This window comes from Tessaracoccus luoxuelianae, assembly GCF_054483915.1.
Map to the genome: position 1 here is coordinate 3183705 of NZ_CM137013.1, position 212493 is coordinate 3396197.

Annotated in this window: 188 protein-coding genes, 4 tRNA genes, 2 pseudogenes and 1 riboswitch (1 of these 195 cut by a window edge); of the genes and pseudogenes, 87 read left to right on the top strand and 107 right to left on the bottom strand. The window is 68.5% G+C overall.

Features of this window, described 5'->3' with window-relative positions; genetic code table 11:
• A protein-coding gene (locus ACX1D1_RS14755; protein ID WP_459055141.1) for an alpha/beta hydrolase crosses the window boundary here: on the top strand, nt 1-567 show its 3' portion. Its footprint begins 357 nt before the window's first position; 567 of the gene's 924 nt are visible here — the last part of the coding sequence; its start codon lies off the left edge, out of view; its stop codon occupies nt 565-567.
• A complete protein-coding gene (locus tag ACX1D1_RS14760; RefSeq protein WP_459055143.1) occupies nt 551-1168 on the top strand; it encodes a M23 family metallopeptidase in 618 nt (205 codons plus the stop codon). The genes ACX1D1_RS14755 and ACX1D1_RS14760 overlap by 17 nt, the downstream gene beginning before the upstream one ends.
• Before the next feature lie 364 nt (nt 1169-1532).
• Here ACX1D1_RS14760 and ACX1D1_RS14765 read toward each other — a convergent pair whose 3' ends face one another.
• The 3 genes from ACX1D1_RS14765 to ACX1D1_RS14775 form a co-directional block, all read right to left on the bottom strand.
• On the bottom strand, nt 1533-2987 hold the full coding sequence (locus ACX1D1_RS14765) for a cobyric acid synthase (RefSeq protein WP_459055145.1): 1455 nt from the start codon (nt 2985-2987) through the stop codon (nt 1533-1535).
• A 199-nt stretch (nt 2988-3186) separates the two neighbouring features.
• Complete coding sequence (locus tag ACX1D1_RS14770; RefSeq protein ID WP_459055147.1) at nt 3187-4131, bottom strand: cobalamin biosynthesis protein; 945 nt, start codon at nt 4129-4131, stop codon at nt 3187-3189.
• A gap of 67 nt (nt 4132-4198) precedes the next feature.
• Nucleotides 4199-4546 carry a carboxymuconolactone decarboxylase family protein gene (locus ACX1D1_RS14775; RefSeq protein WP_459055149.1) on the bottom strand — a complete coding sequence of 116 codons (348 nt, stop codon included), beginning with the start codon at nt 4544-4546 and terminating at the stop codon, nt 4199-4201.
• A gap of 121 nt (nt 4547-4667) precedes the next feature.
• On the opposite strand from ACX1D1_RS14775, the gene ACX1D1_RS14780 reads away from it, so the two are divergent.
• Nucleotides 4668-5495, top strand: a complete 828-nt coding sequence (locus ACX1D1_RS14780) for an aldo/keto reductase (protein WP_459055151.1) — start codon at nt 4668-4670, stop codon at nt 5493-5495.
• 622 nt (nt 5496-6117) lie between these two features.
• Here ACX1D1_RS14780 and ACX1D1_RS14785 read toward each other — a convergent pair.
• Nucleotides 6118-6771 carry a TetR/AcrR family transcriptional regulator gene (locus ACX1D1_RS14785; protein WP_459055153.1) on the bottom strand — a complete coding sequence of 218 codons (654 nt, stop codon included), beginning with the start codon at nt 6769-6771 and terminating at the stop codon, nt 6118-6120.
• 136 nt (nt 6772-6907) lie between these two features.
• Here ACX1D1_RS14785 and ACX1D1_RS14790 point away from each other — a divergent pair, with 136 nt between their 5' ends.
• A complete protein-coding gene (locus ACX1D1_RS14790; protein WP_459055155.1) occupies nt 6908-9181 on the top strand; it encodes a glycoside hydrolase family 3 N-terminal domain-containing protein in 2274 nt (757 codons plus the stop codon).
• A gap of 101 nt (nt 9182-9282) precedes the next feature.
• On the opposite strand, the gene ACX1D1_RS14795 is transcribed toward ACX1D1_RS14790, so the two are convergent.
• The 5 genes from ACX1D1_RS14795 to ACX1D1_RS14815 all read right to left on the bottom strand — a co-directional run bounded on the left by ACX1D1_RS14795 (nt 9283) and on the right by ACX1D1_RS14815 (nt 15244).
• Nucleotides 9283-10326, bottom strand: coding sequence for a hemolysin family protein (locus ACX1D1_RS14795; RefSeq protein WP_459055157.1), 1044 nt, complete (start codon nt 10324-10326; stop codon nt 9283-9285).
• Nucleotides 10319-11683: a hemolysin family protein gene (locus tag ACX1D1_RS14800; protein ID WP_459056598.1), complete on the bottom strand. Its 1365-nt coding sequence runs from the start codon at nt 11681-11683 to the stop codon at nt 10319-10321. Before ACX1D1_RS14800 ends, ACX1D1_RS14795 begins: the two co-directional genes overlap by 8 nt.
• Nucleotides 11684-11743: 60 nt before the next feature.
• A complete protein-coding gene (locus ACX1D1_RS14805) occupies nt 11744-13009 on the bottom strand; it encodes an MFS transporter (RefSeq protein ID WP_459055159.1) in 1266 nt (421 codons plus the stop codon).
• A 15-nt stretch (nt 13010-13024) separates the two neighbouring features.
• Complete coding sequence (locus ACX1D1_RS14810; protein WP_459055161.1) at nt 13025-13444, bottom strand: ArsR/SmtB family transcription factor; 420 nt, start codon at nt 13442-13444, stop codon at nt 13025-13027.
• A 315-nt stretch (nt 13445-13759) separates the two neighbouring features.
• Nucleotides 13760-15244: a multicopper oxidase family protein gene (locus ACX1D1_RS14815; RefSeq protein ID WP_459055163.1), complete on the bottom strand. Its 1485-nt coding sequence runs from the start codon at nt 15242-15244 to the stop codon at nt 13760-13762.
• A gap of 155 nt (nt 15245-15399) precedes the next feature.
• Here ACX1D1_RS14815 and ACX1D1_RS14820 point away from each other — a divergent pair, with 155 nt between their 5' ends.
• Nucleotides 15400-17577 carry a copper-translocating P-type ATPase gene (locus ACX1D1_RS14820; RefSeq protein ID WP_459055165.1) on the top strand — a complete coding sequence of 726 codons (2178 nt, stop codon included), beginning with the start codon at nt 15400-15402 and terminating at the stop codon, nt 17575-17577.
• A 103-nt stretch (nt 17578-17680) separates the two neighbouring features.
• Here the strand turns inward: ACX1D1_RS14820 and ACX1D1_RS14825 are convergent, their stop codons facing one another.
• From ACX1D1_RS14825 to ACX1D1_RS14840, 4 genes are all read right to left on the bottom strand, one after another.
• Nucleotides 17681-18682, bottom strand: a complete 1002-nt coding sequence (locus ACX1D1_RS14825; protein WP_459055167.1) for a glycoside hydrolase family protein — start codon at nt 18680-18682, stop codon at nt 17681-17683.
• Between the two features lie 4 nt (nt 18683-18686).
• Nucleotides 18687-19583, bottom strand: a complete 897-nt coding sequence (locus ACX1D1_RS14830; protein ID WP_459055169.1) for a carbohydrate ABC transporter permease — start codon at nt 19581-19583, stop codon at nt 18687-18689.
• Nucleotide 19584: 1 nt separating this feature from the next.
• Entirely contained in the window at nt 19585-20469 is an 885-nt protein-coding gene (locus tag ACX1D1_RS14835; RefSeq protein WP_459055171.1) for a carbohydrate ABC transporter permease, read from the bottom strand.
• A gap of 115 nt (nt 20470-20584) precedes the next feature.
• On the bottom strand, nt 20585-21874 hold the full coding sequence (locus ACX1D1_RS14840; protein WP_459055173.1) for a sugar ABC transporter substrate-binding protein: 1290 nt from the start codon (nt 21872-21874) through the stop codon (nt 20585-20587).
• A gap of 208 nt (nt 21875-22082) precedes the next feature.
• Here ACX1D1_RS14840 and ACX1D1_RS14845 point away from each other — a divergent pair, with 208 nt between their 5' ends.
• Nucleotides 22083-23306 carry a glycoside hydrolase family 32 protein gene (locus tag ACX1D1_RS14845; RefSeq protein WP_459055175.1) on the top strand — a complete coding sequence of 408 codons (1224 nt, stop codon included), beginning with the start codon at nt 22083-22085 and terminating at the stop codon, nt 23304-23306.
• Here the strand turns inward: ACX1D1_RS14845 and ACX1D1_RS14850 are convergent.
• From ACX1D1_RS14850 to ACX1D1_RS14890, 9 genes are all read right to left on the bottom strand, one after another.
• Entirely contained in the window at nt 23266-24324 is a 1059-nt protein-coding gene (locus tag ACX1D1_RS14850) for a LacI family DNA-binding transcriptional regulator (RefSeq protein WP_459055176.1), read from the bottom strand. The genes ACX1D1_RS14845 and ACX1D1_RS14850 overlap by 41 nt on opposite strands.
• A gap of 82 nt (nt 24325-24406) precedes the next feature.
• Entirely contained in the window at nt 24407-25213 is an 807-nt protein-coding gene (gene zupT, locus ACX1D1_RS14855; protein ID WP_459055178.1) for a zinc transporter ZupT, read from the bottom strand.
• Between the two features lie 39 nt (nt 25214-25252).
• The gene (locus ACX1D1_RS14860; RefSeq protein WP_459055180.1) at nt 25253-26518 is read right to left on the bottom strand and encodes a fatty acid desaturase family protein; all 1266 of its coding nucleotides are present in this window, start codon (nt 26516-26518) and stop codon (nt 25253-25255) included.
• A gap of 10 nt (nt 26519-26528) precedes the next feature.
• Entirely contained in the window at nt 26529-27647 is a 1119-nt protein-coding gene (locus ACX1D1_RS14865) for a ferredoxin reductase (RefSeq protein WP_459055182.1), read from the bottom strand.
• Between the two features lie 219 nt (nt 27648-27866).
• Nucleotides 27867-28424 (bottom strand): hypothetical protein, encoded by a 558-nt coding sequence (locus ACX1D1_RS14870; protein ID WP_459055184.1) that lies wholly within the window; start codon nt 28422-28424, stop codon nt 27867-27869.
• Nucleotides 28421-29704 (bottom strand): DUF58 domain-containing protein, encoded by a 1284-nt coding sequence (locus ACX1D1_RS14875; RefSeq protein ID WP_459055186.1) that lies wholly within the window; start codon nt 29702-29704, stop codon nt 28421-28423. The genes ACX1D1_RS14870 and ACX1D1_RS14875 overlap by 4 nt, the downstream gene beginning before the upstream one ends.
• Nucleotides 29704-30678, bottom strand: coding sequence for an AAA family ATPase (locus tag ACX1D1_RS14880; protein WP_459055187.1), 975 nt, complete (start codon nt 30676-30678; stop codon nt 29704-29706). Before ACX1D1_RS14880 ends, ACX1D1_RS14875 begins: the two co-directional genes overlap by 1 nt.
• On the bottom strand, nt 30675-31190 hold the full coding sequence (locus ACX1D1_RS14885; RefSeq protein WP_459055189.1) for a hypothetical protein: 516 nt from the start codon (nt 31188-31190) through the stop codon (nt 30675-30677). Before ACX1D1_RS14885 ends, ACX1D1_RS14880 begins: the two co-directional genes overlap by 4 nt.
• Nucleotides 31187-31915 carry a DUF4129 domain-containing protein gene (locus ACX1D1_RS14890; protein WP_459055190.1) on the bottom strand — a complete coding sequence of 243 codons (729 nt, stop codon included), beginning with the start codon at nt 31913-31915 and terminating at the stop codon, nt 31187-31189. The genes ACX1D1_RS14885 and ACX1D1_RS14890 overlap by 4 nt, the downstream gene beginning before the upstream one ends.
• A gap of 140 nt (nt 31916-32055) precedes the next feature.
• On the opposite strand from ACX1D1_RS14890, the gene ACX1D1_RS14895 reads away from it, so the two are divergent.
• The gene (locus tag ACX1D1_RS14895) at nt 32056-33654 is read left to right on the top strand and encodes a phytoene desaturase family protein (RefSeq protein WP_459055192.1); all 1599 of its coding nucleotides are present in this window, start codon (nt 32056-32058) and stop codon (nt 33652-33654) included.
• Nucleotides 33655-33669: 15 nt separating this feature from the next.
• Here the strand turns inward: ACX1D1_RS14895 and ACX1D1_RS14900 are convergent, their stop codons facing one another.
• Both ACX1D1_RS14900 and ACX1D1_RS14905 read right to left on the bottom strand, forming a co-directional pair.
• Nucleotides 33670-34215: a histidine phosphatase family protein gene (locus ACX1D1_RS14900; RefSeq protein ID WP_459055194.1), complete on the bottom strand. Its 546-nt coding sequence runs from the start codon at nt 34213-34215 to the stop codon at nt 33670-33672.
• Nucleotides 34216-34303: 88 nt separating this feature from the next.
• Nucleotides 34304-35107: a spermidine synthase gene (locus ACX1D1_RS14905; RefSeq protein ID WP_459055195.1), complete on the bottom strand. Its 804-nt coding sequence runs from the start codon at nt 35105-35107 to the stop codon at nt 34304-34306.
• Between the two features lie 35 nt (nt 35108-35142).
• On the opposite strand from ACX1D1_RS14905, the gene ACX1D1_RS14910 reads away from it, so the two are divergent.
• The gene (locus tag ACX1D1_RS14910; protein WP_459055196.1) at nt 35143-36450 is read left to right on the top strand and encodes an MATE family efflux transporter; all 1308 of its coding nucleotides are present in this window, start codon (nt 35143-35145) and stop codon (nt 36448-36450) included.
• A gap of 6 nt (nt 36451-36456) precedes the next feature.
• Here ACX1D1_RS14910 and ACX1D1_RS14915 read toward each other — a convergent pair whose 3' ends face one another.
• Complete coding sequence (locus tag ACX1D1_RS14915; RefSeq protein WP_459055197.1) at nt 36457-37332, bottom strand: helix-turn-helix transcriptional regulator; 876 nt, start codon at nt 37330-37332, stop codon at nt 36457-36459.
• A gap of 151 nt (nt 37333-37483) precedes the next feature.
• On the opposite strand from ACX1D1_RS14915, the gene ACX1D1_RS14920 reads away from it, so the two are divergent.
• Nucleotides 37484-38515, top strand: coding sequence for a zinc-dependent alcohol dehydrogenase family protein (locus tag ACX1D1_RS14920; protein WP_459055199.1), 1032 nt, complete (start codon nt 37484-37486; stop codon nt 38513-38515).
• A gap of 57 nt (nt 38516-38572) precedes the next feature.
• Nucleotides 38573-39760 carry a PQQ-dependent sugar dehydrogenase gene (locus tag ACX1D1_RS14925; protein ID WP_459055201.1) on the top strand — a complete coding sequence of 396 codons (1188 nt, stop codon included), beginning with the start codon at nt 38573-38575 and terminating at the stop codon, nt 39758-39760.
• 104 nt (nt 39761-39864) lie between these two features.
• Here the strand turns inward: ACX1D1_RS14925 and pdxH are convergent, their stop codons facing one another.
• Nucleotides 39865-40509, bottom strand: a complete 645-nt coding sequence (pdxH, locus tag ACX1D1_RS14930; RefSeq protein ID WP_459055203.1) for a pyridoxamine 5'-phosphate oxidase — start codon at nt 40507-40509, stop codon at nt 39865-39867.
• A gap of 143 nt (nt 40510-40652) precedes the next feature.
• Here pdxH and ACX1D1_RS14935 point away from each other — a divergent pair, with 143 nt between their 5' ends.
• Both ACX1D1_RS14935 and ACX1D1_RS14940 read left to right on the top strand, forming a co-directional pair.
• On the top strand, nt 40653-41027 hold the full coding sequence (locus ACX1D1_RS14935) for a hypothetical protein (RefSeq protein ID WP_459055205.1): 375 nt from the start codon (nt 40653-40655) through the stop codon (nt 41025-41027).
• Nucleotides 41028-41098: 71 nt separating this feature from the next.
• Nucleotides 41099-41734 carry a DUF1707 SHOCT-like domain-containing protein gene (locus ACX1D1_RS14940; protein ID WP_459055207.1) on the top strand — a complete coding sequence of 212 codons (636 nt, stop codon included), beginning with the start codon at nt 41099-41101 and terminating at the stop codon, nt 41732-41734.
• A gap of 21 nt (nt 41735-41755) precedes the next feature.
• Here the strand turns inward: ACX1D1_RS14940 and clpB are convergent, their stop codons facing one another.
• Nucleotides 41756-44323: an ATP-dependent chaperone ClpB gene (gene clpB, locus ACX1D1_RS14945; protein ID WP_459055208.1), complete on the bottom strand. Its 2568-nt coding sequence runs from the start codon at nt 44321-44323 to the stop codon at nt 41756-41758.
• 260 nt (nt 44324-44583) lie between these two features.
• Between clpB and treS the strand changes: the two genes are divergently transcribed.
• The 4 genes from treS to ACX1D1_RS14965 all read left to right on the top strand — a co-directional run bounded on the left by treS (nt 44584) and on the right by ACX1D1_RS14965 (nt 48938).
• Nucleotides 44584-46824, top strand: a complete 2241-nt coding sequence (gene treS / locus ACX1D1_RS14950) for a maltose alpha-D-glucosyltransferase (protein WP_459055209.1) — start codon at nt 44584-44586, stop codon at nt 46822-46824.
• A 113-nt stretch (nt 46825-46937) separates the two neighbouring features.
• Entirely contained in the window at nt 46938-47303 is a 366-nt protein-coding gene (locus ACX1D1_RS14955) for a helix-turn-helix transcriptional regulator (protein WP_459055211.1), read from the top strand.
• Between the two features lie 73 nt (nt 47304-47376).
• The gene (locus ACX1D1_RS14960; RefSeq protein WP_459055212.1) at nt 47377-47874 is read left to right on the top strand and encodes a beta-class carbonic anhydrase; all 498 of its coding nucleotides are present in this window, start codon (nt 47377-47379) and stop codon (nt 47872-47874) included.
• Between the two features lie 104 nt (nt 47875-47978).
• Nucleotides 47979-48938, top strand: a complete 960-nt coding sequence (locus ACX1D1_RS14965) for an L-lactate dehydrogenase (protein ID WP_459055213.1) — start codon at nt 47979-47981, stop codon at nt 48936-48938.
• 52 nt (nt 48939-48990) lie between these two features.
• Here the strand turns inward: ACX1D1_RS14965 and ACX1D1_RS14970 are convergent, their stop codons facing one another.
• Nucleotides 48991-49560 (bottom strand): maltokinase N-terminal cap-like domain-containing protein, encoded by a 570-nt coding sequence (locus ACX1D1_RS14970; RefSeq protein ID WP_459055214.1) that lies wholly within the window; start codon nt 49558-49560, stop codon nt 48991-48993.
• Nucleotides 49557-49838, bottom strand: a complete 282-nt coding sequence (locus tag ACX1D1_RS14975) for a DUF2277 domain-containing protein (RefSeq protein ID WP_182781542.1) — start codon at nt 49836-49838, stop codon at nt 49557-49559. The genes ACX1D1_RS14970 and ACX1D1_RS14975 overlap by 4 nt, the downstream gene beginning before the upstream one ends.
• A gap of 67 nt (nt 49839-49905) precedes the next feature.
• Here ACX1D1_RS14975 and tdh point away from each other — a divergent pair, with 67 nt between their 5' ends.
• Nucleotides 49906-50934, top strand: a complete 1029-nt coding sequence (gene tdh / locus ACX1D1_RS14980) for an L-threonine 3-dehydrogenase, zinc-binding type (RefSeq protein ID WP_459055216.1) — start codon at nt 49906-49908, stop codon at nt 50932-50934.
• Nucleotides 50935-50942: 8 nt separating this feature from the next.
• Nucleotides 50943-52139, top strand: a complete 1197-nt coding sequence (gene kbl, locus ACX1D1_RS14985) for a glycine C-acetyltransferase (RefSeq protein WP_459055218.1) — start codon at nt 50943-50945, stop codon at nt 52137-52139.
• A 178-nt stretch (nt 52140-52317) separates the two neighbouring features.
• On the opposite strand, the gene ACX1D1_RS14990 is transcribed toward kbl, so the two are convergent.
• Entirely contained in the window at nt 52318-53052 is a 735-nt protein-coding gene (locus tag ACX1D1_RS14990; RefSeq protein WP_459056613.1) for a hypothetical protein, read from the bottom strand.
• A 108-nt stretch (nt 53053-53160) separates the two neighbouring features.
• A pseudogene (locus ACX1D1_RS14995) lies at nt 53161-53328 on the bottom strand (hypothetical protein); the annotation flags it as partial.
• A gap of 385 nt (nt 53329-53713) precedes the next feature.
• A riboswitch (TPP riboswitch) is annotated at nt 53714-53809 on the top strand.
• On the opposite strand from ACX1D1_RS14995, the gene thiM reads away from it, so the two are divergent.
• The 4 genes from thiM (at nt 53803) to ACX1D1_RS15015 (ending at nt 56895) form a co-directional block, all read left to right on the top strand.
• The gene (thiM, locus tag ACX1D1_RS15000; protein ID WP_459055220.1) at nt 53803-54678 is read left to right on the top strand and encodes a hydroxyethylthiazole kinase; all 876 of its coding nucleotides are present in this window, start codon (nt 53803-53805) and stop codon (nt 54676-54678) included. It overlaps the preceding riboswitch by 7 nt.
• Nucleotides 54675-55355 (top strand): thiamine phosphate synthase, encoded by a 681-nt coding sequence (locus ACX1D1_RS15005; RefSeq protein WP_459055222.1) that lies wholly within the window; start codon nt 54675-54677, stop codon nt 55353-55355. Before thiM ends, ACX1D1_RS15005 begins: the two co-directional genes overlap by 4 nt.
• The gene (gene thiD, locus ACX1D1_RS15010) at nt 55352-56212 is read left to right on the top strand and encodes a bifunctional hydroxymethylpyrimidine kinase/phosphomethylpyrimidine kinase (protein ID WP_459055224.1); all 861 of its coding nucleotides are present in this window, start codon (nt 55352-55354) and stop codon (nt 56210-56212) included. Before ACX1D1_RS15005 ends, thiD begins: the two co-directional genes overlap by 4 nt.
• On the top strand, nt 56209-56895 hold the full coding sequence (locus ACX1D1_RS15015) for a TenA family protein (RefSeq protein ID WP_459055226.1): 687 nt from the start codon (nt 56209-56211) through the stop codon (nt 56893-56895). The genes thiD and ACX1D1_RS15015 overlap by 4 nt, the downstream gene beginning before the upstream one ends.
• 3 nt (nt 56896-56898) lie before the next feature.
• Here ACX1D1_RS15015 and ACX1D1_RS15020 read toward each other — a convergent pair whose 3' ends face one another.
• Nucleotides 56899-58383, bottom strand: a complete 1485-nt coding sequence (locus tag ACX1D1_RS15020) for a hypothetical protein (RefSeq protein WP_459055228.1) — start codon at nt 58381-58383, stop codon at nt 56899-56901.
• 171 nt (nt 58384-58554) lie between these two features.
• Here ACX1D1_RS15020 and ACX1D1_RS15025 point away from each other — a divergent pair, with 171 nt between their 5' ends.
• Nucleotides 58555-61113: a glycogen/starch/alpha-glucan phosphorylase gene (locus ACX1D1_RS15025; protein WP_182781534.1), complete on the top strand. Its 2559-nt coding sequence runs from the start codon at nt 58555-58557 to the stop codon at nt 61111-61113.
• A 393-nt stretch (nt 61114-61506) separates the two neighbouring features.
• On the opposite strand, the gene ACX1D1_RS15030 is transcribed toward ACX1D1_RS15025, so the two are convergent.
• Entirely contained in the window at nt 61507-62016 is a 510-nt protein-coding gene (locus tag ACX1D1_RS15030; RefSeq protein ID WP_459055231.1) for a DUF1003 domain-containing protein, read from the bottom strand.
• Nucleotides 62017-62661: 645 nt separating this feature from the next.
• Here ACX1D1_RS15030 and istA point away from each other — a divergent pair.
• Together istA and istB are read left to right on the top strand one after the other, a co-directional pair.
• Nucleotides 62662-64188 (top strand): IS21 family transposase, encoded by a 1527-nt coding sequence (gene istA / locus ACX1D1_RS15035; RefSeq protein ID WP_459054235.1) that lies wholly within the window; start codon nt 62662-62664, stop codon nt 64186-64188.
• Nucleotides 64185-64982 (top strand): IS21-like element helper ATPase IstB, encoded by a 798-nt coding sequence (istB, locus tag ACX1D1_RS15040; RefSeq protein WP_291918600.1) that lies wholly within the window; start codon nt 64185-64187, stop codon nt 64980-64982. Before istA ends, istB begins: the two co-directional genes overlap by 4 nt.
• Before the next feature lie 788 nt (nt 64983-65770).
• On the opposite strand, the gene ACX1D1_RS15045 is transcribed toward istB, so the two are convergent.
• From ACX1D1_RS15045 to dnaK, 6 genes are all read right to left on the bottom strand, one after another.
• Entirely contained in the window at nt 65771-66370 is a 600-nt protein-coding gene (locus ACX1D1_RS15045) for a DUF1707 SHOCT-like domain-containing protein (protein WP_459055233.1), read from the bottom strand.
• 9 nt (nt 66371-66379) lie between these two features.
• Nucleotides 66380-66832, bottom strand: coding sequence for a hypothetical protein (locus ACX1D1_RS15050; RefSeq protein ID WP_459055234.1), 453 nt, complete (start codon nt 66830-66832; stop codon nt 66380-66382).
• Nucleotides 66833-66958: 126 nt separating this feature from the next.
• On the bottom strand, nt 66959-67384 hold the full coding sequence (locus ACX1D1_RS15055) for a heat shock protein transcriptional repressor HspR (RefSeq protein ID WP_182781527.1): 426 nt from the start codon (nt 67382-67384) through the stop codon (nt 66959-66961).
• Between the two features lie 5 nt (nt 67385-67389).
• Nucleotides 67390-68544 carry a molecular chaperone DnaJ gene (gene dnaJ / locus ACX1D1_RS15060; protein ID WP_182798787.1) on the bottom strand — a complete coding sequence of 385 codons (1155 nt, stop codon included), beginning with the start codon at nt 68542-68544 and terminating at the stop codon, nt 67390-67392.
• Nucleotides 68545-68577: 33 nt separating this feature from the next.
• Nucleotides 68578-69123, bottom strand: a complete 546-nt coding sequence (locus ACX1D1_RS15065) for a nucleotide exchange factor GrpE (protein ID WP_459055236.1) — start codon at nt 69121-69123, stop codon at nt 68578-68580.
• Nucleotides 69120-70970, bottom strand: coding sequence for a molecular chaperone DnaK (dnaK, locus tag ACX1D1_RS15070; RefSeq protein WP_182798789.1), 1851 nt, complete (start codon nt 70968-70970; stop codon nt 69120-69122). The genes ACX1D1_RS15065 and dnaK overlap by 4 nt, the downstream gene beginning before the upstream one ends.
• Nucleotides 70971-71292: 322 nt before the next feature.
• Between dnaK and ACX1D1_RS15075 the strand changes: the two genes are divergently transcribed.
• A complete protein-coding gene (locus ACX1D1_RS15075; protein ID WP_459055238.1) occupies nt 71293-72318 on the top strand; it encodes a lactonase family protein in 1026 nt (341 codons plus the stop codon).
• Nucleotides 72319-73042: 724 nt separating this feature from the next.
• Here ACX1D1_RS15075 and ACX1D1_RS15080 read toward each other — a convergent pair.
• From ACX1D1_RS15080 to mptB, 7 genes are read right to left on the bottom strand one after another with little or no spacing between them, the layout of a single operon-like run.
• Nucleotides 73043-74083 (bottom strand): glutathione synthetase, encoded by a 1041-nt coding sequence (locus ACX1D1_RS15080; protein WP_459055239.1) that lies wholly within the window; start codon nt 74081-74083, stop codon nt 73043-73045.
• Nucleotides 74080-75252, bottom strand: a complete 1173-nt coding sequence (locus tag ACX1D1_RS15085; RefSeq protein ID WP_459055241.1) for a peptidase MATCAP family protein — start codon at nt 75250-75252, stop codon at nt 74080-74082. Before ACX1D1_RS15085 ends, ACX1D1_RS15080 begins: the two co-directional genes overlap by 4 nt.
• A complete protein-coding gene (locus tag ACX1D1_RS15090; protein WP_459055242.1) occupies nt 75245-76009 on the bottom strand; it encodes an N-formylglutamate amidohydrolase in 765 nt (254 codons plus the stop codon). The genes ACX1D1_RS15085 and ACX1D1_RS15090 overlap by 8 nt, the downstream gene beginning before the upstream one ends.
• A 37-nt stretch (nt 76010-76046) precedes the next feature.
• Nucleotides 76047-77474 (bottom strand): threonine synthase, encoded by a 1428-nt coding sequence (gene thrC, locus ACX1D1_RS15095; protein ID WP_459055244.1) that lies wholly within the window; start codon nt 77472-77474, stop codon nt 76047-76049.
• A gap of 31 nt (nt 77475-77505) precedes the next feature.
• The gene (locus ACX1D1_RS15100) at nt 77506-78381 is read right to left on the bottom strand and encodes a patatin-like phospholipase domain-containing protein (protein ID WP_459055245.1); all 876 of its coding nucleotides are present in this window, start codon (nt 78379-78381) and stop codon (nt 77506-77508) included.
• Nucleotides 78378-79352: an ABC transporter ATP-binding protein gene (locus ACX1D1_RS15105; protein WP_459055246.1), complete on the bottom strand. Its 975-nt coding sequence runs from the start codon at nt 79350-79352 to the stop codon at nt 78378-78380. The genes ACX1D1_RS15100 and ACX1D1_RS15105 overlap by 4 nt, the downstream gene beginning before the upstream one ends.
• A gap of 59 nt (nt 79353-79411) precedes the next feature.
• Entirely contained in the window at nt 79412-80875 is a 1464-nt protein-coding gene (mptB, locus tag ACX1D1_RS15110) for a polyprenol phosphomannose-dependent alpha 1,6 mannosyltransferase MptB (protein WP_459055248.1), read from the bottom strand.
• Nucleotides 80876-81020: 145 nt separating this feature from the next.
• Here mptB and ACX1D1_RS15115 point away from each other — a divergent pair, with 145 nt between their 5' ends.
• The 5 genes from ACX1D1_RS15115 (at nt 81021) to deoC (ending at nt 85997) form a co-directional block, all read left to right on the top strand.
• Nucleotides 81021-82379, top strand: coding sequence for an NAD(P)/FAD-dependent oxidoreductase (locus ACX1D1_RS15115; protein WP_459055249.1), 1359 nt, complete (start codon nt 81021-81023; stop codon nt 82377-82379).
• Between the two features lie 2 nt (nt 82380-82381).
• Nucleotides 82382-82852 (top strand): DoxX family protein, encoded by a 471-nt coding sequence (locus ACX1D1_RS15120; protein ID WP_459055251.1) that lies wholly within the window; start codon nt 82382-82384, stop codon nt 82850-82852.
• A 40-nt stretch (nt 82853-82892) separates the two neighbouring features.
• Nucleotides 82893-83618 carry a response regulator transcription factor gene (locus ACX1D1_RS15125; RefSeq protein WP_459055253.1) on the top strand — a complete coding sequence of 242 codons (726 nt, stop codon included), beginning with the start codon at nt 82893-82895 and terminating at the stop codon, nt 83616-83618.
• The gene (locus ACX1D1_RS15130; protein WP_459055254.1) at nt 83615-85084 is read left to right on the top strand and encodes a sensor histidine kinase; all 1470 of its coding nucleotides are present in this window, start codon (nt 83615-83617) and stop codon (nt 85082-85084) included. Before ACX1D1_RS15125 ends, ACX1D1_RS15130 begins: the two co-directional genes overlap by 4 nt.
• Nucleotides 85085-85301: 217 nt before the next feature.
• On the top strand, nt 85302-85997 hold the full coding sequence (deoC, locus tag ACX1D1_RS15135; protein WP_459055255.1) for a deoxyribose-phosphate aldolase: 696 nt from the start codon (nt 85302-85304) through the stop codon (nt 85995-85997).
• A 661-nt stretch (nt 85998-86658) separates the two neighbouring features.
• Here deoC and ACX1D1_RS15140 read toward each other — a convergent pair.
• Complete coding sequence (locus ACX1D1_RS15140) at nt 86659-88536, bottom strand: ABC transporter ATP-binding protein (protein ID WP_182781506.1); 1878 nt, start codon at nt 88534-88536, stop codon at nt 86659-86661.
• 123 nt (nt 88537-88659) lie between these two features.
• On the opposite strand from ACX1D1_RS15140, the gene dcd reads away from it, so the two are divergent.
• The gene (gene dcd, locus ACX1D1_RS15145; protein ID WP_459055257.1) at nt 88660-89235 is read left to right on the top strand and encodes a dCTP deaminase; all 576 of its coding nucleotides are present in this window, start codon (nt 88660-88662) and stop codon (nt 89233-89235) included.
• Between the two features lie 577 nt (nt 89236-89812).
• Here the strand turns inward: dcd and ACX1D1_RS15150 are convergent.
• A complete protein-coding gene (locus ACX1D1_RS15150) occupies nt 89813-91564 on the bottom strand; it encodes an aminotransferase class I/II-fold pyridoxal phosphate-dependent enzyme (RefSeq protein ID WP_459055259.1) in 1752 nt (583 codons plus the stop codon).
• Nucleotides 91565-91782: 218 nt separating this feature from the next.
• On the opposite strand from ACX1D1_RS15150, the gene ileS reads away from it, so the two are divergent.
• Complete coding sequence (gene ileS, locus ACX1D1_RS15155) at nt 91783-94932, top strand: isoleucine--tRNA ligase (RefSeq protein ID WP_459055261.1); 3150 nt, start codon at nt 91783-91785, stop codon at nt 94930-94932.
• 121 nt (nt 94933-95053) lie between these two features.
• On the opposite strand, the gene ACX1D1_RS15160 is transcribed toward ileS, so the two are convergent.
• Nucleotides 95054-96049: a Gfo/Idh/MocA family protein gene (locus tag ACX1D1_RS15160; RefSeq protein WP_182798806.1), complete on the bottom strand. Its 996-nt coding sequence runs from the start codon at nt 96047-96049 to the stop codon at nt 95054-95056.
• A gap of 70 nt (nt 96050-96119) precedes the next feature.
• Entirely contained in the window at nt 96120-97292 is a 1173-nt protein-coding gene (locus tag ACX1D1_RS15165) for a DUF480 domain-containing protein (protein WP_459055263.1), read from the bottom strand.
• Between the two features lie 81 nt (nt 97293-97373).
• On the opposite strand from ACX1D1_RS15165, the gene ACX1D1_RS15170 reads away from it, so the two are divergent.
• Nucleotides 97374-98648 carry an aspartate kinase gene (locus tag ACX1D1_RS15170; RefSeq protein ID WP_459055264.1) on the top strand — a complete coding sequence of 425 codons (1275 nt, stop codon included), beginning with the start codon at nt 97374-97376 and terminating at the stop codon, nt 98646-98648.
• Nucleotides 98649-98729: 81 nt separating this feature from the next.
• The gene (gene ngcE / locus ACX1D1_RS15175; protein WP_459055265.1) at nt 98730-100115 is read left to right on the top strand and encodes an N-acetylglucosamine/diacetylchitobiose ABC transporter substrate-binding protein; all 1386 of its coding nucleotides are present in this window, start codon (nt 98730-98732) and stop codon (nt 100113-100115) included.
• Between the two features lie 12 nt (nt 100116-100127).
• Here ngcE and ACX1D1_RS15180 read toward each other — a convergent pair whose 3' ends face one another.
• Nucleotides 100128-101774 carry a helicase HerA-like domain-containing protein gene (locus tag ACX1D1_RS15180; protein ID WP_459055266.1) on the bottom strand — a complete coding sequence of 549 codons (1647 nt, stop codon included), beginning with the start codon at nt 101772-101774 and terminating at the stop codon, nt 100128-100130.
• 121 nt (nt 101775-101895) lie between these two features.
• Here ACX1D1_RS15180 and ACX1D1_RS15185 point away from each other — a divergent pair, with 121 nt between their 5' ends.
• Nucleotides 101896-102189 carry a type II toxin-antitoxin system VapB family antitoxin gene (locus ACX1D1_RS15185; protein ID WP_182781498.1) on the top strand — a complete coding sequence of 98 codons (294 nt, stop codon included), beginning with the start codon at nt 101896-101898 and terminating at the stop codon, nt 102187-102189.
• Nucleotides 102190-102223: 34 nt separating this feature from the next.
• Nucleotides 102224-102772 carry a LytR C-terminal domain-containing protein gene (locus tag ACX1D1_RS15190; RefSeq protein WP_459055268.1) on the top strand — a complete coding sequence of 183 codons (549 nt, stop codon included), beginning with the start codon at nt 102224-102226 and terminating at the stop codon, nt 102770-102772.
• A gap of 95 nt (nt 102773-102867) precedes the next feature.
• On the opposite strand, the gene ACX1D1_RS15195 is transcribed toward ACX1D1_RS15190, so the two are convergent.
• Nucleotides 102868-102952: transfer RNA gene (locus ACX1D1_RS15195), tRNA-Ser, on the bottom strand.
• 115 nt (nt 102953-103067) lie between these two features.
• Here ACX1D1_RS15195 and ACX1D1_RS15200 point away from each other — a divergent pair.
• On the top strand, nt 103068-104243 hold the full coding sequence (locus ACX1D1_RS15200) for an MFS transporter (RefSeq protein WP_459055269.1): 1176 nt from the start codon (nt 103068-103070) through the stop codon (nt 104241-104243).
• Nucleotides 104244-104265: 22 nt separating this feature from the next.
• Here ACX1D1_RS15200 and tadA read toward each other — a convergent pair whose 3' ends face one another.
• Nucleotides 104266-104697 carry a tRNA adenosine(34) deaminase TadA gene (tadA, locus tag ACX1D1_RS15205; RefSeq protein WP_459056599.1) on the bottom strand — a complete coding sequence of 144 codons (432 nt, stop codon included), beginning with the start codon at nt 104695-104697 and terminating at the stop codon, nt 104266-104268.
• Between the two features lie 38 nt (nt 104698-104735).
• Nucleotides 104736-105323 (bottom strand): tRNA adenosine deaminase-associated protein, encoded by a 588-nt coding sequence (locus tag ACX1D1_RS15210; protein WP_459055271.1) that lies wholly within the window; start codon nt 105321-105323, stop codon nt 104736-104738.
• Nucleotides 105324-105435: 112 nt separating this feature from the next.
• Between ACX1D1_RS15210 and upp the strand changes: the two genes are divergently transcribed.
• Together upp and ACX1D1_RS15220 are read left to right on the top strand one after the other, a co-directional pair.
• Nucleotides 105436-106077, top strand: a complete 642-nt coding sequence (gene upp, locus ACX1D1_RS15215) for a uracil phosphoribosyltransferase (protein WP_370585671.1) — start codon at nt 105436-105438, stop codon at nt 106075-106077.
• 123 nt (nt 106078-106200) lie between these two features.
• The gene (locus tag ACX1D1_RS15220) at nt 106201-106962 is read left to right on the top strand and encodes a YwiC-like family protein (RefSeq protein ID WP_459055272.1); all 762 of its coding nucleotides are present in this window, start codon (nt 106201-106203) and stop codon (nt 106960-106962) included.
• A gap of 424 nt (nt 106963-107386) precedes the next feature.
• On the opposite strand, the gene ACX1D1_RS15225 is transcribed toward ACX1D1_RS15220, so the two are convergent.
• The 4 genes from ACX1D1_RS15225 to rfbA (ACX1D1_RS15240) all read right to left on the bottom strand — a co-directional run bounded on the left by ACX1D1_RS15225 (nt 107387) and on the right by rfbA (ACX1D1_RS15240) (nt 110200).
• Nucleotides 107387-108292: a 1,4-dihydroxy-2-naphthoyl-CoA synthase gene (locus tag ACX1D1_RS15225; RefSeq protein WP_459055273.1), complete on the bottom strand. Its 906-nt coding sequence runs from the start codon at nt 108290-108292 to the stop codon at nt 107387-107389.
• 45 nt (nt 108293-108337) lie between these two features.
• Nucleotides 108338-109072 carry a glycerophosphodiester phosphodiesterase gene (locus tag ACX1D1_RS15230; protein WP_459055274.1) on the bottom strand — a complete coding sequence of 245 codons (735 nt, stop codon included), beginning with the start codon at nt 109070-109072 and terminating at the stop codon, nt 108338-108340.
• A 106-nt stretch (nt 109073-109178) separates the two neighbouring features.
• Nucleotides 109179-109251, bottom strand: a tRNA-Arg gene (locus tag ACX1D1_RS15235).
• A gap of 85 nt (nt 109252-109336) precedes the next feature.
• Nucleotides 109337-110200 (bottom strand): glucose-1-phosphate thymidylyltransferase RfbA, encoded by an 864-nt coding sequence (gene rfbA, locus ACX1D1_RS15240; RefSeq protein ID WP_459055275.1) that lies wholly within the window; start codon nt 110198-110200, stop codon nt 109337-109339.
• A 102-nt stretch (nt 110201-110302) separates the two neighbouring features.
• On the opposite strand from rfbA (ACX1D1_RS15240), the gene rfbB (ACX1D1_RS15245) reads away from it, so the two are divergent.
• Together rfbB (ACX1D1_RS15245) and ACX1D1_RS15250 are read left to right on the top strand one after the other, a co-directional pair.
• Nucleotides 110303-111301, top strand: a complete 999-nt coding sequence (rfbB, locus tag ACX1D1_RS15245) for a dTDP-glucose 4,6-dehydratase (RefSeq protein WP_459055277.1) — start codon at nt 110303-110305, stop codon at nt 111299-111301.
• Between the two features lie 66 nt (nt 111302-111367).
• Complete coding sequence (locus ACX1D1_RS15250) at nt 111368-111850, top strand: methylated-DNA--[protein]-cysteine S-methyltransferase (protein ID WP_459055278.1); 483 nt, start codon at nt 111368-111370, stop codon at nt 111848-111850.
• Between the two features lie 66 nt (nt 111851-111916).
• Here the strand turns inward: ACX1D1_RS15250 and ACX1D1_RS15255 are convergent.
• Nucleotides 111917-112010, bottom strand: a tRNA-Ser gene (locus tag ACX1D1_RS15255).
• A gap of 109 nt (nt 112011-112119) precedes the next feature.
• Between ACX1D1_RS15255 and ACX1D1_RS15260 the strand changes: the two genes are divergently transcribed.
• Nucleotides 112120-113820 carry an LCP family protein gene (locus ACX1D1_RS15260; RefSeq protein WP_459055279.1) on the top strand — a complete coding sequence of 567 codons (1701 nt, stop codon included), beginning with the start codon at nt 112120-112122 and terminating at the stop codon, nt 113818-113820.
• A 361-nt stretch (nt 113821-114181) separates the two neighbouring features.
• Here ACX1D1_RS15260 and ACX1D1_RS15265 read toward each other — a convergent pair whose 3' ends face one another.
• The 4 genes from ACX1D1_RS15265 to ACX1D1_RS15280 form a co-directional block, all read right to left on the bottom strand.
• Nucleotides 114182-114646, bottom strand: coding sequence for a nucleotidyl transferase AbiEii/AbiGii toxin family protein (locus ACX1D1_RS15265; RefSeq protein WP_459055281.1), 465 nt, complete (start codon nt 114644-114646; stop codon nt 114182-114184).
• Entirely contained in the window at nt 114646-114864 is a 219-nt protein-coding gene (locus ACX1D1_RS15270) for a hypothetical protein (RefSeq protein WP_182798825.1), read from the bottom strand. Before ACX1D1_RS15270 ends, ACX1D1_RS15265 begins: the two co-directional genes overlap by 1 nt.
• Nucleotides 114865-115183: 319 nt before the next feature.
• Entirely contained in the window at nt 115184-115621 is a 438-nt protein-coding gene (locus ACX1D1_RS15275) for a hypothetical protein (protein WP_459055282.1), read from the bottom strand.
• A 40-nt stretch (nt 115622-115661) separates the two neighbouring features.
• Nucleotides 115662-115746, bottom strand: a tRNA-Ser gene (locus tag ACX1D1_RS15280).
• 168 nt (nt 115747-115914) lie between these two features.
• On the opposite strand from ACX1D1_RS15280, the gene ACX1D1_RS15285 reads away from it, so the two are divergent.
• The 4 genes and pseudogenes from ACX1D1_RS15285 to ACX1D1_RS15300 form a co-directional block, all read left to right on the top strand.
• Complete coding sequence (locus ACX1D1_RS15285; protein ID WP_459056600.1) at nt 115915-116733, top strand: pseudouridine synthase; 819 nt, start codon at nt 115915-115917, stop codon at nt 116731-116733.
• A gap of 33 nt (nt 116734-116766) precedes the next feature.
• On the top strand, nt 116767-117426 hold the full coding sequence (locus tag ACX1D1_RS15290) for a 4a-hydroxytetrahydrobiopterin dehydratase (RefSeq protein WP_459055284.1): 660 nt from the start codon (nt 116767-116769) through the stop codon (nt 117424-117426).
• Between the two features lie 49 nt (nt 117427-117475).
• Nucleotides 117476-118441, top strand: a complete 966-nt coding sequence (locus ACX1D1_RS15295) for an NAD(P)H-quinone oxidoreductase (RefSeq protein WP_459055286.1) — start codon at nt 117476-117478, stop codon at nt 118439-118441.
• A gap of 257 nt (nt 118442-118698) precedes the next feature.
• Nucleotides 118699-119007: pseudogene (locus ACX1D1_RS15300) on the top strand (glucosaminidase domain-containing protein); the annotation flags it as partial.
• Between the two features lie 59 nt (nt 119008-119066).
• On the opposite strand, the gene ACX1D1_RS15305 reads toward ACX1D1_RS15300, so the two are convergent.
• Nucleotides 119067-119765 (bottom strand): hypothetical protein, encoded by a 699-nt coding sequence (locus ACX1D1_RS15305; RefSeq protein ID WP_459056614.1) that lies wholly within the window; start codon nt 119763-119765, stop codon nt 119067-119069.
• 97 nt (nt 119766-119862) lie between these two features.
• Here ACX1D1_RS15305 and ACX1D1_RS15310 point away from each other — a divergent pair, with 97 nt between their 5' ends.
• From ACX1D1_RS15310 to ACX1D1_RS15325, 4 genes are all read left to right on the top strand, one after another.
• On the top strand, nt 119863-120027 hold the full coding sequence (locus tag ACX1D1_RS15310; protein ID WP_459056615.1) for a hypothetical protein: 165 nt from the start codon (nt 119863-119865) through the stop codon (nt 120025-120027).
• Nucleotides 120028-120177: 150 nt separating this feature from the next.
• Nucleotides 120178-121146 carry a glycosyltransferase family 2 protein gene (locus ACX1D1_RS15315; RefSeq protein WP_459055287.1) on the top strand — a complete coding sequence of 323 codons (969 nt, stop codon included), beginning with the start codon at nt 120178-120180 and terminating at the stop codon, nt 121144-121146.
• Between the two features lie 9 nt (nt 121147-121155).
• Nucleotides 121156-122424 (top strand): glycosyltransferase family 2 protein, encoded by a 1269-nt coding sequence (locus ACX1D1_RS15320; RefSeq protein WP_459055288.1) that lies wholly within the window; start codon nt 121156-121158, stop codon nt 122422-122424.
• 340 nt (nt 122425-122764) lie between these two features.
• Complete coding sequence (locus tag ACX1D1_RS15325) at nt 122765-124324, top strand: S-layer homology domain-containing protein (RefSeq protein WP_459055289.1); 1560 nt, start codon at nt 122765-122767, stop codon at nt 124322-124324.
• 137 nt (nt 124325-124461) lie between these two features.
• Here the strand turns inward: ACX1D1_RS15325 and ACX1D1_RS15330 are convergent, their stop codons facing one another.
• From ACX1D1_RS15330 to ACX1D1_RS15355, 6 genes are all read right to left on the bottom strand, one after another.
• Nucleotides 124462-125574 (bottom strand): glycosyltransferase, encoded by a 1113-nt coding sequence (locus ACX1D1_RS15330; protein WP_459055290.1) that lies wholly within the window; start codon nt 125572-125574, stop codon nt 124462-124464.
• Between the two features lie 58 nt (nt 125575-125632).
• A complete protein-coding gene (locus ACX1D1_RS15335) occupies nt 125633-128347 on the bottom strand; it encodes a glycosyltransferase family 2 protein (RefSeq protein ID WP_459055292.1) in 2715 nt (904 codons plus the stop codon).
• Between the two features lie 61 nt (nt 128348-128408).
• The gene (locus ACX1D1_RS15340) at nt 128409-129317 is read right to left on the bottom strand and encodes an LCP family protein (RefSeq protein ID WP_459055293.1); all 909 of its coding nucleotides are present in this window, start codon (nt 129315-129317) and stop codon (nt 128409-128411) included.
• Nucleotides 129318-129388: 71 nt separating this feature from the next.
• Entirely contained in the window at nt 129389-131521 is a 2133-nt protein-coding gene (locus ACX1D1_RS15345) for an S-layer homology domain-containing protein (protein WP_459055294.1), read from the bottom strand.
• Between the two features lie 298 nt (nt 131522-131819).
• On the bottom strand, nt 131820-133763 hold the full coding sequence (locus tag ACX1D1_RS15350; RefSeq protein ID WP_459055295.1) for a leucine-rich repeat domain-containing protein: 1944 nt from the start codon (nt 133761-133763) through the stop codon (nt 131820-131822).
• Between the two features lie 325 nt (nt 133764-134088).
• Nucleotides 134089-135831 (bottom strand): S-layer homology domain-containing protein, encoded by a 1743-nt coding sequence (locus ACX1D1_RS15355; RefSeq protein ID WP_459055296.1) that lies wholly within the window; start codon nt 135829-135831, stop codon nt 134089-134091.
• A gap of 1031 nt (nt 135832-136862) precedes the next feature.
• On the opposite strand from ACX1D1_RS15355, the gene ACX1D1_RS15360 reads away from it, so the two are divergent.
• Entirely contained in the window at nt 136863-137939 is a 1077-nt protein-coding gene (locus ACX1D1_RS15360; protein WP_459056601.1) for a polysaccharide pyruvyl transferase family protein, read from the top strand.
• 275 nt (nt 137940-138214) lie between these two features.
• Here the strand turns inward: ACX1D1_RS15360 and ACX1D1_RS15365 are convergent, their stop codons facing one another.
• Nucleotides 138215-140689, bottom strand: coding sequence for a CotH kinase family protein (locus ACX1D1_RS15365; protein WP_459055297.1), 2475 nt, complete (start codon nt 140687-140689; stop codon nt 138215-138217).
• A gap of 215 nt (nt 140690-140904) precedes the next feature.
• Nucleotides 140905-142050: a UDP-galactopyranose/dTDP-fucopyranose mutase family protein gene (locus ACX1D1_RS15370; protein ID WP_459055298.1), complete on the bottom strand. Its 1146-nt coding sequence runs from the start codon at nt 142048-142050 to the stop codon at nt 140905-140907.
• A gap of 110 nt (nt 142051-142160) precedes the next feature.
• Between ACX1D1_RS15370 and ACX1D1_RS15375 the strand changes: the two genes are divergently transcribed.
• The gene (locus tag ACX1D1_RS15375; RefSeq protein ID WP_459055299.1) at nt 142161-143060 is read left to right on the top strand and encodes a glycosyltransferase; all 900 of its coding nucleotides are present in this window, start codon (nt 142161-142163) and stop codon (nt 143058-143060) included.
• Complete coding sequence (locus tag ACX1D1_RS15380) at nt 143057-143923, top strand: glycosyltransferase family 2 protein (protein ID WP_459055300.1); 867 nt, start codon at nt 143057-143059, stop codon at nt 143921-143923. Before ACX1D1_RS15375 ends, ACX1D1_RS15380 begins: the two co-directional genes overlap by 4 nt.
• 37 nt (nt 143924-143960) lie before the next feature.
• Here ACX1D1_RS15380 and ACX1D1_RS15385 read toward each other — a convergent pair whose 3' ends face one another.
• Together ACX1D1_RS15385 and ACX1D1_RS15390 are read right to left on the bottom strand one after the other, a co-directional pair.
• Nucleotides 143961-144725: an ABC transporter ATP-binding protein gene (locus ACX1D1_RS15385; protein WP_459055301.1), complete on the bottom strand. Its 765-nt coding sequence runs from the start codon at nt 144723-144725 to the stop codon at nt 143961-143963.
• On the bottom strand, nt 144712-145557 hold the full coding sequence (locus ACX1D1_RS15390; RefSeq protein WP_459055303.1) for an ABC transporter permease: 846 nt from the start codon (nt 145555-145557) through the stop codon (nt 144712-144714). The genes ACX1D1_RS15385 and ACX1D1_RS15390 overlap by 14 nt, the downstream gene beginning before the upstream one ends.
• 171 nt (nt 145558-145728) lie before the next feature.
• Between ACX1D1_RS15390 and ACX1D1_RS15395 the strand changes: the two genes are divergently transcribed.
• The 4 genes from ACX1D1_RS15395 (at nt 145729) to rfbD (ending at nt 150306) form a co-directional block, all read left to right on the top strand.
• Nucleotides 145729-146892 (top strand): nucleotide sugar dehydrogenase, encoded by a 1164-nt coding sequence (locus ACX1D1_RS15395; protein ID WP_459055305.1) that lies wholly within the window; start codon nt 145729-145731, stop codon nt 146890-146892.
• A 110-nt stretch (nt 146893-147002) separates the two neighbouring features.
• Nucleotides 147003-147872, top strand: a complete 870-nt coding sequence (gene rfbA, locus ACX1D1_RS15400; protein WP_459055306.1) for a glucose-1-phosphate thymidylyltransferase RfbA — start codon at nt 147003-147005, stop codon at nt 147870-147872.
• A complete protein-coding gene (gene rfbB / locus ACX1D1_RS15405) occupies nt 147872-148870 on the top strand; it encodes a dTDP-glucose 4,6-dehydratase (RefSeq protein ID WP_459055307.1) in 999 nt (332 codons plus the stop codon). Before rfbA (ACX1D1_RS15400) ends, rfbB (ACX1D1_RS15405) begins: the two co-directional genes overlap by 1 nt.
• A gap of 2 nt (nt 148871-148872) precedes the next feature.
• The gene (rfbD, locus tag ACX1D1_RS15410; protein ID WP_459055309.1) at nt 148873-150306 is read left to right on the top strand and encodes a dTDP-4-dehydrorhamnose reductase; all 1434 of its coding nucleotides are present in this window, start codon (nt 148873-148875) and stop codon (nt 150304-150306) included.
• On the opposite strand, the gene ACX1D1_RS15415 is transcribed toward rfbD, so the two are convergent.
• A complete protein-coding gene (locus tag ACX1D1_RS15415; RefSeq protein WP_459055311.1) occupies nt 150307-152088 on the bottom strand; it encodes a glycosyltransferase 61 family protein in 1782 nt (593 codons plus the stop codon). It abuts the gene before it with no gap.
• Nucleotides 152089-152223: 135 nt separating this feature from the next.
• Complete coding sequence (locus tag ACX1D1_RS15420) at nt 152224-153810, bottom strand: FG-GAP repeat domain-containing protein (RefSeq protein WP_459055313.1); 1587 nt, start codon at nt 153808-153810, stop codon at nt 152224-152226.
• Between the two features lie 261 nt (nt 153811-154071).
• On the opposite strand from ACX1D1_RS15420, the gene argG reads away from it, so the two are divergent.
• The 4 genes from argG to ACX1D1_RS15440 all read left to right on the top strand — a co-directional run bounded on the left by argG (nt 154072) and on the right by ACX1D1_RS15440 (nt 159055).
• Nucleotides 154072-155493, top strand: coding sequence for an argininosuccinate synthase (gene argG / locus ACX1D1_RS15425; RefSeq protein WP_459055314.1), 1422 nt, complete (start codon nt 154072-154074; stop codon nt 155491-155493).
• 322 nt (nt 155494-155815) lie between these two features.
• The gene (locus tag ACX1D1_RS15430) at nt 155816-156355 is read left to right on the top strand and encodes a winged helix-turn-helix domain-containing protein (protein ID WP_182798851.1); all 540 of its coding nucleotides are present in this window, start codon (nt 155816-155818) and stop codon (nt 156353-156355) included.
• Between the two features lie 79 nt (nt 156356-156434).
• Complete coding sequence (locus ACX1D1_RS15435; protein WP_459055316.1) at nt 156435-157391, top strand: TIGR03885 family FMN-dependent LLM class oxidoreductase; 957 nt, start codon at nt 156435-156437, stop codon at nt 157389-157391.
• A 5-nt stretch (nt 157392-157396) separates the two neighbouring features.
• A complete protein-coding gene (locus tag ACX1D1_RS15440) occupies nt 157397-159055 on the top strand; it encodes an alpha-amylase family protein (protein ID WP_459055317.1) in 1659 nt (552 codons plus the stop codon).
• A gap of 32 nt (nt 159056-159087) precedes the next feature.
• On the opposite strand, the gene ACX1D1_RS15445 is transcribed toward ACX1D1_RS15440, so the two are convergent.
• Together ACX1D1_RS15445 and serS are read right to left on the bottom strand one after the other, a co-directional pair.
• Nucleotides 159088-159813 carry an HAD family hydrolase gene (locus ACX1D1_RS15445; RefSeq protein WP_459056602.1) on the bottom strand — a complete coding sequence of 242 codons (726 nt, stop codon included), beginning with the start codon at nt 159811-159813 and terminating at the stop codon, nt 159088-159090.
• 168 nt (nt 159814-159981) lie between these two features.
• The gene (gene serS, locus ACX1D1_RS15450; protein ID WP_459055318.1) at nt 159982-161256 is read right to left on the bottom strand and encodes a serine--tRNA ligase; all 1275 of its coding nucleotides are present in this window, start codon (nt 161254-161256) and stop codon (nt 159982-159984) included.
• A 216-nt stretch (nt 161257-161472) separates the two neighbouring features.
• Here serS and ACX1D1_RS15455 point away from each other — a divergent pair, with 216 nt between their 5' ends.
• From ACX1D1_RS15455 to ACX1D1_RS15465, 3 genes are all read left to right on the top strand, one after another.
• Entirely contained in the window at nt 161473-162678 is a 1206-nt protein-coding gene (locus ACX1D1_RS15455; RefSeq protein ID WP_459055319.1) for an MFS transporter, read from the top strand.
• A 54-nt stretch (nt 162679-162732) separates the two neighbouring features.
• Nucleotides 162733-164277 carry a bifunctional phosphatase PAP2/diacylglycerol kinase family protein gene (locus ACX1D1_RS15460; RefSeq protein ID WP_459055321.1) on the top strand — a complete coding sequence of 515 codons (1545 nt, stop codon included), beginning with the start codon at nt 162733-162735 and terminating at the stop codon, nt 164275-164277.
• 184 nt (nt 164278-164461) lie between these two features.
• Complete coding sequence (locus ACX1D1_RS15465) at nt 164462-165772, top strand: DDE-type integrase/transposase/recombinase (RefSeq protein WP_459055322.1); 1311 nt, start codon at nt 164462-164464, stop codon at nt 165770-165772.
• Nucleotides 165773-165890: 118 nt separating this feature from the next.
• Here the strand turns inward: ACX1D1_RS15465 and pheA are convergent, their stop codons facing one another.
• Genes pheA through aat form a run of 4 tightly spaced genes read right to left on the bottom strand, consistent with a single transcriptional unit; the run spans nt 165891 to nt 169281 of the window.
• Nucleotides 165891-166790, bottom strand: a complete 900-nt coding sequence (gene pheA / locus ACX1D1_RS15470; RefSeq protein WP_459055324.1) for a prephenate dehydratase — start codon at nt 166788-166790, stop codon at nt 165891-165893.
• Nucleotides 166791-166833: 43 nt separating this feature from the next.
• Nucleotides 166834-167646: a DUF1206 domain-containing protein gene (locus ACX1D1_RS15475; protein WP_459055326.1), complete on the bottom strand. Its 813-nt coding sequence runs from the start codon at nt 167644-167646 to the stop codon at nt 166834-166836.
• Between the two features lie 29 nt (nt 167647-167675).
• Nucleotides 167676-168539, bottom strand: coding sequence for a DNA-formamidopyrimidine glycosylase family protein (locus ACX1D1_RS15480; protein ID WP_459055328.1), 864 nt, complete (start codon nt 168537-168539; stop codon nt 167676-167678).
• Nucleotides 168532-169281, bottom strand: coding sequence for a leucyl/phenylalanyl-tRNA--protein transferase (gene aat / locus ACX1D1_RS15485; RefSeq protein ID WP_459055330.1), 750 nt, complete (start codon nt 169279-169281; stop codon nt 168532-168534). Before aat ends, ACX1D1_RS15480 begins: the two co-directional genes overlap by 8 nt.
• Nucleotides 169282-169369: 88 nt before the next feature.
• On the opposite strand from aat, the gene ACX1D1_RS15490 reads away from it, so the two are divergent.
• Nucleotides 169370-170056, top strand: a complete 687-nt coding sequence (locus tag ACX1D1_RS15490; protein ID WP_459055332.1) for a hypothetical protein — start codon at nt 169370-169372, stop codon at nt 170054-170056.
• Nucleotides 170057-170059: 3 nt separating this feature from the next.
• On the opposite strand, the gene alr is transcribed toward ACX1D1_RS15490, so the two are convergent.
• Complete coding sequence (gene alr, locus ACX1D1_RS15495) at nt 170060-171175, bottom strand: alanine racemase (RefSeq protein WP_459055333.1); 1116 nt, start codon at nt 171173-171175, stop codon at nt 170060-170062.
• Between the two features lie 71 nt (nt 171176-171246).
• A complete protein-coding gene (locus ACX1D1_RS15500) occupies nt 171247-172353 on the bottom strand; it encodes a YihY/virulence factor BrkB family protein (protein WP_459055334.1) in 1107 nt (368 codons plus the stop codon).
• A 200-nt stretch (nt 172354-172553) separates the two neighbouring features.
• Between ACX1D1_RS15500 and ACX1D1_RS15505 the strand changes: the two genes are divergently transcribed.
• On the top strand, nt 172554-173033 hold the full coding sequence (locus ACX1D1_RS15505) for a transporter substrate-binding domain-containing protein (RefSeq protein ID WP_459055336.1): 480 nt from the start codon (nt 172554-172556) through the stop codon (nt 173031-173033).
• Nucleotides 173030-174025: a cation diffusion facilitator family transporter gene (locus ACX1D1_RS15510; RefSeq protein ID WP_459055338.1), complete on the top strand. Its 996-nt coding sequence runs from the start codon at nt 173030-173032 to the stop codon at nt 174023-174025. Before ACX1D1_RS15505 ends, ACX1D1_RS15510 begins: the two co-directional genes overlap by 4 nt.
• Before the next feature lie 512 nt (nt 174026-174537).
• On the opposite strand, the gene ACX1D1_RS15515 is transcribed toward ACX1D1_RS15510, so the two are convergent.
• From ACX1D1_RS15515 to ACX1D1_RS15525, 3 genes are read right to left on the bottom strand one after another with little or no spacing between them, the layout of a single operon-like run.
• Nucleotides 174538-175194: a DUF3618 domain-containing protein gene (locus ACX1D1_RS15515; RefSeq protein ID WP_459055340.1), complete on the bottom strand. Its 657-nt coding sequence runs from the start codon at nt 175192-175194 to the stop codon at nt 174538-174540.
• Entirely contained in the window at nt 175194-175727 is a 534-nt protein-coding gene (locus ACX1D1_RS15520; protein WP_220489053.1) for a phage holin family protein, read from the bottom strand. Before ACX1D1_RS15520 ends, ACX1D1_RS15515 begins: the two co-directional genes overlap by 1 nt.
• Nucleotides 175724-176578 (bottom strand): hypothetical protein, encoded by an 855-nt coding sequence (locus ACX1D1_RS15525; protein ID WP_459055341.1) that lies wholly within the window; start codon nt 176576-176578, stop codon nt 175724-175726. Before ACX1D1_RS15525 ends, ACX1D1_RS15520 begins: the two co-directional genes overlap by 4 nt.
• A gap of 423 nt (nt 176579-177001) precedes the next feature.
• Between ACX1D1_RS15525 and ACX1D1_RS15530 the strand changes: the two genes are divergently transcribed.
• Together ACX1D1_RS15530 and ACX1D1_RS15535 are read left to right on the top strand one after the other, a co-directional pair.
• Nucleotides 177002-178333, top strand: coding sequence for an ISL3 family transposase (locus ACX1D1_RS15530; RefSeq protein ID WP_459054753.1), 1332 nt, complete (start codon nt 177002-177004; stop codon nt 178331-178333).
• A gap of 43 nt (nt 178334-178376) precedes the next feature.
• Nucleotides 178377-178853 (top strand): YciE/YciF ferroxidase family protein, encoded by a 477-nt coding sequence (locus ACX1D1_RS15535; RefSeq protein WP_255443510.1) that lies wholly within the window; start codon nt 178377-178379, stop codon nt 178851-178853.
• Here ACX1D1_RS15535 and ACX1D1_RS15540 read toward each other — a convergent pair.
• The 9 genes from ACX1D1_RS15540 to ACX1D1_RS15580 all read right to left on the bottom strand — a co-directional run bounded on the left by ACX1D1_RS15540 (nt 178850) and on the right by ACX1D1_RS15580 (nt 187576).
• The gene (locus ACX1D1_RS15540; RefSeq protein ID WP_459055343.1) at nt 178850-180271 is read right to left on the bottom strand and encodes an ANTAR domain-containing protein; all 1422 of its coding nucleotides are present in this window, start codon (nt 180269-180271) and stop codon (nt 178850-178852) included. The genes ACX1D1_RS15535 and ACX1D1_RS15540 overlap by 4 nt on opposite strands.
• Nucleotides 180272-180376: 105 nt before the next feature.
• Nucleotides 180377-180748: a hypothetical protein gene (locus tag ACX1D1_RS15545; RefSeq protein ID WP_459055344.1), complete on the bottom strand. Its 372-nt coding sequence runs from the start codon at nt 180746-180748 to the stop codon at nt 180377-180379.
• A 144-nt stretch (nt 180749-180892) separates the two neighbouring features.
• Nucleotides 180893-181063, bottom strand: a complete 171-nt coding sequence (locus ACX1D1_RS15550; RefSeq protein ID WP_182798870.1) for a CsbD family protein — start codon at nt 181061-181063, stop codon at nt 180893-180895.
• A 77-nt stretch (nt 181064-181140) separates the two neighbouring features.
• Nucleotides 181141-182703, bottom strand: coding sequence for a dihydrolipoamide acetyltransferase family protein (locus tag ACX1D1_RS15555; protein ID WP_182798871.1), 1563 nt, complete (start codon nt 182701-182703; stop codon nt 181141-181143).
• Between the two features lie 9 nt (nt 182704-182712).
• Nucleotides 182713-183672, bottom strand: coding sequence for an alpha-ketoacid dehydrogenase subunit beta (locus ACX1D1_RS15560; protein WP_459056603.1), 960 nt, complete (start codon nt 183670-183672; stop codon nt 182713-182715).
• 14 nt (nt 183673-183686) lie between these two features.
• Complete coding sequence (gene pdhA / locus ACX1D1_RS15565; RefSeq protein WP_370586027.1) at nt 183687-184784, bottom strand: pyruvate dehydrogenase (acetyl-transferring) E1 component subunit alpha; 1098 nt, start codon at nt 184782-184784, stop codon at nt 183687-183689.
• A 238-nt stretch (nt 184785-185022) separates the two neighbouring features.
• Complete coding sequence (gene argF, locus ACX1D1_RS15570) at nt 185023-186018, bottom strand: ornithine carbamoyltransferase (RefSeq protein ID WP_459055345.1); 996 nt, start codon at nt 186016-186018, stop codon at nt 185023-185025.
• A gap of 75 nt (nt 186019-186093) precedes the next feature.
• The gene (locus ACX1D1_RS15575; protein ID WP_459055347.1) at nt 186094-187101 is read right to left on the bottom strand and encodes an NAD-dependent epimerase/dehydratase family protein; all 1008 of its coding nucleotides are present in this window, start codon (nt 187099-187101) and stop codon (nt 186094-186096) included.
• 64 nt (nt 187102-187165) lie between these two features.
• Nucleotides 187166-187576: an arsenate reductase/protein-tyrosine-phosphatase family protein gene (locus ACX1D1_RS15580; protein ID WP_459055349.1), complete on the bottom strand. Its 411-nt coding sequence runs from the start codon at nt 187574-187576 to the stop codon at nt 187166-187168.
• 146 nt (nt 187577-187722) lie between these two features.
• Between ACX1D1_RS15580 and ACX1D1_RS15585 the strand changes: the two genes are divergently transcribed.
• From ACX1D1_RS15585 to ACX1D1_RS15620, 8 genes are all read left to right on the top strand, one after another.
• A complete protein-coding gene (locus tag ACX1D1_RS15585) occupies nt 187723-188409 on the top strand; it encodes a response regulator transcription factor (RefSeq protein ID WP_182781433.1) in 687 nt (228 codons plus the stop codon).
• Nucleotides 188406-189830 (top strand): sensor histidine kinase, encoded by a 1425-nt coding sequence (locus ACX1D1_RS15590; protein WP_459055351.1) that lies wholly within the window; start codon nt 188406-188408, stop codon nt 189828-189830. The genes ACX1D1_RS15585 and ACX1D1_RS15590 overlap by 4 nt, the downstream gene beginning before the upstream one ends.
• A gap of 16 nt (nt 189831-189846) precedes the next feature.
• Nucleotides 189847-190548, top strand: coding sequence for an AzlC family ABC transporter permease (locus tag ACX1D1_RS15595; RefSeq protein WP_370586028.1), 702 nt, complete (start codon nt 189847-189849; stop codon nt 190546-190548).
• Entirely contained in the window at nt 190545-190856 is a 312-nt protein-coding gene (locus tag ACX1D1_RS15600) for an AzlD domain-containing protein (RefSeq protein WP_182781431.1), read from the top strand. The genes ACX1D1_RS15595 and ACX1D1_RS15600 overlap by 4 nt, the downstream gene beginning before the upstream one ends.
• A gap of 260 nt (nt 190857-191116) precedes the next feature.
• Nucleotides 191117-191452, top strand: a complete 336-nt coding sequence (locus tag ACX1D1_RS15605; protein WP_459055353.1) for a type II toxin-antitoxin system Phd/YefM family antitoxin — start codon at nt 191117-191119, stop codon at nt 191450-191452.
• Between the two features lie 39 nt (nt 191453-191491).
• A complete protein-coding gene (locus tag ACX1D1_RS15610; protein ID WP_459055354.1) occupies nt 191492-192070 on the top strand; it encodes a type II toxin-antitoxin system RelE/ParE family toxin in 579 nt (192 codons plus the stop codon).
• Between the two features lie 478 nt (nt 192071-192548).
• Nucleotides 192549-193163, top strand: coding sequence for a carboxymuconolactone decarboxylase family protein (locus ACX1D1_RS15615; RefSeq protein WP_459055355.1), 615 nt, complete (start codon nt 192549-192551; stop codon nt 193161-193163).
• Nucleotides 193164-193269: 106 nt separating this feature from the next.
• Nucleotides 193270-193488 carry a DUF4332 domain-containing protein gene (locus ACX1D1_RS15620; RefSeq protein WP_220489054.1) on the top strand — a complete coding sequence of 73 codons (219 nt, stop codon included), beginning with the start codon at nt 193270-193272 and terminating at the stop codon, nt 193486-193488.
• 26 nt (nt 193489-193514) lie between these two features.
• Here ACX1D1_RS15620 and ACX1D1_RS15625 read toward each other — a convergent pair whose 3' ends face one another.
• Complete coding sequence (locus ACX1D1_RS15625) at nt 193515-194486, bottom strand: NAD-dependent epimerase/dehydratase family protein (RefSeq protein WP_182781416.1); 972 nt, start codon at nt 194484-194486, stop codon at nt 193515-193517.
• Between the two features lie 71 nt (nt 194487-194557).
• Here ACX1D1_RS15625 and ACX1D1_RS15630 point away from each other — a divergent pair, with 71 nt between their 5' ends.
• The gene (locus ACX1D1_RS15630) at nt 194558-195241 is read left to right on the top strand and encodes a DNA alkylation repair protein (protein WP_459055356.1); all 684 of its coding nucleotides are present in this window, start codon (nt 194558-194560) and stop codon (nt 195239-195241) included.
• On the opposite strand, the gene ACX1D1_RS15635 is transcribed toward ACX1D1_RS15630, so the two are convergent.
• The gene (locus ACX1D1_RS15635) at nt 195238-196530 is read right to left on the bottom strand and encodes an ATP-binding protein (RefSeq protein ID WP_459055358.1); all 1293 of its coding nucleotides are present in this window, start codon (nt 196528-196530) and stop codon (nt 195238-195240) included. The genes ACX1D1_RS15630 and ACX1D1_RS15635 overlap by 4 nt on opposite strands.
• A gap of 61 nt (nt 196531-196591) precedes the next feature.
• Complete coding sequence (locus tag ACX1D1_RS15640; protein ID WP_182781413.1) at nt 196592-197245, bottom strand: response regulator transcription factor; 654 nt, start codon at nt 197243-197245, stop codon at nt 196592-196594.
• 81 nt (nt 197246-197326) lie between these two features.
• Here ACX1D1_RS15640 and ACX1D1_RS15645 point away from each other — a divergent pair, with 81 nt between their 5' ends.
• From ACX1D1_RS15645 to ACX1D1_RS15670, 6 genes are all read left to right on the top strand, one after another.
• The gene (locus tag ACX1D1_RS15645) at nt 197327-198532 is read left to right on the top strand and encodes a LolA family protein (protein WP_459055360.1); all 1206 of its coding nucleotides are present in this window, start codon (nt 197327-197329) and stop codon (nt 198530-198532) included.
• On the top strand, nt 198529-199470 hold the full coding sequence (locus tag ACX1D1_RS15650) for an ABC transporter ATP-binding protein (RefSeq protein ID WP_459055361.1): 942 nt from the start codon (nt 198529-198531) through the stop codon (nt 199468-199470). Before ACX1D1_RS15645 ends, ACX1D1_RS15650 begins: the two co-directional genes overlap by 4 nt.
• Nucleotides 199457-200290: a DUF2705 family protein gene (locus ACX1D1_RS15655; protein ID WP_182781410.1), complete on the top strand. Its 834-nt coding sequence runs from the start codon at nt 199457-199459 to the stop codon at nt 200288-200290. Before ACX1D1_RS15650 ends, ACX1D1_RS15655 begins: the two co-directional genes overlap by 14 nt.
• A gap of 101 nt (nt 200291-200391) precedes the next feature.
• On the top strand, nt 200392-200802 hold the full coding sequence (locus ACX1D1_RS15660) for an SRPBCC family protein (RefSeq protein WP_220489057.1): 411 nt from the start codon (nt 200392-200394) through the stop codon (nt 200800-200802).
• Nucleotides 200803-200836: 34 nt separating this feature from the next.
• Nucleotides 200837-201280 (top strand): alternative ribosome rescue aminoacyl-tRNA hydrolase ArfB, encoded by a 444-nt coding sequence (gene arfB, locus ACX1D1_RS15665; RefSeq protein WP_182781409.1) that lies wholly within the window; start codon nt 200837-200839, stop codon nt 201278-201280.
• Nucleotides 201281-201550: 270 nt separating this feature from the next.
• Nucleotides 201551-202429, top strand: coding sequence for an aldo/keto reductase (locus ACX1D1_RS15670; RefSeq protein ID WP_182781407.1), 879 nt, complete (start codon nt 201551-201553; stop codon nt 202427-202429).
• A gap of 25 nt (nt 202430-202454) precedes the next feature.
• Here the strand turns inward: ACX1D1_RS15670 and ACX1D1_RS15675 are convergent, their stop codons facing one another.
• The 5 genes from ACX1D1_RS15675 to ACX1D1_RS15695 all read right to left on the bottom strand — a co-directional run bounded on the left by ACX1D1_RS15675 (nt 202455) and on the right by ACX1D1_RS15695 (nt 208734).
• Nucleotides 202455-203000 carry an NADPH-dependent FMN reductase gene (locus ACX1D1_RS15675; protein ID WP_182781406.1) on the bottom strand — a complete coding sequence of 182 codons (546 nt, stop codon included), beginning with the start codon at nt 202998-203000 and terminating at the stop codon, nt 202455-202457.
• Between the two features lie 166 nt (nt 203001-203166).
• Nucleotides 203167-205029 carry a hypothetical protein gene (locus tag ACX1D1_RS15680; protein WP_459055363.1) on the bottom strand — a complete coding sequence of 621 codons (1863 nt, stop codon included), beginning with the start codon at nt 205027-205029 and terminating at the stop codon, nt 203167-203169.
• Complete coding sequence (locus ACX1D1_RS15685) at nt 205026-205535, bottom strand: SigE family RNA polymerase sigma factor (protein ID WP_220489058.1); 510 nt, start codon at nt 205533-205535, stop codon at nt 205026-205028. The genes ACX1D1_RS15680 and ACX1D1_RS15685 overlap by 4 nt, the downstream gene beginning before the upstream one ends.
• A gap of 771 nt (nt 205536-206306) precedes the next feature.
• Nucleotides 206307-208001, bottom strand: a complete 1695-nt coding sequence (locus tag ACX1D1_RS15690; RefSeq protein ID WP_459055365.1) for a long-chain-fatty-acid--CoA ligase — start codon at nt 207999-208001, stop codon at nt 206307-206309.
• A gap of 61 nt (nt 208002-208062) precedes the next feature.
• A complete protein-coding gene (locus ACX1D1_RS15695; RefSeq protein ID WP_182781403.1) occupies nt 208063-208734 on the bottom strand; it encodes an SDR family NAD(P)-dependent oxidoreductase in 672 nt (223 codons plus the stop codon).
• Nucleotides 208735-208887: 153 nt separating this feature from the next.
• Here ACX1D1_RS15695 and ACX1D1_RS15700 point away from each other — a divergent pair, with 153 nt between their 5' ends.
• Nucleotides 208888-209724, top strand: coding sequence for a CPBP family glutamic-type intramembrane protease (locus ACX1D1_RS15700; protein WP_459055367.1), 837 nt, complete (start codon nt 208888-208890; stop codon nt 209722-209724).
• Between the two features lie 22 nt (nt 209725-209746).
• Here the strand turns inward: ACX1D1_RS15700 and ACX1D1_RS15705 are convergent, their stop codons facing one another.
• From ACX1D1_RS15705 to ACX1D1_RS15715, 3 genes are all read right to left on the bottom strand, one after another.
• Complete coding sequence (locus ACX1D1_RS15705; RefSeq protein ID WP_182781401.1) at nt 209747-209965, bottom strand: dodecin; 219 nt, start codon at nt 209963-209965, stop codon at nt 209747-209749.
• Between the two features lie 113 nt (nt 209966-210078).
• The gene (locus ACX1D1_RS15710) at nt 210079-210474 is read right to left on the bottom strand and encodes an ACT domain-containing protein (protein WP_182781400.1); all 396 of its coding nucleotides are present in this window, start codon (nt 210472-210474) and stop codon (nt 210079-210081) included.
• A gap of 4 nt (nt 210475-210478) precedes the next feature.
• Nucleotides 210479-211441 (bottom strand): NAD(P)-dependent alcohol dehydrogenase, encoded by a 963-nt coding sequence (locus tag ACX1D1_RS15715; RefSeq protein ID WP_459055369.1) that lies wholly within the window; start codon nt 211439-211441, stop codon nt 210479-210481.
• Nucleotides 211442-211512: 71 nt separating this feature from the next.
• Here ACX1D1_RS15715 and ACX1D1_RS15720 point away from each other — a divergent pair, with 71 nt between their 5' ends.
• A complete protein-coding gene (locus tag ACX1D1_RS15720; protein WP_459055371.1) occupies nt 211513-212196 on the top strand; it encodes a TetR/AcrR family transcriptional regulator in 684 nt (227 codons plus the stop codon).
• The last annotated feature ends 297 nt before the right edge of the window (nt 212197-212493 follow it).

The following is a 212493-nucleotide window of genomic DNA, read 5'->3' on the forward strand; positions in this document are numbered from 1 at the left end:
CCACAGTCCCTCGCCCACCACGAGCAGCGGGACCTCAGTGCCGCCTTGGACCTGGTGCGCGAGCGTCGCCCGGACGCCCGGATCGCCGTCGTGTCATTCTCGATGGGCGCGTCCACGGCCATCCTCACCGCCGCTCAGGATTCCCGGATTGAGGCTCTCGTCGCCGATTCACCGTTCGCCACCCTCAGTGACGTCGTCGCCACGGGATATCGCCGACACCGCCTGCCGAGCGAGCCGCTCATCCCGATCGCCGACCTGGCGAACCGATTGCGCTACGGCTACGCCTTCTCCGAGGTCCGTCCTCTCGACAGGATCGGCGCGATCTCCCCTCGTCCGCTTCTGCTGCTACACGGGACGAACGACAGGGTCATCCCCTACGACCACGCGTTGCAGTTGGCCGCAGCAGCAGCCCCGGGGCCGGTTGAGCTCATCACCTTCGACGGCGCGGACCACTGCGGCGGCTATTTCGCAGACCGGGCGGCCTACATCGCGCTGGTGGCAGATTTCCTTGACCGTTGGCTTGGTAACCAACAGGACTTGGAGTTGCGCCGTGCCGACAACGCGTGACCTGACGTATCCCTTCGCGGGACGGTGGCTGGCCCGGAACAGCCCCGCCACCAGGGTCGCGAGCCACGGCACCACCCAGTTCGCCTCTGCCTTTGCGATCGACTTCGTCGGGGTGGATGACGCTGGCCGGAGCGCGCCGTTCACCGCGACGTCGCTGGTCCGGCCCGAGCCGCCGACGCGTTTCGTCGGGTTCGGTCGGCCCGTATTGGCGCCGGCCGACGGGTTGGTCGTCGCCGCGCACGATGCGCAACCCGATCACGCGGCCTTCCGCGGTCTGCCTTCACTCGGTTACGCCCTCGGCCAAGCACGCCGAGTCGCGGCCGGCTGGCCCGCCCTGGCCGGGAACCACGTGATGATCCAGATCCCCGCTGGTCCGGTCGTGGTGTTGTGTCACCTGCAGCAGGGCAGCGTCCGGGTGCGCCTCGGCGAGTACGTCGCGGCGGGGCAGGCGGTGGCCAACTGCGGCAATACGGGCAACAGCACTGAGCCGCACCTGCACCTGCAGGCCATCAGCACCATGGACGTGACGGCCGCCACCGCCGTGCCGATCACTCTGCATGGCGGACTTCCGCGCAACGGTGTCGTGGTCGAGGCGAGATAGCGGCCACACCGGCCCGTCCTGCTCACAGGCACTTCAGTAGTAACGACGTGAGCGCCACTCCGTGGTGGCCCACCGAGTTGCTCGCGCCCCCTCACGGCAGAAGAGGGTGATCGCCAGGCTTCGAGGCCGCTGCGCGCCACCTCAGCCACCAATGTGGGGTCCGTGCGCGGCACCTCACCGATCCCTGAGGAGCGCGCGTCGCGAAGCGACCGCGTGCGTCTCGAAGGGTCGTGACGCGACACCCTCAGGCAAACTCCCAGTCAGGTCACGCTACGACCCTTCGAGACGGCCTAGGCCGCTTCGCAGCTGGGCCTCCTCAGAACGAGAAGGCCGCCACTCGCATGTCACCACGCGTAGCCGATCGTCAGCGGGCCAGTCCCAGGAGGGCATCGAGGTCGGCGTGGGCCTCCAGCGCGTCGGCGACCGTCTCGATCATCGACTCCCGCCGCGCCGCGAAACCTGGCGACTCCGTCGGCGTCCACGACACCCCTACGGCATCCGCGACCCCTGCGAGCCACGCCCGGCGGAACCCGTCGGACTCCAGCGATCCGTGCCACATCGTCCCCCACACGGCGCCGGACCTGACCCCCTCGAGGAACGGCTCGTGCCCGTCGTCGACCCGCACCCGCCCATGGTGGATGACGTAGCCCTCGACGTCGTGCCCCCGCCAGCTTCCCGACGGCCGGCCCAACACCTTCTCCGGGTGGAACACCGTGTCGCCGGGCAACAGCCCCAGGCCGGGGACCGCGCCCGGGTGGCCGGCCTCGACGGGGTCCGTGATGGTGCGCGTCAGCATCTGGAAGCCCCCGCAGATCCCCAGCACCGGCCGCCCTTCCCCGGCCCGGGCGGCGATCGCCGCCGCGATACCGGTCTCCCGCAGCCACGCCAAGTCCGTCAGCGTGGACCGCGACCCGGGCAACACCGCGAGATCCGCCGCCGCGACGGCGGCAGGATCCGTTGTCACCACGACGTCGACCCCCGGCTCCTGCGCCAGCGCGTCCACGTCGGTGGCGTTGGAGATGCGCGGCAGGCGGACGACGGCGACCCGCAGCGTCGCGCTCCCGGCAGGCACACTGGCGCGTGCGTCGCCCCGCCACCGGCCCACCTCGAGCGCATCCTCGCCGTCGAGCCACACGCCCGGCAGCCAGGGCAACACGCCGAACGATGGAAGGCCGCAGCGTCGGGTGAGCTCGGTGAGTCCGGGGTCGAGGATGGCCTGGTCGCCGCGGAACTTGTTGATCAGGTAGCCCGCCAGCAGGGCGCGATCCTCGTCGTCGAGGAGGCCCCACGTGCCGTAGATGGAGGCCAGGACCCCGCCGCGGTCGATGTCCCCGACGAGCACCACGGGCAGGTCGAACGCCCTGGCCAGGCCCATATTTGTGTAGTCGCCCTCGCGGAGATTGATCTCCGCCGGGGAGCCGGCGCCTTCGCAGATCACCAATTCGTGCGCGGCGGCCAGTTCCCGATACGCCTCGTGGGCGGCCTCGGCCAGCAGGCGACGACCCGTGGCGTACTCCCCCGCCTCCAGTGCGCCCGCGGGCTCGCCGCGGAGCACGACGAACGAGCGCCGGTCGCTGCCGGGCTTGAGCAGCACCGGGTTCATCGCCGACGTCGGCGTCTTGCCCGCCGCGATCGCCTGCAGGTACTGCGCCCGGCCGATCTCCGCGCCGTCGGCGCACACCATGGAGTTGTTGCTCATGTTCTGCGCCTTGAACGGCACGACGTCGATCCCGCGGCGACGGGCGGCGCGGCAGAGGCCGGTGACCACCAGCGACTTGCCCGCGTCCGACGACGTCCCCGCGATGAGGATCCCGGTCATGCGCCACTTCCCTTCCAGACATGCTGCCGCCCCCACCGCTGGCTGAGGAGCTCGACGCACGACCCCCACCGCTGGCTGAGGCGCTCGACGCGCCAGCGGCGAGCCTCGAAGCCTAATAAACGTGAGCTGACAAGGTCACCGCTCTGAGGCTTCGAGGCCGCTTCGCGGCACCTCAGCCAACGGGATGCGAGCGCCGCAGTCACCGGGAGCACCTCAGCCAGCGGGAGGAGCCCGCCACCGCGGCAAGCACCGTCGCCATCGCCGTCACCACGCCCACCAGCCTGGCCGCTTTCCGCACCTCGGCCGCGCGGGGGCGTGGGCCGTCGCCGAGGAGGCCCCGCTCCTCCACGCGGGAGAAGTACACGTTGCGGCCGCCGAGCTGCACGCCGAGGGCGCCCGCCCAGGCCGCCTCGCACCAGCCGCCGTTGGGCGAGGGGTGGTTCCGCGCGTCGCGGCGGAGCACCCGCCAGGCCTCCGCCGTCGACCCGCCGACGACGGGCGCGGCCACGCAGGCGAGCACGCCGGTGATGCGGGCCGGGATGTAATCGAGGGCGTCGTCGAGCCGTGCGGCGGCAGTGCCGAAGCGGGCATAGCGGTCGTTGCGATGGCCCACCATGGCGTCGAGGGTGTTGACCGCGCGATGGGCGAGGAGGCCGGGGATCCCGGCGACGGCACCCCAGAACAGCGACGCGACCACGGCGTCGGCCGTGTTCTCCGCCATGGACTCGACGGTGGCGCGGGCAAGCTCGGGCTCGTCGAGGCCGGCCGGGTCGCGGCCGCAGAGGTGGCCGAGCCGGGCGCGGGCGCCGTCGAGGTCGCCGTCGTCGAGGCGGTCGGCCATCAGCCGGCCCTCGCGGGCGAGGCTGCGGGCACCGAGCACGGCCCAGGTAGCCAGCGCGGTCGCGGCAACGTGGGCCACCGGGTGGCGGCGCGTGGCGCGCTCAGCCGTGACCCCTGCCGCGACGACCGGAGCCACCGTCGCCACCGTGAACGCGGCCCCCCGGGCGCGGTCGTCGGCATACCGGGACTGCTCGACGCGGCCCGCGAAGGTCCCGAACCACGCGACGGGGTGGTGCCGGGCGGGGTCTCCGAGCGCGGCGTCGGCCGCCACCCCGAGGACGATGCCGAGCGCGCGCGTGATCACGGCGCCGACGCTAGCAGTAGTCAGCACCCGGTCGGCGGGGCCTCCACTACAGATCCCGCAGCGGCGCTTACTCCTGGAACTCCAGGAAGGCGTCCATCGCGCGGGGGCCGTAGACCGTCGCGGGGCCGCCCCGCATGAGGATGGCCACTCCGAGAGCCTCAGCCACCTCGTCGGCGGTCGCCCCGGCTCGTGCCGCTCCGCGTGCGTGGCTGGCGATGCAGCCGTCGCACTTCTCCGTGACGCCGATTGCGAGAGCGATGAGTTCCTTGGTCTTCGTGTCGAGCGCGCCGGGGCCGAGCACCGCCTTGTGCATCGCCGAGTAACCGGCGTACACCTCCGGAATCCGGGAGCGCAGCTCCTTCGCGGGCGCCTGGAGGTCCTGGAGAACCTTCTTGCCATGCTCGTGGGTGGTCATGTCTCTCCTGACTGTCGTAGTTCACGGATGAGCCTTGACCAATTATCTGCCGGCAGGGGTGACGACGCCAGCCGCGGGTGACTTTCGTGCCGTCTCGACGGCGGTCGGGAAGAATGGGCCCATGACAACGCTTGCACCCCTGATCCCCCTGACCGGCGGCACCTCGATCCCGGCGATCGGCGCGGGCACCTGGCCCCTGGACGACGCGGAGGTGCGCGAGATGTGCCTCACCGCGTTCGAGATCGGCTACCGGCTCGTCGACACCGCGGAGAACTACCGCAACGAGGCCGGCGTCGGGCGGGCGGTCTGCGAGTCGGGGCTGGCTCGGGAGGACGTGTTCGTCACCACGAAGTTCAACAAGAAGTGGCACGGCGACGCCGTCGCGGGCGTGGAGGGCAACCTCGGCCGGCTGGGCCTCGAGTACGTCGACCTGGTTCTCATCCACTGGCCCAACCCGGATCAGGACCTCTACGTTCGCGCCTGGGAGGGGCTGATCGAGGCGCGTGAGCGCGGACTGACCAAGGCGATCGGGACGTCCAACTTCAAGCCCGAGCACCTCCGGCGGCTGCTCGACGCCACGGGGGTCGCGCCGGAGGTCAACCAGATCCAGTGCAATCCGTTCACCGAGCGCGTCGTCGAGCGGGCGTTCCACGAGAAGCACAGGATCGTGACGGAGTCGTGGGCGCCGCTGGCCGCCGGCACCGGGCTGATCGGGCATCCGACCGTATGGGAAGTCGCCGATGCGCACGACGCCACCCCCGCGCAGGCGGTCCTCGCCTGGCACATCCAGCAGGGCCTGCTCCCCATCCCGAAGTCGTCGAACCGAGAGCGGCTGGCCGAGAACTTCGCCGCGGTGAATCTTCGCCTGACCGACGACGAGGTCCGGACCCTGACCGCGCTCAGAAGCTCGGACTACCACCTGATGGACTCGGACCACTTCGGCCACTGATCCCCTCCCGCAGGTGAGGCGCGAGGAGCACAGCGACGCGCCTCACAGCTTCAGAAACGTCCCTTGTCAGCCCGCGTTTCTTAGGCTTCGAGGCCGCTTCGCGGCGCCTCAGCCAGCGGTGGGGTGCTTCGCGGCGCCTCAGCCAGCGGGGGGCGACGTGTCCGGGTAGCGGTGGATGAGGGGGACCGGTCGCGGTGGGTCGGGCGTTGGGCAAGGCACGCCGCGTTTGGGCGTGCCGAGGGCGCCCATGGGCGAGGCCGGTCCCCCTCAGCCACCGCGGAACCTGACCTGCCCCTCAGAGACGTTCCTTGTCAGCCTGCGTTTCTCAGGCTTCGAGGCCTCTTCGCGGCGCCCCAGCCAGCGGTGGGGGCGCGAGGTGTCCGCAGAGCGGTGGATGAGGGGGACCGGTCGCGGTGGGTCGGGCGTTGGGCAAGGCACGCCGCGTTGGGGCGTGCCGAGGGCGCCCATGGGCGAGGCCGGTCCCCCTCATCCGGCGCGGGACCTGACCCAGGCCCCTGGGAAGCCAACGTCGGTTTCGACGCACCCCGCGCAGCTGCGCTGCTCGGCGTGGCTCAACCCGCGGGTGGGCGAGACTCAACCCAGGTTCAGCCAGACCGGCGCGTCAGATGCGCGACAGGAGATCCTGGACGGCCGCCCTCGCCTCCATTGCGTTCTGGCCGCTGATCTCTCGGAACGCCTCCGTGATCTCCTCGGTGAGGTCGAAGTCGCGGCGGATCAACCAACTCTGCTGCAGCCCGTCCCACACGGCGACGAACTGGCGGGCCATCCGCACCGGGTCGCGATCCGGATGCGCCAGGCCCGCCGCCTGACGGGCCTTCATCAGGTCGATCATCTCCGCCATGACCCGCTCGTAGTGGCGCTGGAAGAACTCGTGGGCCGGGTGCGCCGGGTCCTGCGCGGCCGACGCAAGCGCCACCTGAAGCCGGAGCCGCTTGTCCTCTCCGGGGGAGCGCTGGGCGAGTTCGTCGATGAGATCGTGGAACTCCGACGGCGGGGCAAGGGGGCGCTCACCCTCCTGCACCTCGCCGTCGAAGAATCCCTCGAAGTACTCGATGGCCGCCACCAGGAGGTGGTCCCGGGTGGGGAAGTGGTAGAGCATCGTCCGCTCGAGCATGCCCGCCCTGGCCGCGACCGCCGCCGTTGTCAGCTGAACATGCCCCACCTCCATCACCACCTCGTAGGCGGCCTTGGCGATGGCGGCGCGCTTCTGAGCGGACTTCGCGTAGGGTCCACGTTTCGCGGGGGTTGTCGACATCGCCACCTCCTCAACCTTTCCTTACCCCAAACCTTGAACCCTGACCCGGGACAATGTCAACCGTTGACGGATCATGAACTATGCTGTTCACTACGAATTGAGAGACCGCCGTCGACGCCGACCCCGAAGGACCCCCATGACCGACGCCCCCGCCTACCGCGACCCTGCCCTCCCCGTCGAGAAGCGCGTCGAGGACCTCCTCGGCCGCCTCACCCTGGAGGAGAAGGCCGGCCAGCTGACGCAGTACTTCTACTTCGGCCAGCTCGACACCCCGGTGGTCTCCGACGAGGACCTGGCGGCTATGCCCTTCGAGCAGCGGCAGTTCCTCGACTTCCCGCGGATGGTGGACAAGGAGATCGACGCCGGCCGCGTCGGCTCGCTGCTGTTCGTCCGCAACGCCGCGCTGGCCAACCACCTGCAGCGTAGGACCATCGCCGGGAACCGCCACGGCATCCCGGCCTTGTTCGGCTTCGACGTGATCCACGGCCTGCGCACCACGTTCCCCGTGCCGATCGCGGTCGCGGCCAGCTGGGACCCCGAGGTGGCCGAGAAGGGCCAGCAGATCGCGGCCCGCGAGGCGCGCGCCGTCGGCATCCACTGGACCTTCGCGCCCATGGTGGACATCGCCCGCGACCCGCGCTGGGGCCGCATCATCGAGGGCGCCGGAGAGGACCCGTGCCTGGGCGGCGCGATGGCGGCCGCGCAGGTGCGCGGGTTCCAGGGCGACGGCGGCGCCGAGTCCGTCATCTCCGGCCCGAAGCACTTCGCCGGCTACGGCGCGGCCCGCGGCGGCCGCGACTACGAGGATTCGGACATCTCCGACGCAGAGCTGCACAACGTCTACTTCCCGCCCTTCAAGGCGGCCATCGACGCCGGCGCCAAGAACATCATGAGCGCCTACATGGACCTCAACGGCGTGCCCGCCAGCGGCAACCGCTGGCTGCTCACCGACATGCTCCGCGACGAGCTCGGCTTCGACGGCTTCGTCGTCTCCGACGCCAACGCGGTGCGCTCCCTCGAGACCCAGCACTTCGCCCGCGACCTCACCGACGCCGGCGCCCGCGCCGTCCACGCCGGGCTGGACATGGAGATGGCCATGTTCGACGCCTCCTACACGCGCCTCCCGCAGGCCGTGGCCGACGGGCTGGTCGACGAGGCCACCATCGATCTGGCCGTCCGCCGCGTCCTCACCGCCAAGTTCGCCGCCGGCCTGTTCGAGCAGCCCTTCGTCGACGAGGCCACCAGTGCCTCCGTCCTCGACGACGCCTCGCACCGCGACGCCGCCCAGGCCGCCGCCGAGCGCACCGCCGTCCTGCTCAAGAACGACGGCGCCCTCCCCCTGAAGGCGCCCGCCTCGATCGCCGTCCTCGGCGACCTCGCCGACTCGCGGCGCGACATCCTCGGCCCATGGATCTTCGACTTCGACCTGTCCGAGTCGGTGACCATCCTCGACGGCATCCGCCGACGCGCAGGCGAGGGGACCCGGGTCGAGTACGCGCCCGCCACGGCCGTCGCCACACGGCTCTACCCGTCGATGTTCGACAGCCACGAGGCCGGCACCTTGCCTCAGACCCCCGAGGGCTTTGACGAGGACGCCGAGCTGGAGCGCGCCGTCGCCCTGGCCGCGGAGTCCGAGGTTGCCGTCGTGGTGGTGGGGCAGCCGCAGAACATGATCGGCGAGAAGGCCTCTGTCTCCACCCTCGACCTCCCCGGCCGCCAGCTCGAACTGCTGCAGCGCGTCCACGCCACCGGCACCCCGATGGTGGTGCTCGTGATGTCAGGCCGCCCGCTCGACCTGCGCTGGGCCGACGCGAACGCCGACGCGATCGTGCAGGTCTGGTACCCCGGCGTCCGCGGCGGCGACGCCGTGGCGCGCGTCCTGTTCGGTGACGTCTGCCCCGCCGGCCGGCTGCCGTTCACCTGGCCGCGACACGTGGGCCAGGTGCCGATGGTGCACTCGCACTACCGCACCTTCCAGCCGGAGGACGCGGACAAGCGCTACTGGGACGAGGAGAGCACGCCGCTCTACCCCTTCGGGTACGGCCTCACGTACGCGACGGTGGACTACTCGGACCTGCGGGCACCGTCGAGCATCGCGGTGGGCGAGACTGCCAAGGTCGCGGTGACGCTCACCAACACCTCCGGGGTGGACTCCGACGAGGTGACGCAGTTCTACATCCACCAGCGCTACGGCACCTCGACCCGTCCGGTGCGCGAGCTCAAGGGCTTCCAGCGCGTGCACGTGCCCGCGGGCGCGACGGTGGACGTCGAGTTCGAGCTCGGCCCGGACCAGCTGCGCTACTGGAGCGCTGCGACCCGCACGTGGGTGCAGGACGCCACCGTGATCGATCTCTTCGTCGGCGGCAGCTCCGCCTGCGACATGACCACCACCGTGGAGATCACCGCCTGATCGGCCCCGACCGTCTGCAACTATCTACCCAGAGAGCGGCTTCTGTGCATATACACAGAAGCCGCTCTCCACGTAGGAAGTTGCAGACCATGTGGGGCGACCTAGCCCCGCGACACCGTCGCAGCGTCCTTCACCTCACCGATCAGGCGCTCGACGACGTCCTCCAGCATCGCGGCGCCCACAGTCTGGTCGCCGTCGACGACGAGCGCGAAGTGCGTGCCGCCCGCCTGCATCGCGGCGAGCGTCGCCTCCAGGGTGGCGTCCTTCGCGATGGTGGCCAACGGGCGGACCACGTGCTCGCCCAAGGGTCGCGTGAACTCGTCGTCAGTCAGCCCGAGGAAGTCCTTGAGGTGGACGTAGCCCACCACGTGGCCTTCCTCCGCGGCGACGGGAAAACGCGAGTATCCGGTGCGCAGAAACTCCGCCTCCACCTGGGCGGGCGTGGCCTGGTACGGCAGCGTCACGAGTTCGCCCATCGGGACCATGACCGCCGCGACGGTCTCCGTCCCGATGCTGACGGCGCCACTCAGCAGCTGGTGTTCGCGATCCTCGAGCAGCCCCTTTTCGCGCGACTCCGCGATGAAGGCGGCCACCTCGTCGGCTGTGAACGCCGAGGCGATCTCCTCCCTCGGCTCCACCTTCAGCAGGCGCAGCACCACGTTGGCGATCCAGTTGAGCAGCCAGATCAGCGGACGCAGCACGAGCACGATCCCGTACAGGATGGGGCCGAGGATGATGGCGGAGCGCTCGGGGCCGGAGATCGCGATGTTCTTCGGCACCATCTCGCCGAGCACCATGTGCAGGAACACGACGATGGCCAGGGCGATGATGAACGCGACGGTGTGCAGCGCGGCGCCTCTGATCCCGACGGCGGCCAAGGGGATCTCCAGCAGATGCGCGACGGCGGGCTCGCCGATGGCGCCGAGCCCGAGGGAACACATGGTGATGCCCAGCTGTGCGCCGGCCATCATGAGCGAGACCCGCTCCATGGCCCGCAGCGTGATCCGCGCGGACCACGAGCCGGCGGCGGCCCGCGGCTCGACCTGGGTGCGTCGTGCGGCGATGAGGGCGAATTCGGCGCCCACGAAGAAGGCGTTCCCGATCAGCAGGGCGACTGCGATGAGGATGGCTGTGGAATCAAGCATTGTCCTCCCCCTCCTCTGCATCCTCGACGGTCAGGGTGAGCCTGTCTACGCGCCATCCGTCCAGTCTGGTGACCTTGAGCCGCGCGACGGCCGGGGTCGGTAGCCCGTCTGCGTCGGGTCTGGTCTCGTCCCGGACGTCGAGCAGCACCTCGTCTCCCACCCTCGGGAAGCGGCCGAGCTGCTCGGTGATGAGGCCACCCAGGGTGTCGGACTCGCGGCCCTCGGGCAGTTCGATGTTCAGCGTCTCGCCCGCTTCGTCAGGGCGGAGCAGTCCCGACAAGGACCAACGCCGCTCCTCCAGCTGGCGGTAGGCGCGGGTGGGGCTGTCCTGTTCGTCGTCGATCTCGCCGACGATCTCCTCCACCACGTCCTCAAGCGTCACGATGCCGTCCGTGCCGCCGTACTCGTCGACGACGACCGCCATCTGCACGCCGAGGCGAAGAACCTCGAGTACCGAGCCCAGGGGCATCGTCGACGGCACGGCCCGGATGGGGCGGACCAGATCCTTGACGGTGCGCCCAGCGCGCTCCGCTGAGGGGGTGGCCAGGGCGTCCTTGAAGTGGACCACCCCTCGGACGTCGTCGACGCTCTCGCCGATGACCGGGAAACGTGCGTGGCCGCTGGCGCGGACCGCGTCGAGGACGTCGGCGGCCGTTTCGTCGAGCTCGAGGAAGCGGACGCGTGGTCGGGGCGTCATGGCGTCGGAGGCGGTGCGCTCGTTGAGCGCCACGGAGTGCTCGAGACGGCGGGCGAGATCCTGCCCGAGCATGCCCTGCTGTGCGGAGCGGGCAGCGAGCGAGCCCAACTCCTGTGCGGAACGGGCGGATGCGAGTTCCTCCTGCGGCTCCATGCCCATCGCGCGGACGATGCGGTTGGCGGTGCCGTTGAGGAACCACAGCAGCGGCCTGCTCACCCAGGTGAAGCCACGCTGGAACCCGACCACCGCGCGCCCCACCTTGAGGGGCTCCGCGATCGCCCAGTTCTTGGGCACCAGCTCGCCGAACACCATCTGGACCATGGTCGCGATGAGGAAGGCTGCGGTGAAGGCAACCACGGAGGCGGTCTCCTCCGGGAGGCCTGCGGCGCGGATGGGCACCGCGAGCAGCGCCGCGATCGAGGGCTCCGCGATGAAGCCCACGACCAGGCTGGTGATGGTGATGCCGAGCTGCGCGCCGGAGAGCTGCGTGGACATGGTGCGGAGCGCCTCGCGCAGCGACTTCGCCTTCGGGTCCGTCTCGGCGAGCCTCGCGACGGTGGGACGGTCAACCGTCACCAGGGAGAACTCGGCGGCCACGAACATCGCGTTCGCTGCGATCAGCACCACCACGGCCAGGAGCAGTAGCCACTCGACGATCATCGTCACCTCACCCCCGTCGAAGGGCTCAGAGACTTCTGGGCGGCCCCGGAGGGCGAAGGACTATGACCGTCGTTCACGCGTCGATAGTACGTGAGCCTCGGCGGTGGACGCTTCGTCCGAGACCTCGGCCCTCAACGCCCATGCCCGACGCGCCCACCCCAGGCCGACCAGCGCCACGCCCACGAGCACCGCCGCGACACCCGGCAGCCCCACCTGGGCCCCCAGCAGCCCCGCGAGCGGGTAGGTGAGGAGGAAACACGCGTGAGACAGCGAGAACTGGGCGGCGAAGACCGCCGGGCACGTCTGCTCCGTCGAGTTCCGGCGCAGGAGCCGCGCCGACGGCGTGAGCACCGCAGAGGTCGCGGCCCCGATGACGAACCAGAGCACGAGGATCAGCGACCAGGCGAGCGCGTTGTCGACCCAGGAGAGGATTCCGCCGGCCACGGCCAGTGCGACGGGGAGGATGGCGGCGCCCGCGAGCATCACCCGCGTGTCGGGCAACCGGTCGAGGAGTCGCGGGACCACCAACGCGACGAGCATCGAGCCCGCACCGTAGGCGGCCAGCAGCAAGGCCAGGTCACCCTCCCCCCGACCAAGGTGGGTGCGCACGATCACGACGGTGTTGACGATCACCATCGCGGTGGTGGCAGCCACCACCAGATTGATCCCCAGGAGCCCGCGCAGTTCGGGCGCCGCCCAGAAGTTCCGGGTACCGCTGGTCAGGCGCTCGAGGAACGGCGCGAGCGGCGACGGCTCAATCTGTGGGAGCCGGGTGACGGCCACCAGGGCTGCCGAGCCAAGGAAGCCCACGACGGTGCCGACGAACAGGTCCTGATATCCGACAACCGCCAGCAGCAGGGCGGCGATCATGGGGCTGGCAAGAGCCTCCATGTCGTAGGCCAGCCGCGACAACGACAGGGCACGCGTGTACTCCCGCTCCGCGGGCAGCACCGACGGGATCAGCGCCTGAAAGGCGGGCGTGAACGTGGCCGACGCTGACTGGAGCAGGAAGATCAGCGCGTAGATGTGCCACGCCTCACTGACGAACGGCAGGCACAGGGCGACGCCGGCGCGCATCAGATCCGCCGTGATGAGCAGCGGCTTGCGCGGCACCCGGGCAACGACGGCGGCCATCACGGGGGCCACGGCCACGTAGGCCACCATCTTGATGGACATCGCGAGCCCCATCACCGCGCCTGCGCCGTCGGGCGAGACGTCGAACGCCAACAGACCCAGGGCCACGGTGAGCAGGCCGGTCCCGAGGAGGGCGATCACCTGGGCCGTGAACAGGTTCCGGTAGGTGCGATTGCGGAGGACGGTCAACATGGTGGCGGCATGCGATCAGGCGTGGGCGGACCTGCGGCGCGGGCTCCGCTCCGGGGCACCGAATCGGGGTGGGAAGTCGTCGCCTGCGGTGTGGTGCAGCGGCATCTGACCTGCGGCCGCGACGGAGTGCTCGGCCTGCCTGACCGCCTCGAGGATGACGCCGACGGCGTGCTCGTCGGCCAACTTGTACAGGACCTTTGTGCCGTCCTGGCGGGTGGTCACCATGCGCGCCATCCGCAGCCTTGCCAGGTGCTGGGATACCCCGGAGGGGTTCTTCCCCACCACCTCGGCCAGCTCGCCGACCGACAGTTCGACGGCGGCGTCGAGCGCGAGGATCAGCCTGATCCGGGTCGGGTCCGAGAGCAGGGCCAGCACCTCCGCGGCGAGGTCGACGAACTCAGAGGGGACGTCATGAGTCTCGTTATCCGCGTGCATACGCAGATACTAATACAAATCCGGAAGAGGGCCACCCGTGAAACGGTGAAGCCACCACCCCGCTCCTTGAGGAGCCACCCGCGAAGCGGCCAGGCCCGATGGTCGAATCCCAAGCCGACAAGCAGACACGCTTCAAGGTCCCGACACAACCCTTCGAGACGCCCGGCGGTCGCTTCGCGACGCCGGGCTCCTCAGGGACCGAAACCCCTCCGCGGCTGGTGTTCCTCCAGAACGGGTCCCGGACGCATCAGGGGCCCGGATGCCCACCTGGAGGAACATCTGCCGCACCTCGGCCGAGGCAGACCCCCCCGCTGTTCACACGTATCGCATCGTCGTCATCATCCCGACCTCGGCGTGATAGATGTTGTGGCAGTGCAGCATCCACTCGCCGGGGTTGTCGGTGAGGAGGTCCGCCTCGATCGCCTGCATGGGCGCCACCAGAACCGTGTCCTTGCGCAGCCCGCCGCTCGCCGGCAGCCCCCAGGTGTGGCCGTGGATGTGCATGGGGTGGGTCATCATCGTCATGTTGGTCATCGTCATCCGCACCCGGCGGCCGGCGGACACCTCGAACGGCTCATGGGCGCCGAACTTGCGCCCGTTGATGCCCCATCCGTAGGGATCCATCTGGCCGTTCAGCTCCACGTCGAACGCGGTGTCGACGTCCCCGTCGGGCAGCCGCGACCCCTCGGCGGCGCGCAGCTCGGTGCCCAGCAGCGCGTCGCCGTCGAGCTCTGGCACCGGGGTGTTGGCCGTGGGCGCGGTCCCCGCAGCGGTGCGCACGACGGCGAGCGCGAGGCCCCGCTTCCCCTCCGGCCTCGCCACCAGCGGGAAGGCGCCGTCGCCCAACGTCACGAGCACGTCGTAGCGCTCCCCCATCGCCAGGTAGAGCGCCGGGGTCTCGCGCGGTTCGACGGCGTAACCGTCGCTGTGCGTCACCGTGAGCACATGCCCGCCGAGCGCCACCCGGAAGATGGTGTCCGAGCCGGCGTTGATGATCCGCAGCCGGATCCGCTGCCCGGGCTTGCCCTCGAAGCTGACCGGCGCCTCGGGGATCCGGCCGTTGATGAGGTAGTGGGGGTACTCGATGTCGCCCGCATCGCCCAGCGGCGAGCCGCGACCGGGCATGCCGCCCATGTCGTGGCCGCCCATCCCCATCCCCCTGGACACAGAACCGTTCTCAGCGGCCAACTCCTCGAAGATCTCATCCGGGCTCCGGCCGACGCCGTCGGTCCAGTCGTCCAGGACCACCACCCACTCCTCGTCGTAGCCGCCGGGCTCGTCAGGGTCGTCGATGATGAGCGGCGCATACAACGCTCGGTCCAGCTGGACACCCGAGTGCGGATGGAGGAAGTAGGTGCCGGGGTCGGGCGCGACGAACTCGTACCGGAACTCCGCCCCGGGCTCGATGGGCTCCTGCGAGACGCCGGGCACCCCGTCGGCCGCGTGGTGGAGCCGGATGCCGTGCCAGTGCACGCTGGTAGAGGCGGGCAGCTCGTTGGCGACGGCGACGCGGAAAAGGTCGCCGGCCGTGCCCCGCAGGACAGTTGAGCCCGCGTCGTCGTAGCCCCATGTCCTGGCGGTGACGCCGCCGAGGTCGAGCGTGAGGGGTCGCGGGCGAAGCGCCGCCTCGACGGTGGCGCGCCCAGGCGCGGGGGTGAGACCCGGCGTGGGGTAGACCAAGGGGGTGCCGCCGTGCCCCGACGGCGCGCTGGGAGCGGGGCCGGTGCACGCGGAAAGCAGTCCGGCGCCCGCGATGCTGACGCCGCCGAGCAGAATCTGCCGTCGATGCAGGGGTCTCATACACCGAGGGTGCCCCTCCTGGGCCGCGAAACCCAGAGCGAGACAGTGAAGATCCGGTCAAGATCGGTTCACGGTCACCCCAATTCGCTCCCGTCACTCCGGCGACCTTGGGCAACCACTTGATTTGATACCCCCTGGGGGTATATACCTGAGGCATGGAGCATTCACAGCACCAGAACAACCACCCCTCCCCCGACCCACACGCGGGTCATCCAGACCACGGCGGTGTCGCGGTCAAGGACAACCACGCCAGCCGCGACACCCACCAGCAGGCGATGCCTCACGGCCACGCTCATTCGGCGGCAGATGACAAGCAGGTTCACTCCCACGGGGAGCACGCCGGGCACTCGACGGCGATGTTCAAGAACCGCTTCTGGGTGTCGCTGGCGCTGACCATCCCGGTGGTGTTCTTCAGCCCGATGATGGCGCACCTGTTGGGCTACCACCTGCCTGAGTTCCCCGGCTCGACGTGGATCCCCCCGGTCCTGGGCACCGCGATCTTCGCCTACGGCGGGGTCCCGTTCCTCAAGGGCGGGTGGCGCGAGCTGAAGACCCGTCAGCCCGGCATGATGCTGCTGATCTCGCTGGCCATCACGGTCGCATTCGTGGCCTCCTGGGTGACCACGCTCGGCATCGGCGGATTCGCCCTCGACTTCTGGTGGGAGCTGGCGCTGCTGGTGACCATCATGCTGCTCGGCCACTGGATGGAGATGCGCGCGCTGGGGGCCGCGTCGTCGGCGCTGGACGCGCTGGCGGAGTTGCTGCCGAGCGAGGCGGAGCTGGTGACCGACGACGGGACGGTCGTCGTCCCGATCGCAGAGCTGGCGGTCGACGACGTGGTGCTCGTCCGCGCGGGGGCCAGGGTGCCAGCGGACGGGACGATCGTCGACGGCGCGGCGGAGTTCGACGAGTCGATGATCACCGGGGAGTCGCAGCCGGTGGCCCGTGGCGAGGGTGAGCGCGTCGTCGCTGGCACCGTCGCTACGGACAACACGGTGCGGGTGCGGGTCGAGGCAACCGGCGACGACACCGCCCTGGCCGGGATCCAGAGGATGGTGGCCGACGCGCAGGCCTCGTCGTCGCGGGCCCAGGCCCTCGCGGACCGAGCCGCCGCGCTGCTGTTCTGGTTCGCGCTGGGCGCGGGCATCCTGACGGCTATCGCGTGGACGCTGCTGGGCAGCCCCGACGAGGCCGTGGTGCGGACCGTCACCGTGCTCGTGATCGCCTGCCCCCACGCACTGGGCCTGGCGATCCCCCTTGTCATCGCGATCTCCACCGAGCGCGCAGCCAAGAACGGCGTGCTGATCAAGGACCGGATGGCGTTGGAGCGGATGCGCACCATCGACGTGGTGCTGTTCGACAAGACCGGCACGCTCACCGAGGGCGCCCACGCGGTGACGGGTGTCGCGGCGGCGGGGGTGTCCGAGTCGGAGCTGCTGTCGCTGGCGGCTGCGGCCGAGGCGGACAGCGAGCACCCCGTCGCGCGGGCGATCGTCGCGGCGGCCGCCGCGAAGCCGGAGGCCTCGGGCATGCGACGGCGCGGAACGGACTTCTCCGCCTCCACCGGCCGCGGGGTGCGGGCCACCGTCGACGGCGCCGTGATCCAGGTGGGCGGGCCGACCCTGCTGCGTGAGTTGGGCCTGGAGACGCCGTCGGCCCTGACTGAGCAGACGCAATCGTGGTCCGGGCGGGGAGCGGGCGTGCTGCACGTGATCCGCGACGGCAAGGTCATCGGGGCGGTCGCGGTCGAGGACAAGGTGCGCGCGGAGTCGAAGGCGGCGGTCAAGGCGCTGCAGGATCGCGGAGTGCGGGTGGCGATGGTCACCGGCGACGCGCGGCAGGTGGCCGAGGCGGTCGGCGCCGAGCTGGGCATCGACGAGGTGTTCGCCGAGGTGCTGCCGCAGGACAAGGACACCAAGGTGACCGAACTGCAGGGTCGCGGGCTGACTGTGGCGATGGTGGGCGACGGCGTCAACGATGCCCCGGCCCTGGCCCGCGCCGAGGTGGGGATCGCGATCGGGGCGGGGACGGACGTCGCGATGGAGTCGGCCGGCGTGGTGCTGGCGGGCAACGACCCGAGGGCCGTGCTGTCCATGATCGACCTGTCGCGGGCGAGCTACCGCAAGATGATCCAGAACCTGGTGTGGGCGGCGGGTTACAACATCGTCGCGGTCCCGCTTGCCGCAGGCGTGCTGGCGCCCATCGGGGTGGTGCTTTCCCCGGCGGTGGGGGCGGTGCTGATGTCGCTGTCGACGATCATCGTGGCGCTCAACGCGCAGCTGTTGCGTCGGTTGGACCTCGCGCCTGAGCGGCTCGCCCCGTCCTCGCGCTGAGGCGCGAGGAGCGAAGCGAGAGCTCTCCCCCGCTGGGGCGCGGTCTCAGTGGCGGATCTGGTGGCGTAGTCGCCGCCAGATCCACCGCCCAGGGTTCCGCCGGTCAGGCGAGGCGGAGGGCCCGCCCCTCCCGGACGACGCGGATCGGGTCCAGAATCTCGCCCTGGAACACCCCACCCACCTTGTCCGAGAACCCGACGATCACCCAGTCCTCAGTAGAGGTTGCGTCACGACCCTTCGAGACGGCCCGCGGTCGCTCCGCGACGCCGACCTCCTCAGGGATCGAACGGTCGATCAGGCGCGCCGCGTAGAGGCTCGGGTGGTCGAGGGTGCCGGCCGCGTCGAGGTCCCACGGTCCCAGGAGGGACTCCCCCGGCGCGAACCACATCCCGCCGGTGGCCTGCCCGCGACGTCGGTCGTCCTCGAGGTCCGTCCAGCAGCAGAAGACGAGGAACGGCATGCCCTCGACGACGACCACCTGCGGCACCTCCATCTGCCCCCAGCCCGCCGGCGCGGACAGCGGTGGGCGCACCTCCCACGAGTCGAGGTCCGCGCTCACCGCGTGCCCGATCACGGACCGCGTCGCGGGGTCTCCCTCGGCGGCGCGGGCGGTGAGCAGCATGTGCCAGAGCCCGTCGTCGCCCCGGAGCACCCAGGGGTCACGCCAGGCCTCGTCGAACCAGTCACCGGACGAGAGCTTCTCGTACCAGCGAGGGTCCGCCTCGCAGACCGGCTGGTCGAATCGTCGGCGCCACGTGATGAGGTCGTCTGATTCGGCGACCCCCACCCGTTGCACCTTCCAGTCCTCCGCCCGCGACACTCCCGTGTAGAACATCCGCCAGGTCCCGTCGTCGGCCTTCACGACGGAGCCGGTCCAGGTGGAGCCGTCGTCCCAGGCGGGCTCGTCCGCCGTGACCAGGGCGTCGGGCAACACCTCCCAGGTCACCAGGTCCGAGGACCGGGCGTGACCCACCGACGCCCGGCGATGCCGCCGTTCCGGGTCGATCAACGCCCGCGACGCCCGCAGGAAGAACAGGTGGTGCTCCCCGTCGTCGCCCCGGACGGGCCAGCTGTCCCACACCCAATGGTCGGGAAGTCTCAGCATTGGATCACCCCTTCACGCCGCTGGAGGCGATCGAACTGACGAACGCCCGCTGGAACACCAGGAACACGAGCAGCACCGGCAGCGTGATCAGCGACGTGTACGCCATCACCTCACCCCAGGCCGTGTTGAGCTGGAAGAAATACTGCATGCCCACCATGACGGGCCGCAGCGACTCCTGCTGCACCACCATCAACGGCCACAGGTACGAGTTCCACGCCGGGAGGAAGGTGAGGATCGCGACGGTGGCGAACGCCGGGCCGGACAGCGGCACGATGATCCGCCAGTAGATCCCGAACCAGCCTGCGCCGTCGATGCGGGCCGCCTCGTCGATGGAGACGGGGATGGTGGAGAAGTACTGGGTGAACAGGAAGATGGAGAACGCGTTGGCGATGAACGGCACGATCATCACCTCGTAGGTGTTGAGCCAACCGAAGTCGTACTTGAGCAGTCCGCCTTCCCACACCAGCGTCGGCAGCTTGCTGACCCAGTAGACCATCGGCACCGCGATGGTCTCGAACGGCACGATGAGCGTGGCGATGACGACCGTCAGCACCAGCTTGCGTCCCTTCCACTCCATCCGCGACAACGCGAACCCCGCCAGCGAGTTGACCACCAGGCCGAGCCCGACGATGAGCACGGTCACGATGATCGAGTTGAACAGGAACTGCCAGAACGGCACCCGGTCGAACACGTCGGAGTAGTTGTTGAACGAGATGTCCCCGACGGGGAGGAACGCGCGAATGTTGTCGACGTCGGCGAGGATCTGGGCATCGGGCTTCAAGCTGGAAACGAACATGAAGATCAGCGGGAACATGAAGATCACCGCGAGGATCACCATGGGGATGTAGATCAGGATCTTGCGACGGCGCTTCTCGGCCGCCAATCCAACGGTCTTGGCCATGTCAGTCCTTGTCTCGGGTCAGGAAGCGCTGGATCATCGCGATGATCAGCACCAGGACGAAGAAGATCAGCGAGATCGCGGCGCCGTAGCCGGTCTGCTGCTCGCGGTAGCCGCGGCGGACCGCGTGGAAGACGAGCGTGGTGGTGGAGTCGACCGGGCCACCCTGCGTCATCACGTCGATCTGGACGAACAGGCCCAGCGCGGCGATGGTGATGGTGACCAGGATGAAGATCATCGTGGGCCGGAGCCCGGGCCAGGTCACGTTCTTGAACTGCTGCCAGCCGTCGGCGCCGTCCATGCGAGCGGCCTCGTACAGCTCCTCAGGGATGGTCTGCAGGCCGGAGAGCCAGATGATCATGTGGAAGCCGACCGCCTGCCAGATCGACAGCACGATGATGGCCGGCAGAGCGGTGCTCGGCTCGTTCAGCCAGGCGATGTTCTCCCACGCCCCGAAGGTGAGCATGTCGATGAACGAGTTGATGATGCCGTCGGGCTGGTACATGAACCGCCACAGGATGGACACCACGACGATCGACGTCACCACCGGGATGAAGAACACGATCCGGAAGAACGTGGTGCCGCGAAGCTTCTGGTTGACCAGCACTGCAAGCACCAGCCCCAGACCCGCCTGCACCGGAACGACCACGATGGCGAACAGGAACGTGTTGATCAGGGACCGGATGAAGGTGGGGTCCGCGGTGAAGGCTCGGACGAAGTTGTCCAGACCGACGAAGCGGGGCGGGTTGGGCGAGATGAGGCGCGCGTTGGTGAACGACAGCCCGAACGCGAGCCCCACGGGGATGATCAGGAACATGAGCAGCAGCAGCGCTGCCGGTGCGATCATCGCGTAGGCGGCGCCGTGGCCCTGGCGCTTGGGCTTGCGCATGGTTTGAGTTTCGGCGGCCGGGACGGCGGTCGCGGGCGCGACCGACTGAGGAGTGGTCATAACAGGTCCTCCAGTTGATGGAAGGCCGGGGCCCGGAGGCCCCGGCCGGAGTGCATCAGAAGCCGTAGCCGTCGTTGTTGGCGATGTCGGCGTCGATGTCCTTGACCGCCTGATCCAGCGTGGTCTGGACGTCGGCGCCGTTCATGATGTCCATGGCGGCCGTGGTGAAGGTGGTGGAGATGACCGCGTAGGCCGGTGTCTCCGGGCGCAGCACCGCGAACTGGGTGAGCTCGGTGAACGGCCGCAGCACGCCCTCCTCGCCGAAGTACTCGCTGAGCGCGGTGCCTTCCTCAGTGGCCGGGATGACGATCTGCTTGTCGGCGAACGCCGCCACGTACTCGGGCGCGAAGGAGAACTCGAGGTAGGCGCGGGCGCCGTCGAGGGCCGCACCGGAGCACTCGGAGGAGATGCCCCACTGCCACGAACCGCCGCCGATCTTCGGGCCCTGGCCGAGATCCGGCGGGGGCAGGATCACGAGGTCGTCGCCGACGGCGTCGATGGAGCCGAGCGCGTTCCACACGCCGGTGTAGCTGAGCCCCACCTCGTCGCGGTTGAACTCCTCGTTGCCGATGGTGCCGGTATTGGAGGCGAGGCCCTGCTCGAACAGGCCCTGGAACCACTCACCCCAGGCCACGGCCTCGGGGCCGTTGAGGGCGCCGTCTGCGGAGAGGAACGTGGAGCGATCGATCAGGTCACCACCGAAGCTCTGCAGCATCGGCGAGTAGGCGTAGGGCCACCACTCGCCGGCATCCTCGGCGCCGATGTCCAGAGGGGTCTCGTAGCCGGCGGCCTTGAGGGTGGTGAGTGCGCTGTCGAACTCCTCCTGGGTCCAGGGCTGATCGACCGTGGCCACCCGGATGCCGTTGGCCTCCAGCACCGACTTGCGGGCGAAGATGGCCAGCGCGGCGTCCCAGTAGCCGGCGGAGTAGACCTCGTCCTCCCACATGCCGACGGCTGTGGGCAGCAGGGAGTCGGTTATCTCGGACGAGATCCCCAGCGGCTGGATGTAGCCGGCCCAGGCCCAGTTGGGGACGATGGGGCCGTCCATGTCGAGGAGGCAGGGCAGGTCGCCCGAGGTGGCCGCCGCCACGATGGCGTCGTTGTATGCGCCCTGCGGGAACGATTCCGAGACCACCTCGTAGTCGTCCTGGGACTCGTTGAAGTCCGCCATGATCTGGTTGTAGACCTCGAGCTCGGCAGGGTTGCCGGCCGAGTGGGTCCACAGCGTGACCTGAGTGGGGCCGTCGCCCTCACCCTCGGGTGTCTGGCCCGCCTGCCCGCAGGCGGAGAGAGCGAGTGCCGAGACGATGGCCATGGCCGCGAGTGCTCGTCCTGTGCGCTTCATTGCTGGTCCTTCCAAGTGCTGACCGCCGGCGTTGGCGGTGCTGATTCTTGAGGTTCCCTAAATCGAATTAGGTGACTACACTATGCGTAGAGAACTTGCCTCCTGTCAACCCCCAACGCTCGACCGTGACCATTCTGTGACATTCCGCCTTCGCGGACGGTTTGGACTCACGGCCGAACTAAACCGAATTAGGATCCCGAGGATGAGCGTGACCACAGCAGTTCACACCACCTACCACCTGCGCCCGGCCGCCGGCGGCTGGCTCAACGACCCCAACGGCATGACCAAGGTCGGCGACGTCTGGCACGTCTTCTACCAGCACAACCCGGCCGGCCCCTGGCACGAGGCGATCGCGTGGGGACACGCCACCTCCCGCGACCTCGCCACCTGGCAACACCACGCCATAGCGTTCTCCCCCACCCCGGGCGGCCCGGACGAGTTCGGCTGCTGGTCCGGCTGCTTCGTCCCCGGCGGGGCGCGCCCGACGGTGGCCTACTCCGCGATCGCCGACGCGTCGCATCGCAGCACCATCTGCCTGCGTCAGGGCTCCGAGGACCTGCTCACCTGGGACGACCCGATCGTGGTTGGCGATACCCCGGACGCCGACGACATCGCCGTCATGCGCGACCCCTTCGTCTTCGAGGTCGAGGGTCGGCGCTGGGCCGTTCTCGGCGCCGGCCTGCACGACGGCTCCCCCGCGGTGCTGCTGTTCAACCGCGACGACGAGACGGCCTGGACCTACGAGGGCCTGTTCGCCACGCCGTCGGATCCGGCGTTCGCCGCAGCCGATCCCGCCGACATCTGGGAGTGCCCGCAACTGGTGCAGGTGGACGGCCGCTGGGTGCTGATCCTCTCGCTGCAGCATCGCGGGGTGCTCGGCCGGGTGGTGGCCGTCGTGGGCGACGTCACTTTGGTCGACGGCCGCCCGCGGTTCGGCGGCGACCACCTGAACGTCCTCGACGACGGCCACGACTTCTACGCACCCCAGGTCACCGAGGCGGACGGGCAGCCCCTCCTGCTGGGCTGGATCCGCCAGACGGACCAGGACCCCGCGGTGATCGACCACGCCGGGTGCATGACCCTGCCCAGGCGGCTCCACCTTCGCGGGGGCCTGGTCACCAGCTCTGTGGACCCGGTGGCCGCAGAGGCCCTCGCGGGCGGGCCGCGGCGGCCCCTCGTCGGGGGCCGCTCCACGATGGCGGGGTGGCAGGCACGCCTGAGCTTCGACGGCGACGGGGCCACGCTGACCCACGACGAGTTCGGGCGGGTTGTCGTCCCCTCCGGCGCCGACGTGTGGGTGGACGGTCCGGTCCTGGAGGTCTACCCGCGTGACGGCGTGCCGGCCACCTGGCGCAGCGATTCGCCCTGGCGGCTGGACGCGCCGGAGGGCGTCACGGTCGCGGAGGTCGAGGTGGCGCCGTCGACTCCCTGACGAGCAGTTCGCAGGGCAGGGCTCGACGTGGGTGCTCCACCGCCTCCCCAGCCGCGGCGGCGATGGCCATGGCCACCGCCTCCTGCCCCATGCGCACATGCGGGAGGGCGACCGTCGTCAGCGGCGGCACCGTGCACTCGGCCATCTGCTCCTGATCGTCGAAGCCGACGATCGACAGATCCTCCGGCACCGCGATCCCCAGGCGGGCCGCGGCGAGCATCGCGCCCACGGCCACCCGATCGGTGATGGCGAAGAGCGCCGTCGGCCGCTCGTCGGCGGGGCGGTCGAGCACGCGCATCGCCGCGTGGTAGCCGGTGTCGATCTGCCATCCTGCTTCGACGTAGGAGGCATCGACGCCCCGGCGCCTGGCGCCGGCCAGGAAGGCCTCCCGACGGAGGGGCCCGGAGATGTTTCCGGCGTTCGCCGCATCCGCGAGAGGGGTCCAGTTCCCGCTCAGCATCACGATGCGCTGGTGGCCCAGATCGGCCAGGTGCTCTAGCGCCTGGGTGGCGCCGTAGGCGTCGTCGGGGTAAACGCTCAGCTCGTCGTCGCGCTCGCTGGTGCAGTTGGCCAGGACGAGGGGAAGGCGGGCCCGCGGGGGGCGGTTCAGGATCTGGAACCCCATGCTGGCGTAGATGAGGGCGTCGACCTGGCGACGTTCGAGTTCCTTGATGGCCCTGGTCTCAGCGTCCTCCCCGGCGTGGAGGTCCATGACGAGCAACACGTGACCGAGCGCGATGGCCTGGTCGCTGGCCCCTGCCAGCAGCCGGCCGGCGAACGGCGAGCCGACGGCGTCGGTGAACAGACCGATGGAGTGCGTGGTCTGGCTGCGCAGTGAGCGCGCCGTGTGGTGCGGCTCGTAGCCCAGCCTGGCGGCCGTCTCGAGGATCCGCTTCTTGGTCTCCGCCGAGATGTTGCCGTCGTCGCGGTCGTTGAGGGCGAAGGAGACGGCCGTGCGCGACACCCCGGCGGCCGCGGCTACGTCCGCCGCACGCACCCGACGAGGCTGGTTGACCATGCAGCCATGGGACCAGTTGGGTCGCGGCGATGTCAAGCGCGCCCCGACGGCCCTCACCGCATCTGCAGCGGCGCGCAAGCCCTCAGGCAGCGGAGAACAGAACGAGGCTCACCGCGACCGTCGCCATCCCCGCGAGCATTCCGTAAATGGTCTGATGCTTGTCCGTCTGGTAGCGCCACGACGCCTGCAGCATTTCGTCCAGCGCGAGGAACACCATCATCCCGGCCACCAACCCGTAGAACAGCCCCAGCACGGACTCCGGGACCACCCAGCTGATCAGCGCGGCGGCCACCAAGGCGCCGATGGGCTCCGTCAACCCTGAGACGGTGGCCCACCAGAAGGCCTTGCCCCGAGACCCCGTCGCCGCATAGACCGGCGCCGCGACCGCGATCCCCTCGGGCACGTTGTGGATCGCGACGGCGACGGCGAGCGCCACGCCGATCTTCGGGTCCTGATACGTGCTGAAGAACGTGGCCATGCCCTCGGGGAAGTTGTGTAGCCCCAACACCAGCCCCACGAGGAGTCCGCTGCGGAGCAGCCGCGTGTTGCGCGCCGCGTCCTTGGACCCCATGGCCGCCTCGCGGCCCTCGATCTCGCTCGGGTTGAGCGAGGCGGGGAGCAGCCGGTCGATCGCCAGGACCAGGAGGATGCCGACGAAGAACGCGGCGAAGACCAGCCCCTCCGCCGTGGCGCGGGGGTAGGTCTCCGCCATCCATTGGATGCCCAGCGGCAGGATCTGCATGAAGGAGATCATCAACATGGCCCCGGCTGCGAACGCCAGGGCCACGGCCAGGAACCGTCGCCCCAACGTCTTGCGGCGCACCACCAGGAGCCCGCCGATGGACGTGGCCAGACCGGCGAAGAGCGAGACAAGGAGCGCAAGGAGCATCGTGCGCTCAGGCTAGCGCGAGGAGTGTGCTGAAGGCTCCTAGGCCATGGCGCCGATGGCGGCCTGCCGCGGACGCCGCCACATTCCGCGGGTGGAGTCCACCACGTCGCCCACCGCGGCGCGGGCGGCCGAGGCCACCTCGGCCCATTGGCTGGTGCCGGGCTTCTTGTTGGGTAGCGAGTACCTGAACACCTTGCCCCACGCGGAGGCCACCTGCCTGGGCAGCGGGCCGGTGACGTAGCGCAGGTGATACCGCTGCATGAGCGCCTGGATCCTCGGGGAGATCTCGGCATAACGGTTGCTGGGCATGTCGGGGAACAGGTGGTGCTCCACCTGGTGGGACAGGTGCCCGGTCATGATGTGCATGAGCCTGCTGCCCGAGATGTTGGCCGACCCGAGCATCTGCCGCACGTACCACTCGCCCCGCGTCTCGCCCTCGATCGACTCCGTCTCGAACGTCTCCACGCCCTCGGGGAAGTGGCCGCAGAAGATCACCGAGTGCGTCCACACGTTGCGGGCGGTGTTGGCGATCGCGTTGGCCATCAGCGTCGACAGCGCAGAGGGCCCCGACAGCAGCGGGTGCACCACGTAGTCCTTGGTCATCTGGGTGCGGATCTTGGCGAAGACCTTCTTCAGATCCTCCCTGAACACCTGCTTGTCCTTGGTCCCCTCGCTCCAGCCCTTGAGGTCGAGGTCGTAGGCAGCGATGCCGTACTCGAAGAACAGCGCCGTGAAGAAGTTGGTCACCGGCTGGAAAACGTGCTGCAGCTTCCACTCCTGGTCCGGGTCCACGCGCAACACGTTGTAGCCGAGATCGTTATCCATTCCTACGACGTTGGTGTAGGTGTGGTGCTCGACGTTGTGGGACTTCTTCCACTGCTCGGCGGGCGAGGCGAAGTCCCACTCCCAGGTGCTGGAATGGATCTTCTCGTCGCGCATCCAGTCCCACTGGCCGTGGAGAATGTTGTGCCCGATCTCGGTGTTCTCGATGATCTTGGCCACCGTCAGCCCGGTGGTGCCCAGGACGAACGCGGGCGGGAACCTGGAGAACAGCAGCACGACGCGGCTGGCCAGCTCCAGGGACCGCTGGGTCCTGATCACGCGACGGATGTAGGCCGCGTCGTCGGAGCCGCGGCTGGCCATGATCTCGTCGCGGATGGCGTCGAGCTCGCGGCCGATGTCCTCGATGTCCTCGGGGCTGAGGTGGGCGATGGGGTTGTGCTTTCCGCTGGCCGAGATCTCGGCTCGTTCCTGCGGTCGGGAGGTGGTGATGCGGTTCGGGCGGTTCCGGACTGTCTCGGTCATGGTGAGGCTCTCAGATTCGGAGATGGCATGGGCCAGCCGCAGCCGACACACAGGTCTGGATGATGACGGGGTCATCGGGGTTGGCGGTGGTCAGGTCCCCCGTGCGGAGGTCGCGCACACTGCCCTCTGTCATGGGGACGACGCAGTTGAAGCAGATGCCCATCCGGCAGCCCGACGGCATCAGCACGCCGGCCTCCTCGCCCGCGTCGAGCAGGGTGGTGGAGGCGTCGGCCGCGGTGGTGATTCCTGAGGAGGTGAAGGTGATCTCCCCGCCCTGGCCGACGGCGTGGATCCGGGGGCGGAACCGCTCGGTGTGCAGGTGGTCCGCCAGGCCGGCGTCGGCCCAGTGTGCCTCGGCGTCGTCGAGCAGGGCGGTGGGGCCGCATGCCCAGGTGTGCCGGGCGCGCCAATCCGGGACGACGGAATCCAGCTCGGTCACGGGCAGCACGCCCGCCGCCCTGGTGAAGCGGGTGATCAGCCGGATCCGGCCCGCGTCGGCGAGGGCCCGGAGTTCGGTGCGGAACAGCATCTCCTCGGGGGTGGGGGCGGAGTGGACCACCACCACGTCCCGCGGCAGCGGCGAGTTGCGCAGCATCCCCATGACGGGGGTGATTCCGCTGCCGGCGGTGAGGAACAGTACGGCGTCCGGCACCTGGGTGGGGAGGACGAAGTCTCCCGTGGCCTGGTCCAGCAGGATTACGGCCCCGGGCCTGAGGTGGGCCTTGACGTAGTTGCTGACCTTGCCCTCGGCGATGGCCCGGATGGTCAGCGTGATGGTGCCGGCGTCGGTGACCGGGCTGGTGATGGAGTAGGCGCGCCACTGGCGGACGCCGTCGACGTCCACGCCGATGCGGGTGTATTGGCCGGGCCTGTGGGTGCGCCACCCTCGCCCCGGCCTGATGACCACGGTGGTGGCGCTGGCGGTCTCGGGGCGGACTGCCACCACGCGGCCGCGAAGGTCCGCGCCGGAGCGCAGCGGGTCGATCAGGTCCAGGAAGTCCTCGGGGAGCAGTGGCGTGGCGAGCGCCTCGGCCACCTTCCGGGCCCCGGAGCGGGCCTGTCTCAGCGCGCGCTTGACCACCGAGCGGTGCGCCTGAGGCGGGGCGCCGGTGGCGCCCTGGAGTGTCATCACTCACAAGGTTACGCTACCGTAGGTAAGCGCTCAAACAGCGCCTTTCAGTCCGTTGGGAACCACTGATCAATCATGTCCTGGCTGCGGCGCACCGGATCGGGTGAACTGGCACCCCTCCATCTGGATATGGACGTCAAGTACACGCACCAGATGGAGTGGCGCCATCTCATCCCGCCCGGCACGTCCTCGCCGAGAACAGCATTGATTAGTGCTTCCCTAGCCGGGGCGTCGGAGGGCGGCTACCAGACCCACCGTCGCCGATGCCACGGCGAGCGACCCCGCGACCACCCACCAGAGCCCGAGCGCATCGTCGGGCAGCCTCGTCAGGCCGACGACTCCGGCCCCCACCGCGACACTCACGCCCACGAAACCCGCCAGCCCTCGTACCATCCGCCGGGCCGCGCGGCCGGTGATCGTCGCATACGACGGCGCCGCCGCGGCGAAGGCGACGCTCAGGTGGAACACAGCCACCAGGCCGGCCACCGCCAGCCACTCCCACCACGCCGAGTCCGCGCCCCCGGACAGCCACGAGAGCGCGACGACGGCGACGAGTCCCAGCGGTGCCGCGGAGTCCGGGCGCACCACCGACGCGGCCGCCATCAGCGCCGCCACCACGAACAGGGCGGGTGAAACCACCGTCGGGAACCACGCCGCGCACAGGGCGGCGGCGCCCACGCCCGACGCGAGGACCACCATCCGCAGCGCCCATTGCTGACCGCTGGTGATCCGCACCGCGTAGATCCACGCGGCGACCAGTTCGGCGAGGTCCCTCATCGGCCGAGCACCCGCCTCGGGGCGGATCGCGCCGCCTCCATCGAGAGCAGGACGCTGGCCAGGCTGCTCGTCCCGCGCCACGGGGTGACCGGGATGCCGATGCCGCGCAGCCGCTCGATGGCGTCGTCGCGCTCCATCCGGCGCATCATCCAGGCCTCGCCGAGGAAGGTGTCGCGGCGGAACGCCCCGATGTCCTCGAACCGCCCGATCCCCTCCGGCAGCGTGTCCACCGCGATCACCTCCGCGCCGAGCCTGCGAAGCCGCACCAGCTCGTCCTGCGACTCCCGCTCCAGTAGCGGCGAGCAGAAGAACACGAGCATCCCGCTGGTCACCGTGCCGACGGGCCTCAGCATGTCCCAGTCCGGCACGCTGCGATTCGCCCGCGACAGCACGTTGAGCACCACCCTCGCCTGGCGGGGCCCGGCGCCGGAGCGGACATGGCCGATCCGTCGGCCGAGGTCGTGGACCGCCACGCGGTCCCCGAAGCCGACGTAGTGGCGGGAGATCGCCGCGACCGCGCGCACCGTCGCATCCAGGCTCGTGGGCGCCGTCGGATCCGCGGGGACCACGTCGAGGAGGGTGTCGATGACGATGAGGACGTCCGTGTCGCGCTCGGTCAGCGTCGAGTTGACGTGCACCTTCCCCAGCCGCGACGTCACCCGCCAGTTGATCCGCCTCAGCCTGTCCCCGGGGCGGAACTCGCGCACATCGGCCAGGTCGCTGCCGTCGCCACGATGCCGAGAGCGGTGCATGCCGACGATGCCGATCGGATGGGCCACCCCGCTGCCGCCCTCCAGCGTCGAGGACGCCGGCCGCACGGTGATCTGCACGCGGGGCAGCGCGGCCGAGGCGCGCCAGCTCCCGCTCAGGTCCGCCACGGACACCGAGCCGGGGCCCACGTCGTAGCGACCCCAGCGCTCGGGCTGCACCGCGACACTCGAGCCCTCAACGGCCACCGCATCCAGCACCGTGCCGGCGTCGGGCTCCACCGCGATCCCCGGCCGCACCGGCCACTGCAGCGTGACAACGGACGACGGCCACGCCTGCGACGCGCGAGTCACCAGCGGCACCGACTCCCCCTCGGGCACCACCACCGCCTTCGGCCTCACCTCCACTTCGGGTTCGCCGCGCCGTCGAACCGCCCACGCCCACGCCAGGTGGACGACGAAGGGCGCCATCAGGACCGCGACGTCGGCCCGCTGCGCGACGATCGCGAGCACGCCCAGCGCAGCCGCGACCCCGAGGGACCGCAGCAACGCGGGGGTGTGCGTGACCTGCATCAGAGGCTCTCCGCGTCCGGCACCGGCACCACGTCCAGGACCGCCCGCACGATGGATTCCGGCGCCACGTTGTTGAGCCACAGCTCGGGCCGGATCACGATCCGGTGCCCGAGCGCGGGCACGGCGAGGCGCTTGACGTCCTCCGGGATGACGAAATCGCGGCCCTCGATCAGCGCCAGCGCCCGCGAGCACAGCAGCAGCGACAGCGACCCGCGCGGCGACGCCCCCACCATCGTGTCCTGATGCTCGCGCGTGGCGCGGACCAGATCGATGGCGTAGCGGCCCACGGACTCCGCCACGTGGATGTTCTCGACGCAGTCCTGCACGGCGAGCAGCCCGGCAGGGTCGAGGACGGCGTCGACCACGATCTCCTCCCGCCGTCGCCCCATCCGCCGGGAGAGCACGTCCCACTCCTCGTCGAGCGACGGATACCCGAAGGCCAGCCGCAGCAGGAACCGGTCGAGCTGAGCCTCGGGCAGCGGGTAGGTGCCCTCGTGCTCGATCGGGTTCGCGGTGGCCAGCACGTGGAAGGGTCGCGGCAGCACGAACGTGTGCCCCTCGACGGTGACCTGCCGCTCCTGCATCGCCTCCAGCAGCGCGGACTGGGTCTTGGGCGGCGTGCGGTTGATCTCGTCGGCGAGGAGGAGTCCGGTGAAGATGGGGCCCTCGCGGAAGCTGAATTCGCTGGTGTGCTGGTCGAAGATGTAGGAGCCGGTGAGGTCGGCGGGGAGCAGGTCCGGGGTGAACTGGGCGCGGGTGAACTCCAGGCCGAGCGCCTGCGCCAGGGAGCGCGCCGCCAACGTCTTGCCCAGACCGGGCAGGTCCTCGAGCAGCACGTGGCCGCCGGCGAGCACACCCGCCAGCACCAGGGTCATCTGGTCGCGCTTCCCCACGAGGGCAGTGTCGACGGCGTCGAGCACCTGCTGCACGAGCGAGGTGGCCTGGGCCTGGGTGAGCGCGGCGGGGGTGCTCATAGCGAATCGATCTCCTTGAGGTGGGCGTGCAAGGTCTTGCGGTTGAGCACCTGGGGGTGCTCGGCCTCCGCGCTGCGGAGGTAGGTCAGCAGCGTGGGCGAGAGGTGGGCGTCGGCGCCCTCGAGGAGGTCGGCGCCGCGGGCGGGGCGTTCCATGCGGCCGGAGGTGACCAGGCGCCTCACTGTGAGCTCGGTGAGCTGGCGGGCGACGCGCCGGGAGTCGAAGCCCCGGCCCGGCTGCGCGTGGGCCAGGACGGAGGCGAGGCGGCGGGTGCGGATGTCGGCCTGGAAGTGCGGGGACCGGGTGTGCCAGGACGGCTGCTTCCAGTCCGGCTGCTCCCCGGCCGGCAGGACCTGGTTGACGGCCCACGACCCCGCAGCCGCCACCACGCCGGCGAGGAGCGCAAGGGTGGGCTCGACGCGGAGGTTGACCACGTCGTCGGCCAGGATGAACAGCGACGCGACGGCGATCCCGACGGCCAGCCTCGCGATCAGGCTCCACGCGGCCGTCACGGCGCGGCCCTCCCGCTGAGCTGCGCGCTGAGTGCCTCGAGTGCGGCGACGGCACGGTCGCGGTGGGCGTCCGTGAGCTCGTGGGTGGAGAACATCGCCTGGCGATACAGCTCGGCGAGCTCCTCGAGGGCCGCAGCGTCCACCACCGCGCGGCTCAGTACCTCGACGGTGAACTCCTGGGACGTCTGCGCGGGCTTCCTGAAGATGCCCGACGAGACCGCGGCCTGTTCGAGCCGCCGCCAGCACGCGATGACGGCGCCGTCGACGGCCATGCCCAGACGGAGCTCCTCGACCGTCTCGTCCAGCGCCTCGGCCAGTTCCTCGTCGTCGATCTCCGGGATCTCCGACTCGGCGCCGGTGGGTTCGGCGGCGTGCCGGCGCTCGGTCCTGATCAGCTCGCCGGACAGGCGGTAAAGGAAGGTCCCGATCAGCGCGAGGAGTCCGACGGCGGCAAGGATCCGGACCACGTCGTCGGCCCACCCCGGCAGCACCAGCGGCTCCACGTCCGGCATGGGCAGCAGCGGTGACTGCGACGGCAGCGGGTTGAGGGATGGGAGGGGCGCCTCGGGCGTGAGTGTCGCGGTGGGGGTGGGTCTGGGGAGGACCTCGACGAGCGGGGGCCGCGGGCTGGCGGCGCCGAGCGTGACGAGGATGAGGGCCACGAGCGCGACGGCAATGACGAGGGGGAGGGTTCCGCCTCGCCGCGGCGGCTTCGGTGCGTCCACAAGGGTCGAGTCTACGGACAGGCCCGCGGTAGTTGTTCCTCCAGAACGGTCCTCGGGGCCAACAGGGAGGCGAGAGCCGATCTGGAGGAACGTGGACCGCACGCCGGGCTCCTGCCCTGCGGCGTCCGTAGGATCGCGGCATGGGTGAACGGGTGGTCGACGCGGTGGTGATCGGGGCGGGCCATCACGGGCTGGTCGCGGCCACCCTGTTGGCCGACGCCGGCTGGGACGTCCTCGTCCTCGACGGGCGGTCCACGGCGGGGGGCGCCGTCGCGCATCGGGAGATCGACGGGTTCGTCGTCGACGAGTTCTCCTCCTGCTACCCGCTGGCCAAGGCCTCCCCCGTGCTGCGGGCGCTCGAGCTGGAGCGCCACGGCCTCGAATGGGCCGACAGGCGTCCGGCCGTGGTGCACGTCTCCTCCGCCGACGACGCGCTGGGCTCCGCCGTCGAGGCCACCCCTGAGCAGACCGCGGCGACGCTGGAGGCGGACCACCCCGGCGACGGCGAGGCGTGGCTGAGGCTCGTCTCCGGCTGGCGGCGGGTGAAGGACCCACTGCTGGCCGCGCTGCTCCGCGGCTGGCCGCCGGTCGGGGGCGCGGCGCGCCTGGCCCGGGTGCTGGGCGCGGCCGGGTTGCTGGACTTCGCGCGGTTCGCGCTCCTACCGTCGGACCGGATGGGGCGGGAGTGGTTCGGAGGGGACCGCGCCCGCGACCTCCTCGCAGGCAACGCCATGCACGCGGACGTCTCCCCGCTGGCGCCGGTCAGCGGCCTGATGGGGTTCCTCCTGGCGATGCTCGCCCAGGACGTGGGCTTCCCGGTCCCCCGCGGGGGAGCCGGGGCGTTGGCTGGGGCGTTGCTGTCGCGGGCGGCCTCCGCGGGGGCGGCGGTGCAGCTGGGCTCCCCCGTCGCAGGGGTCTCGGTCAGCGGAGGGCGGGCGGTCGGGGTGCGGCTGGAGGACGGGACGACGGTGGGGGCGCGGCGCGCGGTGGTCGCGGACGTGTCCGCCACGGCGCTGTACCGCGCGCTGCTGCCGGCCGGCTCTGTCCCAGGAGGTCTGCTCAGACGGCTGGAGCGGTTCGCGTGGGACCCACCGACGCTGAAGGTGAACCTGTTGTTGGGCGGGGCCATGCCGTGGCGGGCGTCGCGGGCGCGGGAGACCGCCGTCGTGCACGCGGGGTTGTCGTCGCGGGAACTGGTGCGCTGGCACGCCGACATCGCGGCCGGGGAGGTCCCGGACCGGGCGTTCGCCCTGGTGGGGCAGATGACCACGGCGGACCCGTCGCGTTCGCCGTCGGGCACGGAGTCGCTGTGGGCCTACACGCACCTGCCCGTGACGGGGGCCGACGGGGTGGCGCGGTCGCTGGGCACCGTCGAGGCAATGTTCGACGAGCTGGCGCCCGGGTGGCGCGACCTCGAGCAGGGTCGCTGGGTCCAGACTCCGCAGGATCTCGCGGCCGCCAACCCCAACCTCGTCGACGGCGCCCTCGGGGCGGGCACCTCGCAGCTGTTCCAACAGGGGCCGTGGCGTCCGGTGGCCGGCCTGGGCGGGCCGGCCACGCACCTCGACGGGCTCTACCTCGCCTCGGCAGGCACTCATCCCGGCGGAGGCGTTCATGGGGGCGCTGGCTTCAACGCCACAAGGGCCGCGCTGCGGGGCGCGGCGTGGTGGTCGCGGCCCGCCAGCCGGGCGACGACGCGGGCACAGCTGTGGCTGCAGCGCCGCGACCCGCCGTTCTGACCACGGGCTGGCGTCTCAGAGGGTGCGGGTGAGGATCTGCCCGTTGGCGAACTCGATCCACTCCACCTCCCGGTGGCCGCGACCCTCAAGCACGGCAAGCAGGATCCGCAGGGTGTCGCCGTGGGAGACGACGGCGAGCTCGGCGCCTGGGGCGTGAGTGTCGCGGAGGGTGGCGACGAAGGTGGTGAGCCGGGCGTGCACGTCCCGCACCGACTCGCCCCCGCCCCATCGGATCTCGCTGATGTGCTGGCCGTCCGGGACCGGTTCGGCTGTGAGCTCGTCGTAGGTGAGGCCCTCCAGCTCGCCGAGGGCCTGCTCGCGCAGGAGCGGCGTCTGGTGGGTCGGGACCCCACGAGAAGCCGCGATGGCCTCAGCCGTCTGAAGCGCGCGGAGCTGGTCCGAGGTGACGACGGCGGCCAGCGGGGCGTCGGCGAGCGCGAGGGCGGCGCCGTCGGCCTGCGCCCGGCCGAGGGCGGTGAGCGGCACGTCCATCCGCTGCCCTTGGAGGCGGCGTTCCAGGTTCCAGGTGGACTGACCGTGCCTGACGAGATGCAGGATCACGGCGCCACCGCGGGTCTGTGGCGGTGCGTGGCGGATCTGGTACCGACTACGCGACCATAACTGCCGCCGACGCCGCGCGGTGGCCGCCTCACCACCCGCGACCCGCGGGACCCGGCGACGGCTCGGCCTCGCCGTCGATGAAGGGCTGCGCGCCTCCGGGCCACGCCTTGGCGTCGCGGCCGGTGATCCAGCGGTACCCGACGCTCACCCGTCCGGACTCCCGCTCGATCCCGGGGACATCAGGGCGCGCATCGCTTCCCACCATCACCACATTGCCGAAGCGTTTCCCCTTGTGGACTACCGGTTCCGCGCCCAGGAAGAGGTGCGGCCAACGCTCGGCGAGCCCGCCGGCCAGCCGCTTGCCCCAGGCGAACGGCGCGCGGTCGGTGACGTTGTAGATCACCACGGCCTCGTTGCGGGCCACCCGACGGAGCTCGTCGAGGCACTCGACGGTGGCGAGTTCGCCCGGCACCTGGGCGCCGTCGAACGCGTCGACAACGATCACGTCCGCCCAGGCGTCCGGCATGGCTCGCAGTCCAGCGCGGCCGTCGATGTCGCGGACCTTGATCCCTGAGCGGGGCGACAGCGGGAGCTTGCGGCGGACCTCCTCCGTGAGCTCCGCGTCCGGCTCGCACACCACCTGCGCCGTGCCCGGCCGGCGCCACGCGACCCACCGCGGAATCGACATGCCCGCGCCTCCCAGGTGGACGATGCGGAGCCGGCGGCCGACGGGGGCGTCGAGGACGGTGTGGTCCAGAACCATCGCGATGTGCTGGACATATTCGAAGGCAAGGAAGTCCGGCCGGGCCGGATTCACCCACGATTGCGACGTCGGGCCGAACCGCACCCAGAACGCGCCGGGAGTGTCGCGGTCAGGGATGAGGCGGTCCACGGGGGGAGCCTAGCCCGCGTAGACTCCCGCACGCCATGAGCCTCTCCCGCCGCATCCTCGCCCTCGCCGTGCCCGCGTTCGCCGCCCTGGTCGCGCAACCGCTGATGATGCTGGCCGACACGTGGATCGTCGGCACGCTCGGCACCATCCCCCTGGCTGGCCTCGGCATCGGCTCGGGCCTCCTCACCACCGTCACCGGGTTGATGATCTTCCTGGCCTACGGGTCGACGGCGGTGGTCGCCCGGCAGATCGGCGCCGGTCAGCGGTCCCACGGCATCGGGCTCGGGGTGCAGGCGATGTGGCTGGCCGGGCTGATCGGACTGACCGTTGGCGCCGCGGTGTGGGCGACGGCCCCCTGGTTGGCCTCGGCGCTAGGCGCCGCCGGCGACATCCACACCCAGGCGGTCAGCTACCTGCGCTGGTCCATCCCCGGCCTTCCCGGGATGCTGGTGATGCTCGCCGCGACAGGCACGTTCCGCGGTCTCGCGGACGCCCGCACGCCGCTGATCCTGTCCATCGGCAGCGCGATCCTCAACCTGGTCCTCAACGTGGCGCTGGTGTTCGGCGCGGGGATGGGGATCGCCGGCGCCGCGCTCGGCACTGCGCTCGCCGAGGTGGCCCTGGGCACGACGGCGGCTGCCCTGGTCGCGGTGCAGGCCCGTCGCGCCGGGGCCCGGTTGCGCCCGTCGTGGGCGGAGATGATGGGCAGCCTCGCAGTCGGGGTTCCGCTGCTGCTGCGGACCGTCACGCTGAGGATCGCGCTGCTGATCACCACGTATGTCGCGGCCGCGCAGGGCGCCGCCGGACTGGCTGCCCACCACATCGTCATGCAGGTGTGGGGGCTGATGGCCTACGCGCTCGACGCCCTGGCCATCGCCGGGCAGACCATCATCGGCACCGCCCTGGGCGCCGGCGACGCCCGCGAGGCCCGCTCGTCGACCCGGCTGATGACCTGGTGGTCGGTGGGCGGGGGCGCGGTGATCGGGCTGGTCGCGTTGCTGCTGCGCCACCCCGTGGCCTCGTTCTTCTCCCCCGACGACGAGGTCAACGCCCTGGTGGCCCGGTTGCTGGTCATCGTGGCGGGGGCGCTGCCGCTGGCCGGCTTCGTGTACCTGCTCGACGGGGTGCTGATCGGGGCGGGCGACGGTCGCTACCTGGCGATCGCGGGCGTCCTGACCCTGGTGGTCTACGCGCCGGTCGCGCTGTTCGGGCTGACGCTGCCCGCCGGGGAGCCGGGGCTGACGTGGCTGTGGGTGTCGTTCAGCGTGGTGTTCATGGGCGCACGGGCGGTCACTCTGGGGCTGCGGGCGCGCGGCGACCACTGGATCCGCCTCGGCGGCTGACCGCGCTCAGGCGTCGGCCCGGTCGGGGATGGGGATGGAGGTCGCCGCCCAGCTGGCCAGCAGCTGGAGCGCGTGCTCGGAGGCCGAGCCCGGCTCCGCCGCGTAGACCGTCATTCCCACTCCCCCGCCAGTGCGGAGATCGACCGTCTCGTAGGCGAGGTGGAGGTCACCGACCACCGGATGGTGGAAGTGTTTGGTGCCGGAGGCATGGATGCGCACGTCATGGGCGCTCCACCGTCGGCGGAACTCCTCGCTGCGCGTGGACAGCTCACCGACCAGCTCGTGGAGCTTGCGGTCGCGGGGGTCGCGGCCGGCCTCCGTGCGCAGGTTGGCCACCGTGATGTCGGCGAAGTAGTCCCAGTCCGGGTAGAACCGGCGGGCGGCCTCGTCGAGGAAGGTGAACCGGGCGAAGTTGGGCCGTGGATCCTTGAGCAGGTCCGAGTAGAGCGCCCGCCCGAGGTGGTTGGCGGCCAGCAGGTCCCCGCGACCGTTCCCGATTGCCGCAGGCGCGTCCCGCATCGCGTCGAGGATCCACTGCAGCCCGGCCGTCGGGGTCCACTGCTTGTCCGAACGACGACGCGGCCGCGCCAGCATCCCGCCGCCCTGGGCCGCCGACGCGAGGTCGAAAAGGTGCTCGCGCTCGGCGTCGTCGAGGTGCAGCGCCCGCGCGATCGCCTCCAGCACCGACGGCGACGCCCCCGCCAGCTGCCCCCGCTCCAGCTTGGAGTAGTACTCGACGCTCATCCCCGCCAGCGTCGCAACCTCGCTCCGGCGGAGCCCCGGCACCCGACGCTGCCCCGACGCGGGCACCCCGGCCTGCTGGGGGGTGATCTTGGCGCGCCGGCTGGTGAGGAACTCGCGCACTGCGTCTCGGTTGTCCATTCACCCACGGTAACGCCGCCCGTCGCACGCGAGGGATGCCCTGCTGGTACACCTCACGACAGGCCCTTTCCCAGAGGGCGCCGGGCGGGTTTCATGGGTGATGGGTGAGTGCGGGCAACGGCCCGCACCCCAGGACTACGAGGAGAACACCATGCGTGGAGTTGTGATGTACGGGCCCGGCGACGTCCGGGTCGAGGACCGCGACAGGCCGGCCATCGTCAAGCCCACCGACGCGATCCTGCGCGTCACCGCGTCGTGCATCTGCGGCTCGGACCTGTGGCCCTACCGCGGCATCGAGCACCAGGACGGGCCCACTCCGATGGGACACGAGTACGTCGGCGTGGTCGAGGAGGTGGGCAGCGACGTGCGCACGGTGAAGCCGGGCGACTTCGTCGTCGGCTCCTTCTTCGCCTCCGACAACACCTGCGAGATCTGCGCCGCGGGCTACCACACCCACTGCGTGCAGCGCGAGGCCGCCGCGTCGACGGGGGGCCAGGCCGAGTTCTTGCGCGTCCCGCTGACTGATGGCACCCTCGTCGCCACCCCCGGCATGCCCGACGACGACCTCGTCCCCTCCCTGCTGGCCGCCTCCGACGTGCTGGGGACCGGCTGGTTCGCGGCTGTCGCGGCGGAGGCCGGGCCGGGCAAGACTGTCGCGGTGGTGGGCGACGGCGCGGTCGGGCTCCTGGGCATCCTGGCCGCGAATCAGTTGGGCGCGGAGCGGATCATCGCGATGAGCCGCCACGCGGACCGGCAGGCGCTGGCGCGCGAGTTCGGAGCCACGGACATCGTCGAGGAGCGCGGCGACGAGGGGGTGGCCCGGATCAAGGAGCTCACCGGCGGGCTGGGCGCGCATTCCACCATCGAGGCGGTGGGTACGCAGGAGTCGATGATGCAGGCCATCCGGGCCACGCGCGCAGGTGGGCATGTGGGGTACGTGGGTGTCGCGCACGACGTGACCCTCTCGGGGATGGACCTGTTCTTCTCCGGTGTCCACCTGCACGGCGGCCCTGCGCCGGTGCGTCGCTTCCTGCCCGAGTTGATCGACCTGATCTGGCGGCGTGAGATCGACCCGGGCAAGGTCTTTGACCTGACGCTCCCCCTGGATCGCGCGGCGGAGGGCTACACCGCGATGGACGAGCGCACCGCCATCAAGGTGCTGCTGACTCCTCCTGCTGGCTGAGGAGCCGCGCAGTGGCCTCCCCGCCGCTGGCTTGAGGGCGGCGGGTAGCGTCGGAGCATGCGACGACTCGCCCCAGCCGCCCTTGCGCTCGCCGGACTCGCCGCCTGTTCGGGCCCGGCCGAGACCCCCACGCCGACGTCCGCGCCCAGCCTGGGCACGGCCTCATCCCCTGGTCCCATCTCCTCCCCGACAACGCCCGCGACGGAGAGCGCCGTTCCGGAGACGCACGAGTTCACCGTCGTGGAGCACGAGCAGTTCGACGAGCCGTGGGCCCTGGCGTTCCTCCCCGGCACCGGCACCATGGCCGTCACCGAGCGCGGAGGCACCCTCAAACTCCGCGACCCCGACGGCAAGGTCCGCGAGGTCTCCGGCGTGCCCGAAGTGGTCGTCGCAGGCCAGGGAGGCCTCGGCGACCTCGTCCCCGGCCCCCCCTTCGCCGACGACGGCACCGTCTACCTCTCCTGGGTGGAGCGGGGAGACGGCGGCACCGGCGCCGTCGTGGGGCGCGCCCGGCTGGACGTCGAGGCGGCCACCCTCACCGCCCTCGACACCATCTGGGAGCAGACCCCGAAGGTGGACGGCGACGGCCACTTCTCGCACCGCCTGCTGATTCAGGACGAGCACCTGTTCGTCAGTTCCGGAGACCGCCAGAAGTTCGATCCCGCCCAGGCGATGGACGGCAACCTCGGAAAGATCGCGCGCCTCACCCTCGACGGGGACCCTGCGCCTGACAACCCGTGGGCCACCGATGGTGGTGTCGCGGCGCAGTTCTGGAGCATCGGCCACCGCAACCCGTTGGGGCTGGCGGTCGACGGCGAGGGCCGGCTCTGGGCCTCGGAGATGGGTCCCCAGGGCGGCGACGAACTCAACCTCATCGTCGCGGGGGCCAACTACGGCTGGCCGGAGGCCTCCAACGGGTCGCACTACGGCGGCGGGGAGATCCCCGATCACGCCGACGGCGACGGGTTCGAGCCCCCGAAGGCGTTCTGGACGCCGAGCATCTCGCCTGGTTCGCTGATGATCTACACCGGTGACCTGTTCCCCGCCTGGAAGGGCGACGCCTTCCTCGGCGCGCTGTCCGGGGAGGCGCTCGTGCGGGTGGATCTCGACGGCGAGGCGGCGAGCCCGGCGGAGAACTGGCCCATGGGTGCCCGCATCAGGGCGGTGGCGGAGGCACCGGACGGGGCGATCTGGCTGGTGCAGGACGGTTCCAGGGGACGGCTGCTCGAGCTCCGGCCCGCCTAGCCGCCCACCGCGGAGGAGGGTCCCCAGTGCGGGGCATCACGCTCAAGTCAGCCGAGGGAGGGTGTCACTACGGGCACGGTTCCGCGGGTCGGGCACTCAACCCCTCACGGCTGGAGCCGTCTGGCGGCCCATCCACTGGAGGTCAGGCGGCACGAGACCCGGTCGTTGAGCCGGCTCGGCTGGCCCTGCCAGAACTCGAACTCGTCGATCCTCACCCGGTAGCCGCCCCAACCCGGGGGGCACGGCACCTCATCGACGCCCGCGAAGCGCTCCTGCGCCGCCGCGACCTTGGCCTCCAGCTCCGCCCGTGACCCCAACGTCCGCGACTGCTTCGACGCCCAGGCCCCCACCTGGCTGGCCCGAGGCCGGCTCCGGAAGTATTCCTCGTTCTCCTCGACGGTCAGCCGATCCACGTCGCCAACCGCGCGGACCTGGCGCATCAGGGTGGGCCACCACAGGTTGATCGCGGCCGACGGGGTCGCGAACAGCTCGTCGCCCTTGGGTGAGTCGTAGTGGGAGAAGAACACCAGCCCCGACGGCGACGCCTCCTTCAGGAGCAGCACCCGGCTGCGCGGCCGGCCGTCCAGGCCGACGGTGGACACCGTCATGGCCGTCGGCTCGGCCTCGTCGGAGGCCAACGCGTCCGCGATCCACGAGTCCAGGAAGGCCCACGGGTCGAACGAGCCCAGGTCTGAGGGGAGGCCCTCGCCGGAGTAGTCGCGCCTGACGTCTCGGAGTGTGGCATCCATGCTCTCATCAAACCAGCGACCAGGGGAGCCCGGACCCTGGGGTGCCAGGAAGGGCGGCCAGGACCCACCGCCGGGCCGCCGAGGCGCACAACTCGCCCCGTCACCTGCTCACTGGGGATATCGTCGACGCAAGGAGGCCCTCCATGAGCTACGACATCCTCGTCTTCGATCCCGCCTCGGTCCCCCGCGACATCGAGCCGTTCCTCGCCTGGACCGAAGGCCTCGGCTACGGCGGCGCCGGCCTGGATCTCGACGACCCCGAGAACGGCACCTTCGCGCTGCGCAGCTGGTTCTCGGACTTCGCCGAGAGCTTCCCGCCCGTCAACGGTCCGCTGGCCGACGCCGACGACGGCACCACCACCTACCGGTGCGGCCCGTCGTTCACGATGGCGCTCTGCCCCGACGGGGAGGCGAACAAGGCCGTGGAGGCCGGCCGGAACCTGGCCCGGAAGCACGGGGTGGGATTCTTCGACCCCAACACCGACGACGACCCGATCTACCCCGCCGAACAGCCCTGACCTCCGCAGTCAGAGTCGGAGGGGACCCCGGTCTGACGGCCGTGCTGCTGGCCGGGAGTACCCTTTTCCCCATGGCCTACGACGAGATGCGGATCGGCGATCAGGAGCGCGACGAGGCCGTCGAGCTGCTCCAGGAGCACATGTCCGAGGGCCGCCTGACCTCCGACGAGTTCGGCGAGCGCATGTCCAAGGCCCTCGAAGCGAGGACCCTGCGAGACCTGACCGTCCTCTTCACGGACCTCCCCGGGCGCAGGCCCGGCCAGCAGCACGAGCAGGTGATGCCGTTCGGCGACCCCGCCTGGAGCACGCCCGCCCCACCACCCACCTACGGCGCCGAGGCCCGGCCGCACCGCGCCGCCCACCCGCATCACGGCGTCGGCAAACCCTGGTACACGCAGTGGTGGATCTTCGTGCTGGCCATCATTCTCACGTCCATGACGGGCGGCCGGATGGGTTTCCTCATCCCCGCCGTCGCCATCTGGATCTTCGTGATCGCCCCCGCGATGGACAGGGAGCGGCAGCGGCGCCAGCAGGCGGTCGCTGCGCCGCCACGGCCGCTGACGTTCTACGAACGCGAGGAACTGCTGGACGAGATCCGCTCCGGCCGCCCCATCACCGCCATCAAGCGGTACCGGGAGCTGACCGGAGCGGACCTCTACACCGCGAAGATGACCGTCGAGGCCCTGCGCCGCGAGATCGGCCGCTGAGGTCTCCGGAACCGGTCGGGGTCAGACCATCGAGATGGCGTCGCCCACCCGGTCGAACCGCACCGTCTGGCCGTCGTGGATCTCCCCGGACAGCAGCCCGCGGGCCAACTGGTCCTCGATGGTGGTCTGCACCAGCCGACGGAGCGGCCGCGCACCGTAGACGGGGTCGAAGCCCACGTCGCCCAGCCACTGCTGCGCCGCCTCCGACACGTCGATCGAGATCCGCCGCGACTCCAGCCGGCGATTGAGCCTCGAGATCTGGATGTCGACGATGCGGCCCAGCTCCTCGGGGGTCAGCGCGTCGAACAGCACCACATCGTCGAGCCGGTTGAGGAACTCCGGACGGAACGCCTGCCGCACCACACCCATCACGGCGGTGCGCTTCTCCTCCCGCGACAACTGCTGGTCCGCCATGAACTGCGACCCCAGGTTGGAGGTCATGATCAGCAGCGTGTTGCGGAAGTCCACCGTGCGGCCCTGGCCGTCGGTGAGGCGGCCGTCGTCGAGGACCTGGAGCAGGATGTTGAACAGGTCCGGGTGGGCCTTCTCCACCTCGTCGAGCAGCACCACGGAGTAGGGCCGACGGCGGACGGCCTCGGTGAGCTGGCCGCCCTCCTCGTAGCCGATGTAGCCGGGAGGGGCGCCGACGAGGCGGGCCACGGAGTGCTTCTCCGAGTACTCGCTCATGTCGATGCGCACCAGCGCGGTCTCGTCGTCGAAGAGGAAGTCCGCGAGCGACTTCGCGAGCTCCGTCTTGCCCACGCCGGTGGGGCCGAGGAACAGGAACGAGCCGGTGGGCCGGTTCGGGTCCGAGATGCCGGCGCGGGAGCGCCGGATGGCGTCCGAGACCGCCTTGACGGCGGGGGCCTGGCCGATCAGGCGCTCCCCGATCCGCTCCTCCATGTGGAGTAGCTTCTCGCTCTCGCCCTGCAGCATCCGCCCGACGGGGATGCCGGTCCAGGCCGCGACCACCTCGGCGATGTCGGTGGCGCCCACCTCGTCGGAGACCATCTGGGCGGTGGTATCGGCGGTCTCGGCCTCGGTGAGCTCGCGCTCGACAGTGGGAATGTCGCCGTAGAGGATCTGGGAGGCGCGGGTGAGGTCACCCTCGCGCTGCGCCTTGTCCGCCTCGACCCGGAGCTGGTCGATGCGTTCCTTGAGGTCGCCCACGCGGTTGAGCCCGCTCTTCTCCGATTCCCACCGCGCCTCCAGTCCGCGCAGCTTCTCCTGCGCGTCTGCCAGCTCGGCGCGCAGCGCCGCCAGCCGTTCCTTCGACGCCTCGTCCTCCTCCTTCTCCAGGTGGAAGGTCTGCATGGTCATCCGGTCCACGTCGCGGCGCAGCATGTCGATCTCCTCCGGGGAGGAGTCGATCTCCATCCGCAGCCGGGAGGCCGCCTCGTCGACCAGGTCGATGGCCTTGTCAGGCAGCTGTCGCGACGTGATGTAGCGGTCAGACAGTGATGCGGCGGCCACCAGCGCCGAGTCCGTGATCCGCACCTTGTGGTGCGCCTCGTAGCGTTCGCGCAGCCCGCGCAGGATCGCGACGGTGTCGTCGACAGACGGCTCGCCGACGTAGACCTGCTGGAAGCGTCGCTCCAGGGCCGGGTCCTTCTCGATCCGCTCGCGGTACTCGTCGAGCGTGGTGGCGCCGATCATCCGCAGCTCGCCGCGGGCCAGCATGGGCTTGAGCATGTTGCCGGCATCCATCGCGCCCTCGCCCGAGGCCCCGGCGCCGACGACAGTGTGGAGCTCGTCGATGAAGGTGACGATCTGCCCCTCCGCCTCGCGGATCTCGGAGAGGACGGCCTTCAGCCGCTCCTCGAACTCGCCGCGATACTTGGCGCCGGCCACCATGGACGCCAGGTCCAGCGAGACCAGACGTCGGCCCTTGAGGGAATCAGGCACGTCTCCGGCCACGAGCCGCTGCGCGAGGCCCTCGACGACGGCGGTCTTGCCGACACCGGGCTCGCCGATCAGGACCGGGTTGTTCTTCGTGCGGCGGGCAAGGACCTGGACGACGCGTCGGATCTCGGAGTCGCGGCCGATGACCGGGTCCAGCTTGCCGGAGCGGGCGCGCTCGGTGAGGTCGATGGAGTACTTGTCCAGCGCGGATTCGCCGCCCTCGGACTCCGCCGAGGTCACCCGTTTGCCGCCGCGCAGCTCCGCGAACTTAGCCTGCAGCGCGTCCGTGGTGACGCCGGCGCGATCCAGGATGGTCTTGGCATCCGAGGCCACCATCGCCAGCCCGATCAGCAGGTGCTCCGTCGCGACGAAGTCGTCGCCGAGGCTGTCTGCCAGGGTCTCGGCCGAGGCGAGGACGCGCGCGAACGGACCGGACAGCGCCGGTTGGGAGACCGAGGAGCCGCTTGTGGAGGGCAGCTTCGCGATGGCCGCGGTGGCCGCCGAGTCGACCTGCGCGGGGTCGGCCCCGGCCGCTTCGAGCAGCGCGCCGACGGTGTTGTCGGGGGTGAGGAGGAGTCCGTGCAGCAGGTGCACGGGCTCGGTGTTCGGGTTGCCGTGGGTGAGGGCCTGTCGGACCGCCGCCGTGACGGCGTCGCGGGACTTCGTCGTGAGCTTTTCGGTGTTCATCAGGGTGTCTCCTAGGAGCGGTTTCAGAGTTGAGTCTACTACACTCAACCCTGATTTCCGGATTCGGTGGCACGCCCACGGCCGTGCACGAAACGCCGCTTCGATCGGGCTCCTGACACGCAGGGACACCCGATGACCGGAAGCGACGGCGTGTCGTGCCCGCTCCCCTGTTTCCGTGACGCGCCCCCAGGCTGGGCTGGGACGGGGCTGCAGCGGCGAAACCCCGCGACACTGCGGCGCGGGCCGGTAGCCTCGGACGCGTGATCAAGCGCACCGACGAAGCCCCCGAGAAGACCGCCGCCCCGGAGCCCGACCGTGTCGTCGAGCCATATGAGGAGGAGATGCCGGAGATCACCTTCGACGAAGCCCGCTTCGCCGCGCGGCCCGCGCGGCTGCGCCCCCGCGCCCGCCGTCGTCAAGGCGACGAGAGCCCCATCACCCCGCCCTTCGAGCCGTCCGGCACGAACCGTGCCTACGTCGAGTGGTTGGAGGAGCAGTCGATGCTCCACGACGCGGAGAAGGTGGCCCGGCAGCTCGCCGGCAGCCACACCATGTGGTCCAACCCCTACGCCCACCCGGACCCGCGGGCCGCCCTTCAGCGGGCCTCAGTCTGGTACACCGCCTACCCGCTGTCGCACATCACCGCACCCGGCCAGTCCTTCCTCGGGGCGCTCGGCTCGGCCGAGCTGTGGGAGGCGTTCGCCGCCGTCGGCATCGACGCCCTGCACACCGGCCCGGTCAAGCTCGCCGGCGGGCTCGACGGATGGGAGGTGACCCCCAGCGTGGACGGCCACTTCGACCGCATGTCCATGGCCATCGACCCGCTGTTCGGCACGGAGGACGAGTTCCGTGAGATGGGCGAGATGGCCACCCGCCACAACGGCACCATCATCGACGACATCGTCCCCGGCCACACCGGCAAGGGCGCCGACTTCCGGCTCGCGGAGCTCAACTACCGCGACTACCCGGGCATCTACCACATGGTCGACATCCCCGAGGTGGCGTGGCACCTGCTGCCGGACGTCCCGGAGGGGCGCGACTCCGTCAACCTCACGCCGGAGGTGGAGCGGGCGTTGGCCGACGAGGGCTACATCATCGGCGCGCTCCAACGCGTCATCTTCTACGAACCGGGCGTGAAGGAGACCAACTGGTCAGTCACGCCGCCGATCCGCGACTACAAGGGCACGCTGCGCCGCTGGGTCTACCTGCACTACTTCAAGGAGGGGCAGCCCACCATCAACTGGCTGGACCCCACCTGCGCCGGCATGCGACTGGTGATGGGTGACGCCCTGCACTCGCTGCTGGATCTGGGTTCGGGCGGACTGCGGCTGGACGCCAACGGCTTCCTGGGCGTGGAGCGCGCCGTCGACGCCCCCGCCTGGTCCGAGGGCCATCCCCTGTCCCAGGCCGCCAACCAGTTGATCGGCTCCCTGGTGCGCAAGGTGGGCGGCTTCACCTTCCAGGAACTGAACCTGGCCATGGACGACATCCAGCGCACGGGCGCCGTCGGCCCGGACCTGTCCTACGATTTCGTCACCCGACCCGCCGCCCAGGTGGCGTTGGCCACCAGCGACACCGAGTTCCTGCGCCTGGTGCTGCGCGAGGCGATGGAGATCGGCATCGACCAGGCCTCTCTCGTCCACGCGATGCAGAACCACGACGAGCTCACCTACGAACTGGTCCACTTCGCGGCCGCACACCGCGACGACCTGTACACCCTCGGCGGGGTCGACTACCGCGGCCACGACCTGGCCGAGCACATCCGCCAGACCATGCGCGACACGCTCACCGGCGACGCCGCGCCCTACAACGCGATCTTCACGCAGAACGGCATCGCGAGCACCACCGCATCCATCGTCACCGCCTCGCTCGGCATCTCGGACCTGAGCACCATCACCGACGCCGACGTCCGGCGCATCTCCGCCGCCCACCTGCTGCTCTGCATGTACAACGCGTGGCAACCGGGCGTGTTCGCGCTCTCCGGCTGGGACCTCGTCGGGGCCCTGCCCCTGGAGCGCGACGCCGTGAAGAGCCTCATCAGCAGCGGCGACACCCGCTGGATCGAGCGCGGCGCCTACGACATCCTCGGGGTCGCGCCCGAGGTGAAGAAGTCCGCCTCCGGAATGCCCAGGGCCCGCACGCTGTACGGCCCGCTGCCCGAGCAGCTCAAGCGCGACACCTCCTTCGCCTCCCGCCTGGCAGCCGTCCTCAAGGTCCGCAAGCGCAACGGCCTCGCGTCGGGTCGCCTGGTGGACGTGCCGGAGGTGGGCAACAAGGCGTTGCTGGTGCTGGTCAACGAGCTGGAGGTCGGCGCCACGCAGATCACCGCCCTCAACTTCGGGGCCGAGAAGATCGAGGCCCGCATTCAGTCCGAGGCGCTGCCATCGGGGAGGGTGTTCGACCTGAGCACCCGGCGGAAGGTGGGCACCGTCGACGATCTGGGAGGGTTCAGCGTCGAGCTGCCGGCCTTCGGCGGGTTGGCCATGATCATCCGGGACTGACCTCCCCCAGGCTCAGGACGACGGCTCCAGCCGGTGTCCTGAACCTGGGCGGCGCCGTTTCGATGGGATGTGGCCTGATTCCCGAACTACAACTCGCGCAATAGGATTCATCCATGCCATCGGACGACTGGACCTTCCTGACCAACTATGGGCATGTGCTCGTGGCGCTGTCCAAGGATCCGACGGCGCGCATGCGCGACCTCGCGGAGCAGGTGGGCATCACGGAGCGGGCGATCCAGCAGATCGTGGGCGAGCTGGTCGCGCACGGCTACGTGGTCAGAGAGAAGTCCGGCCGTCGAAACAGATACAGCCTCGCGGACAACACCTACATGCGGCACCCACTTGAAGGGAGCGTCAGCATCGCGGACTTCATCGCGACCCTCGGCACGGCCGACGACACTGCCGAGGACGGCTCCCCGACACCGGGCGCGTCCGCCCTCGACGACGCCTCCTACAAGACTGATCCTCGGCCCGGCTGAGTTGCGTCGGGCTCGCATCGGTCTAAATTTTCCGGAATTGCATTTCGTATGTTGGGTCACTACCGTTCATCACATGGACCCGCTCAGCTTCAGTGACCTGCTGTCCGCCAATCGCCGCTACGCGCGGTCGGCCCCCCGCCCGTTCGATGGGATAGCCCACGCCGGCGTCGCCGTCGTCACCTGCATGGACTCGCGGCTCGAACCGCTCGAGATGATCGGACTCACGCTCGGGGACGCCAAGATCCTGCGCACCCCTGGGGGTCATGTGACTCCGGACGCTCTCACCGGCTGCGTTCTCGCGTCCCACCTGCTCAACGTAAACCGGATCCTCGTGGTCCAGCACACCCACTGCGCCATGGCCAGCGGCGAGGACGACGCCATCCGCCAGCGCGTCCTCGACACCACGGGCACCGACCTCGGCCCTCTTACCATCGGCGCAGACCCGGACCAGCACGGGCGGATCCGCAGCGACGTCCACCTGCTGCAGCAGCACCCGCTGATCGCGGACCGGGTGACGGTCGCCGGATTCCTGTACGACGTCGAGACCAGCCTCCTGGAGCAGGTCGCGTGAGCACGCCCCCTCCCCGAGGCAACCATCCGGTGACATGGGCGCGACCGACTCATCTGGCCGGCGGTTGGCGTCCACCGGCTTGCTCGACCTGACAGAATCGACCCATGTCATCAGCCCAGTACAGGGAAGGCGCCAAGCTGGCCATCGTCGGCGCGGGCGCGGTCGGATCGTCACTGGCCTACGCGGCCCTCATCCGGGGCGTCGCCCGGCATGTCGTCCTGCACGACGTCAACGGCCCGAAGGTGCGGGCCGAGGCGCTGGACCTCGCCCACGGCGGGCAGTTCCTGCCCGAGGCGGTGATCGAGGGCTCGGACGACGTGGACATCACGCGCGGCGCTGACGTCGTCGTCGTCACGGCCGGGGCCAAGCAGAAGCCTGGCCAGACGCGGATGGACCTGGCCGGCTCGACGGTTGGGCTGATCCGCAAGCTGATTCCGCCGTTGGTCGAGCGCTCCCCCAACGCCACCTTCATCATGGTCACCAACCCCGTCGACGTCACCACCCAGGCGGCGCTGAAGATCAGCGGGCTGCCGTCGAACCGGCTGTTCGGGTCCGGCACCGTGTTGGATTCGTCGCGGCTCCGGCAATTGATCGCCACCACCTGTGATGTCGCGGTGGGCAACGTGCACGCCTACGTGTGCGGCGAGCACGGAGACACCGAGACCCCGATGTGGAGCACCGCGACCATCGGCGGCGTGCCCCTGACCGAGTGGGAACGCACGACGGGGCGGCTGGGCGCGCACGAGCGGGACGCCATCGCGCATCGAGTGGTCAACGCGGCCTACGAGGTGATCGAGGGCAAGGGAGCCACCAACTACGCCATCGGGTTGGCCGCAACGCGGATCATCGAGTCGGTGCTGCGCGATGAGCGGCGGGTGCTGCCGGTGTCGCGGATGCTGGAGGGCTGGCACGGCATCTCGGGTGTGTGCATGGCGGTGCCGACCGTGGTGGGCCGAGACGGCGCGGGCACGCAGCTGGAGCTTCCGGTGTCCGAGGACGAGTTGTCACGGCTGCGCACCAGCGCGGAACACATCCGCGCGATGTCAGAGGGGTTGGGCTTCTAGATCGGCTCGGTCGCTCGTCGCGCCACGACCCTGCACACGGTGGCGAGTCCCCTCAGTGGAGGATGGCGAGCACGTCGTGGCGCGGGCCCTCGTGGTCCGTCCAGCGGCCGATCAGCGAGCCGGCCGCGTTGTCCGGCGTGGGCACGGCCCTGATGAGCAGCCGCATGATCTCCAGCCGTTCGCCTTCACCGGGGAGCGCGCCGGTGCCGTCCGCGGTCATGGTGATCGGCAGCTGTGCGCCATGGGCGTCGCGCAGTTCGGCCTCGTGGTCCGCCTCCCGGATGATCCGCGACGCCTCGTCGACGAACACCGGGTCCGTCGCCGCGTCGTAGCAGTAGCGCAGGCCAAGCTCCGAGTGCTGCAGGGTGCCGATCGGCTTCACGCCGTCGAAGGGCGCGGCGCGCCACGTGACGGGCACGAAGTAGTACTCCCCTCCGGTGGAGATCACCATGCAGTCCAGCCCCACCTCGCCGTCGGGATCGACCAGCCTGAAGCCGGCGGCGCGCTGGAGCGTGGAGGGATCGCCGAAGAACCAGCGCTGCGTGGGCAGCCAGGCCTGGAGCAGCTCGATCTTCGACGGCGTGAGCCTGGCCCCCACGTGCAGCTCGGCGGCGGAGGTCACGATGCGGCCTCGGTGGCGTAGCGCTTGGCGGCGCGGGCCTGGGCCTTCACGCGCTCGGCGTCCCGGTCCTTCGGCGGGGCGGTGGTGACCAGCTCGTCGAGCAGGTCCGCCGTGATGTGGGCGATGGCGTGGACCGCGCGATGGAACGCCTCCTCGTTGGCCTTGCTGGGCTTGGTGACCCCCGCGACCTTGCGCACGTACTGCAGCGCCGCGGCGTTCACCTCGTCGCTGGTGGCGGGAGGCTCGAAGTTGTTCAGCGGCCGGATGTTGCGACACATGCCGTCAAGCCTACGTTCACATCCCGCCCGGGCCCACCGCCCGGGAGTCATCTGCCACGATGAGTCCATGTTGGCGCTAGCGAAGACGCGGCCGGGCCCCGGGCTGGAGCTGATCGAGCTGCCGCGTCCCACCCCGAGCCCGAACGAGGTACTCATCCGGGTCATGCGCACCGGGATCTGCGGCACCGACCTTCACATCGACGGCTGGGACGGCTGGGCGTCGCAGGTGGTGACCACCCCGCTCATCCTGGGGCATGAGTTCTGCGGCGAGATCGTGGAGTTGGGCTCGTCGGTGACAGGCCTCGAGGTGGGCCAGTTCATCTCCGGCGAGGGGCACTACGTGTGCGGGCGCTGCCGGGCCTGCCTCGCGGGGAAGCGGCACCTGTGCCGCAACACCCGGGGCATCGGGTACCGCGTCGACGGCGCCTTCTGCGAGTACTTCGCCATGCCGTCGTCGAATGTGTGGGTGCACCACACGCCGGTGGAGCCGGATGTCGCGGCGATCTTCGACCCGTTCGGCAACGCCGTCCACGCCGCCCTGCAGTTCCCGGCGCTCGCCGAGGACGTGCTGGTCAGCGGGGCCGGACCGATCGGGATCATGGCGGCGCTCGTCGCGAAGTTCCAGGGGGCGCGCAACGTGGTCATCACGGACCTCGGCGACGAGCGGCTCGCACTGGCTCGACGCGTGGGGCTGAGCAGCACCGTCAACGTCGCCCGTGAAGACCTGGCGGATGTCTACGAACGCTTCGACATGCGGGAGGGATTCGACATCGGGCTGGAGATGTCCGGATCTGGCGCGGCACTGTCGTCGATGATCGCGCACATGACCCACGGCGGCCGGATCGCGCTGCTCGGGACGCCGTCGAAGCCGCTCGAGGTGGACTTCACCACCATCATCTTCAACATGCTGACCATCCAGGGGGTCACCGGCCGGCAGATCTTCGAGACCTGGTACGCCATGAGCGCCCTGCTGCGCTCCGGGCTGGACATCTCGGGGGTCATCACGCACCGCTTCCCCGCAACGGGGTTTCGCGAGGCGTTCGATGTCGCGGCCGCGGGGCACGCCGGCAAAGTCATCCTGACCTGGGACGAGTGAGGAACACCATGGCATTCCTGGACCACATCCGCGGCGAGCTCGAACAGTTGCGCGCAGACGGGCTGTACAAGACGGAGGCGCCGCTGACCACTGCGCAGGCAGCGCACGTCGGGACACCGTCGGGCGAGGTGATCAACCTCTGCGCCAACAACTACCTGGGGCTGGCGAACTCGCCGGTGCTGATCGCCGCCGCCAAGCGCGCCTACGACAGGTGGGGCTTCGGCATGGCGTCGGTCCGCTTCATCTGTGGAACCCAGACCCTGCATCAGGAGCTCGAGGTGCGCCTGACGGCGTTCCTGCGCAGCGGGCCCGACGGTCACGACGGCTGGGACACCATCCTGTACTCGTCGTGCTTCGACGCCAACGGCGGCCTGTTCGAGACCCTCTTCGGGGCCGAGGACGCCATCATCTCCGACGAGCTCAACCACGCCTCCATCATCGACGGGGTGCGGCTGAGCAAGGCCGCCCGCTACCGGTACCGCAACCGCGACATGGCCGATCTGCGCGCCCAGCTTGAGGCGTCGCGGGGGGCACGGCACCGAGTCATCGCCACGGACGGGGTGTTCTCGATGGACGGTTTCGTCGCCCCTCTGGATGAGATCTGCGCGCTGGCCGACGAGTACGACGCGCTGGTGATGGTCGACGACTCCCACGCGGTGGGCTTCGTCGGCGAGACGGGGGCCGGGACGCCGGAGCGGTTCGGGGTCGTCGACCGCGTGGACATCCTCACCGGCACCCTCGGCAAGGCGCTCGGCGGCGCGTCGGGCGGTTACACGTCCGCGAGGCGTGAGGTGGTGGAGCTGCTGCGTCAACGGTCGCGGCCGTACCTGTTCAGCAACTCGCTGGCGCCGTCGATCGTCGCGGCCACGATCGCGTGCCTGGAGCTGCTGGAGTCGTCGTCGTCGCTGCTGGAACAGCTGGCCGAGAACACGGCGTACTTCAGGCGGCGGATGGCGGAGGAGGGCTTCGAGATCCCGGAGTCAGACCACGCGATCGTGCCGGTGATGCTCGGCGACGCGGTGCTGGCGGCGAGGATGGCCGACGAGGTCCTCGCCCGGGGCGTCTACGTGAGGGCGTTCTCGTTCCCCGTCGTACCGAGGGGTGCCGCCCGGATCCGGACCCAGATGTCGGCGGGACTGTCGCGGGCGGACTTGGATGTCGCGGTGGAGGCGTTCGTGGCGGCCCGCGCCGCCGTCGGCGGCTGACGCCTGCGTTCGCTCGCGGCGCCTGCCCTAAGTCCCGACGCCTGCCTTGGGTCCCGACGCCTGCGTTGACTCCCGGCGCCTGCCCTAAGTCCCGACGCCTGCCTTGGGTCACTTTGCGCCTGTGTTCCGTACCCCGGCCTGCGCTATAGCGCCGGCCGGGAAACTCAGCGCAGGCGCATCAGGAGGCCCGGGGCAGGGCGTTCTTGATCCCATCGCGGATGAGCGCCGCCAACTGTCGCCCGTCGTGGATTTCCTTCCACCCCCACCGAATGGGCCAGAGTCCTTGACGACGGATCTCCTGCTCGCGACGCTTCTCCCGCATCACCGCGTCCTCAGCCTTCTCCCCTGGCTTCAGGAGGCGACCGTACTTGGCCTTGCCGTCGACCTCACCGACCAGACCCAGCTCTGGCCAACCGAAATCAGTCCGAGCTACGAGGACACCGTTTTCGTCGATGACCTCGTACTGCAGCACGGGCGCGGGGACGTTCCAGCGCATCATCTGAACTCGGCTCAGCGACTCTGCCGGGGACTCAGCGCGACCGTCCGCGACGGCGATCGCGCGTTTGGCGACGGATACCCTCTGCAGCCGTGGATGCAGCCGCAGAATGCGGTGCAGCTCTGCCACGTCGGCAGATGCTCGCAACCCGGCATCTGCCGCGGCCACCCCCCACTCGAAGGGGGACAGCCGCGCAACGTCACAGATCGTTCGCTCCAGTGTGGTCCCTGGCAAGCCCTCCAACTCCGTGATGTGCTCGCGCAGCAACGCCGTGTTGCGAACTCGGAGGTGGGTTGTGCCGTCGCCGTGCCCGGGAGTTGTCCGGATCATCGTGACCACGTCCAACACGTCAGCCGGGACGGGCAGCCCATGGAGCACAGCCGCGGAAGTGTGGCTGAATACGCTCGAAGAAGCCACCTCGGGCACTGTCGCCCGGATCAGACGCAGGTGCTCGGCCTCCGGGCTCTCTTCAGAAGTCGCTGCGTAGTGACCCCGTCGAAGTCGCAGCAAGGCCCCGCTCTTCACGCGGGATCTCAGGTCGCTCGGGGTGATACCGAGGTCAAGAAGCTGTCGCGCCGTCCAGTGTTCGTTCACCCAGCTATTTGACGACGGCGGGCACCTCGTTGGCAGGGTGAATTGGTCAGTTGTGGATAAGTGGGACCAATTTCTGCGATCTACCAGGCTTGTCCACACGTGAGGGGGGCGAGCGTCGGCCGGTCATGCTGCGAAGTCCTCAGCTCAACTCGACGACCAGGTCAGCCTGCCCGGCTGGCCGCGCGAGCCGATGAGCACGTGCTCGGCCGCCGGGCCGCCTGCGTAAACTCGAGCCGCCAGAGCTACAGCGCGGGCTCCTGTACGCAACGCAGGCGGCTCCTGGACGCCAGCGATATTGCGCAGGCGTCGAATAGCACCGCAGGCGCTGAGACGGAACGCAGGCGCAGGGATGGAATGCAGGCGCTGAGACGGAACGCAGGCGGCGGCGGGCTCGGGAACGGGGCCGACTGCGGCGCCGCGACGGAACGCAGGCGCCGAACGCGGCGGCGGGCGTCGGAGCGAGGCCAACGGGGCGCTGGTAGGCTCGCCGACGCCGGGGTGCCCCGAAGTCGGGGCTGAGAACACACCCGCAACACCTGATCTAGGTCGTGCTAGCGAAGGGAGCCACCACTCATGACCAACCCCACACCCTCCACACCCGACGACGCCACCAAAGCCAGCGACGCCTCTACCCTCGGACCGACGAGCGCCATCCTCACCGCCGTCCGCGCCGCCACCCCGCTGGTGCACTGCATGACCAACACCGTGGTGCCCGAGATCACCGCCAACGTGCTCCTCGCCGCCGGCGCCGCCCCCGCCATGATCGACCTCCCCGAGGAGGCCGCCATCTTCGCGACGGTGGCCTCAGCCCTGCTCATCAACGTCGGCAACGGGCTCTCCGAGCAGCACGAGGGCATGAGGCGCGCAGCGGCGGCCGCCGACGGCGCCGGCACCCCCTGGGTCCTGGACCCGGTCGCGGTCGGCGCCCTCCCCGTGCGCACCCAGCTCGCCCGCGACCTTCTCGCCCACCGCCCCACCGCCATCCGCGGCAACGCCTCCGAGATCCTGGGCCTCGCCGGGGCCAGCGGCGGGGGGCGCGGGGTGGACGCCACCGACGAGGTGGAGGCCGCCGTCGAAACCGCCCGAGGCCTCGCCGCACGCACCGGCGCCGTCGTGGCCATCTCCGGCCCCGTCGACGTCATCGTCAGCCCCACCCGCACCACGCGCGTCACCGGCGGTGACCCGCTCATGCCGCTGGTCATCGGCACCGGGTGCGCGCTGGGCGCGACTGTCGCGGCGACCCTTGGCGCCACCCGGGCCGACGGCCCTGCCCCGCACGCCTCCCACGACGCGGTCGTCGCCGCCCACGCCCTCTTCGGCGCCGCGGGCCTGGCCGCAGCACGCGAGGCCCGCCACCCGGGCAGCTTCCGCACCGCCTGGCTCGACGCCCTTCACGCGCTCACCCCCGACGAGGTCGCCGCCCTCGTCACCGTCGAGGAGCAGCCATGACGCAGGCCACGCCAGGCCTCGCCGACGGTGTGGACTGGCGCGTCTACTACGTCACGGACACCGCGATGTCGGGTGGCCCAGCCCACGTGCCGGGGATCGTCGAGCAGGCCATCCTCGGCGGCGCCGGCGTGGTGCAGATCCGCGACAAGGAGCTCCACGGCACCGAGTTCCTCGCCCTGGCCCGCGCCTGCGTCGACGCCCGTGACAGGGCATTCGACGCCACCGGACGCACCACGGCGCTCGTCGTCAACGACCGCCTCCACGCCGCCGAGGAACTCGGCCTCCACTTCCACCAGGGCCAGGACGACGGCGACATCAGCCAGGCCCGCGCCCGCCTCGGCCGCGACATTCTCATCGGTCTCAGCATCTCAACCGACGCCGAGCTGGAGGCGGAGCTGAGCGACCTCACCGCGGACGTCCTCGGCCTCTCGCCGCTCTGGGCCACCCCCACCAAGACCGACGCCGCCCCCGCCCTGGGCCTCGACGGCGCCGCCCGCCTGGTCCTGCGCACCGCGGGACGGGCCAAGACTGTCGCGATCGGCGGCATCAACGCCACCAACGCCGCCGTGGCGATCGCCACCGGGGTCGACGGCATCTGTGTGGTCTCAGCCCTCACCACCGCGCCCGATCCCCGAGCGGCCGCCGACGAGCTGCTCGCACTCTGGAGAACCCGATGACACGCACGTCCACCCCGAAGATCGCCCTCAGTATCGCCGGCTCAGACCCCAGCGGCGGCGCCGGCATCCAGGCCGACCTCAAGACCTTCACCGCGCTCGGCGTCTACGGCGCGGCGGCGCTCGCCGGGCTCACGGTCCAGAACACGCAGGGCGTCCGCCAGGCCCGCCCCGTGGACCCGGCCTTCGTCCGCGACCAGATCCTCGCCGTCTTCGACGACCTCCCCGTCGCCGCCACGAAGCTCGGCATGCTCTCCAACGCCGCCGTCGCCAACGCCGTCGCCGACGTCCTGGAGGAACGCCGCGACGACGCGGGCCTCATCATCCTGGACCCCGTCATGATCGCCACCTCCGGCGACGCGCTGCTCACCGACGACGCCATCGACGTTGTGCGCACCCGCCTGCTCCCCCTCGCGGACCTGGTGACCCCGAACGTCCCCGAGGCGGCCGTCCTCCTGGACCAACCGCCCGTGACCGACACCAACGGCCTCATCCGCCAGGCCCGGCAACTGGTGGCGACAGGAGTGCGCGCCGTCCTGGCCAAGGGCGGGCACCTCACCGACCCGGAGCTCACCGACGTCTTCGCCCACGGCACAGAGTTGGCGCTGCTGACCGGCCCGCGCTTCAACACCCGCCATACTCACGGCACCGGCTGCACGCTCAGCTCCGCCATCGCCGCCGTCGCCGCCCGCCGCGGCGACACTCGCGCCACTGGCGTGCGGCTGGAGTCGGTGGAGGAGGCCCGGGACTACCTGATGCGCGCCCTGGACTCTGGCTCGCGGTGGACCCTCAGCCGCACCCCGGACTCGGGCCACGGCCCCGTCGACCACCTCGTGGGGCGCGCCGAGGTGGGGTTGTGAGCATCGACTGGACCCCCGGCCCGTTCAGCACCCAGGCGTGGGAGGCCACCTCAGCCATCCGGGCGCGCATCGACCGTCTCCCACTCCTCACCGAGCTCGCCGACGGCACCCTGGAGCCTCGTCGCTTCGTCGAGTACCTCGGCCAGGACGACTTCTATCTCCGCGGCTACACCCGCGCGCTGGCCACGCTCGCCTCCCGCGCTCCCACCTCCCGCGAGGCGGCCTTCTGGGCCCGGAGCGCCGGCGAGGCCGTGGAGGCGGAGGTCCTCATGCACGACGCCCTCTTGGCCGACGACCGCCTCCGCGACCTTCCGCGCCCCGCCGTCGCATCCCCCACCACCCGCGCCTACGTCAACTCCCTGCTGGCGGCCACCGCCTTCGAGCCGTACGCGGTAGGGGTGGCGGCGGTGCTGCCCTGCTACTGGGTCTACGCGGACGTCGGCGCCACGCTCGCCGACAGGGCCGCCCACCTCGACGGCCACCCCTACGCCGGCTGGGTGGCCGCCTACGCAGACGCGGCCTTCCAACTGGTGACGCGCGAGGCCATCACACTCCTCGATGAGACGGCTGCCTCAAGCGACGGCGCGACCCGCGAGCGGATGCTCACCGCCTTCGTCGACGCAACCTGGTACGAGGAACAGTTCTGGGCACGGGCCTACGCGCTGGAGGTCTGGGAAGCCTGAGAATCAGGCGGCCGTGCGCTGTGCCGAGCCTCCGGCCAAGGCCCTGCGCATGGCCCGCACCTGATCGAATCCGATCACCCACCCCGTCATCCGGACGCTGCGGTAGAGCGGCGTCTGGAGCAGATCGCCCTGCGCGTCGTACACCTCGGGAAAGCCGCGATCGCGGCGCATGGCGGCCTCGAAATGCCCGATGTGGCGATCCGCCTCCTCCAGATACCCCTCCAACCGGGTGGACCGAAAGAGCAGCAGGAGTGTCTTGATGTACTCCATGCCCCAGAAGCTCCAGATCGAGTCGCCACCGTAGTTCGGCACCGCGAAGCGGACCACGGCGAATTGGCGATGCGACCGCCGCTCCTGTTGATATTTGATGGCGAAGGGGTGCGCAATCCCCTCGGCGCGAATGTAATCCACGGACCTCTCGAAATAGTGCCGCTCATCAGGCGACTCGGGATCCAGGAAGCGGGTGGCCAGGACGATGAGCCAATCCGAGGAGTAGAGCCGTCGAGACGTTCCCTCAGCGGAAAGGTCCTCCAGGAAATGTCCGTCATCGTCGAGCCAGAACGTGTTGAGGATGCGCGACTTCAGCCGGGCCAGGAAATTGAGGTCCGTGGGGATGAGGCCCAGATCCATGGCGAGGTGGGTGGTCTTCCAGAAGACCACGTTGTCGTAGAAGGACGATTCACGCTTCACGATGTCCTTGGCGCCGGACATGGTCACCGACGGGTCGATCAGGCCGAGGTCCTCGTCGAACACGCGGCGACGGTAGCCCAGGTAGTGGCGGATCAACGCGCCCCGGTAGGTGTCAAGCAGCAGTGCGGCAGCCTCCCGGGTGCCGAGTGCCGCCTGCTCCTCGCCGTAGCTCGCCGCCCGAGCCGGTTCTCTGCCGAGCAGCGCGCCGAGCGCGTACAGCATGCCGTAGAGGGTGTCCGACGGGTAGGAATGAAAGTTGACGCAGGTCGCCTCCCACGGCCCAATCGGGACGATGGTGGTGGCGAGGTCATCGGTCTTGTCGAAAACACCGAGCGCGTAGGCCAGCGTCTGCAGATAGACAAGTTGCCGGTCACGCCACTGATCGTCGGTGGCAGGCAGCTGGGTGTCCAGCGTGGGGTAGTAGAACACGCCGAGATTGCGGACGAACAGCGAAGAGAAGTGGTCTCCCGAGATCAGCAACAGTTTGGACGGATCGAAGCGGAGCCGGTAGATCTCCTCGATGATCCGATCCACTGACGCACCCCTTCCCGTCCGGGGACGCAACGAGTACCGGCTGGCGAGGATGTGAAAGGCGTTCTTTGCCATCCCGAACACCCTGTAGCGGAGGCCTGTGCGCACCCTCAGCCTGGCGTTTGAGTCGATCGCCTCGATGGCGTTGAGCTTCATCTCCGCTACATATGGACGGCGAACGATCGACAACCTGCTGAAGGGATCAGTCATCATGGCCATCAGCGACCCGACGCTCATCGCCCCGAGAAGGACGTAGAGCATCATCATGGCCCCATCCTAGGGATCCGAGTGGGGGGCCGGGGTGGTCGCCGAGCGCACGTCGTCGTCGTGCGCCCCGCGATTGCGCGGCGCCCATCCACCTCCCCCGCCGGCCACGGGACGATGTCCGCACCCCGGAGGGTTGCGACTTTCTACCGCCGCTCAACTAATGTTTGCGCCATGCCAGATATCGCGCAGCCTGGACGGCCGTTCCCCGCAGACGAGACTCCCAACACTGATACCCGCACATACGGACCCGCCTCCACCCCGACGCACCCCCTCGCCACGGCACCCGTCGGCGCCCCACCGTTCTCGGTCGACGGCTTCGTGCGAGAGTTCCTGCACGAGCTCAACACCAACCAGGGTGTGACCCTCTCGGGCTCGAGCGTCAACGACCAGTACCTCGCCCTCGCCAGCACCGTCAAGAACTACCTGATGGCCCGCTGGCTCGAGACCAAGCGCACCACGCGCGAGGCGAAGGTCAAGACCATCGGCTACCTGTCCGCCGAATATCTCCTCGGACGGCAGCTGGGCAACGCGCTGCTCGCCACGGACCTGAGCGACATCGCCAAGCAGGGCCTCGAACTCTGTGGGATCGATCTCCCCACGCTCCGCGCCCAGGAGGTGGAGCCAGGCCTCGGCAACGGCGGCCTCGGCCGCCTCGCCGCCTGCTTCATCGACTCCATGGCCACCATGGACGTCCCCAGCATCGGCTACGGAATCCGCTACGAGTACGGCATCTTCCGCCAGACCTTCGTCGACGGGCGACAGGTCGAGCAGCCCGACACGTGGCTGGCCCTCGGCTCGCCGTGGGAATTCCCGCACCCCGAGGCCAGCGTCCAGGTCAATTTCGGCGGTCACACCGAGACCTCCCTGGACGAAGACGGCCGCGAGCACACCCGCTGGGTTCCCGCCTGGAACGTCCTGGCCGTCCCCTACAACTACATGGTGCCGGGGTACCTGAACGGTCGCGTCAATACGCTGCGGCTGTGGAGCGCATCGGCCACCAAGGCGTTCGACCTTCAGATCTTCAACGCAGGTGACTACGCCCAGGCGGTGCGCGCCCAGACCTTCGCGGAGAACATCTCCAAGGTGCTCTATCCCGAGGACTCGACGCCGCAGGGCAAGGAGCTGCGCCTGCAGCAGCAGTACTTCTTCGTGGCGGCGTCGCTGCACGACTTCCTTACCAACGAACTGGAGGAAGGCTTCGACCTGCACAACCTGTCGGAGCGGATCATCTTCCAGCTCAACGACACCCACCCCGTCATCGCCGTGCCCGAGCTCATGCGCGTCCTCATCGACGACAAGGGCTTCGAGTGGGACGAGGCATGGGAGGTCACCAGGTCCTGCTTCGCCTACACCTGCCACACGCTGTTGCCCGAGGCCCTCGAGGTCTGGTCCACCGAGCTGCTCGGCCGCCTGTTGCCGCGCCACCTGGAGATCATCTTCCGGATCAACGAGGAGTTCCTCGCCGAAGTCCGAGAGGCGTTCCCGGGCGACGAGATGCGCGCCCGCAGAATGTCGATGATCACCGAATACCCGGAGCGCGGGGTGCGCATGGCCTACCTCGCCACCGTCGCGGGCACGAAGGTCAACGGCGTCGCCGAGCTGCACTCGCAGCTCCTCCGCGACAAGGTCCTGCCGGACTTCTCCCAGTTGTGGCCGGACAAGTTCACCAACGTCACCAACGGCGTCACCCCGCGTCGCTTCGTGCGGATGGCCAACTTCAAGCTCGCCGAACTCATCACGGACCACATCGGCCCCGGCTGGGTCACGGATCTTGAGCGGCTCAAGGAGCTCGAGCCCTACGCCGACGACCCCGAGTTCCAGGAGAGGTTCCGCGAAGTCAAGGCGTGGAACAAGAAGCGCCTGACCGATCTGCTGCTCAAGCGCGACGGTATCGAACTCCCCGCCGGCCACATGCTCGACGTGATGGTCAAGCGCCTCCACGAGTACAAGCGCCAGTCCCTCAAGCTGCTCCACATCGTCTCGCTGTACGAGCAGGTGATCAGCGGCAAGATCGAGGCTTCCGAGGTCACGCCGCGCACCGTCGTGTTCGGCGCGAAGGCGGCCCCCGGTTACCGGATGGCCAAGGACACGATCCACCTGATCAACTCCGTGGCCAGGAAGGTCAACTCCGACGAGCGGCTCGAGGGTCGTCTCAAGGTGGCGTTCCCGGCCAACTACAACGTGACCCTGGCTGAGAAGCTGATCCCGGCCTCGGACCTCTCGGAGCAGATCTCGCTGGCCGGCATGGAGGCGTCGGGCACGGGCAACATGAAGTTCGCGCTCAACGGCGCGCTGACCATCGGCACGGACGACGGCGCGAACGTCGAGATCCGGCGCCTGGTGGGCGACAAGCACTTCTTCCTGTTCGGCATGGTTGAGCCCGAGGTCGCGGAGCTGGGCGCGAAGGGCTACAACCCGGGCTCGTACTACGAGTCCAACCCGCAGCTGAAGGCGGCGCTGGATCTCATCCTCTCGGGCGAGTTCAGCTACGGCGACACCCACATGTTCGACTCGGTGGTGTTCAACCTGCTGCACCACGACCGGTTCATGGCGCTGGCGGACTTCCAGCCCTACATTGAGGCACAGGCGAGGGTGGAGGCGAAGTACGCCGACCAGAAGGCGTGGACGCGTTCGGCCATCCTCAACGTGGCGCGCAGCGGTTACTTCAGCTCGGACCGTTCGATGCGCGACTACCTGCAGCGCATCTGGCACACCACCCCGATGATCTGAGTCCCGAACTGCACGCAGTTGAGGGCCCCCGCCTCATGGCGGGGGCCCTCACGTATCCAGGGCAGCGGGGACTCGGGACGAGTCTTGACCCTCACACCTCGAAGGTCGCCACTCCGGTCAAGCCCCTTGTACACACCGCCGTTGACACGCCCGTCGTCCACGACCCGTAGACCGTGGAGATCAGCGTCCCTGATGAATAGCAGCGGAGCTTGACTCTGACGCGTTGCCCATTGGGACAACTTGCGTGACCGGTGTACTGGGTCCCGAGCCAGCTGGTATTGGTCGTGACCCAGGCGGCGCAGGACGGCTCGGCAACCGCCGCCTGCGCAGCGAGCCCAGCACCGGACCAGCCCCATGCGAATGCCATCGAAATCGCGCCAACCAAAAGGCGCCTCACAATGTTCCCTTCTCGTCTTCCCGGACAGCGCCGGCCAGCGTCTGCATTGATGCCAACAAGCGCTCTTCCACTCTCTCAAGTTCTTTTGAAATGTACTGCCGCGTGGCCATCCCCGTGACGGAAGTCCGAACATCCATGAGTTCTCGAGCCAGAAAGTCCGTATCCGCCCGGCTCTGGTCGAGCTTCGACCTGTCGAGTTGGGCTTGAGCGCGGTCCGTTGCCTCCTGCTTGTACTGAGCGAGAAGAATGAGAGGTGCGGAGAACGACGCCTGCACCGACAGCATGAGGGTCAGGAACTGAAACGGATAGGGATCGAACCGCAGGGTAGACGGCAGTAGCGTGTTCCACAAGACCCACGTCACAAGAACTGCGGCCATCCAGTATATGAACCCGGTCGTGCCCATGAAGGCTGCCATCGCCTCCGAAATGGGCGTCTCCGTGTGACGAAGACGCGGATACGCGAATCGCCTGATTCTCGGCTCCGAAAGCGACCCCTGATGCTTCATGAGCGCATCCTAAACGCATCGGCGCCCGCCTTGGTCGAGCGCGGGAACTAGCAGAGACCTCGAAGGTCCAGGCCGGCCCCTTCGCTCCCTGAGGGGGCCGCCCTCACTCGCTCCCTGAGGAGGGCCGCCCGCGGAGCGGCGTGGGCCGTCCCCTTCGCTCCCTGAGGAGGCGCGCCGCCGAAGGCGCGGGTGCCGTCTCGAAGGGTCGTGACTACCACCTTCACGCCGATCTTGTGGTCAGGTGCGGTGAACCGTGAGTCGATGCCCGGGCGGCCGTTGCCCAGGGTCTCGATGTGCCGGTCAGCCGGGTCGGTGGTCGGATTGTGAAGGCCGCCCGGGCATAGCCTCGCGTCTCCCCGCACTCGTCCTCCCTGTGGCGTGGTCTCGTCCCGGGTGCGGGCCGGAAGGGCGGCGCTGGGGTCGGGTCTGCTTGAGCGGGATGCCGGTGGGGTGTCGGCGGACACGGAAAAATGCCCAGTGACGGTCATGTAGTTGCCCGCTGGCGGTCATGAAATCTGCCCGGTGGTGGCCATGGGATCTGCCCGACACGACATCCGTTGCCTGGCCGCGTCCGCGGTCGGCGTCCCTTCCTCGAGTGCGATGAGTGGTGCTGAAGCACTGTTCGTCACCCGGGGAAGGGACATCTTGAAGTCTGCCGAGGAAATCATGGAAATCTTGGATGCTTACGATCTGACTGGGTCGTTGCGTGATTCTGCCGAGTTGGTGGGGTGTTCTCATCACACGGTGAAACGCTATGTGGAGGCCCGCGACAAGCTGGGTGGCCCGCCGTCGGGGACGGCCCGCCGGCCTCAGTTGATCGACGACTACCTGGACAAGGTCGAGGAGTGGGTCGAGCGGTCGAAGGGGAAGGTCCGCGCCGACAGGGTCCACCAGAAGCTGGAGTGGCTGGGCTACACCGGCTCGGAGCGCACCACCCGCCGCGCGGTCGCGGCCGCGAAGACCGCGTTCCGGGTCGGGAACCGCAGGGTCCATCGGCCGTGGGTGACCGAGCCGGGGATGTGGTTGCAGTACGACTACGGCGACGGGCCGTTGATCGACGGGGTCAAGACGGTCCTGTTCGTCGCCTGGGTCGCGTGGTCGAGATTCCGGGTGGTGCTGCCGCTGCGGGACAAGACCCTGCCCTCGGTGTTCGCCGCCTTGGATGTCACGTTCCGCCGGATCGGGGGCGTCCCGACGTATGTGTTGACCGACAACGAGAAGACCGTCACCAGCGAGCACATCGCCGGGATCCCGGTCCGGAATCAGCAGCTGGTCGCCTTCGCTTCCCATTACGCGGTGACCGTTCATACGTGTCGGCCGGCCGATCCCGCGTCGAAGGGTGGCACCGAATCATCGGTGAAGCTCGCGAAGGCCGACCTGGTGCCCACCGACGCGAACCTGCGCGACGCCTACGACACGTTCGCCGACCTCGAAGCCGCCTGCGAAGCGTTTGGTGAGATGGTCAACGCCCGCCCGCATCGGGTCACCCGACGGGCCCCGGTCGAGATGCTGGCCGAGGAACGCCCACGGTTGCATCCTGTCGCGGCGGCGCCGTTCACGGTCGCGTTCGGGACCACGAGGGTGGTGCCGGACAACACGCCGATGGTGAACTTCGAACACGGCCAGTACTCCGTCCCTCACCGGCTCTGCGGGGCCACGGTCTGGGTCCGCGTCCACGGCCGCGGCGCGGATGAGCAGATCGTGATCACCCACCTCGACGCCGCGGGCCCGGTCGAGGTCGCCCGCCACCGACGCGCGACCCCCGGCACGCCGATGCTCGACGACACGCACTTCCCGCCCGCACCAGCCGGCGCCCTGGAACGGACCCCCACACCCAAGTCGGTGGCTGACAGCGAGTTCCTCGCCCTGGGTGAAGGGGCGCGGATCTGGCTGGTCGAGGCCGCCGCCGCGGGCACCGGGAAGATGCGAGTCAAGATGGCCGCCGCGGTCCAGCTGGCACGCCTGTTCAACCCCGCCGACGTCGACTGGGCATTGGGACATGCCGCCGTCCACGGCCGCTTCGCCGAGGCCGACCTCGCCTCCATCCTCGACCACCACCGCAGCAGACCGAACCCGACACAGCTGCAGGCCAGCGAGGACCAGTCCCTGACCCAAGGCACCCGCGGCTGGGCCACCTACGGCACCACCAACCCCGAGGAGATCGCCTCATGACCGGCCAGAGCGCCCCGGTGGCTGGGGTTCCGGTCGCCCCGCCGCTACCGGCCGACCTGGAAGCGTTGCTGCGCCGGATGCGGTTGCCCTACATGCGCACCGCAGCACCTGACATCCTCGCCACCGCCCGAGCGCAACGCTGGGACCCCGCCGAAGTCGTCAAAGCCCTCCTCGTCGAGGAGGTCACCGGAAGGGAACGCTCCGCGCTGGCCACCCGCCGGACCGCCGCCGGGTTCCCCACCGGCAAAACCTTCGACGCCTGGCAGGACACAGCATCCTCGATCCCGGCCCCCACCCAACAAGCACTGCGGACCCTGGAATGGGTCGGCCGGCGGGAGAACCTCGTCGTCTGCGGCCCCTCCGGCACCGGGAAGACGTTCTTCCTCGAAGCACTCGGCCACCTGGCTGTCGAACAAGGACTCCGCGTCGCCTGGTTCACCCTCGAAGACCTCGGCCTGCTGCTACGCCGGCACCGCGCCGACGACACCGTGTCGAAAGCCATCGCCCGGATCCTGCGCGCCGACCTGGTCGTCGTCGACGACATCGGCCTGCTACCCGTGTCCCACGACGCCGCCGAGGGCCTCTACCGCTTGGTCGACGCCGCCTACGAGAAACGCTCCGTCGCGATCAGCTCCAACCTGCACCCCGCCGGCTTCGACGAACTCATGCCCAAAACCCTGGCCACCGCCACCGTCGACCGGCTCCTCCACCACGCCCACGTCTGCCAAACCAGCGGCGACAGCGTCCGACTCACCCAAGCCCTCGCCGGCCGGGGGGTGACCCCCTTGCACTAACCCAGCCTCGACCGAGGTGGATGGCCAACAACCCCCCAGGGGCAGATCCCATGGCCACCACCGGGCACATCTCGTGACCGTCACCGGGCAGGTTTCATGTCCGCCTCCGGGCAGAAACCAGTGGCCCTTGACAGTGGGGTGATCGTCGGGTTGGGCACCGCTGCGCAGTGCCGCCCTGCCGTCCCCCACCCTGGCGTCTGGCCGCGGGATCTCGACCCTTCGAGACGTCCTGCGGTCGCTTCGCGACGCGGGACCCTCAGGGACCGAACTTAGCCGCCCTGCCGTCCCCCACCCTGGCGTCTGGCCGCGGGTCTCGACCCTTCGAGACGTCCTGCGGTCGCTTCGCGACGCGGGACCCTCAGGGACCGAACTCAGCCGCCCTGCCGTCCCCCACCCTCGCGTCTGGCCGCGGGTCTCGACCCTTCGAGACGTCCTGCGGTCGCTTCGCGACGCGGGACCCTCAGGGACCGAACTCAGCCGCCCTGCCGTCCCCCACCCCTGTGACTGGCCGCGGGATCTCGACCCTTCGAGACGTCCTGCGGTCGCTTCGCGACGCGGGACCCTCAGGGACCGAACTCAGCCGCCCTGCCGTCCCCCACCCCTGTGTCTCGCCGCGGGTTTTCAACCCTTCGAGACTTCCACGGTCGCCTCGCGAAGCGGCGCGACCGCTTTGCTTCCGATCCCTGAGGAGGGCCGCCCGCGAAGCGGCGTGGCCCCGTCTCGAAGGGTCGTCACTGGAGCTGACAGGCAATCTCAACGGTCACTGTGAACAACGGGGACGAGGATCGCTAGCGGCCGGACGACAGCTTCACGTCGTTGCCCGCCCAGAACAGGAACCCCTTGAGGATGAGCGTGCCGTTGGATCCGTCGCCCCTCGCCCCGGACTCGACGTCGTTGCCGGCCATGATGGCGATGGACTCGTCGATCACCCGGACGCCGGCCGGCACGAAGATGTCGTGGCCGGCCATCACCGCAGACAGCTCCATCGTGAGCACCACACCCGGCCCCATCACGTCGTCCAGGTGGATGGTGTCGCCGCCCCACCACGCGAAGTTGCGGTACAGGGTGGTGCCGGGCGCGACGTCGACCTCTCTGCCCGTCAGGATGGTGAGGGAAGGATGCGCCCCCTCGACAGCAGCTGGCAAGGGGTGGGGCCGCGGCGACAGCGTCGTCTGGCCGACGGCGAGCTCGCCGCCCTCCGGCAGGTCCGCGACGAGCTGGGGGAACTCGTCGGTGAACCGTGCCAGGAGGGCGGCGTCCTGCCGCTCCCCCAGCTCCTCGACGGTGAGCCGACCGGCGGCGTGCGCTCGTTGAAGGACATTGAGCACCGCGTCGCGGTCCGCGTCACCGGCCCTGAGGCGCCTGTGGGGAAGCAGCTCGTCGGACATGCCAGCAGTCTAGGAGGCGGGTGGTCCAGGCTGCTCGACGGGCACCTCGGGCTCGCCGGGCTTCTCAGCGTCGGCGTGGCGGGCCTCCCCGCGGCCGCGCTCAGCCATGTCGCGGTACCCCTTGGTGAGCTCGTCGACGAACTTGTTGACCTGCTCGCGCATCTGCGCCAGGAACGCCTTGGCGCCCTCGCTGCTGTCCGTGTCGGGGTGCGAGGCCACGTACTGGCGCTGCTGCTCCTCGTAGAACGTCTTGGCCCTGTCGCCCACGAAACCGGCGAAACCGACGGCGGCGTACGCGGCCTCGGTGGCCACCTTGACGAGGTTGTCTCCCAGGTTCTCGGGGGAGACCTTCTCAGGCTGCTCAGACTCGACCACCTGCTCGTGCTCGGCCTCGAAATCCTTCGCGTCCTCGGCGTCCACGAAGTTGGCCGTGGGGGTGGCGTCGTGCTCGTGCTCAGTCATGATGGTTCTTCCTTCTCTCCGGGCGCATCGCCCGGCGTCGTCTTCCAGTGTGCCCCCAGTGGCGCCGTCGCCACAGGGGTGAAGGCCCTGAATTGTGCCCGGAGCCGACCCTGGTCCGGCCTGGGCCTATTCGTTCTCGGAGGCCGGCAGCGCGAGCCGCCGGACGGGGCGGAACCGTCCCGCGTGGACCGCGCCGGAGGATTCCGCCGTGAACACGCGCATCGCCGCCTCGTGGGACTGGAGGCGGCGGATCGTGTCGCTCAGGCGGTCCACTTGATCCCGCAGACCTTCCACCTCGGCCTCCAGCGCCAGGATGCGGCGGATGCCCTCGAGGTTGATCCCCTCCACCTGGCTGAGCTGCTGCACGTGACGCAGCTTGGCCACGTCGCGGAGAGAGTAGCGGCGGCCGCGGCCCCGGGCGCGCTGAGGCACGACCAGGCCCAGCCGGTCGTAGCCGCGAAGCGTCTGGGCGTGCATGTCCGCCAGCGACGCCGCCACGGACACCGGGAAGACGGCCGCGTCCACGTCGAAGAGTTGGGGCAGGCTCGTCATCCCACTCACCCGCCGAACAGGGAGGCCCGCGGGTTGGACTCGTGGGCCTTCTCGGCGTACTCGAGCAGCGCCCGCTTGGCCTCCTCGGTCAGGCCTTCGGGGACCTGCACGTTGAGCGTCACCAGCAGGTCACCCATGGTGCCGTCCGACTTCCGGGCCCCCTTGCCGCGTACCCGCATGGTGCGCCCGTTGGGGGTCGACGGCGGGACCCGCAGCTTCACGTTGGGCCCGCTCAGCGTGGGGATGGTGATCTCCGCGCCGAGGGAGGCCTCGGTGAACGTGACGGGGACTTCGAGGGTGAGGTTGTTGCCGCTCCGGCCGAACAGCCGATGTGGGGTGACCTTCACCGAGACGTAGAGGTCGCCGGAGGCGCCGCCGTTCTCGCCGGCCGCGCCCTTACCCTTGAGCCTGATCCGCTGCCCATCTGCCACGCCCGCGGGGATCCGCACCTGCATGGTCTTGGCGGACCGGCCCCGGCCCGAGCCCTCGCAGTCCGGGCACGGGTCCTCGACGATCAGGCCGCGGCCGAGGCACTCGGTGCAGGGCTCGCTCATGTGGAACACGCCGCCCGCCTGGGAGGACTGCATCCCGGACCCCTCGCACCGCGGGCAGACCCGCGGCAGCGAGCCGGCCTTCGCCCCGGTCCCCCGGCACGACGGGCACGGCTGATCCGAGATGGTGCGCATGGTCACCGTCGCACCCTCGACGGCCTGCTCGAACGTGATGGTCACGTCCCCCTCGATGTCCGCACCGCGGCGCGGACCCCGCTGGGTGGCGCGACGGGTGGCACCCGTCTGCCCGAACAGGCCACCGAAGATGTCGCCCAGGCCCGCATTGCCCTGGCCGCCGGCCTGGGCGTTGCGGATCAGGTCCTCGAACCCCGGCGAGCCGCCCGGGCCGGGACGGGTGAACTTGAACCCGCCCCCGAAGAGGCTGCGGGCCTCGTCGTACTCCTTGCGCTTCTCGGTGTCGCTCAGGATGGCGTTTGCCTCCGACGCCTCCTTGAAGCGCGCCAGGGCGGCGTGGTTGTCCGGGTTCTGATCCGGGTGGTTGGCCTTGGCGATCTGCCGGAACGCCTTCTTGATCTCATCGGCACTCGCGCTCTTGGAGACGCCGAGGACCTTGTAGTAGTCCTTTTCGAGCCAGTCCTTCGTGCTCATTAGTCGTTCATCTCCTTTCCGCTCGTGCGTGGATCAGGGGTTGGCCACCGCGACGCGCGCGGGCCGGACAACCCGGCTGCCCAGCAGGTAGCCCTGCTGCATGACCTGCGAGATGGTGACCACCTCGACCGGCTCCTCCATGGGGACCGCCATCAGCGCCTCGTGGAGGTTCGGGTCGAAGGCCTCACCGACCGCACCGAAGACGGTGAGCCCGTGCTTCGCGGCCACCTTCTGCAGCTCGTCGGCGATCATCTTGAAGCCGCCCTCGAGATTCTCATGCTGCCTGGCCAACTCGATGTGGTCCAGGACCGGCATCAGGTCGTTGACGACGGCCTCGATGCCCGCCTGGCGGGCGAGGTCGCGGTCACGGTCAACCCGCTTCTTGTAGTTGACGTACTCTGCGGCGACCCGCTGAAGATCCAGGGTCCGCTCGGCTACGAGCGCCTCGAGCTCGGCCACCTTGTCGACGGCTTCCAGGAGCTCCAGGCCCTCCGCCGGCTCAACGGCCTCGGGTGAGGGCGTCTCCTCGACGCCCTCACCCACAGCCTCGCCGTCCGGAACGAACTGCGAATCGGTCACTTGTTGTCCTTCTCCTCATCGACGATCTCGGCATCCACCACGTCGTCGTCACCCTGAGCGGACTCGGAGGAGTCATCGGCCGCGGCCGACTCCTGAGCCTGCTTCGCCTGGGCAGCGGAGTAGATGGCCTGGCCCATCGAGGCGGCCTTCGTGTTGAGATCATCGATCGCGGCCTTCACCACATCGTTGTCCTCACCCTTCAGGGCCTCCTTGAGCGCCTCGGTGGCCTCCACAACCGGAGCCTTGACGTCTTCACCGATGGTATCGGCGTGCTCGGCCAAAAGCTTCTCCGTGCGGAACACCAGGGCGTCGCCCTCGTTGCGCATGTCGACGGCCTCGCGGCGCTTGCGATCCTCCTCGGCGTGGGACTCGGCGTCTCGCACCATGCGGTCGATGTCGTCCTTGGCGAGCGCGGAGCCGCCGGTGACCGTCATCGACTGCTCCTTGCCGGTGGCCAGGTCCTTGGCGCCCACGTGCACGATGCCGTTGGCGTCGATGTCGAAGGTCACCTCGATCTGCGGGACCGAGCGGGGAGCCGGGAGCAGGCCGGTGAGCTCGAAGTTGCCGAGGCTCTTGTTGTCGCGGGCGAACTCGCGCTCACCCTGGTACACCTGGATCATCACGGCGGGCTGGTTGTCCTCGGCGGTGGTGAACACCTCGGAGCGCTTGATCGGGATCGTGGTGTTGCGCTCGATGATCTTGGTCATCACGCCGCCCTTGGTCTCGATGCCGAGGCTCAGCGGGGTGACGTCGAGGAGCAGCACGTCCTTGACCTCGCCCTTGAGCACGCCGGCCTGGAGCGACGCGCCGAGCGCGACGACCTCGTCGGGGTTGACGCCCTTGTTGGGCTCCTTGCCGCCGGTGAGTTCCTTGACCATGTCCACGACGGCGGGCATACGGGTGGAGCCGCCGACCAGCAGGACGGTGTCGATCTTGTCCACGGAGGTCTTGGCGTCCGAGATCACCGCGTTGAACGGGGCGCGGCAGCGGTCCAGGAGGTGCTGGGTCATGCGCTGGAACTCGGAGCGGGTGAGCTTCTCGTCCAGGTGGAGCGGTCCCTCGGCGGAGGCCGTGATGTAGGGCAGATTGATGGAGGTCTCAGACGCCGAGCTCAGCTCGATCTTCGCGCGCTCGGCGGCCTCCTGCAGGCGCTGGCGGGCCATCTTGTCCTTGGACAGGTCCACGCCATGCTTGTTCTTGAACTGCGTCGCCAGCCAGTCCATCACGACGGCGTCCCAGTCGTCGCCACCGAGGCGGGGATCACCCTTGGTGGCCTTCACCTCGAACACGCCGCCCTCGATCTCCAGCAGGGAGACGTCGAAGGTGCCGCCGCCGAGGTCGAAGACCAGGACAGCCTGCTCCGTGTCACCCTTGTCCAGACCGTAGGCCAGGGCCGCGGCGGTGGGCTCGTTGATGATGCGGTCCACCACGAGGCCCGCGATCTCGCCGGCCTCCTTGGTGGCCTGGCGCTCGGCGTCGCCGAAGTACGCGGGGACGGTGATGACGGCGTTGGTGACGGACTCACCGAGGTAGGCCTCGGCGTCGCGCTTCAGCTTCTGCAGCACGAAGGCGCTGATCTGCTGGGGACGGTAGTCCTTGCCGTCGAGGGTCTTCTTCCAGTCGGTGCCCATATGGCGCTTGACGGAGCGGATGGTGCGGTCCACGTTGGTGACCGCCTGACGCTTGGCGACCTCACCGACGAGGACCTCGCCGGAGGTCGAGAAGGCCACCACGGACGGGGTGGTGCGGGCGCCCTCCGCGTTGGGGATGACGGTGGGCTCGCCGCCCTCCAGGACGGCGACGACAGAGTTGGTGGTGCCGAGGTCGATGCCTACTGCACGAGCCATGGGAGTTCCTCCTGTGGAGACAAGTCTGATTTTCGACCTTGAGCCGAGTTCACTCAAGTCTGACACAGGACCCCGCGACGATCAAGTTCGGGTTGAGCCCCCTGCGCTCAACCTGCTTTCTGCACAGGGCCGGGCGCCTTCACGATCGGGACGAGACGCGATTCTCGGGTTGCCACGGCTGAGCCGACTCGGACTCCGCGGCAGGTGTTCCTCCAGAACGGTGCTCGCGCCCCTCAGGCGCCCGAGTCCCTTTCTGGAGGAACATCTACCGCACACTCCTCGCCAGAGCCAACGATCTGCGCCCCAAAGCTAGGCTGGCGGCATGGAACCACTCCTCGCCCTCGTCGCAAACTCCAAGGACGGCACCCTCACCACGCTGAGGATCGCCGATGACACCCTGACCGAGGTGTCCACCACCGTCGTCGCGCCTGGACTGCCCCTCGCAGTGGATCGCGGGCGAGGTCTGGTCTTCGCCGGCACCAGCGACCCTCGGGGCGTCACGGTGCTGCGGCTCGGCGCCGGCGGATCCCTGGAGACGCTCGGCAGCTACCCGGCGCACGGCGCCTCCGTGTACCTGACGCTCAGCTCCGACGGCGGGCTCCTCTTCAGCGCGTCGTACCACGACCACCTCGGCGAGGTGTGGCGGGTGGCCGACGACGGGGCCCTCACCCCCGTCGGCGAGCCGATCCCCCGGCAGAACATGCACAGCGTGCAGCTGAGCTCCGATGACCGGTTCGCGTACTTCGTGTCCCTCCGTGAGGACCTGATCGCACAGTTCGCCGTCGGCGCCGACGGGACCCTCACCCCGCTGGACCCGCCGTCGGCACCCGCACCGGAGGGCTCCGGGCCGCGGCACCTGATCTTCGACGAGGAGGAGACCTCCCTCTACGTCAACACCGAGTACTCCGGGGAAGCGTTGCGCTACCGTCGCGATCCAGCCACCGGAGCCCTCGAGCATGCCGAGGCGGTCACCAACATCCCCACCGATCGAGGGCTGTCGCACAGCCGGTTCGGCGCCAAACCGCGCGAGGAGGAGCTCATCTGGTGCTCGGACCTCCGTCTCAGCACCGACGGTCGTCGGCTCTTCAGCGCCGAGCGGACGCGGGGCACCATCACGGCTGTGGATGTCGCGGTGGACGGCACGCTGGGCCGGGCCACTGCGCACTCCGACGTGGTGGCGCAACCGAGACACTTCGTCGTGCTGCCCGACGACACGCTGCTGGTTGCCTCCGAGATCGACCGCGTCGTGGCGCTCTATCGGCCAGACGCCGACGGCGCGCTGACCGAAGTGTCGCGGCACGACGTGGGCCTGGGCGCCAACTGGATCGAGATCGTCGCCGCCGACTGACCGGCCCGCCCCGCCGTCGGTGCCAGGGTCCCCGCCGTCGGTGCCAGGGTCCCCGCCGTCGGTGCCAGGAGTCGTGGGTCGAGACACGGGCGGCCGCTGTCCGCTTTCAGCCTTCCCTCGCGAGTTGGCCACAGGCCGGGCATCGAGGCCGCCCGTGTCTCGCCCCCCGTCTCCCCGCACTCGATTCCCCGTGGCGTCGTCGGGTTCGGGCGCGGCCCGTCAGGGCGGACCTGGTGACAGTCTGTTCGGGCGGGACGCCGGTCCGGCGACCCTCACGCTGGGCATCCCGACGCAGAGCCGCCCTGCCGTCCCCCACCCGCGCGTTCAACTCCCGTCCGTGCGGCGACTTCGACCCCAGTGCCTCAATGGCACGTCTGGTGAACCTGACCAGGTCCTCTGAGACATTCCTAGTCGCGCGCGTTTCCTAGGCTTCGAGGCCGCTACGCGGCACCTCAGCCAACGGGTGAGAGGCGTCTTGGGCATCAGCGAACGGGCGCGTCAAGGAAGAGCGGTGGATGAGGGGGACCGGTCGCGGTGGGTCGGGCGTTGGGCAAGGCACGCCGCGTTTGGGCGTGCGGAGGGCGCCCATGGGCGAGGCCGGTCCCCCTCAGCCGCCGCGCACCCTGACCAGGATCCTCAGAGACATTCCTTGTCAACTCACGCTTCTGAGGCTTCGAGGCCGCTTCGCGCCACCTCAGCCAGCAGGGAGGGCGCCACGGGGCCTTCAGAGGGTGGCGAGGTTGACGTTGGTCAGCCCGGGGTGGTGGCGGCGGACGTCGAGCTTGCGCTCCAGATCCTGGATGATCGGGATGGCGAAGTTCTCCTCGTACAACTCCTGACAGCTGCCCAACCCACCGGGGCTGAACACGTTGACCTCCATCAGCTTGTCGCCGACGATGTCGAGGCCGACGAGGAACATCCCGTCGGCCACCAGCTTGGGCCGCACCACGTCCACCATGGCCAGCATCTCGTCGGTCACCTTCACCGCGACCGCCTTGCCACCGGCTGACATGTTGGACCTCATGTCCGAGCCGGCCGACTTCCGGCGGAACGCCGCGTACTTCCCGTTGACCTGCAGCGGCTTGCCGTTCATCACGAACATGCGCACGTCGCCGTTCTTCGCCTCCTCCAGGTACTCCTGGGTCACCACGTAGCCGTCGCGGGCGATGGCCTCGATGATCTGGTTGAGATTCGGCGACTCGTCAGTGTTGACCATGAACACGCCGCTGCCGCCTGAGCCCTGCAGCGGCTTGAGCACCGCCCTGCCACCGAGTTCCTTGACGAACGCGGTGATCTGGGTCTCGTCGCGGGAGATGAGTGTCCGTGGCCGCACCACCTCTGGGAAGTGCTGGAAATAGGCCTTCGACAAGGCGTTGGCCAGCGACCCGGGGTCGTTAACGACGAGCACCCCCGTCGAGGCGATCAGCTGCCCGAACGCCACTCCTGCGTTGTTGGCCCAGGCCGCACCCTGCGCATCCTCGGCCGGGTCGCTGCGCAGCATCACCACGTCGAAGTCGGAGAGGATGAGCCGCTCATCCACCTCGGGGCGCTGCACGTCCTCGAGGTAGCGCTCCAGCGAGCGGTAATGCTTGCCGTTCCCGCCACGCGCCCGCGCGCTGAGGGAGCCGTCGGGCTCATAGGAGAAGTTGCCCATCCCGATGAGCCAGGCCTCATGCCCCAGGTTGGCGGCATGCATGGCGAGGCGGGTGGTGGTGTAGACGGGCTTCTCGGTGAGGACGTCGTTGACGACGAATCCGATCTTCATGAGGCAACTCCTTGAATCAGTGCGGTGGGTTCTGTGAGACGGGACGCGGCGTCGAGTCGGTCGCGGCCGACGGAGTCGTCGAACCAGCGGGGCAGAAGTACGGGCGGATGGAGGACGGCACGCGCGGCGAGTTCGTCGATCAGAGGTAGATCCACCAGCGAGAACTTGCCGAGGAACAACCCATCCAGGCTGCCGCCACGACGCAGATGCGCCAGCAGGTCCAGCAGTCCGCGCAGGTAGATGGCGTCCTTGGTGAGGCCACCAGAACGGAACACCCGCATGACCGTGGTGAAGGCGCCGGCGGGGTGGAACCCGACGTCGACGAGGCCCACCCAACAATCGCGGAAGGACGAGCCGCCCAGCATCCGGTGCACGGTCACGACGCGGCCGGCGAGCTGCCGCATTCTCGACGCGGTCAGCTCTCCGCAGGCCACCTCCGCCAGCACCGCCAGGCCCTCCTGTGTCTCGTCGTAGCCCGCGAGCCCGGTGCCCAGCACCTGGAGTGGCTGGTGGGACCCGTTGACCTGCGTGACCAGGTGCGTGCCCACCTCGTGCTGGATGAGGGCCGTGGCGCGTTCGGCCGCCACCGACGACTCAGGCCCGATCAGCAGCAGGTTGCCCGACACCATGACGCCGGTGGAGTCCGGGCGGATCTCGGCGTGGATATCGACGTCGGGCTCCAGGGAGCGGTAGTAGTCGATCTCCTCGCGGGCCAGGTCAAGGAACTCCTCGGGCGTGAGCCGGTCCCCGCCCCAGGACTGTGGCTCGACGCGGGCCAGCACGGACTCGGCGTCGGAGAGCAGGTCGGGATGCACCCCGCCGTAGAGCTCGACGCTCAGCTGGCGGAAGTCGGCCGAGTCCCGGGCGCGCAGCATGGCGAGCTGCAGGCCCAGCTCGCGCTTCTTCCCGCCCAGCAACGCCGCGACACTCCCGTCCCGCACGGCGCCGATGTCGATCCGCTCCAGCACGTTCTGCAGCACCTCGGGGTCCGTCTCCAGCTCCCGGTAGGTGAACGACGGCTCGTCGACGTCACCGGCCAGGAACGCGTCCTTCACGTCGTCGGCGTCGACGGGGGTGACGTCCAGCACGAACCGGAAGCTCTGCCCGAGCTGGGAGAGCTGGTGGTCGATGGCGCGGTCGATCACCGCCAAGGGGCTGGGCTCAGGCATCGGGCAGCGCCTGCAGGACGGGGTCCATGGTGTGCCCGAGCGCCTCGGCGAGGAAGTCGATCCGCGCCTCGTCGGGTTCTCCGGTCCACTCGTCCATGAAGGTCTTCTTGAACTCGATGGCCAGCACGCACCCCACCCCGGGGTAGCGGTCGTGGATCCACCAGGCCAGGTTCTGGCCCTTGAACTTCACGTTCTCGCGGATGTCGAAGCCCTGGGCCTGCATGGAGCCCCGGAACGCCTCCACCACGGGCGAGAAGCGGTCCAGATCCACGCTGCCGGTGCCGAGGTTGACCTCGGGGTTCTCCTCCCAGGGCTCGGCCTCGGCGTCCTCGCCGTGCCGTCGGTGGTTGTAGGAGTGGACGTCGTAGAGGACGAACGGGCCCCGCGCGGCCACCTCGTCGAGGCGTTCCGCGAGCGCGGCGAAGAAGGAGTCGTAGACCTCCAGCGATCGGGCCACCACGGCGTCCGGCAACGGGTCGAGGGACCACATGCGCAGCCCCCACGCATCCTCCGGGCGGCGGTAGACGGTCTTGTCGCGCACGCGGTTGAGGTCGGTTTCGAAGCGGGAGCGGTTGACCCGGACCCGCGCGGGGGCGCGCGAAGCGATCCGGTCCGTGAACGGGTCCTCCTCGCGGAGCCTGTCCTCCTCGCTGAGGATCGACAGCTCTGCGATCTCGGGGCGCAGGTCATGGCCGGCGTGGATCGAGGTGGCGATGAGCTGCCCCGACCAGTCTCCAACGAACTCGTAGGCGTCCATGGCCAACTCTTACCCGCGAGAGGCCGGCCTGAAACCCCTAGCGCGAAACCGACCTCTCCTCGATCAGCGCCCGGAGCGCATCCGCGCTGCACGGGAGGTCGACCACGTGGCGGGGCAGGTCCTCGATCCCCTCGAACCGCGGCGGCCGCGGCGGCACCATCCCGGTGGCCTCGACGATGGTGTCGGCGAACTTCACCGGCAGCGCGGTCTCCAGGACCACGATGCGGCCCTCTACCCCGGAGCCGCGTGCCACGTGGACGGCGTCGGCGGTGTGGGGGTCGATCATGACCTTGTCCGCGGCGTAGACGCGCCGGATCTCGGCCAGCCTGTCCGCGTGGGTGGAGGTGCCCGCCACGAACCCGTAGCGCTCCAGCTGGCCGGCGAACTCGGGGGCGGCGGACAGGTCGAACTCGCCGGTGGCCAGGTCGTCGATGAACAGCGAGCGCAGGCGGGCGGCGTCGCGGCCGAGCAGGTCGAAGACGAAGCGCTCGAAGTTCGACGCCTTCGAGATGTCCATTGACGGCGAGGACGTGGCCAGCGTCTCTGCCGAGCCCCGCACCCGGTAGCGACCAGTGCGGAAGAACTCCTCCAGCACGTTGTTCTCGTTGGTGGCGAGGATCAGCCGGTGGATGGGCAGGCCCATCTCGCGGGCGATGTGCCCGGCCGCGATGTTGCCGAAGTTGCCCGACGGCACCGCGAAGCTGATCGGCTCGTCGCCGGGCAGCTGCAGCCAGGCCGCGAAGTAGTAGACCACCTGCGCCATGAGGCGGGCCCAGTTGATGGAGTTGACGGCGCCGAGCCGGTGGCGGGCCTTGAAGGCGGCGTCGTTGTTGAGCTCCTTGACCAGGTCCTGGCAGTCGTCGAAGACGCCGTCGACGGCGATGTTGACGATCGCGGGGTCGTCGATGGAGAACATCTGCGCCTGCTGGAACGGTGTCATCCGACCACGCGGGGACAGCATGAACACCTGCACCCGCGGCTTCCCGAGGAGGGCGTACTCGGCCGACGAGCCGGTGTCACCGCTGGTAGCGCCGAGGATGGTGATGGTCTCGCCGCGACGCTCCAGCTCGTAGGCGAACAGCTCTCCCAGCAGCTGCATGGCCATGTCCTTGAACGCCACCGAGGGCCCGTTGCTGAGGTGGGCCAGCCACAGCCCGTCGCTCAGCCGGGTGACCGGCACGACGGCGGGGTCAAGGAACTTCGCCGGCTCGTAGGCCCGCTCGACGATGCCGCGAAGATCGGCCTCCGGGATGTCGTCGACGAAGAGCCGCACGATCTCGAACGCCAGCGCTGCATAGCCTCTCTCGGCCAGCAGCGTGCGCCACTGGGCCAGGGTGTCCCGCGACACCGTCGGGTAGCTCTCCGGCAGGTACAGCCCCCCGTCGGCGGCCAGGCCCTCGAGCAGGATGTCGCTGAACCGCTTGCCGGGCAGGCCTGCAGTGTCGCGGGTGGAGACGTAACGCATGGGCGCCATGCTACCGAGCTACCAGACTCGACTAGTTCTTGATGTCGCGGCGTTCGAACAGCGGGAGGGTGACGGCCGCCGCCACCGCTGTGACGACGAGGTGGTAGGCCACCGCCTCGCCGCGACCGATCTCGTACAGCCGCTGCCCGTATGCGCTCCGGCCGAGGACGGAGCCGTCCAGCAGCGCTATGCCCTGCTGCGTGGGGAGCAGATGGGGCAGCCAGGCCGCGGCTTTGGTCTCGGACAGGATCAGCTGCGCCAGGATGTCGGCCACGAAGACACCCACCACGAGCACTCCGGCGCCCGAGGCCCCACCGAGGAGCATCGTGAGCAGTGCCCCGAGGACGCCCAGGATGGCCCCGTAGAAGCCGGCCGACAGCACGAGCGCCAACAAGCTGGTGGTGGCGTCGAGCGCGGCGTACCCGTTCATCGCCACGAACCAGACCGCCGACACCACAGTGCTGGTGACCAGCGCCGTGGCCATCAGGGCGGCGCCGAGCAGTCCGGCGACCGCGGCGCGGGCCACGACGAGCACCGATCGACGGGGCGTGAAGGTGAGCTGGGTGCCGATGGCTCCGGAGCGGAGATCGGAGCCCACCGAGAGCATCACGATCAGCAGCACCAGCGCGCCCATCAGCATGGCGTACGGCATGAGGCCGGAGTCCACGACGTCGCTGAACGTCCACGGGGTGCGCAGGTAGTCCGCGACCCTGCAGTCCGGGCACTGCTCGGCGGGGATGGTGGCGAAGATCTCCGCCGCCTCGTCGTGGTCCGCGTCGGTCAGGGGACGCGCGCCCTCCATCCACAGCACCGGCACCATGAGGCTCATCATCAGCACCCCGGCCAGGCTCCACATGGTGCGGCGCCTGTAGCGCAGCCGCGACAGTTCGGCTCTCAGCATGTTCATGCGACGTCCCGACGGCGGCCCTGGGAGCCGACGAGATCCGCGCCGGAGGTCAGATCCAGGAAGACCCGCTCCAGGCTCTGCCGATCCAGCGAGAGGTGATCGGGCCACAGGTCAGCGCGGCCGAGTTGGCGCGCGATCTCGGCGGGGTCAGGCGGAGCTGCGTCGCGGCCGAGCACCCGCAGGCCTCCCTCGGCCGGCTCCACCCGCCACCCTCCGCGCCGCAGCACCTCGGCGGCTTCGACGGGGCGGTCGATGCCGAGCCGGACGTGCGGCGCGGCGCCGGAGAGGAACTGGTCCATCGGCCCCTCCGCCACCACCCGGCCCTGCGCGATGATCGAGACCGAGTCCGCGATCTGTTCGATCTCGGAGAGGATGTGCGAGGCCACCAGCACCGTGATGCCGGCGTCGGCGAGGTCGCGCATGGTGGCGCGGATGTCGCGGATCCCGACCGGGTCCAGGCCGTTGGTGGGCTCGTCGAAGATGAGCAGCTCGGGGCGCTTGAGGAGGGTGGCCGCAATGGCGAGCCGCTGCTTCATGCCGAGGGAGTAGGTGGTGAAGTCCCGCTCCGCGTCCGCCGCCAGACCCACCTCGAGCAGCACCTCGGTGACGCGACGGCGGGTGACGCCGATGGAGTCGGCCAGCACGTCGAGGTTGTGCCGCCCGCTCATCCGCGGCGCGAACTTCGGCGATTCGACGATGGCGCCCACCCGTCCGATCACCGCGGGCAGGTCTCGCGGCACGTCGTGCCCGAGGAGCGTGACGGTGCCCGCCTGCGCCCTGACGAGGCCGAGCAGGATGCGGATGGAGGTGGTCTTCCCGGACCCGTTGGGGCCGAGCAGGCCGTGGACGCCGCCGCGTGGCACGTGGAGGTCCAGGCCGGCGAGGACCCGGTGCCTGCCGTAGCGCTTCACCAGGCCGGTGGCCTCGACGGCCCACTGTGTGCCGCCGTCGGGCCAGGAGATCTCTGACATAGGACCCGACGGTAGTCCCGGCGGGCGCTGCCGCCATCCCCCCGTGGTCTCCGTCCGGGTCAGCGAAGCGAGGACCTCGGGGGCAGCGGCGAGACGCCCCGCCGCGACATCTCGCTCCACAGCCACCACAGCGGCACCGCGAGCAGAGGCATGGCGATGAGCGGCGCCACCAGCGTCTGCAACGCCGGCAACAGGGTGAAACCGACCACCACCACCAGCCAAGCCCGGTCCCAGCGTGGGCCGGCGAGCCAGAACACGTAGAGCGGCAGCAGCATGGTCAGATACCAGGGCTGCAGCGCGGGGCCGAGCACGCAGAAGGCGGCCAGCACCGCCAGCATGAACGCCCACGGGCGCCGGGGGTCGTCGCCGCGGGGGCCGAGCTTGACCCACAACGCGACGAAGGCCGCCAGCAGCAGCACCGTCGACACGGTGGTGACGGCCGGGTTGACCACGTCGTCGGGCAGCGGGTAGCGCAGCGCCTCCGCCAGCCAGGACAGGGGCGCGTTGCTCATGGCCCCGATCGGGTTGCCGGCGGTGGGGTTGCCCCAGCCGAAGCCGAACCGCAGCGACACCAGCGCGAACACCGCGACCGTCACGGCGCCGGGCACCGCCGCGACCACGGCGAGCCTCCACCAGCCCGCCGTCGGGCTTGGGGCTGGGGCTGCGCCGTCGCGAGTCGGGGGCGCAAGCCCGTGCGGGAAGCGGGCCGCCCACCCGACGGCGACCACCCCGAGCCCGTACAGCGCCGCCGTCTGTTTCACGCCCATGGCGAGCCCCAGCAGCACACCGGCGACGAGGACTCCTCGCCACCCGCGCCACCCCAGGTCCGTGACGGCCAGGACGGCGGCGACGGCGAGGGTGACCATGACTGCGTCGTTGTGCACCCCGCCGATCCACTGCACGAGCATGATCGGGTTGAGCACGCCCGCCCACAGCGCGAGGCCCACGTCGACGCCGAATCGCCGCGCCAGCCGTCGCACCACCCAGGCCAGGCCGATCAGCGCGAGCACGTTGGGCACCCTGAGCGCCACCGTCGTCCAGAAGAGGTCGCTGCCGGTCAGCCGCGCGATCATCCCGAACAGCTCCAGCGACAGCGCCGGGTACACGGCGGTGGTCTTATGCCAGTGAACGCCCACCAGCAGCCCGGGCAGGCCGGCCTCCCCCAGGGGGGTGGTGTAGGGGTCCAGACCGCGCGCCACCATCCAGCCCTGCGCGGCGTAGGCGTACGCGTCGCGGGAATACATGGGCAGGGCGAACATCATGGGCGCGGACCAGATGGCCGCCGCCACCAGGGGATGCCGCCACAAGGGGCCAAGCTGCCACCAGGCCAGCACGAGGACGCTCAGCGCGGGCAGGGACACCAGGGGCCGCCACCAGCTGTCGCCGCGCTCCAACAATCCGGGCGCATCAGCGAATTGGGCCCCGACAAGGATCAACACCGCCAGCAGGCCCGCCGTGATCCACCACCACGGGTGCACTGGCCGGCCGTGTGGTGTGGGTCTGAGCCAGGCGGCCAACGTCACGCGGGGGCCCTCCTCCTCGGTCCAGGACGGTTCAGCCTACCCCGGCCGCGATCCGCGACAGTGCGGTGCCCCCGCCGACGGGCGGTTACCCTTTCTGAATGAACCACACGGCCGGCACCCTCCCCCAAGCCCCCGAGGCGGCAGCATGAGCAGGCATCGCGTAGTCATCATCGGCTCCGGATTCGGCGGGCTGTTCGCGGCCAAGGCGCTGACGCGGGCCGACGTCGAGGTCACGCTCATCGCGAAAACCACCCACCACCTCTTCCAGCCGCTGCTCTACCAGGTGGCCACCGGGGTGCTGTCCGAAGGCGAGATCGCGCCCGCCACCCGCGAGATCCTGCGGAGGCAGTCCAACGCACAGGTGCTGCTGGGCCTCGTCGAGGACATCGACCTGACCAACCGCGTGGTCAAGTGGCGCTTCCACGACCAGTTCAGCGAGACCCCCTACGACTCCCTCATCGTCGCCGCCGGCGCCGGCCAGTCCTACTTCGGCAACGACCAGTTCGCCACCTTCGCTCCGGGCATGAAGTCCATCGACGACGCCCTCGAGCTGCGCGCGCGCATCTTCAGCTCCTTCGAGATCGCCGAGTTCACCCGCGACGAGGAGGAGCGACGGCGGATGCTGACCTTCGCCGTCGTCGGCGCCGGGCCCACCGGCGTCGAGATGGCCGGGCAGATCCGCGAGCTGGCCACCTCGACGCTGCGCGACGAGTTCCGCACCATCGACCCGAGCACGGCGCGCGTCCTCCTCATCGACGGCGCCGCGCAGGTGTTGCCGCCGTTCGGCCCGGAGCTGGGCGCCAAGGCGCAGAAGACGCTGGAGCGGCTGGGGGTTGAGGTCAAGCTGAACGCGCTCGTCACGGGCGTCGACGAGAACGGCCTCACCATCAAGTACCAGGACGGCACGCAGGAGCGCATCGAGTCGTTCGCGAAGGTGTGGGCGGCCGGAGTCCAGGGCAACGAGCTGGGCCGCACGCTGGCGGACCAGTCGGGCGCCGAGCTGGACCGCACCGGGCGTGTGGTGGTGGCCGAGGATCTGTCGCTGCCCGGGCACCCGGAGGTGTTCGTGGTGGGTGACCTGATGTCCGTGCCCGGCGTGCCGGGCGTGGCCCAGGGTGCGATCCAGGGCGCGCGGCACGCCGCGGCCAAGATCCGCTCGCGCATCGAGCACGCGGGGGATCCGGGAGACTTCACCTACAAGGACAAGGGCTCCATGGCCACCATCTCCAAGTTCGCGGCGGTGGCGACGATCGGCTCCATCAAGCTCACCGGTTTCGTGGCCTGGGTGGCCTGGCTGTTCCTGCACCTGCTCTACATCGCCGGGTTCAAGCAGCGCGTCACCACGCTGCTGAGCTGGGCGTTGACGTTCCTCACCAACGGGCGGTCGCAGCGCGTCGTCACCAATCAGCAAATGGTGGGACGCCTGGCGTTGGAGCACCTGGGATCGAGAAGTTCTGGCAGGCTGATCAGAGGTAAGAAGGACGAACTGAAGCCTGGGGGCTGAACATGAAGGCATTTCTGCGGGTGGTGCGCGACATCGCGCTGCTGATAGCGCGCATCGTCGCAGGCGTCACGCTGGTGGCGCACGGGTGGTACCGCTGGCAGGAGACGGGCATCGACGCCCAGGTGGCCCTCCTCGAAGCAGCCGGGCTCCCCTACGGGACTGGGCTGGTGGTGACCACCATCGCGTTCGAGCTCATCGGTGGAGTGCTGCTGGCGTTCGGGCTCGCAACGCCCCTGGTGGGTTTGGGCATCGTGGTGCTCAACGTGGCCATCATCCTCACCACGAACGCCAACGGACCGTTCTACCTGCACCTGGGCGGCTGGGAGTACAACGCCATCCAGGCCGCGCTCGGCCTGCTCTTCCTCGTCTACGGCTCCGGACGCGCAGGGCTGGACGCCCTGTTCGTGCGCCCCAGGGACGAGACAGACAGCCTCATCGACGAGGCGCCTGGCACACAGACTTCTCACAGGTAACCCATAGCTGGGGCCCCAGGTGGGGTGCCACAGTAGTGCCATGGCAATCACCGATCCCCTCACGCGCCCCGACGGCACCGCGATCCGCATTCTCACCGTCGACGACGAGCCCAGCCTGATCGAGTTGCTGTCGATGGCCATGCGCTACGAGGGGTGGGACGTGTATACGGCCTCCACCGGCAGCGACGCGGTGCGCGTGGCGAGGGAGGCGCAGCCGGACGCGCTGGTGCTGGACATGATGCTGCCGGACTTCGACGGCCTCGAGGTGATGCGCCGCATCCGCGCCGAGCAACCCGATGTGCCGGTGATCTTCCTGACCGCCCGCGACGGGGTGTCGGATCGGGTCGCCGGGCTCACCGCCGGCGGCGACGACTACGTCACCAAGCCGTTCTCGCTGGAGGAGGTCATCGCCCGGCTCCGTGGCCTGCTGCGGCGCAGCGGCGCCACCAGCGTGCGGCTCGAGACGCAGCTCGTGGTCGGCGACCTGGTGCTGGACGAGGATTCCCACGAGGTGACCCGGGCCGGGGCGCAGATCAAGCTGACCGCCACCGAGTTCGAGCTGCTGCGCTTCCTCATGCGCAACCCCAGGCGCGTCCTGTCGAAGGCACAGATCCTGGACCGCGTCTGGAACTACGACTTCGGCGGCCAGGCCAACGTCGTCGAGCTGTACATCTCCTACCTGCGCAAGAAGATCGACGCGGACCGCGAGCCCATGATCCACACCATGCGCGGGGCCGGCTACGTGCTTCGCCCGGCGGGCGCATGACACGGGAGCAGCAGCGGGGGTCGCTGGCGGGGCAGCTGCAGCCGCGGCTGGTGTTGACGGTCGCGGTGATGGGCATCCTCGTGGCGCTCACCACGGTGCTGGCGCTGCGCACCATCCTGTACAACCAGCTCGACGCGGAACTCGACGCGGCGCAGGTGCGTCAGAGCCGCAGCGACGGACCCGACGACGGCCCACCCGGCCTGGAGACCCCCGGCATGAGGGTGGGCACCGTGATCGCGGCGGAGCTCACCAACGGCACGGCCCTCGGCGGGGTCGTCGGCGACGGATCCACCAGCTCGTCGATGACGGTGGCGGCGTGGGAGGCGCTGCTCGCGGTCCCGGTCGACAACAACAAGCACACCGTCAGCGTCCCCGGGCTCGGCGACTACCGGGTTCAGGCGCGCGCCACGCCGATCGGGACGGTGGTGGTCGGCCTACCGGTGGCGGACATTCAGCGGACGGTGCTGTGGTTGTCGCTGTTGGCGGCAGCTGTGAGCCTCGTGGCGATCTCGGCCACTGCTGCGGTGACGCGCGCGGTGCTGGTGAGCGCCACCCAGCCGCTGGTGGCGCTGACGGACACAGCCGACGAGGTGAGCCGGCTGGAGCTGGAGCGCGGCTCGGTGGCTGTGCCACGGGTCGAGACCGGGCCGCTGCCCGAGAACAACGAGGTGACGCGGCTGTCGACGGCGTTCAACCAGATGCTGGGGCGCGTCGAGGGGGCGCTGCTGGCGCGCGAGAGCTCGGAGGCGAAGCTTCGGCGGTTCGTGGCAGATGCGTCGCACGAGCTACGCAATCCCCTGGCGGCGATCCGCGGATACGCGGAGCTGGGGCAGCGTTCACCGGAGGGGACCCCGCACGCGCTGAACCGGATCGGGGCCGAATCGGAGCGGATGACGAAGCTGGTCAACGACCTGCTGCTGCTGGCCCGGCTGGACGCGGACGCCTCCGTGGAGCTGAGGCCGGTGGACGCCGTCGAGGTGGTCCTCAACGCGGTCAGCGACGCGCAGGCCGTCAGCCGCGACCACCGCTGGATGCTGGACCTGCCGGAGCAGGGCGTCGAGGTGCTGGCGGACGCCGACCAGTTGCACCAGGTGATGGTGAACCTGCTGTCCAACGCCCGCACCCACACCCCGCCCGGCACGACGGTGACCACCGCCGTGTCCGCGCTGCCGGGGGCGCCGTTCGGTGGGCACGCGGCGGGCGCGGGTGTCGCGGTGATCCACGTGATCGACGACGGGCCGGGGATCCCTGAGGAGGCGCTGCCGCAGGTGTTCGAGCGGTTCGTGCGGGCCGACGATGCGAGGGCCCACTCGGCGGCGCAGTCCACCGGGCTGGGGCTGGCGATCGTGCGCGCGGTCGTCGAGGGATTCGGCGGGACGGCGACGGTGGAGTCGCGGCCGGGACGGACGTGCTTCACGGTGACGCTGCCGCTCGCGCAGGCCCACACTCCGAATCCGGCCCGGTGACCACCTCCCCGGGTGAGGGGCTTTTCCAGTGGGGATTCTGGGACGGTAGACCGTCCCTGACCCCACACTGAAAATGCGCCCAGCGGCGTCGGTCCCGCTCATCGGGCCGTCCAAGGCTGTAGCCCGCTCCTAAACACCAGGAACGCCCCGCATCCACGTAGTCTCGTGGCCGTTGAAACAGCCCACCGTCGGGCCAGCAGGAAGAGAAGGACAATCCATGGAGATCACGCGCTCTGCGCTCGCCCAGATGGTGGACCACACGCTGCTGAAGACCGACGCCACCCGCGCCCAGGTCTCCGCGCTCGTCGCGGAGGCGCGCGAGCTGGGCGTGTACTCGGTGTGCGTGTCTCCGTCGATGCTGCCCATCACAGAGGATCTGGGCGACGTGAAGGTGCTCACGGTGTGCGGGTTCCCCTCGGGCAATCACACCGCTGCGACGAAGGCTGCTGAGGCGGCGGAGTCGTCGCAGCTGGGCGCCGATGAGATCGACATGGTGATCAACATCGGCCTCCTCAAGGAGGGCCGGGCTGACGCCGTCGAGGCGGAGATCCGCGCCGTGCGCGAGGCGACCACCGGGCTGCTGAAGGTGATCATCGAGTCCGCTGCGCTGACCGACGACGAGATCGTCGCGGCGTGCAAGGCCGCCGAGGCGGCGGGCGCGGACTACGTGAAGACCTCCACCGGGTTCCACCCGGTGGGCGGGGCGTCGGTGCACGCGGTGAAGTTGATGGCGGCGACGGTGGGCGAGCGCCTGGGCGTCAAGGCCAGTGGCGGGATCCGCGACTACGCGACGGCCAATGCGATGGTCGAGGCGGGGGCGACGCGGCTGGGACTGTCGGGGTCGCGGGCGGTGCTCGACGGAGCCGACGGCGTCGCCACCTCGAAGCACGTCGGCATGGGCTCCGCCTACTGACCCTGGTCGCGTGACTACTCCGCACTAGTGCGGGTTGTGCGGGGATCCGGGAGCCGACGCGCGGGCGGCCCCCTGGTGGCGGGTCGGATCTTCGTCCGTGGCATTGCTGTGGCTGGGCAGATTGAGGGCCGCCCGCGCCTCGGTTCCCGGCTCCCCGCTGATGTGCCCTGTGGCGTGGTCGGGTCCGGAGGACGGTAGTCGGGGCGGCGCTGTGGCCGGGCCTACCTGAGCGGGATGCGAGCTGGGTGATCCTCAGGATGGGCACCGCTGCGCAGTGCCGCCCCGCCTCCGTCCCCCTTGCTCGCTGGGTCCAGGGCGTCAGTCGCTGAAACGAGCATGGGGAATCGAAACGAATCCTCGAGGGTGGGGAACGGCAGGGCGGCTCCGCGTCGGGATGCCCAACCTTGGGATCACCCGGCTGGCCTCCCGCCTCGGCGGACTGTTGCCAGGGCCGCCCTGACGGGCCGCACCCGGACCCGACGACGCCACGCGCAGAACGAGTGCGGGGAGGCGGGAATCGAGGCCCGGGCGGCCTCACGACCCGACCCAAGCAGACCTGCGGGTGCGAACGGATCATGGACCAGCGGCCGCCCGGGTCTCGACTCACGGCTCCCGGCACCGGCAGCCGTTTCGGTCAGCCGGTCGGATCGCCGTCGCGCCCTCAGTCGCTGAACTGGGTGGCGTACAGCGTGGCGTACGACCCGCCTGCGGACAGCAGCTCAGCGTGGGTTCCCCGCTCGACGACCCGGCCGTCCTCCACGACGAGGATCTGGTCCGCGTGCCGCACCGTCGATAACCGGTGGGCGATGACGATCGCGGTGCGGCCGGCCCGGGCGGTGTCGAGCGCCCGCTGTACCAACGTCTCCGACTCCGAGTCCAGGTGCGCCGTCGCCTCGTCGAGGACCAGGATCGGCGGGGCCTTCAGGAGCAGCCGGGCGATCGCGAACCGCTGCCGCTCCCCGCCGCTCAGCCGGTAGCCGCGCTCGCCCACGACGGTGCCCAGCCCGTCGGGCAGCCGCCGCACCAGTCCCGCGATCTGCGCCGCCTCCAGCGCCGCCCACAGTTCCTCGGCCGTTGCTGACGGGCGGGCGTAGCGGAGGTTTGCGTCGATCGTGTCGTGGAACAGGTGCGCGTCCTGGGTGACGTAGCCGATCTCATCCTGCAGCGAGGCAAGGGCCAGCCGTCGCACGTCCTCCCCCGCGATCTCGACCCTCCCGGAATCAACGTCATACAGCCGCGCGAGCAGGTGGGTGATGGTGGTCTTCCCCGCCCCCGACGGCCCCACCAGCGCCACCGTCTGCCCGGGCTCAGCTTCGAACGCCACCCCCTTGAGCACAGGCTGGTTGGCCGACTCCCCGGCGGCGGCCGTCGGCTCCAACGACTCAAGCGACACCGTCGCCGCGTCCGGATACGTGAACCACACGTCGCGGAACGCCACCGAAGGAGGACCGGAGACGGGCTTGGCATCTGGGGCGTCGACGATCAGGGGTTCGAGGTCCAGGACCTCGAAGACCCTCTCGAAGCTGACCAGCGCGCTCATGATGTCCACCCGCAGGTTGGACAGCTGCATCAGCGGCCCGTACAGCCGGGCGAGGAGTGCCACCAGCGCCGTGAGCGTCCCGACGGTCAACTCGTCCTGTGCCGCCGCGACCCCGCCGAACCCGTAGAACAGCGCCGTCGCCAGCGCCCCGACGAGCCCCATCGTCGTCATGAACACCCGCGAGATCATCGCGATCTTCACACCCGAGTCCGCCACGTCCTTGGACTGCTTGGCGAAGATCCGATGCTCGGTGTCCAGGTCCCCGAAGAGCTTGACGAGCAGCGCCCCGGAGACGGTGAACCGCTCGGTCATGGTGGCCGACATCTCCGCGTTCTGGGTCATCCGCAGCCGCGACAGTCCCGCCAGCTTGGTGCCCACCATCCGTGCCGGCACCATGAAGATCGGCAGCAACACCAGCGCCGCCAGGGTCAGTGGCCAGGACAGCGCCAGCATTGACGCCAGCACCAGCACCAGCGTGATGGAGTTGCTGACGACGGTGGACAGCGTCGAGGTGAACGCCTGCTGGGCGCCGTTGACGTCCGACTGCAGCCGCGACACCAGCTTCCCCGTGTGCGAGCGGCTGAAGAACGCGATGGGCATCCGGAGCATGTGGTCGAAGATCTGGGTGCGCATCGAATAGATCAGCCCCTCGCCGATCCTGGCCGAGCACCATCGCTCCACGATCTGCAGCAGCGCCGACCCCACCGCCATACCGGCGACGGCGACCGCCAGCCAGATGATGACCTCGATGTCGCCCGCGAGCACGCCGTCGTCGATGATCCGCTGGAACAGCAGCAGCGGCGCCACCGACAGCGCGCTGCTGGCGATCACGGTGACGAGGAAGATGATGATGAGGCCCTTGAAGGGCGAGCCGTAGGCGATCACCCGACGGGCGGTGCCGCGGTCCAACTTGTGCTGCTTGATCGCCGGGTCCGCCGCGAGGCGCCCGAGCATCCGACCGCCGCCCATGCCGCCGCCGCCCCCCTGCCCGACGCTCATCCGCCACCCCTCGCCGCCCGTCGTCGGGCTGGTCGCCGGGGCCCGCGCCGCGGCTCACCCAGCCTAGCCGTGCCTGCATGGTCCTGATGTCGCTGAGGGCGTGCGGGGCGTTAGGCTCTGCCCATGCTGCTGAGCGACCGCGACATCCTCGGAGAAGTCCACACAGGGGGGATCCTCCTCGACCCCTGGGATCCCAGCATGGTCCAGCCGTCCAGCGTGGACGTGCGGCTCGACAAGTTCTTCCGGGTGTTCGAGAACCACCGCTACCCGTCGATCGACCCGTCGGTGGAGCAGCCGGATCTCACCCGCCTCATCGAGACGCCGGTGGACGAGCCGTTCGTGCTGCACCCCGGCGAGTTCGTGCTGGGGTCGACGTACGAGCGGGTCACGCTCGGTCCGGCGGTCGCGGCGCGGTTGGAGGGGAAGTCGTCGCTGGGCCGCCTCGGCCTGCTCACGCATTCGACGGCGGGCTTCATCGACCCGGGCTTCTCCGGCCACGTGACCCTCGAGCTGTCCAACATGGCGACGCTGCCGGTGAAGCTCTGGCCTGGGATGAAGATCGGCCAGCTGTGCTTCTTCCAGCTCAGCTCGCCTGCGGAGCATCCGTACGGATCGTCGCAGTACGGGTCGCGGTACCAGGGCCAGCGCGGGCCGACGCCGTCGCGCTCGCACCTCAACTTCCACCGCACACAGGTCTAGCGAGCCGCGCCTGGGGACTTCCCCAGAGCCTGGCTGAAACGTCGGGGGCTTCGACAGGGTCTGCGCCGCGTGCCAAAATGTCATAGCCGGTGCCGTAGTCGACACCAGCCATGACATTTGGCGAAACGGGGGTGAGGCGCCAGGGCGCTGACCGTCACTTCTGATGTCGACTACGGCACCAGAAGTGACGGTGAGGTAGGTGAGGACCTGCCGATGAAACGGAAGTTGGACGCAAGGGTGGGAGACGGCAGGGCGGCTCCGCGCAGTGATGCCCAACCCGAGGATCACCCACTGGCGTCCCGCCTGGGCAGACCTGCCCCAGGCCCGCCCTGCCGGGTCCCGCCCGAACTCGACCGCGCCACGAGGGATCCAGTGCGGGGAGACGGGAGCAGAGACGCGGGCGGCCTCGACAACCCAACCGCAGACGGGCCCGCGGCAAGCCACGAGACCCTGGACAACGGCCGCCCGGGCCTCGGCGCACGGCTCACCGCACCCGACCGCGCCTTGAGCCAACGTCGGTTTCGACGCGGGCTGCGCCGCTTCGCGGCTTGGCCCGGCTCAACCCACGAGGGGTGGGTCAGCCGCGGGGCGGTTCGATCCGCAGCGACACTCCCTCGCCGATGTCGAGGATCGTCATCATCTCCACCCGCGCGGACGCGCCGTCGCGCAGGGTGAACGGCGTGCCGTCGGGCGGGATCACGAGAGTGCCGTTGACCGCGTGGAGGTCTCGCACGAGGATATCGCCGCCCCCTGCCACCTCGACCGCCAGATGGTTGCGCGAAATGTCCAGGTGCGGGCTCGGCACCCGTAGCAGGTCGGCATCGATGAACCCGGCCGCCCGCTTGGGGTCGCGGCCGATCACGACGGCGGTGGTCACGTTGACGAAGTCACCCGAGTTGGTGTGCACCCCAGCCAGAGGAGGGAGCGGCATGGGGGCCGTCGGGGGTCCGGCGTGGGTGACGGCCGGCATCGGCGCAGTCGGCGGCCCCGCATCGATGATGGCGGGCATGCGCGCGGTCGGGGGTCCGGCGTCGGTCACGGCCGGCATCGGCGCCGTCTGGTGCCAGGTGGGTACGCCGACGGTGGGCTCGCTTCCCGGGACCTCCGCATACCCGCCCAGAAGGGGGGTTGCGTCGTCCAGACCGGGCGCGTCGGCCAGGCCCCACTCGTCGATGATCGGCTCTGCACGCCGGGCGCGCACAGCAGCGGACTCCGCGCGCATGCCCGCCAGCGCGGACGACATGCGCTCCACCGCTTCCGCGATGATCTCCCGTGAGGTGGCCAGGTTCACCCGGACGAACTGCTTCGTCTCCGGTGAGAACTCGCGGCCGAGGTTGAACCGGACACGCCCCGCGTCGTGGAAGTGCTTGCCGGGGCTGTCGAGCCCCAGCGCCGCGCAGTCCAGCCACGCCAGGTATGTGCCGGCGGAGGGCGTGTAGCTGAGCTCAGGGACCTGTAGTGACAGCTCGTCGGCAAAGAACTCCTTGTTCGCCGCGACCTCTGCAGCCGCCTCGGCCACCCAGTCGCGCGCCTCGTTGAGCGCTGCGGAGTGTGCGAGCACTCCGAAGTAGCTGGCGCCGTCGGGGGTCATGGGGTTGAGCTTCTTCAGCAGCCCGCGGTCGCCGATGATGAGCGCGGCCTTGATCGCCGCCAGGTTCCAGGACTTCGACGCCGACGTCACGATCAGCGCGTTGGCCGCTCCAGGCACCGCCAGGTAGGGGGTGTGCTCCTCCCCCGCCAAGGGGGCGTGAATCTCGTCGGAGACCACCACGACGCCGAAACGTTCAGCCAGTTCCGCGACCTTCGCCAGCTCGTCGACGGTGTGGATGGTCCCGTTGGGGTTGTGCGGCGAGCACAGCAGGTACACCTTCGGCCGCTGCTCGGCGAACGCTGCCTCCAGCCCGTCCAGATCCAACCGATCCGATACCAGCGGCACGTCGGCGATCCGGCGCCCGGTGCTGGTCACCACGTGCCGGAACGGTGGGTAGATCGGCGAGTTGATCACGACGGCGTCGCCCGGCTCGGAGCAGGCGAGGACGGCCTCGCGCATTCCGGTGACCACGTCCGTGGCGAGCTTCTGGTCCGCCACGTCGATCCGCCAGCCCCACTGCCATTCGGCGTAGTCGGCGAATGCCTCCTGGTAGGCGGGCAGCTCCGGGTAGCCGGTGTCGCCGTCGGCCAGCGCCCGTTCCAGCGCTTCCCGGATGGGCGGCGCCAGGTGGGCGTCCATCTCGGCAACGAACAGGGGCAGCACGTCGGGCTCCCAGCGCCGCCACTTGATGGTGCCGCGCCGGCGCAGCTCGCGAAGGGGGACGTCGAAGATCGCCATGAGCCCAACCTAGCGAAGTGCGGCATAATGGACCCGTCCGCACGGCATTGATGAGGCCATCACCTCGGAGCTGCCGGAAGAACGGCGGGGTCACCCCGCTCAGTAGAACCGGCCGCGGCATGAACAAGAGGGGCGCTTCGGCGTCCAAGGAGGGTGGTACCGCGGGCTTCGGCTCGTCCCTTCACAGCTCAGCGAAGAACGATGAGAAGGACCACCCGATGACCGACGACCCCACCATGGACACCCCCGGCTACCTCGCCGTCCCCGCGCAGGTGGACTTCCCCGCACTTGAGCACGAGATCCTCAGCCTCTGGGGCGAGCGCGACACCTTCACGCGCTCCCTCGAGCGCACCGCCGGCGGCGAGCCGTGGACGTTCTACGAGGGCCCGCCCACCGCGAACGGCATGCCGGGCACGCACCACATCGAGGCCCGCGTCTTCAAGGACCTGTTCCCGCGCTACAAGACGATGCGCGGCCACCGCGTGGAGCGGAAGGCCGGCTGGGACTGCCACGGCCTCCCCGTCGAGCTGGCGGTGGAGAAGGAACTCGGCTTCTCGGGCAAGGCCGACATCGAGGCCTTCGGCATCGAGGCCTTCAACGCGCAGTGCCGCACCTCCGTGCTCCGCCACGTCGACGCGTTCACCGAGCTCACCGAGCGGATGGGCTACTGGGTCAACATCGACGAGGCGTACGTGACGATGACGCCTGAGTACGTCGAGTCCCTGTGGTGGGCGCTGAAGCAGATCCACGGCAAGGGCCTCCTGGAGGAGGACTACCGCGTGGCGCCGTATTGCCCGCGCTGCGGCACGGCACTCTCGGACCACGAGCTCGCGCAGGGCTACGAGGACATCACCGACCCGTCGATCTACGTGCGCTTCCCGCTCACCTCCGGCCCGCTCGCCGGCGAAGTGGACCTGCTGGTGTGGACGACGACGCCGTGGACGCTGGTCAGCAACACCGCCGTCGCGGTGCACCCGGAGGTCACCTACCGGGTGGCGACCCACCCGGAGCAGAAGGCCCTGGTCATCGCCGAGCCCCTGGCCGACAAGGTGCTCGGCGACGAGTGGACCCTCACCGACACCTTCACCGGCCGCGACCTTGAACGTTGGGCCTACCAGCGCCCCCTCGAGCTGGTGGAGTTCCCGGCACCCGCCCACTTCGTGGTGCTCGCCGAGTACGTCACCACCGAGGACGGTTCCGGCCTCGTGCACCAGGCGCCGGCGTTCGGCGAGGACGACATGCACGTCTGCCGCGCCTACGGCCTCCCGTTCGTCAATCCCGTGCGCCGCGACGGCACCTTCGACGAGGACCTCGACCTGGTCGGCGGGCAGTTCTTCAAGGACGCCGACAAGGCGATCGTGGCGGATCTTCAGGCCCGCGGCCTCATGTTCCGGGTGCTGGACTACACGCACAGCTACCCGCACTGCTGGCGCTGCCACACCCCGCTGCTCTACTACGCCATGCCGTCGTGGTACATCCGCACCACCAAGATCAAGGATGAGCTGCTCGCGGAGAACGAGGCCACCACCTGGCACCCGGAGACCATCAAGCACGGCCGCTTCGGTGACTGGCTGAACAACAACGTGGACTGGGCGCTCTCGCGGACCCGGTACTGGGGCACCCCGCTGCCGATCTGGCGCTGCGAGGATGACCATCAGGTGTGCGTCGGGTCCCGTGCCGAGCTGAGCGAGCTCACCGGTACCGACCAGAGCGCGCTGGATCCGCACCGCCCCTTCGTCGACGACATCGCCTTCCCCTGCCCCACCTGCGGGAAGGAATCGCGGCGCGTTCCGGAGGTGATCGACGCCTGGTTCGACTCCGGCGCCATGCCGTTCGCCCAATGGGGCTACCCGCACGTGCCCGGCTCCGAGGAGGTGTTCGCCGAGCGCTACCCGGCGGACTTCATCTGCGAGGCCATCGACCAGACCCGCGGCTGGTTCTATTCCCTGATGGCAATCGGCACCCTGGTATTCGAGCAGTCCTCCTACCGCAACGTCGTCTGCCTCGGGCACATCCTCGCCGACGACGGCCGCAAGATGAGCAAGCATCTCGGCAACGTCCTGGAGCCGATCCCGCTCATGGACCAGCACGGCGCGGACGCGGTGCGCTGGTTCATGGCCTGCTCCGGCTCGCCGTGGGTGGCCCGCCGCGTGGGCCACCAGGCCATCGGCGAGACGGTCCGCAAGGTGCTGCTCACCTACTGGAACACGGTGGCCTTCCACACCCTCTACGCGCGAGCCGCGAACTGGACGCCCTCGGGCGAGGCGCCGCCGGTGTCCGAGCGGCACGTGCTGGACGTCTGGCTCACCTCGGCCACCCACCAGCTCATCGTCGACACCACCCGCGCCCTCGACAATTTCGACACCCAGCACTATGGCGCGGTGCTCAGCCAGTTCATCGACACGCTGTCCAACTGGCACGTGCGCCGCTCCCGCCGCCGGTTCTGGGCGGGCGACGACGGCGCCCTCTGGACGCTGCACGAGACGCTCAATGTGCTCACCCGCCTGCTGGCGCCGATCATGCCGTTCGTCACCGAGCGCGTGTGGCAGGACCTGTTCTACGCGGCGGATCCCGAGGGCCCGGACTCTGTGCACCTGGCGGACTGGCCGGTGGCCGACGAGTCGCTCATCATCCCCGAGCTCAGCGAGGCGATGGAGCTGACCCGCCGCACCGTCGAACTGGGCCGCGCGGCCCGGGCAGAGTCGAAGGTGAAGATCCGGCAGGCGCTGCGCCGGATGCTGGTGCCGTCGACGATCTTCGAGCGACTCTCGCCTGACCTGCAGGCCGAGATCCGCGCCGAGCTCAACGTGGAGTCCATCGAATCGTTCGCCGCCCACGGTGATCTGGTGGACTACTTCGCCAAGGGCAACTTCCGCAACCTCGGCAAGAGGTTCGCCAAGCGGACCCCGATCGTCGCCAAGGCGATCGCCGAGTTGGACGCCACCTGGCTGGCCACCCAGCTCCGCGACCTCGGCCGCGCAGTGCTCGACGTGGAGGGCGAGGCCGTGGAGGTCACGCCCGAGGACGTGCTCATCACGGAGCGCCCGCGCGAGGGCTGGTCGGTGGTCAACGAGCAGGGCGAGACGGTGGCTCTCGACCTCGAGCTCACGCCCGAGCTGATCCGCTCGGGTCTGGCTCGCGAGGCCATCCGGTTCATCCAGGAGTCGCGGAAGCGCGCGGGCCTGAACGTGTCGGACCGGATCATGGTGGAGCTCGAGGCGGACGCCGAGCTGGCGGAGGCCGTCGAGGCTCACCGGCAGTTCATCGCCGACGAGGTGCTGGCGGTTGCGCTGACCGTCGGCCCCGTCGAGGCTCCCACGGACGAGGACAGCGAGCTCGGCCTCAGGGTGGCCCTGCGCAAGGCCTGACCACCTGCCGTGGGCGTCGGACCCTTGACAGGGCACGACGTCCACGGTTGACTCGCTACATCCATTGTGTGGTCACCACCAGTCCCAACACGCCGGATATGGGGGGACGAGGAGGCTGCCGTCACCCCAGGTCGACGGTGGCCTCCTGGTGTGTCATGCCTGCCTGATGCAGGCACGCCTCCGCGATCCGCATCACCTCGAGCGTGTCGTTGAGGGGCATCGTCGGGGATTCCGTCAGCCCCTCGCGGATGCGCTGGGTCACCTCCGCGAACTCGTGGGAGTACCCGCGCCCCGTCGGCATCGCCTCGATGATCCGGGGAAGCACCCCGTTGCGATGCACGGTGAGCATCGACGGGTGGTGGAAGCGGGGCTCCACCTCGATCCAGCCCTTCGTCCCGACGATGACCATCCGGCCAGGGCCGTAGCCGTCGAACCCGAACGTCAGCGACGACAGGGCATCGCCGGCGTGCACGAGGTTGACCGCCGAGGCCCGCTCGACACCCGACGGGTACAGCCGGGACCGGCTGCAGATCTCCTTCGCGTCTCCGAGGAAGGCCTGCGCGAAGCTGATCGGATAGACGCCGAGGTCCAGGATCGCGCCGCCGCCGAGCTCGGGCGCAAAGAGGCGGTGTTCGGGTTGGTACTCGCGGAACGAGTAGAGGTCGCCTTGGACGCCGACGACGTCGCCGATCCGTCCCCAGGCCACCACCTCGCGCGCGGCGGCGATCACGGGGAGGAACCGGGTCCACATCGCCTCCATCGCGAACACGCCCTTCGCGCGGGCGGCATCGACCACCTGCTGGGTCCCGGCGAGGGTGGCGGTGAAGGCCTTCTCCACCAGGACGGCCTTGCCGTTGGCGATGGCCGCGAGAGCCACGTCGCGGTGCTGCGGGTGAGGCGTGGCGATGTAGACCACGTCGACAGCTGGGGACTCGAGCAGCTCGCGGTAGGAGCCGAACGCGAGCCTGATGTCGTGGTGGGCGGCGAACTCCTGCGCCTTGCCCCTGGTCCGCGACGCGACGGCCACCAACTCCGCCCCGGGGACGAACTGGAAGTCACCGGCGACGCCTTGCGCGATAGCGCCTGTTCCTACGATCCCCCACCGGACGGTATTCATGGCCCCAGGCTAGTGCCGGACTCCTGCCCAGGTGCGGGAACCTCGTCGGGATATCCGGTCGGGGAGGGTGTCAGCCACAGGCGATGAGGTAGAGGCGCTCGACCGGCTCGTCGTCGGAGACCAGGTAGGTCTCGACGTAGCCGAGACCCGCCGCCTCCACCGCCCTGCGCACCTCCGCCACGTCGTGCCGCACGAACGTGAGATTGACTGCCTGCCCGAACCACTCGTCGCGCCTGTCCAGGGTTGCGCCGGTTTCCATCGCCAGCGCGAGCACTCCGTCCGGCAGCAGCACCTCAGCGAGCCCACGGATGATTCCTCCGAGCTCGCTGGGCGCGAAGTGCGCCAGCGAGTGCCAGGCCACGACGGCGCCCCATCCGGCGGCGGTGGTCGGGCGGAGCAGCCGGCGCATGTCACCCACCTCGACATCGATGTTCGGGTGCCGCGCGGCGGCCTCCGCGATCATCGCCGTCGAGACGTCGATGCCCACCGGATCAGCGCCCTCCTCGGCCAGGAACGCCGTGACCGCGCCCGCCCCGCAGCCGACGTCGGCGGTGCGATGCGGGCCGGCGAGCTTGGCTATCCGGGCCAGGAACCATTCCTCGAACTCCCCCAGCGCCCGGCGGTCCTCCGCGTAGGCCGCCGCGACCGCGTCGTAGGCGGCCACGACGTCGGCGTCGCGCGCCGCCACCCCCTCCGCCAGCACCTGTTCCCGGTCAACACCGGCTGGAGCCGCGCCGACTGGCGGCTCACCGAGGAGGTGCAACCACCGGGCGTCCTGCTGTCCGGGTTTGCGTTCGAGTTGAATCACGAGGGGCTCCTCGCGCGCCGCCATCTCAGCCAGGCATGCCTCCACCGCCGCCCGATCCGCGAAGGGGCGCAGCCGCTCGGCGCGGGTCTTCAGCTCTCCTGCGGACTGCGGGCCGCGCAGCAGCAGCAGCGTGAGCAGCGCCCGTTCGTCGTCGGCGAGCCCCAGCGCCGGCACCACCGACTGCGCGTACTTGAGGGTGCGTTTGCCGTAGTCAAGCCAGGTCACCCGCACCCAGCCGCGTTCCTTCAGGGAGCGCAGCGCGTCCTGCACGGTCCGCTCGTCGTACTCGACGACGGGCTCGCGGCTGTTCTTCTGGTTGCAGGCGCTGCGGAGCGCGTTGAGGGTGAGGGGGTAGGTGTCCGGGACGGTGATCTCCTTCTCCAGGAGGCACCCGAGCACGCGCTGTTCTTCGGCGGTGAGGATCGGCAGCGTCACACGCCTGACCCTACCCTCGGACGAAGTTCCCGCCCATGCCCCGCGGCAACTATCCTGTGACGGGTTCCAGGGAGGTCTTGCATGGGTCGCATTGTCCAGAAGTTCGGCGGGTCGTCGGTGGCCGACGCCGAGTCGATCAAGCGCGTCGCGCGGCGCATCGCCCGCACCCGGGCGGACGGCCACGACGTGATCATCGTCATCTCGGCCATGGGAGATACCACCGACGAGCTGATGGATCTGGCGCTTCAGGTCTCCCCGCAGCCGAAGTCGCGGGAGCTGGACATGCTGCTCACGACGGGTGAGCGCCAGTCCGCCGCCCTGCTGGCGATGGCGCTGTCAGACCTCGGCGTGGACGCCGTGTCCTACACCGGCTCACAGGCGGGCGTGATCACCACCCCCACCCACGGCAACGCCCGCATCATCGACATCACCCCCGGCCGCGTCGAGAGGGCGCTGGAGGAGGGCAACGTGGCCATCGTCGCCGGCTTCCAGGGCGTGTCGCAGACCACCAAGGACGTCACGACGTTGGGTCGCGGCGCCTCCGACACCACGGCCGTCGCGTTGGCTGCGGCCCTCGGCGCGGACTTCTGCGAGATCTACTCCGACGTCGACGGCGTCTACACCGCGGACCCGCGGATCGTCCCGTCGGCGCGCCACATCCGCGCCATCGGGTACGAGGACATGATGGAGATGGCCGCCTCGGGCGCCAAGATCCTCCACTTGCGCTGCGTCGAGTACGCGCGCCGCGAAGGGGTGCCGGTCCACGTGCGCTCCTCCTTCTCAGACAAGCCGGGTACCTGGGTGAAGAGCCAGGACGAGATCGACAAGGACGAATCCATGGAAGAAGCCATCATCACCGGTGTCGCGCACGATCGTGGCGAGGCCAAGGTCACGGTCGCGGGTGTCCCGGACAAGATCGGCGAGGCCGCGCGCATCTTCAAGGCCATCGCGGAGCACGACATCAACATCGACATGATCGTGCAGAACGTCTCCCGTCTCTCGGACGTGCGCACCGACATCTCCTTCACGCTGCCCATGGCCGACGGGGCCCGCGCCATCGCCGCGCTCGAGAACATCAAGGACGAGGTCGGCTACGACGAGCTGCTCTACGACGACCAGATCGGCAAGGTGTCCGTGGTGGGCGTGGGGATGCGCTCCCACCCGGGTGTGTCGGCCACCTTCTTCGAGGCACTGGCCGGCGCCGAGGTGAACTTGCAGATGATCTCCACCTCGGAAATCCGGATCTCGGTCATCGTGGGAGCCGACGAGGTGGATCGGGCCGTCCAGGCCGCCCATTCCGCCTTCGGTCTGGACGCCGACGAGGCCGCGACCGTCTACGCGGGCACCGGCCGCTGATCGGAGCCCTGCAGCGGAGGCCGCGTTCGGGGGGTGGCCGGGGCGTGGCCTAAAGTTGCCTGGGTCACCCGGAGGAAGCCCATGTCTGGTCCCAGTCGTCGCAGCGTGCTGTCGGCGCTCGCCGTCGCCGCCGTCGCGCCGCTCACGGCGTGCCCGGGCGATCCGTCACCCGGCCCCTCGTCCTCCCCCTCCGCCGCGCCCTCCCCCTCCCCGAGCCAACTCCCCTTCGGCCTGACCACCCCCTCGACGGTGGAGTCGGTCATCTTCGACGGCGCGTTCGGCACCGGCTACGTCGAGTTCGCCGCCGACATCATGAAGGCCAGCTATCCAGGCGTGCGGGTGCGGGTGACGGCCGTTGAGGATGTACGGGTCGCCGTCGAGCCGCGTCTGGCCGACGGCGCCACCCCTCCGGACCTGGTCGACAACTCTGGGGCCGCGCTGCTGCCCGTGGCCACGCTGGCGGACCGGTTCGTCGAACTCGACGACGTTGTCGAGTCCCCCTCCCTGGAGGGCGAGGTGTTGCGCGAAACCCTGTACCACGACGTCCTCGCCGCGGGCACCTTCAACGGCAGGCTCCTGGCGATCAACTACGCGCTGAGCGTGTACGGGTTGTGGCATTCGGCCTCCGAGTTCGCCGCCCAGGGCTGGGAGCTGCCGCAGACATGGGATGCCATCCTGGCGTTGGGCGACGCGGCGCGCAGGCTGGGGCGGTCGCTGTTCGTGTGGGGCGATGAGGCCGCCGACTACTACCAGGAGCTGGCCATCGCGTCGGCCGTCAAGGAGGGCGGGGACGAGGTCCGGGTGGCGTTGGACAACCTGGCCGAGGACGCGTGGGCGCACCCCGCCGTGAAGGGCGTGCTGGAGCAGCTCGAGACCTGCGTCCGCGAGGGGTTCGTCCTGCGCGGGGGCGACTACCTCACGGCTCAGGCGGCCTGGGTCCGCGAGGGCGCCGGCCTGCTGTATCCGGCCGGGGCGTGGATCGCCAGCGAAATGTCAGAGGTGGCCCCTGCCGACTTCGCGATGACGGTCGCCCCGGTGCCCACCCTCACCGCGGCCCCCACACTGCCGATCTCGGCGGTGCACGCCTCCCCGACGGAGCAGTTCCTGGTGCCGAGGGACGGGCGCAACGTCGCGGGCGCCAAGGAGTTGCTGCGGACGATGCTGTCGCGGGAGACCGCCGCCCACTTCTCCCGAACCCATCTCGTTCCGACGATCGTGCGGGAGAGCGTCCCCGCGGACCTCGAGTCCACCGCGTTGACCTCCCAGGCGCGTCTGCTGGCCGACGCCGGGGAGCACGTGTTCTCGTGGCGATTCGTCACCCACTACGGGTTGGGCCCGGAGACCAACGCCGCGTGGGCGGAGTTCCTGGGCGGCACCCTCTCCGCACAGGGCCTCGCCGAGCAGCTGCAGGCCATCTCGGACCGCGTCCGTAACGACCCGGACGTGGAGCGCTACACCGTCGAGTGACGACTGTGCCGCTCAGCTGCGCCGGCCGGTTCCGAAGATGCCGCGGATGATCTCGCGCCCGGCGGTGCGGACGAGGTCCTTGAACACGGTGGACTGGGTCACCTGCTCCACCAGCCCAGGGTTCTCCCGCTCGTAGCGGCGGCGGGCGGTCTCCTCGGCGCGGGCCTCCTTGTCGCGGCGGGCCTGCTCCGCCCGCGCCTCCCTCTCCAGGCGGGCCTGCTCCTTCTCGGCGGCCGCCAGCTCCTTCTCCATCTGCTGCAGTTGCTTCGCCCTCTCAGCCTCGAGGCGCTCCGCCTCGGCAGCAGCGGCCCCCTGCGCGAGCTTGTGGGTGAGCGCCTCGTAGGCGGAGTGCCTGTCCAGCGGCGTGCCGTACTTCGCGGTCAGTGACGACAGAGCCACTCCTGCGCGGAGCTGGTCCTCGGGCGTCGGCCCCATCAGCGATTCGGGGGCCCAGATGCGCGTCCAAGCCACGGGGGTGGGGGCACCCTTCTCGCTCATCACGGTGACGATGGCCTCCCCGATCCCGAGCTGCTGCAGGACCTCCTCCAGGTCGTAGCCGGAGTTGGGGTAGGTGGAGACGGTGGCGCGCAGGGCCTTGGCATCGTTGGGGGTGTGGGCGCGGAGCTGGTGCTGCACGCGGGAGCCCAGCTGGGCCAGCACGTCGTCGGGCACATCCTTCGGGGTCTGGGTCACGAAGAAGATGCCCACACCCTTGGAGCGGATGAGCCGCACGGTCTGGGTGATGGAGTCGAGGAACGCGTCCGAGGCGTCGTTGAAGAGAAGGTGCGCCTCGTCGAAGAAGAACACCAGCTTCGGCTTGTCGATGTCGCCCACCTCGGGCAGCGAGGTGAAGAGGTCCGCCAGCAGCCACATCAGGAACGTGGAGAACAATGCCGGGCGCGTCGACAGCTGGGGCAGCTCCAGAAGCGAGACCACGCCCCGGCCGTCGGGGGCCACCCTCAGAAGTTCCGCGGGGTCGAACTCGGGCTCGCCGAAGAACACGTCCGCCCCCTGATCGGAGACGGTGATCAACGAGCGGAGAATCACGCCGACGGTGGCGGTCGAGATGCCGCCGATGCCCTTGAGCTCGGGCTTGCCCTCGTCCGAGGTGAGGTACTTGAGCAGCTCGATGAGGTCCTTGAGGTCCAGCAGCGCGAGGCCGGCCTTGTCCGCGTAGTGGAACACCAGGCCGAGCGAGGACTCCTGCACCTTGTTGAGCCCCAGCACCTTGGACAACAGGATGGGCCCGAACGACGAGATGGTCGCGCGCACGGGAACCCCCACGCCCTCGCCTCCAAGGGCGTAGAACTCGCACGGGAATGCCTTCGGCTGCCAGTCCTGACCCTGCTTCGCGACGCGGGCCAGCAGCTTCTCCGACGGCGAGCCGGGCGAGGCCATGCCGCTGAGGTCGCCCTTGATGTCAGCGGCGAAGACGGGGACGCCGGCGTTGCTGAGCGCCTCGGCCAGCACCTGGAGGGTCACCGTCTTGCCTGTTCCGGTGGCGCCGGCCACCAGGCCGTGCCGGTTGAACATGGCCAGCGGGATGCGGATCTTCGCCTCGACGAGGGGGCTCTCGTCATTGAGGACCCCCAGTGTCGCGGCGGGCGCGTCGAAGGTGTAGCCCGCGGTGATGGTCTCGATCTGTGCCTCGTTGCTCACTCCCCTACTCTGGCACAGGCCCACAGGGTCGCGCCGCGGATCTGTGGGTGGGCGGCGCGTCCCCAGCGCCGAGTCAGGACACCTACGTCTCTTCGCTCCGGCCCCACGGTAGGGTGGCCCCGTGATCTTCAAGCGAGTTGGTGACTCCCGCCCCTACCCGGACCACGGCTTCACGCAGAAGCAGTGGATCGCGATCGCGCCGCATCAGGTCCGGCTGGACGAGCTGGTCACCACCAAGCGAACCCTGGATCTCGAAGCCCTCCTTGAGGAGGATTCCACGTTCTACGGCGATCTCTTCGCCCACGTCGTGTCCTACCAGGGCGATCTGTACCTGGAGGACGGCCTTCATCGGGCTCTGCGCGCTGCGCTGCAGCAGCGGCAGACCCTGCATGCAAGAATCCTGGAACTGAACTAGCCCCCACCGGACGACCACGAAGGAACCCTCGCCCGTGCGCATCTTCAGGCTCATCGCCACCCCCATCGTGCTGCTGGGCCTGCTCGGCCTGCTCGTCTGGGGTGCGACGTGGGGATGGAAGGCGCTGACCGAGCCGTTGCCGTCGCCGTCGCCCACCCCCTGCGTCACCACAGCCGCCGCCGTGGTCACGCCCGTGGACGTCACGCTGCGCGTCTTCAACGGCGGGTTCACCAGCGGGCTGGCCAACAGGGTGAAGACGGACCTGGAGAAGGCGGGTTTCGTCGTCATCAAGGTGGACAACACCGAGGAGCGGGTCGTCGGCACCATGATCCGGGCCAACGAGCGTGAGGCTGCGCAGATCCAGCTCGTCTCCTCCTACTTCGTGGAGCCGCAGGTCGACTACGACACCCGGGTCGACGGCACCGTCGACGTGCTGGTGGGCACAGATTTCGCCGGCATGGCCGAGGCTCCGCTGGCACAGGTGGAGTCCCCGGCGGGAGAGGTGTGCCGGGTACCCTCGCCGTCCCCGTCGGTGCCTGTGTCACCCTCACCGACGCCGCCTGCACCGTCGCCGACCCCCTAGTGTCGCGCTCCTAGAGGGTCCAGCGTCGCGAGGGGTCAGGAACGCAAAAAACCCCCAGCCTGAGGCTGGGGGTTTCGTCGTCCGAACGGACCCCGCGGTGATGGAGGGATTTGAACCCCCGGTGGGTTGCCCCACTCTCGCTTTCGAGGCGAGCTCTTTCGGCCGCTCAGACACATCACCGCCGGAAAGTTTACCGAGGGCGCCTCGCTTTGACCAATCGCACGCCCCTCTGGCTGGCGCGGCGGTGTCGTCGCCCGGTTGGTGGGCTTCCACGGGCGGCCGTATGGTTGGGCCGGTGCGTGACTTTTCGGCATTGATCAAGGCCCCAGGGCTTGCCCTGATTCTGGTCACGCAACTGGCGGCTCGGTTTCCTGCGGGCATGTACTCGCTTGGCGTGCTCATGCACGTGCGCGACACGCAGGGCAGCTACACCGCGGCCGGGCTGGTTCTCGCCTCGTTCTCCGTAGGCATGGCGGTGGCGGGCCCGATCGTCTCGAGGCTGTTTAACCGCCTTGGCACCTTTCGCGTGCTCACTGCCACGCTGGTGATCTCGGTGACCGCGTTCGCGCTGCTCGCCCTCCTGACGGTGCCGCTGGGAGGCGCCATGGCCTTGGCCGCCCTAGGAGGCGCGGCGATGCCCCCGGTGATCCCAGCGGTCCGCACGCTCTACCCGAAGCTGGCACCCAACCACCTGCTGACGGCGCTGTTCAGCCTCGACGCCGCCCTGCAGGAGATCATCTGGATCATCGGGCCGGTGGCCATCACCCTGCTGGTGGGTGCTCTCGGGTCCGGCCCGGCGCTACTGGTGGTGATCGCGATCCAGGTGGTGGGCGGCCTGATGTTCATCCTGACCCCCAGGGTCCGTCACCTGGAGATTCCCGCGAACCGGCGACGCTTCGGGAGGGTGCTGGCCAACCCGGCGGTGCTTCTCATGACGGTGACGTCGCTGCTGATGATCGGTGCCTTCGCCGCCATGGAGGCCGCCATCGTCGCGTCCTTCGGCGACGGCTCGGTTCTGGCCGGCGGCGTGCTGGCCCTGTCCGCGTTCGGGTCCCTCCTCGGCGGCCTGGCGGCCGGCAACCGCCCGATCACCCGCTGGTCGATGGCTCTCCGCATGCTCGTCGTGGTGGCAGGGTTCTCGCTGGCAACGGTCCTCAGCGGCTTCTGGGGCTTGTCGCTGGCGCTGTTTCTGGCGGGCTTCGGGATCGCGCCCGCGCTCGCCGCGGTGTCGTCGGTGATCGCCGGGAGCGTCCCCTTCTCGGACACCGCCGAGGCCTACGGATGGATAGGCACCGGGCAACTGTTGGGCGCCTCCGTCGGGTCGGCCGCGGCCGGCATCGCCATCGACGCCTCCGGCGGGCACGGCGGCATCCTCGTGGCGGCGGGGATCGCCGTTTCGGCGGTGCTGGTGGCCGTTGTGTTCCGGGGAGTGCAGCCGGATCTGCGGGACGGCATCATCGCGCTGGACTAGTGTCGCCGTCGGACGCAGGACACTAGCGCCGCTCCCCGAAGAAGGATTCCAGGGCGGCGCCGCACTCGTCGGCGAGGACGCCGGACGTGACAGTAGGACGGTGGTTGAGGCGAGGGTCGCGCACCACGTCCCACAGCGATGAGACGGCACCCGCCTTCTCGTCGAACGCGCCGAACACGAGGTGCCCGATCCGGCTCGCGACGATGGCCCCTGCGCACATTGTGCAGGGCTCAAGGGTGACCACCAGGGTGCAGTCGGTGAGGCGCCATTGACCGAGCTCCTCGGCCGCCCGACGGATGGCGACCACCTCGGCGTGGGCCGTGGGGTCGCCCGTGAGTTCGCGCTCGTTGCCCGCGCTTGCGATCGGTGCTCCGGCAGAGTCGAGAATCACGGCGCCGATGGGCACGTCCCCATGCCGCCGGGCGGCCTCCGCCTCCTCCAGCGCGAGGCGCATCGCCTCGTGCCAGCGCGTGCCCACGCTAGTGCCCGGCTCTAGTCGTCGAAGGCCTCGACGGCGCCCTCGAACTCCGCCGTGACCTTCAACTTCGCCGCGATCCTGCCGAGGAGGACGTCGGAGTCCTCGTCGTAGTCCGTGGCGATGGCTTCGAGCTCCATCGCCCGCAGACCGCTGGCCGCGTACATGGAGAGGTCCCCGAGGGGGGCCGGATCGTCGTCTTCGTCTGGCATCTCTTCGCCGAGATAGTCCACGACGTCTCGCGCGATGGGCCAGTCGTTGGCCGCCGTCACGTCCGAGAGCAGCACCTCGACGGTGCGTCCGCGCACGCGGCAGATCACGAAGAACTCGCCCGCGACAGATACCCATCCGTCGGCACCCGAGTCACCGGGGAGGCGTCCGAGCTGGGTGATGAGTTCGTCGAGGTCATTGGCGAGGTCCACGTCCATGGGGACCGCGACCGCGCGGCCGTCCTCACGGTAGAGGGCCACCACCAGATCCACGTCGTCCTCGGTGGCGTCTTCGAGGTCGTCGAAGTCCTCCTCGGAGTCCTCCGACTCTGCGGAGTCTTCGCTGTCCACGTCGTTGAGGTCGAATGGCTCGGCGTCCTCTTCGAATACGTCCACGGCTCACTCCTTTCGTCGCATGCGCACCCCATCCTTGCATGACTGCCCTCGGGAAACATCCCCAGGGGCCCAACCACTGCACGCCCGGGCCGGATGTGGAAAGGTAAGCGGCGTGGAACTCTGCGTCGTCACTCATCCCCTCGTCGATCACAAGCTGACACTGCTGCGGAACAAGAACACCGAGCAGCCGGTGTTCCGCAGGTTGGTGGAGGAGTTGGTGACGCTGCTGGCCTACGAGGCCACGCGTGGGGTGAGGATCACGGAGACGCATATCGAAACGCCGGTCACCGCCACCACCGGGGTGAAATTGGCGCAGCCAGCGCCGCTGGTGGTGCCCATCCTGCGCGCCGGGCTGGGGATGCTGGATGGAATGCTGCGGCTCATGCCCACCGCGGAGGTGGGGTTCCTGGGGATGATCCGAGACGAGGTGACCCTGCAGCCGGTGACCTACGCCGAACGTCTCCCCAATGACCTGTCGGGTCGACAGTGCTACGTGCTGGACCCCATGCTCGCCACCGGAGGATCGCTCGGTGGAGCGGTGCAGTATCTCGTTGATCGCGGCGCGGACGACATCACCTGCATCTGTCTCCTCGCGGCGCCCGAGGGAATCGAGAAGCTGAACCGCCTCCTGGCGGACCTGGACGTCCCCTGCACCCTGGTGGTGGCCGCCGTCGATGAGCGCCTCAACGAACACGGCTACATCGTGCCCGGCCTGGGCGACGCGGGCGATCGTCTCTACGGCCTGGCCAACTGATCTGCAGGTCGCTAGCCATGGCGCGGTCTCTGTGCGTATGCACAGAGACCGCGTTCTGCGTAGATCGGTGCAGAGCCGGGGGGCGCCCCCAGCGCCTGGGAACGGGTGGGCTAGCGTAGCCGGATGGCTGGTCGGACCGCAGGCTGGGTACCCAAGCAACACGGGGCTTGGGCCATGCTCGTCGTTCCATACCTCGCGGGCCTCGTGATGGCGCGGGACGCACGCCCCCTAGACGCGGGCGACGCGATGCTCGGCCTCACCTGGTTGGTGGCCTACTTCGCCTACAACGCCGCGACCCTCCTCCTCCGCAGCCCCGCCAAGCGTCGTGGCCGCTACCTGCCTGCTCTCGCGCTCTATAGCACTGCAACTGCCGTCCTGGGTTTGACGACTCTGGCCCTCAAGGGGTGGGGGCTACTGCTGTGGGCCCCGGTGTACGCGGTGCTGGTGGGGGCGGGACTGTGGCTGGCGTGGAAGAGGCGGGACCGCTCCCTGGCCTCCGGCGTCCTCATGGTGATCGCGTCCTGCGGGCTGATGGCGGTGCTGCAGCGGTGGGGCGCCGATGACCCGACGAGGTGGCGGGACGTGATCATCATGCTGCTGATCACCGCCTACTTCGTGGGCACCGTGCTTCACGTCAAGGCCCTGATCCGCGAGCGCAACGAGCCCTCGGCGGCCCAACGCTCTCAGGCGTACCACGCCGCCGCCGCGCTGGTGGCGGTCGCGGCGTGGGGTGCCGGCTGGCTGGGGTGGTGGTGGCTGCCGTGGGCGGTGGCGCTGGTGGCGAGGTCGTTCTGGATGCCGCGGGCCCCGAGGCGGCCGGCGCAGATTGGCGTGCTGGAGATCCTGCTGTCGGCCTGGGCGTTGGCCCTCACCCTTCTCGGCTGAGGCCTGGCAGGTCCCCGAGGAGGCCCCACCGAGAAGCGGCGTGGTCCTCGGCAATGAGGTTCTCAGCCCGGTAGACCTCGGGTCAGGCCTTCAGTTCGCGGGGGCCGGGCCGCCTACACGAGCCCGACACTCGCGATCACGGATGGGGCGCTCAACTCAGTGGTCGATCGCGGCGACTTCACTTGCGGCGACTGGCATCGACGAACTTCCGACTTCGCCCGCGACGGATCTAGGATTTCAGTTCCGACGAATCTAGGATTTCGCGATGGCGAGAGCCTAGACAGAACCCCACTCGGGACTGCCTGCCACTGGGCGACAGTCCGCAGCAAGCCCTCCAGCCGACAGCAGGCCTAGCGATCCATCCAGGTGGGCGGAGGCGGACTGTCGTCCACACATCGCTTTGGCTAGGGCTTGCATCGCCACATCAGTAGTAGTAGGGGAACTTCGACCAGTCCGGAGCCCGCTTCTCGAGGAACGAGTCACGACCCTCCACCGCCTCGTCGGTCATGTAGGCCAAGCGCGTGGTCTCTCCGGCGAACACCTGCTGTCCGATCAGCCCGTCGTCTATGGCGTTGAAGGCGAACTTCAGCATCCGTTGGGCCGTCGGCGACTTTCCACAGATCTTCGCTGCCCACTCCAGGCCCAGGTCCTCCAACTCGGCATGCGGCACCACCCGGTTGACCATGCCCATGCGGTGCGCGTCCTCGGCGTCGTGGACGTCGCCCAGGAAGAAGATTTCGCGGGCGAACTTCTGCCCCACCTGCCGTGCCAGGTAGGCCGATCCGAATCCAGCGTCGAAGGAGCCGACGTCGGCGTCGGTCTGCTTGAACCGCGCGTGCTCCCGTGACGCGAGCGTCAGGTCCGCGACGACGTGCAGTGAGTGCCCTCCGCCCGCCGCCCACCCGTTGACAAGGGCGATGACCACCTTGGGCATGAACCGGATGAGGCGCTGGACCTCGAGGATGTGGAGGCGCCCCAGCTTGGCTGCATCGACGGTGTCCGCGCCCTCGCCTTCGGCGTACTGGTACCCGGCGCGGCCTCGGATCCGCTGATCACCGCCCGAACAGAACGCCCAGCCGCCGTCCTTCTCCGAGGGGCCGTTGCCGGTGAGCAGCACGCAGCCCACGTCCGAGGACATCCGCGCGTGATCCAGCGCCCGGTACAGCTCGTCGACGGTGTGAGGCCGGAAAGCGTTACGCACCTCGGGGCGGTTGAAGGCGATCCGCACCGCCGGGACGTGCTTGGCTCGGTGGTAGGTGATGTCGGTGAAGTCGAATCCGTCCACCGCGTCCCAGAGTTCGGGGCGGAACGGGTTGCCGGGGGCGCTCATGGGGCGAGCCTAGTGGCCGCCCGCGCGCGGTCGCGACCGATCCGGCTAGCGGCCGGGGGCGCGCAACACCTCGGAGAGCCGGTCCGGGAAGTTGGTGATCAGGGCATCGACGCCCAAGCCGGCGAGCCAGAGCGCGTCATCGTCCTTGTTGACCGTCCACGCGTGGACCTCGATGCCCGCCTCGTGGCAGAGCCAGACGAAGTTGGGCTGTTGCAGGGCCAGGTAGTGGGGGTGCAGGGCCCCGGCACCGAACCACGTCGCGTACTTCCAGGGGTCGTAGATGCCGTCCGAGTACAGCAGGCCGATCTGCTCGCGGGCCACCCGGCCGCGCAGGTTAGCCAGTGAGAAGTGGTTGAACGACGAGTACAGCACCTGATCTTCCATGCCCGCGTCCCGCACGATGCTCAGGACGTCGTCCTCCAGGCCGGGATACAGCACGACGGTGTTCTTCAACTCGATGTTGACGCGGACCCCAGTGCCCCGGAACAGGTCGAGCGCTTCGCGCAGAGTAGGGATCTTGACGTTGCGGCGCCCGGCGAAGCCGTTGGAGAAGTCGCAGTGGCGCAGCTCCTCCAGGGTCTGATCGACCACGCGCCCGAAGCCGTTGGAGGTCCGGTTGATGGTCTCGTCGTGGATGGCCACGACGTGCCCGTCCGCCGTGCGCTGCACGTCCAACTCCACGCCGTTTGCGCCCATCTGGAGCGCCAGCTGAAACGCTGGCACGGTGTTCTCCGGCGCATAAGCGCTCGCGCCACGATGGGCCCAGACTTCGGTTGTCACGGGGACATCCTTCCAACTCGGCGCTGTCCGCGCCACCTACCAACGAGTCCTGGCTGGGCCGGGAAGAAGAAAAGGCGCCGGGGAAAACCCCGACGCCCATCTCCAGCGCGCTCGGAGGGACTCGAACCCCCAACCTTCTGATCCGTAGTCAGATGCTCTATCCGTTGAGCCACGAGCGCTGGCCGAGTCGTAACTATACGTGGCATCGATGTGAACGGCAAAACGCAGGTCCGGCGGCCCGAGCCGGCTGGCCTCCGCCTATCGTCAACCCAGCAGGTTGCGTAGATAGGTGCCGTAGCCGGACTTCTCGTAACGGGCGGCGCGCTCGGCCAACTCGTCGTCGGTCAGGAACCCCCGCCGCCAGGCCGCCTCTTCCGGGCAGCCGACCTGCAGGCCTTGGCGGGCCTGGAGCGTGCGCACGAAGTTGCTGGCGTCGTTGAGTGAGTCGAAGGTGCCGGTGTCCAGCCAGGCCGTGCCGCGGGGCAGCAGGTCCACGTGGAGGCGGCCCTGTTCCATGTAGGCGCGGTTGACGTCGGTGATCTCGAACTCGCCACGCGGCGAGGGCTTGAGGTTGGTGGCGATGTCGACCACCTGCTCGTCGTAGAAGTAGAGACCGGGCACGGCCCAGTGGGACTTCGGGTGGGCCGGCTTCTCCTCGATGGAGAGGGCCAGCCCGTTGCCGTCGACCTCCACGACGCCGTAGGCGGTGGGGTCTGCCACCTGGTAGCCGAACACCAGGGCGCCGTCGATGGACTCGGTGCGCCGCTGCAGCCGCGATCCCAGCCCGGGCCCGGAGAAGATGTTGTCACCCAGGATCAGGCAGGAGGGTCCGCCATCGACGAAGTCCGCCCCGATCGTGAACGCCTGCGCCAACCCCTTGGGCTCGGGCTGGACCGCGAAGGTGAAGTGGACGCCGAACTGTTCGCCGTCGCCCAGCAGATGATGAAAAGCGGGCGCCTCGTGCGGTGTGGTGATGATCAGCACCTCACGGATCCCGGCGAAGATCAGCGTGGCGAGGGGGTAGTAGATCATCGGCTTGTCATAGACCGGCATCAACTGCTTACTGGTGCCCAGCGTGATCGGATGAAGCCTGGAGCCGGTCCCGCCGGCAAGAATGATCCCCCGCATGGGTCATACCTTGGCACAGCGACCCCGCCACGGCACGATCGCGGTGGTTGCTCGGACGCTGCGGCGCTGCGCTCGCGCGGGTGACCGGATAGGCTCCCACGCGTGAAGACGATTCTGGTCACTGGGGGAGCCGGGTTCATCGGCAGCAACTTCGTCCACTGGGCGATGACACACACCGACGCCGTGCTGACCGTCCTCGACGCCCTGACCTACGCCGGTAGCACCGCCAACCTGGCCGGACTGGACCCCGCACGGGGGCGCTTCGTCAGGGGGTCGGTGACCGACGCCGCCTTGGTCAACGAACTCGTCGCAGCCCACGACACGGTGGTCCACTTCGCCGCCGAATCCCACAACGACAACTCCCTTGAAGGCCCCGGGATCTTCGTCGAGACCAACATCCTCGGAACCTTCCACGTCCTGCAGGCCGCGCGGCAGTTCGACAAGCGCCTGCACCACATCTCCACCGACGAGGTCTACGGCGACCTCGAACTCGACGATCCCGCGAAGTTCACCCCCAGCACCGCGTACAACCCGTCCAGCCCCTACTCGGCCTCGAAGGCGGCCAGCGACCACCTGGTGCGGGCCTGGGTGCGCTCGTTCGGGGTGCGCGCCACGATCAGCAACTGCTCCAACAACTACGGCCCCCGCCAACACATCGAGAAGTTCATCCCCCGCCAGATCACCAACGTCATCGACGGGATCCGCCCCAAGCTCTACGGCGCCGGGGCTAACGTGCGCGACTGGATCCACGTCGACGACCACAACTCCGCCCTCTGGCGCATCCTGGAAGACGGACGGATCGGCGAGACCTACCTCATCGGCGCCGACGGTGAGCAGGACAACAAGACGGTCATCGAACTCATCCTCGAACTCATGGGCCAACCCACCGACGCCTACGACCACGTCACCGACCGCGCCGGCCACGACCTCCGCTACGCCATCGACGCCACCAAGCTGCGCGACGAACTCGGCTGGACCCCCGAGTACACCGACTTCCGCACCGGCCTGCAGGCCACCATCGACTGGTACCGCGCCAACGAGGACTGGTGGCGCCCGCTCAAAGCCGCCACCGAGGCCAGGTACGCCGCCAAGGGCCAGTGACCCTCGGGGCCTGTCGAACGCCTCGGCGGGTCGTATCCTGGCACCACAGCGGAAGGTGTGCGCGACATGACCCACAGCGTGATGGACTCCCCCATCGGCCCACTGACCCTCGTCGTCAGCGACGGAGCCCTCGTGGCTGTTCTGATGGACGGACACAAGAGTCCGCCCGTGCCCGAGTCCGCGTGGGGCGAGCGCGTCGACGACGCGCTCCCGGACGCCACCCGCCAACTCACGGAGTACTTCGCCGGGGAACGCACCTCGTTCGATCTTCCTCTGGCCCCGTCGGGCACCGACTTCCAGAAGGAGGTGTGGGCGGCGCTCGCCGCGATCCCCTACGGGGAGACGCGCAGCTACGGCCAGCTCGCCATCGCCGTCGGACGCCCCGCCGCCTCACGGGCCGTGGGGCTGGCCAACGGCCGAAATCCGCTCAGCATCGTGGTCCCCTGCCACCGCGTGGTGGGGTCCGACGGGAAACTCACGGGCTACTCCGGCGGCCCGGAACGCAAGCAGTTCCTCCTCGATCTGGAGCGCAGCCGTCCCGCCTCGTAGCATCGCGGTACTCTGCGGCAACGCCGAAGCCCCCAGGAGCGTGACTCCCAGGGGCTTGATCACAACTGGCGGAGGCGGCGGGATTTGAACCCGCGATGGGGTTGAAGCCCCAAACCCGCTTAGCAGGCGGGCGCCATAGACCGGACTAGGCGACACCTCCAGTGCCGTCACAGCCTAGCCGAGCGCTCGGCGCAGCGGCAAACACCCAGCCGCACCGGCACGAGGCTCCGACCGGCCCCCGGGCTAGACTTGCGCGCAGGAGGCGCCAGATGACCGATGACCGCCCGGCGCGACGAGCCGCGCCCTACGATGACGGTGCCGCCATCCCGTCATCAGGCGCCACACCGTCGCGGGGATACGAGGCCGACGGTGGCGGGGCCGAGCTGCCGTTTCCGGCCAACGTGCGGCGTCGGATGGCCACCGATGGCGGACCCAGGCAGTCCCTGAGGAAGTCGATGGGGCTCACGGTCATCTCGGCCCTCGTCCCGGGCCTCGGCCTTCTCGGCGCCACACGGCCGGCCTTGCGCGGACTCGGCCTTCTGACCGGGCTGGCCGCGATCGTCGGCGTGGTCTCCCTCGCGTACTACGCCGCGACGAACACCACCCGGCTGGCCATGCTCGCAGTGAGCACTCAGTTCCTCGCCATCGCGAGCGTGGCTCTGATCGCCCTGGGCCTCGTCTGGGTCACCCTCATCACCGTCACGCAACTCGCCACGCGCCCCCGTCGGCTGGGCAGCGGCAAGCGCGCCATCGGGGCGATCCTCGTGACCGTACTGGCGTTCGGGGTCACCGCACCGACCGCCATCGGGGCCCGCTACGCGCGCGACCAGGCCCTGCTTCTGGACAACGTGTTCGCCACCGGCGAGGACGAGGTGACCTCCTCCTCGCGGCCCACGCTCACCGCCGAGGCACACGAGGACCCGTGGGCCGACATCCCGCGGATCAATATCCTGCTGCTCGGCGCGGACGGCAGCGACTCCCGCGCGGATCAGGTAGAGGAATTCAGCGTCCGCACCGACACCATCATGCTGGCCTCGATCGACACCGAGTCCGGCGCGACGACCATCATTCAGATCCCGCGGAACGTGCAGTTCACGCCCTTCCCCGAGGGCAGCGAGATGGACGAGGCGTTCCCCAACGGGTTCCGCGGGGAGCCCGCCGGGGACTGGTACATCAACAGCATCTGGGCGCACACCGAGCTCGGCTTCCCTGACCTGTTCGCCGGCTCCACCTACCGCGGCGCGGAGGCCCTCAAGCAGGGGGTGGAGGGGATCACCGGCCTCAAGGTGGACTACTTCGCGATGCTCAACATCGACGGCGTCCAGCAGCTCATCGACGCGATGGGCGGCGTGACGGTCAACATCAACCAGCGCCTGGCCATCGGCGGCAACAGCGAGGGGAAGCGGCCCTCCGGGTATCTCGAGCCCGGCCCGGACCAGCACCTGATGGGCTACGACGCCATGTGGTACGCACGCAGCCGCCTGGACTACTCGGACTACGACCGGATGGCGCGCCAGTCCTGCCTGGTCAGCGCGATCATCCGGCAGGCCAACCCGGCCACGATGCTGACGCGCTACGAGGCGATCGCCGCGGCATCGTCGCAGATGATCGTCACCGACATTCCGCAGCGGGACCTGCCCGCAATCGTCGAGCTCGCGCTGCGCGTCAAGGATGCTCCGGTGACGCGCCTCGTGTACTCGCCCGGCAAGAACGGGTACTCCTACGAATACCCGGACTTCGAGGCGATGCGCGCCGCCGCTGAGGAGGCCATCGCGGCCACCACCGCGTCCCCCAGCCCCACCGCCGTTCCGTCGGTCAGCGCCGCGGCATCGCCCACCGGTTCCGCCACCGCTTCGGCGTCACCGTCGGCCAGCTCAGCTTCACCCTCCCCCACCGGCGACCTGACCGACGGCGCGCAAAATGTCACAGACGCCTGCGCGTGGCACGGCGCGGAGGACGAGGAGGGCTAGGTCCGGCTTAGCCCAGGCTTAAATCCTGGCCTACTGTGCTTAGGGCGTTAGATGCAGCGCAGGGGTCGACGGGTCCTCGGTACGACTGGTGGAGGGCCGTTGATGGTCGCCTCCGAGGGTTCTTGGCGACTGGTTCGACACGTTCCTACGCGTCTGGGCTGACGGTCGGTTCGGGACTGTGTCTCGTGAGGCCCTGCCCCCAAGTCAGGAGGCGACGCAGGATCGCGTCCAGGTCTGTGGAGCTGATGCCGTACTCCGCGATGTCGCCGGGAACAAGCGATTCGACAGCGCGGAGTCGCGTGGCGAACAGGGTCACGTCGAATCCCGGGTCATGCTGGGCGGCTAGAGACAGGAGATGATCCTAGGCGAAGCGGCCGGATTCTCGGATCGCATCGACATCGAGGTAGTCGCGTGGCTCGCCTCGGCTGTACAGCGCGCCCACCTTGTTCGCGACTGCGTCCTCGATCGCCAAGACCGGTCCAACTTCCAGCCGGATTGGGTCGTGGGCGCGCCAGTCAAGCCCCAGATCCACCTCGAAGACGTAACCGTCACGTGTGGTGAGCAGCAAACGAGCGAAATGGCTGCTCAGCCGGCCCACTTCGCAGGTGTAGCGGTGGGCAGTCAGCGTCGCTATCGCCGTGTCGATGGCATCGCTGAACCCAGCCGCTGCCCGGGCCGGCGCGAACAGGTCGATATCGTTGGTCGGCCGATCGATCAGCCCGTGCTCGCGGATAGCGCCCGAGCCTGCGAGAGCGAATCCTGCCGGACCGATCGCAGCCAGAATGATGCGAGCGGCTTGCCGCTGGTGCTCTTCACCGGTCGGCATCAGGTCGACGCCGCCCGACGCAACTCGGGGAACCGGGACTCCCACAGGGCAAGGCATCGAGGAGGCAGCGCGAGGTCAGGCCACACCTCGACCAGCCGGGCTGCGTTGAGCATGGCCTCCTGAAGGTCAGTGGTTCCTTCCCGCACCAGGTTGCGGTACGCCTTGTGGAGGCCGCTTCGCGTGTCCAGGTCGGCAGTCGGATCAGGGCCCCAGTGCACCGTACGAGGCAAGATAAGCACCCCAGTGGCGGGGCCTCGCAAGGCATCCAACGATCGCGGAGTCTCGAAAGGAAAGAGGTCCTGGTAGAGCACGCGCGCTTCCATGGCTGCAACTCCTTCCCGTTCGGGTCTAGTCCCATTCAGCGTAGCGGGCGACACCGACACTGCCCAGAGGCCTCCTTCACCCGACTCATCCCGGCCACCGTCATCCTGGTGGCCGGTGGCCGTGAGCGGCGCGGATCACTCGTTAGGCGCTAAAGGCCATCCAGGCGCATCTAGAGGTGGGGGCTAGGTCTAGGTCGGGCTAGGTCAGCCCGGTCTAGCCCTTCGCGGCCTTGAGGCGGGCACGGACCTCGGCCAGCACTTCGTCGATCTGGGCACGATCCCCTCCGGGGAACAGCAGGTGGGTGCGGCGGACGGCGCCGTGGTAGATCGTCACGTGCGAGCCCTCCTGCGACTGCGTCACCTTGCTCACGTCCGCCCACTCCCCCGCGTGATCGACGCCTGGGCCGAGGAGCCGGTAGCCCTCGTCGGTCAAGGTGAACCGGACAGCCAGCCTGTTGAGCGACACGAACGCCCCGATCATCAGGGCGGTTCCAGCCACCAGCAGGAGTGCCGCCACCACCACGAACGCCACATGCCACCCCTGGCTCAGCGCCGCCACCAGCAGGAGGGCGCCGGCAAGGTCCGCCACCGCGGCGGTGACGAAGGCGCGCACGGGTGGTTGCGGCTTGATGACGTGGGTGCTCTCGGGCATGGGCCAAGACTACTCAGAGTGGGCTCCGGGCCCGCGGAAGCGGCGAGGGTGGGATTCGAACCCACGGAGAGTTGCCCCTCGGCCGCTTTCAAGGCGGCTGCACTAGTCCACTATGCGACCTCGCCAGCGCCCGACCATGTTAGCGCCTCGACGCCGGCGGGTAGGGTGCGGTATCCGAGCTGGAGAGGAGTGGGATGCCGCCGAAGTCACCACTGCCGCCCCGCCACGGGTTGCAGGCCGCTTGGGTGCGCACCCCGGACCGCGACCCTTCCGATCCGCTGCCCTGGCCCACGATGCGTGACTGGCTGGTGCACAAGCTGGCGCCATCGCCGGAGGACGTGGACGAGATGCTTGCGCGGGGCGTCTTCGTCAATGACCGGGGGCGGCCGTGGACCGGGCTCGAGGACTACAGCCCCCACACCTTCGTGTGGTTCCATCGGGAGTTGCGCGACGAGGCGCCGGTGCCGGGCGAGCTGACGCTCCTTCACCTCGACGATCGGGTAGCGGTGTTCGACAAGCCGCACTTCCTGTCCACCATCCCGAGGGGGCGGCACGTGCTGGAGTCGGCCGTCGTGAAGGCCCGGGCGGCACTCGATCTGCCTGAGCTGTCGGCCGCCCACCGCCTGGACCGCGGCACAGCCGGGGTCCTGCTGATGACGACGGCGAAGCGATGGAGGGGCGCCTACCAGAGCGTCTTCGCCGATCGGCTCGCCACGAAGGTCTACCACGCCATCGCCCGGTTCGACCCGGCCCTCGAATTACCGAGGCGCGTCGAATCGCACCTGGTCAAGCGCGTGGGCACGCTGCAGACCGAGACTCTCAACCTCCCGCCCAACGCAGTCACCGACATCGACGTCCTTGAGGTGCGGGGGGGCCATGCGCTCTATGAGGTGCGCCCCCTCACCGGCCGGACCCACCAGATCCGCGCGCACTTCCACGAGTTGGGCATTCCCCTGCTCGGTGACCCCCTGTATCCGGTCGTGCTGCCCACGGAGATCGACGACTTCTCCACCCCGTTGCGGCTTCTCGCCCACCGCCTGGAGTTCCCCGACCCTGTCGACGGCGCCCCACGCGGCTTTGTGAGCCGCCGGGGGCTCGTCTGGCCAGGCTGACCCGACTCCGCGCGTCTGCGGTTAGTGTGAAACATGGCACTCTCCCGGAAACAAGCCTCCGAGGCTCTCCCCGTCTGGCGCTACCTCCTCGGCCGGATGCACCTCACTGTCGACGCCGGCTCCTTCCCGTCCGCGCTCGCCTTCGTCAACGACGTCGCCCGGATCGCGGAGGAGCACAACCACCACCCGGAGATCGACCTGCGCTACTCGCGGGTCCACCTCGCCGTGGCCAGCCACGACGCCGGAGGCATCACGGAGCGGGACGTCTCGTTCGCCTCGGCGGTGGCCGACATCGTCGCCGAGCGGGGCCTTGAGCCGATGCCGTCGGACCTGGCCGAGATCGAGATCGCCATCGATGCGCTCGACATCCCCGCCGTACTCCCCTTCTGGCGCGCGATCACGGGCTATGCCGACGACGGGCCGGAGGCGCTGATCGACCCCCAGTTGATCGGCCCACCCATCTGGTTCCAGCAGATGGACGCACCCAGGACGCAGCGCAACCGAATCCACCTGGACCTCACGGTGGCCCACGACGAGGCCAGAAACCGGCTGGACCGGGCGCTGGCCGCGGGCGGGACGTTGGTGAGCGACGAGGCGGCGCCCCGGTTCTGGGTGTTGTGCGATCCCGAGGGCAACGAGGTGTGCATCTGCACCTGGCAGGGTCGCGACGAAGACGATCCCACGGAAGGCTAGGGGCCGCGCAGCGCTCCGTCCACGGTCGCGCGTGTGGCAGGGTGGGGGCATGCGCGCAGTGATCGTGGAGACCCCCGGAGACGTCGACGCCCTCACCCTCGGTGAGGTCCCCACACCCACCCCCGGTCCGGGGGAAGTACTGGTGCGCACCGTCGCCTCGGGCGTCAACCGGGCCGACGTGCTGCAACGCCAGGGACACTATCCCCCGCCGCCTGGCGAGAGCGACATCATCGGGCTGGAGGCCTCGGGCGTCGTCGAGGAGGTCGGCGAGGGTGTCGAGCGCTGGACGCAGGGCGACGAGGTGGTGGGCCTGCTGGCCGGCGGCGGCTACGCCGAGTACTTCGTGGCCCCGGCGGGCCAGCTCATCGCGCCACCGCCGGGAGTGGATCTGGTGTCCGCCGCCGGGGTGCTGGAGGTGGCAGCAACGGTGCTGTCCAACCTACGCGAGGGGCGACTGAAGGCCGGAGAGGTATTCCTGGTGCACGGGGGCGCAGGAGGGATCGGTACGTTCGCCACCCAGTACGCGAAGGCCCTTGGCGCAACCGTCGTGGCCACTGCCGGGAGCCCGGCCAAACTCGAGCACTGTCTCGCGCACGGCGCCGACTACGCGCTCGACTATCACGACGACTGGGTGGCGGCCCTCAAGGCGGCCACGAAGGGCGCCGACGTGATCCTGGACATCATCGGGGCGAAGTACCTAGAGGCCAACCTCTCGTCGTTGAGGAAGAGGGGAAGGATCGTGGTGATCGGCCTCCAGGGCGGGGTGAAGGGCACCCTCAACCTGGGCGCGATGCTGAGCAAGCAGGCCACCATCACCGCCACCTCGCTCCGGTTCCGCCCAGCCGAGGAGAAGGCGGAAATCTGCGCCGCCGTCGAGGCCGAGGTGTGGCCAATGCTCGCCGACGGCCGCATCCGGCTCTCGCCGGAGACCCGCATCCCGTTCGACGAGGTGCGCCGCGCGCACGAGCAGCTGACCGGCGGCGACAACGTCGGGAAGATCGTCCTGGTGCACTGAGGGATGAACCTCAACCTGCGGCTCAGGTTTGCAGGTGACGAAACCGAGATTCGACCGGTTGAATGACGGGCATGCTTCCCCTGCGCCTAGTCATCCGCTTCATCGTGGTGATCGCGCTCGCGGCGTTGGCATCTCTGGTGGGCGTGTTTCCACGGGCCCAGCCGGCCGCTGCGCTGTCCTCCTCGACGTACATCACCAAGACCGCCTCCTGGGCCCAGGCCGGTGAGCGGGAGTACGGAGTCCCAGCGTCTGTGACCATGGCCCAGGGGATCCTGGAATCTGGATGGGGCGAATCCTCACTCACCAAGAACGCGAAGAACTGGTTCGGCATCAAGTGCACCTCTGCATCGAGCCCATGGCAGAACGGCTGCTACGAGATCTCCACGCTGGAGTACGACTCAGACGGCAAGCCCTACACAGTCAGCGCGAAGTTCCGGAACTACGACACGGATCAGAACTCGTTCATCGACCACGGACTGTTTCTGCGCGGTCGGTCTCGCTATGCGGCGGCGTTCCAGTACTCGGCCGACCCAGATCAGTTCATCCGAGAGATTCACAAGGCGGGCTACGCCACCGACCCCCTGTACTCGAACAAGATCATCAACTTGATGGTCAAGTACAACCTCTACAGGTTCAACATCACGGCGCCTATGCCCACGCCCACTCCCACCCCAAAGCCAACCCCCACACCCACACCCACACCCACCCCAAAGCCGACCCCCACACCAAAGCCAACCCCCACACCCACACCAAAGCCAACCCCCACACCCACACCCACACCAAAGCCAACCCCCACACCCACACCCACACCCACACCCACACCCACACCCACACCCAAGCCGACCCCCACACCAAGCGCCACCCCCTCCGCGACCATCACTGCTAGCGCCACACCACCGGCCAAGGCCACAGCGACACCCACACCAGGCTCCCCCCCCTCAGCCACAAACGTGCCCTCGCCCAAGCCGTCCGCGAGTGCGAAGCCTGCGTCCGACCCCGACGAAACACCCTCCACACCGGCGACGACAACCACAGCGATGCCCAATCCACACCCGGATCCCTCACCCACGCCCGCGGTCACAGCGACCTTCTCGCCCGACGTCACACAGACACGCTCCACCAGCACCCCTCCGCAGGCGCTGGCTCCTGTCACGCCCAGGACTCCAGCGCCGGCGACCACGGCCCCGAGCTCGCCGGTTCCGGTGTCGGTGGCCGGCCCGGTTGCTTCGGCCCAACCAGCCGGCACTGTCACCGTCGCATCGTCCCCGTCGACGACCCCCAGCGCGGAATCGACTTCGACACCCACGCACACGGTGACGCCCACGCCGACCCCTGACGCGCCTGAGAAGCGGGATCTCCCGGCCACCGCCTTCGACACACCAGATTCTGGGTCCACCGACTCCACAGGCAGGCTGGCGGCGATGCACTGGACCGCCGCCACAGACGACCTGTTGACGGACCCCGCCAAGGCCACAGCGCTCGCCTCGGGCGCCACCATCGCTATCGTGCTCCTCGGTGGCGCCGTGTCGGCCCTGGGAAGGCTGGTGAGACCCTCCTCATCACAACTGCGACGTCGGGCCGGGTGACCCTCCAACCGGCCTCCGCACGACGCTCGCCCCGACTCGCCGCGCCGCCACAGGAGGTGAGTCAGGCCTTGGCACGTCTATACTGACCCGGGACCAGCGACGCTGGGTCTCATGGCGCCACTACAGCGTCGGGCTGAACAAGGAGAATTGATGGGCTCTGTCGACTTGACGGTAGTTATTCCGGCGCACAATGCAGAAGAGGGCATCTGCAACCTCCTGGATGTTGTGTTGAGCATCTCGGAACTGTCGCTTCAGGTGATCGTAGTCGACGACTGCTCCTCCGATTCGACCGCAGAGATCGTGCGCGATTACGCGACCCGGGACTCGCGAGTCCTGCTGCTCTCCCATGAGACGAACCGGGGGGCCGGAGTGGCCCGCAACACGGGCTTCCCGCACGCCACCGGGACCTTCACCCTCTTCTTCGACGACGACGACGAACTTCACCCAAAGGTCTTGGTTGAGGCGGTGCGTGCCTTGGAGCGCGGTGGCCAGGACCTCGCGTTGCTCAAGTACCGATACCGACGAGCCCACGACGACAGCGACGAGTCGATGACCAACGGCGATGCGGCCATCTGGGCCAGGATCGTCGGCAGCAGGAGTGCCCGCAGAGTCACGCTGGACCTCTTCCCGGAACTGCTGTCGCTGACCAACTACCCCTGGAATCGCGTGATGCGGACCGAGACCTACCGTCAGGTCGGGATCCGTTACGGATCGACCATAGTCAACAATGACATCCTTGGGCATTGGTACTCGCTGCTATTCGCGGGTCAGATCCTGCTGCTCAATGACGTCATCTGCACCCACATCGTGTTGCCAGGAGGGGCGAACCTCACCAACCGCGGCACCCGCGACCGCCTCTCCCTGCTGGAGGCGCTGGATGAGACCTACGACATGCTGAAGAGTCACCCCGGGCTCCTTCGCCGGTACTCGCAGTATTACTGGGAGGGAGCGGAGAGCGTCGTCAGCTGGGCCGGCGGCAGGATTTCCCCCAGCCTGCAGCAGGAGTTCGCGCTCAGGGCGCGGGACCACTTCCTGAGAATCAGCATTCCCGAATACAACGCACTGACGCGTCAGAATCCAGCACTAGCGACCCGTATTACCCGTAGGGCAATCGGATAGGTGGACACCATGCCCCAGCTCTCTGTCATCGTTACCAGCTACAACATCCAGGACTACCTGGGCGCCTGCCTGGACTCGATCCTGAACCAGAGCCTGAGAGATATCGAGATCATCGTCGTCGATGATGGATCATCCGACTCCAGCCCCGACCTCATCCTTGAGTACGCGGCACGCGACGATCGGATCGTGCCGATCATCCGGGGCGAGAGGAGCCCTGGCGGAGTGGCGACGGCGGCGAACGCTGGCCTCGACCTCGCCACCGCCCCATATGTCGGCTTCGCCGACGGAGACGACCTGTACGAGCCAGAGATGTTTGAGCGGCTTCTCACCGCCGCACTGGAGCATGACTCCGACCTCGTCATGTGCAACTACCGACTGTTCTCGGATGACTCACCCGATCGCGAGGCTCCAGCCGACGAGCGTCGCTGGCTCGAACTGATGCGGGATCACTACGAACTGGACGACGACCTGCGCCACACCTTCCTGAGGTTCGTGGCGGTGCCGTGGCGCAAGCTCTACCGCCGCGAGCTTCTCGAGGCCAACGCCATCAGATTCCCCGTCGGCGACTACTTCTTCGAAGACAACCCGTTCCACTGGTTCAGTCTCATCCACGCGAGCTCCATCGCACTGGTTCCCGAAGTCCTCTGTTACCACCGCGTGGCCCGGGCGGGGCAGACGATGGCCACCGCCGACGAACGCGTCCTTCGCATCTTCCAGCACCACGCCACGATCTACTCCTTCCTTGAGGCGCAGGGGAAGCGCGACGAGTTCGCCACGACTCTTCTGGCGTGGGCCATGTCGCAGATGGAGTGGATCAGTCGCAAGGTGCCCCAGAACCTGTACCGGAAGCTCTACGAGGCGCTCGTGGTCATTTTCGACGAGTACACGGAAGAGGACGTCGAGCGCGCGCTCGTGGATGCCAAGAAGGGCCGCCAGACGAGAAACCTGTCCATTGCGCTCTCCCGGCACAACTATGCGCGCTTCGTGGAGGTTCTCAAGAACAAGGACGACCGTCGATACTCACTTCCGGTGAGGTTGATCAACCACCTACGTTACTCCGGTATCAAGCAGACTGCCCAGATGAGCGTCCGTTTCGCGAATCAGCGGTTACGGCGAGGCCCTTCCCTGCCGAACGCCCTCGCCAGCTTTGCGCCTAGACGGGAAAAGGTCACGCACGAGAACCTCATGTTCGCCTTGGCTGCCCTCGAGAACCGCCTTGATCGAATCGAATTGCAGCTTCATCGTCATGAAGATGGCCCCGAAGCATCGGATTCCTAGTGGGTCGTGACCGTCAGCTGCTGAGACGGCTGATCGATGGACGGCGCTGTGCGGCATCTAGAATGCTGATCGGTCGATCATGTTGTCCACTGGTGGCGCCTGCCACGGCCTGGTAACGGGTTCGCCGGAACCTACCGTCTGATGGAATCCATGAACCTTCCCTATGTGAAGCGCCCCAGGTTCGATCCCGCTCCTGTTCAAGTCAAGGCGAGTGAGCGCCAAGAAACTGATGTGCCTCAAGAGTGACCCTCCCCTGCACGCGGCATGCCAGCACGTTTACAGTGTTGAGCATTCGGACGCATCGTCTGTCCGATCTACTAGAAGGGGGAACATCCACACCATGAAACGCGCAATCCGCCGCAGCCTCTCAATGGGCTTAGTCGCAATCCTCGCGGCCACCGCTCTAACCACCGCCCATGCCGCACCCGACGACATTGTCACCATCCCCGACGTCAACCTGAAGGCCTGCATCAACCAGAACCTCGGACAGGCCGACACCGCTGACATCACCGAAGCCGACATGCAGACCCTCGATTCTCTCTACTGCTGGTCGGCGGGCATCACCGACACCACCGGCCTGCACCACGCCACCAACCTCACCGAGCTGAGCCTCGACCTCAACCAGCTCGACAGTATTGACCTGGTCGGCCTCACCAATCTCAGTCTGCTGAGCCTCTCCCACAACCAGCTCACGAACGTCGCCCTCACCGATCTCCCCAACCTCACCGAGTTGTACCTGTACGACAACCAACTCACGAGAATGGACTTGACCGGTCTGTCCACCCTCATCTGGCTGGGCGTATCCGACAATCAGCTAACCGACATCGACTTGACGGATCTGACTACGCTGAGGTTCCTCCGACTGGAACGGAACCGCCTGAGTTCGTTGGATGTGTCGGCCTTGCGGAGCCTGACGAGCCTTTGGATGGCGGACAATGAACTCACTCAGTGGCCGACCGGGGTTGCCTCCCTTCCGGGTTTGACTGAGTTGGGACTGATGCGCAATCAACTCTCAGATGTGCCGGCTGGGCCGTGGACTTCACTGGACGAAATCGGCTTGAGCGAGAATCACATCCGGGACTTCTCCCCGATCCCTGACCTAATCACCTACGCCGCTCTTGAGGGGCAAGTTGTGGAGTTGCCTGGGAGTAGCGCGGGGGTGCCGTTTGTGATTCCGGCGTTGGTGTTGATCGATGGCACGGAGGTCGACGATGTCACCGCACCGGCTGGTTGCAGTTATGACTCAGGTGCTGGGGAGGCGGTGTGCGCGGCTGCGGGCGAGTACACGTTCACGATCGAGGCGGGCGCTACCGATCAGCCGTACAGCGTCGACTACCTGGTGACCGTCACCGATGGCATGGCCTCGCCGTTTACGGATGTTGATCCTGGGGATCCGTTCTTCACGGAGATCCTTTGGATGGCTGAGTCGGGGATCTCCAATGGGTACAGCGATGGGACGTACCGGCCTGCGGACAGTGTTCATCGTGCTGCGATGGCTGCTTTCTTGTATCGCGCTGCGGGGGAGCCGGCGCACACTGCGCCGTCTATGTCGCCGTTTAGTGATGTGAAGTCGGGGGATCCGTTCTACGCGGAGATCTCCTGGATGGCTGAGTCGGGTATCTCCAATGGGTACAGCGATGGGACGTACCGGCCGGCGGACAGTGTTCATCGTGCTGCGATGGCTGCTTTCTTGTATCGCGCTGCGGGGGAGCCGGCCTACACTGCGCCGGCCGTCTCGCCGTTTAGTGATGTGAAGCCGGGGGATCCGTTCTACAGCGAGATTTGCTGGATGGCTGAGTCGGGGATCTCGACCGGGTACACCGATGGGACGTATCGTCCTGCCGATCGCATCCATCGTGCTGCGATGGCGGCCTTCCTTTACCGCCTCACCAACCTGTAACCAGGTGCCCACGTCCACCCCCCAGGTGATGGCCCGGCGACACACACACCACCGGGCCATCACCATCAGGATCATGGATTGAAACTTCTGGCGTATTCCATTCACTCCCACAGGTAGCGTGCCCACAGATCTAGACTTCATACTGACGGGGCTACCTGGCCATTCTGGGCGGGTTGCTGCGTGTGGGTTGAGTGCTCCAGAAGGTTCGCGTAGTCGACAGACATGTCCCATGGCGTGTAGCTCCGCGCGAACTGCGCCGCCGACCTCTGATTACCGGGCCGCCCGCTCAGGCTGATGCGAATGGCCTGAGCTATGGCTCCGGCTCGCTGCTCGGGTGATCCGCCGGAACGAAAGAACGTGATCCAGGGCTGGTCTCCGAACTCCGACACCAAATGGGGCAGGTCTGGAAGCACTACAGGGACGCCATAGGTTGCTGCGAGCATCAGGGAACCGGAGTTGAGCATTTCGCGAAATGGCAAGACCATCACACTGCAGGCCGCGACCCAGTGACCGATGGACTCGTCTGGAACGTGCTCGTGATGGCGAATACTAGGAACCGAGAGTGGAAGGTGCGCGTTGATCTCGGCCCAAGCGTCCTCATGGGTGTTGCCGGCGAGAACCAGGGTGAATCTCTGGCCTTCTGCGGCCAGCGCGTGCGCGGCTGCCAGGAAATCCCCGACTCCCTTGTAGGGCCGGATGGCCCCGACGAATCCCACCACATCATCCCCGTCGGGGATCCGCAGCGCGCGCCGAGCCCGCATTGGGTCAATGTCCTCCGAGTACACACCCAGATAACTTGGATGGGGCAAGTGAAATACCTTGTCGCGCGGCAACTCGTAGCGAGCCACCGTCGCCTCAGGCGTGTGCGAGTTCAGCACTACAATCACGTCGGCCAACTCGCACAAATTCCTGGCAAGTGCAACCTCAAGGTCTACATACCTGGAGTCATGAGCAATCGTATTGTGGACAGTCCAGAGGATTCGTATTCCACGATTCCGCATCCTCGCAACCTCGTGTATGAACGCGCGAACACGTTGATTGAACTCCTCGGCGGAGCCAACATTCTCCGAAAGTGGCCGGGTCCAGTGAAGGTGGAAAACATCGCCATGAGCGAGCAAATCCACACCGCCGAAAAAGTGCTCCGCCTTGTTACCACCCCGAATCTGCCAGCCGCGGGCGCGGGGCTCCAACAGGAGGAGATTGAGGTACGGGTTGGTCTTCCAGTACGGGAAGACGCTCAGTGCTGCCATGGTTCTCCACTCGGGCTGGTCATTCTAAGTCTGTGAGCCAGGGCCACCTGGTAGGGCATCACTTGCGTCTCAACCCCACGAGCGCCCGCTTAACGGCACGCCTCAGCGCCACCTCTGCGGGAAGTCGTCCTCGGAGAACGAGTATGTCCCCGGCAGAGCTGGCGGTAGACCAGAAAAGCCCGCTGCCTCGACGAAGCCGCAACGGCAGGCGCAACAGCCCGAAGCGGTCACGGTATACGGCTGTGACGTTCCACCAACCGATCCTCTCCGAATTGCGGCGAGACCCGACGCTCGCGGATCGACCATTTGCCGAGCCCGCGAACCAGGCCGGCTTGGCCTGGGAGCCGGAGCCGCTCGGCACCTGGCGAAATTCGAGGCGGAGTAGCTGCCTCCTCTCTTCGGTGGTATCCACCTCGATCGTGGCCCCTTGCCATGCGGAGGCCGAGAGGACCGCGGAAGCCAGTTCGTGAGACCCCGCCAGTTCCCGACGCAACTGCAGTGGCCTGCCCTCCAGCACCGCCTCTATGATGCGGGCATCCGAACCCACCGCCACTTCGCGTAGGTCGATCTGTGCATGCAGTTCCCGACTCGCGCTTTGGAACCTCGACAGTTGCTCGCCAGACCATGCCTCTGGATCGGTCAGAAGTGGACGGAGCACCAGGCGCTGATAGCCAACGCGAACGGCGCCGAAGCCAGGAGCCCAAGCGGTAGCGGCGAGCACTTCGAGGACCTGGACCGCCGTGGCCGGTGAACAATCACCGGTCAAGTTCGCCGCGAGGATTGCCCGGGCAGCCTCAAGAAACCCTTCGGCCATGAGCTCAAGGCAAAGACGCTGGCTCCACTCCAACGTCTCGGGCAGGGACTCAGCCAGGACACGCAGCTTCTCGACAGCTTCACGGTCTGGAGTCTTGCCGGACTGGAGTTCCTCCACCAAGGAGTCCCAGGTCTGCGGCCAGTATGCGGACCAGAGCAGCCGCCTAGTAGCGATCGGAGTGCTGGGCTTGATCAGCTGGACGAGGTCCATGATCTTCGTCGCCGGATCCGGGTCAGCCACACTCTGTCCCTTCCTGCTGATGAAACCGACTGCGGGAAAGACGCTGATGCCCTGAGCCGCGAGCAGGCACTGCAGTTGGCTGGTTTCACCCACGCGACCTCCCGCATCGGCGAAGGTCAGCCCATTCTGTTCCCACCAACTCCGCCTCAGCAAACGATTCCAGAGGGGCGGATTGCGCAGTAACTCAAGGCTTTCTGTGGCAGACCAACCCGTGATCGGCTCGCGAATGCCAGGTACCCCAGCGTGCCGCTGCGTGATCTTAAGGTCGAACTCCAGGCGGTCCGCGATCAGCATCGAATCCTCGGACCGGTCGAGCGTAGACGCCATCGCGGCCAGAGCCCGCTGGGGCAAGAGGTCTACTCCGCGCATGAACACCAGGTATCGCCCGCGGGCGCGCTGGGCTCCGACGTTCAAGGCACGCGCCGCACCACGCACCGGGGATCGTGACAGCCTGACACGGGAATCATCGCGAGCAAAGCGCTCAAGGTTGCGCCACGTATCGTCGCTCGACGAGTCATCAACAACGATCAACTCCACGTCGACCGCTTCCTGAGACAGGACGGACTTCACGGCATCGTGACATCGGGCGGCGTTGTCGCGGGTGACCATCACGCACGACACCACCGGACCAGCAGGCGGTTCCGTCTGTGGCACCTCTAGTAGGGACGTGGTTGGTTGGCGAGACCGGCCGAGACGTTGGCCATCGGTAAGGATCCCCAGTTCTCGTCCGGCTTTCTGGAGACTCTCGGGAATGGGAGCTTGCTCGTTCCGTAGCAGCCCGGCCACACACCGGATGGTATCGACGCGTTGTTTCGTCCACGTTGCATAGCTCGCCCGTGCGGCGATCAGCGAGATCGTCGCCACAGCAGCGGCGCGGTTCCGCGAGTGACTCAAGCGCTGAATAGGGCCCGTGCGGCTCAGTGTTTCGAAGTCTAGTATTTTATCGATCAACTCCTGCTCCACCGCTGACGACGACAGCTCACGGACGACACTGATTGAACGGGCAGTCTGGCGAGCCCAGTCCCCCAACGGCCGATCGGACCGCAGATCGGTGGTGATCGAACCTTGCCTCCTGCGATACAGATATGAGACTACGGGAACAACGTCCACCGCAGTGGCCCGACAGAAGAGGGCGGCCGACGCCACCACATCCTCGCAAAGTGTGCCTTGAGCCCAACGAATGTCTTGTTGGATGAGGAACTCGCGCCGAATAACCTTCGTCCATGCAGTGTGATCACGGATCAGTTCAGGCGCGTCACGCACCCGCACGCGCTGGGCTCCATGATCGAACTGAGGCGAGGCGACCGTCCAGTAACGCTTCCTTGAGCCATCAGCGGCGAACTCGTCCGCCTTCGATGTGGCTAGATCAGAACCTGTTGACTCCAGCGAGGAGACCATTGCTGAGTACCCACCTGGCGTGGCGAGATCATCGCTGTCGACAAAAGCCACGTACGGGAGGGCCGCGTGGTCCATCCCGACGTTGCGCGAAGCTCCGAGCCCGAGGTTGACGGCATTGTCGATGACCTGAACACGCGAATCCCACTGTTCAAAGCACTTCGCGATCTCCCCGCTGCGATCCGGCGAGGCATCGTTCACCACGATGATCTGTCCCACCACAGCCTGCGCTACTAGCGATTCAAGGCACGCGCCCAGGTAGTCCTCCACGCCATACACGGGGACGACAACGCTCAGAAGCCCAGGCGGCGACACGTTGCTCATGGGTCCACTCTAATCGAGCCGATCATGTCCGGGACTGAAGTGCCTCTAGCTAACTGAGGTGTCAGTCGGCGAGTGTGGTTGTATCCCCGCTGGCAATAGCATCGAAGACGCGTTGTGTCCTGACGGGGTCCCATTCAAGGGCATTACCGAAGTCGGATCGAATCCAGTCGCCAACAGGGAGCGAGGTTGAGACTCCCTCGCCGCTGGCGATCTGTTGAAGGGTACTGGCCGCGTCGCCCAGCATCGCCCACGTCACGGTATCCGTGCGTTGGACATTGCTGCGTATCGTTCCGGCAAGTGCCGCGTACCGCCACGGCAGCACTGTCGCGGGGCTGGCGAGCTTGTGCGCGACCAGGCCCAGTACTTCGCGCTGCCGGTTGATCCTTCCGAGGTCATCGAGGGCGTCCGTTTGCCGGGTCCTCATGTAGGCCAGCGCAGTTATACCGTCCAAGGTGTGACAACCGATGGACAACTCAAGATGTGTGACTCGGTCTACGAGCGGGGCCTCGAGACAGACGTCAACGCCCCCAACTGCATCAACGATCCCCGTGACGCTGCCGAAGTTGAACATAATCGCTCCGTCAAACCTGATTCCAGTCGCTTCAGAGAGACCCTCGACGAAGTACTCAGGCCGGTTTGGATCAAAGGCGGTGGTGAGACGCTCTTCGCCGGAAAAGCTCATGTCCACCAGCAGGTCACGAGGAACCGACAGCAGGACCGGCGGGCCGACGCGTGGCCGCTGCAGGATCAGGATGGTGTCAGCGCCATCGCCCGACCGCGTGGTACCCATCTCTTCGATCTCTGCATCGCTCAGCATGGCACGACTATCGGTGCCGATAATGAGCAGCGTCAATGTCTGATCCGGCGAAGCTGCGAATCGGGTGCGGTGTTCCCAGGTCTCCATACCGCTGTAGGCCCATAACGGGACCGCGGCCAGGAACAAGGTACCGACTGCGATGAATCCGATCACAGCCGTGGTGATGGCCCGGTGGCGTGTGTGTCGCCGGGCCATCACCTGGGGGGTGGGTGTGGGCACTCTGGTTACAGGTTGGTGAGTCGGTAAAGGAAGGCCGCCATCGCAGCACGATGGATGCGATCGGCAGGACGATACGTCCCATCGGTGTACCCGGTCGAGATCCCAGTCTCAGCCATCCAGCAAATCTCGCTGTAGAACGGATCCCCAGGCTTCACATCACTAAACGGCGAGACGACCGGCGCAGTGTAGGCCGGCTCCCCCGCAGCGCGATACAAGAAAGCGGCCATCGCAGCACGATGAACACTGTCCGCCGGCTTGTACGTCCCATCGCTGTACCCGGTGGAGATCCCCGACTCAGCCATCCAGGAGATCTCGGCGTAGAACGGATCCCCAGGCTTCACATCGCTGAACGGCGACGTAGACGGCGCAGTGTGCGCCGGCTCCCCCGCAGCGCGATACAAGAAAGCAGCCATCGCAGCACGATGGACACTGTCCGCAGGCCGGTACGTCCCATCGCTGTACCCAGTGGAGATCCCCGTCTCAGCCATCCAAAGGATCTCCGTGAAGAACGGATCCCCAGGATCAACATCCGTAAACGGCGAGGCCGTGCCGTCGGTGATGGTCACCAGGTAGTCGACGCTGTACGGCTGATCGGTAGTGCCCGCCTCGATCGTGAACGTGTACTCGCCCGCAGCCGCGCACACCGCCTCCCCAGCACCTGAGTCATAACTGCAACCAGCCGGCGCGGTGACATCGTCGACCTCCGTGCCATCGATCAACACCAACGCCGGAATCACAAACGGCACCCCCGTGCTACTCCCAGGCAACTCCACAACCTGCCCCTCAAGAGCAGCGTAGCTTTGGGTCATCGACTCAGGGATCGGGGAGAAGTCCCGAATATGGTTCCCCCGCAACCCGAGAGCGCTTAGAGATGCCCACGACCCGCCCGCCGCATCCGAGAGCTCGTTGCGCGACAGGTTCAACAGATACAAGGAAGGCAGCGAAGCAACCCCTACCGGCCACTCAGCCAGCTGATTATCCGCCACAATCAGCCTCGACAAGCTCGTCAAGCCCGACACATCCAACGAACCCAACCGGTTCCCCTCCAAGCTCAGGCTACTCAGGTTAGTCAGACCCCTGACATCCACACTGGCGAGCTGATTATTAGAGAGGTCCACGGCGTAGAGAGTGGCCAGGCCGGTCAGATCGATACCCGTGAGCTGATTGCCGTCGAGGGACAGGCTGTCGAGGTTGGCCAGGCCGGTCAGATCGATACCCGTGAGCTGATTGCCGTCGAGGGACAGGCTGTCGAGGTTGGCCAGGCCGGTCAGATCGATACCCGTGAGCTGATTGCCGTCGAGGGACAGGCTGTCGAGGGTGACCAGGCCGGTCAGATCGATACCCGTGAGCTGATTGCCGTCGAGGGACAGGTAGGTGGGGGTGTGCAGGCCGGTCAGATCGATACCCGTGAGCTGATTGCCGTCGAGGGACAGGTGATTGAGCTTGGCCAGGCCGGTCAGATCGATACCCGTGAGCTGATTGCCGTCGAGGGACAGGCTGTCGAGGTTGGCCAGGCCGGTCAGATCGATACCCGTGAGCTGATTGCCGTCCAGGAACAGGTGATTGAGGTTGGCCAGGCCCGTCAGATCGATACCCGTGAGCTGATTGCCGTCGAGGGACAGGTAGCTGAGCTTGTCCAGGCCCGTCAGATCGACACCCGTGAGCTGATTGCCGCCCAGGGACAGGCCGGTGAGGTTAGCCAGGCCCGTCAGATCAATACCCGTGAGCTGATTGCCGCCCAGGAACAGGTAGCTGAGCTTGTCCAGGCCCGTCAGATCAATACCCGCGAGCCGATTGCCGTATACGTCCAGGCCGGTGAGCTTGGTCAGGCCCGTCAGATCGACACTCGTGAGCTGATTGCCCTCAAGCGCTAGCGTGGTGAGGCTGGTGGCGTGTTGCAGGCCCGTGGCGTCGGTGATACCCATCGACCAGCAGTAGAGAGAATCAAGGCTCTGCATGTCGGCTTCGGTGATGTCTGCGGAGTCGGACTGCCCGAGCTGTTGGTTGATACAGGCTCTCAGGTTGGCGTCAGGGATGGTGACAATGTCCTCGGGTGCGGCGTGGGCCGTGGTCAGGCTGACGGCCGCAAGGATAGCAGCCAGCCCCATCGAGAGGCCGCGACGGAATGCGTGTTTCATGGTGTGGATGTTCCCCCTATTGCTAGATCGGACACGACGATGCATCCGAGTATTCAAAACTCTAAACGGTCAGGTATGGGTTAAGGAGGGAGGGTCGAAATAGCAATCAACCCTCTCCGCGACTCTCGAGAAGCCGTCGAATCTCCATCAACAGGTTCTGATCATTGCTCACAGGCGACCAATACATCGTCACACCATGCTGCCTCGCCGCATGCTATGTCTCGGTGAGATGGGGGGTGATGGCCCGGTGGTGTGTGTCGCCGGGCCATCACCTGGGGGGTGGGTGTGGGCACTCTGGTTACAGGTTGGTGAGTCGGTAGAGGAAGGCCGCCATCGCAGCACGATGGATGCGATCGGCAGGACGATACGTCCCATCGGTGTAGCCGGTGGAGATCCCAGTCTCAGCCATCCAGCAAATCTCGCTGTAGAACGGATCCCCAGGCTTCACATCACTAAACGGCGAGACGACCGGCGCAGTGTAGGCCGGCTCCCCCGCAGCCCGGTACAAGAAAGCGGCCATCGCAGCACGATGAACACTGTCCGCCGGCCGGTACGTCCCATCGCTGTACCCCGTGGAGATCCCCGACTCAGCCATCCAGGAGATCTCCGCGTAGAACGGATCCCCAGGCTTCACATCACTGAACGGCGACGTAGACGGCGCAGTGTGCGCCGGTTCCCCCGCAGCCCGGTACAAGAAAGCGGCCATCGCAGCACGGTGAACACTGTCCGCAGGCCGGTACGTCCCATCGCTGTACCCAGTGGAGATCCCCGTCTCAGCCATCCAAAGGATCTCCGTGAAGAACGGATCCCCAGGATCAACATCCGTAAACGGCGAGGCCATGCCGTCGGCGATGGTCACCAGGTAGTCGACGCTGTACGGCTGATCGGTAGCGCCCGCCTCGATCGTGAACGTGTACTCGCCCGCAGCCGCGCACACCGCCTCCCCAGCACCTGAGTCATAACTGCAACCAGCCGGCGCGGTGACATCGTCGACCTCCGTGCCATCGATCAACACCAACGGCGGGATCGCAAACGGTGTCCCCGTGCTGCTCCCAGGCAACTCCACGATCTGCCCCTCAAGAGCGGCGTAGCTTTGGGTCATCGAGTCAGGGATCGGAGAGAAGTCCCGAATATGATTCCCCCGCAACCCGAGAGTGCTTAGGGAAGCCCACGGCCCGCCCGCCACATCTGAGAGCTCATTGCGCGACAGGTTCAAAAGATACAAGGCAGGCAGCGAAGCAACCCCTACCGGCCACTCAGCCAGCTGATTATCCGCCACTATCAGTCTCGACAAGCTCGTCAAGCCTGACACATCCAACGACCCCAACCGGTTCCCCTCCAAGCTCAGGCTACTCAGGTTGGTCAGACCCCTGACATCGACGCTGGCGAGCTGATTATCGGAGAGGTCCACGGCGTAGAGATTGGCCAGGCCGGTCAGATCGGTACCCGTGAGCTGATTGCCGGCAAGGTTCAGGTAAGTGAGGTTGGCCAGGCCCGTCAGATCGATACCCGTGAGCTGATTGTCGCCCAGGTACAGGCTGGTGAGGTTGGCCAGGCCCGTCAGATCGACACCCGTGAGCTGATTGTCGCCCAGGTACAGCCAGTTGAGGTTGGCCAGACCCGTCAGATCGACACCCGTGAGCTGATTGCCGCCCAGGGACAGGCTGGTGAGGTTGGCCAGGCCCGCCAGATCGACACCCGAGAGCTGATTGCCGTCGAGGGACAGGCTGGTGAGGTTGGCCAGGCCCGTCAGATCGACACCCGTGAGCTGATTGTCGCCCAGGTACAGGCTGGTGAGGTTGGCCAGGCCCGCCAGATCGACACCCGAGAGCTGATTGCCGCCCAGGGACAGGCTGGTGAGGTTGGCCAGGCCCGCCAGATCGACACCCGAGAGCTGATTGTCACCCAGGTACAGGCTCGTGAGGTTGGCCAGGCCCGTCAGATCGATACCCGAGAGCTGATTGCTGGCCAGGGACAGGTTGGTGAGGCCGGTGGCGTGTTGCAGGCCTGTGGCGTCGGTGATACCAGACCCACCGCACCACAGATCCTGAAGGGATTGCATGGCGGCTTCGGTGATGTCGGCGGTGTCGGCCTGCCCGAGGTTCTGGTTGATGCAGGCTTTGAGGTTGGCGTCGGGGATGGTGACGATGTCCTCGGGTGCGGCGTGGGCCGTGGTGAGGCTGATGGCCGCGAGGATTGCGGCCAGCCCCATGGAGAGGCCGCGGCGGAATGCGTGTTTCATGGTGTGGATGTTCCCCCTATTGCTAGATCGGACACGACGATGCATCCGAGTATTCAAAACTCTAAACGGTCTGGTATGGGTCGAGAAGGGAGGGCCGATTTAGCAGTATCGACCAGATCGCTGAAATAGAAGTCAGCTCTCTCTGCAGCTTGGCGCCGCCCTCGGATCTCTATCACCAGTTTCTGATCATTGCTTACAGGCGACCAGTACATCGTCACACCATGCTGCCTCGCCGCTTGCTATGTCTCGGTGAAATGGGGGGTGATGGCCCGGTGGTGTGTGTGTCGCCGGGCCATCACCTGGGGGGTGGGTGTGGGCACTCTGGTTACAGGTTGGTGAGGCGGTAAAGGAAGGCCGCCATCGCAGCACGATGGATGCGATCGGCAGGCCGATACGTCCCATCGGGGTAACCAGTGGAGATCCCAGTCTCAGCCATCCAGCAGATCTCGCTGTAGAACGGATCCCCAGGCTTCACATCACTAAACGGCGACGCCGACGGCGCAGTGTAGGCCGGTTTCCCCGCAGCCCGGTACAAGAAAGCGGCCATCGCAGCACGATGGACACTGTCCGCCGGCCGGTACGTCCCATCGCTGTACCCGGTGGAGATCCCCGACTCAGCCATCCAGGAGATCTCGGCGTAGAACGGATCCCCAGGCTTCACATCACTAAACGGCGACGCCGACGGCGCAGTGTAGGCCGGTTCCCCCGCAGCCCTGTACAAGAAAGCGGCCATCGCAGCACGGTGAACACTGTCCGCCGGCCGGTACGTCCCATCGCTGTACCCCGTGGAGACACCCGACTCAGCCATCCAAAGGATCTCCGTGAAGAACGGATCCCCAGGATCAACATCCGCAAACGGCGAGGTGACGAGATTCAGGCTATAGGTCTCTCCCCACGATGCTCTGCTGTTGACGCCATAGATCTTCACGTAGTTCCGACCCGTCGGGAGCGAGATGCTCTGACTCCTGAGCTTGGAACCGTCGTAGTCGGCGCCGTAGACGTCGAAGTCGTAAAGCTCGTTGCCATTCTCATTGAAGACGAAGACGTCGTACATCAGGCCGGTACCGAGCCCTGAGGGGAACGTCAGAGACAGTGTTCCCCGACCAGCTTGCGGGACGTCGAACGCGAAGTAGTCGTTATCGGTCGTGGTCCCCGTCAGTGCGGAGCCGTTCACGGTATCGCCAAGTGGGATGACGTCGGCTGTGGCTGTGGAGTTGTTGAGTTCCGTCTCGACGGAGCCTGGCGTGACGGTGAGTTTCAGACTGTAGGTCTCACCCCATGATGCTCTGCCGTTGTAGCCATAGATCTGCACATAGGTGCGCCCAGCGGGCAGGAAGGTCGACATGTGGGCGAGACCGGTGCCGTCGTGGTCGGCGCCGTAGACGTCGAAGTCGTAAAGCTCGTTGCCATTCTCATTGAAGACGAAGACGTCGTACATCAGGCCGGTACCGAGCCCTGAGGGGAACGTCAGAGACAGTGTTCCCCGACCAGCTTGCGGGACGTCGAACGCGAAGTAGTCGTTATCGGTCGTGGTCCCCGTCAGTGCGGAGCCGTTCACGGTATCGCCAAGTGGGATGACGTCGGCTGTGGCTGTGGAGTTGTTGAGTTCCGTCTCGACGGAGCCTGGCGTGACGGTGAGTTTCAGACTGTAGGTCTCACCCCATGATGCTCTGCCGTTGTAGCCATAGATCTGCACATAGGTGCGCCCAGCGGGCAGGAAGGTCGACATGTGGGCGAGACCGGTGCCGTCGTGGTCGGCGCCGTAGACGTCGAAGTCGTAAAGCTCGTTGCCATTCTCATTGAAGACGAAGACGTCGTACATCAGGCCGGTACCGAGCCCTGAGGGGAACGTCAGAGACAGTGTTCCCCGACCAGCTTGCGGGACGTCGAACGCGAAGTAGTCGTTATCGGTCGTGGTCCCCGTCAGTGCGGAGCCGTTCACGGTATCGCCAAGTGGGATGACGTCGGCTGTCTCCCTTGTGCCGTTTGGCTCAGATTCGCTGACACTAGCGGCATGAGCAGCAGGCGTCGCGAACGTCGACGTGAGTGCGAGAACGAGCACCATCATGGCGAGGCGCGCTGCAGATGGCAGACAACTCCAGGCGCGGGCAGGCATCAGCATCTTTCCCCCAAGTAGCTAGCTAGTGCGGCCGTGCAGTCCGGCACACGACGGACTGTAGTAGAGCCGCGCGGCGTTTGGGGCGAAATCCACCATCAATACACCCTGTGGTGTCGGCGAGAACGCCGGCGACCGTGCGGGCGGACGCATTCACCCCAGACTGGACCGCGGCAACGAGTCGTCGCGGCCCAATCCAGGCCCGTTGTGTCGTGTGGTCTTGGACTCGCGAGGCACGTCCGTCGCGTGCTGGTGAGCGTGGTTGATCGTGGAGGCAACGCTTACATTCCAGTCGATCTCCTGCGTTGCCTCAGCCTGCGCAGGCAGCGCAGCCAGGATGGCGTCCCCGGCACCGGCGCCGCTGAACCCGGCGGGCACGCTTCCACACGGTCTGTCAGGGCCCGAAGGACGCGTGAAGATCGCGCCTAGCCAGGCCTCATCGATGCCGGTGATCGATCCCGTCCGTAACCTGATGATGGTTCGGCGTCTTGTCCGTCCACGCCTGGGATGCTGAGCCGGCAGCAGCGGCTCGATCAACTCCCAGGGGGCATCATCAAGAAGCGCGCAACGAGACACGAGGGCAGCCTGTTCGACTCAACCCCAAGCCTTTGGGGACACGCCCCCAGTGGCGTGTCGACGATCCGTTCGAGGCCGACTACGACCGCGAGTTTGCCGCGACCACAAGAGGATGTCCTGATGGCCATCATCCATGCGGTCAGACATCGCGGCACCTGTCCCCGCGCTGAACGCACCGAATAATGACTCATCTGACCGATCGCTGGGCCTGAGTTCAGAGCCACAGCACATCTCACGGTGCTCCTTGATGGGGCGCACTGGAACCGAAACGACCGCGTACCTCATCAGGCGGCGTAGGATCACCAGGCATGACACTCGTCAGATGGACTCAGCGAGCACGACGTCTTGCCCGACGTGCAGTCGACATCCGGAGAGCTCGAGTCAATGGCGGTCCCGACGTCTTCCTCATGGGAGGCGCCGGAGTCCCCAACTACGGTGACGAACTGATCGTCCAGTCGTGGTTGCATGAGTATCGAGCCGCAGGGGCCAGCCGAGTGACTGTCTCGGGAGCTCGCGTTCCGGCTCTTCGCGGGTTGTTTTCCGAGTACATGCCTTGGGCCCAGTTCAGCGAAGCTGTACGAGTGGAGCGCTTGGCCCGCCAGGGGGGATTCTTTGATTCCCTCGAGGCAGGCTTCCGCTTCCTGATGGATCCGACGAACGATTCGACACAGCTCTCGCAGGAGATCTTGACTGCCGACATCTTCCATCTTCACGGCGGAGGATACCTGAACGAGAAGTGGCCCACGCATGCTTTTCTCGTCGGCCTTGCTTACGCAGCGAAGACTCGCGTGGGATGCCGGACGATCGGAACAGGCCTGGGCTGGGGACCGCTTCCGGACCCTCCACCGGAACGCCTAGCCCTGTTCAAGGACGCAGTGGATGCCTTCGACGTGCTCGAGGTACGGGACCAATGGTCTTATGACTATCTGACTGCATGGACGAGCGATGCATTGATCGTCAACGGGATTGACGACGCGTTCCTCGCACGTGTCGAGGCGACAACACAAAGCGGCTCAGCACTTCACTTATCTTTGCACTCCCGCCGAGATATAGAACAGCTCATTGATCATCTGACTTCCGAGTTCCTAGGGGCCTTCGACCGCCACTATTTCTGGCTCTGCCTGTTTGAGGATGCAAGCGCCTACGGTCGGATCGGCCGGCGCTGGCCGTACATTCAGGTCCTCCCGACACACCAACTGTTGGCACATCCGCCGGCGCACACTCGCAATTTCATGTTGACATCGAGATTCCATCCGCATCTGGTGGGCGCCCGCCTTGGGATGCATGGCGCGTTTATTTCCGATGATGCGTATTACGACGTCAAGCATAGATCCCTAGTCGGCTTGGGCTCGCCTTTCGTGCCCTTCGACCGGATTGAGCGCCTCGCTCAGTGGGCCGCTCAATCACCGAATCCAATCAACGACCGCGCTTTGCGTGAGCGCAAGAGAAAACTCGCGAGCATGGCGCTCAAGGGCCTATTCTGATTCAATAGGCCAATGGCTCGAATCCTAGATCCGTGGATGTTCGCGCCTCATCGTTGAGCCATGGCTACGGTTCTGGTCTATTCGTCAGTGCATTGCGATCCGCTCGTCGTCGGCGAGCTAACCGCGGACCGCGGCCTTCTTGTGGATGGCATGATTCTTCATCATTAACCTCTGCCTTCACAGTGTGGAACTCAGATCAGACGACGCACTGAGGCCTTGGCCCCGGGGGGATCAGCAGATGATCCTCCTCCGAAGCCATGGGCTCAGCGTTGTCCTCAGGTGCGCTTGGGGATCAACTCAACAGTTACCGCCTCAACTCGACGGCTCTGTCCCGTTGTGCCGGCGAGCGCCCCATCATACTTGTACGGCTGCCACCCGACCCCAGAGACGTGCGCCCTGTAGGCGATGGAGTAGCGCCGCGCAAGCTCACCGGTGAGCCTGATCTCGAGCGCCTCCAATCGGAGGCTTCGGCCCACGGTGCCGATGTAGTTCGAGGAGCTCTGCCAGGGCATCCACCCGATGTTCTGCACATGCGCACGGTACTGAATGTCGCCATCAAGGCCTTCCGTATCCACTCGGAGCCTAAACGCCTCCATCCGCTTCGATTGGCCGGTGGTTCCCGCGACATCTCCGTCCTCGACGTCGGACATCCACCCGATGCTCTGCACGTGGGCGCGGTAGATCGTCGACGGGAGTTCAGCAGCCGGTGAGCTCTTCTTAGTGATGCGAAGCTGTAAAGCCTCGATGGGCAACGACCGACCGGTGGTGCCGGCCGAGGTACCGTTCGACACCCATCCAAGCCAACCGAGGCTTCTCACCTTTACGCGATACGTGAGGTCGTAGTTCGCGGCCAGGTCCCCCGTGAATCGCAGCTGGAGACTCTCAATGGTCAAGGAACGCCCGGTGGTTCCCACGAGGGCCCCTGGACCGGCCCACCCGCTCCAGCCGATGTTGCGGATGTGCGCGTTCGCGGCGATTCCGCCGGAGAGCTGCGTATTGGTCACCGTGAAGCGCGCGGCCTCGATGGGAAGGACCCGGGTCGCGGTACCAGCAATCATCGTGTTCGTCACCGCAGGCTGCCAGCCCTCCGACGACACATGCACCGGATACTGTGCAATGGGAAGATCCTCGCCATAGGTTCGGTCAAGGTGGTCGATGCGGCTCCCTACCCAGTTAGCGAGGAAAGCGACCTCCGACTCCCAGGATGAAGAGATGAGGCGCCCTCTGGTACCCAACACAGACTGCTGCCCTAAAACATCATCCCACAGGTCGAAATTCCGCTGGGCGGAGTCCTTGATTTCAGCCTCCCACAGGTCGATATCCGAAAGCGATGCGCGGATGTCGTCCTGCAGTTCATCCTGGTAAATCCGTGACGCAGCTTTGAAGAACTCCGGGTTCCTGAAGAGTTGGGCGAACCAGTCATTCCCCCCACGACGGTAGAACCGAACATTTTGCACATAGTCCGAAGCGGGGTTGCCACCGAGAGCCTCCTCGCGGTAGTTCCCCAGTCCGATGTCGAAGTCCCACACCGGACCGGCGTGGAGAACGTCTCCCGGGCCGTCGCGGTAGAAGTACACGCTGGAAGCCCTGACATCGGGATTCTCAGCCACCTCGACAACGAAGTAGTATTTCAGGAACGACTCAGCGTCAATGAGCGACGCAATCGCCTCCCAGTTCTGATCCTCCGCATAGATCAGTTCTTCGAAATCGTTGATGAGCTGTCTGAAATCGTCCCACTCTGCCTGGAGTTCCGGACTCAAAGGAATGTCGTCATCCAGCACGGCTCCCTTGAGCACGAACAGAGTGCCGGTCTGGTCGGCTGCAAAGTACGTGTCTTCGGCAGTGCCGTAGTTGTTGTCCAGTTCAGCCAAGATCCCGCCGTTGGTCTGGAGCTCGACGCGATTCGTCCCCACCTCAGTCTTCTCGCTGAGCAGGTAGTTTCCGAGGTACTCACCTTCCACGACCAGATCGACAAAGCGCGTCTCCGGCGAGTATGCAAGGCCGAAGTCAGCAGCCAAGTCGTAGGCCAGTCTATTGCGCAACAGCGAAGGGTCTGCGTGGTTCGCGAGGAGAACCCAAGTACGGTGGGATGGCATACCCAAGACGGTTTGAGCGGTCTTGAACTTGATCTGGTAGGGCTTCTTGTCGAGAGTCCAGGTGAAGTTGCCACGGCCCTCAAACACGCCAGGCAAGGCCGTCAGGTCGTTCGCGGCGTCTGATGGATCCACCAGATCGACCAAGGAAGCGACTTCGTTGTCCTTGTCGGCATGAACGAAGTCCAGGGTGTTTCGGGTTTCCTCCGCATCGGCCAGATCGATGAACATGGTTGGAAGGTCAGAGACTGCCATGAGTGCCGGGTCGGCAGCTGCCGTCAGCGCCGGCTCGACTGACGAAGATGCGCTCGACTCCCCCTCGGCTGGTTCAGGGCTGCCTGGCTCCTCCGATTCCGCCACTGGATCGGTCGACTGGGGAACAACGGGGTCCGTGGACGTGGTGGCAGCCGGTTCCGACGACGTTGTCGGTGCTGGCTCCTCCTCGGCCTGCGGCGTGCCGGCGCTCTCCAGGGTCTCACCGACGGCGGGCTCTGAACTCGCTTCGACCGATGTCGATTCTGTGGTGCCCGGCGACGATGAGGTGATTGAGGTCGGCGGCTCGGGAACGGCCGAGTCTGCCAGTGATAGGGGTGCTCCAGAAGCTATGACCGCCACACCACTCAGGAGCGAGAGAAACGTGGAGACGCTGCGCTGCATGGGGGCATCATGCCCCACTACTAGCTCGGCGCGGTTGGAATAGGAGCAAATACGCGGCCCTCAGTTTCAGGGCTCAGGCTGTAATGGTCCACCACAAGTCGCACGACCGTTTCAAGTGCAGCGCAATCCCGACGACTTGGAGGAGAAACCAGGGGCAGCCGAGTGGGTGTACTGGAAGCGGCCGCCCACCCGTACGTGCGTGGGCGGCTCAGCGACTACATCGGTTGGACGTAGAACGGCTTGAGAGCTTGCCCGGCGTCGAGCGCCTCGATCATCTCGTCGGCCGCCGTCAGCGCCTCCGCGATGGTGACATCCATATCGAGGTAACGGTACGTGCCCAGCCTACCGACGAAGGTGACGTCCTTGGCCTCCCCAGCGCGCTCGAGGTATTCACGAAGGAGTCCCTTGTCCTCGGTCAGACGGATCGGGTAGTACGGGATGTCGTCCGGCCCACACGGGCGGCTGAACTCCCGGAACGCAACCGACTTGTCGTGCTCCTCCCACGGCGCGAAGTGTTTGTGCTCCGCGATTCGGGTGAAGGGCACCTCGTAGTCCCCGTAGTTCATGACCGAGCATCCCTGGAAGTCACCCTCGGCGCGGATCTCCTCGAAGTCGAGGGTCCGGTACCCAAGCCGCCCCCCGTCGTATCCGAACCATGCGTCCAAGGGACCGGTCCAGATCGAGTGGTCGAACTCGGCCCGCTTCTCCGGCGAGTACGGCGTGCTGAGATGGACCTCGATGCCGGGGTGGTCGAGGATGGCCTCAACGATTGCCGTGTAGCCGTGGCGCGGCATTGCCTGGTGCGGGTGGTTGAAGTACGAGTCCTCGTACGAGAACCGCACCGGCAACCGCTTGAGGATCGAGGCGGGAAGCTGAGTGGGCTCCATGCCCCATTGCTTGCGGGTGTAGCCGTAGAAGAAGGCCTCGTAGATCCTCCGGCCCACAAACTTCAGCGCCTGTTCCTCGAAGTTCGCTGGCTCGCCGATCGTTTGGTCGGACTGGGCCAGGATGAACTCACGGGCCTCATCGGGGCTCATCGCCGTCTCGAAGAGCTGGTTGATCGTCAGGAGGTTAACGGGAAGCAGATAGACCTTGCCACCGACGGTGGTCCGGACGCGGTGGTTGAAGGGCACCATCTCGCCGAACCTGTTGATGTACTCCCAGACGCGCTCGTTGCCGGTGTGGAAGATGTGGGGCCCGTATCGGTGGATGAGGACGCCCGTGTCCTCGTCCCGCTCGGTGTGGCAGTTCCCCGCTACGTGGTTGCGCTGTTCGAAGACCGCGACCCGGTGGCCCTGCTCAGCGAGCCGACGGGCTATGACGGCCCCCGAAAACCCTGCTCCAGCGATACCGATCTGCATCCACGTCTCCTTCGTGCGGTGGTACGTCAGGACCACCCTACACAGAGTTCCTTCTGGGCCACCCCGAATTGGAGCCGTGTCAACTCGCGCCTCCGCCTAGACTGAGGCCGGTGAACAGAGAAGAGTCGTCGCGCCCCCGGTGGAGCGTGGTCATCCCGGCACACAATTGCGCGGGCTACCTGGAGCCTTGCCTGGAGAGCGTGATGGGGCAACTCGGGCAACGCTCGGACGCCGAGATCATCGTCGTCGACGACGGGTCGTCGGACCATCCCGAGGACGTCGTGGCCCGGGTCGGAGGTGACCGCGTCACGATTGTGCGCAACGAGCGGGCGCTGGGTGCAGTTCCCAACTTCAACCACTGCCTCTCGCTCGCTCAAGGTGACCTGATCCACCTCCTCCATGGCGACGATCTCGTGCTCCCAGGGTTCTACGCCGCTATGGACGCGGCCTTTGAGACCCCCGGCGTCGCCGCCGCATTCTGCCGCACCCAGCACATCGACGCGGACGGCGCCCCGCTGGCGCTCACGCGCAGCTACGTACCCGGTGGAGGGGTGTGGCCCGACGCGCTGGAGACGATGGCGAGCGCCAACCGTGTAGCTGCCCCATCTATCGTCATCTCGGCTGAGACCTATGCGGCAGTCGGCACATTCGACCCATCGCTCCCGCATGCCGCGGACTGGGACATGTGGGCCCGGGCAGCCACACACGGTCGGGTGTACTTCATCGACCGCGTCCTCGCCCAATACCGTGTCCACGGTGCCAACGACACCAGCAAGCGGCTCCAGACAGGAGCCAACATGTCCGAGCGCTACGCGGCGCTCGAACACGTGCTGACATACGTCCCTGAGGCGGGACGGCCGCGGCTCAGACGCCGAGCCGCAGCGCTTGGCTCGGTCTACGCGCTCCGGCAGGCGCGGCGCCGGCTCTTCGCAGGCGATGTGCGCACCGCCGGCGTCCAGGCGTCGTGGGTTGCGCGGTCGCTGTGGCGCGCCGTTCGAGGAGCCGCGTGAGCCCGCAGATCGGGGTCGTTCTCCTGAGCATGGGCAACCGCCCTGAGGAACTCGCACGTTCCCTCGCAGCACTGGAGCGCCAGACCGGCGTCGATATGGACGTCTTGCTCGTGGGGAACGGCTGGGTGCCCGAGGGCGTCCCGTCCTGGGTTCGCACCCACCATTCGCCAGAGAACATCGGCTGCCCCGCCGGGCGCAATCTAGGGGCCTCGCTCGTCGACGGAGAGTACATCCTCTTCTACGACGACGACGGCGAGTTGGCCTCTCCGGACGTCGTGCAACGGATGGCCGCAGTTTTGGAGGCCCAGCCGGACGTGGCTGTGGTGCAGCCGAGGGGCGTCGATCCTACGGGCCGACCCAGCCCCCGCCGCTGGTCTCCCTGGCTACGTCCTTCGGCAGCCGCACGCGGCGGTGATGCGGTGGTGTTCTGGGAGGCGATGGCGATGATCCGGCGAAGCGCCTTCGAAGAGGCCGGCGGCTGGGCGGGCGAGTTCTTCTTCGGGCACGAGGGTGTGGACCTGGCCATGAGGCTGCTCGACCGCGGCTGGCGTATCAGGTACGAACCGACGCTGGTGGTCTACCATCCGGCCACACCCCCGTCGAGGCACGGGCACTTCTTCTTCACCACCGCACGCAATCGAGCATGGGTGGCGCGCCGCAACCTGCCCGCCCTGCTGATCCCGCTCTACCTGGGGGTCTGGGCGGCGGCCACTGTGGTGCGGGTCCGGCGCGTCGAGTTTCTGAAGGTGTGGCTCCGGGGCCTGAGGGATGGCCTCACCTCGGAACTGCCGGGCGAACGACACCCCATCTCGTGGGGGACCGTCTGGCACATGACGAGGCTCGGACGACCGCCGCTCTGGTGAGGCACCTGGCCTAGGGGCGGCCCCGAGCTGCCGGCTGTCAGGACCGCCACGCCTCGTAGGCTTTCACCACTTCGTCTGTGGGACCGTCCATTTCCAGGACGCCCTTGTTGAGCCAGATCGTCCGTTTGCAGGTGCTGCGGATGGACCCCATCGAGTGGGAGACGAGGAAGATGGTCCCCGCCTCTTTGGCCAGCTCCCGGATGCGAGCCTCAGAGCGTTGGCGGAACTTCTTGTCCCCGACCGCAAGCGCCTCGTCGATGATCAGGATGTCGTGGCTGCGCGCCGCGGCAATGGAGAACTTGAGCCGCGCTTCCATACCCGAGGAGTAGGTGCGCATGGGCAGGTCGATGGAGTCTCCGAGGTCGGCGAACTCTGCGATGTGGTCACTCAGCTCGGCGACCTCCTCGCGACTGAAACCCATTGCCAGCCCGCCCAGAATGATGTTTCGTGATCCGGACAGGTTCGGGAGCAGCGCAGCCCCCACGCCGAGAAGGCTGGGACGAGAGCGCGCGTACACGGCACCTCCGGAGGGCGGTGTGAGCCCGGTCAACGCCCGCATCAGTGTCGACTTGCCTGAACCGTTCGAGCCGATGACGCCGATGGACTCGTTCTCGTAGGCGACGAAGGACACGCCCTTGAGCGCGTGCACCTCACGGATGCCCCGGGTTAGGTTCAGCACGCCGCTGCGCGCGTTGCCAGCCGCCTTGCCTGATGCGAACACGCGGTACTTGACGTGGAGGTCGTCGACGACGACGACCGGCACGGGCCCGTTCGGGGGGACCGGAAGCTCAGTCTCGGCCATATCGCTCCTCCGCCTGCCAGAAGAACAGCGCACCGCCGACGAAGGTCAGAAGGGAACTGGCGGTCAGCAGCCACCAGTAACGCATGGGATACATCTCGGCCCCGATCAGGTGGTGCCGGGCCATCTCAAGCACCTGATAGAGGGGGAAGTAGTCATACAGCACGAGCACGCCGGGGTGGTCCTTGAGGATCGTGCTCACCCCGAAGAGGACCCCCGAGGTGTAGAACATGATGCGGCTGACGAACGGGAGCAGCTGGGTGAGATCTGACACGTGCACCGTCAACCGGGCGGTGATGAACGCCACGCCCGTGTTGAAGAGGGTGAAGAGCGCTATGAGCGGAATCACTGCAAACCAACTCAGGCTTGGCGCGTGCCCGAGGAGGACGAGCATCAGAAGCATCACGACCACCATGACGAAGAACTGCAGCAACCGCTCGACGGCCAACGCCAGCGGCAGGGTCATCCGCGGAAAAGACAATGACTGGACCAGGCTCCTGTTGTTGCTGATGGCCTTGGAGCCGTCATTGAAGCAGCCTTGGAAGAACTCGAAGAAGAAGACACCGATCACGACGAACGCTGGGAAGTCGTCAGGACGGTTTCCACCCTGCAGCAGCCCGAAGATCACGCCGTAGATGCCGGCGTTGATTAGCGGCCGCAGGACGATCCACGCCATGCCGAGCCGATTGGCCTCTACCCCCGCCCGCATGCGGTACCGGGCCATGGTGCCGATGAAGTGGCGCCGACGCCACACCTCGGCCACGTAGGCGCCGAAATGGGGTCGCGCCCCGACACGGGGCAGGTCCCACGCCTCGGCCACAGGTGCCAATGCCACAGCGCGCGCCTTTCGTCAGCGGTCTCAGAACTAGAGCAGTGTACTCGCCGCGCCCGTGTACCCATGCGTCGGACGAGGTTCGTAGAGACGCGCCTTCGCGGCAGAGGGGCGAAGGGGCCCCGTGGTAACGTCGGCGCGGGTGTAGCGCCCGTCGACGAAAGGGGTGGAGTAGTGAGGATCTGTGTCGCAGGACTCGGCTATGTCGGACTCGCCAGCGCAACCCTGCTGGCGCAGCAACACGAAGTGGTGGCCCTGGACATCAACGAGGGGCGCGTCGCGGACGTGAACGACCGGCGCAGCCCGATCGCAGACGCCGAGATCGAACGCTTCTTCGCTGAGGAAGAACTCAACCTCCGCGCCACCACAGACCCCAGGGACGCGTTCCCGACGTCCCGGTTTATCGTCATCGCCACTCCCACGAACTACGACCCCACCCAGAACGAATTCGACACGTCCTCGATCGAGAGCGTCCTCGACCAGATCGAGGCCCTTGCCCCCGACTCGACGGTGGTCATCAAGTCCACGGTTCCGGTGGGCTACACGGCGCGTGTTCGCCAGCGCTATGAGGGCCTGCGGATCCTGTTCTCGCCCGAGTTCCTGCGAGAGGGGCGCGCACTCCACGACAACCTCCACCCCTCCCGCATCGTGGTGAGTGACCCCGGGGAAGAGGCCGAGGAGTTCGCCCGCGCACTCCAGGAGGCGGCGCACGGGCCGGCCCCCGTCCTCATCACGCACTCCACCGAGGCCGAGGCCATCAAGCTGTTCGCGAACACCTTCCTGGCTCTGCGCGTCGCGTACTTCAACGAGCTCGACAGCTTCGCGATGCAGCATGCGCTGGACACCCGGATGCTCCTTGAGGGCGTCTGCATGGACCCACGGATCGGCAGCTTCTACAACAATCCCAGCTTTGGCTACGGCGGCTACTGCCTCCCCAAGGACAGCCAGCAGCTGCTCGCCAACTACCGCGATGTGCCACAGAACCTCATCCGCGCGGTCGTCGACTCCAACCAGACGCGCCAGGATGTCATCGCCGCGGACATCCTCGCCAGGAACCCGCAGGTGGTCGGCGTCCACCGCCTCACGATGAAGACGGACTCGGACAACATCCGGGAGTCGTCAGTCCAAGGCGTCATCAAGCGGCTCCGGGCTGAGGGTGCCACCGTGATCATCTACGAGCCCATGATCGCGGCACCCACCTACGCTCACTGCGAGGTCACGCACGATCTGGCCGACTTCAAGAACCGCGCCGATCTCATCATCGCGAATCGTTGGTCCGATGAGCTCGACGACGTGGCCGACCGCGTCTACTCCCGCGACGTCTTCCACGCCAACTGACCTGCCGCTCTCCGGCGTGGCCACCTGGCTTCTGACGCTAGGCTGGCCCTGATTTCACAGGACGAGAGGCGCGGGCCGCTGTTCGCGGCTCGCCGTAGGAGGGGAAGACGATGAAGGGCATCATCCTGGCGGGGGGATCCGGTACCCGGCTGCATCCGATCACCCTCGGGACGTCGAAGCAACTGCTTCCGGTCTACGACAAGCCGATGGTCTACTACCCGTTGTCCACCCTCATGCTGGCAGGCATCCGCGACGTCCTCGTCATCACGACGCCGCACGACGCCCCGGCGTTCGAACGGCTACTCGGGGACGGTTCGCAGTTCGGGATCTCCATCACCCATGCTCAGCAGCCGTCCCCCAACGGCCTGGCGCAGGCCTTCGTGATCGGCGCCGACTTCATCGGCGCGGACAAGGTGGCATTGGTACTGGGCGACAACCTTCTGTACGGGCCGGGGCTTGGCACTCGCCTCTCGCGCTTCACCGACGTCGACGGTGCCGCGGTTTTCGCATACCGGGTGAACAACCCACAGGACTATGGCGTCGTCGAGTTCGACGCGGACGGCCGCGTGTTGTCGTTGGAGGAGAAGCCAGCCAAGCCGCGCAGCTCCTACGCGATCCCCGGGCTCTACTTCTACGACAACGACGTGGTGAGCATCGCGGCCGGGCTGAAGCCCAGCGCACGCGGCGAGTTCGAGATCACCGACGTCAACCGCGAGTACTTCCAGCGCGGCACTCTCCGCGTGCAGGTCCTTCCGCGTGGGACGGCCTGGCTGGACACAGGAAACTTCGATCAGCTCTCGGACGCCACCGAATACGTGCGAACCGTCGAGAAGCGGACTGGGCTCAACATCGGAGTTCCCGAGGAGGTGGCCTGGCGCCGGGGCTTCCTCTCGAATGAGGATCTCGCCGCCCGAGCGGAGCCTCTGATGAAATCCGGGTACGGGGCGTACCTTCTCGGACTACTTGAACAGGAGCGCTGATGGCGCATCTCCTCGTCACCGGAGGGGCAGGCTTCATCGGCTCCAACTTCGTCCACCACGTCGTCAACACCACCGCCCACTCCGTGACGGTCCTGGACGCGCTCACCTACGCCGGAAACCTGAGGTCGCTCGACGGGATCCCCGCTGACCGCTTGGCTTTCGTGCACGGGTCCATCGACGATCCGGAGCTCGTCGACGGCCTCGTCGCGGCGGCAGACGCGGTGGTCCACTACGCCGCGGAGTCACACAACGACAACTCGCTGAGCAACCCCGCACCCTTCGTGCAGACCAACATCGTCGGCACCTTCACCCTGCTCGAGGCTGTGCGACGACACCGCGTGCGGTATCACCACATCTCGACAGACGAGGTCTACGGTGACCTCGAGCTCGACGATCCCGCGAAGTTCACCGAGTCGACGCCCTACCGGCCTTCGTCGCCGTACTCCTCGACGAAGGCCTCAAGCGACCTGCTGGTGCGCGCATGGGTCCGCTCGTTCGGCGTCGAGGCCACCATCTCGAACTGCTCGAACAACTACGGCCCCTACCAGCACATCGAGAAGTTCATCCCGCGGCAGATCACGAACCTGCTGCGCGGCGTGCGGCCACGCCTCTACGGGTCCGGCACCAACGTCCGCGACTGGATCCACGCCGAGGACCACTCGGCCGCGGTTCTGCGGATCCTCGACGCGGGCCAGATCGGCGAGACCTATCTCATCGGCGCCGACGGCGAGATGAGCAACCTCGATGTGGTCCGCCTACTGCTCCGCCTCATGGACCGCGCGGAGGACGATTTCGACCACGTCGCGGACCGCCCCGGGCACGACATGAGGTACGCGATCGACGCCACCAAACTGCGCACTGAGCTCGGCTGGGAGCCACGCTTCGGTGACCTCGAGGCAGGCTTGCGCGACACAGTGGACTGGTACCGCGATCATGAGGACTGGTGGGCTCCGGCGAAGGACGCGACCGAGGCCGCCTACGCGGCGAAGGGACAGTGATCATGGCGGCGGACGGCGCGAACAAGCTCGGCCGGACCACGACGGCGATCCCCGGCCTTTCATTGTGGAACATCCCCCTCCACGGGGACAGTCGGGGTTGGTTCAAGGAGAGCTGGCAGCGCGCGAAGATGACCGAGTTGGGGCTTCCCGACTTTGGGCCCGTCCAGAACAACGTGTCGTTCAACGCTTCGGTCGGCACGACCCGGGGCATCCACGCGGAGCCATGGGACAAGTGGATCTCCCTCGCCACTGGCCGGATCTTCGGCGCATGGGTCGACCTGCGGGAGGGGCCGGGCTTCGGCACCGTCGTCACGGCGGTTCTGGACCCGGGGACAGCGGTGTTCGTGCCGCGAGGCGTCGGCAACGCGTTCCAGACGCTCGAGCCCGACACCGCGTACAGCTACCTCGTCAACGACCACTGGTCCTCCGACGCCGAGTACTGCTTCCTCAACCTCGCGGACGAGACCGTGGCCATCGCCTGGCCCATCCCGCTGGACCAGGCGGAGATGTCCGCTAAGGACCGCGCTCACCCTCGCCTGGCAGACGTGACCCCGGTGCCGCCGCCACGCACACTCATCGTCGGCGCGCAGGGCCAGCTCGGTCGTGCGCTCGCCAAAGCTCTCGAGGGTCACGGCCACGTCGTCCTCGTGGACCGCGACGAGCTGGACATCTCCTCGCCTGCGGCGATCCAGGCATGGCCCTGGCGTGACTACGACCTGGTGATCAACGCGGCTGCCTACACCGCAGTCGACGTGGCCGAGGGCCCCGAGGGCCGCGCCACGGCCTGGGCCATCAACGCTCTCGGCCCCAAGGGACTGGCCCAAGCTGCGGCGGAACACGGCATCACGCTGGTCCACGTTTCCACCGACTACGTGTTCGACGGCACATCCACCCGCCCGTATCTCGAGGACGACCACTTCGCGCCTCTCGGCGTCTACGGCCAGAGCAAGGCCGCGGGAGACCTGGTGGTCGGCACCGCGCCGCGGCACTACGTGGTCAGGACCAGCTGGGTGATCGGCGAGGGTCGTAACTTCGTGACCACCATGGCAGGCCTTGCCGCGCGCGGTGTCGCACCGTCGGTGGTGGACGACCAGATCGGGCGGCTCACATTCACCGAGGATCTCGCCGCCGGGATCCTCCACCTCGTAAGGTCGGGGGCCCCTTACGGCACCTACAATCTCACCGGCGGAGGCGAGCCGGCGTCCTGGGCGGAGGTGGCGCGGGCGGTATTCGAATTGGAGGGCCACGACCCGCTCCGGGTGACGGACGTGTCGACGGCCGAGTACGAAGCGGGACTCGGGCGCATCTCCGCACCCCGCCCCGCGCACAGTGTCCTGGACCTCGCCCGGATCGAGGCGGCGGGATTCACGCCGCCTGGGTGGCGTGAGTCGCTGGCCCGCTATCTTGCCGAGCAGCGGGACCACTCCGAGAACTGATCACCCCTTCAGGCGGGAGCGCAGTCGCCTGTACAACGATCGCTGCTGGGGTGCCGCTGCGGTCCGGGCCGCCGCTGGCTCTGCCTTGGGCTTAGGTTCGGCTGCCGCTGGACCGGGGTCGACTGCCTGCACGGGGCGTTCGCGCCGGGTGGCGGTGACCGCCGCGACCGCTGAAGCGATGTCTGCTGTCGGGTGCAGCGCCGAAGAGATCTCATCCGAAGGCGCGCGGACCTCGTCCGGGGATGGTCCGAGCAACGACATCGGTTCCCCGCGGGGGCTGTACCACAGCAGCGCAGCCGCAGGCTGGTCATCACCGGTGACGACCGTGCGCGCGTCAATGCCCGGGAAACTGTCCATCACCCTGGCCGCAGCCTTCCACACGCCTGCAAGGCCGTCGTTGGACGAGCCGACGAGCAGCCAGACCACGTTGGGCCCCCCCGCACCGACGCCCGCGTGCATGGCACCCAGAGCTGCCTCCGGGTCTGTGCTGTCGATGATGATCACGTCGTACGGCGTCGCATCCGGGAACGCCGAGAAGTAGAGCGCCGCCGGCATCTCGAAGATGGAGGCCGTCCGGAGCTCCGGCAGCCGTGGATCGACCTCAAGCGCCTCGCTGACGACCGTGACTCTCTTCGCACCGGTGCCCGCGAGGGGCCTTGCGTCGGCTACGCCGAGGGCCAGGACATGCTCAATCGTCGAATCTGCTTTGCGCAGCGCAGTGAACAACGAAGCGGCCAGCAAGGCCGAGGCTGTGGGATCAGGCGGGGTCTCGATCGGTACGTCGAGCAGGTCGAGCGTCTCGGCGGCACCCTCCGACACCTTGGTGACGTAGCGGCCCCGCGCCTGGAGGACCCGTTCGCACTTGAGGGTGGTGAAACGCTGGTTGACCCCACAGGCTTCGCCGACCGTGCGCATGTTGCGATGTTCAGTACCGAGCCTGCGGACGATCTCGAACCGCTTGGTGGAGATGTCGTCGAGAAGCATCAGAAGGTGGAACGCCGATCCCTCTTCGCCGGCGATCACCGATGCGCGCGCCATCTGGTCGAGCTGCTCGCGCAGCGTCTGCCGCTCGGGGAATCGGATGTCCCAGCCGGCGCGGGTGAGCCGCCGCTCGATGGCCGGTGCGTTGAGGTCGCGGACCGCCGTGCCGATCCCGCTCCGGGAGAGCCACAGACGGGATTCGGGGTCCTGCTCAGGCCCGTGGTAGCTCGCCAGGAACGCGGCGTGGTCCGGATGGAACTGATCGTCGTAGCGGTATCCAATATCTGGCATGTGGAGCTCACCGACGCTGGCCGGGCGGGTCACGATGGCCACCGGGTTCGTCACACCCAGGATGTCGAGCATCTCTCGCTGCCACCCCAGAAGCTCCGAATGCTGCGTCCAGTCCTTCGGCAACCGCGGGTCCGTGTTCGCGGACCCGCCGTCCGCCCCCTTGTACCAGTTGCGGGCGCCGGCCCAGACGAGGGGCAACTCGGGCTGCTGTTGCGCGTACCAGAGCCTGGCGATGCTCTCCAGGAGGAAGTGCCCAAAATGGAAGTACAGGACGCCGCAGTAGATGGCCTCGGGGAAAACTGCGGGCTCCTGCTCGTCATACAGGTCGCGCGGAACCTCGGCGCCGATCTCACCTGACCGCCTGTCCAGCCCGGAGTCCGGCAGATACGTGCCCTTCGAGTCGAACACACCCATGAGCAACTGGTTGGGGCGATCCGGTTGCCGCATCGTCGGATAGACAGTGGCGTCGGCCACGGTCCGGGACGACAAAGGGCGGTTCAGGTTGATCATCCGTGCACTCTCCATGGGGCGCGGCCGGCTTCGCCCCGGCTCACCCCGAGCATACCGGGGGCCAGGCCTGCCACGCGCGCTGCTAGGCCGGTCCGAGGGCGCGTCGTCGGCAACCGGGCGAGGGGCCGGGGTTGGTCAGGCCAGGGAGTTCAACCCGGACCACGTCCCGCCCGCAGGGTGCGTAACCGTCACTCTGGCGTTGAGGCTGCCGGTGCCGTTCCCGGGATAGAGATACAGCACCCCGTTGCTCTTCTGTCGGGCCACGAGGTCCGGGATCCGGTCGCCATTCAGGTCATTGACGCCCTCGATCCTGTCCATCACGCCCCAGCCGGTGCCGATCCGGCTGCGCGCGAGCAGCGACCCGCTCCCGTTACCGGGGTAGAACCAGAGGTAGCCGGTGCTCCTCTCCCGTGCGAGCAGGTCGGGATTCCCGTCGGAGTTGAAATCACCCGTGGAGATGAGCAGGTCCATGACGTTCCACCCGGTGCCGATTCGCTGCCGGGAGTAGGTGTCACCCTTGTAGAGCCACAACTCTCCCGTCGACTTCTGGACCGAGACGAAGTCGGTCCTGCCGTCCCCATTGAAATCCCCTACGCCGGCAATGTCGCCCATGCCGTTCCAGCCCGTTCCGATCTTCTTGCGGGTGGATGCGCCATAGGCGTACCCGAGGTACAGATAGAGGGTGCCGGTTGACGACTCCCGAGCGACGAAATCGCTGCGACCGTCGCCGTTGGCGTCCCCGATCACCTCGAGGAGGTTCATCACATTCCACCCTGTGCCAATCTGTTGCCGGGTGAACTGCCCCCGCTCGTTACCGGAGTAGCGCCATAGCTTCCCGTCGGAGCTGCGCGCCAGGAGGTCGTTCCTCCAGTCGCCGTTCAGATCGTTCAGGAAGCTGGTTCGGGGCGGGAGCGGCTTGCCGAACGACGTGAACTGGTAGGTGCCGCAGGTGCGGTTGTAGTCCCGGGTGTCGTCGTACCACTGCGAGATGAAGACCCGTCCGCGCGAGAAGCTCGTCTGCGTGCACCGGTCGAGAGCCTCGGTGGGGTAGTCCAGGCGGCCGGCCGTGGCCCAGACAGGCACGTTCGGCAGCTGCCAGGAGCCGACGATCTCGTTCCACCCGTTGGTGTAGGAATACAGGCCGTAGCTGAAGCCGGAGTCGGCGAGGCCGCGCATGAACCCCTCGACGACAGCGCGGTTCAGTGCCCGCTTCGCCGATGTGCCGGATGGCCAGGGCTGCTTGGGCCGTGGTTCCACGTCGATCCACACCACTGGCGGTCTCCACCCGACAGAGGACAGGTAGGCCACGGAATGTTTGGCCTCGGCGTAGCCCACGTTACTCAGCCGCGCGGCGAGGGTGGTCGTCCGCCAGGGTCCAGCACCGCCGTACTGGGCGAGCTGGGCGGAGGTCGGATAGGTGGCCATGCCGTAGGCGTGCGCCGCCTTGGACCGGGACCTCACCCACTGGACCTGGCTGGCGAGACACGGGTTCTTTGTGAATGCCAACCCTTTGGTGAGTCCGATGATGAGGAACTGTGTGCTCGACGGGGGCATCGGGAGACCGTAGCCGTCGGGCGCCGGGCACTGAGGCCACGAGACATCGTGGCCAAACAGGTCAGCTGCCTGCGCTGATGGAACTGGAGCCGCACCGAAGAGGATCAGAGCGACGATGACCAGACGCGACGCGATCGCCTTGACCGACAGTCGATTGCGGGTACCCATGGCACACCACCATTCATGCTTCTCAGGCCAGTGTCACCCCGCGCGACGGTGAAGCACCAGCCCTGGATTCAGCCGCTGCGGAACCAGCGACCGTCCGGCTCAGAGCGTTGTCAGCTACAAGCACCCGGATCACCGCATCCACAAATGTTGCGTCACGCAACTGCCGAACAAGGAGCGGAGCACGCCGACCCTGCCACGCGCCGACGATTCCCAGGCCGGACGCTTCCGAGGCGCCAGGCATGCATCATCTACAGTGACCCCGTGTCCAAAGTCTTGACTTCCCTCCCCGTCGGCGAGCGCGTCGGCATCGCTTTCTCCGGGGGCCTCGATACCTCCGTCGCCGTCGCGTGGATGCGCGAGGCCGGAGCCGTGCCCTGCACCTACACCGCCGACATCGGCCAGTACGACGAGCCTGACATCGATTCGGTGCCGGGCCGCGCGGTGCAGTACGGCGCCGAGCTGTCGCGGCTGGTGGACTGCCGGGCCCACCTCGTCGAGGAAGGCCTCTCCGCCCTCGCTTGCGGGGCCTTCCACATCCGCTCGGCCGGCAGGGCGTACTTCAACACCACCCCCATCGGCCGCGCCGTCACCGGCACGCTGCTGGTCCGCGCCATGGCAGAGGACAACGTCTTCATCTGGGGCGACGGGTCCACCTACAAGGGCAACGACATCGAGCGGTTCTACCGCTACGGCCTCATGGCCAACCCTCAGCTGCGCATTTACAAGCCGTGGCTGGACGAGGAGTTCGTCCATCAGCTCGGGGGCCGCGACGAGATGAGCCAGTGGCTCTCCGAGCGCAAGCTCCCCTACCGCGACTCCAAGGAGAAGGCCTACTCCACGGACGCCAACATCTGGGGCGCCACGCACGAGGCCAAGACCCTCGAGGACCTCAACGTGTCGCTGGAGACCGTTGAGCCCATCATGGGCGTCAAGTACTGGGACCCGACGGTGGCCATCGCCACCGAGGACGTGACCGTCCGCTTCGAGCTGGGCCGCCCCGTCGCGCTCAACGGCACCCGCTTCGACGATCCCGTCGCCCTGGTCATGGAGGCCAACGCCATCGGCGGCCGCCACGGCCTGGGGATGAGCGATCAGATCGAGAACCGCATCATCGAGGCGAAGTCCCGCGGCATCTACGAGGCCCCCGGCATGGCGCTGCTGTGGATCGCCTACGAGCGCCTGCTCAGCGCCATCCACAACGAGGACACCCTCGCCAACTACCGCTCCCAGGGCCTCCAGCTCGGCCGGCTGCTGTACGAAGGCCGCTGGCTGGACCCGCAGTCGCTGATGCTGCGCGAATCCATCCAGCGCTGGGTGGCCTCCGCCGTCACCGGCGAGGTGGATGTGCGGCTGCGCCGCGGCGACGACTACACCATCCTGGATACGCGCGGCCCCCACCTCTCCTACCAGCCGCACAAGCTGTCCATGGAGCGCGTCGAGGACGCCGCCTTCGGGCCCACGGACCGGATCGGGCAGCTGACCATGCGCAACCTGGACATCGCCGATTCGCGCGAGAAGCTGGAGCTGTACGCGGCCCAAGGGACGCTGTTGTCGGGCCACCAGGAACTGATCGGGCGCCTCGAAGCCGGCGGCGCTGCCGCCATCGCCGAGCTCGGCGCTACCGGTCCGTCCGACGTCGACGAGGCAGTCGCCAGCTCCTCCATGGAGTCCGGCACCGACTGACCCCGGGCACATCCGCCCCGCGACACCCGAGCCGCCGCTCACCTGCCCAGGCATGGTGAGCGGCGGTTTCATAGTGGCCGAAAGTCAACTCCTCCAGCCGTGCAGTGAAAGGCGCGCTACCTCGCTGGTCACCACGCTCCCACGCCCCCGGTCCGGGCCCCTCACACGATGGAAATGAGTATCCATACTCAATTCACCGTCGCTGGTTACTCACATTATTCAGGTAGGCACCCCCATCCCTGGGAACGGGACACCGCCCGGCTATTGGCAACGTTGGTGCTTGGGATTCCACCCATGACGGCAGCAGCAGCGAGGGGCAGCTATGGCTGAAATGACAGAGTGTGTGAGGTACAGAAACGTCTTCCTCCACCCACTACTCGACGACGGGGTCACTCCAGACTCCCGGAGCGAGCGGCGCGAACAGGCCATGGTGCGGGCGCAGGCGGAGACGATGTGCGCCCAGTGCCCGCGGCTGGCCGCGTGCCTCACCGACGCGGTGACCAAGTTCGACGTCGCCGGTTTCGTGGCGGGCACCACCAGGCGCCAGCGGCAGGAGATCCGTGCCCGGCTCGCCGTCGAGGTGGCTCCGGAGGACTTCGACTCGGCCGTCGGGGTCAGGTCGGGGCGGCAGTACGACCCGCGCGAGATCTACCGGCTCCGCACCGCCCATCCGAACCTGCCGCTGGTGGTGATCGCCAGCAGGGTCGGCTGCTCCGTCTCCACCATCAAACGTCACCTCCGCAGGATCGAGGAGGAAGGGCTCGACTGGCGCAGGCCAGAACGGCCGGCTCCGACCCCCGTCGAGGTGATGACGGTGGCCTCTGACGTGCTGCGAGGGTCGCGGCGGGTTGTCGCGGCCTGAGGCCACCGTCGCCGGAAAGCTCGGATCAGTTTCGGCGAATCCTTGAATCCGCCGCACTGATCGGGTGAGAGTGGGGGGCATGACCCGAATCGGCTTCCATGCCTCCCACGAACAGATCTCGCCGTGCCAGCTGCTCCTCGACGTCCAGCAGGCCGAGCGCGTCGGCTTCGACATGGCGATGTGCTCGGACCACTACAAGCCGTGGTCAGAGCGGCAGGGACACTCCGGCTACACCTGGTCCTGGCTCGGTGCCGCCCTGGCGACCACCGGCCTGGAGTTCGGGTGCGTCTGCGCGCCAGGCCAGCGCTACCACCCAGCCGTCGTGGCGCAGAAGATCGGCACGCTCGCGCAGATGTTCCCGGGGCGCTTCTGGACGGCCCTGGCTAGTGGCGAGGCCATGAACGAGTCCATCACCGGGGACCGATGGCCCGCCAAGGACGAGCGGGTCGCGCGCCTCGAGGAGTGCGTCGATGTGATCCGCCGCCTCCTCGACGGCGAGGAGGTCAGCCACAGCGGCCTGATCACCGTCGACCGCGCGAAGGTGTGGGACCGTCCTGAGGAGCCGCCGTCGCTGCTGGTCCCGGCCGTCTCGGCGGCCTCCGCTGCGAGGGCCGCGGCCTGGGCGGACGGGCTCATCACCGTCAACCAGGACGTGGAGGTCCTGCGCGAGGTGATCGCGGCCTACCGAGGGGCGGGCGGGCGCGGACCGGTGGCGCTTCAGCTTCATCTGTCGTGGGCACCCACCATGGAGGAGGCCGAACGGATCGCCTTCGACCAATGGCGCTCGAACGTGCTGGGCGAGCCGCTCGCCTGGGACATCGCCACCGTCGAAGGCTTCGACGCGGCCTCGGAGCACGTCACCCTGGAGTCGGTGCGCGACGTGGTGCGCATCTCGCCGGACCTGGACCAGCACGTCGCGTGGATCCGCGAATACGCAGACCTCGGGTTCGACGACATCTACCTGCACTACGTGGGCCAGGACCAGTCCGATTACCTCGACGTGTTCGGCGCGCACGTCCTCCCCAAGGTCCGGTGACGAGGATGAGGATCACCGACACCAGCGACCTGTGGTGGAAGAGCGCAGTGGTCTACTGCCTGGACATCGAGACTTTCCTTGATTCCAACGGCGACGGGGTGGGAGACCTCGGCGGCCTCTCACAACGCATCGACTACCTCGCCCAACTCGGCATCACCTGCCTGTGGCTCATGCCGTTCTACCCCTCCCCGGACCGCGACGACGGCTACGACGTCAAGGACTTCTACGGCGTCGACCCGCGGCTCGGCAACCACGGCGAGCTCGTCGAGGTCATCCGCACCGCACACGACCGCGGCATCCGCGTCATCGCGGACCTCATCGTCAACCACACCTCGGACCAGCACCCCTGGTTCGTCGCGTCGCGGCGCAGCACCTCGAATCCCTACCGCGACTACTACGTTTGGCGCGACACCGATCCCGGCGACACCTCCGCCGAGGTGGTCTTCCCGGACGAGGAGGACAGCATCTGGGCGAAGGACGATCGCACCGGCGAGTGGTACCTGCACCACTTCTATGCACATCAGCCGGACCTCAACCTGGCCAACCCTGCGGTGATGGACGAGATCCTGCGCACCGTCGGCTTCTGGCTGGAGCTCGGCATCGACGGCTTCCGCGTGGACGCCGTCCCCTTCCTCCTGCAGAACGCGGACAACACCGGCACGCGGACGATGCCGGTGGACCCTCACGACGTGATCAAGCAGCTGCGCGCCTTCATGCAGCGCCGCAAGGGCCACGCGATGCTGCTGGGCGAGGTCAACGTCCCACACGCGGAGCAGCGGAAGTTCTTCGGCGGCGACGCCGGTGACGAACTGCAGATGATGTTCGACTTCATCGCCATGCAGGCCACCTACCTCTCGCTGGCCCGCGAGGACCCGCGGCCGCTGATCAAGGCGCTCGCGACCCGGCCGACGATCCACCCCACCTGCCAGTGGGCCACGTTCCTGCGCAACCACGATGAGCTGACCCTGGACAAGCTCACGGATTCCGAGCGCCAGGAGGTGTTCGACGCGTTCGGGCCGGAGCCGTCGATGCAGGTCTACGGTCGCGGGCTCAAGCGGCGGTTGCCACCGATGCTGGGCGGTGACCCGCGCCGCGTGCGGATGGCCTACAGCCTGATGTTCTCCCTGCCCGGCACCCCCACCCTGTACTACGGCGAGGAGATCGGGATGGGCGAAGACCTTGAGGCGCCCGGCCGGATGGCGGTGCGCACCCCCATGCAGTGGGGGCCCGGCCGCAACGGCGACTTCTCGACGGCGGCCCCGGGCAGGCTGATCCAGCGGGTCGCGCCCGACGGATACGGGCCCGAACACGTCAACTTCGCGGACCAGGAGCACGATCCGGACTCGCTGTGGGCGTTCCTGCGGACGCTGATCGGCGTGCGGCGCCGTCGGCCGGAGCTGGGATGGGGAGAGTTCTCGGTGATCCCGACGGAGGCGCGAGCGGTGTTGGCGCACCGGGTGTCGCTGGAGGGGTCTGCGGCGGTGGCGGTGCACAACTTCTCCCCTGATCCAGTGTCGGTGTCGCTGCCGGACGTCCTCGGGGACGACGACGTGGTGGAGGACCTGCTCGACGGCGACGCGACGGTGGTGCACGACGGCGCCCTGTCGGTCACCCTGGAGGGGTACGGCTACCGCTGGTTCCGCGTGCGGCGCCCCCCTCTCTGAGGCGGCCCCACGCGCCTACGGCGGGTCGGCCCTCAGGGAAGGCCGGGGAACCAGCGGGCAAGCTCGTCGACCGTGCCGAGGTCCGCGAAGTTGCCCGTGACGGCGTCCGCGGACTCCTTGACCACATCGGGGGCGTCGCCCATCGCCACGCCACGCCCCGCCCATTCCAGCATCTCGATGTCGTTGCGGCCGTCTCCGATGGCCAACACGTCAGCCGGGGCGATGCCCAGCTCGTCGCACACGATCTGCAGCCCGTGGGCCTTGTCCACGCCCTTCGGGGCGATGTCCAGCCACGCCGACCAGCCGATGAAGTAGGCCACCTCGTGCAGCCCGAGCTGGCTGACCATGCCGTTGAACACCTCCTCGGAGCTGTGGGGGTCGCGCACGATGACGCGCGACACCTCCCGCGACGCCAGCTCCTCGATGCTCTCGATCGCCACATCCCCCTGCAGCTCGCCGTCGGGGAACGGGCGGTTGACCCGCCAGTGCAGCCCGTCCTGGACCGCGATGCAGGCGCTGGGAGCCAACTCTGCGACCCTGTGGACCGTCTCGCGGGGGTCGAAGCGCGTCTCGTGGCGCACCTCGAAGGGCGGGTGGGTGACCACCATGGCGCCGTTGGACGTCACCGCCCAGCCGGGCGGGAGGTCCAGGTGGGTGTGGATGATCTCGGTGGAGATCCAGGACCGACCCGTCGACAGGACCACCGGCACGCCGGCGTCAACCACCCTGCGTACGGCGGCCCGCACCTCCGGCGGCATGTCGCCGAACGGGTCGACGAGCGTGCCGTCGATGTCGAGCGCCACCAGTTGGGGGCTGAACTGCGTCAACGCGTTACCTCTCTTGTCTGGCTCCGGCGGGCCGGGCGTCCCGTGAGCCTGCCAGATCCGCGTGAACGGCCGGTGACCTCCGGCCGAACGACGGGTGAGCTAAGCCGGCGGGACGAGCGCCTCACGGCCGCCCAGGTAGGGGCGCAGCGCCTCGGGGACGCGCACCGAGCCGTCGGCCTGCTGGTGGTTCTCCAGCAGCATGATGATGATGCGGGTCATCGCACACAGCGTGCCGTTGAGGGTGGCGACGGGGCGCACCCCGTCGTCGAACCGCCCACGGATCCCGAGACGCCGGGCCTGGAATTCGGTGCAGTTGGACGTGGAGGTGACCTCCCGGTAGCGCTGCTGCGTGGGCAGCCAGGCGTAGCAGTCGAACTTGCGGGCCGCCGACAGGCCGAGATCCCCCGAGGCCACGTCGAGCACCTGGAACGGCACCTCCAGCAGGTTGAGGAAATCCTTCTCGAAGCCGAGCAGCTTCTGGTGCCACTCCTCCGCATCCGCCGGATCACAGTGGACGAACATCTCCACCTTGTCGAACCAGTGCACGCGGAAGATGCCGCGCGTGTCCTTGCCGTAGGAGCCGGCCTCGCGACGGAAGCACGGCGAGTACGCGACGTACTGCCGGGGCAGGGTAGCGCCGTCGAGGATCTCGCCCGAGTGATAGGCGGCCAGCGCAACCTCGGAGGTGCCGACGAGGTAGAGGTCGTCGGCGGGAAGATGGTAGACGTCCTGGGCCGCCTGGCCCAGGAAGCCCGTGCCCTCCATGGCCGACGGCTTCACCAGCGCCGGCGGGATCATCGCCGTGAAGCCCCACTCCGCCGCCTTCGTCATGGCGAGGTTCAGCAGCGCCAGCTCCAGCTGCGCACCGATGCCGGTGAGCACGTAGAACCGCGACCCGGAGATCTTCGTGCCGCGCTCCATGTCGATGGCGCCCAGGAGCTCACCGATCTCCAGGTGGTCCTTGGGCGTGAAGCCCTCCGCGGCGAAGTCTCGTGGCATGCCGATGGTCTCCAGCACCACGCCCTCGTCCTCGCCGCCCTCGGGGACGCCGTCGAGGACCAGGTTGCCGAGCTGCTTCATCAGGGTGGTGAAGTGGGCCTCCGTGGTGTCGACGGAGGCCTGGGCCGCCTTCACGTCCGCGGCCAGCTGCCCGGTGCGTTGAAGCAGTGCCGCACGCTCCTCTCCCTTAGCCTTGGCCACCTCCTTGCCGAGGCCCTTCTGCTCGGCGCGCAGGGTCTCGTAGGTGAGGATGGTGGAGCGGCGGGCCTCGTCGGCTGCGATCAGGTCATCGACGAGCTCGACCGAGGCGCCGCGTGCGGCCTGGGAGCGTCGGATGCGGTCTGGATCCGTGCGGAGCCACTTGGGATCGATCATGGCCCCAACCTTACCGAGTTCGGCCCCCACCACCCGCCGGCCATTGCCCCTGCGGGGTGCGGAACTGGCGTGGGTGAGGGGGTTTGAGCAAATGGCAGGGTTCACGGCGAGGCCCACGCTCGGCCCCCGCAGGAGGGCCTCCGTGACCCCTGCCATTTGCTCAAACCCCTCAACCCCGGCCCCGGCCCCAGGCCACGGGTCGCATAGGGTGGGTGGGTGAAGGACGGGCAGGCGACGGGGCGACGGGAACCGATCTCCGCCGAGATCTGGGTGCTGGTCGCCGCCGCGATGATCATCGCGCTCGGCTTCGGCATCGTCGCCCCCATCCTCCCCCAGTTCGCCCGCTCCTTCGACGTCGGGCTGATGGCCGCGTCGTCGATCGTGTCGGTCTTCGCCCTCGTCAGGCTACTGTTCGCCCCAGCCGGCGGCGCCCTGGTCAACAAGCTCGGGGAGCGGCGGGTCTACATCGTCGGCCTGCTCGTCGTGGGCACCTCCAGCGTGCTCAGCGGCCTCGCCACCAACTTCTGGTGGCTGTTGGTGTTCCGGGGCATCGGCGGCATGGGGTCGGTGATGTTCACCGTCTCGGCGATGGCGCTGCTGGTGCGGTTGTCTCCCCCCGCCCAGCGCGGGCACACGTCGTCCCTCTACGGCACCGCATTCCTGCTCGGCAGCATCTTCGGCCCCATCCTGGGCTCCGCCATGCAGGGGCTGGGTCTGCGGATCCCGTTCTTCATCTATGCCGGCGCGGTGTTCACCGCGGCCGCGGTGGTGGTGGTCTTCCTGCGCGGCGGCACCGGAGGCCGCCCCGTCGACGGGGAAGCCCGCGACACCCTCTCCCTCGCGGAGGCCATCGGCCTGCCCTACTACCGGGCGCTGCTGGTCACCGGCTTCGCGCACGGCTGGTCGAACTTCGGGGTGCGGATCGCGCTGCTGCCGCTGATGGCCGCGGCCATCCCCACCATCGGCACCCAGGCCGCCGGGATCGCGCTCACCCTCTTCGCGCTCGGCAACGCCGTCACCCAGCAGGCCACCGGCCGCCTCGTGGACCGGGTGGGGCGCCGGCCGTTCCTGGTGGTGGGGCTCGCCGTGTCCGCGCTGGCCACGGTCTTTTTCGGCTGGGTGGACAACCTGTGGATCTTCCTCGCCCTCTCAGCGCTGGCCGGGGCCGGGGCCGCGTTCATCGCGCCCGCCTCGCAGGCCCTGATGGCGGACATCATCGGCTCCAACCGCAGCGGTGGCCAGGCCCTGTCGACCTATTCGATGTCCATGGATCTCGGATCCATCGCCGGCACCTTGGTGGCCGGGGCCATCGCCGACGCCGTCGGCTTCGGCTGGGCCTTCGCCGTCACCGGCATCGTCATGGGCGCGGCCGTGGTGCCCTGGTTGTTCGTGCGAGGACGACCCTGGCGGGCCCGAACCTGACCGAGCCCACCGCGCCCCGCCCCCAGCCCGGCGCGCGGTGGAAGAATCTGACCCATGATGCGACGGTCGCCGGTGACGGTCGCGGCGACACTGTCCTTCGGGGCCGCCTTCCTGCTGTGGACGGTGCTGCTGCCCACCTTCGTCGACGACCTCTGGCCGCACGCCCCCGTCCCTGACCGGTCGGTGCTGGGACAGGCGGCTGCCGCGGTGGCGTTCATCACCGCGCCCACCCTCGTCTACCCCGCCCTGCTCGTCACGTCCTGGTGGGCGTCCCGGCGACAGTTCCTTGCCATCGCCCGGGCCATCCTCATCGCGGTTGCGCTGGCGGTCGTCGGCACGGCGCTGCTCAAGCTCACCGTCGGCCGCGACCGTCCGGACAGCCCCTGGGACTACCTGGTCAGCAGCGACCCGCTGAGCTACCCGTCGGCGCACACCGTCGCCGCGACTGTCGCGGCGATGCTCCTGGGCATCCTCACCACCATCACGCGGCGGCCCCGCAGGGTCGTGCTGGCTGCGCGCGCGGTGGGCGCCGCGACGGTCCTGGTGGTGGCGGCGGACCGGCTGCTCCTCGGCGCCCACTTCGTCACCGACGTGGTGGGGGGATTCCTGTTCGGCGGCTTCGTCGCCTCACTGGCATGCCTGATCGCGGACGTGCACATGCTTCCCGTGCCTCCCGCCCACACAGGGCCAGGCCGTCTGGTCGTGGTGTACAACCCGACGAAGGTGCGCGACCTCGCCGTGCTGCACCGCCTCGTCGGGCACGAGACGGAAGTGCACGGCTGGGAGCCGCCGATCTGGTTGGCCACCACCGAGCACGATCCCGGTGGGGGCATGGCGCGGGCCGCGCTCGAATCGGAGGCGGACCTGGTGCTCGTCGTCGGTGGCGACGGCACCGTCCGTGAGGTGTGCGCCGCGCTGGCAGGCAGCGCGGTGCCCGTGGCCATCCTCCCCTCCGGCACCGGCAACCTGCTCGCCCGCAACCTGGGCGTGCCGCGCGACGCAGGACGGGCGATCGCGCTGGCGCTCACGGGCGAGGCACAGGACATGGACCTGATGCGCTACGAGGACCTCGACGGCGGCGTCGCGGGTGTCGCGGCGGTGATGGTGGGGCTCGGCGCGGATGCCGCCGTCCTCCACGACACCGACGAGGCCCTCAAGCGCGCGCTTGGGCCCGCGGCCTACGTGTGGGCGGGGATCAGCCATATCAGGGCACGGCCGGTGTCGCTGAGGCTCACCGTCGACGGCGGGGAGCCCTTGGAGCGGGACGCGTCGCTGGTGGAGGTGGGCAACGTGGGCGACCTGTACCCGGGGGTGTCACTGATGCCCGCGGCGAGCGCGCACGACGGATCGCTGGAGGTGCTGGTCGCGTCGCCGCGGACGGCAGGCGACGTGGCACGCATGATCGGTGGGGTGCTCAGGCAGGCATCGGAGGAGCCGCTCCTGGACCGGTTCGACGCTCGGAGCGTGACGGCGGAGTACGCCGAGCCGGTGCTGTGCCAGGTGGACGGCGACGTGGTGGGGACGGTGCGGAGGATCCGCTTCGACGTTGTGCCGGCCGCGGTGCGGGTGGTCCTGCCGGCTGGCCCAACTCAGAAATAGCTAATTGTCAGGCTCAGAGTCGTAGTCGACACTGCGAAGTCTCATACCTTCGTAGACGGTGCTGTCTCAGTGCTTCGTTGACAGATGTGTCTCAACCTTCGTGGACGGTGGGTGTTGACGGTTCGGTCTCACGCCTTCGTGGACGATCGCCCTGGCGCGGTGGTCGGCGGCGAGGGTCATCGGCATGGCTGCCCGTATCGACGTTCGTGTTCGTCACCTGATCATCAATTTCCCTGACCAGCCTCGTCGGGGTGAGGTCACTCGGTTCTGTCGTGAGCACGGGATTTCGAGGGCCGAGTTCTACAAGGTGAGGTCGCGGGCGCAGACCGAGGGCAAGCTTGCCGCGGTCACTGCCCGGCAGCCGGTGGCCAGGTCGGTGACGCGACGCACCAGCGACGAGCTGGAAGTGCTGGCTTTGCAGGTCCGGGCCGATCTGAAGCGGGCTGGCTGGGATCATGGACCGTTGTCGGTGGCGGCAGTGATGCGCCGGCAAGGTGTGACGCCGCCGTCACGGGCCACGCTGGCGAGGATCTTCACCCGTCACGGGGTGGTCACGCCCGAGCCGGCGAAACGCCCCAGGGCGTCCTACCGCCGGTTCCGGTACCCCGATCCCAATGGCTGCTGGCAACTCGACGGGTTCGAGTACCGCCTCGATGACGAGGCCGGGTCGAAGCGGTGCGTGCTGCAGGTCGAGGACGACCACTCGCGGTTCATCCTGGCCTCCCTCGTGGCGCGGTCGGAGACCAGCGAGGCGGCGATCACCGTGGTCGCCGCCGCCATCGGCCGTCATGGCGCACCCGCGAGGTTCCTGACCGACAACGGCACGGCGTTCAACCAGGCCCGACGCGGCGGAACCTCACAGCTGCAGGTCTACCTGCGCCATCAAGGCGTCGCACCGATCACCGGCCGTCCCGGCAAACCCACCACCCAGGGCAAGAATGAGCGGCTGCACCGAACCATCCAGAAGTTCCTCGACGCCCACCGCCCGATCCGCACCGCGCAGCGGCTCGCTGAGCTCGTTGACGAGTTCGACGAGTACTACAACACCCAGCGGGCGCATCAGGCACTCGACCCGGATCAGACCCCAGCCGAGGCCTACCAGGCCAAAGCGAAAGCCGTGCCCGGCCCACCCACGCCGGAGGTGGCGCCGCCGGTCGTGGCCCCGACCCGCGACCCCGGCCGGAGAACTGTCCGTTCCGGTGCCGCTCGCCGCATGATGGGCGAACGCACCCCCACCGACCCCTCCGACACGGCCCGATGGGCCGACCGGCGCGTCGCAACCGACGGCCGTATCCACATCTGTCGCGCCAAGATCTACGTCAGCAAACGACTCGCCGGCCAAACCCTGCACGTCATGTTCGACGCCACCACCATCGAGATCTTCGACCCCGACGGCGTGTTCCTCGGTCACGTGTCCCACCCCGGCACCGTCCCCCCCGGCACCGTTAAACTGCTCACAATCCGACCCTGGCGACCCGACACCAGTGAGACATAACCGTCAACGACCCGGTGAGACAGGACTGTCTACGAAGGCCTGAGACATGACAGAGTCGTAGTCGACACTCAGCATGACATTTAGCTGGAAGGCGCCTCCCCCTGCTCAGCCGCGAGGGTCAGCCGAGGCTGCGGATCCACTTCGCGGCGGCGTCGAACTCCTCGTCGGTGAACCCGTGGCCGACGACGGGGCGGGCCTTATCCGCGCGCGGGTAGGACCCGAGGAAGTGCACCGTGGGGCAGACCCGGTGCAGACCCTCCATCGCCTCCTCGACCCGCTTGTCGTGCAGGTGTCCCTCCACGTCGATCGAGAAGCAGTAGGAGCCGAGCGTCGTCTTCGTGGGCCGCGACTCGATCCGGCTGAGGTTCACCCCGCGTACCGCGAACTGCTCCAGGATCTCCAGCAGAGCGCCCGCGTGGTCCTCGCGCATGTAGGCCACCAGAGTGGTCTTGTCCGCGCCGGTGCGCTCGGGGACCGGTCCCGCGACACCCACCTCGACGAACCGGGTCACCGCCCCGGGGTTGTCCTCGATCTGGTAGGCCAGTTCCTCCAGCCCGTACAGCTCACCCGCGACCCTCGCGCACACCGCGGCGTCGTAGCGAGACTCCGGGCGCGCGACCTCGGCCGCGGCGCCCGCCGTCGAACCTGCCTCGGTGATGTGCGCCTGAGGCACCATCACCCCCAGCCAGTCGCGGCACTGGGCAGCGGCATGGCCGTGCGTCAGCACCTGCTGCACCTCGTCCATCCTGGTCCCGGGGCGGACGTAGAGACCGAACTCGACGGGGATGACGATCTCGCCGCGGATGGCGAGCGGGGCGCCGGCGATCAGCTCATCGAGGGTGGCCGAGACCCCGCCCTCGACGGAGTTCTCGATGGGCACTACGGCGCCGCGCACGTGGCCCAGCCGCACCGCGTCGAGCGCCTCGCGGACGCTGGCGAACGCGAGCGCGTCATCGTCGGTGATGGTGCGCAACGCCTGATGGGTGAAGGTCCCCGCGGGGCCGAAGTATCCGAGCACGCCCCTCAGGGTAGGCCATCGGCCGACGGCGACGACGGAGCCGTCAGCGACCCTTACGCGCCGTGGTCCTCGCCCTCGCGATGCAGTAGACGCCGTAGAGGATCAGACCCACCCCGATGGCGATGAGCACCACCTGGCCGCCCGGGACGCCCGCGAGCGACTTCAGCGCGCCGTCGAGGCCGCCGGTGTCCGACGCATCCCGGGTGAAGACCGCCACCACGAACAACACGCCCACGATCACCACCGCGAGCCCCTTCGCGAGGTATCCGCCGATGCCCAGCGCCGTGAACCCCAGGCGGAACCGCGGAGGAAGCACAACATCCTCGAGGAACGAGCGCGTGATGCCCTTAGCCATCATTGCCGCACCGATCACGGCGATCACCACGCCGGCCAGCACCAGCAGCGACGAGCCCCACCAACTCTGCAGCAACTCGGCGCTGAGCGATTCGGTGGTCTCTTCACCGTCCGCCGTTCCACCCATGGCGTAGACCAGCGCCGCCGAGCCCACCACCGCGTACATCACCGCCCGGCCAACGCTCTTGGCCGCGTCCCGCTTCTCCCGCGTCACCTCACCGACGGCGACCGCCAGCGAATAGACGGCCAGCGCGAACAGCGCCCCGGCGACCAGCCACAGCGCGGCCTCGCCCATCGGATTGGCCTTGATCGCCCGCATCGCGCCGGACTGGTCCGCGGATCCCCCGGCCCCCTGGGCGATCCCGATGGCGATGGCCCCGATGATGGCGTGCACCACTCCGTTGACGACGTGTCCTGCTCCGGCGACCCACGCCGCGACGGGATGCTGCTCGACGTCCTTGGCCTTGTCTTGGATGTCGCCGATGACTCCGCCGTCGCTCATCTCCTCATCGTAGGGCGCCGGGGAGAGTGCTACTTGAGGAGTTTTGACATCCGGCGGTCCGCCAGCGGCTTCCCACCGGTCTGACAGCCGGGGCAGTACTGCAGCGACGAGTCGGCGAACGACACCTCGGCGATGGTCGAGCCACACACCTCGCACTTTTCGCCCGCGCGCCCATGGACCCGCATCCCGGCGCGCTTGGCGTCCTTGAGCTGCGCGATCGGCACCTGGGCGGCCGCCGCGACAGCCTGGCCCAGCACGTCACGAAGGTGCCCGAAGAGCTCAGCCGAGGCCACCTCGTCGAGGCTGTTGGCGGGCTTGAAGGGACTCAGCCTGGCGGCGTGCAGGATCTCGTCGCTGTAGGCGTTTCCGATCCCCGCCAGAATCTTCTGATCACGCAGAACCCCTTTGAGCTGGGAGCGACCCGCAGCGGCGAGCACGGCCCGGAAGTCATCGACGGTGAACTCGGGGCTCAGCGGGTCTGGACCCAGCGCCGCGACCCCCGGCACCTCCTCGGGGCTCTCCACCACGTAGAGCGCCAGATGCTTCTGGGTGCCGGCCTCCGTCACGCTGAAACCCGAGCCGTCGTCGAGGACGATGCGCAGCGCCAGCCCGGACTTGCCCGGCCTCGCCGGGACCGGCGGGGCCTCGTCGTGCCAGGTGACCCAGCCCGCGCGGGCGAGGTGGAAGATGAGGTGGACACCCTGCGCGTCCACGTCGACGAACTTACCGTGGCGGGAGACTCCGGCCACCTCCAGCCCGGCCAGCGCCTCCAGCGGGAGCCGGAACGTCTTCAGTGCTGCGAAGGACACCAGGTGGCCCGCGGCGATCACGCGGCCGCGCAGCCTCTCGTCGAGCGCGGCCGCCAGGGCGGCCACCTCCGGCAGCTCAGGCATCGGCGCCTCCTCTCCCAGACAGTGTGCCCGCCGAGCGCACCACGTCCCAGGACTTCAGCAACTCCGCCCCGTCCATGGCCTCCCGTGGCCGCCACGACAACCGGGGAAGCTCCAGTGCCACACTCAGCCGCCCCAGATACTCCTCCCGTGGCACCTCGTAGGCGCCGAGCGACCCGAGGTGCTCGGTCAGCCACTGCACGTCCAGCAGCGCTACGCCCGCGTCCGCCAGCTCGACGGCGAGGCGCAGCAGCGCCACCTTCGACGCATCCCGCCCCCGCTCGCGATGGTGGAACATCGACTCCCCCGCGAAAACGCCGCCGACGTGGACGCCGTACAGCCCTCCGACCAGCCGCCCGTCCGCGTCCCACGTCTCGACGGAGTGCACCCACCCCTTCTCGTGAAGCGTGGTGTAGGCCTCCTCGACCCGCGCGTCGATCCATCCGCCGTCGCGCGACGGGTCCGCGCACGCTTCCAGCACGTCTCCGAAGGCCTGGTCCACCGTCGTGGTGTAGCGCTTGGCTGACTTCCTGAGCGACCTGGTGACGTGGAGGCCGCGGATGGGCAACAGCCCGCGCTGCATCGGCGACCACCAGCCCATCTCGTCCCCGTCGTGGTAGATCGGCATCGGGAACACGCCGCACGCGTAGGCCTCGAGCGCCAGACCGGCGCCGAACTCCTCGGAGTATCCGATGAGATCTTGGCTCGGCCACTCCTCGGGCCGGCCGAACGTGGCGCCCAGCATCCCCCCAGTCTGGCAGCCCCTAGGGACATTTCCAGGGTCGACGCGCTTGCGGGCGTGTGCGACGCTTGGGGCAGAGAGGGGTGTGCTGATGAGTGATCAAAACGTCGTGGCGGTAGCCGAGAACTTCACCGCCGACGTCCTCCATGAGCTCCTGCAGCTGGCCATCGACGGCAAGGGCAAGCTGCCGGGCGCCAAACACGCCGCCAAGCAGCTGCTGGCGCAGCGCTCGGACGCCGAGTCGGCCATCTCCTGGATGATCAACCAGCACGTCGCCATGGCCGGCGGCCAGGGCTTCGTGACGAACTGGGGTGGGTTCTTCGTGGCCCTGGTGGCGGTGCCGGCCAACATCGCCGCAGCCACGTTCCTCCAGGCCAGGCTGGTGGCGGGCATCGCGCACCTGCGCGGCTATGAGCTCAGCGATCCGCGCGTCCGCACCGCCATCCTCATGGTCATGCTCGGCCCGTCCACCATGGCGGACCTAGTGAGCAAGGGCGTGCTGCCCAGCTCGCCGCTCGTGGTAGCCACGGCGCCGGTGTTCGACGCGCGGCTCGACGGGCAGGTGTCGCGGGCGCTGCTGGACCGGGTGCTGTATCAGGTCAGCGGGAAGCGCCTTGGTGTGCGGGCGCTGCGCGGGATTCCGTTCGTGGGTGGTGGCGTGGGCGCCGCCGTCGACGGGTGGAGCACCCGGAGCATCGGCATTCATGCCATGAATGAGTTCCCCAGCAGGCGGCCGAAGCAGCCCCGTAGCCGCGCCGAGGGCACGCCCGCCGAGTAGCGGTCAGTAGGTCCGGGGGACGCGGGCGGTGATCAGGCAGGTCACCTCGTAGGTGATGGTGCCCATCAGCTGGGCGATCTCCTCCACGCCGATGCGCTCGCCGCCGCTGCTGCCCATCAGGACCACCTCGTCGCCCACCCCCACGGTCGGCTCCTCGGGACCGAGGTCCAGCATCGTCTGGTCCATGCACACGCGCCCGATGATCGGGTACGAGCGGCCGTCGATCAGCATCCGGCCCCGCGATGACTGCAGCCGCGAGTACCCGTCGCCATAGCCGACTGCCACCGTGGCCACCCAGGTGTCGCGGGGGGCGGTCCAGGTACGCCCGTATCCCACCGTCTCCCCCGCCGCGATCCGCTTGAGGAAGCTCACGCGGGAGGTCCAGCGGCCCACATCGCGCAGCGACCGGGTGGGGGGCGTGGCGGCGTCAGGGTAGGAGCCGTAGATCATGATCCCGGGGCGCACCATGGTGGTGCGGCCGAGGTCGTGACCGAGGACCGCCCCGGAGTTGGCCGCGTGCAGCAGTTCGACGGGGCCCACCACCTCCTCGACCCGCGCCACCGTCGCCTCGAAGAGCGCCAGCTGGCCGCGGGTGAACTCCTCTCCTGGCGCCACGTCGCTGACCGGGAGGTGCGTGAAGATGCCCCCGACTCTCAGGCGCGACGACGCGGCCAGCCTCTCCGCCAGCGCGACGGCGTCTCCCGGGTCGACGCCCACGCGCCGCATCCCGGTGTCGATCTTGAGGTGCACGTCGACGGTGGCCCCCGCCGCCAGGGCAGCCGCCTGTGCCTCGTCCACGGAGCGGGAGTCCCCGACGGACAGCGTCACGCCCGCGGCGATGGCCTCCGGCAGGTCCTCGGCCAGGGTGGGGGTGAACTTGAGGATGGGGAGGGTCACTCCGCCGTCACGCAGGGCCTGCGCCTCCGTCGTGAGGGCCACCCCGAGCCAGTCCGCGCTTCCCCGCTGTTGGATGCTCCGCGACACCTCCACGAGTCCATGTCCGTACGCGTTCGCCTTGACCGCCGCCAGGACCTTCCGCCCGCCCGCCAGGTCGCGGGCGACGGCGAGGTTGGCGTGCAGGGCGTCGAGGTCGACGTGGAACCGGGTGGGCGAGGGCATGGCAACAAGTGTTTCACTGTCGGTGTCGCGGTCGTACTCTCGGGCCCAGGACCCGACACGTGGATCCGGCCTCACTCGTCCTGGGAGTGGTCCCTCCCCCGCTCGACCCGCAGCTCTCTGCCGCGGCTGACGAGTTCGCCGTGCTTGTCGGAGAGCTTCTCCGAGGCCCTGGTGTCGCGCGGCGGCAGCTTGATGGTCTCCTCGGCCTCGATCCCTGCCTGGAGTTGGCGCCCCCGCTCGATCTCCGCGTCGATCTCCGCGCCGAAGAGCAGGACGTTGTTGATGATCCACAGGCCGAGGAGGAGCACGATGACCGAACCGATGACCCCGTAGGTGGCGTTGTAGGAGGCGAAGTTGGACACGTACACCGAGAAACCGACCACCGCCAAGGCGGCCACGAATAGCGCGACCAACGCGCCGATGCTGATCCAGCGGAACCTGGGCTGCTTCACGTTGGGGGTGAAGTAGTACAGCAGCGCGATCAGCACCACCGCCAGGGCGATGACCACCGGCCACTTCGCGATGTCCCAGATCAGGACGGTGGTGTCTTCGAGACCGATGAGCCCACCGATGTCTCGTGCGATGTCCCCGGACAACACCAGCGCGAAGACGATGACGGCCAGGATGATGACCAGAACCAGCGTCAGGAGCAGCATCTGCGGCTTGTGCTTCCAGAACGGCCTGCCTTCCTCCACCTCGTAGATCCGGTTCATCGCACGGGAGAACGCCCCGACGTACCCGGACGCGGCCCACAACGCGCCCGCAAGGCCGGTCGCCAACGCCAGCCCCGCACCCCCCTGCGTGGCCAGGCCGGTGATCGTGTCGCCGAGCAGATCCGAGAGCTCCGCCGGCGCATAGGTCTCGATCAACCGGTTGATGCCCTGCGCCGTCTGCTCCCCCTGCCCGAAGACGCCCAGCAGTGAGACCAGCGCCAGCAGCATTGGGAAGAGCGACAACACGGCGAAGTAGGTGAGGCTCGCGGCCAGATCGGTGACGTGGTCCTTGGAGAACTCTGCCGCGGCGCGCTTCAGCGAGTACCTCCAGGAGGGTCCGCGCAGGTCGGACGGGGAGTCCGGCTTCCGCGGGTCGTCGGGGTGCGGCGCGGTCGCGGCCTTCTCCCTCGTCTGCTCAACAGATTCCGGCTCACTGTCTCGGGTGGATCGTTCACCGGGCGACATGTGCATGCCCTCCTTCAGCTACTCAACCGGCGCCGGCCACATCGGGCCCACGGCGCGTCTCTGCTTGTCCGGGGCGACGGAGACCCCCGTCGGTCACGTACCCACATCCGGTTCATCCGAAACACGCGGCGCACAGCCCGGCTGTCGGGGCAGCCCAGATGACCCTTGGCCGAGGGCCGGTCCCGTGGCAGACTCCGGAGATGATTCGCAGCCTGTGGCGCATCAGCGTCGTCCTGTTGGTGCTGCTGAGCGGGTGCGCCGAGCCGGCCTTCCCCCGGGACCCGGACGGAACCCTGGAACGGGCCACGAACGGCCCGCTCCTGGTGGGTGTCTCCTCGCATCCGCCGCACGCCGAGATCTCCGACGACGGGACGGTCGGAGGTCCCGAGGCCGAGATCGTCGAGGCCTACGCCACCACCATCGGCGCCACCGTGGAGTGGCGCGAGGGGGCCGAGAGCGAGCTGATGGAACTGATGAAGCTGGGCCAGCTGGACCTGATCATCGGCGGCCTCTCCTCCGACTCGCCGTGGTCCACCCACGCCGTCCTCACCCGGCCGTACACCACCACCATCGGCGCGGACGGCAAGGCCGTGAAACTCATCATCGCGGTCCGCCTGGGAGAGAACGCGTTGCTGACCAACCTGGAGCGGTTCCTCGCCGCCGAAGGGCTCCGGGCATGAGCGCCCGCGATTCGGTGCTCCCCCCGAAGCAGTCCGAACTCCTCCACCGGGCCATCCGGCTGGAGTGGATCTCGCTGGTGGTGATGGGCCTCATCATCGCGGCCGTCGGTCTCACGGCCGGCCAGTCCCAGGCGATGCGCACGGCCTTCGTCGAGGACTCGCTCGCCCTCCTGCCTCCGGTGGCATTCCTCATCGGGGTGTGGCGGGCCGGCAAGCCGCGCACACCCGAGCATCCCTACGGGCACCACCGCGCCATCGCGGCAGGTCACCTCGTCTCGGCGGTGGCCCTCCTGACCTTCGGAGCGTCACTGCTCTACAACGGGGCTTCGGGCCTGATCAAGGGCGAGCGGCCACCAGTGGGCGCCGTCACCCTCCTGGGATACACCTTCTGGTCCGGCTGGTTGATGATCGTGGTGATGACACTCAGCGCCATCCCACCGGTCATCCTCGGCCGGATGAAGCTGAGACTCGCCGAGCAGCTGCACGACAAGACACTCGCCGCCGACGCCGACATGCTCAAGGCCGACTGGCAGACCGGTCTGGCGACCGTGGCCGGTGTCACGGGAATCGGGTTCGGCCTGTGGTGGGCGGACTCGGTGGCCGCGGCCCTGGTCTCGGCCAGCATCGTCAAGGACGGCGTCACGAACGTCCGTGGAGCGGTCGCGGCCCTGCTCGACGCCCGCGCCACCCCCATCGAGTCCGAGGACCCGCATCCAGTCATCGAGAAGCTCCGCCAGGCCGCGCTGCGGACCGAGTGGGTGGCCGAGGCCGAGGTCCGCACCCGCGACATGGGCCACGTGTTCCACAGCGAGGTGTTCGTCGTGCCTGTGGAGGGCGCGGTGCTCACCGTGGCTCAGATCGAGGACCTTCGCCGACGGTGCTCCGACGTGGACTGGAAGACCATCGACACGGTCGTTGTGGTCAGCGACGCCATCCCGCAAGGTCTCTCACCCCTGGCGACTACCCCGAGAGCCAATAAGGCCGAGCACTAACTAAAGGCCGTGTTGCCATAAAGGCCGTGTTGCGGGCGGGATTCTAAGTCGGGACAAGGAACGACACCATCGACCAGGAGATTGCGATGAGGTTCCAGGCCCGCTGTTGACGATGACCACGCTCTCCGCACCGAATTCACCATGTGAGTTATGGAGGGCGGAATACGTCCGGCCGAAACCTGTTCCAGCATTTGATGCTCGTTCGGGCCTGAATCCCCTTCAGTAGGCCTTTACTGGCGGTGGTGGCTCTGATTGAACACCCGCAGTTCCAGGGTGCAGGACCACCTCGACACATCCGTCCTTCTTCTCACGGAACAAGGTGTAGACACCCTGCCTGAGCCCGGTAGAGGGCACGTGGTGAGTGGCGAAACCCTCGACGCCGAAGACGTCGTCGGCTCGTGACAGAAGCCCGCTGGGGTGTTGCCACAGAACTCCCGGGAGCGGCGGGGCAGGGGCCGCCGTCTGCAGCGTGCTCGGGGCCGGCCCGGAAACCCCCCGGGCCGGCCCATCGGTCAGGTGGTGCGGAGCCGGTCCGCTTCCGCCTTGGTCTCGTCGGCCTTGACCTGAGCGTCGGCCTTGACGGTCTCGGCAGAGACCCTGGCCTGCTCGGAGACCTCGTCGGTGGCGGCCTGCGCGTCGGCCTTGATGTTCTGGCCGGCGCCCTGCGCCACCTCCTTGACGTTCCCCGCGACCTCCTCGGCGAGCGGCTGCAGGTTGTCCTTCGCCTCCGTCGCCATCGCCTTGAGCTCCTCGATCGCCGGCTCCGCGGCGTTCTTGAGCTGCGTGGCGCGCTCCTTCTCCATCTGCGAAGCGGGGATCAGCCCTCCGATGAGCGCCCCGATGCCGGCGGCGATGAGGCCCGCGGCGAGCGGGTTGCCCCGGGTCGACGCCTTCACCTGGCGCGGCGCGGCGGCCACGGCGTCGCGGGCATCAGCCACCGCAGTGCCTGCTTTGTCCCCCACCTCGCCCACCGCGCCATGGTCGTAGGGGTTGGTGTCGGAGCCGAAGATCCGCTCCTTGAAGCTGTGGACGCCCTCCTTGACCTGGTCCACCTGCTCGCGGACCATGTTGCTCGGCTTGGCGCTGTCGCCGAGGGCGTTGACGTTGTCACTCAGCTCAGCGCGGGTGCGCTCGATATCTCGACGGATCTCATCCGGGTTGGTGCTCATCAGTTCTTCTCCTCATTGCCAGTGGCAGCGTTCGGGATCTTCTTCACGGTCTCAGCGGTCCGGGGCAGTCCCCGCACCTTGGCGAACTCACTCTTCCCAGCCATGGCGAGGATGGCGGCGATCGCGAACCAGATCACGGCCACGATCACCCCGCTCCATCCCAGGGATGGGTTCTGGGCCGACCCCATCAGGACGGCCAGGCCCCACCAGAGGGCCAGCGTGAGAGCGATCAGGCCCAGAAAGGCAGTGACGCCGGCCCCGGCGAGCATGCCGGCGCCCTTTCCCGCCTTCGACGCCGACTGCTTGGCCTCGACCTTGGCGAGTTCCACTTCCTGACGGATCAGGGTGGTGGCGTTGTCGATCAGGTCCGAGGCGATATCGCCAAGCGACCGCTCCTCGGCCCGGTACCGGGCGTAGCTGGCTTCCTTCTCAGCCTCCTCGGGGTCCATGCCCAGCGGGATGGTCGGGTCCGCGTAGCCGGAGCCGTAGGGGTCTCGGGCCGTGGGGCCCGGATCGGTGTAGGGGGAGGTCATCGGAGACCCTCCCGCCAGGGATCCCCACCCTCGACGGTGAGATCCTCGTACTGGGACTCAGGCTCGACGAACGTCTCGTTGGCCACCTGCGACTCGCGACGAGGGGTAGCGCCCAAGGGCGTCGGTGGGTACTGGTCGCTGAGGTGCGGCGTGGGATACGAGCCTGGAACGGCAGCGCCCGGACGATACGCGGCTGCGGGCTGTGCCCGGCTGTCTTCATCAGGCTTCGCGCCCTGGAGCCCGCGGTAGATGCGCGCCCCGATGAAGCCGACGCCGGCAGAGATGGCCAGGAACTGCCACGGGTTGCGAGCAGCGTAGCGACGCACCGACTCCAGGACCTCGTCGGGCTGCCGGCTCTCCAGCCAGGCGGCCGCGTCGTCGCTGAACCGCTGCGCCTTGTCCACATAGCCGGCGAGCATGCCGTCCTGGTCCGCCTGTGACATGGACCGGAGCTCTCCACTCAACGAGCGGGCCAACTCCGCGACCATCTGCTGACCGGTCCCGGCCTGGGCCCGAAGCTCGTACACCGATTCGTCGAGCAGCCGCCGGCCTTGCGCCTTGGCCTCGTCGATGACCTCAGCGGCCTCCTGCTTGGCGGTGTCGACGACGTGGCCACCCGCATCCTTGGCGGTGTCGGTGACGGCCTTCGCCTCGTCCTGGGCCGTGGCCGCGACATCCTTGGCCCGGTCACCCGTATGAGAGGCGACCTCCTTGGCCTGGTCGGTGCCCTTCTGATCGGCGGAAGACCCGGTCCAGGTGGTTGCGCCGGACTGCCCTGGCACAGTGGGGGGCGCCACAGTTGCGCCGTACTCGCTCTGCCCACCGGCGGGTGTCTCATTCGGGTACGCCATGGTGATCCTCCATTACGTTTCGGTCATGCGAGAGCTTGTGCTCTCCTGCACAGTCCTTACCCACAATCGCGATGTCTAAACATGGATCGAGCAAAGTGATCACGCCGGATAAGCCCATCGAACATTGGACAGGCGGAGCCAGTCAGCCCTATTACGTACCCACTTCCGCAGATTCTAAACAGGGGCGGTTCAGGGCGAAATACTCCCCCTGTCCACCTCTTGATAGCCGGGCCGATCGGACTAGCGTGGAGCACATTCCACACACCCCGAGAAAGGAACAGAAACCATGGCTGAAAAGGGGCTCTTCTTACTTGAGCGTGGGGTGAGCGTGGATCCGATGGTGGGCGTGTCGGCGGGGTGAAGGGGGTCGAGGCCCTCAAGAATCGGGGTTACCACACCACCTGATCTTCAAGGACCTCGACGATGCCTGATTCTACTTCCTGCTGCCGTGCCTCCGGCGGCTACTGCCAGCGCTGCGACCTTCTGCTGGGCCTGCCCGGGCTCCACGTGATCGGCGTCCAGCGCGACGACGCTGGGCTCAGGGTTGAGGTCGAATCCGTCCGACCGGAGGTGATGGGCTGCCCCGCCTGCGGCGTGATCGCGCATGCCCATGGCAGGCAGAAGGTGAAGCTGATCGACGCGCCGTGCTTCACGGCACCGGTGCGGTTGTGGTGGCGGAAACGACGCTGGCTCTGTCCCGATCCGATGTGTCCGGTGAACTCATTCACGGAACAGAACCCCGACATCGCGCGACCCAGAGCGCTGCTCACCAGCCGCGCCACGTCGTGGGCGATCGGGCAGCTGCGACGGGAGAACGCCTCGGTCCAGGGGATGGCCCGGCAGCTCGGCTGCACCTGGAGGACGCTGTGGCGAGCCGTCAAGCCGATCCTTGAAGCCGCCGCCGACGACGAGGCCCGCTTCGCCGGCGTCACCTCGCTGGGCGTCGACGAACACATTTGGCATCACGTCTCCACCAAGCCCGTCGACCAGGGCGGGCGCGGGCCGAAGGAGTTCACCGGCATGGTCGATCTCACCCGCGACAAGGAGGGACGCGTCCGGGCCCGGCTCCTCGATCTGGTCCCGGGCCGCTCGGGTGAGGCCTACAAGACCTGGCTGCGTGACCGCGGGGACACGTTCCGGAAAGGGATCGCGATCGCCACCCTGGACCCGTTCCACGGCTACAAGAACGCCATCGACGACCAGTTGGAGGACGCCGTTGCGGTGCTCGATGCGTTCCACGTAGTCAAGCTCGGGACGGCCGCGGTCGATGAGGTCCGTCGCCGGGTCCAGCAGGACATCCACGGCCACCGCGGTCGCCGAGACGATCCGCTGTATCGGATCCGCAACCTGCTGCGCGCCGGGCAGGAACACCTCACCGACCGACAGAAGACCCGCCTCGAGACCGCGTTCACAGCCGACGACCGCCACGTCGAAGTCGAGGTCGCCTGGCACTGCGCCCAACAGCTCCGCTCGGTCTATCACCAGTCCTGTCACGCCGACGGGCGCAGGGTCGCGGAGAAGATCCTCGCCACGTTCCCGTCGTGTCCGATCCCGGAGATCGCCCGCCTCGGCCGGACGCTGAACCAGTGGCGCGACGCGTTCCTGGGCTACTTCACCACCGGCGGTGCCAACAATGGCGGAACCGAGAGCATCAACGGGTTGATCGAACTCGCCCGCCGCGTCGCCAGAGGGTTCCGCGACCCCGACAACTACCGCCTCAGAATGCTCCTCATCGGCGGCGGTCTAAGCATCTGACCCCACGCTCAGGTACGAAGAGCCTGAAAAGGATCTGGCCGCATTGTTCTTCGCAACCATGCGAGACATGTACTACGCCGAGCGACACATCCTCTCGTCACTCCCCAAGTTGCAGGAGGCGGCGGTCTCCGACGAGCTGAAGGCGGCGCTCGAGCACCACCTCGGGGAGACCCAGGGGCAGATCGATCGCCTCGAGAAGGTCTTCGCCATGATCGATCGCAAGCCCACCAGCAAGCGCTGCGACGCCATCGACGGCATCCTGAAGGAGGGCGATGAGCACCTGGAGGAGTACCAGGGCAGCCCTGCCGCCGACGCCGCCCTCATCGCCTCGGCACAGGCTGTCGAGCACTACGAGATCACCCGCTACGGCACCATGCGACGGTGGGCCAAGATGCTCGGACTCAACGACGGCTACGACCTCCTCACCCAGTCTCTCGAGGAGGAGTCGCGCACCGACGAGCTCCTCACCAAGATCGCCGAGACCGAAGCCAACGCCACGGCGGCGGCCGGCGGCGCCTAAAGCGTCTCCGGGTCCGCGCCGGTCTCGATGACGAGCTCCGCCACGGCGCGGAGCTTCAGGTTTCGGTCCTGGCTGGCGCGCTTGAGCCGTTCGAAGGCGTCGGCCGGCGTCAGCCTGTGCCGCTCGACGAGAATGCCCACCGCCTGACCGATCAGGCGGTGGCTCTCGATCCCGCGGGCCATGTGCTCCTGCCTGTCAGCGCTCTGCTGCGCGAGAATCAGGCGATCGACGGCTAGGCCGAAGGCCTGCGCGAGAAGGTCCGCCACGATCATCTCGTCGGGCCTGACCTGCCTGGGTCGCGGGAACTGGATCCACGCCCGGCAGTCGGCGAGGCTCGTCTGCGGGACGAGCAGGATGCCGGGCCGCAGGCTGACGCTGTCGGCGCTCGGACGTCCAGCGATGCCGGCGAGGACCTCCGGGGGCAGCTCGTCGGCCGACACCGTCGACCCACCGTGGAACAGGACAGGGCCTCCCAGGTCGATCTGGATGGTGCACCGCCCCACGAACAGCAACTCGAAGCCGTGGGTCGAGAGCCCCAGCAGGGTCGCGATGTCGTCCTCACCCGCGAAGCTCGCGCTGACCTGCGCGGCGGCCGCGCGGCGACTCTCGGCCTCCTTCTGACGCGTGATGTCCCGGAACGTGCGGATGGTGGCAGTGAGGCCCGTTTCAGGATCCGTGACCGAGGCGTCCGCCGCCGAGACCCAGAAGGGTCGACGCTCACAGTCGTAGAACATCGCCTCGCTGGTCCCCGATGACCCTTCCCGGGCCTCGAGGTGGCGCTGGGCGATCGCCGCTCTCTGCTCCGCGTCCTCCTCCTCGGTCGGCCACCACGGGTAGGGAGGCCGGAACGGTCCATCGGCCATCGTGTACCCGGACAACTGGGAGAAAGCGGGGTTCATGTCCATGACGACGCCCGCCGCGTCGAAGATCAGCACGCCGTCGTGCAGCGAGGACAGAAGCGCGCGCCGCCACGCCGCGTCCAAGGAACGCTGCCGGGCCCTGGCCAGCGCGGCTGCGAGGCGGATTCGCAGTTGGGGAAGATCCACGGCGACCTCACCCGACTTCTCCGGCGGGTCATCGAGAAGGACCACCGCGCTCCCAGCCAGCGCCGGCTCGGCACGGAGGGCGCGAAGGAAGTCCAGGCCCGCGGACCAGCCTGCCAGATCCGCCAGGACGATCTCCGGGGGATTGGCCAGCAGAATGTCGATGGCGCCCTCGATATCGGTCACCGCGACGACGTCGTAGCTGTCATCCAGCGCACTGCTCAGCAGCTGCGCCCGCTGGGACCCCGGTTGGACGAGAGCCAGCCGTGCCCGCGGCGGTGCCACCAGCTCAGGATCCGGCACGAACATGTCGATGCCGACACGGGGCGCCGCTGAGGTCGGAGCCCCCTCTTCGCCACTGAGACCGAGGGTCATTCGAGGTTCCTCTGGGTGAGGCGACGGCGTGGGTCGCCGTACTTTCGCACACTAGCGGAGGAGGAGGGCCAAGGGCAGCCAGCGATCAGGAGGCCCGGCTCAATTTCACTCCCCGCGCTTCTCCGCGTCCGGCGGCTCGGCCGCCGGACCTGGCGCCAGGTAGTCGTCGAGGATCTCCTCCAGCAACCCGGCCTCGATCACGAAGTCCAATGAATCCCGGCGAACCATCTCCAGGAAGGCGATGGACGCGGCGATGGCCCTCTGGGAACGCGCGGCCTTGCCATTCCAGGTGCCGCCGAGGGAGCCGCGCGGCGCCACGAGCCGTTCGGGGTCAGCGTGGACGGCCAGGAGCCGCCTCAGGGTGTCGAAGGCCGCGTCCCTGCTCTGCGGGACGCCGACGCGCACTTGGTGAAGCACCTCCGCCAGTGGCGGGTGCACCTCAGCGAGCGCCTCAGGTTCAGGGGGTGTTGTCACCATGCCACCTGCAATCCACAGACGGGGCGAGCCCACATCGATGCGCCGTACTCCGCTCCGGACACAGCAACGGCCGACCACGTGAGTGGCCGGCCGCGCTTTCGCCTTGATGCGAAGTCAGACTGAATAAGCTCGCCCGGGGGGGCTCTACTTGAAGACGTCCTTGATCTTCTCGCCGGCCTGCTTCACATCGGCCGACGCCTGATCGGCGTGTCCCTCAGCCTCGAGTCGTTCGTTGTCGGTCGCCTTGCCGACGCCCTCCTTGACCTTCCCGGCCGCTTCCTGGGCTGCATTGCTGATCTTGTCGTCGACTCCCATGATTCCTCCTCGTAGTGGGTTGGTAGTAGTGACGTACCCACAATCCGGCCGACTAAACAGCATCGACCGGAACGCGCTCAATAAAGCAGCGCCAAGGCCGGCTCCTGAAGAATGGAGGCCACGTCGTGCAGGAACCGCGATCCCTGCTCTCCGTCGACGATCCGATGATCGAAAGCCACCGCCAACGTGGTGACCCATCTGGGCACGACGCGCTCGTCGGCCCCGGTGCCCACGACCCACGGGCGTCGCTCGATGGAGCCCATGCAGAAGATGGCTGACTCGTCGCCGTTGATGATGGGGGTGCCCGCATCGATGCCGAAGACGCCGACGTTGGTGATGGTGAAGGTGCCGTTCGAGTAGTCGCCGGGTTGGAGCTTCCCCTCGCGCGACACCTGAACCAGCTGAGTCACCGCCTGGCACAGCTGCAGCAGGCTCAGATCCTGGGCGGACTTGATGTTGGGCACCATGAGTCCGCGGGGTGTGGCGGCCGCGATGCCCAGGTTCACGTCGCCGTAGTAGACGATCTCCTGCCGCTCCTCATCCCACGACGAGTTCAGCTCCGGATTGCGCGCAAGGGCCAGGCAGATGGCCTTGGCGTAGACCAGCAGCGGCGACACCCTCAGGCCCGTGAACTCGCGGCGACCCTTGAGCGTCTCGACGAAGTCCATCGTGGCGCTGACATCGACGGTGATCCACTCGGTGACGTGCACATGTGTCTGGCTGGAGCGCACCATGTTCTCCGCCGTCGCCTTCCGGACGCCCTTGATGGGGACACGGCGCTCGGCGCGGCCCTGCCGTGGGTTGGAGCCCCCGAGCCCCTCCGTCGGCCCGAATCCGCCGCCGAAGCTGGACCCTCTGAACGAGGTCCCCGCGTGCGCCTGCCCAGAAGCACCACCTGCAGCCTCGCCGAGCCTCGGCTCGGCTTGGAAAGCCGCCTGATCGTTGAGAATGCGCCCCTGCTTGGGCTGCTCGTCGAGGTAGCGGAATGCGGCGGCGGCCTCCACGTCGCGGCGGGTGATCGTGCCCTCCGGCCCGGTGCCCACCACCGTGCCCAGGTCCACGCCGAGATCCATCGCATACTTGCGCACCGGAGGCTTCGCCCGCGACGATCCATGATCCGAGGCCAACACCAACTGGGACTCCGACGGCGCCCGTCCCGGCGCCGGCAGCGGATCTCCGGAGGCCTGGGCGTGGACCGCCCCCGCGGGGTGCACCTCGTCCGCCCGGCGCCCCGGCTCGTGGTGCCCGTAGGCCGCGGACATCGCCTCGGCCACCGAGGCCTTGTCCGCACCCTGCCCCCGACGACGACGTCGCGCGGGTCCCGGATCGGATGGCCCATAACCCACCAGGTTGGGGCCGGCCTCAGCAGGCGCCTCCTCAGTGGGCGCCTCATCGCCGCTCACACCGTCGTCGATCTCCACGATGGGGCTCCCGACCTCCACCGTCGTGCCCTCCGCCACCAGCAGTTCGGTCACGGTTCCGGCGAACGGTGAGGGGAGCTCGACGAGTGACTTGGCCGTCTCGATCTCCACCAGCACGTCGTTGACGTCGATCACGTCACCGGCCGCGACCCTCCACGCCACGATCTCCGCCTCGAGCAGGCCCTCGCCCGGATCCGGTAGCAGGAATTGATGCTTCATCTCAGGCTCCTAGTAGGCGAGCGAACGGTCGACGGCGTCAAGGATCCGGTCCACACTCGGAAGGTACTCCTCCTCCACCCTGGCCGGCGGATACGGCATGTCGTAGCCGGCCACCCGCTGCACCGGGGCCTCCATCACGTAGAACAGGTCCTCGTGCAGCTTGGCCGCGATCTCCGCGCCCAGCCCCAGCGTCTTCGGCGCCTCGTGCACGACGACGGCGCGCCGCGTGCGCCTCACCGACGACTCGATGGTGACCCAGTCGATGGGGCTCAGCGTGCGCAGGTCCACCACCTCCAGGGACGTCCCCTCCTCGGCTGCGAGCACCGCGGCATCCAGGCAGGTCCTGACCATCGGCCCGTAGGCGAGGAGCGTGGCGTCCGTGCCGTAGCGCACCACCTGCGCCTGGTGCATCGGAGCCGGGCGGGCCGAGAAGTTGACGGTGTCCTTGACGTGGTAGCGCCGCTTCGGCTCGAAGAACACCACGGGGTCATCAGAGGCGATGGCCTGCTGGATCATCCAGTACGCGTCGTTGGCGTTCGAGCACGTGACCACCTTGAGCCCGGGGGTGTGCGCGAAGTAGGCCTCGGGCGACTCCGAGTGGTGCTCGATGGCCCCGATCCCACCGCCGTAGGGGATCCGGATCACCATGGGCATCCTGGTGTGTCCCCCGGTGCGCATGTGCAGCTTTGCCACCTGCGTGACGATCTGGGAGAAGCCGGGGAAGACGAAGCCGTCGAACTGGATCTCCAGCACCGGCCGGTAGCCGCGCATGCAGAGGCCCACAGCGGTGCCGATGATGCCCGACTCGGCCAGCGGCGAGTCGACCACCCGGTTCTCCCCGAACTCCTGCTGCAGGCCCTCGGTGATCCGGAAGACGCCGCCGAGCTTGCCGATGTCCTCACCGGCGAGCAGCACCTTCGGGTCGGCCTGCAGGGCGCGCCGCAGCCCGCGGTTGAGGGCCTTGGCCATGGTCAGGGTCTCGCTCACGCGTCCTCCCCGAAGCTCGCGGCGAACTCGGCGTACTCGCGGCGCTGCGCCTCCAGCGCGACGGTGGGCTCGGCGTAGACCGTGGCGAACAGCTTGTCCATGGTGGTGTTCTCCATCAGGGGGATCGACGCCCGGGCGGCGGCCCCCAACTCCTTGGCCTCGGCGTCGACGCCGGCGAACCACTCGTCGTCGACGGCGCCCTCCGCGCGGAGATAGGTGGTGAGGCGGGCGATGGGGTCGCGGCCGCGCCACTCCTCCTCGTCGGACCGCTCGCGGTACTTGGTGGGGTCGTCGGAGGTGGTGTGGGCGCCCATCCGATAAGTGAAGGCCTCGATGAAGGCCGGCCCCTCGCCGGCGCGGGCCCGGGCCATCGCCCAGTCGGTGACGGCCTTCACGGCCAGCACGTCGTTGCCGTCCACCTGCACGCCGGGGAAGCCGAACCCCTGGGCGCGCTGGAACAGGGGGATGCGCGACTGCAGCGCGATGGGCTCCGAGATGGCCCACTGGTTGTTCTGGCAGAAGAACACCACCGGCGCGTTGTAGGAGGCGGCGAACACGTAGGCCTCGTTGACGTCGCCCTGGCTGGCGGCGCCGTCGCCGTGGTAGACGATGACGCCGGCGTTCTTCTCGTCGTCGTGGTTGCCGACCGCGCCGTCGAGCTGCAGGCCCATCGCGTAGCCGGTGGCGTGCAGCGCCTGGCAGCCGATGACTATCTGGTAGTTCTTGAAGGTGTCCAGCTTCTCCCAGTAGCCGCCGTTGGTGCCGCGGAACAGCGACAGCATGTTGGTGAGCGGGACGCCGAGCACCATGGCGACGGCGTGCTCACGGTAGGACGGGAACACCACGTCGGCGGGGCGGAGTGCGTGGGCCGAGCCCACCTGGGCGGCCTCCTGCCCGATCAGCGGGGTCCACAGGCCCAGCTCGCCGTGCCGCTGGAGGGCGGTGGCCTCGGCGTCGAAGCGCCGGGCGAGGACCATGTCGCGGAGGTAGCCGACGAGGTCCGCGGTGGTGCCGGTGAACTCGAAGTCGTCGTGACTCACGCGTCGACCCTCAGGGGTCAGCAGCTGCACCATGTCCTGGCTTTGACCGCGCACGCGGCCTCCTCTCCACTAACTTACGCATCCGTAGCTTACGTCTTGGGCGCCTCGAAAGGGACTCCAGCGGCAGACCCCTCGCTGGCTCAGGAGCGAGGAGCGCAGCGACGAGCCTCGAAGCCCAAGAGAAGTGACGTTGTCAGCTCGCGTTTCTGAGGCTTCGAGGCCGCTGCGCGGCACCTCAGCCAGCGGGAAAGGGAGCGAGGCCGCTGCGCGGCACCTCAGCCAGCAGAGGAGGTCAGCCGGCGAGGGTTGCGACCAGCACCGCCTTGATCGTGTGCATCCGGTTCTCCGCTTGGTCGAACACGACGCTCGCCTCGGACTCGAACACCTCGTCGGTCACCTCAACGCCCTCGATGCCGAACTGCTCCTTCAGGTCCCGACCCACCGTCGTGTTGAGGTCGTGGAACGCGGGCAGGCAGTGCATGAACTTGGTGGCCGGGTTGCCGGTGGCCCGCATCAGCTCGGCATTGACCTGATACGGGCGAAGCAGCTCGATTCGCTCGGCCCACACCTCCTTCGGCTCACCGAGCGAGACCCAGACATCGGTGTAGACGAAGTCCACGCCCGCGACACCCGCGGCCACGTCGTCGGTGACGGTGATCCGCGCACCCGTCGACTCCGCGAGGCGGCGCGCCTCAGCGACGATCTCGGCCGCGTTCTGCTGCGACGCCGGCGCCACCATCCGCACGTCCATGCCCATCAGTGCGCCGCTGATCAGCAGAGAGTTGCCCACGTTGTTGCGGGCATCGCCGAGGAACGCGAACGAAACCTCCTCCAACGGCTTGCCGCTGTGCTCGATCATGGTGAGCTGGTCCGCCAGCATCTGGGTGGGGTGCCAGTCGTCGGTGAGCCCGTTGTAGACGGGGACACCGGCGTGGGCCGCCAGGGTCTCGACGACGTCCTGCCCGGAACCGCGGTACTCGATCGCGTCGTACCAGCGGCCGAGGACGCGGGCGGTGTCCGCGGCGGACTCCTTGTGGCCGATCTGCGAGCCGGCCGGGTCCAGATAGGTGGTGGTGCCGCCCTGATCCGCGACAGCCACCTCGAACGCGCACCGGGTGCGGGTGGAGGTCTTCTCGAACAGCAGGGCCACCTGCTTTCCGGCGAGGAGCGGGCTCTCGCGACGCTCGCGGCGCTGCGCCTTCAGCTCGGCCGCGAGGTCCAGGAGCCCGCGCCACTCGTCGGGGGTGAAGTCCAGCTCCTTGAGGAAGCTGCGGCCCAGCAGGCTCATCGTCGTCGCCTTTCGCTCGCGATCCAGGGAAGGACACAGGCTACCGCGCCGTCCGCGGCCCGCCGCGGCCGGCCGTCACACCGATCTGGCGTGGTCGACGAGCCTGTCGAAGCCCGCATCCATCGCCCTGTCGACAATCTGCCTCTCCGGGTGCGCGTCCCACCAGGCGACCTGCTCCGCGACCGCCTGGTCGTAGGTGATCGTCGGGTTGAACTCCGGCACCAGTGCCCGCAGCTTCGAGCAGTCGAAGACCATGGAGTGCGCCTTGTCTCCGAGGAGCCCGGGTCCGACGTCGGGCAGCACCCGCGCGATGGTCTCCGACGCCACGTGCACCAGTTCGGGGCTGGCCACCCCGGCCGCATGGGCCAGCCACGTGTAGATCTGGTCCCAGGTGGGTGCGTGGTCGCCCATGATCTGGAAGGTGTCGCCCACCGCCTGCGGGTTGCCGAGGAGACCGGTGAAACCGACGGCGAAGTCGGCCGAGTGCGTCACGGTCCACTGCGTGGTGCCGTCGCCGTGCACCACAACAGGCCGGCCGGCCCGGAGCCGGGCGATGTCCGTCCAGCCTCCGGTGGTGAGCAGCAGGGTGCGGTCGTAGGTGTGGGAGGGGCGCACGATCGTGGCGGGGAATCCGTTGTCGCGGTACTCGGCCACGAGGAGGTCCTCGCAGGCGATCTTGTTGCGCGAGTACTCCCAGAACGGGTTGCGCAGCGGGGTCGATTCGGTCACCGGCATCCGCGACGGCGGGCTCTGGTAGGCCGAAGCCGAGGAGATGAACACGTACTGGTCGGTGCGCCCGGCGAAGCGGGCCACGTCGCGCCCCACGTGGTCCGGGGTGAAGGCGATGAACTGGGCCACGACGTCGAACCCGCGGCCGCGGAGGACCTCGTCGACGGCGGCACCGTCGTGCACGTCGGCCACCAGGAACTCCACGTCCTCGGGAAGCGGGTGCGTGGTGGACTGCCCCCGGTTGAGGACCGTCACATGGTGGCCGAGCCGGACTGCCCGTTCCACGCTCGCGTGGCTGATGATGCCGCTGCCGCCGATGAACAGCATGTCCAGGGGATTGCGTGTGAGTGCCATCCCCGCATCCTTCCATCCAGCCACCACTGCTGGTGCGGACTGGGTGCGATAGCCGCGCCCCGGATCAGTCGCGGGTGACGGCCTCGAGCACGCCGTCGACGGCGGCCTCGATGTCTGCCAGCGTCTCCTCGAACCCCTCCTCCGTGCCGTACCACGGGTCAGTCAGCGGCTCCCCCTTGGTCTTGTCCGGGTTGAAGTCGTTGAGCAGAACGATGTTTTTGGCACACGGGGCGATGCGCTGCAGGCGGGCGACGTGCAGCGGCTCTGCGGCCACCACGAGGTCCGCGCCCTTGATGTCGGCTGCCCCGATCTTGCGCGCCTGGTGCCCCGAAGCGTCGTAGCCGGCACGCTCCAGGGTGCGCGCGGCGCGGTGGTCGATGGGGTTGCCCACCTCGTCGCTGGACACCCCGAAGCTGGCGATCCGCACGTCGAGCCCACGCTCCTCGGCTCGGCGCCGTGCAACCCGCTCGGCCATCGGGGAGCGACAAATGTTGCCCCAACATACGAAGAGAATCGTTGACATTGGTCACACTTTAGCCGCGCGGGTCTGGCTCACCGAGGCCGGGGGCACAGGTGGCTAGAATGAGCCACCGGCGTGGAGGAAGGTTTGGGGGGACGATCATGCAGATCTTGGTGGTTGACGATGATCAGGCGGTACGCGATTCGCTCGCCCGCTCACTGACCTACACGGGCGACGATGTGCAGACCGCCGCAGACGGCGTCGAGGCCCTCGCGAAGCTGGTCAGCTACACACCCGACGCCATCATCATGGACGTGATGATGCCCCGTCTCGACGGCCTCGAGACCACCCGAATGCTTCGGGACGGCGGCAACGACACCCCCATCCTCATCCTGACTGCGCGCGACGCCGTCGGGGACCGCGTGGACGGGCTCGACGCCGGCGCAGACGACTACATGGTCAAGCCCTTCGCCCTCGACGAGCTCCTGGCGCGCCTGCGGGCGCTGACCCGGCGCTCGAAGCCCGTGCCGGAGGCGGAGTCGCGGGTCCTGACCTTCCAGGACGTCACGCTGGACACGCAGCACCGCGAGGTGACGCGCGCCGGGCAGCACATCTCGCTCACCCGCACCGAGTACGCGCTGCTGCAGGTGTTCATGGAGAACCCGCGCCGCGTCATGGAGCGCAATACCCTCCTCAATGAGGTGTGGGGCTTCGAGTTCCCCACCACGGCCAACTCGCTCGAGGTCTACATCGGGTATCTGCGGCGCAAGACCGAAGCTGGCGGCCGGCCCCGGCTCATCCACACAGTGCGCGGCATCGGCTACGTCCTGCGTGAAACTCCCCCGTGATCGGAAGCTGGTGGATCCGGCTTCGCCGCGGCCTGGGCCGCCTCGTCAGTGGCCAGTCGCTGCAGTGGCGCCTTGCCCTCCTGACGGGCATCAGCGTGGCGCTGTCGGTCCTGGTCGTCGGCACCACCTCCTACGTCGTGACGCGGTGGTCCCTGCTGGAGCAGTTGGATCGTGAGCTGGTGGCGGTGGCCCAGACGGCGTCCGGGACCATCGCGTCGAACGTGTCCAACATGGGCGGGCTCTCGGGCGACCTGATGGGGTCTTCCGATGGGCTGCTCGCTCTTGTCGCGGCGGATGGGCTGGTCAAGCAGGTGCCCGGCCAGCCGGTGTCCCTGCCTGCCGGGTCCGAGGAGATCGCGGTGGCGCGGATGCAGTCCGGGTCCTCGACCCGCACCCTGGATGCGGACGGCACCTCCTACCGCGTGGTGTCGGTGCCGATGTCGGTGGACGGGGCGTTCTACGCCGTGATCTACGGGCGGCCCACCGTCGCACTGGAATCCACGCTCGGCTCACTGTGGGCCGCGCTGCTGGCGGCCGGCGCGCTGGGCGTTCTGACCACCACGCTCGCGGCGCTGTGGGCGGCGCAGACGGTGCTCGCTCCCGTGCGTCGACTCTCGCAGGCCGTGAAATCCGTCACGCAGACCGATCAGCTCAACCCCATCCGGATCTACGGTCGAGATGATCTGGGTGAGCTGACCAAGTCGTTCAACCTCATGTTGCGCTCGCTGCAGACGTCGCGGGAGCAGCAGAGCCAGCTGATCGCCGACGCCGGGCATGAGCTGCGGACCCCCCTCACGTCGATGCGCACCAACATCGAGCTGCTGCTGGCCGACGACACCTCCGGCATGCTCCCGGAGGGCGCCCGCTCGGTGATTTTGGGCGACGTCGCCGCGCAGCTGGGCGAGTTCTCCGCACTGGTGGGAGACCTCGTGGCACTCACCCGCGACGACCACCTCCAGCGCCCGCACGAGCTCCTGGACATGGCGGAGGTGACGGAGTCCGCCATCGAACGCGCCCGCCGTCGAGGCCCCAACATCACCTTCGACGTCACCCTGGAGCCCACCCCCGTGATGGGGGATCCGTCGACGCTGGAGCGCGCGATCACCAACCTTCTGGACAACGCCGTGAAGTTCTCACCCTCCTACGGCACCATCGTGGTCACGCTGGAAGACGGCACCCTCACCGTCGTCGACGAGGGCCCGGGCATCGCCGACGAGGACCTCCCGCTGATCTTCGACCGCTTCTACCGCTCGGACCGGGCGCGGAACACCCCCGGCACCGGGTTGGGGCTGTCCATCGTGGATCACACGGCGCGGGCGCACGGCGGCTCGGTGCGCGCGGGCAACGACCCGGACCGCGGGGCGAAGTTCGTGCTGCGGCTGCCGGTGATCGCCGAGTCCGCGGAACAGTCTGTCCTGTGAGGTCAGTGGAGTGAGGGTGGCGCTGAGCCCCGCGCAGCGGCGCGGGCTGTCGGTGGGCGTCGCGACGGGGCTCTACGGGATCTCGTTCGGGGCACTGGCCGTGGCTGCCGGCCTGACGGTGGGGCAGGCATGCGTGCTCAGCCTGCTGATGTTCACCGGCGGCTCGCAGTTCGCGTTCGTCGGCGTCGTCGGCGGAGGTGGGGCGCTGGCGTCGGCGACCGCGGCCGCCTCGCTGCTGGGGGTCCGCAACGCGATCTACGGGGTCACCGCCAACGCCATGCTCCGCCCGCGCGGCTGGCGACGCTTCGTGGCCGCGCACCTGACCATCGACGAGTCCATCGCCACCGCGTCGGCCGCGGAGGACCCCGTCGAGGAGCGGCGGGGGTTCTGGGCTGGAGGTGTCGCGGTGTTCGTCCTGTGGAACCTGTTCACACTGTTGGGGGCCCTCCTCGGCGACGCCCTGGGCGACCCGAAGGCCTGGGGGCTCGACGGCGCGGCTGTCGCGGCGTTCCTGGGTTTGCTGTGGCCGCGGCTACGGAGCCGCGACCCGATCGCGATCGCGGTGATGGCCGCCGTGGTGACGGTGGCGGTGGCACCGTTCGTACCGCCGGGGATTCCGATCATCGTGGCGGCAGGTGTCGCGGTGGCGATGACTCTGGCCCAGCATCGCCGCGACTCGACGGTCGCGCCGGACGTCGATCGGAGTGTCCCACGATGACGATGTGGCTCTGGATCATGGCCGCCTGCGCGATCGCGTACGTCACCAAGCTGGTCGGCTACCTGCTTCCCGAGCGATGGCTCGAGAATCCGTGGGTCGTGAAGCTCTCGCACGGGGTCACGGTGGGGCTGCTCGCCTCGCTCGTGGCCACCAACGCGTTCGTATCTGGCACTGCGGTGGCGCTCGACGCGCGCGCCGCGGCCCTGCTTGTGGCCGCCGTGGCCCTGGTGCTGCGCGCGCCATTCCTGCTCGTGGTGATTGCCGGGGCTGCCGCCGCCGCGTTGGCTCGCCTGGGTGGCCTCGCGTGATCTCTCCACAGCCTTATCCACAGCTGTGCACAGATTACGTCGGTGTAATTTCGGCTTCTCGGGCCTGCGGCGAGGCGCCCCAGTCCGCCACCTCCGGAACCTGTGAACGTCCGAGCGGTCCGCGGCATGACCGGACGTTGCGCAGCTCTCGTTCAAGGGCCCTCTTGGGCCAGACCTCTAGTCGCAGGATCGATAGCTTCTCACCGGGGAGGTACGCGCACGCTCTTGCAATCTGCACAGATTCCTATACAGTTCTTGTCATGACCATCTTCGCTGACCTGCACCGCAAGCGGACTCTGTCCGTTACCGCAGCCTCCAGCCGCGGTGTCGCGGGCTTGGTCAAGGATGCGGAGCGTGGTGAGGACATCATCGTCGAGCGCCACGGGCGCGCGGTCGCTGCCGTTATCTCCGTTGAACAGTTCGACGAGCTTCACCGTGTTCGGGCTGACCTGATCGCCGCTTCCCTCGTCTTGTCGCGCGAGCTCTCTGACACTGGCAGCCGCACCGATCTGGACGACGCCATCGCCGCGTTCGGGTTCGACCGGGTGGAACTCGAGGCCGAGCTCGACGCTGACCTAGCCACCGGCCGCGAGTGACAACGCAACTCCGGTCCGGCCCCGGGCCAGCGGTTACGCATGGTTGAGAAGAAGCACCCGGAAGTACCCGGGTGTCTAGTGCGCCTGACCGGGGATGCGGTCGAGGACCTGGAGACCTTGTTCAAGGCCGACCCGCAGATCGTGCGCTGGGCCTTGAAAAAGATGATCCAGATCGAGCGCGACCCCAACGCAGGCGCCCCCTTGCTGGGCGGTCTCATCGGCTACCGCAAGATCGCCGTCGGCGATCGTGACTGGCGCGTCGTATGGCGAGTCGTGCAGAACGACGCAGGAGACTTCCGAGTGGAGGTCGCGGAGGTCTGGGCAGTTGGGTACCGCAAGGACAACGAGGTCTACGAAGAGATCAGGCAACGCGTCGCTAACGCTGGCTCCTCACCGAAGACCAAGGCGCTCACGGAGGTTCTGGAGCTCTTCGCCAAGCAGGCAATCGACCTGACCGCGACCCCGGAACCGGAGAAGCCTGAGCCAGTCCCGAGATGGTTGACCGACGCACTGCTCTACGTGGTGCACCTCCCGGCCTCCCAGGTCCAAGAGATGACACTCGAAGAAGCCGAGAGGGCTTGGACGGACCATATTTCCGGTGCGGGTTCGGGAACGTAGCTGGGCCTCTGCTGAGGCTGCCCTCCCTGCCGGCTGCGCTCATCGCGGCAGATCCGGTAGTTGTTCATCGCGTGCGGGCCGGAGTGGTATCCCGGCCGAACCCGCCCTCATGCGAGGAAAGACGGTCCCCCTGGTTTGTGTGTCTGCAACTTGCTACCCATAGAGCGGCATCTGCGCATATATGCAGAAGCCGCCCTATGGATAGCAAGTTGCAGACCCCTCGTCGTCAACGACACCATTCCGGCGGCATCAGCACCTCGGCAGGAGCGTGAAGCGCACAGTCCGGGGCTTCGACGGCGCTGCGCGCCACCTGAGCCACCGGGATGGCGTGTGTGGCTGAGCCCCACAGCGAACGCTCAGCTGTCTGGCGACAACCTAAGACCCCGACCCCTTTGGGCCGGGACATCCACAAGACGCGCGTGGTCTTGGCGTTGCGGAGTTCCCGCCCATTGTCCGAGTGCGCTGCCATGATGGCGCCATGGCACTGATCGGTGAACCGCGCCGGATGAATCCGCTGCTGCGACTCGGGGTCAGGATCGCCGAGCGCACGACAGGGCGCCGGATGGAGCCCGCCCGGCTGCTCGCCTGGTATCCCAGGGCTGCGATCGGCTCCGGCCTGCTGGAAATGCTGGTGGCGCATCGCGAACCTTCCGAGCGGCTGCTGAAGCTGGTCCGCGTCACCGCGTCCATCACCGCGAACTGTGCGTTCTGTGTGGACATGAACAGCTACGAGCATGACCGCGCCGGGCTGAGCGACGCCGAACTGGCCGCGCTCGCCCGCGGCGACCCTGACGGCATCCAGACCTTCACCCACCGGGAGCGGCTGGCCATCGAGTACGCAAGGCTGATCTCATCCACACCGCTGACGTTTCCCACAGAGCACCTGGCGCGGCTCAGGGCGGAGTTCAGCGAGCGTGAAATCGTGATCCTTGCCACCACTGCCGCCCAGGTGAACTACTGGGCGCGGGTGATCCAGGCCCTCGGTGTTCCACCGGCCGGCTTCACCGAGGCGTGCCGGGTGCCGAACCCCCGAGGTCCTCGCGACCGCCTCGGAGCTTACGCTCTGTGGTTCACACCCGGGCACGAGGCGTGACAAGAAAGCCAGGAGCGGCCTAGTCAGATCGACACCCGCGGCGACAGGGCTGGATACGATGGATGAGTCCAACGAAGGATTGCACCGAACACTTCGAGGAGCTGTGATGGCATCCGTAGAGAACGACCTCGCCAGGATCAAGGGCATCGGACCGAAGTACGCGGAGATGCTCAAGAGCATCGGGGTGGACTCCGTCAAGGAGCTCCGGCACCGCAACGCGGCCAACCTGAAAGAGATGATCGAGACCCGTCACGGAGCGGTGATCGGGCTGTCGGTAGCTGAGTGTGAGGACTGGGTGACGCAGGCGAAGGCACTCGACGTCTGAGTGATCGCTCAGGGTGGCTGCGCTCGCTACACCACCAGCGGCGCCGCGACCTCCAACTCTCCGTGCTCGATCAGCCACCTCACTGACTCGAGGATGGCCTCGTCCGGCTGATACCTGGGTTCGTACCCGAGCGCGTATCGCGCCTTCCCGATGCTGAGGTAGTGGTTGCGCAGCAGGTGCTCCCAGCTGGCCTCTGCGGCGCCTTCGGCGGCGGACGCGCGGAACTCGTCCCAGCTCACCGAGCGCAGTTCCGCCGCCTGCCCGAACCATCCCGCCGCGATCCTCGCGTACCCCCGCACGTTCAACGCCGACGGAGCCACGACACTGAAGTCCTCCCCCGCGGCCGCGGTGCGGTGCACGATGGCCGCCTCGAAGGCCTGGGCCACATCGTCGGCGTGCACGTGATGGAGGAACTCGCCGCCGAGCCCGGGGATCTCGAGCGGTTGGCCGGCTGAGAGGGTGCGCCACACCGTCGGATCGACGTTGCCGAGCGGGCCGATCGGATGCCAGCCGGGGCCGACGATGTGGCCCGGATGCAGCGACGTGGTGACCAACCCGCCGGACCTCGTCTCCTCCTTCAGCATGGCCGCGATGGCGGACTTCGCGATCCCATACTCCCCAGCCGGCGGCGTACCGCCATCCTCTGTGATCGGGAGGCGCTCGCTGGGGCCGTGACGCCAGATGGACCCGCAGTGCAGCAGGTGCCCAGTCTCCCCGCGGAGTCGCTCGACCAGCGCGGTGGCAGAGTCCAGCGTGAAGCAGATCAGGTCCACGACGACGTCGGGCCGGAGCGCAGCGACGCGGTCGGTGAAGGTCCCCTCGCGCTCCTCGGCCTCCCGATCGGCGACCACCTGACGCACATCCCGCCAGGCCGGGTCCTCGACGTAGCTGGCTCGCTGACCACGGCTGATGCTGACCACGTCGTGCCCGGCCCGGACCAACCTCGGGACAAGGTAGCTCCCGATGTGCCCGCTTCCGCCGATGACAACGATTCTCATGTCGCCACATTAGGGCGCTTGCCCCGCCGCTGCCGACGTAGGCTGAATCCGCACATCACGAGGGAGACGACATGAGCGAGGCGGCGACCACCGCAGCGACGGCGGCCGAGCTGCTGGCCGAGCTTGCTGCGCTGGAGGACCCGAAGATCCGGGCCGTCAACGAGCGCCACGGCGACGATCACGGGGTGAACCTCACGAGACTGCGGGCCGTGGCGAAGCGGGTCAGGACCAACCACGACCTCGCCGTCGAGCTGTGGTCCACCGGCGACTCCGCCGCCCGGCTGCTCGCCCTGCTCATCTGCCGGCCGAAGCTGTACTCCCTCGACGAGCTGGACGCCATGCTCCGCGGGGCCGGCTCGCCGAAGGTGCACGACTGGCTCGTCAACTACGTCGTCAAGAAGAGCACCCACGCGGAGTCGCTGCGCCTGGCCTGGTTCGCGGACCCGGACCCGGCCGTCGCGAGCGCCGGGTGGGCGCTGACCAGCGAGCGCGTGGTGCGGAGCCCCCAGGGTATCGATCTGGACGGGCTTCTGGACCTGATCGAGGCGCAGATGGCTGAGGCGCCCGAGCGGCTGCAGTGGGCGATGAACCATTGCCTCGCGCAGATCGGCATCGAGAACCCGCCGCTGCGTGAGCGCGCCGTCTCGATCGGCGAGCGACTGGGCGTGCTGCGCGACTACCCGACGCCGCCCGGCTGCACCTCGCCGTTCGCGCCGATCTGGATCGCGGAGATGGTGTCGCGGCGCGAGACCTAGTCCACGTCTGGACGGCCCACCGGAAGCGACACCGTCGCGCTCAACCCGCCCAGGTCAGACTCCCCCAGGGTGACCTCGCCGCCGTGGTCGCGGGCGATCTCCCGCGCGATCGCCAGGCCCAGCCCGCTGCCGCCGCCCTCGCGCTCACGCGCCTCGTCCAACCGCACGAAGCGCTCGAAGACCCGCTCGCGATCCCCAGCCGGGATCCCCGCCCCGTCGTCCTCCACGACCACCACCCCGTCGGACACCGTCACCCGCACCACACCACGGGCGTGCCGGGCCGCGTTCTCCACCAGGTTGCGCACAACCCGCCCGACGGCGGCCGCGTCCACCCACGCCCGGCCGGCTCCGCGCACCTCCACCGCGACACCCGCGCGCAGGCCGGCCACAGCGTCACCGACGAGGGCAGCCAGGTCAGCGTCGTCTCGCCGCGCCCCCGTCGCACCCACCCGCGCCAGCAGCAGCAGATCGTCGACGAGCGCCTGCATCCGCCGCACCTCCGGCGCAAGCTCGGCCGCCAACTCCCCGCTGGTGAAGGCCGCCGGGTGCGCCTCCGCCACCTCGACGGCGGCGCGCAGAGACGAGATCGGCGAGCGCAGCTCGTGGGCCGCGTCCTCGACGAACCCGCGCTGCCGGGCCGCGGCCCGGTCCAGGCGGTCCAGCATCTCGTTCAAGGTCCGCGCAAGCGCCCCGAGCTCGTCGTCGGCTGCGGGCACGGGCAACGCGCCCGGCCCGCCCTCGCGGGCCACCCGGGCGGCGGCCACCCTGAGCTGCTCCACCGGCCGCAGCGCCCGGCCGAGCGCCAGCCAGATGACGCCCGCGAGCAGCAGCGTCAACGTGGGCACCACCCCCACCAGCGACACCCGCAGCGCTTGCAGCACCCCCTCGACGTCGCGCAGCGGCAGCGCCACCACCACCGTCACCGGTGCCCCCCGCCAGTCCGCCGCTCGGGCCACCACCCGCGCCCGCGCGTCGTAGGCCGTCGGCATCGTCGCGGGGCCGGCTCCCGTGAGCGCCGGGAGCTCCGACGGCGCCACCACCGGCAGCGTCCGGCTCGCGTTGGCCGAGCTCGCCACCACCAGGCCGTCGCCGTCGAGCACCTGCGCGATCTCCCCCGGCTCCGCCACCGGTAGCGGCTCGGGCAGCCGGTCATCGGCCACCAGCCGCGACACCGTCAGCGCCCGAGCCTCCGCCAGCTCGTCCAGCGCAATCACCCGGCTCGCGGACACCACCGTCGACAACGCGACCGCCCCCAGGGAGAGCCCCACCGCCAACAATCCGGCGGTCACCAGAGTCAGCCGCAACCGTAGTGAGAGCCCGCCCCACCGTCGCCCCTCGCCGGGCACGCCGTCAGCCCACCACTCGGTAGCCGGCGCCGCGCATGGTGAGGACGACGTCGCGGCCCAGCTTCCGCCGCAGGTAGCCGACGTAGACCTCCACCACGTTGAGGTCCTCCCCCGTGCCGTCCCACACGTGGTCGCGCAGCTCCACCTTGCCCACCACGCGGTCCGCGTGCCGCATCAGGTACTCCAGCAGCGCCAGTTCGCGGGTGGTGAGATCCACGGGCACCCCGTCGAGTGTCACGGTCCGGGCGGAGGGGTCCATCACGAGCGCACCGACGGCGAGCACCGACGGCCTGGCCTCCGCGGGACGGCGGACCAGGGCCCGGAGCCGGGCCACGAGCACGACGAAGGAGAAGGGCTTGGTGAGGTAGTCGTCGGCGCCGAGGTCCAGCGCATCCGCCACGTCGTACTCGCCGTCCTTGGCGCTCAGCATCAGCACCGGGGTCCACACCTTGCGTTCACGCAGCGCGGCCACCACGTCGTAGCCGTTGCGCCGGGGCAGCATCACGTCCAGGACGATCGCGTCGTAATCGCCGTGGGTGGCCAGCGAGAGGCCCGTCTCGCCGTCGTGCGAGCAGTCCACCGCGAACCCCTCCGCCGCCAGGCCGCGCTGCAACGCCCGGGTGAGCCCCCGCTCGTCGTCGACCACCAGTACCCGCACGCCCCCATCCTGCCAGCGGGCCAGTGGCGGCGGGCGGGCGCTCTCAGCGTCCTCACAGCGACGGCGGTCTACCGTGGGCGCATGACCGAACGACGCTCTGCCCTCCGCACCCCCTGGATCGCCCCCATAGCCGTGGCCGGCGTTGTCGCCGTCGGCCTCCTCGTGCAGCCGCTGCTCGCCTCCGGCGAGTCCAGCAACCTGCCGGACCTCACCGCCGAGGAACTGGTGGCGCGGGTCCTCGAGTCCGAGCCCCAGGCCATGTCCGGCACCGTCGTGCACACCGCCCGCCTCGGGCTCCCCGAACTCCTCTTCACCGAGGCCTCCGGCGCTGATCCCATGTCTCTTCTCGGCGGCAGCTCGACGCTGCGTGTCTGGACCGACGGCGACGAGCGCGCCCGCGTCTCCCTGCTGGGCACCATGAGCGAGTACTCGATGGTGGCCGACGGCACGGACATGTGGACCTATTCCAGCTCCGACGATGAGGTGGTCCGCTACACCGTCAGCGACGCGGACCGCGCCCGCCTGGAGACGATGAGCGACGAGGCCCGCGAGAAGGCCCTCGCAGGCCAGGACGAGCTGCCCACCCCGCAGGAGGCCGCGGCCAAGGTGCTGGCCAACGTCGAGGAGTACTCGACGGTGCGCGTCGACTCGCAGATCAGCGTCGCCGGGCGCGATGCCTACCAGCTCGTCGTCACCCCTGACACCGACGGCACCCTCGTCGATCACGTGGTGCTGGCAGTCGACGGCGAGACCATGACCCCGCTGCGGGTGCAAACCTGGAGCACGCAGGACGAGGCGGCCCCCGCCGTCGAGGTGTCGTTCACGGACGTGGACTTCACCGCCCCCAACGAGTCCGTGTTCGAGTTCTCCACCCCCGCCGGCGCCACCCAGCGCGACGTCGTGATCCCGATCCCCGCCGAGGGCACCGAGATGCCCGCCCATGAGGGCGACCACCAGAAGCCCACGGTGTACGGCACCGGCTGGGAGAGCGTGGTCGAGCTCACCGGCGTTGACGTCGCCGCGATGATCGCCCAGGATCCGGGCGCGATGAGCGGCATGCCCACCCCGTCGACCGGCTCCGATGAGGCGCAGGACCTGATGGACGAGTTCAAGCCCGAGCATGGGCCGGGCATGGACCTCGACGCCGCCGCCCTCTACGAGCAGCTCACCACCGAGGTGCCCGAGGGTCGCCTGCTCACCTCCGCACTGCTCAGCGTGCTGGTGACCGACGACGGTCGCATCCTGGTGGGGGCGGTTCCCGCCGAGACCCTGCGCGCGATGGCGTGAGCGCCCCGGCAATCCGCACCGAGGGGCTCACCAAGCGATTCCGATCCGGCCAGGTGGCCGTCGACGGGATCGACCTGGTGGTGCCCCGCGGCGCTGTCTACGGATTCCTCGGCCCCAACGGGTCGGGGAAGACCACCACGATCCGGATGCTGCTCGGGCTGGTGAAGCCGACGGCGGGTGCCGCCTGGCTGCTCGACGAGGCCATGCCCGAGAGCGGCGGGTCGGTGCTGCCGCGGGTGGGTGCGCTGGTGGAGGGGCCGGCGTTCCAGCCGTACCTCAGCGGGCGGGCCAACCTGGTCCGCCTCGACGCGTGCGACGCCACGGCAGACCCGGGCACCTCACGGTCCCGGATCGACTCGGCGCTCGAACGGGTCGGCCTCACCGCCGCCTCGGGGAAGCTGTACCGCCAGTACTCGCTCGGCATGAAGCAGCGCCTCGGCCTGGCGGCCGCCCTGCTGCGTCCGCGCGAGCTGCTCGTCCTCGACGAGCCCACCAACGGCCTGGACCCGCAGGGCACCCGCGAGGTCCGCCACCTGATCCGTGAGCTCGCCGCGGAGGGCTCCACCGTGCTGGTCTCCTCCCACCTGCTTGCCGAGATCGAGCAGGTCTGCACGCACATCGGCATCATGGGCCAGGGCAAGCTCCTCGCCCAGGCGGAGCGCCACGAACTGGCCGCAGACGACGATCCGCGCGTGGTTGTCACCACCAACGTCGACGGCGTGGCCGGGGCCACCGAGGTGCTCGGCACCCTCGGCTTGGCCGAGGTGCGCGTCGACGGCGTGGAGGTCCAGGCGCGGCTCGGGGCCACGCCCCCGGAGCGCGTGTCCGCCGCGTTGGTGCATGCGGGGGTGGACCTCGTCGGTCTCACCGTCCGCCGTCGCAGCCTGGAGCAGCTGTTCGTGGAACTGACTGGGGAGGGCTTCGATGTCGCGCGCTAGGGGTTCCTTCGGGAGGTTGCTGCGCAGCGAGCTGCGGCTGCTCTTCGGCCGGCGCCGCACGCTGGCGCTCCTCGTCGGGCTGGCGTTGGTGCCGCTGCTCCTCGCCGTCGTGCTGTTCATCGCGCAGGGTTCCGGGCTGGAGGGTCAGGGGCCGGGGTTCATCGGACGGGTCACCGGCAACGGGCTGTTCCTCGTCGTCGCGGCCCTGTTCATGTGCCTGCCGTTCCTGCTGCCGCTGACCATCGCCATCACCGCGGGCGACACGATCGCGGGCGAGGCCCAGGCCGGAACGCTGCGCTACCTCCTGACCCTGCCCGTCGCCAGGACGCGGCTGCTGCTGGCGAAGGCTCTGGTGGCACTGGCGTTCGCGGTGGTCGCGGTGCTGGTGATCGCCGTCATGGCGCTGGCCGCCGGGGGCGCGTTCTTCGGCTTGGGAGAGATGACTCTGCTGTCGGGCACCACCGTCTCCCTGGGGGCCGGGATGGCGCGGATGCTGGGTGTCGCGGGGTATGTCGCCCTGTCCCTGACGGGGCTGGTGGTGGTGGGGGTGTTCATCTCCACGCTGACCGAGGTCCCGGTCGGGGCGATGGCCGCGACGGTCGTGGTGGCGGTGGTCTCCACGGTGCTGGACTCCCTGCCGCAACTCGCGGCCATCCACCCCTACCTGCTGACGCACCACTGGTTCGACTTCGCCGAGTTCCTCCGCCTCGAGGTGGACTGGGGCGTGCTGGGATCGGGGCTGCTGGTGCAGGTTGGGTGGGTTGCGGTGTTCGCGTCGCTGGCGTGGGCGAGGTTCCGCTCCGCCGACGTGACGTCCTGACGGGTTCCGCCGCGGCAGGACCCTGCCGTGGCGGGTGCGGAAGGAGCGCGAGTTCGGCCCCCGTCGACCTCATCGGGGGTGCCGGGATGGACACTGAGGAGGTGAACCTCTCTCTGTCCGGCGCGCTGCGTCTCTCAGCGAGTGGTCCGCTACGGGTGGACGAGGTGTGGGAGCGGTACACCCGGCCGGTGTGGTGGACCCGATGGGCGCCGCATCTGCGCGGCGTGGAGTACGCGGAACCGATGGTGACGCCGGGGACGACCGGCCGGGTGACGGGCCTGGGCGGGATCGTTGCGGACTTCCGCATCGATGCGGTCGACGAGGCGGCGCGGACCTGGTCCTGGAGCGTCCGCAGCGGCCCGCTGAGGCTGTCCTTCGAGCACGGGGTCGACGCGGCGGCGCCCGGGTCGGGTCGCGCGAGTGTGGCGTGGCTCGTCGTGCACGGGCCGTGGCCGGTGGTCCTCGGCTATGCGCCCATCGCCCGCTACTCGCTCGGGCGGCTCGTCGGCTGAGCCAGGCGAGGCGTAGCGGCCTACCCTGGACACTGTGAGCGAGCTGCGGATTGCACCGGGGCCGGGGCTGCCGGAGGGCTTGGTGGTCCCGGCAGGTGAGCTGACCGAGCGGTTCTCGCACGCGTCCGGTCCCGGCGGCCAGGGCGTGAACACCTCAGATTCGAGGGTGCAGCTGTCCTTCGATGTGGCCGCCTCCGCCGTGCTTGACGACGTCCAGCGGGAGCGGCTCCTGCACCGGTTGCGGTCCCGGCTTGCGGGCACCGTCCTCACCGTCGTGTCTGCCGAGTCCCGCTCGCAGCGCCAGAACCGGGGTGCGGCGCGGGAGCGTCTGGCTGCGATGCTCCGTGAAGGGCTCGCCCCGCCGTCGCCGCCGAGACGCCGCACCCGCCCGACGCGGGGCTCGGTTGAGCGCAGGCTGACCACCAAGCGCCGCCACGGGGAGATCAAGCGCGGTCGCGGACGCCCCGAGGACGCGTAGCGCAAGCAGGAACAGGCTGACCCCCGGGGTGTATTAGCGTGTGCCGGACAGCCTCCTGGTGAGTATCTGCTGGCGGATGGGCCGCGCAGCATGCGGAGGCCCACCGCGTACCCCAGGAGTCACGTATGGCAGCCCCTGAGTCACACACCCAGTGCCCGGCGCGGGGCCATCGGCACCGCCTGACGGACCTAACCGGCCTGAGGCTGCCGCTGGGGTAGGGCCGCCGTCGTCTAGGGTCGGGGCATACGACGTAGACCGCAGGAGGCACCCATGGCACACGTTCCCACCACCCCCGTCACGCTCGGCGCGTCGCGCCTCGGCGAGCGTCCCGACGGCGAGGCCCTGGCTGACGCTCTGCTCGCGTCCCCGCTCGGCCATGTCGACACCAGCAACAACTACGCCGACGGACGCAGCGAGCAGTTCCTCGGCGACGCGATCCGTCGGGCCGGTGGCGTGCCGTCGGGCAAGGCCGTCTTCTCCAAGGCGGACCGGGATCCGGCCACGGGGATCTTCGACGCCGCTCGAGTGCGGCGCTCGCTCGAGGAATCACTTGAACGGCTCGGTGTGGACCACCTGCCCCTGTACCAATTCCACGATCCGTTCACGATCACCGTCGACGAGGCCCTCGCACCTGGTGGCCCCGTCGAGGCGTTGATCGCGCTGCGGGACGAGGGCGTTATCGGGGCGATCGGGATCGCGTACGGATCACTGGCGGAGACGCGCGCGTATGTGGAAACGGGGCTGTTCGACGTGGCCCTCAACCACAATCGCTACACCTTGGTGGACCGCTCCGCGGAGGAGCTCTATGTGCGGGCGCGCGAGCTCGGCATGCAGGTCTTCAACGCGGCGCCCTTCGGCGGCGGAACGCTGGCCAACGGGGAGAGCACCTACGGCTACCACAGCATGCCGGTGGAGTTCGCGGCGCACGTCGGCAGGGTCCGCGAGTTGGCGCGGGAGGCCGGCGTCGATCTGGCCGCTGCAGCACTGCAGTTCTCGATGCGCAGCCCGCTGGTGGACACCACGGTCGTGGGCATCCCGTCGCTGGCCAGGCTCGACGCGCTGGCGGGGTTGATCGAGGCCGAGGTCGCGGACGAGTTCTTCGCCGCCGTCGAGGCGCTGGGCGCGCCTCCGGCCAGCGGCAACAACTGAGTCGCCACTGACCGGAGGAGGGGCGTCAGGCCGCGGCGTCGTCCGAGGCGGCGGCGTCTGCGAGCTTGTCGGAGAGCGAGTGCAGCTCGGCGAGCTTGTCTGCGCCGGCCGTCACCCGACCCTCCATCGTGACATCGGTGTTGAAGATCAGTCCCGTGGTGCCCACAACGTCGGCCTTGAGGTTCTCCATCAGCTGAGTGAGAGCCTTCGTCGCGCGGCCACCGCCACCGAAGCCGTAGCCCACGAAAGCGATGGGCTTGCCCTCCCACTCGGCGTAGAGGTAGTCGATGGCGTTCTTCAGCGGCGCGGGGAAGAAGCCGTTGTACTCAGGCGTGACGATCAGGACCGCGTCGGCGGCGTCGATCGCGGCCTTCCAGGCCAGCGTGTGGGGCTGGGTGTAGACGCCGGAGCCGGCGGGCGCGCCCTCGTCGATGAACGGGAGGTTGATCTCCGCGAGGTCGAGCATGGTGACGTCCCAGTGGGAGTCCAGGGTGTCGGCCACCCAGTCACTCACTGTGCCGCCGATGCGCTGGGGACGGGTGGACGAGACGATGATCGCGAGATTGTTCACGCCTCAACTATGGCACGAGATTGCTTGACCTTTCAATTACGCTGTGGGCGGACGCGGCACCCCCCGTCCCCCGTCGTGCACGACACGCCGTTCCGATGGCCACCCGGTGCCCAATGCGGACACGGCCTCGCACTCGGGCGGCGTTTCGTGCACGCGTTCCGTCCACTCAGGGGGTGCCGCCGCGTAGGCCGGCGAGGATTTCACTCCACGCCCCCGCCAGGTCGCCGTCGGGGGTCCAGGTACCCCCGTCGGGGACGCCGAGGGGATCCAGCCGGAGCTGCAGGTCCTCGTCGATCAGGTAGGTGACCGGGTCGCCGTATTGGGTGAGCATCACCACGTACGGCCCGTCCTCCGGGATGTTCCATTGGTCATCCGGGGTGGCCGTGGCCTGGGAGATGGCCAGGACCAGGTCGCCCGGGAGCTCACGCTGCATCCATTCGTCCCCGACGGCGGGGTCCGCGGGAAGGCCGCACACGTAGCCGCGGTAGAGCGAGCCGCGCTCCACGGGGCCTAGCGAGTTGAGTCCGACGATCCCCGCGTTGTCGCTGCAGAGGGAGACCTCGTCGAGGAAGGGCTCGGGGTTCGCCTCGCGCTGGGCCGTCCACAGCGGGAGCAGGTCCTGGAGCAGCTGGGCGCCGCCCGCGCGGTTGCCCCAGCCGCCCACCCACTCGCAGTTCACGGTCTCGGCGGAGACGACGCGACGGGTGCCGTCCGGATAGTCGAGCACCACGTGGTAGGTGGTGCCGCCCATCTCGGTGCACGCCTCATAGTTGGGGCTGGGCAGCTGGTTGATGGCGTCGACGAAGCGGTCCGGGTCCGTGGTCAGCGCTTCGATGGGGCCCACCCCGCCGAACGTCGCCCAGCGGTCGCCGCAGAGCCATGCCCGGGCGGCACCGTCGGGCAGGTTCTCGGTGCCGGGAAGCTCCTCGGCCGCGAGGGTGCCGGTCTGGATGTCGTCGCACACGGTCGAGACCAGGCCGTCGCCACGCTCGTCCGGCAGCACGACAGGGGTCGGGGACGGGGACGGAACAGGTCCGCCGTCGACGCCCTGCGCCTCGACGATGCGCGCCTCTAGGGCAACGTCCAACGGGCCCCACATCCAGCGCGCCGTGCCGTCGTCCCACCAGTAGGTGGCGTCATTCCGGTGGAGCGAGACGGGATCGCCCGTGGGCGTGAGTAGGACCAGGGCCGGGAGCGGCGCCTGCCACCCCACCTCCGTGCTTGCCAACGCGTCGCCGGACTGGAGCGCGGCGAGGAGATCGGCCGTGAGTTCGGAGTCCAGCTCCACCGCCGAGCCGTCCGCACGGCAGGCGACCGCTCGCGTCAGACCGTCCAACTCCAAGGGCCGGAGGACGGAGGCGTAGGAGGAGTCGCAGAGCGCCGCCCCCGTGAACTGGAACCCGGACTCCTCGCGCTCGGCCTTCCACAGCTCGCGGAGAGTGCTCAGGTAGCCGGCGCCGTCGGCTCGGAAGATGTCGAACATGTCGGTCGCGTCCCGGAGGTCGCCGCAGCCGGCGATCCGCACCGCCCGGTGCACGCCGTCGCCGTACTCGACGACCACCGTGTAATCCAGCGGATTCGGCATGCAGTCGAGCACCCCCTCAGACCTCTCCAGCGCGTTGAACGCCGCGACGGCGTCCTGGGCGTGCGCGACCAGCGGATCAGGCGCGCCCACGAGCTCCAACTCGGACCCGGTGTCGGAGCGCCCGCACAGCCAGACGCGGGTGGCGCCGTCGGGAAGGTCGCCGTCGACGAGGGGTTCGGCGCCGGTGAGGGGGTCGCGGCAGGGGTCGGGGACCAGTGGTGTCGCGGCGGCGGTGGGCTCGGGCGTGGCCAACACCACCGACGGAGGCGCGGTGAGCTGGAGCGCCAGCGGCGTGGCCATGCCCACGACGGCCACCACCGCGGCCGCAGCCACGCCCATTCGCCGCTTCCGCGCACGGTTCCTGGCGGCGGCCGCCCAGCCGCGAGCGCTCGGGCGGGGCGGGACGCCGTCGCGGAGGGCGTCGGAGAATTCCTGTTCGTTCATGGCCTGTCCTCCTGGGCGAGGTGGGGGGAGATGCGCAGGGCGGCGAGCCCGCGGCTGACGTGGGAGGTGACGGTCCCCTCGGGGATGCGCAGCAACTCGGCCACCTCGCGGGTGGGGCGGTCCTCGAAGTAGCGCAGCACGAGGCAGGTGCGCTGGAGTCGCGGGAGTGCGGCGAGGGCGCGGTGGACGTCGGTGCCGAGCGATGGTTCGCCTGCGTCCGACGGCCGGTCCGGCGGGCTGTCGGAGGGCACCTCCGAGCGCCACTGGAGCCGGCGCCACCAGGAGATGAACGTGCGGTACATCGTCGTGCGGACGTAGGCCTCGAAGTGGTGGTCGTTGTCGAAGGAGTCGTAGCGGCTGTAGGTCTTGGACAGCGCCGTCTGGACGAGGTCCTCGGCGTGCTGCCGATCCCCGGTGAGCAGCCAGGCGGCCACCCAGAGTTCGCCGCCGCGGGCGGCGACGTACCTGTCAAACCCGTTGGTCATCACCTCGACCGGGTGCTCCATCACAGCCTCCATACCCTGTAGACGCGGTGAGTGGTCCGCTTCACTGCACTGGGATCAGCGAACCAGACCCGACGTGCCCACACTGCTCCCGAGCCGCGACCCGCGATGCCTGTTCGGTGGATCTGGTGCCGACTACGCGCCCAGTCCCACCGGACAGCCAGAACCCGGAGCCAGAATCGGCCCACTCACGCACGATGCCCAGCGGGGTCGAGGGGCGAGGGTCCGGCAGGACGCGTCGTGGCCCGCGAGGGTGGGGGACGACAGGGCGGCTGCACGCCGCGCTGCCCGCGAGGGCGACGGCGGGGTCGAGGGGCGAGGGGCGAAGGTCCGGCAGGACGCTGCGATGCCCGCGAGGGCGGGTGACGGCAGGGCGGCTGTGCGTTGTGATGCCCAACCCGACGATCACCCAACTGGCATCCCGCCTGAGCAGACCCGAGCCAGGGCCGCCTTGACGGCACACTCCCGGACTCGAGCACGCCACAGGGAAACGAGTGCAGGGAGCGCTGGCACGAGGCCCGGGCGGCCTCCACAACTGAACCAACGGCCGGCCGGAGGCCGACGGGGAGGGCTGTGGACAAGGGGGCCGCCCGGGCCTCGGGTCAGGGCTCCCTGCACCGGGCGCGGTTCGGTTTCGACGCGCGTTGCGCCGCTTCGCGGCTTGGCGCGGCTCAACCAGCGGGAAAGATCAGGGCTCCCTGCACCGGGAGCGGGTCGATTTCGACGCGCGTTGCGCCGCTTCGCGGCTTGGCGCGGCTCAACCAGCGGGAAAGATCAGGGAGCGGAGACGGCCCGTGCGGCGAGACGGTCGCGGACCTGCTTGCGCAGCACCTTGCCCAGCATCGACTTCGGCAGCTCGTCGACCACCACCACCTCGCGCGGCACCTTATAGGCGGCCAACCGCTCCCTGCACCACGTGCGCACCGCCTCCGGATGCACCGTGGCGCCCGGGCGCGGAACCACCTCCGCCACGACGCGCTCTCCCCCGCCCTCCAGCTTCAGGCCGACGACGGCGGCGTCGTCGATGTCCTCGTGCGCACGCAGGACCGCCTCCACCTCCGTCGGCGACACGTTGAAGCCGCCCGTGATGATCAGCTCCTTCACGCGGTCCACGATGGTGGTGAAGCCGTCGGCGTCAACGGTGACCAGGTCGCCTGTGCGCAGCCATCCGCCGGGCAGCAGCACCGCCTCGGTCTCCTCTGGCGCGTTCCAGTACCCCTGGAACACCTGCGGACCGCCCAGCAGAAGCTCACCACGCTCCCCCTGGGGCACCTCACGGGACGGGTCCTCCGGGTCCACCACGCGCATCCGGGTGCTGGGGAACGGGATGCCGATGGTGCCGGTGCGCCGCGACGGGTGGAACGGATTCCCCAGCGCCACGGGGGCGGTCTCGGTGAGGCCGTAGCCCTCGACGAGGAGCCCCCCGGCCACCCCCTCCCAGAGCTCGACGATCGGGTCGGTCAGGTTCATCGCCCCGGAGATGCAGAAGCGGGCCGACTTCAGGCTCACGCCACGCTCGAGGGCCCGTCGGGCGGTCTTCTCGTAGATCGGCGGGACCGCGCAGTACACCGTCGGCGGGGTGGTGCGGGCGGCGTCGAGGACCATGTCTGCGTCGAAGCTCGGGAACAGGACGATCCGGGCGCGCTTGAGGATGCCGAAGGTCAGGTACAGCGTCATGCCGAACGCGTGGAACATGGGCAGGACGGCGTAGATCACCTCCCGGTCGTCCACGGCGTCGTGCATCCATGCCGCGCCCTGCAGTGCGTTGGCGTAGAGGTTGCGGTGGGTGAGGATGGCGCCCTTGGCGCGGCCGGTGGTGCCGCTGGTGTACTGGATGACGGCCACGTCGTCGACCGCGGGGCGTGGATGCGCGGGTTCGAGGGCGGGCGCCCGGAGCAGGTCCTCCCAGGGCATGGTGCCGGGCGCCGGCTGGGTGAGGCGGTCGCGGGCGGCGCGCAGCTTCGGTACGGGCAGCTGCAGCGCCAGGCGCTTGACGAGGGGGAATGCCCGCAGCAGGTTGACCGAGACGACATGCTCGACCTCGATGTCGCTCGGCTGCTCGCGGATCTTGCCCACGGCCGCGTCCCAGGCGATGACCACCCGGGCGCCATGATCCTCGAACAGGTGACGCAGTTCGCGCGCGGTGTAGAGGGGGTTGTGCTCCACGACGATCGCGCCCAGCCGCAGGACCGCGTAGAACGCGACGACGTGCTGCGGGCAGTTGGGCAGGATCAGTGCCACGCGGTCGCCTGCGCGGACGCCCAGCCTGCGCAGGCCCTCGGCGACGCGGGCAATCTGCTCCCCGAGACTCCGGTAGCTGGTCTCGCGGCCGAAGAACTGCAGCGCCACGCCGTCGCCGCCCTTGGCGACCGCCTCCTCACACATCTCCACCAGTGAGGTGGGCGGGGTGGCGATGTCTGCCGGGACCCCCGGCTGGTAGTGCTTCACCCAAGGGCGCTCGTCAGTCATGGGTCCATCCTGTCAGGGCCCGGCTCGGCTCCCGCCAGTGGCCCCGTGCGGGCCTCGACCGTCAGCCGTCGAGGTCCATATCGCCGGCGAAGTGACGGAACTGCTCCTTCGTGGCGTGCATCTCCCAGAGCCGTTCGGCGAGCACCGTCGGGTCCTTGCGGGGGTGACCCTCGATGATCCCGCCGGGGATGATCAGCTGGGTGACGTGGATGTTGTCCGGTGCCAGGGCGTCGTGCAGCATCTGACCCAATGCCGACTCCCCCGCGAACGCCACCGACGTGCCGGCGAATTTGGCCACCGGGCGCACCGCGCTGCCGCCGTTGACGAGCAGGATCGTGCCGCCTCCGCGGAAGCGCATGTGCTGCATGACGTGATGGATCGCCACGAGCGGCCCGTAGACGGAGAACTCGATGGCCGGCTGCAGGTCCTCGACGGTGGTCTCCAGCACCGGGCGCAGGAATTCCTTCGCCGGCAGCGGGCTGTACTGCAGCACGTCGATGGGGCCGAGGTCAGCGGCCGCGTCGTCGAGCGCGGACCGCAGGGAATCGTGGTCGCGGACGTTTGCCACGTAGCCCCGGGCCGTGATGCCCTCTGCGGTCAGTTCCTCGGCGAGGGCATGGACGCGTTCGGCGGTGCGAGAGATGAGCGCCACCGAGAAGCCCTCCTTGGCGAAGCGGCGGGCGACTGTTGCGCCGAGTCCGGCTCCGGCACCGATGATGGCAAGCGTGGGCATGGTGATCCTCCCGTGGTCGTCGTTGACTACCCCACCGAGCCTACTCACCTCGACGGCGCGGGAGACGCCGGCCCCACTCGACAGCGCGGCTCATGGGTCCATTCATGAGCCGCGCGCCCCACCGTCGGGCGTCTCATGCGGAATGCTGGACCCATGGCCTCCCCACCGACGCCCCTCGCTCAGGACCCGTCGTCGGCTCAGGCATGGTCGGTGCGCGATCTGATCCCCGCGGCGGGGGTGTCGATCTCTGCGGTCCTGTTGTTCGCGTTCCAGCTGGCCGGATGGGGGCACGCGCTGCTGCTACTGAGCCTGCTGGCCGCCTGTCTCGTGAACCGCGAGCTGGGCAGGGACCTGCTGCTGATCGGGGTGGGTGTGGCGATCGTCAGCGCCACCTCCGTCGAGGCCGACGTGAGCTGGGACCGCTTCCTCATCATCGGAACGGTGCTGATCCTCGCCGTCTCGGTGCCGCTGCTGATCGACCGCTTCGTCTACCGCCGCCGGGCAATCACGTTCCCCTGGCGAGGGGAACATCGATGGTCTCGGCTAGAGGTCATCTACGTGGTCGCGGTGCCGTTCCTGGGCTGGGCGATCCTGCCGTTCTACTTCATCCGCTCCGGCGCCTACCTCAACTGGCCGCACATCACCGACGCCAGTGAACTGGCGCGGTTCTTCGTCGGCGTCAACGCGGTGGGCACCTGGGACGAGCTGTTCTTCATCTGCACCTGCTTCGCCCTGCTGAGGCGGCACTTCCCGGTGTGGCTGGCCAACGCTCTGCAGGCCACCATCTTCGTCTCGTTCCTGTGGGAGCTCGGCTACCGCGAGTGGGGACCGCTCCTGACCATCCCGTTCGCACTGATCCAGGGCTTCCTGTTCGCGCGCACGGGCTCCCTGCTCTACGTCCTGGTGGTGCACCTGCTGTTCGACGCCATCGTGTTCATGGCCATCGTGCACGCCCACAACCCGGACCTGTTCGCCTTCTTCATCTACTGACGACGACGGTCCTGCGTCGCGCTCACGCCGTGTGGTCCTCCAGGCGGAATCCGAGCTTCAGGCCCACCTGGTAGTGGGCAACCTGGCCGTCCTGGATGTGGCCGCGGATCTCGGTCACCTCGAACCAGTCCAGGTGGGACAGCGTCTGCGACGCCCGCGCGACAGCCCCATCGATGGCCTGCTGCAGGCCCTCGCTCGAGCTACCGACGATCTCGGTCACCTTGTAGGTGTGGTCAGTCATGGCGAACTCCCTCGTTCAGGGTTGCCTTCCGCAACCAGGATCCCTCCAGGCTAAGCGACGGATCGCGGCTGCGAGCCTCCCCCGTCGATCTCCTCATCGCTGGGCCGGCTCGCTCACACCCGCGCGTTTCCGGCCAGGCGACGAAGGGCCGCCAGGGCGTCGTCCAGCCGGTCGGCCGGGACCAGGAGGTGGTCGTGGTGGTACCCCGCGACGACGTTGCAGCTGATGCTCGCCTCCGCCAGCGCCGTGCTCACAGCCGCTGTCAGCCCGACGGCGGCCAGCGATGACTGCACCGTGAGCGTGATCCACCCCGCGACATAGTCGTAGTCCAACCCGAGCCGGTCCGCGTCCTCCTTGCGAAGCACCATGCTCAGACCTTCCGATTCGACGACGCTGGCCAGCACCTCAGCCTCCACAGGCCCGGGGCCAACCACGAAGACGAAGGCCCCAGGGCACACGACGGGGGACATCGTCGCCAGCAGGGTGGTCAGCTCCGTCTCGCCGCTCATGGCCTCAGCCTGCCTCATTGGGTTCGGGGATGAGCACGAGGTTGCCCACCTTGCGGCCGGAATCAACGCGCCGGTACGCCTCCGGCAGCCGGCCAAGCCCCTCGAACTCCTCGACGGCGGGGTCCAGCCGGCGCTCGGCGACGAGGGCCAGCAGGTAGGCGAAGTCCTCGGGCCGCTCGGGAGCTGGGCCGGCATGCACCCGGCCGCGCGCCCGGAGGGTGTCCCAGAGCCCGGCGACGGCGAGGACCAGAGCACCCTCCTGTGAGACGAGCCGGAGCCCCTCAGAGCGGGAGACGTTGCCGACTGCGTCGAACATCACGTCGTAGGTGCCGGTCAGCCGCGACACCGGCGTCTGCGAGTAATCCACCACCCTGTCCGCTCCCCACCGGGTCACGACGGCGGCGTTCGTCGCGCTGGTGACCGCCGTGACGTCCGCGCCCATGACCTTGGCCAGCTGCACAGCAGCGGACCCGACAGATCCGGAGGCCCCGTTGACCAGCGCGGTCTGACCGGCCCGCAACCCGGCCCTGTCGCGCAGGAAGTACAGCGCCGTGGTGCCGCCGAACAGGACTCCGGCCGCCTCGGCGTGGGTGATGCCGGCGGGCTTCGGCACCATGCGGGCTGCCGGCACCGCCACGTACTGCGCGTGCGCCCCGAGGGCGCCGGACATGCCCGCCACCTCGTCGCCCACCGCGAGCCCCGCGACCTCGGCACCCACACCGACCACGACCCCCGAGAGGCTGCCGCCCAATACCCGACGGCGCGGCCCGCCCATGCCCAAACCCAGCCGGGCGAGTACCCCGAACCCGGCCGGGAACCGGCCGGCGCGCATCCGGGCGTCGCCGGAGGTGACGGCCACCGCCTCGACGCGGACGACCACCTCGCCCCGGCCGGGCTGGGGGATGGGAACCTCGACGATCGCCACCTCCTCGGGGGGTCCGTAGCGGTGCACCACTGCTGCTTTCACGACTCTCCTTACGGGTGTAAGTCTGCTCGCTTCACTGTAGCCTTACACCTGTAAGAACACAAGGAGGAGCCATGGAATCCCGCACGCCACTCAGCCTGGAGCGCATCGTCGAGGCCGCCGTCGCCGTCGCGGACCGCTCAGGACTCAGCGGGGTCAGCATGCGCACAGTGGGGCGGGAGCTCGGGGTGGAGGCCATGTCGCTGTACCACCACGTGGCCAGCAAGGACGCCCTCCTCGACGCGCTGGCCGATTGGATCTTCTCCCGGATCGAGCTGCCGCTGGGCGGGGAGCCATGGCGCGCCGGGATGGTTCGCCGGGCCTCGTCGGCGCGAGCGGTGCTCGCCGCGCACCCGTGGACGTTGGGGCTCATCGAGTCGCGAACCAACCCCGGCGCGGCGCTGCTCAACCATCACGATGCGGTGCTCGGGTGCCTCGTGGGCGGAGGGTTCCCGCCGAGGCTGGCATCTCACGCGTTCTCCGTGATCGACGCCTACGTCTACGGGTTCACCCTCACCGAGCAGAACCTCCCGTTCGACTCCTCCCAAGCTGAGGGCGCCGAGGACTACGCGGCCGCGGTGGGATCGCTGCTTCAGCCCTACCCCCACCTGGCCGCGCTCATCGACGAGGTGGCGACGGGCTACACGTTCGCAGACGAATTCGGTTACGGCCTCGAGCTCATCCTCGACGGGCTGGAGGTTCGGCTGGCCACCCACCGGCCCGCCGGATCCCCCACCCCGGGGGAAGGAAGCCGATAGCCCCGGCCAGCGCCTCAGAGGCGACCAACCGCGACTCGGCCGGGCGCGGGGACGACCGGCTCTCCGGCGAAGTCCACGGTGGTAGCCGTCCGTGGCGACGTTCTCGGGGACGCAAGGGACGGCCCGGCACTGGCGCGGCTGCGCTATCGAAGCCCGGCTTGACGCCTCAGGACTCGGCGTGCGCGGCCCGGACGGCCCGCACGTCGAGCCCCGCGATCCCCTCGAAGTCACGTGGGTTGGCCGTGTAGATCGGCAGCCCGCGTGACAGCGCAGTGGCCGCGATGAGCGCGTCGTACG

Bases quoted from the DNA above. Each gene is read 5' to 3' on its own strand.
- ACX1D1_RS14875 (WP_459055186.1), bottom strand. From the start codon at position 29,704: ATGCAGGTCACGCACACCCCCGCGTTGCTGCGGTCCCTCGGGGTCGCG.
- ACX1D1_RS15605 (WP_459055353.1), top strand. From the start codon at position 191,117: ATGACCATCTTCGCTGACCTGCACCGCAAGCGGACTCTGTCCGTTACC.
- ACX1D1_RS15325 (WP_459055289.1), top strand. From the start codon at position 122,765: ATGAAACGCGCAATCCGCCGCAGCCTCTCAATGGGCTTAGTCGCAATC.
- ACX1D1_RS15515 (WP_459055340.1), bottom strand. From the start codon at position 175,194: ATGAGCACCAACCCGGATGAGATCCGTCGAGATATCGAGCGCACCCGC.
- ACX1D1_RS14940 (WP_459055207.1), top strand. From the start codon at position 41,099: ATGGCCTACGACGAGATGCGGATCGGCGATCAGGAGCGCGACGAGGCC.
- rfbB (WP_459055307.1), top strand. From the start codon at position 147,872: ATGGCGCATCTCCTCGTCACCGGAGGGGCAGGCTTCATCGGCTCCAAC.
- tdh (WP_459055216.1), top strand. From the start codon at position 49,906: ATGTTGGCGCTAGCGAAGACGCGGCCGGGCCCCGGGCTGGAGCTGATC.
- ACX1D1_RS15030 (WP_459055231.1), bottom strand. From the start codon at position 62,016: ATGAAGCATCAGGGGTCGCTTTCGGAGCCGAGAATCAGGCGATTCGCG.
- ACX1D1_RS15510 (WP_459055338.1), top strand. From the start codon at position 173,030: ATGAGCGCCCGCGATTCGGTGCTCCCCCCGAAGCAGTCCGAACTCCTC.
- ACX1D1_RS14765 (WP_459055145.1), bottom strand. From the start codon at position 2,987: ATGACCGGGATCCTCATCGCGGGGACGTCGTCGGACGCGGGCAAGTCG.
- ACX1D1_RS15420 (WP_459055313.1), bottom strand. From the start codon at position 153,810: ATGGGTACCCGCAATCGACTGTCGGTCAAGGCGATCGCGTCGCGTCTG.
- ACX1D1_RS15625 (WP_182781416.1), bottom strand. From the start codon at position 194,486: ATGAGAATCGTTGTCATCGGCGGAAGCGGGCACATCGGGAGCTACCTT.
- ACX1D1_RS15550 (WP_182798870.1), bottom strand. From the start codon at position 181,063: ATGGGAGTCGACGACAAGATCAGCAATGCAGCCCAGGAAGCGGCCGGG.
- ACX1D1_RS15320 (WP_459055288.1), top strand. From the start codon at position 121,156: ATGCCCCAGCTCTCTGTCATCGTTACCAGCTACAACATCCAGGACTAC.
- ACX1D1_RS15545 (WP_459055344.1), bottom strand. From the start codon at position 180,748: ATGGTGACAACACCCCCTGAACCTGAGGCGCTCGCTGAGGTGCACCCG.
- ACX1D1_RS15250 (WP_459055278.1), top strand. From the start codon at position 111,368: ATGACCCACAGCGTGATGGACTCCCCCATCGGCCCACTGACCCTCGTC.
- ACX1D1_RS15700 (WP_459055367.1), top strand. From the start codon at position 208,888: ATGGCCTCCCCACCGACGCCCCTCGCTCAGGACCCGTCGTCGGCTCAG.
- ACX1D1_RS15275 (WP_459055282.1), bottom strand. From the start codon at position 115,621: ATGCCCGAGAGCACCCACGTCATCAAGCCGCAACCACCCGTGCGCGCC.
- ACX1D1_RS15645 (WP_459055360.1), top strand. From the start codon at position 197,327: ATGACCGAACGACGCTCTGCCCTCCGCACCCCCTGGATCGCCCCCATA.
- ACX1D1_RS15330 (WP_459055290.1), bottom strand. From the start codon at position 125,574: ATGGCAGCACTGAGCGTCTTCCCGTACTGGAAGACCAACCCGTACCTC.
- ACX1D1_RS15585 (WP_182781433.1), top strand. From the start codon at position 187,723: ATGCAGATCTTGGTGGTTGACGATGATCAGGCGGTACGCGATTCGCTC.
- ACX1D1_RS15520 (WP_220489053.1), bottom strand. From the start codon at position 175,727: ATGACCTCCCCCTACACCGATCCGGGCCCCACGGCCCGAGACCCCTAC.
- ACX1D1_RS15150 (WP_459055259.1), bottom strand. From the start codon at position 91,564: ATGGCGATCTTCGACGTCCCCCTTCGCGAGCTGCGCCGGCGCGGCACC.
- rfbA (WP_459055275.1), bottom strand. From the start codon at position 110,200: ATGCGGGGGATCATTCTTGCCGGCGGGACCGGCTCCAGGCTTCATCCG.
- ACX1D1_RS14880 (WP_459055187.1), bottom strand. From the start codon at position 30,678: ATGAGCACCCCCGCCGCGCTCACCCAGGCCCAGGCCACCTCGCTCGTG.
- ACX1D1_RS14910 (WP_459055196.1), top strand. From the start codon at position 35,143: ATGAGCCTCTCCCGCCGCATCCTCGCCCTCGCCGTGCCCGCGTTCGCC.
- ACX1D1_RS15620 (WP_220489054.1), top strand. From the start codon at position 193,270: ATGGCATCCGTAGAGAACGACCTCGCCAGGATCAAGGGCATCGGACCG.
- ACX1D1_RS14840 (WP_459055173.1), bottom strand. From the start codon at position 21,874: ATGAAGCGCACAGGACGAGCACTCGCGGCCATGGCCATCGTCTCGGCA.
- ACX1D1_RS14915 (WP_459055197.1), bottom strand. From the start codon at position 37,332: ATGGACAACCGAGACGCAGTGCGCGAGTTCCTCACCAGCCGGCGCGCC.
- alr (WP_459055333.1), bottom strand. From the start codon at position 171,175: ATGCCCTCGCCCACCCGGTTCCACGTCGACCTCGACGCCCTGCACGCC.
- ACX1D1_RS14830 (WP_459055169.1), bottom strand. From the start codon at position 19,583: ATGGCCAAGACCGTTGGATTGGCGGCCGAGAAGCGCCGTCGCAAGATC.
- ACX1D1_RS15160 (WP_182798806.1), bottom strand. From the start codon at position 96,049: ATGAATACCGTCCGGTGGGGGATCGTAGGAACAGGCGCTATCGCGCAA.
- ACX1D1_RS14780 (WP_459055151.1), top strand. From the start codon at position 4,668: ATGACAACGCTTGCACCCCTGATCCCCCTGACCGGCGGCACCTCGATC.
- dnaJ (WP_182798787.1), bottom strand. From the start codon at position 68,544: ATGAGCACGAAGGACTGGCTCGAAAAGGACTACTACAAGGTCCTCGGC.
- ACX1D1_RS15085 (WP_459055241.1), bottom strand. From the start codon at position 75,252: ATGCCTGAGCCCAGCCCCTTGGCGGTGATCGACCGCGCCATCGACCAC.
- aat (WP_459055330.1), bottom strand. From the start codon at position 169,281: ATGCTGGGCGCCACGTTCGGCCGGCCCGAGGAGTGGCCGAGCCAAGAT.
- ACX1D1_RS15600 (WP_182781431.1), top strand. From the start codon at position 190,545: ATGACGATGTGGCTCTGGATCATGGCCGCCTGCGCGATCGCGTACGTC.
- ACX1D1_RS15560 (WP_459056603.1), bottom strand. From the start codon at position 183,672: ATGGCCAAGGCCCTCAACCGCGGGCTGCGGCGCGCCCTGCAGGCCGAC.
- ACX1D1_RS14790 (WP_459055155.1), top strand. From the start codon at position 6,908: ATGACCGACGCCCCCGCCTACCGCGACCCTGCCCTCCCCGTCGAGAAG.
- thiM (WP_459055220.1), top strand. From the start codon at position 53,803: ATGACCAACCCCACACCCTCCACACCCGACGACGCCACCAAAGCCAGC.
- ACX1D1_RS14925 (WP_459055201.1), top strand. From the start codon at position 38,573: ATGCGACGACTCGCCCCAGCCGCCCTTGCGCTCGCCGGACTCGCCGCC.
- ACX1D1_RS14865 (WP_459055182.1), bottom strand. From the start codon at position 27,647: ATGACACTCCAGGGCGCCACCGGCGCCCCGCCTCAGGCGCACCGCTCG.
- ACX1D1_RS15720 (WP_459055371.1), top strand. From the start codon at position 211,513: ATGGAATCCCGCACGCCACTCAGCCTGGAGCGCATCGTCGAGGCCGCC.
- ACX1D1_RS15310 (WP_459056615.1), top strand. From the start codon at position 119,863: ATGCACTGGACCGCCGCCACAGACGACCTGTTGACGGACCCCGCCAAG.
- ACX1D1_RS15685 (WP_220489058.1), bottom strand. From the start codon at position 205,535: ATGGAGCACCCGGTCGAGGTGATGACCAACGGGTTTGACAGGTACGTC.
- ACX1D1_RS15045 (WP_459055233.1), bottom strand. From the start codon at position 66,370: ATGTCCGACGAGCTGCTTCCCCACAGGCGCCTCAGGGCCGGTGACGCG.
- ACX1D1_RS15490 (WP_459055332.1), top strand. From the start codon at position 169,370: ATGAGTGATCAAAACGTCGTGGCGGTAGCCGAGAACTTCACCGCCGAC.
- ACX1D1_RS15080 (WP_459055239.1), bottom strand. From the start codon at position 74,083: ATGAAGATCGGATTCGTCGTCAACGACGTCCTCACCGAGAAGCCCGTC.
- ACX1D1_RS15265 (WP_459055281.1), bottom strand. From the start codon at position 114,646: ATGCCGACCGGTGAAGAGCACCAGCGGCAAGCCGCTCGCATCATTCTG.
- ACX1D1_RS14935 (WP_459055205.1), top strand. From the start codon at position 40,653: ATGAGCTACGACATCCTCGTCTTCGATCCCGCCTCGGTCCCCCGCGAC.
- ACX1D1_RS15575 (WP_459055347.1), bottom strand. From the start codon at position 187,101: ATGGCACTCACACGCAATCCCCTGGACATGCTGTTCATCGGCGGCAGC.
- ACX1D1_RS15670 (WP_182781407.1), top strand. From the start codon at position 201,551: ATGGCACACGTTCCCACCACCCCCGTCACGCTCGGCGCGTCGCGCCTC.
- ACX1D1_RS15630 (WP_459055356.1), top strand. From the start codon at position 194,558: ATGAGCGAGGCGGCGACCACCGCAGCGACGGCGGCCGAGCTGCTGGCC.
- ACX1D1_RS15475 (WP_459055326.1), bottom strand. From the start codon at position 167,646: ATGAGCGACGGCGGAGTCATCGGCGACATCCAAGACAAGGCCAAGGAC.
- ACX1D1_RS15370 (WP_459055298.1), bottom strand. From the start codon at position 142,050: ATGCAGATCGGTATCGCTGGAGCAGGGTTTTCGGGGGCCGTCATAGCC.
- ACX1D1_RS15705 (WP_182781401.1), bottom strand. From the start codon at position 209,965: ATGACTGACCACACCTACAAGGTGACCGAGATCGTCGGTAGCTCGAGC.
- ACX1D1_RS15530 (WP_459054753.1), top strand. From the start codon at position 177,002: ATGCCTGATTCTACTTCCTGCTGCCGTGCCTCCGGCGGCTACTGCCAG.
- ACX1D1_RS14820 (WP_459055165.1), top strand. From the start codon at position 15,400: ATGGAGCATTCACAGCACCAGAACAACCACCCCTCCCCCGACCCACAC.
- ACX1D1_RS14805 (WP_459055159.1), bottom strand. From the start codon at position 13,009: ATGTTGACCGTCCTCCGCAATCGCACCTACCGGAACCTGTTCACGGCC.
- ACX1D1_RS15690 (WP_459055365.1), bottom strand. From the start codon at position 208,001: ATGACTGACGAGCGCCCTTGGGTGAAGCACTACCAGCCGGGGGTCCCG.
- ACX1D1_RS15100 (WP_459055245.1), bottom strand. From the start codon at position 78,381: ATGAACATGCTGAGAGCCGAACTGTCGCGGCTGCGCTACAGGCGCCGC.
- ACX1D1_RS15260 (WP_459055279.1), top strand. From the start codon at position 112,120: ATGACCGATGACCGCCCGGCGCGACGAGCCGCGCCCTACGATGACGGT.
- ACX1D1_RS15090 (WP_459055242.1), bottom strand. From the start codon at position 76,009: ATGGACGCCTACGAGTTCGTTGGAGACTGGTCGGGGCAGCTCATCGCC.
- ileS (WP_459055261.1), top strand. From the start codon at position 91,783: ATGACCGACGACCCCACCATGGACACCCCCGGCTACCTCGCCGTCCCC.
- ACX1D1_RS14965 (WP_459055213.1), top strand. From the start codon at position 47,979: ATGTCATCAGCCCAGTACAGGGAAGGCGCCAAGCTGGCCATCGTCGGC.
- ACX1D1_RS15130 (WP_459055254.1), top strand. From the start codon at position 83,615: ATGACACGGGAGCAGCAGCGGGGGTCGCTGGCGGGGCAGCTGCAGCCG.
- ACX1D1_RS14800 (WP_459056598.1), bottom strand. From the start codon at position 11,683: ATGATCGTCGAGTGGCTACTGCTCCTGGCCGTGGTGGTGCTGATCGCA.
- ACX1D1_RS15355 (WP_459055296.1), bottom strand. From the start codon at position 135,831: ATGATGGTGCTCGTTCTCGCACTCACGTCGACGTTCGCGACGCCTGCT.
- ACX1D1_RS15315 (WP_459055287.1), top strand. From the start codon at position 120,178: ATGGGCTCTGTCGACTTGACGGTAGTTATTCCGGCGCACAATGCAGAA.
- ACX1D1_RS15115 (WP_459055249.1), top strand. From the start codon at position 81,021: ATGAGCAGGCATCGCGTAGTCATCATCGGCTCCGGATTCGGCGGGCTG.
- ACX1D1_RS15580 (WP_459055349.1), bottom strand. From the start codon at position 187,576: ATGGCCGAGCGGGTTGCACGGCGCCGAGCCGAGGAGCGTGGGCTCGAC.
- ACX1D1_RS15050 (WP_459055234.1), bottom strand. From the start codon at position 66,832: ATGACTGAGCACGAGCACGACGCCACCCCCACGGCCAACTTCGTGGAC.
- ACX1D1_RS15655 (WP_182781410.1), top strand. From the start codon at position 199,457: ATGTCGCGCGCTAGGGGTTCCTTCGGGAGGTTGCTGCGCAGCGAGCTG.
- rfbA (WP_459055306.1), top strand. From the start codon at position 147,003: ATGAAGGGCATCATCCTGGCGGGGGGATCCGGTACCCGGCTGCATCCG.
- serS (WP_459055318.1), bottom strand. From the start codon at position 161,256: ATGATCGATCCCAAGTGGCTCCGCACGGATCCAGACCGCATCCGACGC.
- ACX1D1_RS15345 (WP_459055294.1), bottom strand. From the start codon at position 131,521: ATGAAACACGCATTCCGTCGCGGCCTCTCGATGGGGCTGGCTGCTATC.
- deoC (WP_459055255.1), top strand. From the start codon at position 85,302: ATGGAGATCACGCGCTCTGCGCTCGCCCAGATGGTGGACCACACGCTG.
- ACX1D1_RS15220 (WP_459055272.1), top strand. From the start codon at position 106,201: ATGGCTGGTCGGACCGCAGGCTGGGTACCCAAGCAACACGGGGCTTGG.
- ACX1D1_RS14835 (WP_459055171.1), bottom strand. From the start codon at position 20,469: ATGCGCAAGCCCAAGCGCCAGGGCCACGGCGCCGCCTACGCGATGATC.
- ACX1D1_RS14955 (WP_459055211.1), top strand. From the start codon at position 46,938: ATGCCATCGGACGACTGGACCTTCCTGACCAACTATGGGCATGTGCTC.
- ACX1D1_RS15120 (WP_459055251.1), top strand. From the start codon at position 82,382: ATGAAGGCATTTCTGCGGGTGGTGCGCGACATCGCGCTGCTGATAGCG.
- ACX1D1_RS15525 (WP_459055341.1), bottom strand. From the start codon at position 176,578: ATGGCGTACCCGAATGAGACACCCGCCGGTGGGCAGAGCGAGTACGGC.
- ACX1D1_RS15500 (WP_459055334.1), bottom strand. From the start codon at position 172,353: ATGTCGCCCGGTGAACGATCCACCCGAGACAGTGAGCCGGAATCTGTT.
- ACX1D1_RS15440 (WP_459055317.1), top strand. From the start codon at position 157,397: ATGAGGATCACCGACACCAGCGACCTGTGGTGGAAGAGCGCAGTGGTC.
- dnaK (WP_182798789.1), bottom strand. From the start codon at position 70,970: ATGGCTCGTGCAGTAGGCATCGACCTCGGCACCACCAACTCTGTCGTC.
- ACX1D1_RS14825 (WP_459055167.1), bottom strand. From the start codon at position 18,682: ATGCTGAGACTTCCCGACCATTGGGTGTGGGACAGCTGGCCCGTCCGG.
- ACX1D1_RS14775 (WP_459055149.1), bottom strand. From the start codon at position 4,546: ATGACCACCCACGAGCATGGCAAGAAGGTTCTCCAGGACCTCCAGGCG.
- ACX1D1_RS15075 (WP_459055238.1), top strand. From the start codon at position 71,293: ATGGAACCACTCCTCGCCCTCGTCGCAAACTCCAAGGACGGCACCCTC.
- ACX1D1_RS14850 (WP_459055176.1), bottom strand. From the start codon at position 24,324: ATGGTCAACCAGCCTCGTCGGGTGCGTGCGGCGGACGTAGCCGCGGCC.
- ACX1D1_RS14870 (WP_459055184.1), bottom strand. From the start codon at position 28,424: ATGAGGGACCTCGCCGAACTGGTCGCCGCGTGGATCTACGCGGTGCGG.
- ACX1D1_RS15555 (WP_182798871.1), bottom strand. From the start codon at position 182,703: ATGAAGCATCAATTCCTGCTACCGGATCCGGGCGAGGGCCTGCTCGAG.
- ACX1D1_RS14960 (WP_459055212.1), top strand. From the start codon at position 47,377: ATGGACCCGCTCAGCTTCAGTGACCTGCTGTCCGCCAATCGCCGCTAC.
- ACX1D1_RS15335 (WP_459055292.1), bottom strand. From the start codon at position 128,347: ATGAGCAACGTGTCGCCGCCTGGGCTTCTGAGCGTTGTCGTCCCCGTG.
- ACX1D1_RS15350 (WP_459055295.1), bottom strand. From the start codon at position 133,763: ATGAAACACGCATTCCGCCGCGGCCTCTCCATGGGGCTGGCCGCAATC.
- zupT (WP_459055178.1), bottom strand. From the start codon at position 25,213: ATGCTCCTTGCGCTCCTTGTCTCGCTCTTCGCCGGTCTGGCCACGTCC.
- ngcE (WP_459055265.1), top strand. From the start codon at position 98,730: ATGTCTGGTCCCAGTCGTCGCAGCGTGCTGTCGGCGCTCGCCGTCGCC.
- ACX1D1_RS15435 (WP_459055316.1), top strand. From the start codon at position 156,435: ATGACCCGAATCGGCTTCCATGCCTCCCACGAACAGATCTCGCCGTGC.
- pdxH (WP_459055203.1), bottom strand. From the start codon at position 40,509: ATGGATGCCACACTCCGAGACGTCAGGCGCGACTACTCCGGCGAGGGC.
- ACX1D1_RS15170 (WP_459055264.1), top strand. From the start codon at position 97,374: ATGGGTCGCATTGTCCAGAAGTTCGGCGGGTCGTCGGTGGCCGACGCC.
- ACX1D1_RS14795 (WP_459055157.1), bottom strand. From the start codon at position 10,326: ATGCTTGATTCCACAGCCATCCTCATCGCAGTCGCCCTGCTGATCGGG.
- ACX1D1_RS15055 (WP_182781527.1), bottom strand. From the start codon at position 67,384: ATGACGAGCCTGCCCCAACTCTTCGACGTGGACGCGGCCGTCTTCCCG.
- ACX1D1_RS14785 (WP_459055153.1), bottom strand. From the start codon at position 6,771: ATGTCGACAACCCCCGCGAAACGTGGACCCTACGCGAAGTCCGCTCAG.
- dcd (WP_459055257.1), top strand. From the start codon at position 88,660: ATGCTGCTGAGCGACCGCGACATCCTCGGAGAAGTCCACACAGGGGGG.
- clpB (WP_459055208.1), bottom strand. From the start codon at position 44,323: ATGAACACCGAAAAGCTCACGACGAAGTCCCGCGACGCCGTCACGGCG.
- thiD (WP_459055224.1), top strand. From the start codon at position 55,352: ATGACACGCACGTCCACCCCGAAGATCGCCCTCAGTATCGCCGGCTCA.
- rfbD (WP_459055309.1), top strand. From the start codon at position 148,873: ATGGCGGCGGACGGCGCGAACAAGCTCGGCCGGACCACGACGGCGATC.
- tadA (WP_459056599.1), bottom strand. From the start codon at position 104,697: ATGCGCCTCGCGCTGGAGGAGGCGGAGGCCGCCCGGCGGCATGGGGAC.
- ACX1D1_RS14975 (WP_182781542.1), bottom strand. From the start codon at position 49,838: ATGTGTCGCAACATCCGGCCGCTGAACAACTTCGAGCCTCCCGCCACC.
- kbl (WP_459055218.1), top strand. From the start codon at position 50,943: ATGGCATTCCTGGACCACATCCGCGGCGAGCTCGAACAGTTGCGCGCA.
- ACX1D1_RS15695 (WP_182781403.1), bottom strand. From the start codon at position 208,734: ATGCCCACGCTTGCCATCATCGGTGCCGGAGCCGGACTCGGCGCAACA.
- ACX1D1_RS15020 (WP_459055228.1), bottom strand. From the start codon at position 58,383: ATGATGATGCTCTACGTCCTTCTCGGGGCGATGAGCGTCGGGTCGCTG.
- ACX1D1_RS15295 (WP_459055286.1), top strand. From the start codon at position 117,476: ATGCGCGCAGTGATCGTGGAGACCCCCGGAGACGTCGACGCCCTCACC.
- ACX1D1_RS14860 (WP_459055180.1), bottom strand. From the start codon at position 26,518: ATGACCGAGACAGTCCGGAACCGCCCGAACCGCATCACCACCTCCCGA.
- ACX1D1_RS15610 (WP_459055354.1), top strand. From the start codon at position 191,492: ATGGTTGAGAAGAAGCACCCGGAAGTACCCGGGTGTCTAGTGCGCCTG.
- ACX1D1_RS15025 (WP_182781534.1), top strand. From the start codon at position 58,555: ATGCCAGATATCGCGCAGCCTGGACGGCCGTTCCCCGCAGACGAGACT.
- ACX1D1_RS15360 (WP_459056601.1), top strand. From the start codon at position 136,863: ATGGGAGGCGCCGGAGTCCCCAACTACGGTGACGAACTGATCGTCCAG.
- ACX1D1_RS15710 (WP_182781400.1), bottom strand. From the start codon at position 210,474: ATGAGCGGCGAGACGGAGCTGACCACCCTGCTGGCGACGATGTCCCCC.
- ACX1D1_RS15430 (WP_182798851.1), top strand. From the start codon at position 155,816: ATGGCTGAAATGACAGAGTGTGTGAGGTACAGAAACGTCTTCCTCCAC.
- ACX1D1_RS14815 (WP_459055163.1), bottom strand. From the start codon at position 15,244: ATGAGACCCCTGCATCGACGGCAGATTCTGCTCGGCGGCGTCAGCATC.
- ACX1D1_RS15480 (WP_459055328.1), bottom strand. From the start codon at position 168,539: ATGCCTGAGCTGCCGGAGGTGGCCGCCCTGGCGGCCGCGCTCGACGAG.
- ACX1D1_RS15365 (WP_459055297.1), bottom strand. From the start codon at position 140,689: ATGCAGCGCAGCGTCTCCACGTTTCTCTCGCTCCTGAGTGGTGTGGCG.
- istB (WP_291918600.1), top strand. From the start codon at position 64,185: ATGACCGGCCAGAGCGCCCCGGTGGCTGGGGTTCCGGTCGCCCCGCCG.
- ACX1D1_RS14920 (WP_459055199.1), top strand. From the start codon at position 37,484: ATGCGTGGAGTTGTGATGTACGGGCCCGGCGACGTCCGGGTCGAGGAC.
- ACX1D1_RS15385 (WP_459055301.1), bottom strand. From the start codon at position 144,725: ATGGCCGAGACTGAGCTTCCGGTCCCCCCGAACGGGCCCGTGCCGGTC.
- ACX1D1_RS15225 (WP_459055273.1), bottom strand. From the start codon at position 108,292: ATGAGCGCCCCCGGCAACCCGTTCCGCCCCGAACTCTGGGACGCGGTG.
- thrC (WP_459055244.1), bottom strand. From the start codon at position 77,474: ATGCGTTACGTCTCCACCCGCGACACTGCAGGCCTGCCCGGCAAGCGG.
- ACX1D1_RS14895 (WP_459055192.1), top strand. From the start codon at position 32,056: ATGGGTGAACGGGTGGTCGACGCGGTGGTGATCGGGGCGGGCCATCAC.
- ACX1D1_RS15540 (WP_459055343.1), bottom strand. From the start codon at position 180,271: ATGACCCTCGGTCTCAGTGGCGAAGAGGGGGCTCCGACCTCAGCGGCG.
- argF (WP_459055345.1), bottom strand. From the start codon at position 186,018: ATGAGCCTGCTGGGCCGCAGCTTCCTCAAGGAGCTGGACTTCACCCCC.
- ACX1D1_RS15680 (WP_459055363.1), bottom strand. From the start codon at position 205,029: ATGAACGAACAGGAATTCTCCGACGCCCTCCGCGACGGCGTCCCGCCC.
- ACX1D1_RS14810 (WP_459055161.1), bottom strand. From the start codon at position 13,444: ATGCACGCGGATAACGAGACTCATGACGTCCCCTCTGAGTTCGTCGAC.
- ACX1D1_RS15615 (WP_459055355.1), top strand. From the start codon at position 192,549: ATGGCACTGATCGGTGAACCGCGCCGGATGAATCCGCTGCTGCGACTC.
- ACX1D1_RS15140 (WP_182781506.1), bottom strand. From the start codon at position 88,536: ATGAGCGTCGGGCAGGGGGGCGGCGGCGGCATGGGCGGCGGTCGGATG.
- ACX1D1_RS15415 (WP_459055311.1), bottom strand. From the start codon at position 152,088: ATGATCAACCTGAACCGCCCTTTGTCGTCCCGGACCGTGGCCGACGCC.
- ACX1D1_RS15465 (WP_459055322.1), top strand. From the start codon at position 164,462: ATGGCTGCCCGTATCGACGTTCGTGTTCGTCACCTGATCATCAATTTC.
- ACX1D1_RS15460 (WP_459055321.1), top strand. From the start codon at position 162,733: ATGATGCGACGGTCGCCGGTGACGGTCGCGGCGACACTGTCCTTCGGG.
- ACX1D1_RS15445 (WP_459056602.1), bottom strand. From the start codon at position 159,813: ATGCCGCCGGAGGTGCGGGCCGCCGTACGCAGGGTGGTTGACGCCGGC.
- ACX1D1_RS15285 (WP_459056600.1), top strand. From the start codon at position 115,915: ATGCGTGACTGGCTGGTGCACAAGCTGGCGCCATCGCCGGAGGACGTG.
- ACX1D1_RS15505 (WP_459055336.1), top strand. From the start codon at position 172,554: ATGATTCGCAGCCTGTGGCGCATCAGCGTCGTCCTGTTGGTGCTGCTG.
- ACX1D1_RS15005 (WP_459055222.1), top strand. From the start codon at position 54,675: ATGACGCAGGCCACGCCAGGCCTCGCCGACGGTGTGGACTGGCGCGTC.
- ACX1D1_RS15105 (WP_459055246.1), bottom strand. From the start codon at position 79,352: ATGTCAGAGATCTCCTGGCCCGACGGCGGCACACAGTGGGCCGTCGAG.
- ACX1D1_RS15290 (WP_459055284.1), top strand. From the start codon at position 116,767: ATGGCACTCTCCCGGAAACAAGCCTCCGAGGCTCTCCCCGTCTGGCGC.
- ACX1D1_RS15125 (WP_459055253.1), top strand. From the start codon at position 82,893: ATGGCAATCACCGATCCCCTCACGCGCCCCGACGGCACCGCGATCCGC.